The following is a 229,536-nucleotide window of genomic DNA, read 5'->3' on the forward strand; positions in this document are numbered from 1 at the left end:
AAGGCAGCCATCTGCACTTCGGTCGCCTTGTGGTCGAGGCTCTGGCCGGGATTGTCCATCGGGCGATCAAACGGCTTCCAGGCCTGTCCGACGATCTCCTCATAGGCGGCTACCGCACCTTCTGCGGCCATGCGCAGCGCATAGGCCTGCAAGCCCATGTCGGCGGCGAATTCCCGCTTGCGCTGGGCATTACCGGTGAACCCGACCGGCCCGTCGATATCCTCATCGCGCAAGTCGTTGGCGGCCTTGGCTGTGGCGTCGCGCGCCTCGGTGACGGCTCTGCTGTAGAACTGCCCGGCACCGTGGGCCGAGCCGACGAAGGCACCGACGATCCGCTGGAGATGGATCTGCATGGCGCGCTCGCCAAGGCCTTCGGACAGGAGTGCCGCGCTCTCGACGAGCAGATTTTCGTGGCCCGACCGAATGCCGTCGCCGTCGACGACAACCAGGCCGAAGCTTTCTGAGATCAGGGCTGCTTGGGCAGTATCCGGGCACGTGAGCCGGACCATTTCGAGGGTGGGGCCGCGGCGGGTCGCCTGCGGGCGGGCGGCAGGTCTTGCGGAGCGCGTGTTCTTCGTCATGTCGAAAATCCTCTTGAGTTTGCCAAAATTCCGAAAGCGTCCGGCCCTGCCGGCGTCCCCTCGGGTGCGGTCAAAAGGAACCGGCGGAACAGATCGGGTCAGGGTCCGGGGTCTGCCAGGCGAGAAAGGCAGGTCTGCGGGAAAAGCGGGGCCAAAGGCCCTGCACAGACCGCGGGCCGCCTTGCGAGGTCGGCGGGCTCCGGCCGCTTTGCGGCGCGGCACGCGGCCTTGAACCGATCTGCCGTCCGGTTCAGACCGCACGAACCCGAGGAGACGCCGACAGGCTGGCTGCCATGGTAACGAGGCAAGCCGGATTTCGACAGGAAGGAGAATGCAAGCTCGCATCGACGACCAAGCTGCGGCGTCTCCCACCTCACCCACCCGGCAGATATGCCGGCCGCGCGCCGAGGGTGGGGTGGTAGACGACGAAGAGATCTTCCTCGTCGTCGCGGGCGAGGCGCCATCCGAAGGCGAGCGCGGTGATCTTCCAGTGCATCAGCGCCTCCTACCGGTTCCAGCCGACGAAACTCGACGGACCGTCATATAGGCGGTGGCGCGTTTCATCAATGACGAAACCGAACCGACCGCGTCCTGCATATTCGTCGCTGGCGACCAGGAAGCGCCGTTCTTCCGAACGCCGATTGCCACCGAGCACTGCAACGACCTCGACGAAGCCTTTCTCATGGGCCGAGGTGATCGCGGAAATCACGATCCAGTCGCCGACGTGTTGTTTCTCGAAATTCCGGCGGTCCTTCTCCATCGACTCACAGGCGCCGAGGACCCGACCGTGAATTGCTTCCCACGCGTCCGGAAAGGATTCGCGAATCGTGCGGTCGGCGGATTTCTGCTCATAGGAAGTGAACAACTGCGGGAAGGTCAGCGCGACGATTGCCCACTCGACATCCTCCTCGTACCAGCCGCTATTTTGGCGAAGCATCGGATGCACGAGACGGTTCCGCTCAGTGGAGAGTTTGAACCCGCCATGACCCGCGGCAGAATGAGAGGCGATGCCCTCAGCATAGATCGTCGCGCCCTGCGACGCGCCCCATGGGGTATTGCAATGGACGCGCGCATCCCGGCGGTCGAGCCCACGCAGTTCACGCTTGTGTTCGGCCGTCTCGAACACGCGTTCCCGAAACGCCGCCTCGTCCGCCAGCGTCGACCCGTAGATATAAAAGTCTGAACGAGTCAGCTCGGCGAGAAGTCGTGACACGCGCCAGGCGCTGGCAAGCAGGCCTTCGCGATCCTTTCGTGGAAGCATGGCAAGCAAGGTGTCGCCGACACGAGCGACGGGGAATCCCTCGGCGCTCTGGCCGAACTCCACCCCTGAATATTCAGGGGTGGGTTGGTCGTGAGGTTGGTTGGCAAGGGCCCTCATGCTGCCCTCCCGTTGACAACGGCAGCCGCGATCTCGTCGGCGGTCACGTCTTCAAGAACGGCGTTCGGATAACCGTGCTGCTTGAGCCAAGCTTCGGCCGCTTCGCGGTTTTCGGCGAGGTGGACCAGCTCCGCATATTCGCCGGCTCGGTCAAAAATCCGAACCGAGCCGAGTGGCGGACGTTCGAGAACCTTGAAGATCAGGTCGGAATCGATGCCGAAGGTCCGGTGAACGCGGATGACGATCGTGCCATTGCTGCCGATGTCGCCTTCGTGGATGGTGAAATCAGGTTTTGCGACATAGCTGCCGGTGGTTCTCTCGCCGTGCTTGCGGAGCAGCCGTCCCTGGCTGTTGCGGGTCTTCCATGCGGAGAGCTTCTTCTTGTGCCGCTCCGGCGGCCGCGAAGTGCTGTCGGACCAGGCAACGATGGACCCGATCGGGGCGAGATCATAGATGAGAGATGCAGACATGCGCTTTCTCCTGTTGAATTGCGGATGATGGAAACGGAACCGCCGCCAGCTGGATGCCGGCGGCGGACGTCATTCGGATTGTGGAACCAGCGCCGCTATTCGGCGGCGACCTGGTAGGGATCAGCGTCGCTCCCGCTCTCTTCCGGGGCCGGGCCATCCTCAGACAGATCCTGCACACTCTCCTGCTCGTCAGGATCGACCGCACCGGTTTGGTCCGTCGGGGCCGACGGCTCCTCGGCCTCGTCGTGGCTGGCAACCGTGTTGCTCAGCAGCCAATCCATGAGCTTGGCCGCATCGGGTGCGAAGAGTGCGGAGGAATGGACGAACCGCTCCGCCTTGAAGTGCTCGGCGAGTGCGGTGCGCGTCTCCCTGACCTTCTGGCGCGGCGTCACCGACGTCTCCGCGCAGGAGGCTTCGAGCGCCGGTCGCGACAGGCAGGACAGGAACTCGTCGGTGCCCATGTTCGGAAGGAAGCGATCCGCGCCAATCGCATCCCCGGCGACGCGCGCGACAATACCGCTATTGGAGGCGTTCTCCCGGCACGACAGCACCTCAGTCAGCATGCCGCGGGCGGCGAGCTGCAGCGTCTCGCGGTCGAAGGCGAGCTTTCCCTGCTCATCGAACAGCATGACCGCGTGACGCGCAAAACGCTTCATGCCGAACACGCCACCCCCAGCGCCCGAATGAACGGAAACGTTGAGGCCGGCGAGTGCCAGCACCAGCAGCGCCGTCAGCGTGTCGTTCTCGACCGGTGCGCGGGCGAGCGCATCATGCAGTGCATCGGTGCGATAGTCGCCGATCATCTCGATGCCCATGCGGGTGACGTCGGGCCGCGGCCTGGAGGTAACGATAGGTTCGTCAGAACCGCTTGCATCGCCGGATCCGTCCTTGTCCTTCGCCTTCTTCGGCGGCTCGGGCATGCGGTAGTTCACCGACTGCACGCGACCCTCGCGATCGAGATACATGGCCGTGTGGTCGGCCTTGCCTGGCTTGCCGTGAACGCGCTGCGCTTTTGGCGGCAGTTTCACCTCGCCGTAGTTTGTTACTTCGGCGATGGTGCCGCGTTTGGGGAGATTCTGGGTCATCCACTCCTGCTGCGCCCCGAGAAAAGCTTCGACATCCGTGGTATAGCGGCCGTCCTGATCGCCCTCGGCAAACAGATCCTCGACCCATTGGATGCCATAAGCGGCTGCGAGATCGTCTCCGAAGCTCGCATCGTTCGCATACATGCGCTTTTTCGTCAGCGCCTGGGCGACCGACCACCACGTGACGTGCGGATCGACCTTAGACGGCTTGTGCTTCTTCCAGACTTCCTTCTGTTCTTCTTGCCGCGCCGCCGCGATGGTGCGCAGCTGCTGCTCGTTCGGCATGTCGCCCTTGGCAAACTGGTCGAGGATTGCCGGCAGGATGTTGGCGCAAAGCCGAAGCTGCTTGATGCGGCGCACCGGCAGCGACAACGCGATCCCGATGCCCTCCTCGGTCCAGCCGAGTGCGACCAGCCGTTCGATCGCCCGCCACTGATCAACGGGATTCAGGGTTTCGCGCGCGATGTTTTCGACGACGCTGCGCATGGCGCCGTTGTCGTTGGCAGGCTCGTCGACGAGAATGTCGATCTCGGCGAGTTCGGCGGCGATTGCAAGCCGGACGCGTCGATGGCCACGGTCGATGACGAATCCGTTGCCGCCATCGCTTCGGGGAACGACGACCGGCGGCTGTACGAGGCCAACAGCCTTGATGGTCGCCAGCATCATCGCATCGGCTTGGGCGGTTGCCGGTGTGTGTCGCGACCTGTCGGGATTTTCCTCCAGTGCTCGCGGGTCCACTTTCATGAGATACATGGAATGCTCCTTTCGGGATGTGGGAGGCAGCCTTCTGGCCGTCCTTTTCCGTCTTCTCTTCGAAGACACCCCCCAGGCCCGCGGATCGGACGGCCCGGCACAACTGCGGCCGAGCATCCCTGTCCGGCTGGGCAAGCAGGGCTGACAGCCCTGCGAAGGACGACGGGCCGGGATCGCGGGGTGGGCCGCGGTTGAGCATCAGCGCTGCCGGGTCGACCGGTCTGCGAGCGGGATTTGCTTTCTTTTCCTCCCCCGCTTTCCCCCGTCCTTGAAATCGGCGTATATTATGGCAATATACAGCAATGATTGATTGGGAACGGATTACCAGCTTCGACTGGGACGCGGGAAACGCCCGCAAGAGCGTCGAGAAGCATGACGTCAGCCAGGCCGAAGCGGAGCAGGTGTTTTTCAACGAGCCGCTGCTGATGGTTCCCGACGCAAGGCATAGTGTCGAAGAAAACCGCATCCACGCTCTCGGGCGCACCGACGACGGAAGGTTGCTGCACATCACCTTCACGCTTCGGCACAATGAGACGAAGATACGGGTGATCTCGGCCCGGGACATGAGCCGCAAGGAGCGGAGCTATTATGAGCAAGACGCTTAAGCCAGTACCGGAATTCAAGACGGAAGCGGAAGAACGCACTTTCTGGGAAAGCCGGGATTCCGACGATCATGTCGACTGGAGCAAGGCGGAGCGTGTTCGCCTGCCGAACCTGAAACCATCCTCGACATCGATCTCGCTGCGGCTACCGAACGCTCTGCTTGAGCGGATCAAGGTCGCGGCCGGCAAACGCGACGTACCCTATCAGTCGCTCATCAAGATCTGGCTTGCGGAAAAGATCGACACTTCGGGTCCGCAACGATGACGTTTACGGGATCCACACGAGCACTGCACCGTGGCAGGCGCCCCTTCGTCGTGACCTATCGCGGAAGGAGCATGACCGTCGATCTCGCCGGCTACTATCCTGAGGATAGCGACGAAGGAATTCATGTCGGTGACGATATGGCCGTCACCGACGCGGCTCTTCGGACACTGGAGGACGAACACGCCGGCGAAAACGGTTAGGCGGCAATCACCTTGGCGTCATCCGCGCCTTCGATATCCGCCCTAAGCGCGTCTTCGACTCCGGAGAGTTGACGATATTTCTCCTTGAGTTCGTCGGAAAATGCGAACTCCGCGCCTTCGCGCGACCGATAGGAGGCAAGCCTGCGATGGGCATCGGCCAAACGTTGGCGATAGCGTTCCCGTTCCTCCTCGAAGCCGTCCATCGCATGTTCGAGGCGTGAGATCGCGCCGAGCGGCGTCACCGTGACGGCAAGATCGATTTCATAGTCAGCGCCGGTGCGCATCAGCATGGTGGTGTAGCGATAGCCACCCTTGCCGAAGCGCTCGCCGGTATATTCGAGATCGAAACCACCGATGGAGGCAATGACAATGTCCCCTTCCTGCTGTAGCTGGACGAGGGTCAGTATCTCCTTCATCAGCGCACGGCCCACGTTCTTGCGCTCGTCGTAGGCTTCGGCCATGACGGTCATCGCGAAGGCATCGCCGGCGGTCGGAAGGAGGCGGCCGATATCCTCGCCGATTTCTTCGATGCGCCGCGCCGAAACCTCGATATCGCGCTCGGCGTCGCGGATTTGCCGGCGAACGGCATATTGATCGTCGTCATGGGCGGCGCGAAGGCGCTCGAGGCGGGCGATATCCGCCTCGAACCCTGCTTTCTGCATCAGCCGCTCGTCGCCCGAGGCAATCGCCTTGGCCATGGCGAACTGGTTGGCCTGTCCTTCGCCGAGATCTTCCAGCCTGCGGATCGAGGTGTCGCCGGACAATGCGGCGGCAATGAAGCGGGCCTTGCGCTCGTTGTTCTGCCACATGGTCGCGTCGAGGCTGCCCTTGGTCGCATAAGCATAGATGTCGACCTCGTCGTGCTGGTTGCCCTGGCGAACGATCCGGCCCTCGCGCTGTTCGATCTGCGACGGCAGCCACGGGACGTCGAGATGGTGGAGCGCCTTCAGCCGCAATTGAGCGTTGACGCCAGTGCCCATCGTGTCCGATGAACCAAGCAGGACGCGCACTCTGCCGGAGCGAATATCCGCAAAGAGCCTCTGCTTTGCCTCGCTGCGCTTGAAGTCCTGCATGAAGGCGATCTCCGCCGGCGGCACGCCCATGCGGACAAGCTCATCGCGAATCCAGCGATAGGCGCTAAAACCCCTGCTCTTCTCGACGCTGATCGTGCCAAGGTCGGAAAAGATCATCTGCGCGGCACCGCCGAGCTCGAGTTCTTTGCCGTCGGGGCGGACATAGGTGTGTCCCGACGTCTCCTTCCAGATCCGGTGGGCGTTGCGAATGAGGAGATTGATCTTGTTGTCCCCCTCGTTGTCGCTCTCGACGTCGACCAGACGTAAGTCGATTGCAGCGTGCCGGCCGTCGGTGATGACGGAGAGCAGGATGTCGTCGCCGGGCTGGGCCGGACCGTCGCGCATCTCGATCGCCTTGATGCGGGCATCGAGGATCTGCTGATAGGCCTTGAATGCCGGCGTCGGCTCGGCCGTTAGGATCTGGCGTCGGCCTGTGGAGATCGCCGGCACCTTGACGTGTTGGTGGAGGTCGGCCGGCATGACGACATCGGCGAAGCTGCGGAACATCGAAATCAGTTCGGGGACGTTCACGAAGGATGCAAACCGGCTGACCGGCTTGTATTTGCCCGACGGCTGCAATTCGAGCTCGGTCGTCGTGTCGCCAAAGGTCGACGCCCAGGCATCGAACTCATGCAGGCCGCGTTCGGCCAGCGCTTCGTGGCCGAGCAACCGCTGGATCGAGAACATCTCGCCGAGTGTGTTGGTGATCGGGGTGCCCGACGCCAGAACGAGCGCACGGCCGGGGTTTTTGGTCTCGATGAACCGGGACTTGACATAGAGATCCCACGCGCGCTGCGAGCCGTTCGGATCGATCCCCTTCAACGTGCTCATGTTCGTGGCAAAGGAGAGCTTGCGGAACTCCTGTGCCTCATCGACGACGATCTGGTCGACGCCGATTTCCGAGATGGTCAACAGGTCGTCCTTGCGGGTGGAAAGTGCCAGCAGCCGCTCTTCGAGACCCTCCTTCAGGCGTTCGAGGCGCTTACGCGAAACACGATCCTCGCTGTCGACCTTGCCGAGCAACTCCTCGTAGAGCCCCAACTCATCGTGGATCATCTGTTGTTCGAACGCGGAAGGGACCGCGATGAACTTGAAAGCCGAGTGGGTGATGATGATCGCATCCCACGTCGCCGTGGCGGCACGGCTCACGAACCGCGCGCGCTTGTCCTTGGTGAAGTTGGTTTCGTCGGCGACCAAGATATTGGCGGAGGGATAGAGCGCCAGGAACTCTCGCGCCGCCTGTGCCAGGCAATGGCCGGGAACCACCAGCATCGCCTTGGCGATCAGCCCGAGCCGGCGCTGTTCCATGATGGCGGCCGCCATCGTCATCGTCTTGCCGGCGCCGACGGCATGGGCGAGATAGGTGGCACCGGAGGCGATGACCCTCCAGATGCCACGCTTCTGGTGGCCGTAGAGCTGGAAGGCACCGCTCGCGCCGGGCAGCTTCAGATGGGATCCGTCGAAGGCACGCGGGGCGATATTGTTGAACTTGTCATTATAGACGCGCGCCAGCCGGTCGGTGCGATCCGGGTCGGTCCAGATCCAGCTCTGGAACGCCTGCTTGATCTTCTGCAGCTTGTCGCGGGCCGCCTCGGTATCGACGACATTGAGGACGCGGCGCTCACCACCCGTATCCTTGAACACATCGAATATCTGCGGGACACGGCTGTTCAGTGCGTCGGCGAGCAGTTCACCGGCATGACGGCGCTCGGTCCCCCATTCCGAGGTCCCGATGGCGCTATAGGCGAGCTGACGGGCTTCGACGGTCCAGGAGCCGAGCTCCGGCATATGATGGATGCGGATGCCGACGTCCATCGTCTCCTGGGCGAAGGCGACGACGTCGGCGGCCGGTATCCATGGCGCGCCGAGGCGTGCGGTGATGTCGGACGGGCGAAGATCAGCAGGCTGGACAGCCTGAAGGGCGCGGACATTGCGTTCGAATGCCGGATCGAGATCGGCGGCAGCTTGCGCGGTCACCAGCTTGGCGCGCACCGGTCCGGAGAGATAGTCGTCCGAAGTCTGCCAGGAGCCGCCGGCGGGATCGCGGAAGATCGCGTCACCGAGGTCATCGATCACTGCATCGGCGTCGCGGTGCAGCAGTTCGGCGACATGATCGAGGTCGACGTGGCCGGCTTCGTTCAGCACGACCGCGAGCGCGTCCGAGGCGCAAGTGATGACGGGCGGCGCCGGCGGCGAGATTACACGCTGGCTGAAGATCGGCCCAGGCTTTGCAGTGTCGGTTTCGAGATCGTAGTCCTCGATTGAGGCGACCAGCCAGCAATCGGGGTCGTCCAGAAAGGGCTGGAGGTTTGGACGGCGATGGGTTTCGCGCACCTCACCGCTCTCATCCTCGCTGATGGAGACGGTGGTGTGGTTGATTGGTCCGAAGTCGCGGACGAAACTCGACCACGCGATACGCAGCCGGACCTGCAGGTCCTTCCACGGCCGGTCGAGTTCCTGGGCCTTCAGCAGCTCTCGCACGGCATCGCGGATCGGGATCAGCTTCACGATGATCCGGGCGTGCTTCTCAGGCACGCCGTCGGTACTGCGGCCCTTGCGCACCTTGATCGAGACAGGGGCGCCGCCGACCATCTGCACGAGGCCCTGCCTGACGTCGACGAAGTAGCTGCCCTCACGGACCCTGGAATTGTCCGGCCGGTGATCGACGATTTCGGCAAGCTCATCCTCAAGATCAATGTCGATCTCGGTCGGCTCGCCGTCGTAGATGCCTTCAGGAAGGCGCTCGATCGCCGAGGAGAGTGCGGCCTCCAGATCCTCGCCCTCCTGAGCCTGGCAGGTATACATCTCGCCGAAAGGACCCGACGTCAGCGCATGCGTGCCAAGCACGAAATCCGAGTGGCGCGCGAACCAGCGATTGACGCGGATCGGTCCCTCGTCCGCGGTGGCCGCCCGAACCTCCTCGGTGTCGAGCCAAGTGAGATCGCTTGTCGGTTCAGCCGCCTTGCGTTTGCGGAAAAAGAGGAGGTCGACGACGACATCCGTGCCCGCATCGGCGCGGAAACTGCCTTCGGGCAAGCGGATCGCCGCGACGAGATCGGCCGTCCTGGCGATATGCTCGCGCGCCGTCGCGTCGGCCTTGTCCATCGTGCCAGCGCTGCTGACGAAGGCGGCCAGCGCGCCCGGCTTCAGCAGATCGATGGATCTTGCGATGCAGTAGTCATGCAGCCGCAGACCCATGGATCGATAATGGCGATCCGATCTGACCGTTCGGTCCGAAAACGGCGGATTGCCGATGGCAAGGTCATAGATGACCCCGAGATCGATGCGGGCGAAATCCCCATTGATAATACGCGCCTTCGGCTGCAGGAGCCGGACGATCCGGGCGGTCACCGGATCGAGTTCAACACCGGTGACATAGGATTTGTCGCGCAATCCCTCCGGCATCAGCGCCGGAAACAGGCCGGTTCCGATCCCCGGTTCCAGGACGCGACCGCCGCGCCAGCCGAGACGCAGGAGACCGGACCATATGGCGCTTGCGATAAATTCGGGCGTAAAATGCGCATACTGCGTGCAGCGCATCAACGAGCCGTAGTCCGTCTCCGACACAGCACTTTCCAGCGATCCGCCGAGCGCTTCCCAGCCGTCGCGGAACTCGATTTCGCCGGGCAGCCGGAACATGCCATTGGCGAGCTCCGAGGCCCCGAAGCCGGTGAAGCGGATCAGCTTCTCTTGCTGCTCCCGCGTCGCCGGCCTGCCGTGCCGCTCGATTTCGTTGGCGGTCAGGATCATGGCAACGTTAAAGCGGGCTCGCTCCTTCCAGGTTTTCGCAAGGCCGCGCTCGCCATCGAGGTAGAAATTGGCGCGCTCGCGCTGCTTGCGAGCCGGAACGGGGACCGCCCTGGCCGGCGCGGGCGCCGAGGGCGTCGGGTCCGGATCGTTGTCGTTACCGGGACCATCATCGAAGCCTCCGGGAAACGCCGTGATGCCGAGGCCCGACGAAAGCACTGTCGAGCCGAACATGTCGAGGGTGAAAGGGTCGTTCTGCGCCATCGGAAATATCTCCTGTGTTAAAGGCGCGCGCCATCGACCGGACGGACGATCCGGCAGGGTGCGATTGCCGCGGTGGTTTCGGGGATGGTGGCCGGTCGCGCCGGCCCGCAAATGCGAAATCCGGCGCTGTGGCCGGGCCTTCGATGCTCAGGTGGGAGCGTCCTTGCGCATCCGCTCGAGCATGTCGTCGGTCGAACTGTGCTGCAGGGCGTCGGCGGTGATCCGCGTGACGCTGCCGCCGTAGCCGTCGAACCCGATCTTCGTGCCTATGAAGGACCTGATCAGCACGAGCTCGCGGATCTTCAGTGAGCGCCGCACAATGTCCTGGAGGATCTCGGCGATGCCGACCGGCCCAGCGGTCAGGTGGATGTCGACATAAGAGGTGCGATCGACCTCGTCGGTCGCGTCGAACGCCGTAAGGACGTTGGCGACGGCCGCGTTGAGCCGGCTGTCAATCGCTTGCGAGGCGACCCAGGCGGAGCGCAGGTCGTCGGGGTCGATCGAGACACTATCGCTCGCTCCCTCGAAGCTATGGAGACCGACGCCGTCGCTTCCTTCGACGGCGTCCATCGCAAGCGACAGGACCAGTCGTTCCAGCGGCGTCAGATCGGATTCCGGGATCTCGGGGACGACGGCGGTGGCGGTGTGAAAGTCTTCCATTTCGTCCTCCCGTCATGCCGCGATCGCATCGGGGAGATGGCGCAGTTGCACCGGCAGCTTGGCCGCGATCTCCACGTCCGAGAGATCGCCGAGCAGTTTCAGGAACGTGCCCGCCTTGCCGCCATAGAGCTGGACGGTGCGTTGGCCGCGCATCGCCGGTGGCCACCTGTCGCCGGCATAACCGCGATAATCGTCATGTGCGGTGCTCCAGATGTGCTCAAGACGTTCTTCGCGCGTCATCGCCTTCATCGGCCGGGACTCGCGGGCGATGATAGCGTCACGCATCCGCTCCGGCGAACCCTTGTCGGCAAGGTCGCAGTAGGCATGAAAATGGCGCCTGCGGCTATCCAGCCTCAGCGTGAGGAAGACGCTGGTGACGCTGCCAGTCATAAACTCGCGCATGGCGAACATCTCGCCACGGATCCAAAGCGGCGGCAAGACGTCGAGCATGTAGTCGCATTGCTCCTCGGCGATTTCGAACCACTCGCCGGCGTAAAGCGCTGGCATCGGCCTCGAAACGGTTCGGGCGCTGCTTGTGACGGTCGAACATGCGGAACATTTCTGAGCGGGTGGCAACACCCTGGAAGACTTTGCGGATGGGGGTGGGGATCATTGCGGGCTCCTTTTGGCCTCGTCGGACCGGAGCGCGGCGCATCCTCGTGGATGTCCATCCTCTCTTCGGCCTTTCCTGACCCCTCCCCTGCGGCCGCCATCCGGTCCGGTCGGGTCAAGGGCCGGCTTCAGCCGGGCGAAGCTTCATCCTTGACGCGACCGGCGGGCATGCGGCAGTTCTTCCTCCCTCTTTCCCCCTGCCTGGCCTCTCATTGCCTTGAGGTCCTCATTCCAGTCCTCACCGAATGGCCGCAGCCGTTCGTAGCCGCAGGCGGCATCGCGTGTAATCGCCGCTATCCGGCCGGCGTAGATATCGCCCTGAACGTTGTTGTCGGTCGCTGCCACCAACAGCGTGCCGGGACGGGCTGCAAGCACACGGATCGCCGCCTCTGTAGCCGGAGCCCAGCCGCCGCCGGTGCTGACATACAGACTGTTGGAGAGCCGGCGCTCGATCGCGGCGAGGCTCATCGCGTCGATCGCAGCTTCGGTGACACATGTTCGCGGCGCATCCTGCTGACCGAACCGAAAGAGCACCTTCGCCCCGCCGTTGGCAAAACCGCGCCACTGCGGGCCGCGCTCCTCCCAGCCGCTGACGATGCCGTGATCGTCGGTGTGAGCAGCCCACATGCTGGCGTACGGCCCCTCGCGTAACCGTTCGTGCCTAACGGCCAGGCGGAGAACGTCATCCGCCAGAAATCGCTCATCGGTGAGGTATCGCCATGTCAGTGAACCAGGCCAGGGCCGGCGTCGCCGGCGCCAGCGCTCGTGGATCGCGATGTCCCGCGCCCTCGCCTGCTGCCGCTCCCATGCGGGTTGCTCAGGCTCATAACCGACCAGCTCGGCAACCCGATAGAGTCCCTCGGAAAAACTCACCCCGGCCAGATACCCGACCAGTGAAAACACGTCGCCCTTGGCCCCGGCGCTGCCCAGGGGATCGAACCATCCCTTGCCGCCGTGGATGACAATGATGATGCCGCCGTCGCGGCGATATTTGACGGCGCGACGTGTGCTCTCCTTCAGATCGACCGCAAACCCCGCCTTATCAAGCACGGCGGCACACGGTACCCTGTCTCTCAATTCTTCAACTTCGTTCCTGTTCATCCTTGCCTTCCCGCACCTCTTGAGTGCCGGCCTTCCCTGTTTCGGTTCCCGCAGACCTTGCGGACACCTCCGCAGAGGCCGCGAAGAGGGACGGAGGCAAGGGCGCGGCTGGCCGCCAGGAATTCGGGATCCGCCATTCGCTTCAGCACGGGCCAGATGCGGCGCAGCTTCCCTTGCCGCCGGCTGCTCGCAAGCGGCACGCGTCCCTCAGCAACCGCGGTAAGGCCGGCTCGACGAGCCGGCCCATTGGAAGGAGAACGTTCTTCACCCATACGATCGGCCGCAAAAGTCCGTTAGAAACGGACATTTTTCTCCATTTTCAAAGCTATCTTGCCGGATACTTTAACTACTGTTATTTTTGTCCGTCATGAGCGATCAAAAACGCGACAAATTAAAGTCAATGCTGGATGAGGTTCCGGCAGGTTTCATCGTGGATTCCGCTTGGATGCGGAAAATGGAAATCCGCCGGAGCTCCACATATGATTATCTCCGCCGCGGCTGGCTGGAACCCGTCATGCATGGTGTCTATCGACGTCCCTCAGGGCGCGATGGTTTGGCAAAAGAACGCATCGACTGGCGCATTGCGGTCATGTCTGCCCAGACGATCATGGATTACCAGTTCCATGTTGGCGGCCGCACGGCGCTGGGACTTCGCGGGCATGTGCATTACCTGGCGCTGGGGGCCGCCGAAAAAAATTTTCATCTATGGCCATGCGCCCCGATGGCTTGCGAACCTCCCCACCAATGGCCTCCCCGTCCTCCGCAGCACGCGGCTTTTCAAGACGGCGGATCTCGGCATCGAACCGCTGGCGGCGGAACCGGACGGCAACCACATCCTGTCTCTACAGAATTGGACGATACGCGCATCAACGCCGGAGCGGGCTATTATCGAGGCGCTGGACGAACTGCCCGAAAACGAGAGCTTTCACAACATCGATACGATCTTCGAGGGTCTGACCACCCTTCGTCCGCGCCGTATAACCGAACTTCTCACAGACTGCACGAAAGTCCAGGTGAAACGGCTCTTCTTCGTCTTTGCCGACCGCCATGATCACCCCTGGCTCAAACATATTGACCGGTCGAACATCGATCTTGGGAGCGGCGACCGCTCATTCATCAAGGGCGGCAAGCTGCATCCCACATACCGCATCACCATCCCAGAAGAGTACCTTCCAGGAAAGCCAGAGAGCGCCGGTGGCCCGTGACCAGTATCTTTCCCAGCTCGATCTCCTCGTCCAGGCTTGCCAATAATTGCCGACGAGCCGGCTTTCGCATTGAAGGGTGGAACCGCCATCAATCTCTTCTACAGAGACCTCCCCCGCCTCTCAGTCGATATCGACCTGACCTACCTTCCGCTCAAACCGAGGGACGAGAGCTTGGCCGAAATCGACGAGGTCCTCGACCGGGTCGCCGCCAAGGTTGAAAGGATCAAGGGAGTCCGAGCAAAGCGAATAGCTGGCGGTGGCGGCGGCGATACGCGCGTCGAAGTGAGGCGGGGCCAGACCGCAGTCAAGATCGAGACCTCTCCGGTCGCCCGCGGCACAGTGCACCCCGTCGAACGACGCAGGGTCAGCGAGCGGGTCGAAGACCAGTTTGGTTTTGTAGAAATGCAGGTTGTTGCCTTCGAAGACCTCTTCGGCGGCAAGATGCATGCAGCAGTCGATCGGCAACATCCGCGCGATCTCTTCGACATCAAGTTGCTTTATGAAAACGAGGGACTGACTGACCCGCTGTTTCGTACTTTCCTTGTCTACGTGGCGAGTTCCGGCCGGCCCCCGCACGAGTTGCTGCAGCCCAATAGAGTCAACGTCGTACATGTCTTCAATCAAGAATTCGATAGAATGACAGTCGAGAAGGTCTCACTGGACGAATTGCTGTGTCCGGGAGCGGTTCCTGAGCGACATCCAGGCGCGCCTTGATGATAAAGCCCGAACGTTTCTGCTGTCCCTTCACGATGGCGAACCCGACTTCGAGGTTATCGGCTTGCCGCACGCCCTCGCCTTGCCAGACGTCCGCTGGAAGATCCTTAACCTGCAAAAGCTAACGAATGACAATCCGGTCAAACACGCCGAACAGCGCGAGGAGATCGAGCGGCTATTCACACGATAATGCGCCGTTGGCCGATCTGCAGGATCGATAATCCGACGACTGGCTCGCCTCTCCCGCAGCTCGCCGCCGCGGCCTATCGGGAAGCCCTGTTAATGGCGGCCAGCTGATCGAGGTGGTGAGTGCGCCTGCGAGCGTTATACCAGTAAACAACGGCCAATCCGTCGTGAGCGATCGTGGCCTGAAACAAGGCGACTTTAAACCGGTTTTCCGAGAGCGGATAAATCAGCGCAAAGTCAGCGCCGATGGCGCTTTCAGTTGACCCGATTTGCAATCTGCAAAATCAAAACTAAATCTACCCTCTCCCCAAGCGTCGGATCCAACGCTGCGTAGACGCTGAGGTTGGCCCAGAGCCTTCGAAAAGCGCAGCCGTTTAAAACTCCTCGTCAAGCCCCACTGCTCGCGCAAAGCCCCGAAACTTCCGCCACACTTTGCTCAACCGCCCGGTGAAGAGCCTAGTTTTGCCGTGCAGAGAAAGCACCCTGAAGAAATACCGCTCATCCCGCAGGAGATCTCCTTGCCCTTCATAGGCTCCCAGCTCCCGGACAAGCAGCGCCTCGTGATCCAGTAGTCTTGAGTATAGACGGTAACAGTAATTCTGGAACCTCTCTTTGTGCGGCGGGAGACGGTCGCTGTTCATGAGCGTCGTCCGCTCCGTGCGCATAGCTAGTACGGGTGTGGGTTCCATCTTTCGGCTCCTTTGCCATAGGGCCTACGGTGAACCGGTGAACGCTCCTCTAACAGACGACCGTGGATTGACGCCGATCGGCCGATGGACTGGAACATGCCAACTGACGGTGCCGATACCATGCTCGCTTTCGGCCGCATGCGGGCAGGATGTTGCACTTCAACTCCTGACACTCCGCTCGACCATCTCACGGTTGCTCTCTCGGACGACCAGAAATCGCGGCAGTCGTCGATTTAGTATGCAGAGTAGCTGCCGACCGCAATGGAGCTCGAAGCCTCCAACTCGAAACAGCGCGAACCTGGCGGCCCGGGCGGGGGCAGGCCGTTGTTCACCATCTAAGATGGCCTGATTTCAATGGCTTGGCGCGGTTAGTCACGACTAACGACCGATGGGTCCACTCGGCGAGAGCCTGTGATCAGTTTCCGGCCAGCATCCGCCAATGCCTGTCTTCTGCGCCAAAACGGAGAAGTGGAAGACGAACGCTTTGAAAGTCTTAAGCACTGCCGGGTCTCTGCCTTGTCCACGCCCGACACCCGCAGCGGACAGCCAAGAGCTGGATATTCCATCCCTTGAATATCGCAGTTCGGCGCCTTTGATGCCAGATCCAGATTCGTTGATCGAAGGCACGGCCGTATCAAGCAATCCGGAAACCAATGAATTTTCAGAGATTTAGCGTAGTTAGTCGCAACTAACACCATTATCCCGCTTTATCGACCTTTTCACCATTGCTGCGAAGTAATGCCATAATAACCGGCCCGAGAGAAAACTCACCCCGCTCTGTCCGCCGCGTCAGATCTCGCAGATAGCCACCGGGAGAATTGATCAGATGTGCGCGCTCCAGAATGCAGGACACTGCGACAGCGGCGTTTTCCGGTCCCATGGCATCGCAAGCATCCTGATAGGCGGACGGGCTTACGCCCAGCATCGATCTTACCACGACGGCGGCCAACATCAGGTCGCGCCAGCTCCCCACCGCTCCGCCCGGCCCATAGTCGCTGATTTGCGGACAGGCTTTCACCACAATCCCAAGTGGGAACGCTTTTAGCGGCTCGTTCTTCGGCCGGCGGGTCATCTCCAATTTCCCGCCCTGCTCTTTTCCAGAGCTAGGTTCAAGTTCATTGGTGGATTCGGGATTTGAATTCTGTATGTGCTGCTCAGTATGAGCATCATTGGTGCTATTAGATCGTGAATCTGACTGCATATCCAAGCGATTAAGGATCTCCTCGCGAAGAAGCTCCATCTCATCGAGAATGTTTGTGATGTCTGCCATGGTCGGTGTCCGCGGGATGCGGCCTACAAGGTCCACATACATTGTTTCAACAGCCGCCCAGTTGCCGTCGGCGCCCTCCTCCATAGCAGCCGAAATCAGTTTGCGGACGTCGCGCCTGCAGATTGTCAAATTCTCCTTGGCCTTCCTAAAAGCTGAACGCGCCGCGACGACCTTCTGGGCGACAAGCGCAAGTTCTTCGGCGCGGGCAAGGATCGGCGACAGGTCGAAGCCAAAAGCATTGTCGATCTCGCCTGCGCCGTTCTTCCGAGCATAACGTTTGCCGTTGGCGCTGTCTCTGCGGACAATCAGCCCGCAGTCCACGAGAAATGCCAGGTGGCGCCGAAGCGTCGCCCCAGCCATGCCGTGGGCGCGAAGGATCAATTGTGCATTCGAAGGGAACACGACCAATTGTGCGCCCTGGCGAAGTTCGGTTTCCGGATAGAAACTCAGCAGCGCGTCGAGAACAGCGAGGCTGTTTGACTGCAATCCAAGCTCTTCCCGGGCTTCGGAAGCGTCCCGAAAGACCTTCCACTTGTCGACGGATTTGCCTGCCTTGATCTCGTTTGCGGCAACTTGCCGCTTCACGAGAGCAAGCGTCATAGGCCGCCGCCCAAAGGGCGTCGTCACACTTCCTGTCTGCATCGTCTTTCACCTTTCAGAAGGCAAAAGAAATCAGCTCACCAAATCGGTGCCAAAGACTCTTGACGAATATTCGTGGAAGTGCGATTCTCAGGTTGCTTAGATCTGAAAGAGGTTTCCACGACGGCGACGTTTTGGGGGCCTTTTTCTTTCTCCGCTTAATCTCCGTTATTTATTTGCTCTAGAGCGCCGCTCTTGGAGCGATGCTCCTCAAAAAGGGCCGGCAACCGTTCGAGGACGAAGGCCGCGAAATCAGGCATCTCGCGTCGATCGATCGAGAGGTCCAACTTGGTTTTGCTCTTCGTCACCTGGGCCAGACGCACGCCCGTGGGCGTCGTCAAAAGCTCTGGAAGACCCCGTTTTGCAGGTTCCGGTTTCAGGTGAGCCAGAAGCGACTTGAACCGGTCGGGGGAGGGAAGGGCTTTCGCCTCCGCAGATCGCAAGAAAGATGAAGCCTGTTCAAGAACGCTGTCGCGCGTAAGAAGATCGGCGAGGCCCACCCAACTTTTCAACCCGATCCCGGGCGCCGAGCCGATCGCGTCGACAACATCTGCGGGAATGCGCGTCACGACCGACAGCATGTTCGACAGGTCGCTTTTGTAGACGGACAACGCGGCCATTACCACATCCCGCGAAAACTGTTCATTCAGTCGAGAGGCGAAGCGTGCCTTTTCGATGAATGTGAGGTCCTGGCGTTCATTGTTTTCCTGGCCCTGAGCAATGACGAGTTGCTCGTCGGTAAGGTCCCTGACGACCGCCTTGACGGCACGGTTCAGTTCCGTGACCGCACGCAAACGACGATGGCCGAAGGCAACCTGATACCGGCCCGGTGTTTCCGGGTGAGGGCGAACGAGGATCGGGATCTGCTGGCCGTGTTCTCGGATCGCTTCGACGAGCGCAGAGATATCACCGGGCATCCGGTCCTGAGCGAAGGACGGATCAATGCTATCGGTATCGAGCTCGACGACCGCCTGGCCTTCGGCAAGACGTTTTTCGATTTCTTCTGCGCGCTCGAAGCGAGCCTTGCCTTCTGCGAAGGCACCGCCAACCTGGGCGGTCAGGCGCGACGACGCCGGCGCTGGTTCGGCTGGAGTGGTGCCGAGGAGTGGAAGAATGCTTCGGCTTTTGACCGGTCTTTCAACTGGCGCGGGAACAGCACCGGTTGTCCTCGGGGCGCGGAGTATATCCTTCCTGCTCATGGCTTTCTTCCCCATGCCTTCTTGATCAGGGACTCGATCTCATCGTTGACGTTGTTCATCGCCTCCAAAGCGCGGTCGTAGGTGGCGCGGGTGAATTGACCTCTTTCCACTTCGAAAAGGGTCTGGTTCGTCAGGCCTGCGTCCGAAACGGCTGTCGTCTTCAGCATTGGGAAATTCAGGACATTTTCCCCGAAAATAGCCCTCAGGTAGCCGACCATCTGGTTTTGTGGGCCGTCACTGGGCTCGAAACGCGTCACGAGATAGCGCATCCAGTTGTAATCAAAGCGGGCGCCGTGAGATGAGATCTCCCGAAGCAGGTCCGATGTCATCGACAGGAACTGGTTCATCGACATCACGTCGAGCATCTGGGGGTGCACCGTGATCAAAACAGAGGTTGCGGCGGTCAAAGCAGACAGGGTGAGGTAGCCAAGCTGTGGCGGGCAATCAATCACCACGACATCGTAATTGGGTGCGACCTGGTCAAGCACCTCGCTGATCCGATGGAAGAACATCGTATCGCCGACCTTCCGCTTCATCAGCGCCCGCGGCGTGTCGTGTTCGAACTCCATCAGTTCGAGGTTGCCGGGGATCAAGTGAAGGTCGGGGATATAGGTGGCGCGAACGATTTCGGCCATCGGACGTGCGTCGTCGTAGCGTATCGCACCGTATAGCGTCTCGTTTGCGCCGACATCGGTCTCTGGTTGGTTGCCAAACAGTGTGGACAGGCTCGCCTGGGGGTCGAGATCGATGGCGAGCACGCGATAGCCCCGAAGGGCGAGATACTGGGCGAGGTGGGCAGCCGTCGTCGTCTTGCCGGACCCGCCCTTGAAATTCATCACGGAGATGATCTGGAGCGCTTCGTTGTCACGGCGATGGGGAAGATAGCGGCGATTTCCGCGACCCACCTGGTCGAGATGCTTTCGGATCTTATGCATGTCCTCGACGGAATAGGACCGACGACCGGTCGGACTGGTGCTGACCTGCAGACCCTCGAGCTCGTTTGCGAGTTGACGGAGATATACCTCTTTCACACCGACCAGCTTTGCTGCTTCCGCCGGCTGAAACGTGCGAATGCCTTTTTCCGCCGTGGGGGGAAAGGTCGCGAGCTGATGCTCTTGCAGTTGCGCCGACAAGGAACGAGAATGGCGCTCAATCAAGCCCATCAGGTCTTCATCTTTTGGCGGTAATTTTGCAGCGATTTTGGGCATCCCCGAACCTGATTTCTTAAAATAGCGCTTCTGAGCGGAAATTCCCAATCACTCCGCTGCTGACAATAAGCATCGATTCTAACAGACTGGCAAGCTATTTAGGGTTAACAAACCTTAACGCGCCCGCCTGGTAAGAACACCGCTCGCCAGGTATGTCGTTTACAAACAGAGCGTTAGAGCCGTCGCGCAAATAAAGCGGCTCGAATCCGTCAACTGGATTCTTTGCACACCGTGCCAGAGCAACTGACGTCCAACCCAACGACGTTGATAATTTGGCACATTTGCGTGGCTGGTCTTTGCGACTCAGTCGACAGGGTGGACCGGGGACACGCGACATAACGCGTGTACAGCCTCATGGGGATGGCATCCGAAACAGCACGACTTCCTCCGCACGTTAGCAATGCCTTTCGGCATTTCGAGCTCGAACCAGTCCTCAAAGATCATGATGCCTCATTACCGAAGCGGGTGACGCCAGTCTTAAAACTTCGCCCGGAGACCGAATATCGACAGCTCGCCCGCGACATAATTGAGAGCCAGGATTGGAACGCCCTACCGCCGAAAACAGGACGCGCAAGAAATTGCGCGATTGGAAGGTTGATGTGCACCGTGCCCTCAATGACGGACGAGACCGAACCGATGCGCCTCATCCAGCAGGTGGCGGACAGAAGACGGCTGCCATTTGCGCCCACCGCGCGCTGGCCGCTCGCCCATCTGATCCAATTGGGCGGCGATGTCGCGCAACGACAGGGCGGGATCGGCAATGGCAATCGCCGCGACGAGCTTCATCAAATGATCCTCTGGCGCCCGGCGGGGCGAGCGAGCCAGCAGCTCGGGTTCGGCCAGTTTCTCGCGAACCATGCGATGCACGGCGCGGCGCAGTCTTTCCACCGTCCAGTCATGGCCTCGGCGATTGAGGACCCGCACGACATTGTCCCAGCTATGCTTTGGGCGAAGTTGCCGAACGGTCGGAAGCCAGGTCTGGGCAGAGGAGATCAGCTCGTCGAGATAGAGTTTTTCCCGAGCCTTCGATACCGCCTTGATCGCTTCCGGTCGCCTCTCCCGAAGGCCTGGATTGCCCGGCAGCTTGCCGCGGGCTTTTGCCGCCTTGATGCCAGCCTTGGTTCGCTCAGCGATCAGCGCTCGTTCGAGCTGCGCGACGGCACCGAGGACCTGGAGAGAAAACATGCCCTGTGGTGTGGACGTATCGATCGGATCGCGGATCGACCGGAAATGGACGCCGCGCTCTTCGAGATCTTCGATCACCTGCAAGAGATGGCTGACCGACCGAGCGAGGCGATCCAGCCGGACAACGACCAGCACGTCGCCGGCGACGAGTTCGCCGAGCAACCTCGTCAGAACCGGCCGCGCCCGAGATGCGCCGGATCCATGCTCTTGAAAAATCCGCTCGCAACCGGCGGCGCCCAACTCGTCCATCTGCGCGTCATGGACCTGATCGTCAGTCGAGACGCGTGCATAGCCGATAAGACGTTTGGGGGCCCGCGATGGATTGGTGGCTTGCCGTTTTGCCATAATTTTCTCACGCGATTTTCAGGTGCTTGTACAGATAAAGAATGCGTGAGAAAATGACCAGTTGCAAGCGTGTTTTAGAGCCTAAATGCAGCCCCGTCAGACTCGAAATGCGACGCCGAACGGGCATCGGGCCATAACCTGCGTGAAACTCGCTCTGGCGGCCATCTGCGGCGGAAATGCCGGAAAACTGCGGAGTTCGGCGGAGGGGAGGGGTAAGAGGTTGTCGCCTGAGAGAATAATTACAGAGAAATGCGCATTCGCTCGGGTGGGGAGGGTGGCCGTGAGCGGCCCTCATAACAGTCCATATTCCGCCGATCCTCGTCGAAATCTTCCTGAAAGGCCGGAAAACCAGGCGTTTCCGGCCATCCAAGGCGACCGACACGCTGATTTGCGGCGTTATAGCAATCACTTCCGATAAGCAGTACTTATCGATGGTTAGACATCTCTCTGCCGAATGCAGCATGTGACGAACTCTAAATACCATATAGCATTCGTTTAGCAAATCATTTACCATGATTTCAATGTCTTACGATCTTGCCAAATTGCCCATCTCAAGCCTGCTGCGTCCGATTTCGGACGCTGGCGCCGCACTGGCGCGGTTGGACGAGCGCATCGCCCGCTCGCCGGTAGGGCAGGGTTGGATCGAACGCTTGCATTTTTCCGACGCCTGCGCCTCGCTGTGGATCGACGGCGAGCTGGTGCATCTTGAGGACCTGGTCCTGCACGACGCCGGCGCCGACATTCGCGCCCCGACCCATGAGCTGACCATCGCCCGCGACGTCCTGAAAACCCGACGGCGGATTGCGGCGCAACCGCCCCGCTGGGCGCTCAGCGCTGACGGACTGAGGAGCCTACGCGGCCAGGGTCACATCGTGGCCGATGGCGGCACCAGCGAAACAGTCGAGGCCGATGGTGCTCCGATACCGGCTGACGAGACAGAGAACGGAGGAGGGGAGGGTGCCGATGTTTCCGATCCGCTCGCGGCAGAGCTGGCGGCGATCGACGCCGTGATCGCTCGTTCCGAGGCGGCGCTCGCGGAGGCGGGGGCGCCCAACCACTCCAGTGGCCGAGAAAAAGATCCGCTCGTCTATGATCTCGACTGGGATGAGGACGAACGGCTCGACGAATGGCGGGTGGTGCTGCGCGATCTCGACGGTCTGCCGCCCGTTTTGCAGGCGATCCTCGCCCTCGACGCCTGGAATGGTTTGGAGGTCCTGCAGCATGCACCCTGGCTCGGCCGGCTGCTGGCGGCATCCTGCCTGCGCCAAGCGGGGCTCACCACGGCGGCACATCTGGCCGCCTTCAATCTTGGGCTCAAATCCATACCCGTCGACCGCCGTCGGAACCGCGATCGCGAAACCCGCTTGCTGGCCATTCTCGCCGGCATTACTGCTGCTGCCGAACTCGGGCTCAAGGAGAACGACCGGCTGACCCTTGCGCGGCAGTCTATGGAGCGGAGGCTGGTCGGCCGGCGTCAATCGTCGAAACTACCGGAGCTGATCGACCTGGTGCTGTCACGGCCGCTGGTCTCGGCCGGCATGATCGTCAAGGCGATCGGCGTGACGCCGCAGGCGGCGATACGGATCGTCGGTGAACTCGGGCTGCGCGAGATGACGGGGAGGGGGAGGTTTCGGGCGTGGGGGGTGCTGTAAGGACCAAATTTGGTGAACGCTCCGGCCCTTCCATACCGTTGTAGTTGTGGAGTTTGTGGCGCTTCTCGTGTAACTCAAGAGTTGCAACCGTGTACCGAGACATCATGCATAAGCAAGCGCCGCCAAAGGCCACATTGAACAAATGGCTCATCAGCTATTCCTCGTCGAAAAAGGGCTACGGTCATATTCTGCTGGAACAGATCGTTCCCGGCGACGCAACGATACGCGAGGGCCTCCGACCGTATTTCGAGTCCGCGCATTCGGATGCTCGCGAGTACTTTCATGCCTATGCGGGTATGAGCCTCCATCCGGATGCCGGAGCTCCGGGATGCAACGCAAAATATCCAAACTGCCTTCCTCCGAAGGCCAGGCGGGGCGTGTTTGGAGAGGTGATGTCGGGGCTGATGACCGAGGCGCTGGACTTCGTCGGCAATCACGAATGGATCGTCCCGGTATTTCTCTTCCGCAACCAAGAAGACGCAAGGCAATATATCTATGTTCTTTCGCGCGATCCCGCGCGCAAAAGAGAGGTTCTCGGCCGCAAGGGCGACGATTTTATCGGCATCGTCGTCAATGACGACGGCGCAGTCACGCGTTTCATTGCCGGCGAGGCCAAATGGCGCAAGAAATGGATACCCTCCGTTCTTGATGACGTGATGCTTGGCACGAAGATTGAGGTACCGAAAAAGTCCGGCAACCTTGTCCACGATGGCAAGGGTGTATGGTTCGAAATCAACCGTGCCCTCGATGTGCCGATTGGGGTGAAGCAGCTGCAGGACATTCTCCAGGAGCTGGCGCCCGATGAATACGCCAACGTCATCCTCTCCCTGGACAAGATCCAGCAACTGCAGAATCCGGCGCCGTCCGAGCGCACCGATCTCATTCTTTTGATCGGCGGCAGCGCGGCCGGTCGGGGTGAGGGTGAACCGTTACTGGAATGGGAAACCAAACCCTCCCAGCATCAGAAGAACAGGGACCTTCAGGTCGTCGAAATCATCCTGTCGGATGGCGATGCACTGATCGACGCGCTCTATGACAGCCTGTGGCCCTAGGGGAAATCCATGCCGATCACAGATGCAGAACGCATAGCAATCGCGACCCGGACACGAAACGCCATTGGCCAGGATCAGCTACTGACACCGAGGCAGGCAAGGGCTTTCGTCAGGGCGATACAGACTACATGGGACGTCGAGACCATACAGTGGTCCGAAAACGATTCTGGGGAAACCCTAACAGAGGCCTACAGACTCATCCATGCCGGAGGCGTCCTGCAGTCGGTCGCGGGCGGAAACCCGGTGGATGCGAGCTCAGCCTTTCGTCGGGCAGGCGAACTCTTCGAATGGCTGGCCCGCTCGGAGGACAGCTTGGCTGAAGTCGTGCCCTTGGCACTGTTTGCGGCGGGATCCTACCAGCTGGGCGGATTGCCTGCCATGGCAGCGGGACTATTACGGCAAGTGAAGTCGAAGGACGACGGCATCCTGTTGTTCGCTGACTTCCTGAGTGCCGATTTCGACAGCGTGCTGCAGAGGGTTGCTGCGTTCTGGAACGCGCATCCTGAGGCGACCGTGCCGGACGCCTCAAATGCGTTTTTCAAGGCGGATGTTGACTCCGATCTTGCGTGGTTGACGACGCTCGAGCTGATCCGATCGGTTGGGCTCGCGGCCGACAGCCTGCGCCGGGGCCAGGTCGACAGGCTGGAGGCCGCTATGACCCACCTTCGCCAGGTCGAGCGCTTTCTGGTGCGTCTTGCCCCAGAGGACGTCGCGACGCTGGCCTTCTTTATCCGGTCCGCTTGTGAGCGTTATACCAAGGCGACGATCTATCAGCCTCTTCGGCGATTGGCCGCAACGCGTCCAGGGCATCTGGCGTATCTGGATGGTTTTGCCAGGCGGCAATATGCCAGAGGGCGGGGCGTGCTCTGGCAGTCGCAACATCAAGGCATAGAGCGGCTGCTCCAGAACTCTTCCTTCGCCCTGTGTACGCCGACCGGATCGGGGAAAACGCTCGTCGCGAACCTGGCGATCGTAAAAGAGCTTCTCCTGCTGAGCGACGGCCTTCTGGCACCGCTTGCCCTCTACATCGTTCCCTCCCGTGCGCTCGCCGGCGAGGTCGAGGCGAAACTCACCGGCGAACTCGGCCGCGAATTCATCGTCACCGGACTATATGGGGGAGCCGACTGGGGCATCACCGACGCCTGGCTGACCGCCGATACCCCGACTGTGCTCATTGCAACTGTCGAAAAGGCCGACGCGCTGATGCGCTATGTCGGACCGATGCTGCTTGCGCGGTTGAAGCTCCTGCTGGTGGATGAGGCCCACCAGGTGGTCGTCGAAGACACGGTTTATGAGCAGGAAAGCCTCGCAGAACATCAAAGCCGTGCGGCGCGGCTCGAGGCCTTCATTTCCAGGCTGTTGGCCCGCAAGCCCGACGTCGTCCGCATTGCGCTCACCGCGGTGGCAGGCGGGGCCGCCGGACCAGTCGCCCGCTGGATCGAGGGAAATCTGGCCGCGGAGGCGGTGGGATCCTATTATCGCAGCACCAGGCAAGCGATCGGCACGTTCGAGGTTCGCCCCGGCGCGCCGCCAGAGATCCTCTTCGACATGCTCAACGACCGCGTCCTCGCGGTGCGCGGCCGCGGTCAAAACGTCTACATGCGCCTTCGCATTGCGCCAATGCCGCAGGCGCCGGCCACGGTCAGAGGCAGCCTCAATCACAACACGCAGCTGGCGATCCTGTGGGCGGCCCTTCACCTGACAGAAGGTGACCGACGTATCCTCGTGTCAGTGTCCCAAAGTCCGGAAGACACCATTCGCTGGTTTGCCCAGGCTTTCTCGCTCAAGGGATGGGACGCGGTTCCGGCATTCGTGCCGCCGGCCGATGGCCCTGACGCGGAGCTCTTTCAGTCTGCCAGGATGGTTTGCGCCGATTATTGCGGCCAAGATTCCCACGAGCTTAAATTGCTCGACAGGGGGGTTGCGACGAACCACGGCCAGATGCCACAACGTCTTAGGCGCATGATGGTGGCGCTAATCGAGCGCTCGATCTGCCGCATCACCGTGGCGACCGCCACTTTGACCGAAGGCGTCAACCTGCCTTTTGATCTGATCTTCGTGCCCTCTGTGATGAGAAGTTCTTTCGATGTCGCGACTGGCCAGCGAACGGAACATCCGATGTCGACGGCGGAATTTCGCAATCTTGCCGGACGCGCCGGCCGCCCGGGTGCTGCCAAGGGTATGGAGGGCATGACGCTTGTCGCGCTTCCGGTTTCAGAATCGACCACCGCGAATGCTCAAAGACCGATCCAGCGTAATCAGATCCGCGCCCGCAGGGGCGAATACGACAATCTCCTCGGGGGGTTGATCGCGGACGCTGCAGGGGGCGGCCAGCATCACAGTCCGCTTGCAGTGCTGATGCGCTCCATATTGCAGAGAGCCTACCTGCTTGGCGCGGCGACGCCGGCTGATTTCCTGACCTGGCTGGAGGTTGTCATCCCGGAAACCCTCTCTCCACAAGCGGGCACGGCGTCGCCCTCGGCAGCTGCCCGGCTGGCAGACAGCATCGACGAGCTGGATGGCATCATCCTCTCTGCGATCGAAGAGCTGCAGGCCATCGAGCCGGCCCAGCTGACCCAAGCGCAGATTGAGACGGCCATTGCCAACATCTGGCAGAACACATTCGCGCGCGTGGCTTCCGCCTATGAAGCCTGGATGGAACAGGCCTTCATTCAAAGAGCCAAGGGTCTTGTCGGGACAGTCTATCCAGACGCCGATGAACGGAAAACCCTTTACAGTTTCGGCTATACCCCTTGTATCGGCCGGCGCTTCCGGCCTGCGGCAGAAAAGTTGATTGACATCCTGCACTATGCGGACCGCTATGGCGGAATGCAGGACGACGACCGGCTGTCGTTGTTTCGGCAGATGGGAGACATCATCGCGACGGACCGCGGCTTCGGCTTTGCGGTCAGAGACACCGTCATGGGGCGCGATCTCTATGCCAGATGGCATGAGGTGCTGGCTTGGTGGATGTCGGCTACCGATGCTTCGGAGCCTCCGGTCGACGATCCTCGCGCGTGGCAAACATTCGTTGCGGACAATCTGGAATTCCGGCTGGGCGTTGCAATCGGAGCCGCCGTTGCTCAGCGGTGGACCGAAGAAAATCCCGATCCCTTCGCGACACCGGCCCTCGACACGTGGAAAGACACGGCGGACCTGCCGTGGTTCGCGTTCTGGGCGAAGGAACTGCTCCGCTGGGGGACGCTCGACCCGTTCATCGCGTTTGCCTTGTCGCAGGGCATCGCCCGTTCGCGCGATGATGCCGTCCCTCTGAAGCAGGAGTTCCTGGATTGGATGGAACAGCGGGATGAGCCGGTGGCAGACGACGAGGATCTGATCGATCCGCGACATTTCCTTGAGTGGTCTCGCAGCAGAAGAACAACTACGGCTGAACTGGTTGTATCCCGATCAATACGGGCCGGCCTGTCCGGCACCACCGGTGCCAAGGGAATATATTCAGTCATCCCAATCCGGGTCGCCGATGGCCTGCGCTGGATCGATCCGGCCGGATTCGAACTGGCCGTATCGCCAGACAATTCGGCAATGCTTGGCCCAACCATGTATAGCCAGGACTTCGATCTCGTGATGAGCCAAGGCCCAGAGATAGTCAGAACATTCTGAGACCAGGCACAGCGACCGTCGTCGCCCCCCCGCGCTTTATCCGTCCGGCAGTGCATTCCTCCGTGACACTAGCGTGATTGGTGCGCTCCCCTACGCTGTACGATCGTTTGACTTAAAATCCGTCGATTGATTTTTTGCTTCCAACTCAACTGTCTCGCCGAGAGTTTCCGTTTGAGTTTTGTTTGCTTGAGAAAGCGATATTCCTTGTCATCAAACAGATATCCCATCCGGTAGGCGTGCTCGATGAGATCGTCGTTGGCATTGGCAGAAAGATCCGCCTGAATGCGCTTCAAACCTTCAAAGAGGTTTCCGGTGTCAATTCCAACGAACCGGTTGATGCAGACATTGCCGACATAGGTCGTGGCGCCATTGAGTCGATTGCGAATGTAGCAATGTTCGAGAATATCCTGACCGCAAGGGCATTGATCATATTCTTCACTGATCTCGACGCCGACCAAGTCCCATTCAAGTCGAGCTGTCTCGAATGACTTCGAGTTCGACAGGGGAACGATGTGGGCTTTTAGGCGCTCGAAATTATGGCCTTCCATCGAGATCAATCCCTGCGATATCGCTCCTGTTGAGCACGCCACCGGTCTCTCGTCGTCATATCCTCGCTTTCTTCCTCCTCGTCCGCTGCACTTTCGTGCCATAGCATGATCAAGGCAAAGCCGTTGTTCTGAAGGCAGACCTGTTCGCTGAGGGCTGGGGCGCGCTGTCCGCGGGGTACGTCAATCCAGAGATCGGGCAGACGGCCGTCAATTTCGCTCGGAACGCCGATCCGCATGTTCCTCTGGTAGAACAGCGAACCGTGTGGGACGGATCTGTTGCGGCTTGCTACGACAAAAGGGAAGCGCTTTCGATTGTGGTAGGCACGTCCAACCTTCCCATCTTTGACGACAATGAAGGCCAGGGATTCGGGGTGATATTCCGCATATGCCCGTGCCATCGCTTCTTTGCTGACACCAAATTGATCAGCCAGCTGGAAGACATGTTCCAGGCTCGGCGAGGGATGCTTCTTGAAGGCCTCACGCAGTCTCGGCGGCGGCATCAGGATCAGGGAAGAGAAGCGGTTCGCTTCGACCTCCATTTTCGCCCGACGGTCGCCCTCTTTTGCCGAGAGCACACGGAGGTCTTCCCTTGAGCAAAGAAATTGACCGTCTTTGTCTGGGATATGGTTGGCGATCAGGAAGTGGCCGAGCTCGTGCCCGATAGTAAACCGGCGACGCGGCTGGTTTACCCCCTTTTTTACCAGGATAATGCCGCGGCTCCGAATTGTGTCGGTGATCAAACCGCCCTCAAAGCCCTCTGTCCGTAACTCGGCGATTTCTTCGACTTCGAGCTGAAGCGCCAGTTCCTCGATCGGCACGGGAAGCGGAAGATTTGGCTCATGCTTCAGGATCAGGCTGACAAGCCCTTCAGGCGACCCTGTATCAGCCAAATCCATCCGCAAGATATCCATTTCTACTTCCCCTTAGGCTTCAGCCTGTCCATCAGCATCTGGATGGTTTCTCGATCTTGCGGAGCCAGGGATTTGAGATCCCTATACATTGCGACGAGGCCGGGTTCTTCGTCTTTTCCTTCCGGGTTCTCCCCGACCAGATCGGCGATGGCAACACGAAAATGCGTCGCGAGTTTTGTGAGAAGTTCAATCGATGGGTTCGTGCTGCGGCCGGTCTCAAGATCGTAGATGTGAGTCTTGGACGCTCCAATCGCATCCGCGACATCCTGCAGAGACTGGCGGTTTTTTCCCCTGAGTTCTTTGAGCTTGGCAGCCAAAGACATGTTTGAAGTGCTCCCTTGAATCGCTGAAGGCGCGTGCACTCTCGTGCCGCGCCGTTCGGTTAATCTGTACGAAAATATAGCACAACGCTTGACGATGGCAAGCGTTCGATTTATCTGTACGAAATTAGGCGAACGAATCTTACGGCGAGATCCCTTTTCGGGCGCAGGAGGAATGCATGTTTCATGATCACCGACTTATCATGCGGGACGGGATGCTCATCGGCGCTCTGGAGCGGATGTGTGCCACATTCGAAATCGCGCCGAGCCAAGCGGAGCTCGCGAAGGAGCGCTACGACGGCGTCGGCGGATGGTTGGCGGAATCGGAGGATCCTTTGCTCAAAGCAATGGGAATTTTTCTCCAGGGATCGACGGCGATCGGAACGACTGTGAAGCCGATCGGCAGCAATGAACATGACGTCGATCTCGTAGCCCATGCGCCAAACCTTGGAAATTGGGTCGAGCCTGTCGCGTTGAAGAAGGCAATCGGCGATCGGTTGAAAGCCAACGGCCATTACAAGCCGCTGCTGGTGGAGATGGCGCGCTGCTGGCGGCTCGTCTACGCCAACGAATTCCATATGGATATCACCCCGTCTATTCCGAACCGGGGCTGCAACATGGGTGGCGAGCTCGTTCCCGATCGGGCGCTCAAGATTTGGAAGCCATCAAACCCTAAAGGCTATAAGGCATTGTTCCTTGAACGCGTGAAGTTGGCGCCTCGTTTCCGGGTAGCAAAGAGCTTCCATGCGGAAGATCGCGCGCGTGCCGACATCGAACCCTATCCGGAGCAGGTTCATTTTAAAGGCCTGCTGCAGAGGGTCGTCCAGATTTTGAAGCGGCATCGGGACGTTTTCATCGCGGTCAACGAAATCGACATGTCTCTGTCGCCGATTTCGGTGCTCGTTACAACGTTGGCGTCTCAGAGCTACGAATACTGCGTGAAGACGTTTACCTACGACACGGAACTAGACCTGCTCTTCGACGTCATCCGCTACATGCCGGACTTCATCGAGGCGCGCAGCGTAAACGGTCGAATGCACTGGTTTGTCTGGAACGAGACGACCAAGGGCGAAAATTTCGCTGAAAAATGGAACGGTGATCCCAAGCGGGCAGAGATATTTTTCACCTGGCACTCTCGCGCTCTTGCCGACATCAGCAGGCTGAAAGATGTCGAGGGACTTGATGGCCTGAAGCGGCAGCTCGGCGACGCCTTTGGCTCCGGTCCGGCCAAAGCCGTAGTGGACTCGATCACCGAGGATATCTCGACCTCTCGCCAGAACGGCACCCTTGGCGTAGCACCCCGTATTGGCCTTGTGACCGGCATCACCACGGCCAGCGTAACGCCCGTACGCGCCAACACTTTCTTTGGGCGGTAGCCGCCATGCGTTTTTCCGATCCGAAGCCATTGACCGCTGCGCAGCAGTTTCTTCTTTTGACGAAGAACCCGCTGTCGACTGGTGACGGTGAACTCGGATCGGGGCGTCTAAGGTGGCATTACAAAGCATCGCCAACACCTCTTTCCCGCATTTATGACGCGCGGCTGGAGTTTGCGCCTAACCACTCGCCGAGAGTGTTCATAGACGGCCCTGATCTCCTGATGCTGTCGGAAGGAGAGGATCTTCCACACGTATACGACCAGAAGCCCACCCGCCTCTGTCTCTATTTACCACGAACCTATGAGTGGCAGCCATGGATGCGGCTCGATCAGACTATCATTCCGTGGACGTCACTTTGGCTCTTCTATTTCGAGGACTGGCTGATCGATGGCGAATGGCGGGGAGGGGGAGAGCATCCGGAGCATCGTAATGTAGAGCAGCGTATCAGCCGAAGCCGCTTGCAGCGGCGGCACGCACCTGGTCGAAGGGATTGAATGAATGGCAAAGTCCAAGATTCCCGACAAGGTCCAGCGTGCGCTTTGGGCGCGTGCGGCAGGCCGTTGTCAGTTTCGTGGCTGCAACTGCGAGCTCATAGGCGACCTCCTCTCAGGAAAGGAGGATAAGATGTTTGGCTTTGTTGCCCACATCGTCGCCGACTCGCCTGAGGGAACCCGCGGTCATCCGACCAGATCGGCACTTCTCGCCAAGGATCTCTCCAATCTTATGCTTCTGTGCGCCAAATGCCATCGCTTGATTGATAATGAAGCGCCTGACGAGCATCCAGAGGAACTTCTGCTACTCATGAAGGAGGAGCACGAACGGAGGGTGCGCTTGGCAACAGGTATCCAGCCGGATCGCGCTTCACATGTCATTCGTTTCGGTGCCAACATTGGCAAAAACGAAGCGCTCGTCGCTAGAGACGATATTTTTGCATCAATGCTGCCGGATCGCTCACCTGCATCCTTTGAAACGATCGATCTCGAAATGCTTGGTCTGTCGCTTGATGATGCCGATGAGCAGTATTGGCAAATTCAGCAGGGTAATTTGCAACGTCAGTTCGCCGACAAAATCAGGGGGCGAATCGAACGGCAGCAAATCACCCATGCCAGTGTTTTTGCGCTGGCACCCCAGCCGCTCTTGATCGAGCTCGGACGGCAGCTTTGCGACATTCTGCCCGCCGAGGTTCATCAGCGACATCGTGAGCCCGCCACATGGAAATGGCAGAATGATACGCCTTCGATCAAGTTTCAGACCGTGACGCCGAGCGAGATCCACCCGACGGTTGCGCTTATTCTGGGCCTCAGTGCTTCCGTTTCCCAGGACCGGATCGTTTCCGTTCTAGGGGATGAAGTTTCAGTTTGGTCGATAACTGCGAAGTCACCACACAACGACATCATGAGGAACGCTGGCGACCTTTCCCGCTTTCGCCAGGAGCTGAGACGGCTCTTTGGCCGAATAAAGTCGGTACACGGAGAAGGGGCAACGATAAACGTTTTTCCCGCCTTGCCGGTCTCGGCGGCGGTGGAAGTGGGGCGCGTGTGGATGCCAAAGGCTGATTTGCCTTTGAATGTGTTTGATCAGAATCGCAGGATCGGTGGTTTCGCATCTGCTCTGACGATCCAGTGACTTCGCTGCTAAGGCCCACCAAAACAAGCTTCACCAAGTAGGGGCGAGCTAGTTGAAGTGGTTGCTATCTGTGGTAGATTTTTGGCGCATTGAGGGGAGACTAACGATTTGCCCAAGAACATCGTCGTCTGCTGTGATGGAACCGGCAACGAAATCGGCGTGAACATGTCCAATGTTCTCAAGCTGTATAGGATGCTTGAGAAGGATGACGATCAAGTTGTGTATTACGACCCTGGCGTTGGAACGTTGGGTCAACGAAAGACCTGGGGGAGAATTAGCCAGAACGCAAAAGGCGTTCTGGGGCTTGGCACAGGCTATGGCCTGGACGACGATGTGCTTGGTGCCTATCGTTTTTTGGCTGAACATTACAGTGAAGGCGACCAGGTATTTCTTTTCGGCTTCAGCCGCGGCGCTTACAGTGTCCGTGTCCTTGCTGGCTTCATTCACCTCCTCGGTTTATTGCACCAGGACCAGCTGAACTACGTCGGCTATGCGTTCGCCGCTTACAAGCGCGCCGCCATGGACGGTGAAGATCTTTCGGTAGCTTGGCACTTCCGGAGAATTGTTGGCGGACGGACGATACCGATCAAGTTCCTTGGCGTCTGGGATACCGTTGCATCCGTCATCGTGCCGCGACCTGACCGCTTCTACATCCCGAGTTTGGAGACACTGCCTTACACGCTGCAGAACCCAAGCGTTGAAGTCTTCCGTCAAGCAATTGCCATCGATGAATTTCGCCGGATGTTTCGATTGCGTAGATGGAAAGAGGGCCAGGAATTCAAGCCAAATCGCTTTTCGACGTCGCAGCCTCGAAAGCAAGACAGCCGCCAGGTTTGGTTCGCGGGCTGCCATTCCGACATCGGCGGTGGCTATCCGGAGGACGAGAGCGGGCTATCAAAATTCCCGCTCCGCTGGATGATTCAACAAGCCAAGGCAAACGGGCTGAGCGTAAACACGTCGATGTTCAATCACCTCGTGGAAGGAAAGGCGAGGAGTGATAGTGAACATGAGTACGCTGAGCCCAGCGTAAGTGCGAAGTTGCACGTATCAGCAACCGGCGCCTGGCGTATTCTCGAGTGGGTGCCGAAGAAGATGAAATGGCGAGAATGGCCAAAACGCAAGGGCCTGCTTGGCTACTACCTGCCCCATTGCGAGCCGCGAGTCATTCCTGAAGGAGCGAAGATCCACGAGTCGGCGCTCCATCGGAAGGAAGCTGTGTCATCCTATCGCCCGCAGAATTTGCCTGCGGCCTATGACCTGGAAATGTGAGGATGCGGGACGGTTCGATGTTATTTCATCACGTGCCGTTGCTGGCGCGCTGACGAATGGGGGAAAGTTAATGGCACTGTCCAGCGATCAATGTACGCCTTACTTGTCGGTTTCGATCTACAAAGCCACCAACGGAGAGGCCGTCTCATCAAATGAGCTGCTTACCGCCATCCGCGATCTCGCAAAAGACAATGCTGACAAGAAAGGCACGGAAAAACCAAGATTTCCTGCGGTCCAAGACCCGTCCATCGAAAGTGGCGGAACGACGATTGCCTGGGCGCACTACGTCGAAAAGCGATCACCGAGTTGGTTCTCCGGTGAGGGCATTGCAGACACGCTCAATCAGCTGATCATTGTTGCCAAACGCGGTGATTTATACGCGTTGCAGTTCTCGGATAATGGTCTTCGAGGTACGGTAGCAAAGAAAATTCTGCGCGAGACCAATGGACCTTTCACGAGAATTAGGCGGCTTAGTTCGAGCGAGATCAACAAGGCATTTGTCGAGAGCCAGGTTCGCACGCTTTGGCTCAGCGGCACCCATCGCCGAACAACGATCAAGCCTGACTCGAAAATACTGTCGGGACTTGAGTTGGAGACTTCCCTCGATCCACTTGGGGACCAGACCTACTACTTCAGCTCGGTCCGCAGCACGATGTCCTTGTCGGAACAGCTCACAAGTGCAGTAGTCGGCGCAAGTCCAACCGGGAGCAGGATCTGGATTGGACCCACACGGTCTTGGGAGGAGTTCATCGTCAACGTCGGTCTAATCCTTGATCGAGCCACAAACTGCATAAACGATGCAGCGCGAGCGGACATGCCGCTTCCTATCCTCGCTTCGGCTATAACCACACTGGAAGGAATTGAGCAACCTTACGATTTAGCTTTCATTGTCCCCGAACAGGTGAATGATGGAGTCGGACACGTAGGCGAAGACGAACTTCGATGGCTTCAGCAGTTCGGCGATGCCGCAAGGTTTGAAATTACGGCGACGGCCGAAAGCGCCAACTTTGAAGCCGAAGTCTACTGGGCTGATGTAAGGCTCGGGCGGCTGGCCTACGAATTCGAGCGAACGCTGGGTTCCGATGTTCGTCTCAAAATTCGGAAGGTTGACGGCTTCGACAACGCGGACCGAGATGTCGAGATCCTTAAGATCTGTCGGCAGCCAGATAACATCACGGCTTATTTCGACACTGGTCACACTTTCTCCCGTGGTCATTTCTATGAAACCAGGTTTCGCGACGCCAAGTTCTCGGACTGGCAATGGGTCTCGATGGCCCATGATGGAACTGCGTTCTGGCAGGAAAAGCCGCTGGATGGGCAACGCTTTGCTGTTGAAAATACCGGCAATGCTGAGGACAGTTCTCTCTTTGGCATGGTTGCCAGACACTGGCCCAATCTGGATGCACGGGGCCTGCAAACTGGATGGCTAGTCTGCGACGACGGCGCGATGGAATCTGCAGATTTCATCCATTTAAACGACATAAGCGATCCGCCTGAGTTGACCCTAATCCACGTGAAGGGCAGCGGTTCCGACAATGCCAATCGTGGGATTTCCGTTTCTGACTATGAGGTCGTCGTCGGGCAGGCGGTTAAGAATCTGCGCCACGTTGATCGCGGATTGCTAAGAGAGAAGTTGGCAAAGAATGCCGATGGGGTGCTCCAGAATGCAGTTTGGCACGACGGGCAACGTCAGGAAAATAGGGGAGCGTTACTCGCGATTCTCGATGGCCTGGGCTCCAACCTGAAAACAAAAGTGGTCGTGTTTCAGCCCCGTGTCCGTCGCAGCGTCTTAAATGCCATTCGTGGCAAGATGGCTGACGGCAACTTGGTCGATTCAGATGTTCGGCGCATGCAGCAACTGGACGCCCTTCTTCTTGGAGCGCGAGCTGATTGCTTTTCACTGGGGGCAGCCTTTGCGGTGATTGCGGATGCCGACGATGCTTAGGGCCCGTGCAACTCCAACACGAATTTATGTCGTTGATGGTATACCAATGGCGATGGATAGTCTCTGCGCCGACAAGACTACTACCGACGGGACCAAGGGGTTATTTTGAAAGAGCTGGACATCGTCGCGCGAGACTTATTTGGCGAGCCTGTTACCGAACCAACGCGTCGCGATGGGAGGAAAAGGCTTCCCTATCGATCATCTCCAGATCCAGTCCCGCCGCCCCCCGAACCCGATCCCCGTAAGTTTAGGCTCTCAATTCCTCCTTTCGTTTCTATTGACGGCTCGATTGATAGGAATCCACTGCGCCAGTACGCGTGGAAGGGAAGGGTTCTTGAGGGTACGCTGGAACCGTTCTCTGTGAAGCGGCTGAGCGGCTTTCGCTTCCGGTCGATTGCGGGCGAAACGATTGTCATAGTCCCGAGGAAAACGCTGACAGTAATGGACAATGAACCGGTGCTTCTGGTGGCTGATGCGGAAACGCCTGAAGCCATACAGGACGTGCTCGAAACAGGCCGCGGAACCTGGTTGTCCCCGAAACCTGCTAGGCCCGCGACGATTCCGCTCGAAGAGGCGCGTGAGCTCTGCCAAAAGCCGCTCGAATCATGGCGCGGCAGATTCACTTTTCGGGAAGGTCACCGTGCAACAGCAACTACGGCCGCTGTTGCGGGCCTGAGAAGGCCCCAAGTAGGCGCTCTTCATGCGGCTCTCGCCCATATCACCAGCTCTTTAGAGCCGGCAACCATTGTCATGCCTACAGGGACCGGCAAGACGGAAACAATGCTTGCGATCTACGCTCATGAGCAGTTCGAGCGCCTCATGGTCGTTGTGCCTACGGACGCCCTGCGGGACCAGATTGCCAGCAAGTTCGAAACTATGGGGGTCCTGCAGGATCAGGAATGCCTTCCGGTCGATGCAGGATATCCTGTTGTTTTGCGTCTGGAACACATCCCGAAATCTACCGAAGACGTGGAAAAGTTGTTCGTGCGCTCGAATGTAATTGTGACGACAATGTCGATCGCAGGAAAGGCGAAGGCGGAAGTCCAGGAACGCATGGCGCAGATGTGCGGCGCGCTGTTTATCGATGAGGCGCATCACATAGGAGCAAAGACGTGGCGAGCATTTCGCGCGTGGTTCTCTGAAGCGGCGTCAGACAAGCTCATCTTCCAGTTTACGGCGACGCCGTTCCGCGAGGACGGCGGAAAAGTTGATGGCAAATTCATTTACTACTATCCACTGTCCAAGGCGCAGAATGAAGACTACTTCGGGAGGATTGCCTTCCGCGCCGTCAGCGATCTGGATGGCGATGAGGCCGATGATGAAATCATGCGCCTTGTCGGAGAGACACTGGACCGAGACATCGCGGCGGGACACAGCCACCTTGCCATGGTACGTTGCAAGAAGATTGCCCGCGCCAAGGATCTACACAGGAAGTATGCCGCCGCGCTGGCACGCTACAATCCGGTCATCGTCCATAGCGATCAGAGCGATACAGAACGTCGCCTGAATCTTGCTGCTCTTCGCCGTTTTGACAGCCGGATCATCGTATGTGTCGACATGCTCGGCGAGGGTTTCGATCTTCCGGAACTGAAGATCGCTGGCGTTCACGACGTTTTTGCCAGCGTCGCGGTTACTCTACAGTTCGTGGGGCGGTTTGCCCGTGGGCGGGACGATCTGGGTATCGCAACAGTGGTCGCCAATACCGATCAGGATCGCGTAGATCGCGCGCTCGCCAAGCTTTACGCTGAAGAGGCGGACTGGAATATTCTGGTATCAACTATCAATTCAGATCGCTTCGGCCGCGAAATGGGGCGTGCCGAGGTGCTTGCGGGCTTCACCGGCGAACTGAGAGAGATCCCGCTTCAGACCATCGAGCCAACGATGAGCACTATAGTGTTCCGGGTGAAGGAGTGTGAAAACTGGGACCCGCACAGGATCGAGGACGTTGTGCCGGTCGGATCGTTTATAGGCATGAAACTTAATCAGAAGGAGCGCATCGCCGTCAGCATTCTCCGGCATGAGAAGATTGCCAAGTGGACGACATCAGCGACAGCGACAGACGTTGTGTGGGAACTGGTCCTCGCGCACTGGGACGAGAATACGAGCCTCCTCTATCTTACCAGCACAGGAGGTGCAGCGACGGACTTTCTGGCGAAGGCTATCTGCGGCGATCAGACGACACGTATTAGGGATCAGGCTGTGTTCCGGTGCTTCCACGATTTCAATCAGCTGGTTATCCGCAATCTCGGTATGACGCACCGGCAGGGCGCCGGGACCCGCTATTCTATGCTGATGGGTATCGACGTTAGCGACGGCATCGACAGTTTGATGAAATCCGAGCGCATTCAGAATAACATCTTCGGATCGGGGTTCGAAGGCGGAGAACCCCGGACACTGGGGTGCTCCATAAAAGGAAAATTCTGGTCACAGTCACGCATCCATGACCTGACAGACTGGACCGAATGGTGTCACCGCATCGGGGCTTTGCTCGACAACGATAGCATTCCGGACTCTGCGGCCTTCGCGTCAGCAATGAGGCCGCAGTTAATAACGACACGGCCCGACGCCCATCCTCTAGTTATCTACTGGCCCATGAGCCTGCTTCTTTCGTTCGAAGAGCGAGTCGAAATTTCCTTCGGCGACGTTTCCCACCCGTTCGCCGAGTGTGAGGTTGCGCTCTCAAGCAACGATCGCAGCGGCCCATTGAAATTCGAGGTGCGGGCTCACGATACCAGCGCTTCGTTCGAGATTGGATTCACGGCGACCGATGCAACGTACACTCAGACATCCGGACCTGCCTGCCGCATCAAAACGCCGCGTCACGACTTGTCGATGGCGGAGTATTTTGCGGACGATGCTCCGCAGATTGATTTCGGCGATGGTTCGTTTCTCATATACTCGCATCTTTATGTTCCACCTAAGGAACTGGACCTGGCTTCCATCATGGACAGTGCGGTCGTGCCTTGGAATTGGACGGGCACCAATCCCAGGATCGAGTCACAGGGACCGGAGCGTCGGGCAGACTCGATCCAGTACCGGGTCATTGAGGAATTGAAGAAGGGAGACTACGACATCATCTTTGATGATGACGGAACTGGTGAATTCGCGGACGTGATCGCAATCAAGATTCGGGAAACAAAAGTCGAAGTGCTGATGTGTCATTGCAAGTACGCGCACACCGATACCGGCGCGGCGCGGCTGGACGATCTGTACGAAGTTGCCGGTCAGTCATTGAAGTCAGTTCAGTTCTGTCACAAACCAAAACGCTTCCTCCGGAATATGATGAATCGCGAGAAACGCCGTCTGGAAAGGGGAGAAACAACCCGCTTTGACCGCGGCACGCTCGGCACGTTGCGAAAGCTATACGCCAGCTGGGATCAGTACCGGTTCGAGTACAGGGTTTGGATTGTGCAGCCGGGAATATCAAAGAGAGCTGCAACCCCGCCGATCCTTCAATTGCTCGGGCTGGTGGAGAAGGCGCTGATTGATCATCGTCGTATCCCTTTGACAGTCATTGTCCGGGATTGATCCTTAATCAACTAATTGCTCTCCTTTCGCCTACATCAATGTCTCGCGCCTGCGAAGCCGTCTGCTTACTCTGCCTAGTTTCATGATTATCAGTGACTTAGTGTGCTAAGATTCGTTATCAATGGTTCGAATCCTTTCAAGGCGAACGCCCATCAGGAATCCCCCCTTGCAGCAGACCTCGCCGACCGGGTTCCAACCTCAGACGAAATGCGATCCGCGCCTCGCTAGACTTCGATGCCTTCACTAACGGAGGAGAGTTTGGCAGCTCTGGCCGAGGAGCACGCGGTCGCACCGTCCGGAAATCAGCGCGCCCGAGCTCGTGTCGATTCCCCAATAGGCGCCAAAATTGGCGTGTGATCGAGTGGCAACGAGCGTCGCCTCATCGGTAGCTTTACGCCCAGGCTGCAACTGTTCGCTCAGGCTCCTGCGACGTGAGCGTCCGGTGAACCCATTTTCGCGTGGTTGAGGGAGCGAAGCTATAGGACGCGTTTCATTTCATCTGCCATGACGCGCTCGATGATCTCGGGGTCGCATTGTTCGTCGACGAGGAACTGGTGGATACCACCATCCCACGTCCTTATGTCGGTTAGGAGATTTTGAAGTTCGTCGATACCATTCTCGGTCAGACCCTTCGTGCCATCTTCAGTGCCATCGCTGACGTAAACCAGTTCTCCCTCGGAGATGTTGTCCGAGTTGGCGGTCACCTCTTCGATCAGTTCGAGGTTCTCGCCGATCATGGCGGCGACTTGCTTGAGCGTGTAGATGAATCTCGAGCGTGCCATCACACAACCTCGCATCGGTCTTTCGCTGGCGGCCAGTTCCAGGGCAATAGGTCCTCAAGTCGGTCCTTGGGGTGATCCTGGATCCGGGTCAGGACGTCTTTCAGATAGACCTCCGGATTGTGGCCGTGCAATTTGACCGTTTCGATGATGGTCAGGATGTTGGCGATGCGCTCACCGCCCTTATCCGAGCCGGCGAAGAGCCAATTTTTCCTTCCAATTCCAAGTGGACGCATGGCTCGTTCAGCTATGTTGTTATCGATTTCGACACGGCCATCGTCGATGTAAACGCTCAACGCTGCCCATCGAGAAAGGGCATATCGCATTGCCTCGGCCAGCTTCTGCTTCTGCGGCAACATCGAAAGCGTGTCTTCGATCCAGACCTTCAGTTCTTCCAGAATGGGCCTGGCGTGTTGTTGGCGCAGTGTACGCCGCTGGTCGGCCGGCATGCCGCGGATACGATCCTCGATATCGTAGAGCGCGCCGATGCGCGACAGCGCTTCGTCAGCGATCGGCGATGGCTTCAGCTTGATCACGTCATGGAACTTGCGGCGCACATGCGCCATGCAGGCGGCCTCGACGATCTGGTTGCCGTAGAGCTTCTTGTAACCCCCATAGCCATCGGCATGCATCACGCCGCTGAAGTTTGCGAGATGGTCAGCCGGATGCACGCCCTTTCGGTCAGGGCTATAGTAGTAGGCGATTGCTCCGGGAGTGGGATCTTGATAGCCACTGCCGTCGAAGACGTAGACCCAGACCCTGCCGGTTTTTGTCTTGCCCCGTCCGGGGTCGAGAACATCGACGGGGGTATCGTCCGTATGTATTCGGTCAAGCGCGGCGATATGGGCCCTGATAGCAAAGACGAGCGGCGCAAGCAGACCCGATACGCGGCCGACCCAGTCAGCCATTACGGATCGGGAGATGTCTATCCCCAACCGATCGTACATCTCGGACAGGCGGTAGAGGGGGATGTGATCGTCGAATTTGGCGATCATGATATGGGCGAGCAGTCCCGGTCCGGGTTTGCCGCGCTCGATCGGCAGGGTCGGCATCTCACCCGCTACCGTCGTGTCGCACTCCCTGCAGATCATGCGCTTTTCGACATGGCGAACAATCTTGACCGACGCCGGCACGTGCTCCAACACCTGGACCACCCTGTCGGCGGCCTTCAGGAACGAAGTGCCACCACAGGTCGGGCAATTGCAGGGGCCCGCATAGACCATCTCTTCGGTGGGAAGACCATCGGGCAATGGTTTGCGCTTCGGCTTGTCCGGCGCGTCGTCCAATTCCGGCAGAGGAGTTTTCCCGGAGCGCATTTCAGCCTCGGCACGGGAGGCCTCAATCTCCTCCAGCATCAGTTCAAATTGCTCTATCTTCCGGTCGATCTTTTCCGAAGACGCGCCATGCTGCCGGTGTCGGAGCAATTTCAGTTGTGCCCGCAATAGCCCGATTATGGAGTCGCGCTTGATGACCTCGGCTTCCTGGCTCTCAAGTTTCGCCGCCTGTTCCGCGACGAGTGCGCGCAAAGCAGTTAGCTCGTCCTGACTGTCCAGCGGCGATGTTTCCATACCCGAAAATCTAGCCGATTTGCCCCTGGCACGCCACCAATATACCCCGGATGCCCCTGCAAAATATAGCTTTTATCCCGTTCGACCGGGAGCGGAAGTCCACGCCGGGCGTCGCCAATCGATCCCCTCAACGAGCATCGAAAGCTGCGCCTGCGTCAGGTGCGCCACGCCCTCTTTCGCCGTCGGCCAGGGAAAGTATCCGCGCTCCAAAATCTTGTAGAACAGGCAGAACCCTTGACCGTCCCACCAAAGAAGCTTGATCCGATCAGCGCGTTTTCCGCGGAAGCCGAAGATCGCGCCGGAGCCCGGTGCCTCCTTGATCGCCGCCTCGACCAGCGCCGATAGACCATCAATGCCACGCCGCATATCCGTCACCCCGCAGGCCAGATAGACACGCACATTCCCCGAAGGACCGATCATGCCGCCTCCAGACAGGCCACCAGCGACATAAGCAGCTTCAGTTCAACGTCAATCGGAACCTTCAAGCACCGACCGTTTCGGAGCAAGATCTCGACAACCGCTGGCCCCGATAGCGTAGTAGACGCCTGGCTTACGCCCACCTCCTCGGTGATCTCAACCGGAAGGAACATCGCCGGTCGGTCAACATAGCTGAATGACTGCCGCCACAAGCGGATCTGCCCAGGATGAATGTCATGCCGGCGAGCCACATCACCAATGCGAGCACCAGGTTCATCCGCCTCCACCAATATCCTCAGTTTCGCCTCGTCCGACCAGCGCCGTCTGCGCTCAGTACCGGACATGATCTCAATTCGAGCCATGAAACCTCTTTGATCTGGTATTAATGTCAGCACTAACGCCGGTTCTAATGCCAGAACATCGCCTGATTTGCCCGATCAGCAAAAACCGATCACCGGACGCTCACCCTGCGACGCAGTGCTCTCACCTGATTGTCCGTCACGTCGAGAATGCGCGCAGCTGATCAGCCCAGCCGTCGCCAACCTTCGCGTCGCGGCTGAAAGGTGCCCCACCGTGTCGCTCGTTGGCATCATTGCATTGGCGACCTGGCAAGGGGCGGTTGGCACGGATCAGTTGCTCGCAGCTTCTCATCATTGGCGTTCCCTGTTCGCTTGGCCGATTGGAACCTTGCTCGGACAGTTGATGGGTTTTGGCCAACGGAACCGCATCATGAATGACATGGTATCCGCCTCGCGGGTGTATCCACGCCACAGGCCAGGGAAGCACTTCGAGTCCTTGCTGACATCAGGACCTTTGCAGCCATCGCTCCGCTCACTATGTGCTACTGGTTTGCGGGATGGTGGATTGCCTGGAGCCTCGGATTTGCAAGCGCATATGCTTCGCTCTGGAAAACGCAGTTCTTCATCCTGTGGATCGTGTCGATAGCGCTCTTCGCTTTCGTCGGCATTGTACCGGCCCATAGCTTCAAGAAAACGGTCTCGGAATTGTCTGGAGGAGCCGAAGGTCGGGCGTCGCGCGAGGAACAGATCACGCAAGCGCAAAATGACCTTGAGCAGTGGCATCAATCATGGGCCGATCGCTCGCGTCATCAGCGACAGCGGGTAGACGAGCTTGAGGACTTCATCAAGAACCTCAGGGAACAGCAGATCGAATACAGGTTCCTGAACACGAACCTGCTGATCGCGCTGCTCGTCGTCAATCTTTTCATCCTGGCTGCACCGATTGCGGTCGAACTGTTTGCCGCCCCGGTCCTCAATCCGGCTTTTCAGGGGACGAAGGCATGACTAGCGCGATATCGATCACCTTCCCACCGGCGATGGCGACTGTTTCTTCGTTGAAGCCCGCAGCTTTCGTTTGCTGATCGATGGTGGGAGATCACAGACGGGGAAATTGCGCTGCCGGCCTTTCTGGCAAACCTGCCGGCCAGAGCCGGCAAGCCGACAATCGACCTTATGGTGCTAACGCACGTCGATGCCGACCACATTGCGGGCTTGTTGACGTTTCTCGCCAAGCCCGGAGGTGTCACGATCGGGGAGGTCTGGTTCAACGGTCTTGACCATCATAAGCGGTCGGCCTGTTGTGCCGCCGCCAGCTCCCATCCCCAAGACACCTTTCGGTACGTTGAATGTCATCCAAGCCCTCAATTTTCATCAGCTCGTGCAGGCACTGCAGATACCATGGAACCAGAAAAGCGCGGGCGGGGCCATCATGATAGAGCAATGCTCGCCGCTTCCGCGGTTTGACCTGTGCGATGGACTTTCGCTGACGCTGCTTGGCCCGCCCAAGCAAAAGCTTGCGAAGTTTTACCCACAGTGGGCTGCGGCCGTCCGCGACTTGAACGTACCGCCAACACTTGCGGCGAGACCAAAGACTATCCCAACCGTCTACACTGGCCATTCTTGCCAGTCAGGAGGATACCGAAGATTAAACTTTGCCGAACGGCGCGAGCATCGCGTCGCCCTAAAGGCCAGCGAGGGCAAGACAATCAAGCGCGTCCTCTTTGCCGCGGATGCCCATCCCGACGATACTATCGATGGCGCTCAAGCGCTACAGCAGCGATGAGCGCGTTTTCTCGACGCGATCAAAGTATCACACCATGGCAGCGTGAAAAATAATACCTCAGCCCTGATCGCCTGTCTGTCTTGCCCGATGGCTTGTTTCCACCGACTGTTCACGCCATAGTCATCCGGACCCTGAGGGATCGCACGTATCGTCTTGTCGGCGGAAAGGGGAAAGGGGAAAGGCACCCATTGTCATTTATCGCTCGCCGGTCAACAAGCACTGGGACGGTGACCAACTCAAGCGAGAATTTGGATATGAGACCTGTTATGGCAGTGGAAAAACGCCGTTGACGATCGATGTATAGTCAGTCGCCGACAGGCGGAGCGGTCCCTCGCGTTATCCAGGTTTGCGCCGGATTGAGATCCCTGATCACGAGAGTTCGGTTTGTCACGTCCCACTTTGCTTGACGAACGTTGTCAATCATGGCGCTCCTCAACATCGCAAAACCGTCCTCGGACTCTATGAATGACGCACTCGATGAAAACGGCACCCTAGCTGCAATCTGACTCTGAGTAGAAGAACCAGAGGGAGCGGCGAGGACCTTGAGAAAATCACGTCCCGAATTTAGGTTTACGGCGAAAATCCAGCCATCACAGGTATTCGGGATGTCCTCTATTTCCGGAAAGATCGGGTCGCGCCCTATCAGAAAATCCTCACCCCCGCAGGCGACAATCCAGAAGCCCTGGTTTTGTCGCTCGGCGTCAGGGTCATCGTCAAAGCTGTCAATGGCGTTCACCACATTTGGAGCATTCGCGAGCAGGAATACTGCCCGGTAGTTTCCTCGCCTCAAGGCAGTCGACACCATTGTCGTCACTGTCGAGGAAGTGGTCGGCGTGGCCGGCCCCGTACCATGCGCAGGTTCGGCAACCGCGACAAAGGCGGCTGTGGCTGAGGTGGTTGCGCCTGGCATGGCCGCAAATGCCAACGCATAGCCGTGCTCGATCGATGCGAAGGGTCCGCCACCTGCCGCCATTGGAGGGGGTACCCGATAGACATAAGGATCGACTTGTGCCGCAAACGCGCTTTTTGCTCGGCTGTCCGCGCCAGATTGGGACGCCGATGTCGTAATCGATCCCTTCGCCTCGACCAGGACATGCTCGCCGCTGACATATTCATAAACGAAGTCCGCCAATCCTCCTTTCGCGGGCCTCTTGATCAACTGCTCCGAAACGTCGCGCCAGACATAACCGCCCAGCGACTGCATGAAGAGATCCGTGACGCCGGCGCCGACGCGGCCCGAAAACGCGGTCCTTTCGGCGTCGGCCAGATCCTTCACGTCATCAATGAATGCAAAGACGGCGGCAATGTCGTCGACCAGATACCGGAGCAGGGGTCGGCAGCTTACCAACAGCGCCGTCGTCAATCCGACCGGCGCTCTCTTCATCGCCGTGCAGCGCGCAATGCTCTGGAAGAGGTCCGGAGCGTGAAAGCTGAAAGTCGACGGGATCGCCGGCGGTACAAAACTGCCTCTTTTTGTGTGGGTCGTTGAAACCCCGTGCCGACGTGGCTTGAGATCCTTATGCGTTTTTGCCCAGGGTGTGGCCATCCGTCAGCTCCCGTCAGGTGCGATTGGTGGTAATTACTGCGCTTGCGACTGCGAGAAGGACTGCCATGCCCCCAAACGCCTAATCGTTTCCTTGTCAACGATGCCCGCCGGCCAGCCGGAGAAGCCTGACGCCAGGTGGACATCCCTCCAGCTCGATCGGCTGGCACCTGAGGTTCATAAGACTGTCGGCTCCGTCATCGTCGGTGATCACCGTCAGGGAGCTGTGCGCGGCAAGCAATTCCTCGACCGAAGCAGCCAAGGATGTTGCCGAGCCAAGCTGATTTGCTACAATCCAGTCTCGCAATGCCGTGCGCCGAAGTTTTCCTCGAATCTCTTTATCGATCAGGTAGAAATCAAGTTCTTCATACTCGGGTTGACCGATCAGCGCCTGGAACCACGCGCTCCCGAGGATGGACGACATCGACGCCGAAACATCGAGGGCCACTGCTTCGGTCGTACCGAGCACGTTTGCCGCAGACGCATTGACGAACGGTTCACCGACGACTACTCGGACCATGTCGCGGAACTGCAAACAAACAGCTTTTGAGTCGGGATTGAAGTGCCCAAGCATCACGCACCGCGTTTTGTCGGCGCCCAACAATTCGATATAGTCGGCTTTCATCGGTCCGTAGTTGACAAGTATGACCTTTGCCTTCGGATGGGCTCGGGCATAGTCAGATAGGGCCGCACCAAAATTCGAGACCGATTCCTTCTTGTAATGCTTGACCTCGATCACGAGCGGGCACTCGGAAGGGGCCGGCCCTTTCGTCCACATGCTGAAATCAGGCTGAACTCCCGCCTTTCTAGATTTTCCGATGGGGTCACTCAACGGCGTCCAACGCTCCGTAAAAAGGCTGAGCAAAGGGATGGAGCTCGCTATTTCGGCAAGCCGTGTTTCCGAGAATGCAAAGCTCAGGACGCCTTCGGCATGATTGACCCTAATCTCATGTCCTTCAAAGGCATCGACGATGCGCGTGCCTACCCATACACCAAAGAACTCGTAGCGGCGCTTCCAGGCCGGCAGGGAGAGGATGCGCTCCAGCGTCCGGATGTCGAGCTTCGTGCTGAAACGACGTCTATCGAAGGTCGAGTATACCTCCGCGAGCCGTGCTCCGAATGCCTTCCTCTGGTCCGCAGGCTCTTTCAGGAGGTTTCCGAGGTATCGTACGTGTGACTCCAGCCAATAGTCGGTCTCTGATTGCGCGACCGTCCAGGGATGAAAGGCGTCGGATGCGTCAGACTGGTAGTGCCGCGCCCTGTGCTGTTCACGCATCTCTTCCTGGCTTAAGCCGCTTTGCTTTATGACGTGAAGGGCTGCCATGGTCACCCTTGCCGCATCATCCAGACCTAGGGGCTGCCGCTCTGGCGCAAGACTGTCGGGAAGCGGTAGATACTTGCCCGCCCGATAGGCTGCCAGCCACTCATCAACGTCCGGTATGCCAACCGCAGCCGACCGGCTGATATCGGGGCGCTCCGATCGAAGATAGTCGCTCCCGCCTATTTCCCATCGCAGTGAGTTGAACGCAAAGGCATGTTCTCGGTCGAGCGCCGGTACATCGATGTCGAAATCGACCTCTGCCCATGTCTCAAGGAACTCCTCGAAATGGCTAAGTTCAACCAGGTCGTCGCCAACGGCAAGCTTCCACTGGCCCTGTCCAAAGCGTGCGCCCGAGGTCTCGAAAAACGACAATATGTCCTTGAACATTGACGCAAACGGTTGGATTGAAGCCAGCAGCGCGGATACGAATTCAGCCAGCGGCACGTTTGCGAGAGCGGCATCAAGGTTCGAAGCGTCGGGGTTCAACCGTCGCTTCAAATCGTCGGCGAGATCCTGATCTCTGCCTGACGGCTCCAGCCCGCCAACTGCCGAGAGCGACCGCCAGGCACTCCGGCTGTCGCGATGGATTTTTTCGTCGCTCATGACATCCCCATTTCCGGCTCCTTCACAAAGCGCGGAAGGCGCGCATTTCACGACTTTGCCCTGGCGCAGGACATTAGCACACCGCAAAAGGTTTGTTCGGTGCAATCTATCGATGCTCATGTGGCTCATCGATGCAAGTTAGACGGCAGACATTCAGTCAAGACATCTGGACAGGGATTGGTGCGCTCGCTAGCTCTGCAGCTGGACCGTGGGGGATAGCTGCGGGTCGCGGTTTGAATAAAGCCCTGCCGGCTAATCCAAAAGGAGATACCTACCCCGTTTGTGCGAATGGACTGGGTTGCATAAAAATGTACAGTTCATCATCGGTTGCGGCTGATATCCTCTGCTGCACCAAAGGCTGATCGTTCAAACGATCTACAAAGGTAACAGCTTTTCGGCTCCACACGTCCAGCGAGGTCTCTGACATGGCTCATGCTGACGACCAGCAAAGGTTGACGAAAGCAGTGAACACTTTCTCGACGGTCAATCTCGCAATTCAGGACCAAGCCTGGCCGGCCAACGTCAAAACCGCGCTGCAACAAGTCGACGAGGTCCGCAAAAAACGCGCCCAATATTACGAAAATCTACGCGAGGCCAGTGCGCGCTGGGTCCACGGATCGAGACGGTTTCTCGCCATTTCCGGTTCTGTCGCTTTTCTATTGACGGCGACTGCAGCCGCTGTGCGCTTCTTTCCACCGGCCGCGCAATCTATTGAATATGACAAATGGCTGCTGCTCTGCGCGCTGGCAATTTATGCCCTTATGGGCGCGGTCAGCTTCTATGAGAACGCCACAGACCGCGCGAGTGCTTATTTCCGACACGTCACGATCATCCTACAAATGCGCGACCTGTGGGGGAAATTCCAGTTTGAGGTCTTCAAGGAAATTCCCGTGGCCATCGGCGACAATAAGGATGTCGCCGCCGCGAGTGCGGCGCAAGCCAGGATCATCGGCCTTTGCCAAGCGCTTTCGGCCGATCTAGACAAGATGACCGAGACAGAGGCAGGCGAATGGCGGGTGGATTTCATGGCCTCCCTATCCGAGCTTGCGACGGCGACCAAGCAGGGCAGCACGGCGACGCTCACAGGCCTTGATGAGCAGCTCAAGCGGGCAGAAAAGGCCGCACAGGACGTAACGGCGGCAGCCTCACGCGTGGAGCAGGCGCTTCGCCCGAGCCACATCAACCTGACTCTCACGGGCACCTTTGATGGTACGGTCGTGATCTCGATCGATGATACCGAGGTGGCGCAAACGAGCGGCAAGCAGATTGCGCTTGCAAATGTAAGGCCTGGTTCACGCAAGCTCGCGGCCCGAGCCACCAAGGGCACGGCGCCCCTCGAGGTCTCGCGCATGATCGATGTCGCCGCAGGTACGCAGGACGTGACCCTGGCGCTGGCCTGACAGAAGGCTATCTTGCGGCGGGGAAAAGAGGCACGACATGATACTCAGCTTCGGAGGGAGCCAATGGATGATAGAGACCTAATATCAAAGCCTATTTCCAGACGACTCCGGATCTTTTCCTTTGATCCGAGCGTGGCGGCGCGTTTCGAGCTGGCTCGGATTGGTGAGATCACTATTTCCATCCCGTGGGAGGACCTGGCACCGGGTCCTGTGGGCGAATATATCGAAGTCGTCGACGTTGATCCGGAGAGCGACGTTATCTATGCGCCCGTCGACTTGGATCAGGCTTGGCTTCTGGCCCAGGATGGCCATGCACCATCCGAGGGCAATCCGCAGTTTCACCAGCAGATGGTCTACGCGGTGGCGATGACGACGGTCGGTCATTTCCAGCAGGCGCTTGGCCGCACCGCACTTTGGTCGCTCTATCGGGAGCCGGGCAATCCGCGGAAATATTTCGTCCGGCGGCTGCGCATCTATCCGCATGCGCTGCGCGACCGCAACGCCTATTACAGCCCAGACAAGAAATCGCTTCTGTTCGGGTATTTCCCGGTCGACCGCAAGGACAAGGACAACACGCCGGGCACGCTCGTACATACCTGCCTGTCACATGACATCATCGCGCACGAGACGACACACGCTCTGCTCGATGGTGTGCATCCGCGGTTCAATGAGCCGGTCAATCAAGATGTCTTCGCCTTCCACGAGGCCTTCGCCGACATCGTTGCCCTCTTCCAGCACTTTACCTATCCAGCAGCGCTGAGGGACCAGATCGCCCGCACCCGAGGCGACCTTGAGGCTGAAAGCCTGCTGGGCCAGCTCGCGCAACAGTTCGGCCTTGCGGCCGGGCGCGGCGGATCGCTGCGCGACGCGCTTGGCAAGCCCGATCCGGTAACAAAAGTCTGGACGCCCACCAGGCCAGATGTTCGCGCACTCGAAAAGACAAGCGAGCCACATGCCCGTGGCGCAATCCTTGTCGCCGCCGTGTTCCGCGCCTTCCTGACGGTCTATAAGGCACGCAGCCGCGACCTCGTGCGGATAGCCAGTGACGGTACCGGTGTGCTGCGCGCTGGCGACATCCACCCCGATCTTGCAGCCCGTCTGGCAGAAGAAGCGGCGCGTTGCGCGGCCTACGTCTTGCAGATGTGTATCCGGGCGATCGACTATTGCCCGCCGGTCGGCATTACCTTCGGCGATTATCTTCGCGCCTTGGTCACGGCCGATACCGACCTCAACCCCGAAGATCCGTTGGGATATAGATTGGCCTTCGTCGAGAGCTTTCGCGCATGGGGCATCCATCCGCGCGGCATCCGCTCGATGTCGGTCGAAAGCCTGCTATGGCCCTCTGCCAAGGACCTAATCACGGAGCTCATCTTCGCCAGTCCACGCGAAGGGGAAAATTCCAAGGATCGCATCACGCGCCTAAACCAAGCCCTTGGTTTCATGAGCGCCAAATATGAAAGTGTCCGAAGCGACAGCCGCTGGAACGAGAAGAAGCCGGAACAGTCCGTGTCGCTAGCGGCGCGGGCAGCTCCTGCCAATTTCGAACCGCTGCCTTTCGACGACACGGATCGCTATCAGATATGGCGTGATGCCGAAGACATGTCGCTGTTGTTCTGGAAATGGTTCGACGACGACAATCAGGTTCTTGCCCATGCGCTTGGCATTATCAAAAATGACAATGCCAGCCTCATTCGCTTAGACAGTGACAAGGTGCCGCGCAAGCCGACGGTCTATCAAGATAATGCGGGATACAAAGTCGAAATTCATTCGGTGCGCACCGCCAACCGCCGTGGGCGCCAGGGGTGGACGACGTCCGAACTGGTGGTCGAGATCACCCAGCGGCGGCGCGGTTATCTCGACGAGACGAAGCAACGCCAGATGGATGCGAGCGCTACGGCGATCGCGGAAAAGGAACGCGGCGACTTCTATTACCGGTCCGGCTGCACGCTGCTGATCAATCCGAAAACCATGGAAATCCGCCGCGTCATTCGCACGGCCGGGACGATCGACGACGACGTCGAGCTCTCCCGCGTGCGCGATTTCCTGACCGGCGGCGGGTTTGAACCCGCCAATGCTTTTGCCATGCCGCGCAACGCGATACGGGCGCACGAACCATTTGCGATGCTTCATAGGTAGGAGGAAGACAATGGCGAGACGGCGAATTTCGGTATCCAAAAATTCTGCGTCCACCGATCGTCTTGTTCCGCCACCAGGCGGCGCGGTCGTGCGCATGTATCGCATCGGCCACGGCGACTGTTTTCTCATTGCGCTTGCCGGCGAAAAAGACGATGCGCCGGCCTATATCCTGATCGACTGCGGCTACAAGCCGGGCTCGACAAAGATGATCCGCAAGGGCGTCCCTAACTCCGACGGCAGTGTGAACCTTTTGCCGGCAGCCGATCAGCCGACGGTCAAGGAGATCATCAGCAACATTATCGAAACGACTGGTGGACGTGTCGATGTTGCGATCGTAACCCATGAGCACCAGGATCACGTCAACGCGATCACCGAGGCCAATTTTGGCGATAGTGAAGACGGGCTGCAGATCGGCGAGACATGGTTCGCCTGGACAGAAGATCCAGAAGACGACGTCGCCAACGATTTGCGCAGGAGGTTCAAGGACAATCTGCTGGGGCTGATCGGCGCCCGGCAGCGGCTGAACCAGCTGGCCTTGGGCGTGCCCGCGGGCGAGGGCGGCGCGCTCGTGGAACGAGTCAGACTGATCGATGACATGCTGGCCTTCGAGCTTGGCGGGGAAGAAGAAGAGCCGTTTGCCGACGCAGGAGTGGGCGGTGCAATTGGCGCCTTCGGAATGAGCATGGCATTCGGTGCTGCTGCCTTTGCCGCATCTAAGAACAAGACGTCGATGAAGCTATTCAGGGACAAGGCACGAAACGGTGTGCGTTATATCCGGCCGCATGAGGCGATCATCAACGTGCCAGGCGCCAGAAGTGCACGTGCCTTTTCGCTCGGACCACCACGCGATCCGACGCTTCTTGCGACGTTAGATCCACAAGGCGAGGAAGAATTTCATTTCGGCGCGCGGCTGCGGCTTGCCGCCGACACGTCCGCGCCAACTTCCGCCGACATTGCGCATCCGCGCAGAGCTGAAGGCGCCGGTTCGCCCTTCGCGGCCAAATATCGCGTGCCGTTGTCGCAGGCTGCAACCGATCCGAGGACAGGCAGTTTTTTCCAACGCGTCTACGGCACCGAAGCCGCAGTTGCAAATGTGCCATCGACGGCGCCCGGCGAGCCTTATCACGTTCTTGATAATGCAAAATTCCGCCGCATCGACGACGACTGGCTGGACACGGCAGAGCGTATCGCCCTTGACATGAACGACCAAACTAACAACGCTAGCCTTGTTCTCGCCTTCGAACTCGCGCCCGGTGGCAAGGTTCTGCTTTTTGCCGCCGACGCCCAACGTGGCAACTGGCTATCATGGGGCGATCAACCGTTTCGAGACGGCGAGAATGAGATCACCGCTCAAGACCTTCTAGCACGAACGGTCCTTTATAAATGCGGTCACCACGGAAGCCACAACGCCACACTGAACGGCGCTGTCGATGATCCGAAGCCCAATCTGTCCTGGATGGGCAAAGGCGAGCACACGCGCGAATTTACCGCCCTGATCACGGCAGTGCGAGCCTGGGCTGAAACGCAAAAGGGGTGGGACCATCCGCTGAAGGCGATCAAGGATGCCCTTTTGAAAAAGGCGGCCGGTCGAGTATTCCAGACCGATACCGATATGAGTCAGATGATCAAACCCGATGGTGCCAGCGATCAGGAATGGGCGTCCTTCATGACCAGGCATCACGGTCAACGGCTTTATTTCGATATCTGCATATCGCCCTAAAAGGTGCGTGGTCCCACGTGGAAGTGGCGCGGATTGTACAACGTCGGACATGGGATCTATCTTTTCTCAACGATTTCTGCGCTTGAAATTGTGGATTGGCGGAGCTTGGTCGCGCCAGTAATAATACAGCATATCCGGCAGCAGCTTCAGAAACCCCGGTTGGCGGGCTTCGATAATCTGCCGCGCCATCTCAAGATAGGGCTGGTCATCAGTTAAATGTCGCGCAAGGGCGCACAAATGATAAGCCCGCCGACGCTCTATATTCGGGCCCGCAGGTGATTGCATTTCTTCTTCGAGGCGTTCGAGCTCTCCGAGGATTCTGAGGGCCACGTCGCGACGGGCGTCACAGAGTTCTGTCCGATCAAGAGCAAGTATCCTAATCGTTGCTTTACCGCGCGGCGACGGCGTTCCGTCGCGTAACGGCTTGGGTTCAATCTTACCGTCTCGAAAGAAAGCAAGATGCTTCGACGGAGGAACCTTTCCACATGGATCCAATAGCAGGTGGGATTCACGGTTGACTCGGCTGCGCGCAGCGTATTTTGGAAGCGGCGGCGTAGTGCCCATCAATGGAAAGTCATTCCCCTTACCACCCGTAACTGTTACACCACCAGACTCATATCGGTTTGGGCGATTACACAAGATACATGAGGGCAGCAGGTTGTTCCACGAGCTGGCAAGCCAATAGTAGCCAGGCTTTATCAAGTCGCGCCCGATCCGGATTGCGTTCTTTGGACGGAAATGATCGATATCGATCGGTTGAACCACCATCATCCTCGATTCGCAATAAGCGCATTTTTTGTGAAATAGTCGTTTCAACTCCTCGGCGACAGTGGGGTCCTTGTAAGCAGTAAACGTCCACGACGATTTGGGAGGTGGACAGCCGTAAAAATCTAGAACCTTTGGAAGTTCGATTGCAGCCGCGGTTTTAAGGCTCGCAGGAATGGCGCTACGGCTGACTCTGATCATCAGGCGCCCTCCTGTCCCCGTTCGCTATTGGCACCGGCGCGATCTCCCGCCAGAGCCTTGCCAGCGAGACTTTGGTTTCTTTGCGGGCTTCCGACCGCTCGCCACCATCGGCTAAATCGCGTTCCTTCGCGAGATATTCGTCTATTGTTTCAAGCATGAGTCGTTCTCGCCGATCATTGCCGAGCACCGAGCGACTCTTCAACTCCTGGGAGACGCGCGCCAATCGTTCGCTGCCTGAGGGGGGCGCACCAGACCGTTTTGCGTTAATATATTCATTGAACCAGGCATCGAGCTCCGGATCTGTCGTGCTATAAAGTCCGAAGAGTTCAGACGTGAGCAATTGTTCAACGCGCATCCAGCCTGGGAACGGTGCCTCCAGAATAGCGAACGTTTCGCCTTTGGCGTTCGCACGAAGGACGATGACCTCGCCGTTTTCAAGGCCTCGCAGGCATAGCGGATCGTGTGTGGACGCAATGAACTGAACACGGGGAAAAGCATTGCGCAGCCCCGACACGACGCGCAATCTCCATCGCGGATGCAAATGTGCCCCAAGCTCGTCGATAAGAACAATGCCCTCGGCTACCTCCATTGCATCCCAGTAATGAGACAGGACACGCATGATGTCCGTGGTGACCCCGATAACCGATTGATAGCCATCACTCAGCTGGGAGAGTGGAATATCCCCATCGGTTGTCCTTACAACAATTTTGCCGTTGGTGCGGATCAATTGCTCGGGGCCGTCAAGCACGAAAAACAGCTCCTTCAACGCTCTGGCATAATCGTCGAACTTGGCTTGCGGAATTTTGTTTAACCAGGCTTCGGCGTCGCCGACGGGCTCGAATGGATCAAACAAATTCTCAAGCTTTGCATAAGTGGCGACAAAGCGAGGGGGTGCTGACTTGCGTGGTAAGAGCCGGGTTGCTCCATAACCGAGGATAAGGACTTTAGCCTGGTCTGCAGAGGCGTGGAAACCACGCGCGTCGATGCGCAGTGTCAACGGCTCAGCGAAATTCGATAAGACCACCTTGATGTGGGCCTCGCTTGTATTCCGTCGTAGAAAATTAGTTGCTTGAAGATCCAACTCTTCCAGGTACTTGGCACCGCACAGAGTCATTGCGATGGCCTGCAATATGCTGGATTTTCCTAAGCCATTATCGCCGAGGAGCATAGTCCAAGGTGCTCGCTGGGAATCGCCGGACTGGAAGTCAAGTCTAAGGTTCTTAATTTTTCGGAAATTCTTGATCTCGACTGACTGGACTACACGCGTCCTGGCAAAAAAAGACGGGCTGCCCGTGCCGCTTTCGACTGAATAGAGCGATTCCTCAAGTTCGTTCAACAAGTAATCTTTGACCAACCGCTTCATTTGTCCCGCCGCCGGAACGATGGTTGGCAACGAGGAGACGAGGGACATAACGGAAGGATCCCGCAGCATCTCGCTAGCAACGCCCAAGAGTTTCCCCACCACCTTCCGGAGAGGCAATTCGCGCGAGCCCACGCCTGCCGCTTTCTTAAGTTCGCGTGCGACTACCTGCCGCTTGGCTGCGAGAAATGGTTGGCTTGGGTCAGAAACGATCCGTTGCAGTTCATCGAACCATCGATCACCAATGTCGTTCAGGTTGCGTTGGCGCAAGGTTTCGAGCAGCTCGGCAAGTGCGGCGCGGCGTGCCATCACCAACTCGTGGCGGTTGAGCGCCAAGACCTCGATAGTTGTCGCACCCTGCTTGCTCAGCGGCGTGACAAGGCCTTTTTCGTCGAAGGCGAGATGAGCATCGGGATCATCCCGACAGGGGTCGAGCAGCAGCGCCTTTTCTTTTGCATCGATCTCAGAAGCAGGTGTTTCCTTCGGCGCACGCGGTCCATCGACAGGAAATCGGCGCCCCTTACATCGCCCACATGCTGTGCAAGCCGCGTAGAGATTGCTCCATTCGTAGGCCAGCCACCAATAGTGGTCTTGCGAGATGGAGCCGTCCAAGTTGGACGAGAAACCACGTGATCGGTATCTGTCGACTTCACCTGTCGCAACCGTGCCGATCGGCGATTCACAATAGGCGCATTTGCCGTTGAAAAGCGTATGAATGGCAGCGCGCACCTCCGGCGCGTAGATTATGTCTGTATTAAAGCGGAAACGCGTCTGCCGCCGCCTCGTTGGCGCGCGGCGGAAATGTTTTTCAGCCCGTTCGCGCTCCTCGATCAATTCGCGGCTGTCGTCCGCCAGTATTTTTGGTACAGGAACGCTTTTGCGATCGATCACTATCATTTTGTGCCCCCAAATAGGTTAAGCTATTACCGAGTCCACACGTTTCAGGTTGAGCGAGCTACGGCAGAGTGATTGGGTAATTCTGTAGGCCAGGCTTGACCTCTACCACTGCAGATTGATTGATGTCCTGGGTTCCTTTCTTCGCCCGGACCTCAATTTCACGTATTCCAGGTACGATGCCGCGGAGGGCGAACTTCTTCATCACCGGCTTATCGTGCCGTTTCGCCTGGTCGACCAGCACGACGAGGTTTCCGTCAAAGTCGCCGCTCACGGTCACATTGATATCTCCCGGGACCAGCGCGGCTTTCGCCTGTTCCGCGGCGGCCTTTGCTTCTTCGGCAGCCTTCGTAACCTTATCCATCGCAGTTTGGAGGTCGGCGTTGACTTTACCAATGCCCTCCTTGGCAGCCGTATCCAGTTCTTTGAGAGATTCAATGAATTCAGTGCGCCATTCGGTCTGTTCGGTCGAAACCAAGGTGTCGAGATCCTTGCAGAGGGCGCGTGCGAGTTCGATCGCCCTATCACGCGCCGCATTTGGGTCGTTTCCAGCAATTTTATCCAGCCCCGGATATTCCTTGAGCATCGTGAGCTGAAACTCGTTCCACAAGTTGCGGATCGCGATCGTGATTGTCAGATGACGAAAGTAGGAGGTACTGAGATCTGTTCCACGCTCGAACAGAGCGATCGCACCCATGAATGCGTATATGATGAAAGCCCCAATCAAGCTCCTCGTCTGCCATTCTTTTAGCCAAGTCTCTTGTGATCCGGCAACCGCCGCGATTCCGGCAAATGCCGTTAGAAGCAGGGCAAAGGCTCCAAGCGTGGCGAGGGTCCTGCGTGCGGCATTGATCCACCCCGAATTCCTGTTTCGAAGCGTGCGATAGAAATTCTCTCGATCACTTTTGAGCTTTTCTGCTGCCTCATAGAGCCACTTGAAAAACGCGGCGAAATCCTTCTCCGTGATCTGAGCCAATTGGGCATCAAGCGTACTGAATGTATCCCCATTTTCTTCCTGCGACATCCCCAGGACTCCTTTCGGACCAGTCACGAACGGCATCTTTACGTCGTCTAGTCGAACGTCACATCGATGAATCCATTGTTCCTGCGAATACGCTCGAAATCCGTGCGCGGTGGCTGCAAATTATTTAGCCAGTCGCGCTCATATGCATCGAAGTCGGCGGCATCTTTCGGCTGGTAATTGCCCAGGTCGTCAGCATAGCTCGTGGCGCCGGCGACCCGTCGTGCGATTTCCTTTAGCAACTGGCCGCGGGGAATGGTGCGGTATTTGCTGCGCTCGGTCGAAACCACCGCGCGGGCAGTCGGTGCATTTCCAGCTTTGGGCAGCGGAAGGATCGCGTCAAGGATCCTTGCTTCCTCGGTAATCGCGCCCGATCCCATGTCCCAGGGGGTGGCGTTTTCACTGCCATGATGACCGATTTTCAGGAACTCTACGGGTTGGGCTAGCAGTTCGTTTCGCTCCTTCCACATAACGTTCCAGGAGCCGTTCATCTTCCCTTCTTTGAAAGCGCCGTGCCATTCGGCATCGCCGACGAATAGCAGCCGCTTGCCCTTCCATTCGATCAGCAGCACAACACTGGAGTTGTTCTTCAGCTTGCCGTCGAGGTCCGCGAAGGCAAGTGCGTTGGATTGCATGCGGGCGCGCAGAGCGCGAAACGCCGCCGGTCCGATGTTTTTCGGTTCAGGTGTTGTTTCGGTCGGGGGTGTTGACGCAGTTTCATTCTCGACCGAGTTCCCAGCCTCCACCTCATCCTGCGCTGCGAACGCGGTGGCACCGATTATCCCTTTCAAATTGGTTTGGACGACTTCGCCGAGATAGAACCGATCGAAATCGAATTCCGGCGCCAGAACATGAATTTTCGCATTCGGATGCAGCTCGATCCCGTGGTCCTTATGGGTCTGGCCGGCGTGGACATAAGTTGGCTCTCTGTCTTCCCCGAGCAAGGCGTGGCGAAGTGTGTTCATGGCGCCTGCATTGCCGATCTCGAAAACGGACACGAGTTCGGCAAGCCGCGGACTGAGCGCCGGACCGAGCGATGTGAGGCTGGCCATCGCTGTCTCCGCCACCTTTCGCACCTTGCGTGTCTTGCCTGCCTGCGGATGCTTCGGGTTCATCGCGCAGTTCATCCAGACATTGCCGACGGCAAATTCGTTCCAGAGCGTCGGGTCGAATCCTGCGATGTGGTCCTTGTGTTCATGAGTGACGACAACCAGATCGAGGCGCTTTTTCACGCCGTCGGATGCCGTCGGAAGTTCGGTCGCCAACTGCTTGAGTGCCGCGGCGAGGAGCGTTTCAGAACTCCAGGTGCCACAGTCGATCAGCATGTGAAAGGCGTCGTTGTAACTGTCGCTGTCGCCGGGAATCCGCACGTAAATGCAGTCACCCAGGCCGACGTCGTAAACGCGTATCAGGAGCTCGTTTTCCATCGCAGACCCCTTAAGCTGTAATCGTAATGGTCATCATTTTTATTTCTATCTTTATTGCCGTGGTCATCGTCATCATCGTGGATGTGGAAATGCGGGGAGAGCTCGAAACGCAACTGGCCTCCTGCCTCGCGGACGATGAGCGGCGGCGTAAGCGCGCCGACCAAACCTTCCGGACCTGCGAGTTCTTCGCCCACCATACCTTCGTCGATACGTCGCTCTAGTGCCTCGAGATACGCGGCCCGCCGCTCTTTGCCGGCTTTCCACTCCGCAAGGGCAAGCGCTTCTTCACCGTTCGGTTTTCTTCCGGCGTCTATCTTGGCCTGGCCAGCTAAAGCCTTGGCCGAGGGTTCACTGCCGGGCTTGCGCGCCCACGAGAGCATGCTGCCGTTTTCGTCAAGAACCATGGTCGCGCCACACAGGAGGCTGGTGGTCTGGCCGTTATAAGGGCCGAAACGCTCGCCTTCGAGCGAGACATCCTCGCGCCAAAGGTATTGGAGGATCACCTGCTTGGGCATGAAAAGCCCACGGCCGACCATCTTCTTCGCCGTAAAGACCTCGTCGACGATGATATCGACTGAGGCAGGGATATAGAGATCATCGCGATTGTCATCGAGATAGCGATAGGCTTCAGCGCGGGAACTTGCGATCACTGTCGGATCATGTGTGATATCGCCCGGCACTCGATCATAAAGTCCGGCCGGCTCCAGCAGCTCGTCGACCTCTTCTCGAGTGAGGATTTCCCGGGTCAGGAAGGCCTCGGCGATCATCTTGCGATAGCCCCTGGGATCGGTCGGATCGGCAATCAAGAGATTGCGCAGCACTGCACTTGCATAGTCATTGAACGTAACCTCGACTGGCGGCAGGAGGTCGAGCGATTGAATCGCAATCATCTGCATGCGCGGCACGGAAAAGGCAAGTGCCTGTTTGGCCGATAGTTTCTTGCCGTCGGCTCTCTCACGATCAAGGTATTGCTTGGTTAGCTTGATCAGTATGTCGAACATGGTACCAGTCAGCACCGTGGAAAGGGCATGGACCTCCATCTCGTTCTTGTATTTGCTCAGCTTGTCCTGATTGGCGCCACTACGCAAATATTCCTGATTGCCTACCGCTCGACCAAACTCTGCCGCGACTGACGACAGCAGTTCACCCTCGGATTTGCGGTCGAGAAGGCCGCCGGTGCGTTCAGCCAGCTTCTGGCGGAAGGCGGTGTTGCGTAGCGACATCAGGATCGCCGTTAGGTCGCCAAGGAATTCGTGGAACGCGCCGGTCTGAGGCGACACGGCTTCGAGGTAGTGAGGCCGAATTCCGTCGAGCAAAGCGTGGGTAAACTCATGGTTGACAATATCGCTGGACAAGCACGTGCGAACGCGCTGGCCGTTCTTGTCATCGAAATAGTAGAATTGTAGCGAGTGGCTCTTACGATCGTAATAGGCGTTGGCGCCGTAGCCGGCGTTCGGGACGATCAGTAAGCGGTTGCCCTCGAATGCCCAGGAGATGCGCCGGCCAAGTCCGCTTGGTCCTTCGAAATAGTTCAGGGTATTTTGCACTATCGCCCAGGTGCTGACTTGCCGAAATTGGGGTGACTGCTTGATCGCTGCGTCAATCGGAAGCTCGTTTGGGTCGCGGAATAGTTTGGCGTCGCTATCCCATCGGGACGGCTCGTCTAGTTTGTTGGTAGTACTGTCAAAGTCGACGACGGCGAAGCGTGCGCTGGTGGGTCCGTCGCCAATGCCGGGCTCCCATGGCACATAAAAATTCTTGTCAATCTCGAGACCAGGATTCTCTTTTGCGACCAAAGGATCCTTGTAATAGACGTCAAAGCGGCGCTCGAGCCCTAACTTTCGCCGCGTTCCTTCATCGAGAAACCGGCGGGACGCGTAAAGGTCGCGCAGATCATCAGGGCTGAGTGTCAGCGCCCCGTCTACTATTGGTTCCACCGCCATGTATCCTCCCAGGACGTTTGGTGCACCTTCCGGCGCAGCAATATAAACCTGCAGCACAAGCTTGCGTCACGGATGTAGTCAAATTCCGCCCGCAGGCGGAGACACCTACCGGCCGTGCGAGCCCAGCGTAGCTACCACTAGGCTCACCGCAAAACTCCACCTGCAATCAACGATCTAGAGACCCTCTTTAGAAAAGTTGTGCTCTCCAGAATTCACCCAACCTTTGCCCACGGCGATCGTGCCCTTGCGGTTGATGACGACGTGGCGCCAGGTCGGATTCGCCGTCGCCGAACGCAGGTAGGTCAAGCACAAGAGCTCCAGTCGTTCGTCGCTGCTATCTCTCCAGAGAACCGCGTTCTTGTGTGCATCTTTCACGTGGCCTGATGAGCCCTTCAAGCCAGCCAGATAATCGCAGATCAAATCATCGACTTTGTCCGGCGTGTTGAATGACATGAAGTCCGCAACCTTCTTCGGCGTTTGGCCCTCGAGCGATCCGTTTTGTGTAGCGAGGTCGAAAAACCAGCAGTAGAGCCGCTTGCTCGGAGCGGTGTTGTCACGGCCCTTGGCCCAGGCTGTGGCCATTGTTAGAGCCGTGTCTGCCTTTACACCGATCTTTTTATCCTGCTCGGCGCGCATTTCCAGGGATCCCATCAGCGCCATTAGTTCCGCAAGAGCGTCCTTAAGAAGCTTTTTCTTGGATTGCCATCCGCGCACAATCGTCAGGCCATCTTTCACCGTTCCGGCACATGCCTCCCACATTTTCGCACCATGAGTGGGCATCAGCGTCTGCACGCGCGTCTTGCCAACGGCCTTTACCATCGGCTGCAAAGACTTCATGCCGATGTTCCACTGCAAGGCGCCGCAAGAGATACCCATACCGTCGAAATCACCCACGACCTTGGTATAGGGATCCGTGCTCGACGTTTCGTATCCGCAGGTTATTGCAACGCCGGCCGAGCGCCAGTCATCTGGAAGGGCAGCTGATGCCATTTGAATAGTCCTCCGTCGTGACTTCGTGAATACAATCCGCAGGCATAGTGGCAGTCATGCCACCATGTTTCGCATCAGCATGAAAACTGTGTTGTCGCTCTTGAAGCTTCCGCCGCTGGGACCAGTGAGGTGCCCCGTGCTGTTGATCGTGTATTTCTTTCGACCAACCGTATCCGACTCGACATTGGCGCCGATTGCGTAGAGGTATCCAGATTTGATATCGCAGATGACGTCTGTGTGAGACGTAAAGCCGGCACTTTGCCCGGCGCTCTTATAGTCTTGTTGCGTTCCGCGCCATTGACATACGAGATCGCCGACACGGACGGCCTGTTCGTTCAATTGATACCCCCAAAACGGGGCGTCCGGATCCTTCGCTTTTCTCGCGACAACGCTGTTGTGAATGTAAGTCGCATGCAATCTGCTGAATTGGAAGTTCTTATAACCTTTCGCGCGGCGTATGAATGCGCTCATACCGGCTGCCGACCACGGCCAGTCCGGATGGCTCGTATTGTAGACGTCGTTGCCGTTCTTGTCCTTGAGGACCTTGCCTTTCTCGTCCCTCTTGAAGGGTGGCATGCCCTGACCAAGCTCTTTCCAAATCTCTACGACAAGATCGTAGTATGGACTGGTGTCCTCCTTACCCCTTCCAAAGGCAAAGGCTTCCCAATAGTGAGCCGCAGACTGGATCAATCTTACGATCGCGTCACTTGCCGGGACTTTCAGGTTTTTGTCAGACACATATCCTTTTTCACCGTTAGCGGTTTCAACGGATTTCCATTTTCCTGTGGAGCCCGGAATAGACGTGAGTGCGGTCCCAAATGGCAGATTTCGCTTTATGGCGCCGGAATCGGGTGCATCCCGTAGATTGGCGCCGCCATCGGTATTGCTGACGATATAGTCGACCATCATTTCCCCCATTCGGTGCAGTTGTCAGTCGCATATGCAGGCTATCAAGTCGATTTCATGTAGTGGTTAGAGTCGAACGATATATTCCCGCGGGCCTCCATCCAGGATGCTGTCGAAGAGCACGAGCAGATGCAAACTGGTTGCATCGTCCTTAATGACAAGCACAGTTTCAGCCTTCTCCGAAGGCGCAATACCGGGCAGGGTCCCGAGCTTTGTGGGCGTGGCGCTCGTACCGTCCCAGAGCCACAGTGATGGCTCGCCCTTCGCCTCCCCGCTCGGGCCTGCAAGCAAGAGGACACCGCTTTTCGCAACCGCCATGTCACGGATTCCGAGACCTGGCTCAAGCTTGAGAGTGTGCAACTTCGCTGCCGGCTTGCCTTTGCCAAAAAGTCTATTAGCGTCGACGCGGAGAACAACTGCGTGATCCTTGCCGGCACCGACTAATGGTGCCCGGAACCCGAAAAGGAGATCGGAGCCCTGGGCGGCAATTCCCTCGATATTTGCACCGTTCTTGTCGAGCTTCACCTCGGCAAATGGTGCCAGTTCGGCCTGATCCTTGATGATCCCGCGGAGTTTCGGAGTGGAGTCGATTGTTGGAGCCACGTCGTCATCGTTAAACTCAAACGCTGGCAAGCCGGCGTTGGCATCGACCGCGAAGCGGAAAACGTGAAAGATCGAGGGCTTCAACTCTCCCGTCTTCCGCGACAAACCGTGGGAGCCGGTTATGTAGAAGGAGCCATTCAGGAAGACGACGCCCTCGGCGTCGATTTCGTCCATCTCGACGCCGTCAACTGTGTCCGGTAGAAGCTTGATCACTCGACCTGGTCTAAGGAGATGAGGGCCGATCGTAAAAAACTCGGCATACTTCTTTTCATCGTTAACGATAAGGCATTGATTTGTGTCGGGAACACAGGCAGCTCCGCTCAAGGCCAGCCGGACCTTGTCGGTTTTCTCGAATTTGGGATCAACGGACCATGATTGGTCAGTGGCGCTGATTTCAGCCGCATTTCCGGCAGAAGCGAAAAGTACCAACGCGGCGATCAGACCAATCTTCATGGAAATCTCCATAGGTGAGCATCATCTCAGCGTTCCTGCGAACGGCTTTCACGCGTAATTGCTTTTTGCGTCTTCCGTCATGTCTCCGATGCGGTTGCAATTGTCAGGCTGCTCGCGAAGGCGCGGTTATCTCGATAGCGCCAGTCGGCTTTGGAGAAGCGCCATGTCAATGAGATAGATCAGCAGGGAATCACCGTCTTCGACAGCAATGCGTTGGACTAGCGAGATGGTGTTTGATGGGTTTGCTATATTCCATGTGATCTGTCCCCCAAGCAAGCGAACCGAATTGTCCGCATAATTGGGATCAAAGCGGATCATCGTGATTGCAGCGTGATTTTTTCGGGGACTGACCGTGAGTTCTGCACTTTCGCGCTAAAATAATTCCCTACTTTCAATCAATTAGAGATTGCCTCGATAAGGCGAATGCGCCTCAATGTTGTTGCCGGATAGTTGCTGTCCAAAAGACGGCCGATGTGAACGTCCGGCTCCAAAGCCCGCATCCGCGTCATGACGCGCTGCAGGCCTGCCGGTCGGCCAGCGTGTTTGTAGAGCGCGATTAGTAGCGCAGGATCGCTCATGCAGCGGGCCCTTCCGCTGGGACGATGTGCTTAGTTATCAGCCAATCCCCGTTGCGGGATACGGAAAGCCCGAGGGAGCATCAATGCCCGTGGCCCAATAGCGCCGCAAGCCCGCATCGGAGACGGCATAGCCCCAGTTGATAAGGCGTTCCTGCTGGATGTTGTCCATCCGGCGCAGTCGCGTGGGAAAGGCGGCGATCAACGCAGTCTTTGCTTGGGGGCAGGGCAACGCATCAGCCAAGCCATAATCCTCAATATTGGTTCGCGTGCTCCAGAATGCACCGTGTCGTTCCTGCCGTGCAAGCGAGCCGACCACCTGGATCATACGTAGGTTGCGGACTTGTTGATCGACCACCTCCAGTACACGCAAGGACTGGCGCGCCCAATCGCCCGGCGGTGAAGAGTCGTCTGCTATGTGACCTCCGCCGTCGGATACGAGTACGGTTTTGCACCGACCCCACACCTGCTGAAGGCCGAGATTGTCGTACACTCCGCCATCAGACAGGGTGATCTCGCTGCGAAAAGCATCGTCGGCAATCTCGCCAGGTGCAGGGGGATCGAAATCACTCGGATCAACATCCAGAACGAACGGCGACAGTACTGGCGGAAAGGCTGAGGACGCGGCTACCGCATCGGCGATCCGCAGTGTCGGAGCGGCAATGCGGCCAATCCGCCAGTCGCGAATTTCTGCGCGCGAAAAGCGGAAGAGCGATCCCGTCTCAAGATTGGTGGCGTTGATGATGAATTGTGGCGCTTCGGGCAGATTTTGCAGCGTGTTCTCGCCAAATAGGTGTTTGGCATAGGATTGCGCAACATAGTGGCCGGCACTGCCCGGCAGAAGTAGTGCCCCGATCACTGATCGCGCATCGATCGTTACCCGCGCCAAATTTCGTAACGGTTCGACAACGTCGCGCTTAAACGCCGGCATGCCGCCTGCCTTCAACCCGTTCCAAGCTAGCGCAAGCACCGCTGCTGTGATCGAGCCGCCTGATACGCTTGAAACTCGTGTAATCTCAAACAGCTTGCCTGAATCCACTAATCGCCACAGCGCTCCGACGTGGAAGAGCATCGCGCGATAACCGCCGCCCGACAGGCAAAGCCCGACCCCATCCACCGGCGCGCCGGCCACCAAAACTGGATCTTTTTGAGGATATTCAACGGAATCAACCATGTTTCGCGCCTTCCGAGGACAATGGTGTGCGTAGTCTAGTCTACATAGGCAGTCCCTGTCGGCAGCGCCGAATCGTCCATTTTCGCCGTTCGCGAGCAATGAGAAGAAATACTATCACAAGCTACAGCCTTTCGATGAATTCTACTAGGTATTTCTCGTGATGATGCTATCCAGTGAAGTAAACTTATGTTCTGTATTCGAGCGTTGTTGACGAGCAGGTTGTTTTGGCAAAGGAGTCTTTAGCTTTGGAACCTGAGCAAATCCTAACGCGGCGCAGATGCGGTGGCGGAACTCACGGGCAACAATCCCCGGCGTCGGCGTGATGCACATTCGGCACGCTTGCTAACGCAACGTATGGTCCGCCAAATCAAGAGTTACCGGGTCAAACGCGGTCGTATACTCACTACTCAATCGCCAGAATTCCGTCTTCAGTTGCGTGGGTGAAACGGTGATGAAGAGGTAGCCAAGCGATGAGAGCGCTGCGTCGTAAGTCGTCGTACGGCTCTCATCTGCTGGAGAGCCTGTCGCCGGCTGCACATGCTGTGGATTTATCCCTCCGGTACCGGTAACGTAGTAGGGAACCTGCCTGCCACCACCCCTTCGTGTGTATCGCTGATAATTGTGGGCATGACCTGAAAGAAAAGCGTCAGGGATAATGCCGACCCGATCCGCAATCTCAATGATGCATCGGTGCATCTCGGTGCTGCCGCTATGTCCGCTCTGGCTATAGGGTGGGTGATGAGTGGCAACAATCAGGGCCTTTTGCTGTTGCTCACCCGTGATTTCGCGCAGCACGGCTTCAAGCCATTGCAACTGGGATTTATCGTCCGACCCATCGGCTTGCAATCCTTCAAGATAACCCGGGTTTTCCAGTCGGTTTGAATAGAGACCTATTATTCGCACGAATGGTGCGTCGAGATACCAATAGGCGCCAGGCAGGGTCATTGTCTGCCGAAAGATACCGCTTCCAGAAGCCTGCGGAGAAATCTGAGGCTCCTCCGTACAGAAATTGGCCAAGAAATCTTTGAGCGAGGGGCTGTCTGCGTCAGATTTCACTTCGCCGTCGTGGTTGCCGGGAATAGCAATGATCTTTCCCGGGTAGCGGCGATACGGCTTGTAGAAGCGTTCGCCGTAGTGCGTTCCTTTACCTGCGCCGTAGACAACGTCTCCCAGATGGAGCAGAAACGCGGGATTGAGGCCGCCAGCACCAGGCTTGAAGTCCGCCGCCATGTCTTCGGCCACCTGCTCAGCTTCTTCAGCATGATTCACGCCGCTGTCGCCCAGTGCATGGAATCGAATTTCTCCAAGTTCTTCGATCTCGCGCACGCCCTCATCGCCAATGATCTCGTTCAACGAAATTCGGCCCCCACGAAGAGGCGTGGGTACTGGTCCCAGCTGTGTTTTGCTCCAGTCCGTAATGCGCCGGCGTGTGTTCAAAAGCTCGCGTTCAGCTGCACCTGGTTCGAAGTAGGGATGGGCGTATCTATCGACGAAGTGTCCGGTCGCATCTCGGCGTTCGCCACTTGTGTCACCGCCGTCATTCAAGGTCATTTCCGCCTCCATTGCTCGAAAATGTTGAACGCTAGGTCATGAATTCACCCGTGATTGTCCCATCCACGCAATTAGTCGGCACTGTGGATCGGGAATGCACACCCATCAAAAAGGGGGCGCTAAGGTGGGGTCAAAGTACCGTTGGCGTCGATGTCTTCTCTTCGCTCACTTCGCACGTAGTGATCGAGGCGAGTGATCGTCTCGAAGTCTGTATGGTTCCGATATGCGCCGAACTTGAAATACTGGTTTTGGTCGGGAAGGAACGGCTTGAAGCCGATGACACCTTCGGTCTTTGAAATCTTCTTTCCATTCGCCCAGATCTCAATCAGACCCTTTTCATTCGGGATCAGACGCAGATGATAGACCATCGTGGTCCATTTTCCGAAAGGGTCGGGTAACGCGTTGTAGCGGGTAATCCTCAGACCCTTCGAACAGCCCGACAAACCAGCGAGCAAAAGCGGCGACGTCCCATGCACGACATCATCGACATCATGCCCCACCGAAAGGGGTTGGTTGTTCGTGTTCATCATCGAAAATAGCTGTGTCGGAGCCACCAGATTGTGCGCATCTCCAAAGCCGGGCTCCACCGGAGCCGAAGACTGGGAAGCGATGTAGACCCTGCACAAAACATCTTCCTTTGCCCGATAAGGATCGGAGTTATCCTGTTCAATCGTGACCGTGAACGCGCGACCATTGAAGCGTTGTGTGAGGATTGGAGCATCTTGAGGAGAATTCTTCTCCTTCCATTGTCCGATCACGAATCGGCCCGTCGTTGGCTTGATGCTCGCGTCGATGTACATATCAAAGCGATACCAGATATCGGTCCCCATTCGGGCGAGAACCTTTTCGCTTTCCCAGAGTTCGGAGCGTTCATAGCCGTCATGTTGGTACGGCCCATCCTCGTGCGCACACCCCTTCGGCAGCATGACGAAGGCCAGGACGTTGTTCTCCGGGAGTGCCTTGACGACCTGGCTGGCCGCGGTCCGACCTTCGCCAGCGATCTTACCGAATGAGAAGCTGTTTTCGTCCCGTTTGCATGTGAACCAGTTCTCGGACACCGATGCGGAGTCGAATTCTTCGGCAATTGTCGCTGACGCTGCCGCAACGGTGGACGTATGTCCAAGCAAACACAAATAGGCAGCGCCTAGAAGCAGACTACGCAATACTGTTTCCTCCTCAGTCCATGTTGACAGCGGCCGTGCGTAGATCGCTGGACGTAGTCGATAACGTTACAGAGCCACGCCGACGTGTCAGCCTCGAGAAACGAATGTCGCTCCAAGGCTGCGGTCCTTGTCTCCCGGACGGTGGCCCGGGCTTGTCATCTCTCGCGCTCCTCAGCAATGAGCGATTTATCAAATCTCCACCCCCGCCCATCTCAGTGCTTGCCGATACCGCGGCAAGTACTCCGGTCTTCATGCTGTCACCGCGGCGATCGCGACTGCCGCGTTGGCGGCTTGGCCGCTTGTATGGAATGGGCTCATAAACTTTATCGGAGTGCCGTTGATTTCCGTCAGTGTACCGGCCCAAGCTCGCTCATAGAGCTTGCGGAGGTCGGCTCGATCCGCATCTGTCATTCTGCTCGCGTCGCCATAGTTCATGATGCTGAATTTGTCATGCGTGCCGAAAATCTCGGAGGGCCAGGCTGTCTCGTTGAGAACCGCAAAAAAGTGCCGTAAGCCGAATACGTGGCCGATTTCATGGGCCATTGTCTCGACCTGTTCAGTACGATTTTGTGCGAACATTTCCGGGTAGATGGTCATCTGATGCTGCCCGGCATCCGGGAAAAACGCGCTGGCGAGCACGCAGCCGCTGTTCGAGCAATCGTCGGCATTACGCATCACGACCTCGAAGTCCCATGCATCGTCCCGATACGCAAACTTCACGGGTGCGGCATCTCCCCACAACAAGATAGCTTCGGCTATTAGCTGGGTAACTGCTTGTTTTGCGGCGGCTGGATCGCGAAACACCTGGAATGACCGCTCTTGAAAGCGCCAGCGCAGTGTGGTGCTCGGCCCCCATAAGGGTATAAATCCCTCTGACGCATCAACCACTATTTCCAGCGGTGAACGGCCGCGACGCATCGGGAAGCCACGACGCTCCGTATCGCAGCGGATACCGGGACGAATAATGTGGACGTTGCTATCCTCCTGCGCGTCCGGCATTAGAGCGAAAGGGTTGTCCTTATCCACCTTTGCGGCGGCTGTTTTGTGTTTTAACTGTACCATTGTTCTTCCTCCAGAATGCGCCACGTCAGCACTTAATGCACTCGAAGCCACAGATGTCGTTTCAAATGATGTGCCTCTGATCGGCGGCCTGAATAGTGCCGAAGATTCAAGCATTATCAGCAGCAAAAACCCACACCGCGTAGCGATTTTCCTCGTAAGAAGAACGTTGCCCAGCGAACTGAGATCTTGTTCCTAGAGGTCACAACAGCCGGACTCACGATCAGATTTTCATTCGCTGACACCGACATAGTCACCACTCCGATACAGCTGTGATTTTTCGGTTCAGCCCACGAAGGCTTCCAAAGCCGATTGCGGCGTCATCGGCACAATTACGTCGATGGATTCTGAAGTATTGGTATCCCGAATTTCGTAGAAGTGTCGTATCGATGAGATAGAGCAACGAGGGTCGCCATTGTCGGCCGCAAGGCGGTGGACGATTGCGAGATTATTTTTAATAAGGTCTCTATTGTCCATGTGAACCGTCCCCAAGCCGGCGGCAAACCGAATTGTCCGCGTGATTAGGATAAAAACAGACCATCGTGATTGCAGCGTGATTATTTCGAGGACTGATCGTGAATTCTGCGCCCCACTCGAAAATAATTCCATATTTTCAATCAATTAGAAATTGCCTCGATAAGGCGGATGCGTCTTAATGTTGTTACCGGATAATTGCTGTCCAAAAGACGACCGATGTGAAAGTCCGGCTCGACAGCTCGCAATCGCGTCAGCACTCGCTGTAGGTCGGCCGGCCGGCCGGCGTGTTTGTACAAGGCTATCAGGTACCGAAGCGGCGCGCGAAAACGTGGCCGCAGAAATAATGCCGTTTCCGCGTGGTCTATGGCGACTTGATAGTCGCCCAATGCCGCGGCAGACATGCAGCAAAAAAATTCGACGAATGATCGGTGGTCGCCGCTTCCAGCAAGATCCAGTGCAACAAGCGCCAATCTCCTGCTTTCCACGAAGTTGCCGGTGACGAGCTCGGTGTTTGACAGAATGGCATGCGTGATCGCATTTAATGGATCGAAGCCTACAGCCCTCCTTGCAAGCAATAGGGAGTTTCGAACCGAGCCCCCCGACAGGTACTCGATGTGCGCTCCCACGCTCAACGCGATCGCACTGCTAGGCGCCTGATGTATGGCCTCGCGCGCCAGCGTCTCGATATCGATGGGATCATCGAGAAAGCTTGAGGTCCGATGCTGGAAATTCGCCAGGTTACGGAGAAACGACCGCCAGGCCAGATATTGTGGTGCTGGCCGAAACTGATAGGCAAGTTGAAGCTGCCGGTCCGCCGCGGCAAGACTGTTCCTGTCGATCTGGAAGAGCAGGCTTCTGCCGCGATTGGCAAATATCGCCGCACAATCAGGAATGCAGAGATCCTCGGTTCTGGTTCGGAAGACGTTGAGAATGGCTTCAAGGATTTCAGCGCCGATGGCGCAGATCAGTTCTCCTTCGCGAGCGCTGAACGATGAATTGCCTGCAAATGTCTTCGTCCAGAATATCCTGCCATCGGGGTGCCGGATTGCCGCATACAAAAGAGACCCGGTGAATGCCGACACAGCAGCAATCGACACGACGATGCCGTGCGTCGGCGGCGGTTGGCCAGCAATCGGCATCAACCCGAATTCGTGGAAAATCTGAAAGTCCGAGAAATCGAGCAAGGAGGCTGTCGTGAGCGAGAAGATGGTTCTGATTGTGTTCTCACTGTTGTCATCGACGATCCCTTCCTGACGAAAGAAGATTGCCAGTCTGGTTAGGCGCCTTGAGTTGGAGCTATTGTCAATGCGTCTGGGAGAGGGCGCCCAAGACAGACGCTGATTGCGGATCCAATGCTCGAATTCGCGATCGCGGATGCTCAGATCACTGAAGAGTTCTAGATCGGATTCATCGCGGGGGAACGAGCTGGCCTGAGATGGCTCGATCGCGAATTGCCGGGGATCAAGAGACACCTTTTCTCGATCAGAGCGAAGGATATGCGCGTATTCGCCCAATGCGCGGCGAATGATTGTCAGTGTCTGGCGCAAGCTCTCAGAACCTTGCTTGGAATCCCGATCACTCCACAATTTGTCCTGCAGCCACTCTCTCGCTCTGCAATGATCAGGCGCGAGTGCCAGCATGGCGAGCACGCCGCGTGCTTTCAGACTTTTGGGTGTCAGGTCCTCACCGTTTTCACCGGTGAGGCGAAACCTGCCATATATCCTGAGTGAGATCATGCCTGCCTCCCTGGGACAGTGATTGAGATCTCTGCGGACGCTGCTACTTGGTAAAAAGGTCGTTGTTCATAATCGTGGTGCCCGCCTTGAACTCGTCGGTTGCGAGCGCTGCGGGGTTTGCCGGCGTATTTTCTGCCGTCGAGGATTTGAAGGGGTAGGGCGTAATGTCGGTGGTCGAGGCGGCATGATCCGGGAATTCGGTGAACACCCAGTTTCTGAACGCCGTCATGCCTTTCGAGACCTGAAGGGTGTAATCAAGCGATTGGGTATTTGGCACCGGGGAGTCTTGCCCGATATTGCGAAAGTATGCCTTGGCGGCAGCATCGTCGAAAGGATCGTAGGGCACGTCCGGAAGCAGAGCGTTTGCCTGTTCCTCATCGGGCGATTTGGGCAGCACGGCCCGTCCCCAGTCCAATGCACGTTGGTGACAGGTAATGCAGGCCGACTTCGGATTGTCGACCGGACCATTGGCTCGGCCGAACAGCCCGAGATTCTGGCGCGGCAGCGCATAGAAGCGGGCGGCCACGGCCGGATTGACCCAGCCTTCTTTTGCAATCGCTGCTTTCTCGAGATAGGTAGTGGCAGAGAGATCAGGATCACTGCCCCAAATCAGGCCGACTGGAACGAGGCGCTCATAGACCGTATCCCCGGGTTGGGTGGCATCATACATGAATGTTCCGAAAAACCAGCCGTTCGGCGAGCGCTTGTCTTTCACCGAAATGTCCATTTGCAGCATGCGCATCGTCATCGTGCTGCCGTCGTCAGCGGCCGCGACGGTCCATTCCTTCGATCCAGTCAGATAGGGCACCTGGGACGGCATGGCTGTCGTAAATAGCATTTTGATACCGAGCGCGCCGTCCGGAAAACTGAAGTCCTTTGTTTTGGGAAAGGTCGGATCTTTCCAGATTGTGCCAAGGCCATAGCACGCCACGTCATTGTAGATTCCGACCGCCCAGTTGCGCGCCCAGTCCTTTTGCAGTTTGTGCAATTCCAGTGGGCGTGACCAGCGCTCGCTGGTCATGCCATGCAACGGCTCGCGCAGGGCCTGAAACCAGGGCGCATGGCACCAGGACTCCACTTTATTGTCTTCAATCCTCCAATCGATATCAGGCTTTGCATTGCTCTTCGTCGCGTAAATGAGAATGGCCTGCATATAGGAGGCCGGCTCTCTAAGAGGATCGATGGTCAGCCAGGGCAGACCGCTTGAATCCGGTGTGGTCTGCGGAAAGTCATAGTGAATTTGAAACTTCCGTTCCTGCTCCGCGCCTTTGAGCGGGCGCGCACTGGAACAGTTGAAGAGAGCGGTGGCGACAGTTGCAAATTCCTTGTTTTCCGGCTCCGGACAGGCTGCCTGCGCTGCCGAGGTCCAGCCGAAAATCGAGAAGCCCAAGAGAAAAAAGGCAGTTCTGTTCATTGTGCGAATCCCTCTGTTCGCCAAACGGCTAGAAATCATCATGCCCCTTGTGATTGTATACTACTATAAAATGCAGTTAGTGTATAGTTACGCAAACACAACCAATCAAGCGCGCGATTTATTCGTGACGGTGTCGCTGGAGACGCTATTGCCGGTCACGAGTTGATTGTTTCCGTAAGAAACACCGAAGCACAATATCCGCCAATAGCCTGAAATTGCTGAAAAACGCTAAATTATTAGATCGCAGAACTGTGTCGTCACTTGCGACAGCATCTTTGTCTAGAAACATAACGCCGCGCTCCGTGATCGCCCGCCGCTCGGCCAAAGCCTTTACCCGCTCACTCTCGATTTCTTTGTCCATGAATATCTCCCCGCCGCCTAGCCTCGGTTCGGACAACTCGCGCAGGCCCGCCTCACTTTTGCGGTTGGCGTCCTTTATGCGAATACCGTTGTCACGCTCCAGCATTTCGACAACTTTGACTAGCGCATCGAAAGATGCTCAGCTAGTTGCTGCCGAACTGATAGCGTCCCGCCATCAGCACCTCCGGATCGATATCCGCAGGGACATATCGGCGCTTTAAGCTAAGGCTGCCAAGTGCGAGCTCTCCGATTACGGCCGGATGGCATAAGAGACGGTCGTCCTCAATAATCCTACGCAGCTCTGAATCGGCATGCCGAAAATGATCGATCCAGATGGACGTGTCGGCAAGTATCACTTGGCAGCTGCGCTCCGGCGGCGTGGGGCTGCCTCCACATCCGGCATAGTTCCGCCGAGGGCGATAAGGCGTTTTCCCGACTCCACATGTTGAGGACAAAGAAAAGGCCGCTCACAGAGGCGGCCTTTCGCGTTTTTGGATAAGGTGAGGGTCTGCGATTAGCCGGCGGCCTTGATGCTCGAGTTGCAGAGGCTCCAGTAGCCGCCGCCTTTCTGGATCCACTTCAAATCTCCGAGCGATCCAGCGTCCTTGGCAGCATGATAGGCGTCGACGCAAGTGTGAAGCCGGCCCTTAGCGGGCGCCTCGCTCGAATATTTCTTGTCGATCGCCTTCGGGAACTTGACGCTCTTCGGCGCCGCGGTCGTCGCCTTTTCAGGCTCTTTGTCGGTGGTCTTTGCGACGTCCGCCTCGTCTTCCTTATCGGCGGCAGCAGCGTCCGCGCCACAGAATTTGGCGCGGAAATCGTTCCACTTCTTATCTTTGGCGGAGCCGTCACCTTTGGCCGCCTGATATTTTGTGCTGCATTCCTTCATCGTCAGCGCGTGCGCCGGCGTCACACGATAAATGCAGCAAGCAACGATCCGGCAGCGGAGAGAAGCAATTTGTGCGACATGTGATTGGCCTCTGTCGATGATGTTGACGTTTCAAATCTTCTCTTCCGCCTACGCTATGGAGCCGATGACGGAAGGGCTCCATTGGGGCTCCTGCTCAATTAACCTGTGATGAACAGTCGTGCTGACAAATCGTCGCAGCCACTGCCCTCGCGGGCGGCCCAGCAAGGTCTGAACGTCGAAGATAAGCCTTTTGGATAGATATTCGCGGCGTTCTACCGCGGTTACAATCTTCGCGCGAAAGGACGAGGATCGGGCATGCGTGCCAGTTAAAGCGATCCGCAGGAGAAATCCGCACTGTTCAGGGCGCGGGGCTTGGTCATCGGCGCGATCGCATTTGGTGCAGCCGGCGGCATGATCGTCAGCGACTTGCTCGCTTCATGGAATGCTTCCTGCGGCGCCGGACAATCGTGCAAGAGCACGGGGAATGTCAGCATCGACACGGGTGAGCGCATCTTCCACGTGCCGGGGCAGCGATACTACGCACAGACGAAGATCAGCCCCAGTATGGAGAACGGTGGTTCTATTCGGAGGCCGAAGCTTCGGCGGCCGGTTGGCGGAAATGAAAGGCGCAATGAAATGGGGATTTTGTGCCGCGTGCTCTCGAGGCCGCTGGCTTGCTGGTTGCGGTGGTGTTCACGTTCTGGCCGAAGAAGATCGTATGATGGATCGAGAACGGATGCTGATGTTCAAAGGCCAATGAGTTCGCGCTCCCTCTTTTCATCAGTAAACGACGGTTAGTGCAGCGATACCCGCCTCATCGGCCGCACGCAAAAAGGCTTCCCGAAATTGCTCAGGCGCAATCTGCCCGCTGATCGCAACGACGCAGGCCTTCACCGCGCTGACGTATTCTTCGCCGTCATCGGAGGGCCAGTCCTTGATCAGCATATGCGCTGCATCGCCGAGCGTGCGCACGACCTTATGGGTTGGCTGACCGCCCAGGGCAAGCCCGACGGGCGTGAATGTCGATGATGTGTTCCAGTTCATTGCCCTCGACCCCTCAAGGCGCGGATGCTGTGATCCCAAGCGGACTATACACGTGCATTCTAAAATTCTGAATTAACGAATTTGGCTGCTTCGTCGTGCGACCAAAGTCTGCAGCACGAGAGGAGAGGGGCGCTCGACGACCTGAGGCGTAAGCCGCCGCTGGCGTGATGACGGATGAAGTTCATTGGGCTTTGGGCAGATCGCTCCACCTTATCCTCAGCAGAGGTTTGGCCGTTTTGGGAAGCTTCGAGCGATCAACCATGCGCGATGAGACTTCAAAGTCGGCGTTGATCTTTACGACGAGCAGCTTGCTGAAATTCCCCGACACCTTAACGGAAACCTGGTCCTTTGACTTGAACGGCGTGATGGTTTTGATCTCCACGTGATCATTACCAAGCCGACCGTCGGCACCCTGCGCGTAGGTCTTGTTCAGCTTAATGCCGTAGGTGATGGCGCCGAACAGCTCACCAATGACCCCATACACGTCAAGATGACGACCTGTCTCACGGTGATGGCTTCCGGCCAATGCCAAGAGGTCCTGAAAATACGGGATCAGATGTCGGATCGCATTGGGATATTTGGCACGCCACTCGTGATATCGGAGTTGTTCTTCCACGTCGGACCAGGAAACCCACTCGCCGTCGTCATAGAAGGCTCCATTCCAGATATCAGCATCCATTTCAAACCTCTTGGAAGCCGATTTTCGCGACGCTGCCCGCGCGATCTTATGATCTATCCATGCAGAAAGCTCGTCCCAGAGCGCTCGGTCTCGGCCGACTTGGCGGGCGATTGCACTGATCTGCTGGTAGGAGATAGGCGTGATCGCCCCTTGGCCACCGAGACCAGGATCCATCAGGCCTCGTTTCACTTTTCGCGCCGTTGAAAAACTTGGGTGATCGGCAAAGGCTACCAGGGCCGTGGCTTGACGGTTGCGGTGCTTGCCGATCGCCGCCGCCAACACGGCGTTGCGCATCCACTAATAGGCGTCTCCCTTAAAAGGGCAGGGCGCTTAGTCAGCACCCGGATCGAGCTCGAAGATATTTGGGATGTATTCCCAGTAGCGGATGCTCTTGCCTGCCAGAGCGCATCGCGACCGCACGCCATTGCCTGGGTTGGTTTGGTCTTTGTAGCTACCGCTGCATGGGCGTTCGCCCGAGCGAGAAACAGCCGTTTGGCTACATTGTCCTCCTGGTTCGGTGAACTTGCACTCGATGACGAGTGCTGCCGCAGATCCGACGGCAAATGCATCGACTTGCGTGGGCCGGGGTTCTCCCAGAAGCCGATCGGTATCGGTCCACTCGAGTGTTACAGTCCATGGGCCACCCGGTGCCACTCCCACACGCTCGGCTATGGCGTCGAAGACGCGATCGCGATCCGTGCTCATCTTGAGTGTGCCGAACACATCGATTGCGATGGCTTGCGACGAATGCGCCTTGTAGGCTTGAATTCGATTGGTTCGATCACGATGCCAAGGGAACGCCGCCCAGTCCTCGATCGCTCCGCAACTGGCCGGAAACAGATTTTCGCGAACTGCCTGGAGATCGGAGATCATCTCGGATGCGCCTCAATTCCATCAAGCCAAGAAGATGGTTTGCTCCAATCGAAGAGACTCGACCGTGCAGGCATTCGTGATGGGACCGCTTTAGGTGGCACTCGGCTTGTCCACCAGCTTCTCGACCAATCGTCTGAGTTCCGACGGGGTCGTTTGGCCTGCCACCACCTCATAATAGCCGATCCCGGCGCGTCGCAGCGCCTCTTTCTTTACGGCGTCGCGTGCGGTCGCTGCGGCTTGATGATGCGCTCCGCCCTGGTATTCGATGACGTGCCGCGGTTGGCAGTTACCGTCCACGAGGAGCAAGTCGACACGTTTGGAGTTGATGCAACTGTAGGCGTCTGCGTCGGCACTTCGCAGGATCTCGCCCATTGAAACCTGTGCCATCACCTGCCAGGAGGAATTGCAGCCGATCACGACGCTGTCGAGTTCCCGAAACACCCGGGCTTCGCTTTTGTTCAGCAATGGTTGAATGGCGAAATCCGAGCGCATGACGATACGCAATTGATCCGCGGCGTCGACTGGTCGTGATGGCACCGCAGCTGGCGTCTGAAGCCATGGCCTCCGTACGATGCGCTCATTCCAGCGCTGTTCCTCCGAGCGCGACTTGCTTCTCTCCAGCCACGTCTGTTTGCTCATCGTGGCGAGGAACTGCTCAACGGTCATGCCGATAATAATACCGACAAACAGCGCGGCGATTAGCAGTTCCGGCTTTTCGAAGTCTGCAATGGTTATGCCGCCCGAAGCGCCGACTGAGGCGGCCCCGATGATCAGCCAAGGTGCTGCGAACAGCACCGACCTTTGGCGATATTGCATGCCCCTCTCCGGATTTCCCTCCAAGATAGTATGGCGCTTTTACGGCGCGCGGAAAGTTATCCAAAAGAATGAGATCTCGAAGGCATGAAGCTTCCAGCGAGGAACCGATATTGGCTCTAGCGGTCCGTCTATATCCGCCTCGGCCCAGGACGTTCCTACGTCCCTGGCATGGCGAGAGCTTTCGAGGACAGGGGTCGGCTTGTTGCCATGGTGTTCACGTTCTGGGCTACGAAGATCGCATAATGGATCGATCGGAACTCTGCGCTCAGGCGGCTCACGACCAGCATGAGTGCTTCGATACAGCATTTAGTTTCGCGCGTTGGCAGGGGTGTGCAGTGAAGCCCCCGCCTTTTCGGCCGCTGCCCGCAGACGCTTGTCTCTGGTCCATAAGGCCGCTCGTTGATCGAGGAGAACTGAGGCCATCAAGTGGGCATCTGTGTAGCCAATGCCAATACTGAAAATGGCGTGGCGATCAATCATCATCATAACTTCGTCGTGCGTCGCGATGAACGCTTCGCGCTGGTCCGCCAGGAAAGCTATCACGCTACTGCGATCCCGAAGGCTGCCAAGTGCGAGCTCTCCGATTACGGCTGGATGGCATAAGACACGGTCGTCCTCAATAATCCTACGCAGCTCTGAATCGGCATGCCGGAAATGATCGATCCAGATGGAAGTGTCGGCAAGTATCACTTGGCAGCTGCGCTCCGGCGGCGTGGGGCTGCCTCCGCATCCGGCATAGTTCCGCCGAGCGCGATGAGGCGTTTTCCCGACTCCACACGAATAAGCGTCTCCAACGCTTGGCGGACCAGAGTGGCGGTTTCTTTCGTGCCGGTTAGAGACCTAGCCCTTTCCACGAGGGTGTCGTCGAGATTGATAGTCGATCGCATCGTTTGGCTTCCTGATTATGGCGTTATAGATAGCACCATTTGGTGATAAAATCTACGCCTGATGTCCACTCCAATACGTCGGTCGTCGGCGCAACCCACTGCAGGGATCAACGACAGCCAGCGTCAAGACCACGGAAAGTACCGGAATGTCCGGCTATGATTCAGGCCAGACCGCGACAAGCTGCGTTCGCGCTGAGATTAAAGGCCGCAAGCGTCACATTGTCACAGATACGCATGGATTTCTGGTCTTCGTGCTCATCCATGCTGCCGACATACAGGATCGCGACGGCCCTCCCTATGTCCTCAAGGCGATCCGCCGCCGCTTTCCCTGGCTGCGCCACATCTTTGCCGATGGCGGCTACGCCGGCAGCAAGTTGAGGCAAGCAATGCGTGGCCATGGTGACTGGACGATCGAAATCGTCAAGCGTTCGGATCAAGCCAAAGGCTTCGTCGTCCTGCCTAAGCGATGGGTGGTGGAAAGGACTTTCGCCGGGTTTGGACGCTGCCGCCGTCTCGCCAAGGACTGGGAGAAATCGATCGAAAGCGCAACCGCATGGGCGCGAATCGCTTCAATCCGAATGCTCACAAGGCGCATCGCAAGGTGTTGGATATACGAATGAACTTTTGAATCAGGCTCTTAGATCGTGTACTCCGGTTCAGACAAGGTTTGGTCCATCGTGATGCCGGGAAGGTTGAAGTGGCGCTTGCCCACCTGCCTCGCCGGAATGCCGGCGACCGATGTATAGGAGGTAACGGCATTGACGACCACGCTGCTAGCACCGACCTTGGCGCCGACGCCGATTTCGATGTTGCCAAGGATCTTGGCTCCCGCTCCAATCAGAGCGCCGCGCCGCACCTTGGGGTGCCGGTCGCCGGTCTCCTTACCCGTTCCTCCCAATGTGACATTCTGGAGTATGGATACGTCGTCTTCGACAACCGCCGTCTCGCCGATAACCAAGCCGCTCCCATGATCGAGCATGATGCTCCTGCCCATCTTTGCGGCGGGATGAATGTCGACACCGAAAACCTCAGAAATACGGCTCTGGATGTGGCGCGCCAAATGGAGGCGGTCGTGATGCCAAAGCCAGTGGGCGACGCGTTGACCCTGCAACGCGACAAAGCCCTTGAAATATAGGAATGGCGTCAGGATTTCCGTGTTCGACGGATCACGTTCCTTGATCGCCGTCAGGTCCGCGGCGGCATCGGCGACGATATTGCGATTGCCGATGAACGCCTGCGCAATCACCGCCAGCAGTTCGTCGTGATCGAGATCGTGATTGGCCAGTTTGATCGCGACCCGCTGGGCGAGCGCCTGGGCGAAACTCGCGTGATAAAGCACCGCCGAATTCATGGCGCGCGTCAGTGCTGCATCCTTGGCCGAAGCGTTGACGGCCTCCGCGCAAAGGGCCTCCCATATTGCGGCAACCTGAGGCGAGGGCAGGGGCTCCGTCGACAGATTGCTCAAGCTGACCAGTGGAACCGTCATGCTGCCTTCCTTCTGCATGCCGGATGTCGTGGGCACCCGGAACGCAGACGTTAAGGTAATACTGCCCCCGATAGATGGTTTATAATTACGCGGAACTTCGCAGTCGCTCTAAAATTCCTCTCTTTTTTCGCAAGGACCTGGAAAATATTTCCAAGCCCGCCGCATCACCCGTCACCGGTACTCCCGGCTTGAAGCCGGCATCCGCAAGGGGAAGCCAAGCGCCGCCAGACGCCAAGCCACGCCGTCATCATTTCAGGTCGAATAGGGCTTGCGTTCCGGATTTCATTTTCTATTATTTTGGTAGAGAATTATGCGGCCGATCGGAGCTGGCGGATACAGGGCCGGGCGATCCAACGCAGAAGGAGCCGATGAATGACTCTTCTCTCGTCACGTTCTTCGAATTCGGAGGACAGGAATGCCGACCATCTCGCAAGGATTGCGATTATCGGTCGGGGTTTTACCGGGATCATGACCGCGATCGCTCTTTTCAAGAGAGTTGATCGGCCCTTCCATCTGGTGATGTTCGACCCGCGCGCAAAGATCGATATCAGCGATGGCATCAGCCAGCCGGCGTCGACCGTGCTGACCAGCCGCGTTCGCGACCTTTCCGTCGATCCCGGACTGCCGGACGATTTTCGCCGGTGGCTGGAAACGGATGACACGTGGCGCGATCGCCTGATCTCGGATCCTGCCGGTCTCGAACACGCCTTCGTGCCCGGGGAAATCTTCAGCACCTATGTGTATAAACGCTTCTCCGAAGCCCTGACGCATCGGCCTGATGTCATCGTCCAGTTTGGCTCGGATGCCGTGACGGCGATCGACAGGCATCCGGGCGGAGGATATTCAGTTTCCCTTGGAGCTGAGCAGCGGACACACTTTGATGCCGTGTTTCTCGCGACTGGTTACGGCATGCGGGAAAATTCGGACGTGGCTCCTGCCGGTGGGGCGCAGAGCGCTGTCGTGATCGGCGGTGGCATCCACGCGGTCGACAGGGCGCTCGGATTGCTGGCAGACGCCAAGATCTCCCATGTCACATTGATTTCGGAATCGGGTTTCCTGCCTCAGTCGCATGCTCCCGCCGCAGTCGGATCGGTTGTCACCGATCAACCCGTGCCGGGCACGCTGCGCGGCGCGTTCCGCTTTCTGCGGGAGGCTGCGAGCAGAGCCGATCTGGAAGGTTCGGGATGGCAGGGCATCATGAACGGCTTTCGTTCACGCGCGCGCGACCTCTGGGCGGGACTGACGCCGGAAGAGCGCGCACGGTTCAAACGTCACGTGAAGGCCATTTACGACAGCCATCGTAACCGCTTGCCACCTGAACACTATCAGCGCCTGCATCATGCGATCGCCAGTGGCGCGATTACCGTGAGGAAGGGGAAAGTGGATCGTATCGCCACGAACGGCGTTTTGTTTTCGGCCTCGACCGGCCTCGAGGTCCTTCCCGCGGATCTGACGATAGACTGCCGCTTCCGGCCATCCGGGACCGATAGCCCGTTGGTTCGCTCGCTCATCGTTGCGGGTCTTGCGACGCGGGACGAACTCGAAATCGGGATCGTCGTAGACGAAAGCGGGCGTACTAAGTCGGGCGCCTTGCATGGGCTGTTCGCAATGGGTCCACTCGGCCTGGGCAGCCTCCCGGATATCGATCTGGTGCCTCAGATCGTGTCGCAAAGCCATGCGGCTGCGTCATTGCTTAACGGTTGGATTGGCGAGGTGGCTAAAACTCACGACGTCGTCAAAGTCTTCGACGACGTGTGAGAGTTACCTGCTTCTTTCCAAGCTGGGAATGGCTTGCCGTCAGGCCGTTCGCGATGCTTGGCCGACTGCCGGCGGCGCAAGCGGCGGCGGCTCCAGATTGGAGCGGAAATCCTCTCCGACATAATCGGTATCGATCAGATGACGGCGCCGCAGTTCCGGAAGCAATCTATTCATCGGGATTGCCTAGGCCGTGCAGCGACAAGACATCGAGAACGCCTGACTTGACGCGCTCCTCGATCGCATCTGCCAACTGCTCCGGCGTGCCGGCAATCGACCAGTGGCCGGTCTCCTGCGCCTGAATGCGGTTGATGCTGGTCACCTCCGGCAGCAATGTATCTGGCAGCGGCCTGTGCTTGCCGCCAGCCATGCCGACCTGATCTATTCCCGCCACGGCTCGCTCGAAACCGGGCAAGCCTTTTATGCCGATGTGAAGCGTCGTCTGACGAAATACGGCCGAAGCCCGGATGCGCTGAAGATCCTGCCCGGCGCCAATTTCGTGATCGGCGACACGCAGGCGGATGCCCAGGAGAAGCTGAGAGCAATCCGTCTTCAGCAGGTCAGCCCGAGGAATGCGATCGTCTTTCTGGAGCAGGTCTGGAACCGGGATCTTTTGAACTATGATCCGGACGGACCTTTGCCGGATATCGAGCCGGATATTTCCGAGACGCGGCTGGCACAAGGGCGCGCCAACAATCAGGACGTCGCCGGCAGGCTGGAAACGGCGCGTGTGTGGCGCGAGCTGGCCGAGAGAGACAAGCTCAGTATTCGCCAGTTGATCATTCGCGTCACCGGCCGGCAGCATTTCGTGGGTACGCCGGACGAGATCGCTACGGAGATCAACCACTATGTGCAGGCGGACGCTGCCGACGGATTTGTCTTCGCACCGCACCTGACCCCCGGCGGCTTCGACGAATTCGTCGAACGGGTCGTGCCGATCCTCCAGGAAAGAGGGGTCTACCGGACCGACTACGTCGAGGCCACGCTGCGTTCCAACCTCGGGCTGCCGGATCGGCTTGCGCAATATTCGACGCCGAATCTTGCCGCCGCCGTTTAGGGCGTTTGCCCTTGTCGCCTGTTCCAGCGGGCGCCAATGAGCAAGCAAGGACGCATGCGCCGATGAGGTGATGACTGGGACGATTTCGATCGCCGCTCACACCGACGGCCTTCGTTTCACATTTTGACGACGGCGAAGGACGCAACCCGTCATGTCGGTAAAGAGGCCGCTTTTCCAAAGCTCCCTGACAAAATTCTTGCGGAACGGATTTTTTCATCCGCGGGCGCAAACGAACCAGAATGCCTTTAGTCTATAAATTTAATAGACAATATATGTTCACGCGCTGATTGTTCATCGACGCATGAACAGCCGCCGGGCCAGACCTGAAGCATCCAACTCCGGGACCAGATATGACCGTAAAGACTTTCAAGACATTGCCTAGACGAAATCCCATTGCCTTTGCACTGACATTTTCCCTTCTAGCATTTGCAGGCCCACAAGCGCATGCGGCCGAGAGCGCAAAGCCGGTGGACGGCGGTACTTTGACCGTCGGGCTAGCCACGGACACGGCGATCATAGATCCCTCGATTACCGGCAGCTCCATTACTGCCGTCATCACCCGAAACCTCGTCGATTCCCTCGTTGGGCAAGCCGAGGACAACAGGTTTACGCCATGGCTGGCCGAACGCTGGGAGATCAATAGCGACAACAGCGTCTATACGTTTCATCTCAAACAGGGTGTGACCTTCAGCGACGGCACGCCGCTCGATGCCGCCGCGGTCAAGTACAACTTCGACCAGATCCTGGATCCGAAGACGACGTCGAGCTACGCAAAATCGCTGCTCGGCCCGATCGACAAGATCGAGGCGGTCGATACCGGCACGCTCGTCATCCACTATAAAAAGTCCTTCGCGCCGCTGCTTCAGGGGCTGAGCCTGCCCTATCTTGGGATCCAGTCGCCGACCTATCTGCAGAAGGCGACGAGCACGACCAATACGCTTGTCGGCTCCGGTCCTTATATTCTCGAAAGCTTCGTCAAGGGCAGCGGCAGCAAGCTTACGCGCCGCGCCGATTACAATTGGGGGCCGGGTTATGCCAAGCATGCCGGCCCGGCCCATTTCAATGGGATCGACTTCAAATATCTGCCGGAATCATCGGTTCGCCTCGGCGCCCTGGCAAGCGGCCAGGTTCAGGCGATCGACGAAGTTCCGCCCGCCAATTACCGCTCCGTGCAGGGCGATGAGAAGCTTCAGGTCGTGACCAGGGAGAATCCCGGCGTCAACAATTCCTATTTCCTGAACACGTCCAAGGAGCCCTTCCAGGACACCAAGGTCCGTCAGGCGTTCCAGAGCGCCGTGAACGGCGCGGCGGCGGTGAAGGCGGCCTATCTCGGCACGCTCAAGCCGGCCGACAACATTCTCGGGCCGTCGACGCTCTATTACGATAGCGGCGTGGCGAGCAAATGGGGCTTCGATCTCGCCAAGGCGAACAAGCTGCTCGACGCGGCCGGTTGGACGAAGAAGGATGCCGACGGATTTCGCACGAAGGACGGCCGTCGCCTCACCGTGCATTATGTCTATGACAGCGCCTCTGTCGGCGCATCGAATGTGACCCTTGCGCAGGCGGTGCAATATCAGGTCCGTCAGGCCGGGTTCGAATTCCAGCTCGATCCGGTCGACGCCGGTGGTTACACCGCCCGGGCCAACAGCAATGATTATGATCTGGTTTCCTTCTTCTATGTCCGGGCAGAACCGGACATACTGCGCACCGTGTTCCATTCCGCCTATGTGCCGCCGAACGGATCCGACTACGTTCGCGTCACCAGCCTCGATGAGAAACTGAGCAAGGCCATCGGCGCGAGCGATGCGGAACGGAAGCAGCTCTATGGCGAGATCCAGTCTGAGATCGTCGGGCAGGCCTATGCGGTGCCGCTCTTTGTGGCAGCATACCAGCTCGGGGCGTCGAAGAAGCTTCACGGCATCAGCTGGGCAACAAACGCAAAGCCGCTTTTCTATGATGCCTGGCTCGAGCCGTAATGTGATCCGCGCCGTGCTGAAGCGGCTCGGTGTCGTCATCGCGGTGCTCTGGGGCGCCGCAACGATTGCCTTTGCCGCCGTACAGCTCATTCCCGGCGATCCCGTATCGGTGCTGTCAGGCGGCGAGAACGTCGTCGATGCGACTGAGCGCGCCGTGCTGACGCAACAATATGGATTGGATCAGCCGCTCTACGTGCAATACGCACGTTATGTGCTCAGCGCCCTGACCGGCGACTTCGGTGAAAGCTACCAATATCGCCAGCCGGTTACGGAACTCGTCTACGAGGCGGCCGGGCCGACATTGCAGCTCGCCGGCAGTGCGATTTTCATCGCGTTGATCCTGTCGTTGAGCATTGCGCTCGCGACCGCCGGCCGACGCAGGGGGATCGCTATTGCCGTCTCGGGGATCGAACTGGTCCTCCTCAGTACGCCTGTCTACTGGATCGGAATCGTGCTGCTGTCGGTCTTCAGTTTTCGGCTGCAATGGTTTCCGGTGACGGGCAATGCCGGCTTTTCCGCGCTCGTTTTGCCCGCCATTGCGCTCAGCCTGCCGCTGGCGGCGCTGCTGACCCAGGTGCTGCGGGATGGTCTGGAGGAAGCCCTGCTCCAACCCTTTTCGCTGACGGTTCGCACGCGTGGCGTCGGTGAGACGGCTCTCCGGCTGCGGCACGGCCTGCGCCATGCAGCGCTTGCCGCCTCGACTTTGACGGGGACCCTGTTTGCGAGCACCCTCGGCGGTTCGATCCTCACCGAAACCGTCTTCGGCCGCTCCGGTATCGGGCAGATTACCCTTCAGGCCATCAAGACCCGCGACATGCCGCTCGTCCTCGGGCTGGTGATGCTGTCCGCCTTCGTCTTCGTCATGATCAACCTTCTGGTCGATGCCCTCTATCTGCTGATCGATCCGCGCCTGCGAAGGCGTGCAGCATGAGCAGTACGGAATTGTTCGATACGGTGCTGCGCGGCCGTACGGCTGCCGGTTCTCGCCGCAGGCATCCCTGGCTTGCGCCGGGGCTGCTGCTGCCGCTTGCCGCGGTCGTCGTCCTCGCCTTCGCCGTCTGGGTGCCGCAATGGTTCACGGCATTCGATCCGGACGCGATCGATACCAATGCCATCTTGCAAGCGCCAAGCGGCATTCACTGGTTTGGAACCGATGAACTGGGACGCGATCTCTTTTCTCGCATCGTCTACGGAACATCGCAGTCGCTGACGATCGGGATCGGCGCCACGCTGATCGCCTGTTTCGGGGGCGTTATTCTGGGGACGGCTGCAGCCCTGTCGCCGAAGCCGATAAGCCGGCTTCTGGTCCGCGTCATCGATATTCTTCTGGCCTTTCCGGAAATACTGCTGGCGCTGCTGGTGATCGCCGTGCTCGGGCGCGGCCCCCTCAACACCCTGTTGGCCGTCGGCCTCTCCTCCGTCGCCGGTTACGCCCGCCTGATCCGCTCGCAAGTCTTGCAGGTCAAGCTTTCCGGCTATGTCGAGCATGCCGTGGCGCTTGGTGAACATCCCTGGACGATCATTATCGAGCATATCGTGCCGAACGCCGTTCGGCCGCTGGTCATCCTCGCGACAATCGGCGTCGGCGCGTCGGTGCTGACCGCCTCGGCCCTGAGTTTTCTCGGCCTCGGCGTCGTGCCGCCCGCCGCCGAATGGGGAGCGCTCCTGGCGAACGGCCGCAATTTCATCGACATTGCTCCCTGGACAAGTCTGCTGCCGGCCACCGTGGTCGCGGTTTCGGTGATTTCGATCACTCTTGTCGCTAGGCGATTGCAGACGCTTCTAGCCCGGGGTGACGCCTGATGAACATACGACCCGGTCCGCGGCCGCCTGTCCTCGCCTCGTCCAGCCCAGTGCTCCTCGAGATCGACGGGCTGCATGTCGCTTTCGACACGCCACAGGGCGTTATCGAGGCCGTTTCGGATCTTTCCCTTCAGATCGCGCCGGGCGAGATTTTCGCCCTTGTCGGCGAGTCCGGATCAGGCAAGTCGGTGACGGCGCGCACGCTGGTCGGCCTTGCCGGTCCACATGCGCATGTCCAGGCTCGCAAGATGGTGCTGGCGGGACATGACGGCCGGCCGCTGGATCTGCTGCGGCAGTCGCAGAGAACTTGGCGGGAGATCCGTGGGCGGGAGATCGGTTTCGTGCTGCAAGATGCCCTGGTTTCCCTCGACCCGCTGCGCCTGGTCGGGCGCGAGATCGCCGAGCCGTTGCTCGCGCATCGGCTCGCGGCGCGATCGCAGGTGGCCGCGCGCGTTCGCGAATTGCTGATCCGCGTCGGTATCGCCGATCCGGAGATCCGCGCCGCCCAGTATCCGCATGAGCTTTCCGGAGGGCTGAGGCAACGGGCCCTCATTGCATCAGCCCTTGCGGCGGAGCCGTGTTTGCTGATCGCCGACGAGCCGACCACGGCGCTGGACGCGACCGTACAGCAACAGGTGCTATCGGTCTTCAAGGGTCTTGCCAACGCCGGCTTCGGCGTTCTTCTCATCACCCATGATCTCGCCGTTGCGGCGCAATTGGCCGATCGTGTCGCGGTCATGCAAAATGGCCGTCTCGTTGAATCAGGCCCGGCGCAAGACGTCCTCTCCGCCCCACAGCACGCCTATACTCGCCGTCTTCTCGCCGCAGTCCCGACCGGCGCCACGCGCGGCCGGCGCTTGAGCGCACCAGACGCTGCGCCAGCCTGTAACCGCGCGCCGGTGGATGGAGAGCCGCTCATGGAGATCCGAAACGTCTCCGTCAGCTTCCGGCGTCCCGATGGTATCCTGCTGGAAGCGGTGAGGGACGTATCGCTGCAGATCGGCCGTGGAGAAACGCTGGGCATTGTCGGCGAATCCGGCTCCGGCAAGACGACGCTCGGCAAGATTGCGCTAGCGCTGCGCAGGCCGGATAGCGGTGACGTGCTCTTCGACGGGCGCCCCTGGAGTGCGCTGACAGAAGCCGCCCGCCGACCGGTGCGAGCCGGCCTCCAGACGATCAGCCAGGATCCGTTGAGTTCATTCGATCCGCGTTTTACGGTCGAGCGCCTCATAGAGCAGCCGTTACGGCTGCGCGGCGACTTTGATAAAGCTGCCCGCCGGCGGAAGGTGGTAGAGCTCAGCGAGATGGTAGGCCTCGGCCCGGAGTTGCTCGTCCGCCGTCCGTCAGCACTTTCCGGCGGGCAGCGTCAACGCGTCTCGATTGCGCAGGCGCTCGCCGCAGAACCGAAGCTTTTGATCTGCGACGAGCCGGTTTCTGCGCTGGATGTGACGACGCAGGCACAGGTCTTGGATCTGCTGGCGAATCTTCAGCAGCGGCTGGCGCTTTCGATGGTGTTCATCTCGCATGATCTGGGTGTCGTCCAGCATATGAGTCACCGGATCGCCGTCATGAAGGACGGGGAGATCGTTGAAAGCGCATCGGTGGAGCAGGTGTTCGACCATCCTCGGCATTCCTACACGCGATCGCTCATCGCGTCGGTCCCGAATTTGGCGGCCGATCAGACGCATTTCTGGTCGAGTTCCGGAGCCGCTCCCCAGCTCAAACCGAAGGCTACTGCATAATTCTTCAGTTCGCCGATAGTGTCGGCCCGACATTCTGGCGGACGACGATATTCCTGCCAAAGGGATTGAGAGCGACGAGGCCGAACATGGCCGCGAGCAGGATCATGGTTATGATCGAAGACATATTCAGCTTCAAGGGCGGCCCCCGCGCCAGATGTGTTAATGCCAGCGTCCTTTGGTGAGCGCTGGTGGTCGACGTCTATGTTGCCTGCGCGTCCAAAAGGTCCGCGTGATGTTCCTGCGCCACATCGGGATGCGAACGCAGGCGCGACTTCAGTACGTTGCGCCCCACCTCGCGGAACAAGGGATTGAGAGGATCCTGTGTCACGCCCCGCACCTCTGCAAGAAGCGCCGGCGGCAAATCGAGAACAGGAATGGTGGCGGCCAGATTGGCGCCGAGGAAGAACGGGATGGATAGCCTGTCGCCGGCCGGCGGGGTGACGACGCGGTGGATATTGGCCTTGAGGTAACCGTTGGAGGCGAGTTCCAGCAACTCTCCGACGTTGACGACGAAGGTGCCTGGGATCGGCGGCGCGTCGATCCAGCCGCCTTCGCCGTCATCCACCTGCAGGCCGCCAATCACGTCCTGCAACAGGATGGTGACGAAGCCGCCATCCTTATGGGCGCCGACGCCCTGGTCGCTCTGCGTCTGGTCGCGACCGGGATAACGCACGATCTTCAGAAGCTGGTTCGGACCATTGGCGTAGATCGGCGCAAAGATATCCGGGCTCTGGCCGAGCGCCTCGGAAAATGCCTGGATAACCTTCAGGCCGACGGCGGTCACCTCTTCGATCCATTCGAGCACGGCCGCACGCATTTGCGGAAGCGCTGAGGGAAATTGGTTTGGGCCGAACAGCCGCTTCCATGGAGGATCGCCCGGGCCAATCTCCAGCCTCTGGCGCTCAGGACCAAAATCGACCTGCTCGCGCCAATCCTGCTTGCCGCGCGTATATTCGAACCCGGCCCTGTTATAGCCGCGGAAATGCGGCGACTTTCGCATCTCGATTTCGAGCTTCTGCTCTTCCGGCAGCGAGAAGAAGCGGCGTGCGAGTTCGGTCAGATCGTCGATCCGTCGCTGCGGAATACCATGTCCGGTGAGATAGAAAAATCCGAGCGTCCGGCTGACGTCACGAAGCTCCGCCAGCGCTTGTTCTCGTTCCGGATGAGCGGATGCAAAACGCCCGAGGTCGAGTATCGGAAGCGTCCTCGCTGCAGCGGTCACGGCATTATCCTTCCTGCTGGAAATGGCGTCGAGCCTGTGACGGAAACGGCACATTCGACTGTTACAATGTCCCAAGCTGCAGGACGATATTCAAAGAGAGCTGATGCGATAAATCGGCGATCCGGGAAAACGCATTTTATTTTTCCAGCAAATTTGTAGATTATTCGCCTGTCGCCGGTCGCGCCGCAATCTTTCCGCACCGAGGGATGGCGGCGCGTCGACGGCGTGAGGCTGGCCCGCCGCCGGCGACCGCTGCTGGCCGGAGCCCACAGCTTTCGCCGTCCGGCTGCCTGGAGAAGGATAGTTTTCCGCAATGTGCCCCGATCATAAATTGCCATTTCTTTAATCCAGTAATTTTGTAGACAATACTATTTCAACGAAAGGAAGATCGATGCTCGTCCTCAAAATCGTTGAAATAGCAGGTCGTTTTAATCGCCTGTCCAAGACATCGCCGCCGCCGGACCAAGAAAGATCAGCCAGGGAATATGAGCTCTCCTTTTGGAGAGCTGCGACCGGCTTCTGGTATTGAGGCAGCGATCCATGGCCCTCGTCTATGACCATCAGCGCTACCTTTGTCGCCACCGGGGGATCGCCTGGCTTTCATCGGTATGTTCCGGCCTTCATGTCCTGGCGACCATAGGTTCATTTGCCTTCGTCCTCGCCCTGGTGATCGGATTGATATGATTGAGACCTGCACGGGACGGCGAGATAGGGGTCGATACCGCGTGAAGGCGGCTCTTCCTCCATGCGGTGGGCGACATGGCCGATAGCGATATCGAAGACGCGCCGCTCGCTGATGCTCCTCGCGAAGCGACGCCGCGGGACCGCCGTCGCGAGATGGTCGACAAGATCGTTCTGACGCTGGGCGAATTTATCAACGATCTCGACACACGGGATGAGCGCTGGCGGGCTTCGGTAGGCCAGTTGGTCGCCATCCTGCAAACCATGTCGGATAGCATCGCATCGGCCGATGACAAGACCTTCACCGCTATCATGAGGGAGGCTGCGTTGCTGATGCGAACCCTGAAGGAACGGCAAGCCTATTTTAGCAAGTTCACCGTCCACTGACATGAGAGCGATCTCCGAAAACGATCTGCTGACGGAAGGCGCCGTTGTCGGGCGAAGGTTGGAACGGTATCGTGGAAGTGCGATGGCTCTGACCGATGAGCTGGTCTCACTCAGCCTCAGGCTGGAGGCAGATCCCGGACCGGATCCCAGCCGTATCCCGCTGAGTGACGGGCAGCTGGAAAATCTCGCCGAACGTCTGTATGGCGAATCCCTCGGCAGGCCGCTATGGGTGTTTGCTTACGGTTCGCTGATTTGGAAGCCGGATTTCGATGCGGTGGAGTGGCGGCGCGCCGGCGCTCGAGGTTGGCACCGATCCTTCTGTCTGCATATGACGCGCTGACGCGCGACAGAGGCCCAGCCCGGCCTGATGATGGCGCTCGATCAAGGCGGTCAATGCAATGGTGTAGCCTTCAGGCTCGCGGAACGGGATCGCGTCGGTCAAATCCGCCGCATGATTCGCAGGGAGGTCGGCAGCCTGGACGATTCATCCTCCGTCCGCTGGATTACCGTCGCAACGCGGGAAGGGCCGTTGCGCGCCCTGGTCTTTTGGGCCGGGCCGAAAGGAGAGCGTGTCCTGCGCAGGCTGCCGTTGGCGACCGTCGCGGAGACCTTGGCAAGAGCCTGCGGCCACATGGGATCCTGCGCTGAATATCTCTACCTCACGGTCAAGCACCTCGAAGAGAAGGGTATTCGCGATCGCAATCTCTGGCGGCTCCAGGCATTGGTCGCCGACGAGATCAAGCGGATCCACGGCCTTGCTGCATAATTCAAAGTGCTACAGCGTCCTTTGCGCATCTGAAAAGATGCGCGCTGTAGTCCCGAGCAACGTCAACGCAGGCGGGCACATTATTCATGCGACAGCGACTTATCCTTACGGCGGGTATCAATAGTACCGGATATCTTGCCGATTCCTGGCGCCACGTCAGCGGCTCGCCGCTGGCTTTCGCGAAGTTCGACCACTATTTGCAGACGACGAGAATTGCCCATGCCGGCAGGCTCGATGCGGTGTTCTTTTCAGATCATCCGGCACTCGGCGCCGATCCCGCACAGCGGCCGCTGCACAGCTTCGAACCGCTGACCTTGTCGACGGCGCTTGCCGTCGCGGTGCCCGATATCGGCTTCGAGATCACGATCTCCTCCACATACAGCGCGCCCTACGATCTGGCGCGCCGGCTGGCGACGCTCGATCATATTTCCGGCGGCCGCGTCATCTGCAATATCGTCTCGTCCTTCAATCCCGCCGTTGCGGCGAATTATGGTTCAGCACCCTTGCCGCCGCGCGAGGCACGCTACAGGCAGGCGCATGAATTCATGGCGGTGGTCGGCGCGTTGCTCGATAGCTGGGAGTTGCGTCGGCCGGCCGATCCACAAGCTGGGCTTTGGGACCCGGATTTTGCCCGTCCAATCGGGCACAAGGGTGAATTCTACAATGTCGCTGGGCCGCTTAACGTGCCTCGCGACCGGAAGCGGCGCGCCCTCATCGGGCAGGCGGGAGCCTCCGGGCCGGGGCTCGATTTTGCCGCGACATATGGCGAGATCATTTATTGTTCGCTGCTGTCGCTGTCGGCGGCGCGCAGCTTTCGCGACGAACTTCACAAGCGGGCAGTCGCGAAGGGCCGTGATGTCGGCTCGTTGCGGGTTGTTCCCGGTCTCGTTCCGATCATCGGACGCAGCCGAAAGGAGGCGTGGGAGCGGCACGAGGCGGTGTCAGGGGCGGGCAGCGAGGAGGGGCTGTTGCGGCGCTTCGCCGGGGATGCCGGGATCGACTACGGCGCGCTTGATCCCGATGCGCCAGTTTTGGCCGATCTTTTCAGGACGACGGTCGATCAACAGCGCCCGGCGGGCTTCACGCAGGCTCTGGCCGAACTTGCACGCCATGAGCGCGTCACACCGCGGCAATTCGTGCGGCGGCTGGAGGGAGGCCACCGGCTGGTGGCCGGCACCGCTGACGATGTCGCGGCCGATATCATCGCTTGGTGGCGCTCCGGCATTGTCGATGGTTTCAACATCCAGGCGCCGGTCCTGCCGGACGATCTCTCTGACTTCGTCGAACAGGTCGTGCCACGCCTGCAGGATGCCGGCATCTTCCCGCGGCAATATCAGGATGGAAGCCTGCGGGAGCGCTTCGGGCTGACGCATGAGGCGGCAGATCATTATCTCAAGGAAGGCAGCAGCGCATGAGCGGCAAATTGGACATCGTCGATATTCACACGCACCTCTGGCCGGCGGAATGGGGTATTGATGGTATCAGGCGCATATCGTCCGGACTTCCTGACGATATCCTGCGGAAGATCGTCGATCCCGCCGCGCTGCTCGGCGAATTCGAGGCAGCGGGCATATCGCTTGCGGTGTTGAGCACGACGGTTGAAAGCCTGTTCGGCGTTGCCGGACCGGTCGATACCGGCGTGATCTCGGGTGTCAACGACTGGCTGGCCGGGCTCGTCAAAGCCAATCCCGGGCGCTTTGCGGCATTGGCGACCGTCGATCCTTTTTCAGGCGAGATCGCCGCCCGCGAGGCAGAGCGAGCGCTCGGCGAACTTGGCCTGTCGGGCCTCGTCATCGATTCTTCCCGGGATGGAAAATTCCTCGGCGACGCCAGCGTGCGGCCGACGCTTGCGGTCGCAACCCGGTTCAAACGGCCGGTCTTCGTGCATCCGGTCAACGCCCCGCAGGCAGATATTCTGATTGCGGGCGCCGGCAAGCTCGGCAATTCTCTTGGCCGGGGGCTGATGAACGGCGTCGCCTTCCTGTCGGTGCTGGAGAGCGGCCTGCTCGATGAATTTCCCGATCTCGATTTCGTCTTTGCGACCCTTGGCCTCGGCGCCATTGTGCAGGCGTCACGCGGCGGCCGTTACTCCAGGCAGAACCGCGCCGAGGGCCGAAGGCCGAACATTTATTTCGATACGATGGGCGACGATCCTTCGATCATCGCCATTCTGGCGGAATTCTTCGGTCCTGAGAGAGTGCTGGCCGGAACCGACTGGCCGATCCTGCCGTCGCTCTCGCAACAATCCCTGAGCCGGAGTTTCGAGATGGCCGGCCTCGACGCGGCAGCGCAGGCGCTTATCGCCGGCGGCAATGCGCGACGGCTGCTCGGTCGCCTCGAGCAGTAGAGCCACGGCTCGCAGATGCTCGACTGTTGTTGCAGCGATCCGGCGACAGACGCGAAACGCTGACAAGCTTTGCTTTCAAAGCGCGATAGAAAATCTGCCTTTGAGTTCCAGGGTTGTGAAGGGATCATCCGGACAGCGGGGCATGGGGTTCCGTTCGCGGTCTGCCGCGTTTGCGCCTTCGGAGCAGCCTATGTCGATCAATCGCCGCCAGTTCAATCAGTTGCTACTCGCCAGCGGAGCGGGCCTCGCAATGGCCGGCCTGCCTCGTTTTGCCGAAGCGGCGGCTGAAACACCGGTCAGGGGCGGTACGCTCAACTGGGCCTACTATCCCGATCCGAGCGCGCTGATCGCGATCAACACGTCGTCGGGCACCGGTCAGGCGATCGGACCGAAGATCAATGAGGGCCTGTTCGATTTCGACTACGACCTCAATCCGATTCCGTTGCTGGCGACGGAATGGTCGGTCGGCGACGACCAGTTGCGCTACACCTTTAAACTGCGTGAGGGCGTAAAGTGGCATGACGGTGCAGACTTTACCGCTGCCGACGTGGCTTTCTCCATCCTTCGATTAAAGGAAGCCCATCCGCGCGGCCGCATCACCTATCAGAACGTGACAGCCGTCGAGACGCCTGATCCCCATACGGCTATTATCGTCCTTTCCAAACCCGCGCCGTATCTGATCACGGCGCTGAGCAGTTCGGAATCGCCGATCGTGCCGAAGCATGTCTATGAAACCTTCAAGCCGGAGGAACAGCCCAAGCTCGCGCAGACGATCGGAACCGGACCCTTCATCCTCAAGGAGTGGGTGCCGGGCAGTCATCTGATCTTCGACCGCAACCCGAACTATTGGGACGCGGGAAAGCCCTATCTCGACCGGGTCGTCCTTCGCGTCATCCTTGATCCATCCGCCCGTGCCGCCGCGCTCGAGACCGGTGAAATCGACATTGGCGCCAACCCGGTGCCTCTGTCGGACATCGAGCGCCTGAAGGCCAATCCAAACCTGGTCGTCGATACGACGACCTACGCCTATTCCGGTCCGCAGCAGCAGCTGTTCTTCAACTATGAGAACGAGATTCTCACCAAGCGCGAGGTTCGGCTGGCGATCGCGCATGCCATCGATCTGCAGAAGCTGCTGGATATCGCGCTCTATGGTTATGGCGTCGTATCGCCGAGCCCAGTCAGCACGGCGCTGCCGAAATGGTATGATCCGAGCATCAAGGCCCGGACGCTGGATCCGAAACTGGCGGAAAAACTGCTGGATGAGGCCGGCTATCCCAGGGGCGCAAATGGCAGCCGTTTCAAGCTTCGTCTCGCCTATAACTCGTTCCTCACGCCGTCTTATGCCGACTTCATCAAGCAATCGCTCGCCGTCGTCGGTATCGAGGCGGAGATCCTCAAGTTCGATCTCGCGACCTATCTCAAGACCGTTTACACCGATCGCGCATGGGATCTGGTCATCGAATCCCTTTCGAACACCTTCGATCCAAGCCTCGGCGTGCAGCGCGCCTACTGGTCGAAGAACTTCAAGATCGGTCTCGTTTTCTCCAACGCCAGCCACTACGTCAATTCCGAGGTAGATCGGCTTCTCGAAGCGGCGGCAGTCGAGCCCGACGAAGCGACGCGACGCGACCTCTGGTATCGGTTCCAACGCATCATTCACGAAGATGTCGTCTCCGTCGATCTGGTCGCGGCAGGCTCGCAGATCATTGCAAGCAAGAAGGTCAGGAACTTTGCGCCGGGCGCGCAGGGCATCAACAACAGCTTCGGCCAGATATGGCTCAGCCCGGAGAGCTGATGCTGGCGGTCGCACGACGACGCAGGTGGTGAGACGTCTCACGCCTCACCACCCATGTCGAGGCGGCTGGGCGGTATCGTCCACGGCGAAATCATTGACAATCCTGTCGCGGCAGATGTGGCAGAATCGAGTTCGCGCTGGTCTGTGCATTGCATCGTCGTCGCAAGTCCCGGCCGTACCGATACCCCTGCAGAGATCAACATCAAAGAGTGACGGAGGCCCAGCATGACCCAGAAAACAATCTCACGAGACACATTCCGCAACTGGCTCGCCGATGGTGAAGAACTGGCGGTATTCGACATCCGAGACCCGGCGGCTGTTGGCTATGCATCGCCTCTCTTCGCCACCAATTTGCCGACTGAGTTCGTGGACAGCCAAATCGGCCGCTTCGTCCCACGTCCCGTCATCCGCACCGTGTTTGCCGATGGCGGCGATGGCGCCGCTGCCCGGCTTGCCGAAAAACTGGAGAAAGCAGGGCGCGCGAATGTCTTTGCGCTCGAAGGCGGCATTCCCGCCTGGACGGCGGGAGCGGAGGTTTCCCTCCCGACATTCGACATACCGGGCGTCGATTTTTCGCTTGCCGTGCGCGACGAAAAGAACACGCCGGTCATCTCGGTTGAAGAGTTGAAGCGCTTGCACGACGCCGGTGAAGACGTCGTCGTCATCGATACGCGCACTGTTTCCGAATTCAGCCGCGATCATGTCCCCGGCGCGGTCAGCGTGCCGGGCGCGGAACTGCTATTGCGCTTCAAGGACGTCGTGCCGTCCGAAAAGACCAGGGTCGTCGTCTCCTGCGCCGGGCTGCCGCGCGCAATCCTCGGCGCCCAGACGCTGATCGATGCGAAAGTCGCCAATCAGGTCTCCTATCTGCATGACGGCACGAAGGCCTGGACCGGCGCCGGGCTGGAACTCGAAACCGGCAGCACCCGTATCTACGGCGAGGCAAGTGCTGCCGCGCTGGATTTCGCGCGCGAGCATCTCCAGGCACTGAGCGCCGATGACCGTTTTCCCGAGATCGATATTGCCACCGCCCGCGACTGGGCGAACGATCCAGGCAGGACCACCTATCTTCTTGATGTGCGCACGCCGGAGGAGTTCGAAAAAAGCCATCTCGACGGGACGCTTTCGTCGGAGGGCGGCCAGTTGCTCGGCGTTGCCTATCGTACCATCGCCGTTCGCGGTGCGCGCGTCGTCCTCATCGACGATCCGCTCGGGGTGCGGGCACGCACCGTTGCGCATTGGCTTCAACGCCGCGGTTTTGAAATCGCGATACTGCTGGTTGATTTCTCGGCCGAGCAGCTGAGCGCGGTCGCTTGATGGAAAAAACCGGGGGACCTTGCAGCGAGGTCCCCGCTTCGGCGCTAGAGAATGTGAACGACTGGAACGGCCAGACTCTTCAGCCTTCGTCAGATCCCCGTCGCCGCCAGGCGTGCAAGCGCGTTCTTTGCGGCGAATGTTCGGATCATGTGGTTCTGAGGTGCGTGCGAGCGGGCGGTCATCGCATCGCGATGCTGGCGTTCGAGCTGGAAGTCGCGGTTCAGGCCGGGATTGCCGGCGAGGTCAAGAGCCAGGCTCGTCACCGCCACGCTGTTGTCGATGACGACATGGCGGACGTTCATGCCATCCATGCCGACTGTCTTGCCGGCATCGACATCTTCGCCGAGCGATCGGAGCAGCCTGGCGCTGGTCGCGAGCCGGACTTCGATCTCGCCCAGCCCGTCCTGGATGCGCGGCACTGTCGCAATCGGCGCACCGAGGCTTGCCGGCGCATGGCGGGCGGCAAACGACAATACGCGGTCGCGCGCGGACAAGGCAACGCCGTGGTAGACGGCGCCGATCAACGAAAAGAAGAAGGCCGTCGCATGTTCTTCGCGCCGTATCGGTTCCGATGCGGGTTGGGCCTCGATCACATCTGAAAATGGGATGACGACATCGTCAAGAATAATGTCGTCGCTGGCCGTCGCATGCATGCCGGCCGCATTCCAGGTCTTCTCTATCCGCAGGCCGGGACTGTCGGTGGGCACGAGGAAGGACGCCAGACGCGGCTCCGGCTCGTCGGTGAGCGCCAGCAGCGACACCCATTTCAAGATCGGAATACCCGTGACGTAGGTCTTGCGACCGGTGATCCGCCAGCGGTCGCCGTCGCGCCTGGCGATCGTTTCGGGAAGGGCACCATGGGCGGGTGAGCCGATGCGAGGTTCGGCCTGGGCGGCGTTGATGAGGGCAGGGCCGAGGCGGTTGGCCGACAAGATCCGCTGCGCCAGATGCTCCGGCCACTTTCCGAAGCGGCGCAGGCCGTAATGGCTGTTGTAGTGCATGGCGAGCACCAGCGCGGTCGATGGTTCCCCGCGGGCGATCTCGCTGATGACGGCCTGCGCTTCGACCAGGCCGCCGTCAAAGCCGCCATGTTCGCGGGCCGTCACGAGGCCGAGCAGGCCAGCCTCGTGAAGAAGGGTGAAGTTTTCGAAGGGAAACTCCCCCGTCGCATCGAAATGGGCCGCGCGCTCGGCGAAGTCGATGGCCAGCCGCCGAGCCTTGCCGACGAGATCGATTGCTTCCTGCAACATGGTCTTACATGCCTTTCTTCTCAGGCTACGGCGCGCTTGGCGAAAGCCTCGAGATGACGGTGATCGACCCACTCGGCTATATCGAAGTCGGCAGCGAGGAAGCCGAAATCGCGCAGGAAATCCTTGTAGTGGCCGACGGCCTCGACCAGTTCGGGCTGTAGACCGAGGCCGAGGTGGCGGTGGACCTCCGGACCATTGGCGGCAAGCACCTGTTCTTCGGTCGCGCCGGCTTCGCGGGCGACAAAACGACGTGTCTCTTCCGGATGCGCTTCGGCCCAGGCGCTCGCCTTGAAGATCGATTCCAGCAGCCGGTGAACCAGATCGGGACGTTCTTCGGCAAGCAGTTCGTCCACGGTCAGCACGCGGGGTGAGCCGGAATTGATGCGGATCTTCGGGTCGGGATGAAAACCGAATTCGGCAACCTGAACGGCGCCGACCAGATTGGCGACGTTGATGCCCGCCGTTCCCTTGACATAGATCGCATCCACCTCGCCGCGAATGAGTGAAGCGATCTCCTCGCCATAAGCCTGCTGGCGCTTTAACCCGAAGAGAGAAGAGCCTTCCTGGCTCGCAAGGACGGAATCGGTAAGCGCGATGTCGATGACCTCGACATCTGCAAGTTCCAGCCCTTCAAGCGAAAGAGCCGAGACGAGGCCCTTCAGCGCGGTCGCCCGCATGAAGTCGACAATGCCCTCCGGGCGTCGGGCGATGCCGAAGCGGCGGCCTTTGAGATCCCTCGTGCTCTTGATGCCGGTCTGCGGCAGGGTGATGATCGCCTGGAACTCATCCGTCCAGGTAATGCCGACCAGCCGGGTTTTGCGGCCTTCCGATCGAGCGCGGATCGGCGGCACGTTGCCACCGTGGCGGAATGACCAGTCGAGCGTGTGGTTGAAATGGCTTTGGCGGATGCTGCGATCGGGCGAGTCGATGATCGATTTCAGCGTCACCCCTTCCGCGCGGAAGTTCTCCTCGAGATAGCCGAGCTGTGCGGCGAGGCCGACCGGCGTCGGCACTGGGCAGCGGGTATACCAGATTTCCGAAATGGCATTGCTCGTCATGATCGTCCCTTTCAGTGGCGCAGCCCCGCCTGTTTCATCAGCGGCAGCACCTCGCTGCCGAAGAATTCGAGATCGTCGCGGAAGTCGAAGAAGCTCAGCTGCAGACCGTCGACGCCGGCGGCCTTCAGCTTGACAAACTGGTCGACCACACTCTCCGGCGATCCGATCACCCTGATATTGCCGCCGACGGAACGATAGGCGTCCTGCGGATCGCGGCCCTTCCATGCTTGCGCGTCGGAGTTCAATGACTGGAAACCTTGTGGCGAACGCTGATCGGCATGCGCGACGATGCGGTCGGCGAAGTCCCATGCTTCCTTCTCGGTCGGACGGCAGATGACCATCGGATTGAGCAGCGTTCGCACGGTGCGGCCGACGTCGGTCGCTGCGTCCTTGACCCGTTTTGTGTGGGCCGGCAGCGACTGCAGCGCGCTGTCGATGTCGGCGCCCGTCGGGCTGGTGATGAAGACGATGTCGGAGTAGCGCCCGGCAAAGGCAATGCCGGCATCCGAACCGGTGGCGTTGACGAGGATCGGCCGGCCGAAATTCGGTTTCGGCGTCACGAAGCCGCCCCCGAGCTTCCAGCTGCTTTCGCCTTCGAAGGAGAAGTTTTCCGTATCGCTCCAGAGCCGCTGCACAACTTCGAGGAATTCGGCCGCAAGTTCGTAGCGCCTGTCATGTTCGATGCGCGGCCAGCCGAACATCTCGTGCTCGACCGCGCGGTGGCCGGTGACGACATTGATGCCCCAGCGGCCGCCGGTGATGTGATCGAGCGTCGCGCCGAACTTTGCCAGATGCAGCGGATGCCACGGGCCGTAGAGCACGTGCATGGTCGAGATCAGCATGATCTTCTTGGTTAGGCCGGCAAGAGCTGCTGTGGAGACGAAGCTGTCGAGCGCCTGGCCATCGAAGACGCCGCCGTAACCACCCTTCGGCAGCCATTGCGACAGGGCAAAGACGAGATCGAAGCCGAGTTCCTCGGCTCTGAGCGTGAGCGCCTTGTTGTAGTCGAACCGCCAGTCGGTCGAGCGTTCGAGCGTCGATTGTGTCCAGCCGCCCGCCTGGATCGGCAGGAAGAGGCCGAGAAGAACCGGCTGCTTGAGAGCCTGCGACAGCGGGCTTTCAGGAAAATCGGTCGGGGTTGAGAATTTCGGCAGACCGACGATGGAGCCGGGAAGATGTTGAACGGACATGCTTGTCCTCCGCGTGATCGTTGGCTCGTCGCTCAGGATGCCGCCACATAGGCGTAAGCGAGGCTGCCGGAAACCCCTTCGCCGCCGACCGTGTGATCGGCGATGCGCTTGTTATAGATGGTCAGCTCCGGCTGGCTGACGATATCGATCGCGGGCAGGTCTTCGACGAGGATCTGCTGGATCTCGCGCCACTGCTCCACCCGCTTGTTTGGATCGACCTCGACTGCCGCGGCTTCCAGAAGCGCGTCGACCTTGGGATTGCTGTAGGCCGAGCCGTTGGAGAAGGGGACGCCGGGCTTGAAATTCTTGCTCCAGTAAAGGCGCTGCACACCGACGGTCGGATCGAACAGGTTGCTCATTCCCTCGAAAGCGAAGTCGAAGTCGCGGTCGGTATAGATGCGCTTGGTATAGGTGGCGAAATCCTGACTGCGCACCGTCGCGTCGATACCGACCTTGGCGAGCGCCTGGCGGATATATTCCGAGCCGCGTGGGTAGCTTTCTCCGCTCGGCACATAGTCGAGATTGATGCGAGCGCGAATGCCGTCGCTGCCGCGCGGGTAGCCGGCCTCGTCAAGCAGCTTCTCGGCTGCCGCCAGATCGATAGGATAGGTTTTCAGATCCGGATCGTACCATTTCGTCAGGTTGGGACTTATCGGGCCGGGAATGGCGCTGCCATAGCCGTAGTTGATGGTATTGAGGATGACCTTCCTGTCGATGACGTGCGCGAAGGCCTGCCGCACGCGGATATCCTTGAAGAACGGACGCTCGAGATTGAATTCGACGCGGCTGATGCCGTTGGCATACTGATAACCGCGCGGTTCAAAAGCGATGTCGGGGAGGGACTTGAAGCGTTCCAGGTCGCTGAGCGGCACGGGCGTAGAGGGCGCAAGATCGATTTCACCGGTCTCGATGGCGATCGAGCGTGCAGCGGCGTCGGGAATGAAGCGGACGATGAGCTGATCGAGATAGGGGCGCGGCTGATCCCAATACTCCGGATTGCGCTCGTAGACGATGTGGCTGCCGCGGATCCATTCTTTGAATTTGAAGGCTCCGGTGCCGATCGGCGCAAGATTTGCCGGGTTTTCGGCCACTTTGGTGCCTTCGTAGATGTGACGCGGCACGATCGGCGTTTCGGAAGCCGCGAGCGCCGTGATCAGGTAGGGCGCCGGCTTGGAAAGCCTCAACACAGCCGTGAGCGGATCGGGCGTCTGGACGTCCACCAGGTTGAGGAACGTGTTGCGGGCGCGCGGATGAATTTCCTTCAGCGTCTTGATGGAGAAGGCGACATCGGCCGATGTGAATGGCTGGCCGTCATGCCACTTCACTCCGTCGCGCAGCTTGAAGGTATACGCCAGTCCGTCCTGGCTGACCGACCATTCCTTCGCCAGAAGCGGCTTTGGATTGAGATCGAAGTCATAGGTCAGCAGTCCTTCGATGACTTTCGGCGAAACATAGACCGAGTTGAAGGCCGTGTTGGCGATCGTCGTCAGCACCGGCGGTTCTGCCGAAAGCAGAAGCGTTGCCGTACCGCCGCGCGCCGCTGCCGCCAGGGCTGGGATGCGGGCCGTCGCCGTCACGCCGAGGGCGACGGAGGCGAGGAGAAAGCTGCGGCGCGTGGATGCCGGAAATACTGCCATAGGTTCAACCCTCATCTGAGGCCGCGAGGATGCCGGCGGCCCTTGCTGTTTCGACTTTCCATGGACAGGCCCTCTCGTAGGGTTTTTTACCTACCAGGAAGCAATCCGTAATAATCCGTTCCGAAGAAGGACACTTAAGCAACAAATAATTCCAAATGATGCCAATATTTTTGGCTATCTTGGAATTATTTACCAATATGGATTTGACAAAACCTACAGATTTAGTCAACTACTATTGCATCGCGAAGCCGAAATCTTCTCAAGCGGCGGGGAAAAGGCAATGTCAGCTTCCAGGCGGGTCGGCCGCACCATCAGAAAGACGGTCCTCCAGGCAATTCCGACGATGCTGGGCATTGTCGTCTTGAATTTTTTCCTGCTGAAGCTCGCGCCTGGTGATGCCGCGGATGTCATGGCGGCTGAATCGGGCTCGGCGACGGTCGAGACCATGGCCGCCCTGCGGGAACGTTTCGGGCTCGATAATCCTATTCTGGTGCAACTGGCTAACTACCTAAACAATCTCGCGCATTTCAGTCTCGGCTTTTCGCCGCGCTATGGAATGCCGGTCGCCGACCTCATCGGTCAGCGTTTGCCGGGCACACTGATGCTGATGCTGGCCGCGCTGGCGATCGCCATCACTGTCGGCCTGCTCCTTGGCTCGCTGATGGCGACATTTTCCGGCCGGGTTACCGATCGGGTGATCTCGATCGTCTCGTTGCTTTTCTATTCCATTCCCGGCTTCTGGATCGGGCTGATGCTGATCCTGCTCTTCTCGGTCAAGCTAGGCTGGCTGCCGAGCGGCGGCGACAGCACCATCGGTTCGCGGCTGACCGGGCTGCCGGCGCTCCTCGACCGCGTCCGCTACATGGTGTTGCCGGCCACATCGCTTGCCCTCTTCTATCTCGCCATCTATGCGCGCCTGACGCGCGCTGCCATGCTGGAAGTGAAATCGCAGGATTTCGTTCGTACGGCCCGCGCCAAGGGTGTGTCGCCATTTTTCCTGATCACACGCCATATTCTGCGCAATGCGCTGATCCCGATCACCACGATGGCCGGCATGCACTTCGGCGGCATGCTTGGCGGCGCCGTCGTCGTCGAAACGGTCTATAGCTGGCCGGGTCTCGGCCGGCTTGCTTTCGAGGCCGTCATGGCGCGCGATTTCAGCGTTCTTCTCGGTATTCTGCTGCTCTCTTCCTTCATGGTGATCGTCGCCAATGCGGCGGTCGATCTTCTGCAGGCCTGGATCGATCCCCGAATTGGAGCAAGTCGATGAACAGTCATAAACTTGGAACCTATGCGGCAGAGACGATCGATCTCGCACCGCCGGCAAGGGCAGAGGCAGCGCGGCCCGCAACTAATCCGGCAGCCCATCCGCGCTGGACCCACATTCATGCGCCGGATGTGCGCGCTTCCGCCGTTCGCGGCACCGCCTGGCGTGGCTTACGCCGGGAGTTCAAGGTTTTCCTGTCCAATCCCAATGCACTGTTCGGCGTCGCTTTCCTGCTGATCGTCGCCCTTTCCGCACTTCTCGCTTCGGTGATCTATCCCGGCGATCCGATGGAAATGGTGGCGAGACCGTTTCTCTGGCCCGGCCAGAATATGGCCTACCCACTCGGGACGGATTCCATGGGTCGCGATGTGCTTGCCGGAATCCTGCATGGGGCGCGCATTTCGCTGACGGTCGGCATCGCCGCGACATTGCTCGGGCTTTCGGCGGGCATACTGATCGGTGCGACCGCTGGTTATTTCGGCGGGATTATCGACGACATCCTTGTCAAGTTTGTCGAGATCTTTCAGACAATTCCGAGCTTCGTCCTTCTGGTGGTGCTGGTCGCCATCGCTCAACCGACCACCGGCACAGTGACGGTGGCCATCGCGATCGTCAGCTGGCCGACCGTGGCGCGGCTGACCCGGGCGGAATTCCGCGCAATCCGGGAGAAGGACTACGTGCTTGCCGCTCGCAGCCTCGGTTTTGGCCATGCGCGCATCATCTTTCGGGAAATCCTGCCCAACGCGCTGCCGCCGCTGATCGTCACCTCGTCGGTCATGGTGGCGAGCGCAATCCTGATGGAGTCGGCGCTCTCCTTCATGGGACTTGGCGATCCCAACCGCGTTTCCTGGGGCTCGATGATCGGCGCCGGCCGGGACGTGATCCGCACCGCATGGTACCTCACGGCCCTGCCAGGCCTGGCGATCGTCTTCACCGTGCTTGCCCTCAACCTTATCGGCGACGGCCTCAATGACGCGCTCAACCCACGTTTTTCGGAGGAGCGCTGATGGCGGCCTTGCTAGATGTCCGCGATCTCTCGGTTCGCTTTCCCTCCGCCGAACCGGTCAAGGGCGTGAGCTTTACCGCCAATCCCGGCGAGATGCTGGCGATCGTCGGCGAATCCGGATCGGGAAAGTCGCTCACGGCATTGGCGCTGATGGGGCTTTTGCCGAGGCAGGCTCGGGCCGGCGGACAGATTTCTTTCGACGGCCGCGATCTGCTGTCGCTCCGCGAGAGGGACCTGCGGCGCATTCGCGGCCGCGACATCGCGATGATCTTTCAGGAACCGATGACTTCGCTCAATCCGGTGCTGACGATCGGCGATCAGATCGTCGAGGTGCTGCGCATCCACGAGGACCTCAGCCGCCGGCATGCCCGCGCCAAGGCGATCGAACTGCTGGAGCTCGTCAGCATCCCCGACCCCCCCCGGCGCATCGACGACTATCCTCACCAGCTCTCCGGCGGCATGCGCCAGCGGGTGATGATTGCGATTGCGGTTGCCTGCAATCCGAAGCTGCTGATTGCCGATGAAGCAACGACCGCACTCGACGTGACGATCCAGGCGCAGGTGCTGCAGCTGCTCGACAACCTCCGCGTCAAGCTGAACATGGCCGTCATCCTCATCACCCACGACCTCGGCATCGTGGCGCAATGGGCCGATCGCGTCGTCGTCATGTATGCCGGACGCAAAATCGAGGAAGGCTTTCCAGGTCCCGTCTTTGACATGCCATACCATCCTTATACGCGCGGGCTGCTCGCCGCCTCGCCACGGCTGAAGGCCGACTATCACTATAGCGACGGCCCGCTTTCCGAAATCCCGGGTTCGATCGTCTCGGCGTCGGGCGAAAAAGGCTGCTCCTTTCGCCCGCGTTGTCCGGTCGCCCGGCCGGCCTGCGCTCTTGCCGTGCCTGAACTGCTGTGGGTTTCCGCCGAGCGGCAGGTCGCCTGCCCCTATGTTCCCATCCCTTCGGAGGTAGCCCATGTCGCTTCTGTCGGTCGATAATCTCTCGACCCATTATCCCGGGGCTGCCGGTACGGTCAGAGCCGTCGACGGCGTATCGCTGGAGATTGCCGAGGGTGAAACGGTGGCGTTGGTCGGGGAATCCGGCTGCGGCAAGTCGACGCTCGGCAAGTCTCTGATGCGCCTGGTCACGCCCTCGTCCGGCCGCGTCCATTTTCAGGGGCGTGACGTCAGGGCGATGTCGTCGAAGGAATTGCAATCAATCCGCCGCAGCGTTCAGATGATCTTCCAGGATCCCTTCGCTTCGCTCAATCCGCGCCAGACGATCCGCACGATCCTGACGGCGCCGCTCGCCGTCCATGGCGTCAGCGGCCGGAAGCGGCGTGAAGAGATCGCCGCCCAGATGGTGGAGCATGTCGGCTTGCCGGCCGACGCGCTGGATCGTTTTCCGCATGAATTCTCCGGCGGCCAGCGCCAGCGCATCGGCATCGCCCGCGCGCTGATCCTGCAGCCGCAGCTGGTGATTTGTGACGAGCCGGTTTCCGCGCTCGATCTCTCCATCCAGGCGCAGATCCTCAATCTCCTTGTCGAGATGAAGACTGAACTGTCGCTTTCCTACCTGTTCATTTCGCATGACCTGTCGGTCGTCCGCTATTTCGCCGACCGCGTGCTCGTCATGTATCTCGGCCGAATCGTCGAAAGTGCGGAGACGAGCGAACTCTGGCGCGGCGCGAAGCACCCCTACACGCAGGCGCTGCTTGCCGCCGTTCCCGACCCAAGCCGCCGCAAGCAGGCGGCTCCCATCACCGGCGATTTGCCGAGCCCGCACAATCCGCCGGCCGGCTGTCGTTTCCACACCCGCTGTCCGCTGGCCACCGACATTTGCCGGACCGAGGATCCAACCTTCCGCCAACTCGCAGGCGGCCACGCCGTTGCCTGTCACCACGCTCAATGAATGGAGAATGAAATGGTCGATTATCGCTATCTCGGACGCAGCGCGCTGAAAGTGTCGCCGCTCAGCTTGGGAACGATGATGTTCGGTGGGCCGACACCGGATGACATCGCCTTCCGAATCATCGACAAGGCGCGCGAGCAGGGGATCAACTTCATCGATACCGCCGACGTTTATCACGACGGCAAGTCCGAAGAGGTGGTCGGGCGCGGTATCAAGGCGCATCGCGATCACTGGGTGCTGGCGACCAAATTCGTCAATTCCCACACCAAAGGACCGAACCTCGGCGGCCATTCACGCAAATGGGTGATCGAGACGGTCGAGAATTCGCTGCGCCGCCTCAACACCGACTATATCGACATCCTCTATTTCCACCGCGCCGTCTTCGATGCGCCGCTGGAAGAACCGCTGCGCGCCATCGCCGACCTCATCCGCGCGGGCAAGCTGCGCTATTTCGGCGTTTCCAACTTCCGCGGCTGGCGCATTGCAGAGATCTCGCATCTTGCCGATCAGCTCGGCATCGATCGTCCGGTGGCAAGCCAGCCGCTCTACAATATCGTCAACCGCACCGCCGAGGCCGAGCAGCTTCCTGCCGCGCAATATTACGGTCTTGGCGCCGTTTCCTATTCGCCGCTCGCCCGCGGCGTGCTGACCGGCAAATACGAGCCCGGCAAGGAGCCGGCCGCCGATACTCGTGCCGGCCGCGGCGACAAGCGCATTCTCGAGACCGAATGGCGTCCGGAATCGATCGCCATCGCCAAGGAGATCGCAGCGCACGCGACCCGCAAGGGCATCAGCCCGACTGAATTTGCTCTGGCCTGGGTGCTGAACAACAAACTGATCTCGGCTGCTATCACCGGTCCGCGCACCGAAGAACACTGGGACAGCTACATCAGGGCGCTCGACGTCAAGCTCGATTCCGAGGACGAGGCGCTGGTCGATCGGCTGGTCGCGACCGGCCACCCCTCGACGCCCGGTTTCAACGATCCGAGCCATCCGGTCGAAGGCCGCGTGCCGCGCAGCCTGGCGTCCGGCGCCGACAATGTCGTGCCGCTGACGCGCGCCGTTGCCTGACAGCCCAGGCTGGACCCGCCGATCGCGGATCCAGCCTGTCTTTCCAGTTGGTGCCGAGAAGGTTTCCGCCGCATGCCGAACACCGCCCTGTCCCCCGTTTCCGGGTCCGCTACAACCGATCTTGCCGCGCTGCTCGCCAAGGTGCCGGAGCTTGCGGCCGAAATTGCCAGGGAAGCGGCGAAGCGCGATCTCGAGCGAGAGCTTCCCTTCGAGGCCTTTCGTCAGTTCAAGGAGGCCGGGCTCGGGACGCTGCGCATTCCGGTTGCGCTCGGCGGGCCGGGGGGATCCGTCGTCGACTATATCGAGACGATCATGGCGCTCGGCGCGGCCGACTCGAATGTCGCCCATGCGCTCCGCAGCCATTTCAATTTCACCGAAAGCCTGCTTCTCAATCCGAATACTTCAATCGACCGCACCCAGCTCGGGCGTGTGCTTACTGGCAAGCTCTTTGGCGGGGCGCACACCGAGCAGGGCACCAAACGGCCGGGCGAGGTGACGTCACGGTTGACGAAATCCGGCGAAAGCTTTCGGCTGAACGGCCGCAAGTGGTACGCGACGGGAACCGCCTTTTCCGACTTTGCCTCGTTCAGCGCATGGAACGAGGAGGATCAGCTCGTCAGCCTCCTCCTGCCGGTCGACCGCAAGGGCATCACCATCCTCGACGACTGGGATGGGATGGGCCAGCGGCTGACGGCAAGCGGCGGTGTGCTGCTAGACGACGTCGAAGTGTTGCCGCACGAAATCTCCACACGCGGCCTGAATACGCTGATTGGGCGCCACACCTCGACGCTGCGCCAGCTTCATCTCGCCGCTTCCATGGCCGGCGCCGTCCGCGGCGCCGTCGCCGAGGGCACCGACTACGTGCGCCGGCAGGCGCGCTCAGCCGCCCATAGTGCAGCCGAAACCGCCAATGCCGATCCCTTCGTTCAAAAGATATTGGGCGAGATCGCCGCCGGCTCGTTTGCCGTCGACACACTGATCCGCGAGAGCGCTCGCGCGCTCGACCGCTCAGTCGAGGCGTTCGGCGCCGGAGATCCGGACGGACTGGAAGCGGCGCTGATCGAAAGTGCGTTGACGACGGCACGCACTCAGATCGTCGCCTCGCAGATCGCCCTTGCCGCGGCCACCAATGTCTTCGAACTCGGCGGCGGTTCGGCCACCTCCCGCCATCTCAATCTCGACCGGCACTGGCGCAATATCCGTACGGTCCTGAACCACAATCCACTGCTGCACAAGGCGCGCGTGGTCGGCGACTATTACATCAATGGCACGACGACGCATCTGGAGGAAGGCAGGGTCTTCTAGCCCCGTCGCCTGCTGGGAAAGGCTATTTCATGACTTCGGAATTCATCGGGCATGTCTCCAACCGCGAAGGTTCGGATATCGTGCCGCCGCAGGGCCCTGTCATAGACAAGGACTATATCCTGAGACATGCCCGGGCGGCTGAAGAGGCCGGTATAGACCGATTGTTGATCGGTGCTTTCTCGACCTGGCCCGACAACAACCAGATCGCCGCTCATGTCTTTTCCCACACCAGCCGCATCGGCGCGCTTCTGGCCCACCGCACCGGCTTCATGGCACCGACCCTGGCTGCCCGTCAGCTCGCGACGCTCGACCAGTTTTCCGACGGCCGGCTCTGGGTCCATATCATCACCGGAGGCTCCGACGCGGACCAGCAGCGCGACGGCGATTTCCTCGATCACGATCGACGCTACGAGCGCACAGATGAGTATCTGACCGTGCTCAAGAACGTCTGGGAGAGCGAGGAGCCTTTCGACCACGAGGGCGAATTCTACACATTCAAAGGTGCATTTTCGCAGGTCAAGCCGGTCCGCGGCCACCGCATCCCGATCTCTTTCGGCGGCTCGTCTGACGCAGCCTTCAAGGTGGCGGGCAAGCATGCCGATATCTATGCACTCTGGGGCGAGCCGCTGGACGGCGTGCGCGAGACGATCGGCAAGATACGGGAAGCGGCAGCGCCTTTCGGCCGGGCCGGCGACGTTCGCTTCACGCTCGCCTTCCGCATCGTCGTTGCCGAAACCGAGGACAGAGCATGGGAAAAGGCCGACGCCATTCTCGAGCGGGTGAAATCGATCGCGCGGCCGAGCGGCAATGGCGAAAAGCTGCCGTCCAACGTGGGTTCGGTGCGGCTTCGCGAGGCCGCGGCGCGCGGCAGGGTTCTCGACAAGCGGCTCTGGACGGAGGTTGCAGCGGCAAGCGGGGCCGGCGGCAACTCGACGGCCCTCGTCGGCACGCCGGATCAGGTCGCCGAGGCAATTCTCGACTATTACGACGCCGGCGTCTCCAATTTCCTGATGCGCGGGTTCTATCCGACCGAGGATACCGTCGTCTACGGGCGCGATGTCGCGCCGCTGGTCAAAGCGGGCATTGCGGCGCGCCAGGCGCGCACTGTCGCGGCAGAGTAATGGGCCGGGAAGGGACGGTCATCCGCTGCTTCCATATTCCGATCTAGTCCCCTGCAGCTGGCAGGAAGGAGTGTTCATGCGCATCGATCATAGTCTCCACCATTCCATCGTGATCGTCGGCGGCGGTTTTGCGGGGGCTTTGACGGCGCTCAACCTCCTCGATCGAACGGCAGTGCCGCTCGCCATCACCATCATTGAACGGCGCGAAGAGCTCGGTCGCGGCGTCGCTTACAGCACGACCGACCTCGTACATCTGGTCAACGGACCGGCGGACAATTTCTCGCTCTACGCCGACGATCCCGGGCATCTGTCGCGATGGCTGTCGGAAAAGGCCGAGGCCAACGGCTGGTTGCCGCCGGAGAATATCGGCTCGAGCAGTCCGCCGCGTTATCTCTATGGAACCTACGTGCGCGACGAGCTGAAGCGTGCCGTCGGCGAGGCCCGGTTCGGGTCCAGCCTGCACCATATTCGTGCCTCGGCGTCAACGTTGTCGTCCACCCCGCATCGAATTCGGGTTTCGACGAGCGACGGCACGGTGGTCGAAGCGGACGAGGCGGTGCTGGCGCTCGGGGTTTTTGCCCCGGATGAGGCCCCGCATGGGAGCGCGATTGCCGGCCATCCGCGTTTTGCCGTCAATCCCTGGGATGCGGCGGCACTCGACAGGCTGCAGGACTGCGCGCAAATCCTGCTCATCGGCGCAAGCCTTTCGATGGTCGATGCCATCGCCAGCATGGAGGCAAGAGGCTTCCTTGGCCGCTACAAAGCGATATCGCGGCGCGGCCAGTTCGTCGAAGGCAGACGGGATGTCGCGGCGGCACGAGACTTCCTCGCCGACAACCCGCTGCCCTCGACCGCCCGGTCTCTGCTTTCGCTTGTCAAGACCGAACGGCGTGCGATCGCGGCGAGCGGCGGCGATTGGCAAGGCCTGCCGCTTGCCATCCGCCCGCACATCCTGTCTCTCTGGCAAAAGGCGAGTGACCGGGAAAGGCTGCGTTTCACCCGCCACCTCCGGGCATTCTGGGATGTGACGGCGCACCGCTCCGCTCCCGAGAGCAACCGGATCGTCGAGACGGTTCTTTCGCAAGGCCGCCTGTCTCACGGCGTGGCGCGGCTCATCGATCTGACCGTCGACAGGAAAGGCATCGCCGCCCGGGTGAAAACGCGGGCCGGCACCGAAAGACAGGTGTTCGATGGCGTGATCGATTGCCGCGGCCACCAGCTGCACGACTGGCGGCGCATCTCCGATCCGTTCATACGCCAGCTTCTCGCCGGCGGCGAGGTGCGTCCGCATTCCACCGGCTTCGGCATCGACGCCACGCCGGAGGGCGATCTCATCGATGACGAGGGACGTGTCCATCGCAACCTCAGCGCCATCGGCCATCCGCTGCGCGGCGTTGCCTGGGAGTCGAGTTCGATCACGGAGCAGCGAACGCAGGCGATCGCACTTGCCGATCGTATCCTGTTGAAATTCACGCCTGCCCGGGCCGCATCCTGACGGCGTCATCCGGCACACGATAAAAGGGGCGCATCTGCCGATGCGCCCCTTTTATCTTGCAGGCGGCCGCTATTGCCCGCTCAGCCTTGCCCGTCCTTGATATAGAGCTCGGCGAAATTGGCCTGAACGCCCTCGGCGCCGATCGTATGGTTCTTCACCCGCTTGTTGAAGACCGTGACGTTCTCGAGTGCGATGAGGTTCACGACTGGAACCTCATCAGCAATGATCTTCTGGAAGGCATTGAATTCCTGCTTGCGCTTGTCGTCGTCGATTTCAACCGACGCCGCTTCCAGAAGACGATCAACCTCGGGATTGGCATAGTGGCTGGCATTGGAGAAGGGCAGGCCGAGTTTGAAATTCTTCGACCAATAGACGCGCTGCACGCCGAGCGTCGGATCGAACTGGTTGCCGAGATATTCGGCCGTTACGTCGAAGACGCGCTCCTTGTAGACTTTCTGGATGTAGGTCGAGAAGTCATAGGAATCGATCGTTCCGGCAATGCCGATGCGCGCCAGGTTCTGCTTCAGATATTCGATGACGCGTTTGAAACCGTCATTGTATGAATTATGGGTCAGCCGCAGCTTGAAGCGGATGCCGTCGGCACCGCGCTTGTAGCCGGCCTCGTCGAGCAGTTGTTCGGCAGCCTTGAGGTCGAAGGCATAGGGTTTGATCGATGGATCGTAATAGCGCGGCAGGAAGACGCTGATCGGTGTCGGAGAGATATGGCCGTAGCCATACCAGACGGTGTTCAGGATGACGTCGAGATCGATGGCGTGGGCAATCGCGCGTCTGACTTTGACGTCCTTCAGATACTCGTTGTCGAGATTGAAGATCAGCTGGGTCAGGTCACCCTTGGTTTCGTAGCCACGAGAATCGACGCTGATATTCGGCAATGCCTTTATCCGCTCGAGATCGCTGAGCGGTATCGGATTATCGCCGCCGATGTCGAACTCGCCGGTCTCGAATCCGGCCGCGCGCGCCGCGCCGTCCGGCACGAAACGGATGGCGATCTGATCGAGATAGGGCTTGCCGGTGTCCCAGTAGTTGGGATTGCGCTCCAGGATGATATGCGAACCACGGACCCATTCCTTGAAGACGAAGGGACCGGTTCCGATCGGGGCGCTGCCGTTCGGATTGACCGGAACGTCGGCGATCGCGACATTGTCGTAGACATGCTTCGGCACGATCGGCGATTCCGCCGCATAGAGCGCCCGCAGCAGATAGGGTGCCGGCTTAGAAAGGCGGATGACGGCCGTCAGAGGATCCGGCGTCTCGACCTTCGTGACATTCGCAAAAGTTCCCCGACCTCGCGGATGAACCTGTTTCAGGAGCTCGATGGAATGGGCGACGTCGTCTGCAGTAAAAGGCTTGCCATCGTGCCATTTGACATTCGGGCGAAGTTTGAAGGTGTAGCTCAGCCCGTCATCGGCGATCGACCACTCCGTCGCCAGTTGCGGCTTCGGCGTCAGGTCGAAATCATAGGTCAGAAGCCCCTCGGTGATCTTGGGGCTGACCTTCTGGGTGCCGCCTGCCGTATGCGCCAGCGCAAGGATTGTCGGCGGCTCCGGCTCGACGATGAAATTGAGTGTTCCCCCGCTCTGCGGCGTCTCCTGGTTCGCTTTGGCGCCGAGGGATGGCAACAGTGTGCCGGCTGTCGACAACAGCAGCAATTGATTGAACCGGCGTCGATTGATGCTCATCGGACCATTCCTTGTCATCGTCAGGCGTTCTTGAGGATGTAGGCGGAGGAAAGGCTGCCGGAGAGGCCGTCTGCGACGACCGTATGGTCCTGCACCTTCTTGTTGAAGATCGTCAGCTGCCGGAAGGAGACCAGCGTAATGTCCGGCAGGTCGCGGGCGATGATCACCTGCATGCGATTGAAGAGCTCGACGCGTTTGGCGCGGTCGTTCTCGACCGCCGCCTGTTCGAAGATCGCATCGATTTCCGGGTTGTTGTAGCCGGAGCCGTTGGAGAAGGGCACGCCCTTCTTGAAGTTCTTCGACCAGTAGAGGCGCTGGACGCCGATCGTCGGATCGAAGGTGTTGCCCATGCCGTTGGTGACAAAGGCGAAATCGCGATCCGTATAGACGCGTTTCAGCCATGTCGGCACGTCCTGACCGCGCAGGTTGACCTTGACGCCGATTTTCGACAGCGCGTCACGCAGATAGTCGCCGATCCGCGTGTAGGTATCGCCGTAAGGCATGACGTCGTGCGGCGCCTCGAAACGAATGCCGTCGGCTCCTCGCGGGAAGCCAGCCTCGTCGAGAAGTTGTTCCGCTTTAGCGGGATCGTAGGCATAGACCGGCACGTCGGGATTATAGAAGGCCTTGAGGAAGGGGCTGATCGGGCTTGGGGCCGGCACGGCGTAACCATAGAAGGCGATGTCGGCAATCTTCTGCCGGTCGATTGCGTGGGCGACCGCCTGGCGGACCTTGTCATGTTTGAAGTAGTCGTTGGCGAGGTTGAATTCGATGCGGTATACGGTCGGCGAATAGTCGTTGCCGCGGTCGTCGACGGCAAGCGTCGCCGACGCCTTCAGGCGATCGATTTCGCTGAGTGAGACCGGGGTGTCGGGCGCGATATCGACCTCACCTGTCTCCAGCGCCGCGAGCCTGGCGCTGGCATCGGGAATGAACTTGATGACGATGCGATCAAGATAGGGCTTGCTCTTGTCCCAGTAGTTAGGATTGCGATCGAGGATGATGTGGCTGCCGACGGCCCATTCCCGGAAGATGAACGGTCCGGTTCCGATCGGCGCGCGGCCGTTCGTATGGCCAGCAAGGTCTTTCGAACCGTCGTAGACATGTTTGGGAACGATCGGCGATTCGCTGGCCTGCAAGGCGCCGATCAGGTATGGCGCGGGTTTCGCAAGCCGGATGATCGCCGTATGGGGGTCGGGGGTCGCGACCTCCTTCACGCTGGAGAAGGTGGCCCGACCGCGCGGATGGACCTCCTTGAGCGCCAGGATCGAAAAGGCCACGTCCTCGGACGTAAATTCCCTCCCGTCATGCCACTTCACGCCCTCTCGCAACTTGAAACTATATTCCAACCCGTCGTCGCTGATATGCCATTCGGTGGCGAGCTGCGGGATCGGCTTGAAATCGAGACCATAGGCGAGCAGGCCCTCGGTGACCTTGCCGCTGACGCGGGTCGTCGGCCCTGCCGTATGGGCAAGCGTCACGAGCGTCGGCGGCTCCGGCTGGACGAGAAGGTTGAGTGTCCCGCCCGCGACGGGTTCCGCGGCTTGCGCAAAACCCCGGAACGGCACGATGGCACTGAGTGCGCTCAAAGCGAGAATCTGATTAAGCTGACGCCTGCGTATGTCCATCGATACCCCCTGATCCGGAACGAGCCCTTTCGGGCAATGCTGTGTCGGGGCGCATCATCGGGCGGGAAAAGCGGAATCGCGAAGAATGTTTTTCTGCCGGCGACCGAAAGAAAAGCTTGCGCTCACAGAGGATTCGCCGCCGCGCACGGAGCCTATAGTCTAGTAATTATATAGACAATTTGCAGGTTTTAGTTTTTGCGTCTCAGTCGAGCGGCCAGGGAAGAAGAAAATGTCCCCGTACGCGAGCCTCACGCAAAGCATGTGCTCGTCTAGGTCGGGCTGTTTGTGGTGCAATCGCCTCATGAACACGTCCGTCCAACCCCGCAAGACAGTCATCCAGCCGACGCTCGCGCGGCTGCCGCCGCTGACTTCGCTGCGCGCTTTCGTTGCGACGGCGCGGCATCTGAATTTCATCCGCGCAGCCGAAGAGCTGCATGTCACCTCAGCCGCCGTCGGCCAGCAGATCCGGTTGCTGGAGGATTATCTCGGCCAGGCGCTGTTTCACCGCGCGCGCGGCCAGCTGCAGCTGACGCCGGCGGGCCTGGCATTGGTGCCTGGCCTCACCGCGGCCTTCGACACCGTGCTGTCGGCGATGACGCAATTCGTGACGAGCGACCACGAACAGCCGATCCGTGTGTCCGTCGCTCCTTCCTTCGCCAGCAAATGGCTGATCCCACGGCTCGATGCGTTGCGTCGCGCAGCGCCGGGCCTGCAAATCCTCGTCGATGCTTCGACACAGCTGACCGATCTCGATGCCGGCGATGCGGACTGCGTCATCCGCTACGGCAGCGGCGCCTATTCTGGGCTCGCCGTCGATTATCTCCTGTCCGAAGCGGTGCTGCCAGTCTGCAGTCCCGAATTCGCCGACCGCCACGGGCTCTGGAAAGGTGCGGAAGCGATCGAGGGCGTGCCGTTGCTGCACGAGGAGGGCGCCGAACACGACCACTCCTGCCCCGATTGGCACAGCTGGCTGCGCGCGGAGGGACTTTCCTATCAACCGTCGCAGGGCGGCTTTCACCTCAATCAATCCTCGCTCGTGCTCGATGCGGCAATGGCAGGGCAGGGGCTCGGCCTTGGCAAGATCAGGCTTGCGGAGGCCGAAATCAGGTCCGGCCGGTTGGTCAGTCCCTTCGGCGGGGCGCAGCCAGTGAGCTTTTCCTATTTCTTCGCGACAACGCAGCACAAGGCGCGGTTGATGCGCGTCGACCTGTTTCGTAACTGGCTGCTTGCCGAAGCGCGCGCCTCGCAGACGATCGATGCAATCGCGATGCGCAGCATCCGTCCGGCCCTCGGCTTGATCGCGGCCGAATAGGAACCTGCGTCAAGCCGGGGCCGATCGGTCTTCACTTCAGTTTGAAGCCAAGCCTGCGCGTGACCTCTCCGAGGACATGACGGCCCTTGAGAGATTCGACGGTGCCGATGCGGCTCAGCACCTGATCGGTCCAGTCGATCGATGGCATCGCCTGCTCGCTCTGGAAGCTGCGCAGCACCCAGTTATAGTCGGCAAGATCATCCTGCCGCAGTTCCGGGCGATAGGTCTCGCGATGCAGGACAGTGCTCTGGGCCAAGCGCGGCTTTACCCCTGCCGGCACCGCCGGATCGGGAAAGCCGACCGTCAGGCCGAACACGGGGAAGACGCCGTCCGGCAGGCCAAGCTCACGGGCGACGGTTTCCGGATCGTTGCGGATTGCACCGATGTAGCATGTCCCGAGCCCGAGCGATTCAAGGGCAACGACGGCATTTTGCGCGGCAAGGGCCGCGTCAATGACGCCGAGAAGAAAGCTCTCGATATAGTCGAGGCCTTCTGCAGTTGAGCCGCGCTCCGTCGCAATCGCGCGTGGCCGGGCAAGATCCGCCAGCCAGATGAGCAGGAGCGGCGCCTGTGCGACCTGCCGCTGATTGCCGGCAACGGCATTCAATCGGCTGCGGCGGCCCTCATCCTCGACGGCGACCACGCTCCAGGCCTGCAGGTTGGATGAACTCGGCGCCGACTGGGCGGCGGCAATTGCAAGCTCGACCGCTTCGTGTGGCACCGGGGTGGGCAGATATTGACGCACGCTCCGATGGCTGAGGATCGTATCGACAGTCTCGTTCCAGCGTCCCTCGAGGCGCTGGTCATTGCGATAACGCTCGCCAGCAAGCTGCTTCAGGCGATCGCTCTCATTTGGCTTGGTCGCTGCGGAAGGGGCCATCACGTTCTCCTTGTTGATCTCGTCATTGCGCCGCTGCGGCATAAGGGTTGGCCGGGCGGGCGAGACCAAGGTGTTTCCGCAAGGTCCTGCCGGTGTATTGCCGCCGGAAAAGGCCGCGTTGACGCAGGATCGGCACGACCTCGTCGACGAAGACTTCCAGGCCATGGGGCAGCACATCCGGCATGAGATTGAAGCCGTCGGCGGCCCCGGCACTGAACCACCGCTCGATATCGTCGGCGACATCCCTAGGCGTGCCGACGATGGTGCGATGGCCGGTGCCGCCGTTGAGCGCCCGGATCAGACCCCGCGCGGTCAGGCGCTCGCGCCGCGCAAGCGCCAGTGTGGCGCGGAAGAAGGTATGGCCACCATCCGGTGGAAGCGGAATATCATCCGGCAGCGGCGCATCGAGATCGAGGCCTTTTGGATCGAGCTGCAGCACCCCTGCAAGCCGCGACAGGCTGTATTCCAGCGGGATCAGTTCGCGGAGCTCCTCTTGACGGCGACGCGCCTCGGCCTCGGTGCTGGCGATGATCGTCGCAAGCCCCGCCAGGACCAGGAGACTGTCCGGCGAACGTCCGAAGCTGCCGGCGCGCCGTCTGAGGTCGGCTGCGTACTCAAGCGCTTCCTCGAAGGACTGCGAGGCGGAAAAAACCGCCTCCGCATGTTCGGCAGCAAGTTCTCTTCCGTCATCGGAGCCGCCGGCCTGGACGAGAACCGGATGGCCCTGCGGGGGGCGCGGGATGTTGTGCGGCCCATACACGGAAAAGTGCTTTCCGCGATGGGCGATCGCATGCACTTTTGCCGGATCGACAAAACGCCCCGTCGCTGCGTCGCCGACAAAAGCATCCTCTTCCCAGCTGTCCCAGAGGGCCTTGACGATTTCGGTGAATTCGCCGGCGCGCTCATAACGGCTGCTATGGGCGACCGGTTTTTCCAGTCCGAAATTGCGGCTCTGAGACAGGTCCGCGCTGGTGACGATGTTCCACCCCGCCCGGCCCCCGCTTGCGTGATCGAGCGTCGCGAACCGGCGCGCGAGATTGTAAGGTTCGTTGTATGTCGTCGACGCCGTGGCGATCAGACCGATCCGCTCCGTATGGGCCGCGACCAGAGCCAGCACGATGGTCGGCTCCAGCGACGTCAATGGCCGGAAGTCCACCCGATCCGAGATCGCCGCCTGGTCGGCGAGGAAGACGGCGTCGAAGGTGCCTCTCTCGGCGATCCTGGCGACGTTGATGTAGTGGTTGACGTCGAACGAAGCGCGGGGATCGCTGCCCTCCATGCGCCAGGCCGCGGGAGAAAAACCGGAATGCAGGATGTTGATGTTGAGATGAAGCTCGCGCGGGCTCATTGAAAGATCCCGGGCTCGGGATAGTCGCCTGTCAGGAACCATGACCCGACATTGCGGGTCTTATACTCTGCCGGATTGTGCAGCGTGTGAATGCGGACGTTGCGCCAGAAACGATCGAGACCGTAGGGGCGAACCGCTGACCGCGCTCCCATGACCTCGAAAATCTCGCTGGTCACTTCGAGCGCGACGCGACCGGCAAGGACGTTCGCCGAGGCGACGGCGATCGCGGCGGTTCCGCGGTCCGCATCCGTCAGGTCCTGTCCTTTTTCATAGACCGCGTCGACCGCCGTCAGGGCGCGGTCGGCGAGCGCGGTCGCCGCCTGGACCTTGATCCAGAGCTCGCCATACTGGCGCTTGATCCAGGGATCGTCCTGATGACGCTCGACACCGGAAAAAATCCAGGGGCGAGACTTGGTGACGCTATAGTCCCGCGCGGCGATAAGCGCTCCCTGGGCGCTGCCGATGAAAACATTCAACAGCACGCTCTGTTGCTGCAGCGGCGCAAGCAGGGCGATCGGATCCCGCGGCCGCTCGGGCACGATCTCATCGGCGTGGATTTTCACATCCTTGTAGACGACCCGGCCGCTGCCCGTCTGCCTCTGCCCGATGCCATCCCAGTCGTCGGCGACGGTGATACCTTCGCGGGTCGGCGGAATATGCGCGATGCTGCGCGCGTTGGTCTCTTCGTCCTCCCAGGCGACCAGCAGATAATCGGCCACATGTGAGCCAGAGGTGAACGGCCTGAACCCATTGAGGACAACCCCATCCCGTTCACGCCGCCCGAAGAGACTTTTCGAAAAGCTGTTGCTGGTATTGCCCCAGAACCAGCTTCCGGCCGCCGAGCGACGAAGAAGATCGCGGGCGTGAGCGTCCGGTCCGGAGTTGATCGCATTTTGCAGCGGACTGAAATGGTATCCGAACAGATGCCCGAGCGATCCGTCGACCTTGGCGAACTCGCGAACGATCCGCATCGCTGTCGAGTAACGTTCGCCGATGCCGCCGAATTCCTCGGGGATCAGCAGGTTGACCAGCCCGCTTTCCTTCAGCAGCCGGATCTGCTCTTCCGGCCGGCCGCCGGCTTGATCTCGCTCGATCGCATCCCGGGCGAAAATATCGCGCAGCTCTGTTGCCTTGGCGATATTGGGGTTCGTTCTATCCGGCTCGAAAAGTTCAGGCGAATGCACGGGCTGCTCGAAACCGGCGGGTTTTACGGTCATGGCTGGTCACTCCTCATTTGTGCAGGCGCGGAAACCCGTGTCGTTCGGAAAGCAGTTGGAGAATGCGATCAGTCGTGTTGACGAAACGCTTGCCGCGCCAGTCACCCGCGTCCGGCGGAGCCGCGTTGGCAAGAATGAAGACCGGCAGGGACTGATTGTCTTCACCGACATCCTCGATGACTTTGCGTCGCGGACGAGGGAAGGGGACCCGCTCGACGTCGATGCCGGCTGCAAGCTGCGGAAAGCTGGCGAGCAGCCCCTCGATCGCGTTGCAATGAGGGCAGACAAAGGTGATGCCGGGATGTTTCGGGTCTGAAAAGCCGGGCTCGATGAGGTAGAGCTTGTCACGCGCCATTGATCTTATCCTATTCTGCAGCGGCCGCAGTGCCGGCGGCGAAGCGGTTGACCGGACGTTTGAGGCCGAGATTTTCGCGCAGCGTCGTTCCCTCGTACTCGGTGCGGAAGAGACCGCGGCGGCGCAGCTCCGGCACGACAAGCTCGATGAAATCGACAAGGCCGCCCGGCATGATCGGCGCCATGATGTTGAACCCGTCCGCGCCGTAATTTTCGAAGCGCTCTTCCATGACATCGGCGATCTGAGATGGCGTGCCGACGACCTGCCAGTGTCCGCGCGCGCCGGCGATCCGCAAATAGAGCTGGCGGATGGTGAGGTTTTCCCGGCGGGCGAGTTCGAGCACCAGTTCCTGCCGGCTCTTTCCGGCATTGGTCACCGGCAGATCGGACGGGATCGGCCCGTCGAGCGGATAGGAGCTAAGGTCGACACCGCTCAGCTGTGACAACAGGTTGAGGCCAACCTGCGGCTGGATCAGCTCCTGCAGCGCCTCGAACTTCTCCTGAGCCTCCGTCTCGCTGCGGCCGACGACCGGAAAGATGCCCGGCAAGATCTTGAGATCGTCCGGGGAGCGGCCGTATGCGCCGAGCTTTCCCTTGACGTCGGCATAGAAGGCCTTGGCTTCTTCGAGCGTGATGTGCGCGGCGAAAATCGCCTCCGCGGTGCGGGCGGCAAGCTCCTTGCCCGGCCCCGAGGCGCCGGCCTGAACCAGAACCGGGCGGCCTTGCGGCGAACGCGGTATGTTCAGCGGTCCGCGCACTTTGAAGTGGCGGCCTTTGTGGTCGAGTCTGTGCAGCTTTTCCGGGTCGAAATAGCGGCCGCCAGCCTGATCACGGATAAAGGCGTCGTCATCCCAGCTGTCCCAGAGACCGAGCACCACATCGGCAAATTCCTCGGCCCGCTCGTAGCGATCGGCATGCAGGATCTGCGTTTCATGCCCGAAATTATAGGCGGCCTCCGGGTCTGACGAGGTCACCAGGTTCCAGCCGGCGCGGCCGCCGCTCAATCGGTCGAGCGATCCGAATTGGCGGGCAAGATTATAAGGGTCGGAGAAACTGGTCGATGCCGTGGCAATCAAGCCGATGTTGCGCGTGACGCTTGATACGGCGGACAGGAGCGTGATCGGCTCGAAAGGATAGACGCCGCTATGCGCCTTCCGGCTTGCGGCTTCGACGTCCTTCAGCCGCGCCGCCACGCCGTCGGCGAAAAAGATCGCGTCGAATTTTGCCGCTTCGGCAAGCTTGGTGAGTTCAATATAGTTCTCGAGGTCGGTGCCGACCGAAGCCTGCGGATGGCGCCATGCGGCGACATGATGACCGGTAAACAGGAGGAATGCGCCAAGCTTAATCTTATCTTTACGTCTGCCCATGAGATGTCCCTTCAGCGGTACATTGCCGGCACCGGGAATTCGCCGGAAAGCAGCCAGGTGCCGATCGTCCGCCTTTTGTATTCAGCCGGATTATGGAGGGTGTGGGTGCGGACATTGCGCCAAAACCGGTCGAAGCCATTGGCATTGGTTGCCGACCGGGCGCCCATGACCTCGAAGATTTCGCTCGAAACGGCCAGGCCGGCCTCGCTCGCATAGACATTGGCTGTTGCGATATCGATTGCCGCGGCGCCCCGATCACCTGCTGTCAGGCCAGGTCCCTGGTTGAAGGCGTCATCGAGGCTACGGGCAGCCTTGTCTGCAAGTTCGGTCGCGGCCAGCGTCTTGATGTAGAGCTCGCCGTATTGCCGTTTGATCCATGGGTCGTCGGTGTGTTTCTCCACGCCGGAATAGATCCAGGGACGCGACTGGGTCGAGGTATATTCCCTGCCTTCGTCCAGAGCGCCTTGGGCGCTGCCGACAAAGACGTTGAGAAGGACGCTCTGCTGCAGCAGCGACGTCAGCGACGTGTAGGGTGTCAAAGGGATATTGGGCGAGCTGATCAGCTCTTCGTCGAGGATTTCGAGATCTTTGAATCTGACGGTGCCGCTGCCCGTCTGCCGCTGGCCGATACCGTCCCAGTCGTTTTCGACGACGATGCCGGTCCGATCGGCGGGAATAGCGGCGGTCAGCCGCTCTCCCTCCGGATTTTCCCATGAAATCTGGATGTAGTCGGCGATGTGGGAACCGGAGGAGAACGGGCGCGAGCCGTTCACGACCCAGCCATTGTCGATGCGCCGGCCCGACGAAGTCTTCGACATTGCATTGCCGGAATTGCTCCACATCAGATGTCCAGCGGCTGACGCGCGCAGCCAGCGGTCTTTCTGTGCGCTCGAGCCACGGAAAAGCACGAGGTTGAGGGGAAGATGGTGATAGCCGTAGAGATGGGCCAGCGAACCGTCGGTGCGGGCGAATTCTCGCACGACACGCAGGATCGATAGCCAGGAGGCCCCCCGTCCGCCATAGCCGACCGGGATCTGGGCCGATGGCAAGCCGCTTTCTTTGAGAAGCCGGATCTGCTCGATCGGCCTGCCGCCCAGCTTGTCGCGCTCGACCGCATCTTGATCGAAAATCGCCGCCAGCTCGACAGCCTTGGCAACGAAGGGATCCGTTACATCGCGTTCGAAAGACATATCAGCCCCATGTTTGTCGGCTTTGCGGGCCGCGCTTCGGGTTCAAAGGTTTGGCGAATGTCGGTTCAAGTCCAGCAATATCTATTTGAGTTCACGGCAAGAGATTCTTTCTCGCCAACTTCAAGCGACCGGTTTACGGTTGCGGGTCGGCCTCGAGTTGGCGATACGCCCGCTTGCACAAAGGGCGATACCGTCGTTTGCCATGTTGGCAACGAATGACGCCATGCGGTTGCAAGTTCGATACGTTCAGCTGAACTGGATCGGACAGCAGTGGGTCTGCCTCAGCCATTTGCAGGACTGCAAAAGCCATGGAAACGGTCAGCGGCTTGCTCGTGGATGCCTCTACAGTTCCTCATTCATCTCGGTTCCAGCCTTTGCTTTCAGCTGTCTTTGCGACGAGGGATGCATAGTCCTTGCCGATCTCGTCGAGCTTTTTGACCAGTTCACTATCCGCTCCACCGAGCAGGCTTTGATAGTCCTCGCCTCTTTGTGCCTTCTCCCAATCATTCCCGATGAAGCGTGCGGTGGCCTTGCCGGAAGAAGACACCTCTGATCCAGGATTGCCAAAGGATGCGGCAGTGCGTTTCAGACCGTCTTCGAAAGTCGCGTCATCAAGGCCGCTGTAAGGCTTTCCTTCGGAATTCGTCACATTGAGGAAGATTTGTTCGTCTCCGAATGCGGTGTAACCGCCGCCCAAGCCCTTTTTCGTTGCGTCCGCTGCCTCGAAGAACTTCTGCGCGACGGTGGCGTTGAGGCTGTCTTTGGGGAACCGCACGACCACAAAGCCGGTCTTACCTTTCGTGTCGTCAAGGCGGGAGGCAAGGACGCTATATTGGCGGAAGACGTAGCCCAGCGAACCGGCAAGTCGATCAGCCGTGGGGTCATCAAGATCCCCCTCGGTCTGAAGCGATGCATTGGTTTTGAGCAGATACCCGCCTGGCGTTACCTCTGTCTCCAAGGTCGCAGGGTCGATGCCGTTGGCTGTGACGATTTTCGGCACGATCTCTTTGAGCACTTCGGCTGCAAATGCCGCTCGATCATCATAGCTGGCCTGGGAAAGCCGCGGCAAATGGAAACCTGCGGAAGGCGTTGCCTCGTAGGACAGAAGCACCTTTTGGTCTGCCAGCGCTGTATTCTGGAATGCAAACGGGATGACGGCAGTCAGAACCGCTGCTCTCAATGTGGTTCGTAATGCGAGGGCCCTTTGGGCGAAAAATCTGTTTTGCATGAATTATAGTCCTGGTTTAACCAACTTCCTTGTTGTCGATACCGTCGACCTGATTGGGCTCGTGGGGTGTTTGTATTGACCGCATTCTTGACTGGGTTGCCGCTGGTAGAGTCACCATGCGGAGGGCTCACGGACGACGGCCTTGGGCATGCTCTTTCAATGGCGATGCCTGTAGTGGCGCGAACAGATTTCGGTGGAGAGCTCAGCGCATTTCGATTGGAGTTCCTTATGGGTGCCGTCTTCGAAATGATCGTCGAGGAGCAGGGCGCGATACTCCTGAGCAAGCAACCTCGTTTCGAGATCGTCGTGCAGCGCAGAGAGCCGGAAGAACTGGCGTAGTCTGCCCATGGTGTCTCTCCGATTAGGTGGCGTGATGAACGGTGTGTGATGCCGACATCAGTTTGTGGATTGCCCGCAGAGCCTCAAACGGCGAGGCAAAGTGCTGACCATCGAGATCATGCACGTGGAACTTAACGGCGATGAATTTCAGCACGTCCTTGTCCGGAACGACGATGCCGACCGGAACGCCGGCGTATTCGATCACTTGTTTGGCCATTGCGATCATCCGATAAGATCTGCCCTTTGGCGAAGGTGCCATTAGTCTATCAATTTAATAGACTATATAAAGGCGTCGGGGGAATGACTATTCCGTTTGGTACCAAAAGACGCTGAGAATTGAAGAAAATAATTCTAACGCGAGAGCGTGTAGCAGTTTGGCCGCCTCATGACGCCGGCAGCAATTAAGGCGCTGCCGCCGACGAACCCTTGAGCGCGGTGGATGTGAGACGAGACCTCCGGCGGTGGCTGAGGGAATCCGCTGATGGTCCCGATGACGTCTTCCTGCTTCCGAACGATCTAAAACATGGTCCGACGGCGCTCGGCTCAGGATACCGGGAACCGTGACGCGGGTTATCGACAGACCGGACTGTCGCCAATTTCTGACCTCGACCGGTACCGGCGACACGCTGGAACTGGATGTGCCCCGAAATTCGCCATCCACACGGTGATTAAACATGACATCACGACTCCAAACGCTCATGGTCTCCACCCGGCCGAAGGTCGTCATCCTTGCTCCAACGTCGACGTTGACCAGCGAAAGGCGAGAGTGTCGCATCTGTAATGGGCTAACTGTCGCATTACCAAATGGAGTGCGGCGATACGTTATAACATATCGCGTAAGCAGATTTATGGAACATCTGGGCGGTCATTCGGGAAGTGTTGTTTTTCCCTCTCGATTTTCCTGATCGGTCAAACTTTTGGTTAGGATCGTTCAGAAAACATTGCCTGTCTTTGGAGGCGCAGGCGGTGTTTGGCCATGCCATCAACCAAGCACCTGTTTTACTGAGGCATTCTGTCACTCAACTCACCCAGCTTCACCGCCAAAACTGCATTCGTTGGAACTCAACCACCGCCCAATGTGGTCATTGATTTGCGGCACATTCAGAGCGCCAAGACAGCACCCTTTTGCGTGACAGTTACAATCAAACGGATGTCGGTGGCCGAGAACCCAGCCATCACTGCAAATTCCCCCGCCTCTATCCGCCAGCGCCGCTCGGTCGTGTCGAAAAAGGCAAATGTTCGGGCGTCGAGAACGAAACTCATCTTTCGTTTCTCACCGGGTTCCAGGGCGATTTTCGAGAAGGCTTTCAGCTCTTTAACCGGTCTGGGTACAGATGTTTCAACATCGCCGACATAGATTTGCACCACTGTCGAACCTAGCCGCTCGCTGATGTTGGTCAATCCCAGCGTCACTGTCACCGCGCCGGCAGCGTCCGGTAGCCCTACCGTCAGGTCCGACATCGCAAAGCTTGAATAACCGAGACCATGACCGAAGGGGAACAGCGGCTTAGTGCCATGGCGATCGTAGTGCCGATAACCGACGAACACACCTTCGTCATAACGCACATGGCCATCCTTGCCTGGATAGACCGCGTCATCCTCGGTATGTGTGGGATTGTCACCCCAGCGCACGGGGAAGGTCTGTGCCAGTCGGCCCGAGGGCTCGGCCTTGCCCAGGAGCACATCGGCGATCGCGTTGCCAGCCTCCTGTCCGGGATACCAACATTGCAGTACTGCACGAGCACCCGAAAGCCAGGGCATTTCCACCGGTCCACCGGTTTGTAGTACGACAATCGTGTTCGGATTGGCCGCAATTACCGCCTCAACAAGCTGGTTCTGCAGACCAGGAAGTGCGATGCCGCGAAGATCGGAGCCCTCGGTATCCCAGTCGCCCGTTCTGCCCACGAAGATTACCGCATGATCAGCCTTTGCGGCGACGGCTGCTGCCTCGGCAATCTCCGCTTCGGCCGAAAACCTGCCTATTCCTACCCGAATTGCGGCGATATAGAGGTTGATGTGATCGTGCCGGGCGTACTCGGCGACGACCTCGTATGTACGGCCGGCTTCGAGCGTGATGTCACCCACGACCTCTTCGCAGCCTTCTTCAAAGAATGTGGTACCGCGTGTCCAGGAAGCCCAGGCGTCCACCACAAGCTTGCCGTCCACATAGACCCGGCCAAGGCCAGCCGAGGTCAGCCCGACGCGATAGACGCCCGCTTCTGACGCCCTGAAAGTGGTGCGCATCCGGGCCGAAAAGCGATGCGGATCGACCGTGCCCTCGGCCACGGGGGGCAACCAAACACCAAGGCTCGACGGTTCCTCGACAACCTTCACCGGCTCGCCAGCAAGTTCCCTTCCTTGGAAAAATTCGAAGGTTGTCGGGTTTTCGATCAGCGGCTGAAACCGATAATTGCTGCAACCCTTAGCGTGGAACAGGTTTTCCTCACCCAGCGCGTCCACCAGCCCCTGCCACGGACTGACGACATAGTGAGGGTTCAACTGTGCCGAGCCACCTCCCATAACCTGCGCGATCTTAGCATTGGGGCCGATGATGGCGACCGTACCTTGCTGAGCCAATGGCAGGATGCCGTCATTCTGCAGCAGAACTGCGCTTTCCGCTCCCGCACGCCTGATGAGCGCCCTATGTTCCGGGCGATTAATGGCGTACTCCTTAAACTCGCGATGATCGTTGATTGCACCGGTGCGTTCCATCAGGGTCAGGATATTGCGCACACAGGCGCGGATCGTCTCGACACTCACCTCGCCGCCTTTGACCGCGGCCAGAAGCTTGGGGCCGCGGTCGCGGGTCGGGCCAGGCATCTCCAGATCCAGCCCCGCATTCACGGTGGGTGCGGTCGAACGCGAACCGAACCAGTCCGACATCACCACGCCGTCAAAATCCCAGTCACCACGCAGAACCTCGTTCAATAGCCAGTGGCTTTCCGCCGTGTAAATACCGTTTAGCTTGTTATACGAAGACATCACGGCCCAGACCTTTGCCCGCTTCACCGCCGCCTCAAAGGGTATCAGGTAGACTTCGCGCAGAGTGCGTTCATCGATATCTGAAGAGATGGTTGTACGTTCGACCTCGGACTCATTGCCGACGAAATGTTTTATCGTGGCACCGACTTTCCTGGACTGCAGACCTTCGATATAGCCGACGGCAAGTTCCGCCGTCAGTATCGGATCCTCAGAGAAGCACTCAAAGTTGCGGCCGTTTGTGACGCTGCGCTGGATGTTAACGGTGGGGGCTAACGAGACGTGGGCACCTTTTGAAAGAACCTCGTCACCTAGGGCACTGCCGATTTCCTTGGCTAGGTCCGGATTCCAACTCGCTCCGATGGCGATGCCCACCGGGAAAGCCGCTGCAGTCACACCTCCGACAAAAGACCCCGCCCCGCGGGCGCCGTTGGGGCCGTCGGTCAAGCGCAATCTCCCTATCCCTAGGCGGTCGATGGGCGGTAAAGACCAGAACGTATCGCCGGAAAGTAGCGAGACCTGCTCGGCCAAGGTCATATTATCGAGCAATGCTTTCGTATCAATCATCTTTTCTGCTTCCTCAATCTCAACACTTATCTTTCCCAGATCGGCATCTCGAGATGCATATTGGGAAGCTGGTGATCTCGGCGCCATGGAGCCGTCCATCCATGAAAAGGACGGCCCGTTTGTTCACCAAGGCGTCGCGTCCCGTCGTCGCGAGGACGACGACATCTTCGCAGCCTTCACATAGCCGAGATGCGGTCACCGCTTTCCACTGAAAACAAGGACATCGCGGTTTGATCGATGTCAGCAGTGAAAGATGTGCCGGCTGCGGCAGCGCCGGTTCTGTTACGGAGTTATTCCTCCGCAAGTTCATGAGACAGTTCGAACCTTAGCAAGCTTTATCAGACAATCTGTTGACAGACAATCCTCGGTCGCGCAGCTTTCGTGTCGTCATTGATGATTCGATGCTTCCATCGGAGGCGGATCCCGATTGATGAAGTTTCTTCACCGCCTATGGACAAGGATCGACCACAATGGACAGGCTGTTGTCCCGTTTCCGGCTACAGACCAAAGTAATCATTTTCGTACTGCCTTTCATAATCAGCATTTGCGCGGTGGGGTTTTTGGGACACTACGCCGCGGGTCTCCTACAAAGCCGCCTGGAAACCTCGAGCCAGGTGATGCAGGTGCTCTCGGGTTTCCGTGACGTCTCCGCCTCGATGAGAGAGTTTCTCGACGAGGCGTCGGAAGAAAGGCGCGATCGCGTGAAGGCTGACCTGCTCGCCCAGCAATCGCATCTGCAGGCTTTAGTGACGAATGCCGGAGCTACGGGGGAAAGCGAAGGCCTCCTGTCGGCAAACGCGATCATGCGGGACGTGGTGGACAATTTTGGCTCTCTCTGGAGCATCCATGAAAGCGAAGAGCAACTGATAACCTCGATCGCCAATCATTCTGAATCGCTGGTTTGGTCGCAGGATGAAATGCTCAGGCTAGCTGACGAGTTGAGAAAGTCCGGCGAGCAGTCCGAGGGCGCCGCCAAATCGATGTTGCGCGATGCCGACAGGGTGACAGGCTATGCAACCTTCTTTCTTGATTTTGCCGCGGGCTACCAATCCGCCGGAACGACCGAGCTGAAACTCGAATATTTGCGCGGCAAAGTGGGCGAGTTGCGTCGAAGCGCCCGAAATCTGCGGGCTTCCTTGCCGTCGGACGCTACCAAACTGTCGAGCTCGGTCGACGGCGCGGTGAAAAGCGTAACAGAAATTCTGTCGCAGGGCGCCGCATCGGACAACGCCGTAGGCCTCGACACCGCAATGTCCGCGTTCAAGGAAATCTCCGTCGGGATCAACGCGGTGGCGAACCAGCAAACAAAGAAAGCAATCGTCGAGTTCGCAGGTCTCGACCAACGTTTGGCCAAGATCAGCAGCGCCCTGGACGGCAGCCGAAGACTTTCGGACTCCAGCTATCTCATCAGGATACACCTTGCGCGCTTCATAGCCGACCCTACCGAACAAAACCGCGCGCAGCTCGTCCAGAACTTCGACAGGACGAAGAAGGAGATATTGGACATCTGGAGTGCCGCTTCCGATCTCGACCTTTTCAAGGCAGTCCAGAATACGGTCCCTCCGGCGGTAGAGGGTATGACGCAGGACAGTGCGAAGCTCGTCGAGATCTCGGAAGTCAGGCGTGCGCAATATAGGCAAACGACAGACCAGTTGAACACCATATGGGGCCACCTCACGACGTTTGCCGAGGCCCAGCGTGCCAGGGCCATCGAAGAGACGGCCCGTGCGAACGGCATTGCCCTCATAACGATATTTGCAGGCGTCCTCGTCGCGCTTCTCGCTGGCTTTGGGATGATTGCGACTTTCAAGAAACCTGTCGTCCGGTTGACCGACGACATGCGGCGTTTGTCCGAAGGGGACCTTGACATCGAGATCGGCGGTTCTGAGCGCGCTGATGAGCTCGGAGAAATGGCCCGGGCACTCTGTGTCTTCAGGGAGAATGCTGTAAGGAAAATCGAGATCGAGAACGACGCGGATCGTCAACGATCAGCTTCCGAAGCTGAACGTCGGCACAGCGAGGCGGAGAAAGCCCAGATCGACAAACAGATCGGCGACGCCGTCGACAGTCTTGCCGCTGGGCTGGAGAGGTTATCCAACGGTGATGTTTCGAGCACGATCGATCAACCGTTCTCTGGGCGGCTGGAACAGTTGCGAAAAGACTTCAACAATTCGTTGCTGCGCTTGCAGGCGACGATGTCGGAACTTCGCGGCAACATCGTGCTCATTCGGCAAAATGCAGACAATCTCAGCAGTGGCGCCGATGATCTCTCCCGCCGCAGCGAGCGTCAAGCCGCATCGTTGGAGGAGACCGCGGCTGCGGTTCATCAACTCACCGCGACGGTGCGTTCGTCGACAGAGCAGGCGCAAGCCGCAGCCCGGCTTGTAAAGGAAACCAAGCAGGCCGCGGATGCGTCTGCTTCAGTAGTCACGAACGCGGTCGACGCTATGGGCCGTATAGAAGCGGCTTCTGGCCGCATTTCGCAAATCATCGGCGTTATTGACGAGATAGCGTTCCAGACCAATCTCCTGGCACTCAATGCTGGTGTCGAGGCCGCGAGAGCTGGGGAAGCGGGACAGGGCTTCGCTGTCGTCGCCCAGGAAGTCAGGGAGCTTGCCCAGCGGTCGGCCCTAGCCGCCCAGGAAATCAAGGAACTCATCGCAAGATCGACCGAGGAAGTCGCCTCGGGATCGCGATTGGTGAACGAGGCGGGCAAGGTGCTGATTGCCATATCGTCGAATGTTGCCGGAATTTCCGAAAGGGTTGAGCTTATCGCTGCGGCGAGCAGGGACCAGGCTGCTTCGCTTATCGAAGTGAACCAGGCCGTTGGCGAGATCGATGACAGCACCCAGCGAAACGCTGCCATCGCCGAGCAAGCCCACGCCGCCACTCAGGAACTTACAAAAGAGACCCAGCGGCTGATGCAACAGATCGAACAGTTCAACATCGGCAGGCCAAGGGGTCACGTGCTTTCGGTTGTTTCCTGACGTCATCACGACACCAATATTGTGTTGACAGATTTTCATACAATCTGTCAAATAGTGCAGCCAATCTGGGAGGATAAGCGGCGTGCTCAATGACCAAGCGCATCAGACTAAGTTGCCCTATTTCTATCCGTTCAAGTTCGGAACCGGCGAAATAACGGTACTTTCGGACGGACCGTTGGAGTTGGGCGACCCGCGGGAGAATTTCCTCGGGGTCGACGCGGCCACGGTGACGGAAATGCTCAACAGGAACTTCCTGTCCAGTTCGTCGGTAACCCTCGAGCAGAACATCCCGCTGGTCAAAATTAACGGAAAGACCATCCTGTTCGACACCGGGATGGGGACGTCGAAGATTTTCGGGCCGACGACCGGCCGCTTGCTGAAAAGCATGCAGGAGGCAGGCATCGACCCCTTGGAAGTCGATACCGTGGTGTTGTCCCACGCACACATCGACCACACCGGCGGACTTTGCGATCAGGACGGCAAGCTTAATTTTCCGAACGCGGAGATCTTCATAAGCGAAAGCGACTTCGATGACTGGACCGACGGAGGCAAGCTTGATGACGGTTTCAAGGCCCAGGTGGAAAATGCCCGGAGGAACCTTCTTCCACACCGTGATCGGATAACGCATTTCGTGGACGGTCAGGAGTTTCTGCCGGGCGTGCAGGCGGTGCACGCTCCAGGCCACACCTTGGGCCACTTCTGCTTCCTCATGCAGTCTGACAACGATCGGCTCTGCTTCCTCGGCGATCTCACCCATCATCATATCCTGCTGATGGAACGCCCGTGGATGGAGTTCAAGTACGACACCGATCCCAAGCTCTCGGCGCGGTCGCGCACCCGGGTGCTGGATATGCTCGCGACAGACCGCATACCCGTGATGTCCTATCACTTTGCGTGGCCCGGGCTCGGCAACGTCGCTCGGGAGCGGGATGGCTTCCGCTACGTACCCACCGCCATGCAGATGCTTTCGCGATAGGAATACACGACAATGCAGATGAAATCAGTCATTCTCCGAGAGTCAGGGCTTCCCAAGCCGTATGCAAGTTCGCGACCTCTCAGTGTCGAGACCGTCGATCTGACGCCTCCCGGCAATCTTGAGGTCCTGGTCAAAATCAAGGCCGCTGGTGTGTGCCACTCCGACCTGTCGGCGATAAATGGCGACCGGCCCCGCCCGCTGCCTGTCGCGTTGGGGCATGAAGCATCCGGCATTGTCGAAGAAATCGGACCCGGCGTCGATACAGTGAAGGTTGGCGATCACGTCGTGATGTCGTTCCTGCCGATCTGCGGACACTGCGATTACTGCGCGGGAGGACGCGCTAGCCTCTGTGAGCCTGGCTATCGCGCAAACGCCGCCGGGACATTGTTGAACGGTAGCAAGCATATCCGTCTTCGCGGCTACGATATCAACCATCACAGCGGCGTATCGGCGTTTTCGGAATACGCGGTCGTGTCGGCGCACTCGGTCGTCAAGATCACCAAAGACGTGGACGTCACGATGGCGGCCCTGTTCGGATGCGCCGTCATGACAGGCGTCGGTGCGGTCGTAAACACGTGTGGCGTGAAGCCGGGACAGTCGGTCGCCGTCATCGGCCTTGGGGGCGTGGGCTTGTCGGCGGTCCTCGGAGCGGTGACCAGCGGGGCAAGCGAGATCGTCGCCATCGATTTGATGCCGGAAAAGCTTGAGCTGGCTAGGTCGCTGGGCGCGACGCTTACCTTCCTGGCAACCACGCCGGATGTCATCGGCGAGGTCAAGGAAGCGACACGCGGGGGAGTGGACTACGCCATCGAGATGGCAGGGTCGAGCAAAGCGTTCGAAACCGCTTATGGCATTACGCGGCGCGGCGGCACGACGGCGACAGCGGGTCTGGCGAACGTGAACACCAAATTCGAGATCTCGCCGCTTCCTCTTGTCGGGGAAGAACGCATCATCAAAGGCAGCTACATGGGGTCTTGCGTGCCTTCGCGCGATATTCCCCGTTATATCGACCTGTTCCTCAAAGGTAGGTTGCCCGTGGAGAGACTGCTGTCCAGCACTGGCCCGCTTGAGGAAATCAACGAGGCCTTCGACCGGTTAGACCGTGGCGAGGTGATCCGGCATCTGCTGGTTCCCTGAGCCTGCGGAAGGAGCGAGAATTTGAGCGACTGGAAAGTCCTGGCGATACATTACGGCACTGCGGTTCGCCCCGTTGGCGAACTCGGCCTGGAAGCAGGAGATCCCCACGACGCCCCAGGCAGGATCGAGTATTTCGTCTGGTTGATCCGCCACGGTGAACGCCTGATCCTGGTTGATACCGGGTTTAGCCCGCAGGAGGCTGAAAGGCGCGGGAGGACCATGTTGATCCATCCGGTCGAAGCGCTTCGCCAGCTCGGGATTTCCGCATCGTCCATTACCGACGTCGTCATCACGCATCTCCACTATGATCACGCGGGAAACCTTGCGGACTTCCCCGAAGCCCTGTTCCACTTGCAGGATCGGGAGATGGCCTACGGTACAGGACGATGCATGTGCCATGATCGTCTTCGGCGTCCCTTTGCAGTGGACGCCGTCGTTGATGCGGTCCGCCTGACGTTTTCCGGCAGGATGCGCTTCCACGACGGGAACGGCGAGATTGTGGAGGGGCTCACCATCCATCTCGTCGGCGGTCATTCCAAAGGCCTTCAGGTCGTGAGGCTGGACGATGGCGATGAAGTCGTCGTCATCGCATCGGACGCACTCCATTTTCAACGCTATCTGGAGCATGACGACGTCTTTCCGCTTTTCGCCGATTACGCCGACGTACTGGAGGGATACCGAACTCTCCGTGAGCTATCAGGACCGTCCGGAGTACTTGTTCCAGGCCACGATCCCGCAGTCCTGACGGGTTTTCGATCGCTGTCACCCGATCTCGCTTTTGCAAAGGTTCTGCGGTAATGGGGACGCGTGGAATGTCCGGTAAGAGACAAAGCTAGGGCGTTCTTCGCTTTTGTCAGACAATCGGGTTGTCTCATCAGGATAACCCACCATATAGTACCATGACTTGCGCGGCCGCTTTCGGCCTTGGTAAAACGGACTTTTGGATCCGATGGGTGATATGGATTTACAGATTGCACGACAGAGTGCCACATTGCGCACTCAGGTAGAAGATAAACTGCGGCAGGCGATATCAAGCGGCCGTTTCAAGCCGGGTCAGCGCCTCGTTGAGCGAGAGCTCTGCGAGTCGATCGGTGTAGGACGGACATCAATCCGCGAGGCGCTTCGACAACTCGAGGCCGAGGGCCTCATTACCAGCTATCCGCACCGCGGTCCCGTCGTCAGCACTATCACTTACGAAGAAGCCGCTCAGCTCTACAGCGTCAGGGCTTTGCTAGAGAGCTATGCCGGAAAGGAATTCGCTGAAAACGGAACCGCCCAGGATATCCATACACTCAATGAGGCGGTTGCTGAGTTTGCGGAAGCGGCGGCAAGCGGCGGTGGGAGCAGGCTCATCAAGGCGAAAACCGCGTTTTACGATTGCCTGATGCAAGGGAGTGGAAACGTCTTCGTCAAGCAAATGCTGACATCGCTCCACAATCGGGTGACTCTCCTGCGCATGACGTCGATGACGCAGCCGGGGCGCTTGAACCACAGTGTGGAAGAGATAAAGGAGATCGCTGCGGCCATTACTGACCGAAACGGAGCGAAAGCCGCCGCAGCCTGCAAGTACCACATCGATATGGCGGCTAAGGTCGCACTGGACTACCTTCGTAAAACCTCCGAAAACGACGGCGATTGAAGAAGCGGCAACAGCCGGTATTGACAGATTGTCTGATAATCTGCTTATTCGAAGTCATGGCGCTGCCGACGCGTGCGGCCTGGCGCTCGTTCGAACAGGGAGGTTGCTTTGGGCACTTTTAATGAATTGCGGTCCCGCATAGCGGAGGCTCTTGGGGATCGGGAATTGCCCCGGCTCACTCCGGACCTGACAATGGACATCGCCTTCTACGTCGGCGATCAGGTGATCGCCCTCAATTTCGCTGAAGGCGGCGCGGCGATCTCGGGGGAAAGCGATAATCCCCAGGTGACAGTGAGGGCCACTGCGGACGCCTGGGAGCAGGTTCTAATGACGCCGCCGCCCGCCACCTTTCACTCCTTCACAGCGTTGCAGCTTGCAAATCCTCTCTTCGAGATCGCCGGCTCACCGCTCGCCCTTGCGAAAGCACGCCCGGCTCTGGAGCGGGTGTTCGAGCTCGTCGTTGCGTCCCCCGAGATGAAAGCGGAGCATGCTCAACGCGACCTGCGTCAAATCCGGGGGCAGTATGCCGTCGTCGATATCGATGACGTCCCCCATGAAATATATTACGAAGAAGCAGGCGAGGGGGTGCCGGTCCTGTTTCTTCACACCGCCGGAGCGGATAGCCGCCAATTCATTCCTCAACTGGCGGACACCGAGCTTGCGAAAACCTACAGGCTGATCGCTGTTGACCTACCATTCCACGGTCGGTCCATGCCGCCGCTGACATGGGATGGAGCACCCTACAAGCTCACGGCATCGCTGTACCTGAAATGGTGCACGGCCATACTCGAACAGGTCGTTCGCGAAAAGGCGATTGTTGCGGGTGGGTCCATGGGCGCGGCAATGTCGCTGGTTCTCGCCGCGGAACGGCCGGAGCATGTCCTCGGGATCGTGGCGATCGAGCCACCTTTCCGCTCCAAGGGACGCCGGAACCCATACCAGCATAACGTAAACGTACACGGCTCACTTCATAACTCGGCGTATGTCAGAGGGATCATGAGCCCACTTAGCCCCTCAGGCGAGCGCAGGAGGTCAAGCTGGATCTATTCGCAGGGAGCACCCGGAGTTTACCCAGGGGATCTTTCCTTCTACAGCGACGAGTTCGACGGAGCAGTGACAGCTCCCCGTATTGACCCATCACGCACCCCGGTGGCGCTGCTCTCGGGCGACTATGACTACTCAGCCACTCCGGACGACGGTGCCAAGCTCGCCGAACTCATTCCGGGATGCCTCCACCTCGTCATGGACGGTCTGGGTCACTTCCCCATGTGCGAACACCCGAACTTCTTCCGGAGCTATCTTGTAAAAGGGCTCGAGTTTGTCCGGCAAGCCGCGCGCTAAGCGGTCGGACTGGCCGCCCGGTGCAGCACGCCGGGCGAGCGAATGCGAAAGTGGGCGGGCGCATACCGAGGCTTTGCAATTAGCGTGCCGGCGATGGCACAGCCGGCATCGTCACGCGCTCCCGAGAAATTCCGGTATGAAATTGGAAAAATTCACGCGATATCTGGGTGAAGAATCAGGCGCGGCGATGCGTCTATAAGGTGCCGTTGCGACGTCTGATCGCAGGATTATGATCACGCAGCCTTGCGCGTGATCTCTATCTTTTCCCACCGCGGGTCTCTGTGTTTCCGACACGTAATGCCACAGTAAAATTGTCTCCCGTGGTCAAGAAGGAGGCACCCGTCAGCACCTACGTGCTTTAGCGCACCAAGTGGTTTCCGATCGACGATCCTCCGTCGACGGTGAGAATGCTTCCGGTCGCAAACCGCGAGCGGTCCGAAGCGAGAAAAAGCATCGCCTCGGCGATCTCTTCCGGGTTGCCCATCCGGTGCAGGGCTGCACGGGCGTTGAAGTCTTCCCGCAGGGCTTGCGGGTCTGCCGCGTCGGCGAAAATCTTGGTGAAATAGGGCGAGTCGATCGTTCCGGGGGCGACAGCGTTTACGCGGATCCCGTCTTTTGCGTGGTCCAGTGCCATGGCTCTCGTGAGTGCCGAGATCGCGCCTTTAGACGCCACGTAGGCCGTACGGTTCGCGATGGCTGACACGGCCGTGTATGAGGTCGTGTTAATAATCGATCCGCTGCCCTGTTCCGCCATAATGGGAACCACGTATTTCGAGCATAGGAAGATCCCCTTCACGTTTACCGCCATGATCCGGTCCCAGTCGGATTCGGCGATGGTCGTGACGTTTCCCGTCATCCCGAACCCCGCGTTGTTGACGAGAACGTCGATGCGCCCCCATTTTTCCTTAACTGACCTAACCATCGCCTCGACCTCGGCGGACAAAGACACATCGGCCTTTAACGCGATCGCATCTGTCCCGATGTCTCGGGCAACGTCTCGCGCGGCATCGATGTTGACGTCGACGACGCCAACCCTAGCGCCCTGGCGCGCAAATAGTTCAGCAGTGGCGCGGCCGATCCCGCTGCCAGCCCCGGTCACCACACAGACTTTCGATTCCAGATCCATAATCGTCTCCTCTTTCACTGCCCCGAGAAAACATTTTCGCAGACAATCTGTCAATGATGAATAAAACATGTTGACAGATTGTCTGATAATCTGCTTATCTTTGATCACGAATGACTTGGGGAGGTAACCATGGCTGGTGCTGAAATAGCAGCGCAAGCGGCGTTCAAGACCGCTTTACGCCGGTTCACATCGACAATTTGCCTGATCACGACGGAGTGGGAAGGTGCCCGTTACGGCATGGCTGCAACCGCCGTCCAATCAGTGACGGCTGACCCGCCGACCCTCCTGGTTTGCGTCAACCAATCTGCTTCGATCAGCGGCCCGCTCAAGCTCGCCGGTAAATTCGCGGTCAACATGCTGCATCTTAGCCATGCGCCTTTGGTTCCGCTGTTCAGTGGAAAACTGAAGGGAGAGGAGAGGTTCGCACATGGTGAGTGGGTCACGGCTGGCGGAGTTCCCATCCTTGGCGACGCCCAGGCCGCATTCGTTTGCAGCCTCAACTCCGCCGTTACCGTCGGCACCCATGACGTCGTTCTCGGCGAAGTGGTCGAGGCCCGGTTTATCGAGAATATTGCCCCACTCCTCTACGAGGACGGGAAATTGGTTAGATCGGCAGCGCTGATCGATGCTGCCGCCTGAAACGTTTGGCCGAGCTTTTCGGCCTATGACATCCACCAAATGCCTTTCGGCCGATAATGAGGAGTTTGATCCGTGACTATTGCCACCGATGTGAAATCGCAAGTGAATGGGCGTCCCGTCAGTGAACGGTTCGAAAAGGGTCTGCAGACCCGTCGGGAGGTTCTCGGCGGCGCATATGTCGACGCTTCGGTAAACAAGGCGACCGAGTTCAACTGGCCGATGCAGGAGCTTGTCACCGAGTATTGCTGGAACGAGATCTGGAACAGGCCCGGCCTCGACCGCCGTTCGCGCAGCCTTCTCAATCTTGGCATGATTTCCGCCCTTAACCGTCCCCACGAGCTGAAGCTGCACGTTCGCGGCGCGATCAATAACGGCCTGAGCAAGGATGAGCTTCGCGAAGTCTTCCTTCAGGTCGCGATCTATTGCGGCGTGCCGGCGGCGATCGACAGTTTCCGCGTCGCGCAGGAAGTCTTCGAGGACATGGGCATCTAATCGGTATCCCGGCTTTCGGGCCGGGAACAGACAAACTCTGTGGAGGAGACTTCAATATGACGACCAGCGATGATTTCCGCGCCGCCGGAAACCCTATGTTTAACGGCAACAAGCTAAAACTTGGCGTATTTGGAACAAATTGTTCCAGCGCCTGCGCCATCACCACCGCGGAATCAACGTTCGAGCCTACCTTCGAACACAATGTCGAAATTGCCAAAAAGCTCGAAGCGGCCGGGTGGGAATGCATGGTGCCGATCGCCCGGTGGCGCGGTTTCGGCGGGCCGACGAACTTCAACGGCGTGAACATGGACACGTTCACCTGGGCCGCGGCACTGGCTGCCGTGACCACGAAGCTGCAGTTTTTCTCGACGACGCATATCCCGACCCTGAACCCGATCGTCGCGACGAAGATGGCGACGACGATCGACAATATTTCGAAGGGCCGATACGGCCTGAACCTGGTGACGGGTTGGTTTACCCCGGAAATGGAGATGTTCGGCGTTCCGATGATGGAACACGACACCCGCTACGAATATGCCACGGAATGGATGGAAATCGTTGACACCTTGTGGAAGAAGAACGGCGTCACCTATGACGGCCAGTTCCTCAAGGTGAAAGACGCGTTCAGCGAGCCGAAGCCCTACAACAAGGAGACGGGTCGTCCGGTTCTCATCTGCGCCGGTTCCTCGGGCAAGGGCCTGCACTTCACCGCCAAGTTCTGCGACTTCAATTTCGGCTTCATGCAGGACATGGAATCGGGCGCGGCCTGGGTGAAGAAGGTCAAGGAGCTGGCTCGCGAGGAATACAAGCGCGAACTGGGAACCTTCACCGCGTGCCCGGTCGTCGTTCGCGAGACCGAAAAGGAAGCGCAGGACTACTACGACTACTACGTGAACCAGAAGGGCGATTGGGAAGCCTGCGAAAACATCTGCGAGGTTCTCCAGGTTCAGTCACAGAACCACTCGGAGGAGATGTACCAGAAGTTCAAGGAGCGCTTTATCGCTGGCTGGGGCGGCTACCCGATCGTCGGAACGCCGGAACAGGTCGCCGACAAGCTCGTCGCATTGAGCAATACGGGCGTCGACGGCGCACTTCTCACAATGGTCGACTACAACGAAGAACTGCCGTTCTTCAACGACCGCGTCATGCCCCTGCTGAAACAGGCTGGCCTCAGGAACTGACCGTTCCGCGGACGGTGCAAGCCGCCCGCCAACAATCCGAAATCGAAACACGTTTCACCAATTCCGTGGCTCGACGCGAACGGCGTCGACTGCTGTAGCGGATGTACGAAGGGGAGGAGACCCTCACATGCTGAAGAAGGTTTACACCGCATTGAGCGTGATCATCGGGCTAGGCCTGATGACCACCGCCGCATTCGCGGACGGCTTAGACTCGCTACCACCGGACCAAAAGCAGCTTTACCAGCTCGTGGACCCGGCAATTCCCCTCGGCGGTACGCCGCTCAAGGATTTTGTGGCCAAGCGGCCGCCGCCGTGGAAAATCGGCTACGCGTCCACTTATGCCGGCAACACGTGGCGTGCCCAGATCCTCACTGAAATGAACGAGGTTCTGCTTCCGAAATACAAGGAGGCTGGACTGGTATCTGACCTTGTCGTCACGCAGTCCGACCTGAAGGACGCGACGCAAATCCAGCAGATGCGCCAGATGGTCGACGACGGCGTCGATGCCATCATCATCTGCTGCTCGAACGTGACGGCCATCAACCAGACCATCGAATACGCGCATTCCAAGGGCGTTCCGGTATTCTCCTTCTCGGGTTACGTGACATCGCCCTACGCGATCAATGCGACCGAAAACAACACCCAGGGCGGCTACACGGCCGCAAAATGGCTGGCGGAGGAAATCGGCGGTAAGGGCAACGTCCTGACGGTTTCAGGCATCCCGGGCTTCGCATCGTCCGACAGCTTCAATGTCGGTGCCAAGAAGGCGTTCGACGAGTACAAGGACATCACCGTCGTGGGCGATGTCGCTGGCAAGTGGACCGATCAGGTCGCCCAGGTCGAAGTCCAGAAATTCCTCGCGACGAACCCTACAGAAATCGCAGGTATCTTGGTCCAGTCGGCGTCGGAAAACGGTGTCGTCAACGCGGTCCAGCAGTCCGGGCGCGACATGATGCCAATCGTCCTCGGCGGCGAGGCGTCAGCGGCGTGCTACTGGCGTAAGAATCCCGACTTCATCAGCCAGAGCTTCCATTTCTGGCCGCCGCGGGCCGATGCTCGCCTGGTGTGGGACGTGATGATGAGGACACTCCAAGGCCAGGGGCCGAAGATCCAGTCGATCCTGCGACCGGCTCTTCCCTACACGATCGACGATGTGAAGGAAGCAATTCCGGAAGATTGCGATCCGAACTCCACGGCGTGGATCGAGCCCAAGGGCGATGCATGGTGGCCCGCGGACGTAGCAGCACAGTACTTCGAGCGCCCGGAAGATCCGCTGGCCTGGCGGCCGAAGAAGTAATCGACGACCTCCCAAGTTGTCCCGCGACCTCCGCGCCGGCTTCATCCGTCGGCGCGGAGGACCTACGATAAGGAACCAGAAGTTGGAATTCCACAAGATACAGCGTTTGCCCCCTTACGTCTTCGACCAGGTGAACCGTCTCAAGTCCAGCGCGCGCGCGGCCGGAGCCGACATCATCGATCTTGGAATGGGCAATCCGGATCTTCCCACGCCAAGCTGGGTTGTGGACAAGCTGTGCGAAGCGGTGCAGCACCCGCGCACGCACCGCTATTCGGCTTCCAAGGGCATTGTCGGGCTTCGCCGCGCCAAGGCTGCGTATTACGCCCGCCGGTTCAATGTGAAGCTTGATCCGGATACCCAGGTTGTTGCGACGCTTGGGTCCAAAGAGGGGTTTGCGAACATGGCGCAGGCCATAACCGCCCCCGGGGATGTCATTCTCTGTCCGAACCCTTCCTATCCGATTCATACGTTCGGATTTCTCATGGCAGGGGGCGTGATAAGGTCGGTACCGGTCGAGCCGGATGAGACCTTCTTCCAAGCTCTCGAAATAGCGGTACGGCATTCGGTACCGAAGCCTCTGGCGCTCATCATAAGCTACCCGTCGAACCCCACCGCTCGCGTCGCGACGCTCGACTTCTATAAGGACGTCATCGCCTTTGCGAAGAAGCACGATCTCATCGTTCTGTCGGATATCGCCTACGCCGAAATCTATTTCGACGGTCCGCCGCCACCGTCTGTTCTCGAAGTCCCCGGCGCGATCGACGTGGCCGTCGAGTTCTCCTCGATGTCGAAGACATTCTCTATGCCCGGTTGGCGCGTTGGGTTTGCGGTGGGCAACGAACGGCTCATCCGGGCGTTGACGCGCGTGAAATCGTACCTGGACTACGGAGCATTTACGCCAATCCAAGTCGCCGCCGCTCATGCCCTAAACTCGGACGGGGAGGACGCCGCGCGGGCCCGAGACATCTACAAGACGCGCAGAGATACACTGGTCAAGACCTTTGCCGATGCCGGTTTCGACGTTCCGGCTCCTGCGGCGACGATGTTCGCATGGGCGAAGATACCCCCGGATTTCCGACACCTTGGCTCGCTGGAGTTTGCGAAACTCGTGCTCGAGAAGGCACAGGTCGCGATTTCGCCTGGTATCGGTTTCGGCGAGATGGGTGACGAATACGTACGGCTGGCTTTCGTGGAGAATGAAGACAGAATCCGGCAGGCTGCACGGAACCTGAAGCGGTGGCTTTCTGCGAGCGCGCGACCGCCACAACTCGATAAAGCGATGAAAGGATTTTGAAGATGCCGATCCTCGGATCTTGCCAATGTAAAGCGGTCCAGTACGAAGTGTCGGAACTGGACGGCCCGATGTGGAACTGCTTCTGCCAGACGTGCAGAAAGTCCCATGCGGCCGATCATAACACTGCCGCCAAGGTGAAGAGTGAGAACTTCAAGCTGACTTCCGGCCAGGAAGTCCTTCACAGCTTTGAGTCGACCCCGGGAAAACTGAGGTGGTTCTGCTCACGGTGTGGTTCGCACGTTTACGCCGAACGGCCTGCCAACCCGGAAATGAAGGTGCTGCGGGCAGGCACTTTTGACACTGATCCTGGTTCGGTTCCTATGTCCAACGTCTGGCTGTCCCACGCCAGGCCGTGGCTTGCTCACGACCCTGCGAAGGAAAACTTCGAAGAGTTCCCGTGATCCTTCCACGGTTGCGCGCGCCAGGGGCAGATCGACCATGAGTTCGATCTGCCCGCCCCCAGCGTGGAAGGACTGGACGATCGAATGGCACGTGCCGCGTTCGATGCGCGGAGGTTGGGATGTTCCGTATGGCCCAATCCAAACGGTCGCCTTCATCGGAGAGGGGTGCGATGGTCATTCCGATTACCGGACACCCTCAATAGCGCTTTGGTCCTGTCTTGATCGCGCAGGCCGCCAGATCGCTTCCGATGCGGCGGAACTCCGATCGAGAACCTCTGACCGACGTCAGGTGCGTGACAACATGCTTTTGCAACTGGGAGGGCGTGGAAACGACCAATCGGTTTCATCGAAATCAACTCGACATCTCAGTGTCGGCATGACGGCACTATTGACAGATTAGCAGACAATCTGTCATTCTATAGTTCACCGAGCGAGTTCTCGGAGCATTCAAAGACGGCAGTCGCAATCCAGCAAGAGGCCCGGGCATCGGATGACCTGGCGCAATTTGCTGCTGCCTAAAGGGAGGATCGGCATGACGAATGACGTCGCCGTAAGCATGACGGCCGTTGCCAAATCGTTTGGCGAAACGAAGGCTTTGAAGAAATGCGATTTTGTCGCCAGGGCAGGAGAGGTGCACGCGATCGTTGGTGAGAATGGCAGCGGCAAGAGCACCATGGCGAAGATCATGTCCGGCGTTATCGCCGCCGATGCAGGATCTGTCCTGATCCTTGGCAAGTCCATCGCCTCGCCAGTCGATGCCAAAGACGTTGGTCTCGCTACGATCTTCCAGGAGGTCCTTGTCGCCGATGAGGCGAGTGTCCTCGACAACCTTTTCGTGGGAAGCGAGGACCTGTTCTCGCTTCGGAAATCCTCCAAGGAACGTGAAAGCCTTGCGCAAAGCCTTCTGGACCGCCTGGTGGGAAAGCCGGTCGATCTCCGGCAGAACGTCGGTGACCTTCCGCTCAGCATCAAGCAATGGATCGTTATCGCCCGCGCCGTCCTGAGGAAACCCAAGGTCTTGATCCTGGACGAGTCCTCGGCTGCACTCGATCTCGACGCGACCGTCCGGCTCCACGACGAGATCGATCGGCTCCGGTCCGAAGGGTGCGCGGTCATCATCGTCACGCACCGCATCGCTGAGCTCGTCCGTATCGCCGACCGGGCGACAATACTGAGAGACGGTTTCACCGTCGGTGTCCTTGAGAAATCCGAGATCACCGAGGCGAACCTCCTCCGCATGATGACCCCTCAAGACCGCCAGATTTCCGCCGCCGCTTCAACGTCTGCAGCGGGCCTGTCGGGTGATCGCAAGGAGGTTCTTTCCGTGCGTGGCGCGCGCCCCCAAGAGGCATCACAACCCTTCGACTTCGTCCTCCCACAGGGATCTATCGTGGGAGTTGCGGGTCTGGACGGCCAGGGCCAGGACGCCTTTGTTCGACTGGTCGCAAGGATTATCTCGCCGTTCGGAGGAGAGATCCGGATCCTGGATCGGGAAAGCACCGGTCTCGTCAAAGTTAGCACGCTCGACGACGCCGCGAATAAGGGCATTGTGTACGTATCCGGAGACCGGAAGCGGGAAGGAATTTTCCCGCAGCAGAGCATTTTCGAGAACCTCGCCATCGGTATCTATCAAAAGAACTTGGGGCTGTTCGGTGTCATCAAGCGGAAAAAGCTGAAGCTGACGTTTGCCCGGGAGGTCGAGCGGCTCCGCGTCAAGATCGGCCACCCGGACAACCGGATTACGTCCCTTTCCGGTGGTAACCAGCAGAAGGTCCTGATCGGTCGTGCCTTCGCCAATGATCCCAGAGTGATCGTTCTTAACGACCCTGCTCGAGGCGTGGACCTCAACACCAAACGCGACCTGTATCGCGAGCTTCGGCTGTTTGCCGAAGGTGGCGGCTCGGTAATCTACCTTTCAAGCGAGATCGAAGAGTTTCTCGGTTTCGCCGATCGCGTTGATGTCTTTCACAAAGGGAGCATCCATCGTTCCCTCGACGGCCCCGACATCAACGAAGAAACCATTCTCGCTGCAATGTTCGGCCGCTCGGTTGCCGACACCATGGAATTCTCCAAAGAGAGAAAGGCACACTGATGTCGCAACGTTTTGGATTTCCTGCGCTCGACAGGTCGCTGACCGTACCGCTCGTTCTTTTCGGAGTGTTGCTCGTCGCCGCAGCCGTGCTCTCGCCGCGGCTGTTCACCGCAACCGGAATGGGCGGAGCAATCATCGTCGCAGCACCTTTGATCCTCACGACGCTGGCCCTGACACCGATCGTGATGGCAGGCCGCGGTTCGGTCGACCTTTCCGTTGGCCCGCTGATGGGTTTCGTGAACGTCACCCTGATCGGCTGGCTCTCGGCAAGGGGTTACACGTCTCCACTCGCGGTGATTTGCTGGGTGGTGGCAGTCGGCGCACTGTACCAGTTGCTGCAGGCGCTCATCATCATCTACGTCCGGGTCGCCCCCATCATCGTCACGCTCTCCAGCTTCCTCGTCCTTTCAGGCTTGAACCTCATGGTCATGTCAAGGCCGGGCGGCGTTGCGCCGGACTGGATGATGACGTGGGGAGCAGGAACGACGATCTTATCTCCGGTGCTGATCATCGTCTTGGCGGCGTTGGCTCTTTGGGCCGTTATGCGCCGGACCACCTTTTACTCCCACCTCCGCATGACAGGCGCTGACGAACGGATGGCCTACACGAGCGGAGTGAAAGTCGACACCGTACGCATCTGCGCCCATCTCCTCGGCGGCGTCTTCGTCGGCCTTGCCGCGCTCAGCTATACGGCATTGATCTCTTCTGGCGATCCTACCCAGGGAAGCAGCTACACGCTCCAGGCAATTACCGCCCTGGTGCTCGGTGGCGCAAACCTGGCTGGCGGGAGAGGGGGAGTTTTGGGGTCCACGCTTGGTGCGCTGAACATGTTCCTCATCTCGTACCTGCTTTCCGCCTTCAGCTTCGGAAGCGTGACGGGGTTCGTGACGCAAATGGCTTTTGGCCTGATCCTCGTGGCATCGCTCCTCGTCAACGTATTCATGACGGCCCGGCGCACGGCTTTCTAGGGAGGACTGGTTATGACTTCACTCGCAACGGAACAGACGATGAGCCAAATCACAGGACGATCGGTAAAGCTGCAGCGCAGCATCGTAATTGGCTTTGGTCTGCTTGCTGCACTTCTCGTGCTGGGTACGATCCTCGTTCCGGGGTTTATCTCGCCCCGTAACGCGCGTTCGATATTGCTGCTTGCCGCTTTCCTGGGGCTTGCATCGTTGGGACAGACGCTATGTGCCATGGTCGGCGCGCTTGATCTCTCCATTCCATATGTCATCGGGGGAGCGAATATTCTCTTCCCAAGCCTGTTGGTCACCGGGATGCCTGCCTGGCTGGCCGTGATAGTGGTCGTTCTCCTGGGAGCAGCAATCGGGCTTGCGAACGGCTTTTTGAGCTTCAAGCTGCAGGGCCAGGCTCTCATCATGTCCCTAGGGGTCGGCTTCGCATTTGTCGGCGCGGTACAACTCTACACCTCCATCGGTTCCGACTACGGCGGAACGGTTTTCGCCCCCGTACCGGACTGGCTCCGGAATATCGCCGCGTTCAACGGGAAGACCTTCGGGCTGCCCCTGCCGCCCGTGGTGCTGGTGTGGCTCCTCGTCACGCTCGTCACCATCTGGGCTCTGTATAACACATGGTTCGGCCGCTCCATCTACGCCGTCGGCGGCAGCAGGACTGCAGCGGCACGGCTTGGCATTTCCGAAACCAAGGTCTGGACCAGCATTCACGGTATCAGTGGGGCGATGTCGGCACTGACGGGCGTATTGCTGCTCGGGTTTTCCGGCGGCGGCTTCGTTGGCGTCGGAGACCCATATCTCTTCACCACCGTTGCGGCCGTTGTGATCGGTGGCACCTCGTTGCTCGGTGGCGCAGGCGGATACGGGGCAACCGTTCTCGGGGTACTCGTATTGACCATATTGACGTCCCTGCTGGTCGGGCTCGGCCTCAGCTTTGCCGCGCAGCAGGCGATCGTGGGTCTGCTGATCGTGCCGATGGTGGCCGTCTACGCGCGTACCCCGCATATCCGCAACCAGATCTGATCGGAGGGCCGGCAAAATGAAGATTGTCGCGATAACCGGCAATGTCTCGCGCCCCTCGAAGACGCGGGCGCTCGGGGAATACGCACTCTCGAGCGTCCCGCCCGGCCACGCCCGGTATCTGTTTGACCTAGTCGATGTTCTCCCGGTGTTAGGAACCACGCTGTGGCGTTCGCAGGCTCCTGCTGAACTTACGAACGTTCTTGACGCAATCCAGTCTTCAGACGTTCTCGTTGTGGGGACACCGGTCTTCAAGTCCTCGATGACCGGTCTTCTCAAGCATCTTTTCGACCTCTTCGAAATGACAGCCCTGCAGGGGAAACCCGTTTTGATATTCGCAACGGGTAAGGCCGAAGCCCATGGCGAGCATGTCGAGGCGCACCTGCGCTCATTGATGGGCTTCTTCAAAGCCGAGGTTCGCGGTGACTTCATCTATGCGATGGACGAAGACTTCCCGGATTCGGCACCGTCTGCGGAACTTCGGGAGCGGGTCGACCGCCAACTCGCACGCACTCTGGGCCATGGTTAGTTCAAGGAGAAGAACATGAAGTTTGCTGCCATCGAGAGCGCGGTTAAAGCAATCGCCGCCGGAGAGATGATCATCGTCGTGGACGATGAAGACCGGGAAAACGAAGGCGACATCCTCGTTGCCGCGGAGAAGGTGACGAATGATCATGTTGCTTTCATGATGCGTTATGCGCGCGGCCTGATCTGCGTGCCGATGAACGGGGACCGGTTGGACGAACTGGATATCCCGCTGATGGTGGAGCGCAACTCGGATTCCATGCAGACGGCGTTCACGGTCTCGGTGGACCTGATAGAAGGCGTATCAACCGGTATTTCCGCAGAAGACCGCGCCAAGACCATTAGGGCGCTTGCCGACGCATCGACGATGCCGGAGGACCTCTCCCGGCCAGGCCACATATTCCCCCTGCGGGCAAACCCGTCCGGTGTTGTCGGACGCCCCGGCCATACGGAAGCCGCGGTGGATTTCGCTCGGCTCGCCGGGCTCAAGCCAGCGGGTGTTATCTGCGAAATCGCCAACGACGACGGCACTATGGCGCGTCTTCCCGAGCTCAGCGAATTCGCCGCGCGCCACAACCTTCTCATGGTGACCATCGAAGCCCTGATCGATTATTGCCGCGAGATCGATGAACGCGGCCCTCGTGTAGAGGACGCAGCCGCGGCGGAGGCGCTGTCCAATGTTTCGTATCTGGCAAGCAGACGTTCTACATGCCCCCAACGGGAGAGCGGAACTACTGCGTTTGCAGTCTCCGATACAGCACAAGAAAAGCGCGTTTCGCAGGTGCCAACGGGGGAACGGACCTTGGGTTCGCAGTGCGATGATTGGGCATGACAAACCGTGACCTGCTTTATCGCCCCCGCCGCTTTCCTGCTGAAATTATTGCGCACGCGGTGTGCGCTTTCTTTCCGTTTTGCTTTTGCGCCTGCGGGTGATCGAGCACATGCTGGCCGGTCCTGGGATCATTGTCTCGCACCAGACGATCCGCCTGTGGGCAGACTAATTTGGTCGTACCTTCGCCAACAACAAGCTTCGATCCTACCACGCTGTAAAACGAGAGTTCATGCCGGATGTAGCGCTTCGGCTCCACCCTGTTCCACACCCCACCCATGGCCTCACCACGAGCCATCGTCGCGAACTGGGAGTAGCAGCGATGAACCTAGGGCCCCAAATTGCTCGCGCATCACTGACAAAATAGACCGGCGTCATGGGCTCGCCTCTTTGCCCTTAAGTCTAAGGTTCCCGTCGAAGTGACGGCGAGGACCGGCTGCAACCCCTCAATTGCCCTGTTCGCCCGTCGATGGCGAAAGGCCGACCTCATGCTTGGATACCGTTTCGGGAAGGAAGTGATGATGTGGAGAGTTGAGAGTGTCCCCTATAAGATTGACCATTTCTCGCTCAAAGGCACTTGCAGCGAGGAACTCGCGGAAGCGCTTTCCAGGCTTTCCCCGCAATCTCCAGCGCATGTAGAGGGCGATAAGACGACCGCCTACGATATACATGCGATTGCCAATGGCCCGATTGCAGTTATTGCCGCGCATTACGAGGGCGACCTAACGGTCCAGCACCAGGGACCCGCGGAGGCAAACATTATCATGCTTCCACTATATGGGCGATCGGTCGTTACCGTGGACGGCAGACAAATCCTGTCAGAGGGAAGGCGTGGCGTTTTCGTGAACAGTATGTCGGCGAGTACAACCCAATTCATTGGGCCCAGGAAACATTTGGGTCTTAGGATCTCCCATGATGAGCTGACGCGCCGTTTAGCACGTCGGCTCAATACGCCAATAAGAGGCAGCCTCGATTTTTCGGCAGAAATAGACTTATCGGTCGGGTTCGGCTCCCTTTTGGTGCAACTGGTAGCAGTGCTTTATGCTGGATTACGAGAAGGAACCCTCCTTGAATCGCCGATAGCACTTAATCACCTCACCGAAACGACGATGGAGCTTTTGATCGAAGCTGCGCAGCATCGCTACTCACCTGAGTTATGCCGCGTTGCTGAACCACCCTTACCCAAGGCCGTTAAGCGGGCGGTCGACTATATGCGTGCCAATATTGCTCGGCCGCTATCTCTTGATGAAATCGCAACGGCTTGTGGCGTAAGCCGACGCACTCTTCAGAGCGGTTTTCGCAACTTCCGAAATACGACCCCTCTGGCATTTCTGCAGCACCTACGGTTGGAATCAGTGCATCAGGAACTGATGACAGGCGAGCCTGGCCTCTCGGTCAAGCAGGTCGCTCTGAAATGGGGCTTCATTCATAGAGGCAGATTTTCTGCGGACTATCGCAAGCGCTATGGAGTATATCCCTCTGAAACATTGCGTATATCAGAGGCGGATTGCGCTGACTGACCTACGATCAGCCAGCGCGCTCGACCGTCTTCGTGGCTTGATAGCAACAGAACTCTCCAGTAAGCCGACTGGCTCGGCCCAAGATCTTCCTTGCAGATGATCCCCTGAACGCAACGATGTTCCGATTTGCGCAGCGCAGTTTCAAACCAGTACAGGGTTTAATCATATGGTAAGTCTGCCGCGCTCATCTCACACGTGGCGGTCGATTTCACAATGTTGTTGACCGCGTCGCTAATGGAAACCGGTGTAATTTATAGCCCATGAGGAACGCATGTCGAGACTGCCGCTATCCCTACTTTTAATGGTTTTGGCAATTATCCCGTTGACGGCGTTCGTACTCATCGGAGTATCAACATCACTGGGATATTACCACGAATACTCTACGTTCCGAAGCGCACAAACAACGCAGCAACTTGGGCGGGAAGGCGGGTTCCTCGCCCAAGCTATAGCGGCGGAAGCGTTTGCAGGCGCCGACGTCCGTCGGGCAAAGCGAGCCGCATCGGACAGCGCATTTACAGCAGTCTTTTCCGCTTATGACTCTTGGAAAAAGGCATTTGACGATCCGGCCATAGAGCGGGCAGTACAGATCATTCGTGAAAGGCGGGAGAATATCGACAGCTTCCGCCGGCGCGTCGATGACGGAACGGCTGGCGAGGCGGAGGGAGCCGTTGCCTTGCGCCCAGCAGCCGTTGCGGGCTTGGAGCTCGTCCGTCGCACTGGGGCGACTGTCAATAATTTGGATTTGGCACGCCAAATTACCGGTTTTCACGCGCTGATGCAGATCACGGAAGCTAGTTTGCTGGAGATCAGGCCCGGCCGAGCCTACATCAAAAATTCAGTGATGTCCGTCGATCTATTCTCGTCCCTCTTACAGTCAAAAAATCTAAAGCAGCTTTATGTGCCTACGATGCACGAATTTCTCCCTGCCGATCTCGTCAAATCTTATGACGACTTCGAGGCCGGCGCCGCAGGCAAGTTCATCGCGGGCGTTCGCGATCAGATGTATGCGAACCAGCCGGGCGTTTCCTTCCCCCCCGAGACGTCGGATCGATGGAATGAAATCACCCAACAGCGGGCTGCTTTGTTGACCGAACTCATAATGCGCACCGGCGACAAGTTGGACGAGATGGCATTTCAGCGGTACGCCGATCTTCGCAATGCCTTTATAGGCTACTCCGGCGCCACGCTTCTGATCATGTCTACGGTACTCATTCTGTGCATTTCGGTCGTTCGGAGAATTTCAAGTTCCATTCGGACTCTGACAAGCCGAATGAAGGCACTCGCAGAAGGCGATACGTCGGCGCCGGTGCCCTTGACGATCCGACGCGACGAGATCGGGGACATGGCGCGTTGCCTTGAGTTTTTCCGCGGCGCGGCCATACAAAAAAATCATTTAGAGACATCTGCGGAAGCTGAGCGCATTCGTTCTGAGAAAGAGAAGCTGGATATTCAGATAAGGGCTGAAAAAGAAGCAGAAGAGCGCCTCGTCCGAGCGACGACGGCATTGGCAACCGGGTTGAAGCGGATGGCGGATGGAGACTTGATTTATGAGATTGAGGAGCCGTTAGCGCCACAGTTTGAAACGTTGCGCGGGGATTTCAACGCTTCCATTCGTCAGCTCCGGCACGCGCTTGTTACCGTCGGCCATTCAGTCGAAACGGTCACGAATGGCAGCTCGGGCGTCTCGGCCGCATCTGAAAATCTTTCAAGACGCACTGAGCAGCAGGCGGCTTCGCTCGAGGAAACTGCAGCGGCATTGGAGGAAATAACCGTCAACGTTGCGTCGACCACAAAGAGGACGGCCGAGGCGCGCGGAGCCGTCCAACAAATGCGAAATCATGCGGAAATGTCCGGTCGGGTTGTACGCAATGCTATCGGAGCCATGCATCGCATTGAGAACTCCTCCAAACAGATTTCGCAGATCATCAGCGTCATCGACGCGATCGCCTTCCAAACAAACCTCCTGGCGCTGAACGCCGGCGTCGAAGCAGCGCGTGCTGGCGACGCGGGAAGAGGCTTTGCGGTTGTTGCCCAGGAGGTCAGGGAGCTTGCGCAGCGCTCAGCGACAGCGGCGAAAGAAATCAAGGTTCTCATCGCCAATTCAGCTCTGGCGGTCGACGAGGGGGTAAGGCTCGTGAGCGAAACCGGATCGGGCCTGAGAACGATTGAAGAGCTTGTGCAGGATGTAAATCTTCATATGGACGCAATCGCAACGGCCTCCCAAGAACAATCGTCGGGCCTGCGCGAGATCAACGGCGCGGTTAATCATATGGACCATGCCACTCAAGAAAATGCGAGCATGGTCGCGGAGATGAATTCTGCAGGATCACACCTCGCCCAAGAGAGCCAAAGCCTCGCCGCGCTGTTGAGACATTTCCACTTCGAAGAAAAGAGCGCGGATTTTCAGCCACAGACGGTGACGGGCGAACTTGGAAAGATGTCCCCGACCGGTCAGACAAGGGTTGACCGCGGAAACTATCCGATGCGCCGCGGTAACCTGGCACTCGCGCCTTCGAACGATGATTGGCAAGCGTTCTAAAGCGTATGGGCGGCGTCGCCGACGACAGTCAAATACGCATCTTTGATGAATGTGAATGAGAGCGATATCCCGGTGGGGTAGCGGCCGGCATGGTACTCCGCCAAATGACTTGTGCGGTCCTAACAAAACCTTGGCTTGACGCATGATTGTTCAGCCACGTTACAAGAGGACTTGGCACATGAAACAGATACGTCAATCGGAACCAACATCCCGCCTCGGACAGCCTGTGGAAACGCAGATGGCGACTGATGCTCAAAACATCGAGGGGCGTCACGCCTTACGCAATGCGGTCAATGCCAGTCCTCCGCTTGCCACGGGCACGGCACCGCCATTTCCGGAGGCCTCCATTGTCCGGCCATCGCACGGTCACGACGAGGATGTCGCGAGGCTGGGGCAACCCTTTAAGAAGTCTTTTCGGGCGCCCCCCCGGCAACCTGAGACAAACGTCGACATGCCATTCAACGCCGAAGAGATGTCCAGTGCCGTCGTACTCGACGCGATCCCGTTACCCGTCTTCTTCAAGAACAGGGATGGGGTACACCTTGGTTGCAACAGGGCGTTTGAAAGCTTCTCCGGTCGCTCAAGAGCAGAGATTATCGGAAAAACCGTTTTCGATTTGGTACCCGCACCCATAGCCGAGACGTATGCCGCGTTGGACGAGGCGCTTTTTGCAAATGGCGGCGTTCAGCAATATGAAGCAAAGGCCACCGCCGAAGATGGTGGCGTAGTTGATCTTTTACTCAGCAAAACAGCGATCACTGATATCGCCGGTAACAGGATCGGCTTGGTTGGCGCGATGTTAGACATCACAGAACGAAAACGTGCGGAGCATGATCTCAAAGAGGCTCTTGAATTCGCAGAGGGAATTATCGCCGCCATTCCTGACGTTCTGTTCGAGGTAGATGCCGACGGTCGCTACCTGCAGGTCTGGGCAAGGGATCAGGAGCTCCTGGCGCAGCCAAAAGAAGTGCTGCTCGGCAAGCTTGTCCGCGATTCGCTCCCCCCAGATCAGGCCGACATCGCTATGCTGGCTCTTGAAGAAGCCGATGAAACCGGCGCCTCCTACGGGCGATGTGTCCGTATCGCTCTTCCAAATGGCGAATCCCGCTGGTTTGAACTGTCGGTGGCAAAGCGACCAAGCAGCAATCACTCAACCGTCACTTTTCTTGTGTTATCTCGCGATATTACAGAGCGAAAGCACGCCGAGGGAACAATCATTGAAGCTCGGACTCGCCTCCTAAGTGTCCTGCAGACCATTCCGGACATGGTATGGCTGAAAGACGTAACAGGCAAATATCTGTTGTGCAATCATGCCTTCGAAGGATTGGTCGGCAAGGCAGAAACGGAAATCGTCGGGAAAACGGATTATGATCTGTTTACTGCCGAACTCGCCCAGTTTTTTCGGGACAAGGATAAGGAGGCTATGCAAGCCGGCCGTATTCTCATCAATGAGGAACGGATCACCGCTCACGAGGATGATCAATCGGTGCTTTTGGAAACTCGTAAGGTTCCGGTATTTTCGGGGGGAAAGCTGACCGGGATTCTCGGCGTGGCCCGCGATATCACCGAACTTGACACGTCCCGTAAGAAAATTCGTCAGATGGCATTCTATGATTCTCTGACCGGCCTGCCTAACCGGACACTTTTCAATGAACAGTTACGCGAGATGATCAGGGACGCGGCTTCGGCGGGCCAGCGAGCCGGGGTGATGCTGATCGACATGGACCATTTCAAAGCGATCAATGACACTATGGGACATCCCGTCGGTGACGATTTGCTGCGGCAGGTGGCGACCCGCTTGAAAGAAGGCGTCCGTGCCAGCGACACAGTGGCGAGACTCGGTGGCGATGAATTTGCAGTCTTGCTGCCGAATGTTCAGGACAATGACGATTTGGCTCAAATTGCCAGCAGAATGCTCGCCGCATTCGGCGAACGCTTCATGCTTTCCGACAGGGAGATCTTTGTATCCTGCAGCATTGGGATATCGGTATTTCCAGATGACGGCGACGCACCCGACGATTTGGTGAAATATGCAGATTCTGCGATGTATTTAGCGAAGCGCTCGGGGCGTAGCAACTTCCGATTCTACTCAAGGGATCTCACGATTGGGGCTGAAAAGCGCCTGGCGCTAGAATCAGACCTACGCCTAGCTATGAAACATGGGCAACTTGAACTCCATTATCAGCCAAAGGTCCTATTGGACAACGGAAAGGTGATTGGTTCAGAAGCACTGCTTCGATGGCATCATCCGAAGATGGGAATGATCCCTCCGGGAGAATTTATAGGTGTCGCCGAGGAAACCGGACTGATCATCGATCTCGGACGATGGGTGCTGCATGAGGCGTGTCTGATGGCTGCCGCCATGAATGCAGATGGACTGCCCCCACACAAGATCGCGATAAATTTGTCTCCTAAGCAGTTTCAATGCCCACATTTGTCGCAAACGGTGGCGGACGTATTGCAGGAAACCGGTTGTCGTGCGGAGTGGATCGAGGTCGAAATAACTGAGAGTCTCCTGCTCCACAACTGCGAGGGCGTTTCGACGACACTCTCTCAATTGCATGCGAGCGGAATTTCCATAGCGATCGATGATTTCGGCACCGGCTACTCATCTCTGAGCTATTTGGCTAACTTTCCCATTGATACCCTCAAGATTGACCGGTCATTCATCACTCGATCGGATAAGCGAAGTCGAGAACTGGTGAAGGCAATTCTTTCGATCGCGCGCTGCCTAGGGCAAAATGTGGTCGCTGAGGGCGTGGAGACGGTCGATCAAGAAAAATTCTTGGTTGAAAGCGGCTGCGCTGTGGCACAAGGGTTCTACTATAGTAAGCCCGTCCCGAAGTCCGAACTTCTCGTCGCAAACGCGCGCCCCAAGGCATCGAAACGTTAACGGACCTTGCGATTCGCTGTGCGATGATTGAGCATGGCAGACCGTAACCACTTTATCGCCGCCACCGCTTTCCTGCTGAATTATTGCCCACGCGGTGTGGCTTTATCTCCGTTTCCCTTTTGAGCCTGGAGATTGTCGAGGACATGCCAGCCGCTCTTGGAATCATTGTCTCGCACCAGACGATCCGCCTGCGGGCAGGTAAATTTGGTCGTACCTTCGCCAACGACATTCGCCGCCGCAGTTCCGGCTCGGCCACAAGTGGCATCTGGATGAGGCCGTTGTTTCGATCCGTGACAAGGAGCACTGGCTCTGGCGAACCCTAAGTCAGGACGGATTTGTTCTGGATGTGCTCATACAAAGCCACCGCTATACCAGGCGGCCATGCGGGCCGTACATCAGTCTGCTGCTGATGCTTGTTTCCATTCCAATCGTGATTGTTGCCGTGGCGCTGCTGATTGTGCGCGTGAAGCATGCGCTCGAGGCCGAAGCATAAACGTCACCGAATGTGATGTTCCGATGTGAGGGACGAGGGCGGACCGTCATTTTCACGCCATTGGTGGCGCAAAAAATCGAACGTTATCCAATTATTATAGAGGCTTAGCTAGCTAAAATCAGGTAATCAACAGAGCGGAACTGGCGGTTCGAATCCGTTCAAGACGAAAGGTGTCTGCCGGGGCTTCGGGAAACGGGACTGACGCGCTCAACGGCGGCTTTTGCGCCCCTTTTCGGCCATAGAGGCCGTCATCGCCCGTGCCCCACGCAAGCATCGTTAGCGGAGGAACGTCGTCAGTGCGCCAACAGCACTGATCTACAGAGAATGATCCGCCGGTGACCGATCGAACGCTACGCTGGCCCGGACCCGACCATCCGCGCGGCCCGTGCCAGGGCCTGCGTGTCGACGTATTCTCGGATGCTGGTCAGTCTCCCGTCCCGGACGGTGATGGCGAAGATCCAGTCATCCTCGAACATCTTGTTCGTGGCTTTGACCTTCCCGCTGGCGAAGCCGACGACGAGAACCCGGTCTCCTTGCGCGACAAACTCCCGGGGTTCCGTGGAGGTTTCCATCGACCTGGATGCCGTCTCCAGCAAATCTGCCAGTCCCGCGTGGCCCAGGTAGGTGCCGGCCAGCGGCCAGTCCTTGCCCGGAATGATCCACTCGATATCTTCCGCGACCAGCACCAGCAGTGTCTCCTTGTCGCCGCGGCCGATCGCGGCGAAGAAGTCCTTCACGATTTGGATGTTTTCTTCAATATTCATGGGTATGTCTCCATTTCGCTGGGATCGGATCGCGCTCGATCCGATCGGCACATCGTGACCCTGGCGTGGGGACGTCGTTTTAAAACTCGACCAGGTCCTTGAAGATCAGATGACCCCAGCTCTTTCCGCGCGCCTGGACCAGCAGCCCGCCTTCCGACAGCCCGCCAAGTTTGATCGGCGCGAAGCCGAGATTTTCCGCAAGCGCGCCAATCTCCTCGGCGGCAGCGTCGTCGTCGCTCGCCAGGAACACGACTCTCCTGCCGCCCTGCACCGCTGGATCTTGGGCAAGGGTGGCGGCGGCGAGATGGTTGAAGCCCTTGACCAGCCTTGCGCCAGAGAAAGCCTGCCCGACGGCTTTGGAAGAAGGCTGTCCTCCCGGTTGCTCAGGGGGCACGCCGTAGGCATTGATCACATCGATGATAGTCTTCCCCTGCCAGGTGGAGAGCCTCTTCGCGACATCTGGATGCGACTCCAAACGGACAGCCAAGAAGATGATGTCCGCCTTGACGGCTTCCGCCAGTGTTTTGGCCATAACCTTGGGCCCGATCGCGGCCGCATCAGCAGCAAAGCTTTCCGGGTCGCGCGTGGTTGCAACCGTTACATCGATGCCGTTGCGGGAAAACGCTTTGGCCAGGGCATTGCCGATATTGCCGAAGCCGATGATTGCGTAGCTCATAATACTTCTCCGATCCTGTGTTAAAGCTGGGTCAGACCTGCGCCCAGCCACCATCGACGGCGAGATCAATACCGGTGATGTAGGAGCTTTCATCGGAGGCGAGGAACGTGAGCGCAGCCGCGATTTCCTCTGGCTTGCCCCTGCGACCCATTGGGATCTGTGACGCAAACTGTGCGACCGCGTCCTCGGCTTGCTCGGCGGTAAGCCCGGTCGTTGTCGCCAAGTCGGGGGTCTCGATCGCGCCGGGGCTCATCGTATTGACGCGGATTTTGCGGTCCTTCAGTTCCTGGGTACAAGACCGCGAGAAGCTGCGAACAGCCGCCTTGCTTGCTGCGTAGGCGCTGAACGCCGGCAGCCCCATCACATTCGAGACCGAAGAGTTCAGGATAATCGAACCGCCGTCCTTGAAGAGAGGAAGGGCCTTCTGCACCGTAAAGAATAGACCCTTCACGTTAACATCGAAGGTCTGGTCAAAATGGGCCTAAGTCGCTGCTGCGAGCGGCGCGACCGTACCTGCGCCCGCGTTTGCGAAGAGAATGTCGATGTGACCATGTTTCTCCTTCACAGTGGCGTAGAGCCGGTCTAGATCATCCAGGCGCGAGACGTCGCCGACGACTGTTGTCACGTTTTTCCCGATAAGGGCCGCGGCCCCTTGCAAGGCTTTCTCGCGTCGCCCAATGATCACCACCTGCGCACCTTCTTCCACGAAACGCTTGGCTGTGGCCAAGCCAATCCCGCTGCTTCCGCCGGTGATGACTGCGATTTTACCTTCGAGTGCTTTCATAATCTTTTGTCCTATGTTGTGTGTGAGTTAGCCACGGAACCGCGCTGGGGGTCAGAGTTGCGCCAGGCCGCCGTCGACGGCGACCTCGCTGGCGGTCATGAAGCTGCTGTCGTCCGACGCGAGGAAGGCGGCCGCGGCCGCGATCTCTGCCGGATCGGCCATGCGCCGGAGCGGGGTCATCGCCCCGTAGGCCTTCTGACCCTCCTCTCCGAGCGCTTCCTTCGCGAGTTCGGTCGCCGTCGCGCCGGGCGACAGCACGTTGACCCGGATTCCGGTACCCTTCAGATCCTCCGCCCAGGTCCGTGCGAGATTGCGCACGGCTGCCTTGCTGGCGCTGTAGGCAGTGAATGCCGGGGCGCCAGTGGTCCCAGCGCTCGATCCTGTCAGGATGATCGAACCGCCTGGGCCCATCAATGGTAGCGCCTTCTGGACCGTGAAGATCGTACCCTTCACGTTGGTGCCGAAAGTGTCGTCGATGTGCTTGGCGGTGATCTGGCCGAGAGGAAGCGGACTTCCGGCCCCGGCATTGGCGAAGACGATGTCAAGGCTTCCGCGCTCGGCTTTCACCGCCGCGTAGAGCCGATCCAGATCGGCCTCATCCGAGACCGAGCCCTTCACCGCGCGGGCGTTAGGTCCAAGCTCGGCCACAGCCGCATCGAGTGCTTGCTGCCGACGGCCGTAAATGAAGATGAAGGCACCCTCCTCGATGAAGCGCCTTGCAGCCGCGAGGCCGATCCCAGTGGCGCCGCCCGTGATCACGGCGGTCTTTCCATTCAATCTGGTCATGTCATGCATTCCTTGTGTCGCGTCTCGGGTCATCGCTTTGCGGAGACATCCTCCGACAGCCGTGATATGGGGTCACCGGCGCCCGGCGGTGAGTGCGCAATCGCGCGCATCCATGGTGCGAAAACGATCCACTTACGTGATCGAACGCAGCGACGATCATGCGCAATCCGGCCGAGTAGGGTAGATTGGTCTTCGGAAGCCGCGCGATGCGGCGCGGGAATGGACCATGATCGACTGGGATGACGTTCGCTACTTTCTTGCCGCCGCGCGTGGCGGCTCAGTGCGGGCTGCCGCCAAGAGCCTTGGGGTCAACCACGCAACCGTGCTGCGACGCATTGCTCAACTCGAGGAGCACCTCGGGGCGCAGATGTTCGAAAAGCTGCCTTCGGGCTACCGCCTGACGGCCGCGGGCGAGGAGGTTCTCGAGTTCGCGAACCAGATGGAAGCCTCGTCGCACCAACTGGAGACGCGCGTCTTCGGGCGCGATCAGAGCGTACGCGGGCTTCTGCGGGTGACGTTGCCCCGTTCCTTGCGACACACCTGCTCATGCCGGATATCGCAGATTTTGCGCGTCTGCATCCCGACATCGAGATGGAGATCGTATCAACCGGCGAGGTCGTGAATCTGACCAACCGGGAAGCGGATGTGGCGATCCGGATGGTCTCCAATCGCAAGACCCTGCCGCTCAATCTTCATGGTCTGAAGGGTCCGGATCTGCTTGCGGGTGTTTATATGTCCCGCGATAGACTGGCCGCGTGGCGTGCGGGTGCGCCGGATCCAATCCGGCCCATCGTCATCGGCGGTCAGGCTCTTCCGGACTGGGTCGACGAAGGGGAGTTTCGCGCTACAGGGGTCCCCTTCAGGACGCCGGACGCCGACGCGCAGATCGCTGCGGCAAGGCAAGGGATCGGCATGACCAAACTGCCCTGTTTCGTCGGAGATGCCGATCACCTGCTCGCGAGAGTTCCCGGCATTGATGTGAAATCACGTGCGGCGATCTGGCTTCTCACGCAGGGGGAGACACGCAAGACGAAACGCGTGCGGCTGTTCACAGAGTTCATATCCCACCGACTCGCCGCGTACGCTCCGCTCCTTGCCGGGCGGTCCATATCGCGCTGCTGACGCACGACCGATCGCCGCCCGGCCACGCCATCAGCGCTCAGCGCTCGATCGTGCCCGTTCGTCGTATTTTCTTCTGCAGCAAAAGCACACCATAGAGAAGTGCCTCCGCCGTGGATGAAGGCTCATCAGGACAGGCGCGACACCGGGCGGGGATGGAAACCACGGCGCAGTCGCTCTGAAGGGGTCGACGATTGAACTTTGCGAACTCTGTATCATCCTTAATCAGCTGGAGCCAGCATGTCGGTCTCAATAGTGCGGCGGCCGAGCCGCGTAACTACGGCGGCAACCGACATCTCTCCGTCCCAGTCTAACCGACTTGGACCGGCTCGCCTATCCTAGCTGCCTGGTCCGTTGTGTGTTGGAATAGGGTTCGCTGGATATGGGGCCGGACCAAACCAGTCGGCTCGAGCATAGATAGGGCAGTACCCAATATAATAAGTATTCGGGATGTCGGCGTCAGCGTCGCTCGAGCGTCCTTGGGAACATCAAGACCGTCCGCGCGCGCTGTTCGCCTGGACGAGCTTTTGCATCCATAGGCCCACCCGCAGAGCGAATTTCCACCGCCCCAGTTTGGAAAACACCACAGGAGATAAAAGTGTCTGCATCAGTGCTCTTCATGTCTATGTCGCTGGATGGGTATATCGCGGGGCCCAATGATGAAGTGGGCAATCCCGGCGGCGATGACTTTATGCGGTTGCACAAGTGGTACGGGGATTTTTCCCGACCGACCGGACCGGTCGGACAATTGTGGGACGAATGGAACGCGCCAGGTGCGATTCTGGCGGGTCGGCGAACCATGGAGCAGGTCGATCACTGGGGCGGTGACAATCACGGTGTCGCGATCTTCGTACCCAGTCACAGGCCGCCCGGACCATCCGTCGCGAATTATCCGTTGGTCAAATACGTGAACGACGGGATCGCGAGCGCAATGGCGCAAGCGAAGACCGCCGCCGGGGACCGGGACGTGTTGGTGCTTGGCGCGTATACGGCGCAACGGGCTCTGGAAGCTGGCGTGCTCGACGAACTGCAAATACACCAGGTTCCAGTCTTGTTCGGATGTGGCCGACGAATGTTCGAAGTCTTACCATCGCGCGTCGAGTTGGAGATCGTTCGGGTGATTGATACACCCGAGGCCACGCACATCCGCTACCGCGTCCGCCGCTGAGCCCGCCGACCCAGCCGCCACTCGTTTGTGGTCGCCAGCATCAAGGCGCTCCCCGGCGCTGGGCTCTGATGGTACAGCGACCTCACCGCAGATGCGGATCACTGCCTTGCTTGTTGCGCGCGGCCATGATGCCACCAAGCTCGGGCGCAAGTAGGTCGTGTCTATCTGCGAAGGCGACAAACACGCTTCGCGCCGTCTCCGGGTCGATGGCGCAGTCGATGGCGGCCTTGCAAGCTCTCAAAGCGACTGCATGGGCGGCGTCATGGATTGGTGTCGGCCATTCCAGCAGAAATCTATAGGCATGCATCACTGAGTGGATTGGTGTAGGAATACCCAGGCCGGTCAAAATCGTCACTGGCGTTTCGAACATATCGGGTTTCATGGTGCACTCCTTTCAAAAGCCCGATCGTTGAAAGGGAAGGGGCGCCGGTAGACAGCGCCCCCGCATGTTTTGGTCGTCAGGCGGCTTTCTGAGCCTCGATCTGCGGTGCATTCGCCTTATTTGCGAGTGTTGCATTCGTCTGTATGTCGATCTTGCGCGGCTTCATAGCCTCGGGGATTTCCCGGACCAGATCGATGGATAGGAGACCGTTTGTCAGATCGGCGCCCGAAACCCGAACGTGATCTGCCAGTTCGAAGCGGTGCTCGAACGGACGGCCGGCTATGCCGCGATGCAGATAGCCATCGCTCTGCGTCTCGCCCTTATTGCCGATGACGGTCAACAGGTTCGACTGGAATGTCAGGTTGAGATCGTCCTGCGAGAAACCTGCGACCGCAACTGAGATTCGGTATGTGTCGTCACCCGTCTTGATGATATCGTAGGGCGGCCAGTCGCTGACCGAGCGGGCACGCTGAGCGTTCTCGAGGAGATTGAAGACCCGGTCGAAGCCAACGCTCGAACGGAAAAGCGGTGCATAGTCGTAAGATGTTGCCATAGCCATATCCTCCTTGAAGCAACATGGGTGGCGCCGAACGCGCGGCGCCCCAGCGAATACTGGCCCTTTCGGCGTCCAGCGAAAAATATCTGGTTTTCCAGAAATTAGGTTTCAAGACTTTGCTTGAGAAAATTTTGAGACTGCCGCGGTGCATCTCGGAGCCTCGGCAAGTGGTGACGTGGGACCTTTCGGGCGCCAATTCTGATCACGGATGAAGGGTAACAGTGCTTGTCCCGCGCGGCGGGGCTTGTCGATCCCGGTCCCGGCTTCGCCGGCGCGATGCTGACCCTCCTGCGGCAACCTTCTAACCGGTCTTGCGGCAGGCAAACGGTTTTTGCGGTTCCCGCTCCAGCTGAGTGCCGGTGGTCAAACTGACAACCGGTCAATGTGCGGGCTGTTCATCGAAGGTTCATTGAGCAGAAGCCCCAATGTAGCCCTTCCGTAATCGGCATTACAGCTCAGACGGAAGAGAAGACTGAAACGTCAACATCATCGACCGAGGCTAATCACATGTCGCACAAATTGCTTCTCTCCGCTGCCGGATCGTTGCTTGCTGCTTTTATCGTGTCGACGCCGGCGCACGCGCTGACGATGAAGGAATGCAGCACAAAATATCAGGCGGCTAAAACCGATGGTTCCGCCAAAGACATGAAGTGGAACGATTTCCGCGCCAAGTTCTGTGGCGCGGATGCTGCTGCCGCTGATAAGGAAGACGAGGCGGACGTCACAAAGACAACCGACAAAGAGCCTGAAAAGGCAACGACCGCAGCGCCCAAGAGCGTCAAGTTTCCGAAGGCGATCGACAAGAAATATTCGAGCGAGACGCCCGGAAAAGCTCGTCTCCATACCTGCGTCGATGCCTATCATTCGGCCAAGGACGCCGGCACGCTTGGAGATCTGAAGTGGATCCAGAAGGGCGGCGGCTATTGGAGCCTTTGCAATACGAGCATCAAGGCCGCTGGCTGAGCTCACATTACGCGAGAAGCCAGGCGGTTTACCTGCCGCCTGGCGACGAAAATCAAAACAGGCGCTACTCCACCGTAAACGTTCCGGCCCCCTTGGAGTATTTCTTCCCACCAAGGGAAGTGATCGTTGCGCATTTTTCCTTGTCGAACTTCTCGCACATCTTGTTGCCTTTGATGCTCCATGTGCCGTTGTAGGTGGCCTTGTCTCCGTCGACAGTCGCTTCAATCGTTCCGTCTGGCTTATAAGTTGTGACGCCTGATTGCGTTTTTGACTTCCAGTGGATTGGGTGGCCTACCAACTCGCTTTTCAGCTGCTCCGCCGTCATGGTTGCGGCATATGCAGCAGATGCGAAGGCTAGCATAATGAGGCCAGAAACCGTGATCGCTTTCATCGTTCACTCCCTTCTCCTCGACGAGAGAAGATTGTAACCGCGTCAGGGCACGGCGGATATCTATCCAAAATGCTTATCTCTACATTCAAACATGCTGGAATTCGCCCGTTCCGCGTGGGCAGGGCGGGCTCACCAGCTAATCGCACCAGTCATTCCGTTGCCTCGGGCCCCAGGTCCGCGCGAAGCCTTCCCTCAGCAGTTTCTTCCCTATCTCTTCGCCATTCGTTCGATAGATGTTGACGAGAGGCCGATGCGTTTGTGTCTTGTCCACCGCGCCGCTGAACATCACCCGCAAACCCTTCTCGGCCAGTAGCTCTTTCAGCCGGCCCTTGGCGATCAGCGCCAGCTTCCGTTCCGTGATGCATTTCGCATGGGATCCGATCTCAGCGTGTCGATGCCCGACACGAACGGAACACCCTCTCCCAGCAACCGCATGTTCTGCCCATCGCATTTCACGGTATCACCGTCAACGACAGTCAACGATGCGCAGACAATCAGACCAGCAATCATTGAGCCATATCCCCACTCTCGGCTGCCTCAAGCTTCCGTTTGAGCGCCTGTTCTTGTTCATTTGACTTATGCGGAAAATGCTCAAAGCACCACCAGCGGGTCGCGACAGCCGGGGAAGGGGTGTCACCCCGACTGGCCCCACCCCTGGCATCCCTCGCGCTCGCAATAATGGACATACATCAGCGCCGCATTCGTCAGCGCCGGCCTGTCGATGTCGCTCACGTGACCTCCTGAAGCTGCCATCCCGTTTTCGGGACCGGCCGGCCTTTCTTTGCTGCCCGGAAATCAGCTTCCATCTCGGCTTTTGCCTTCGCTGCCGTAGGACCAGTTGCCCAGACAGTGATGCGCATGCGGCCCGCCCTGAAAACGAAACGGCGCTCGGTGGCGTTCTTACCGGCGGTATATCCTGCGCGAAAGCAAGCGCGTGCAGCCGACGGGCTAATGCCGTCTCGGAAAGATCCTGGTTGCGACCGCCACCAGTCGTTAAACGCGACTTCGAAGGCAACGGTTTTTGGTTGCGGACGGTCAAGCATGTCAGTCTCGATCGTAGCTCGGCCGCCAGCCACGCGTGATGCCGCGGCTCATAGCGCCCTCTGCCAGTGCTAGCTGCCGGCGGAGGTGGCGGATATCCTCCAGCAAGGTTCCGACCGCCGCGCGCGCGTCGCCCCCATGGTAGGCGATCACTTCCTCGCCCTGATCAACCACGGCTTCTCCGATCGGCGGCTCGCGCATATCCGTGCTCCATTCTTCGGTTCAGATTGGCGGCCGCCTCGCCGATGTTCTTATTATGTTCGCACGTGGAGGGGAGTCAAGAGCGCGTGAGAGATTCGGCTACGGTCGGCAACGAGCGACTTCAGCGCTTCTGTCGCTGCTGCCACGGGATGAGATTGCCTTGCTTGTCCCGTAACCCCAGCTCGCATTCATCCGAAATCCTTTGCCGATGCTCCTCGTGCTGTGCCTGCAACAGGTAGAAGCGTTCTAACAACACTTGAGCCTCTTCGGTTGGGTAAGCCTATCCGGCGTTACCGCTCAATCAAAGCTGTCTGGTGAGCGAGATGCTTCTCGCCCTCCAATACGTGCCTTGCTACCATCTCCGCCGGCGTCTCATAGGTGCCCATGTGACACTGTACCCCGCCACCATTCTTTTGGCGACGACGGACTAATTCAAGCAATTCGTGACGGTTTCGTGGATCTCCGTAATCCAAACACCTGCTCGGGTGCAGCCGACAGCGCCGGTGACTGTGAGGAAGAAAGGCCCCACGATTGCGGGGATTAAGCGGAGGGGGTGTTTTCTAGTAGCCGCGCCAGCGCGACCAGGAGAATATCGCTAAAATCCCTTAGATTTGCAATAGATACTACTTTTTAACCTCCCGATCTCCACGTTTTGATCAAAGATTCGGAACAGACTCGAATTGTACGTGACCGTGCAGAAGAAGAAATTCCAGATCTATTTGCCCGATTTTATTATAGCCGACATATTAATGTGATACTTCTCATTTGGCCGCTCAACGTTAGTTGCTAGACCCCAAGCAGTTAGATCTCCTGTGCGTTGGGCGGTCATCTAACCTATGAAGAGATCTGTGCAGCAGATCAGCCTCCGCCTAAGAAATACTGACGTTTCGCGTGGCGACGGGGCGCAATAATCAATCTTGGTCAATTGCTTTTTAAGGCATTGCTGATGTCATTCCGGCATGACGAAGCCGCCTCGCAAGCCCTCCAAGCCGCTGCTCGGTGACGTTGACGCATCAATCCGCAGCCGGGCGCGCCGCCGCCGCGATCCCACCCAGCCGCAACTCCCCCTTGATCCTATGCCTGCTCGCATCGATCCGTGCCTCGCGCTGCTGAAGCCACGGCCACCGAAAGGCCCGCAGTGGGCCTTCGAGGTGAAGTGGGACGGGTACCGCCTGGCCGTCCACATTGCGCCATCTGGCGTCCGGATCCTGACGCGGGGAGGGCATGACTGGACCGATCGCTTCCCGGCCATTGCGGCCGAGGCCAAAAGACTCTCAGTTTCAACAGCTATTCTGGATGGCGAAGCCGTCGTTCTCGACCACCATGGCCGGTCGGATTTCGGCATGCTTCAGCAGTCGCTCGGCGGGCGCGGCGGCAAGCGGACGTCCAGAGAGGCAATCTTCATGGCGTTCGATCTTCTCTACTTCGACGGCCATGACCTAACCGAGACGGATCTCGCATCCCGGCGTCATCTCCTCGAGGGGCTGGTGCCGCTCGCCGGGGAGGATGCCATCCGGCTTTCAGAAGAGATCGATGCGGACGGCGAAACGCTTCTGCGCATCGCCTGCGAACACGACCTGGAAGGCATCATCGCGAAAGACCGCAACAGCACCTATCGCAGCGGCCGCCTCGGCGACTGGGTGAAGATCAAATGCGTCCAGAGCGATGGCTTTTTGATCGTTGGGTATGAGAAGTCGAAAGCGTCATTCGGGGGCATCGGGCGGCTGCTGCTCGCCGCGCGCAAGGGAAACGAGCTCGTTTATGTCGGAGGAGTGGGAACCGGCTTCAACGAACGTTCCGCGGGCGAGCTTCGGAAGCAGATGGACGAGCTGATCATTGGCAAGGCCGCGGTCGACACAGGACGGAAGCGTAACGCGGTCTTCGTCGATCCGACGATTGTTGCCGAGATCGAGTATCGTGCCTGGACACATGATGCGAAGCTGCGGCATGCGTCATATAAGGGGTTGCGGGATGTGGCCGATGAGGCGACGGTTTACGAGCTGGAATAGCTCGGGATGCTATCGGCGCTTCACCTCGCTGCGGGTGTGGGTGGCGTGGACTTTTCGCAGGAGCGTCCTATATCCACTTTATCGTCAGCAACCGAAAACGTAGGCGCTGATGGCCGAGGGTTACGATGTGCTCCCGCCTGCGAATAGCGGTGTGCACCCAATGCGCAAGTCCCCTCTCGAAACGACCTTGTCAACCTCCCGTGCTCTTCTAATCCGATCATACGAGTTGCTGAAATCAACCGATCGTCTTGTAGTTGGAGGACGCTCATCCTCGGAATTGCCGGCAAAAGGCGATCCAGATCCCGCGTCAAGGCAAAGCGACGTCAGCTCCGCCGAAAAGGGATAGCGGGTCGTCGCCCGATGACGGGAGGTTCGCCAGCATAACGCCGATCAGGCATTGCCCTCGACATCTCCGTCTTCGTCCAGGTGATGCACTGGCAGATAGCTGTTCTTCTCCATCCACTCCCGGACGATAAACCTGATCGTGTCGTTGCGCGTCATGCCGAACTCGCTGGCAAGGTCGCGGAGAACTTCTTCCACATCGTCATCCATCGACACGCCGGCGGCATTCCGCAACCGCAGCGCCGCGCGCCGCAACATGATCTGCAAATCTGCGCGCGAGATATCCGCGATACGATCGGCGGCGTCTTCGAGCAGTGCGGCGGTGTCGGCCGTAGTCATGGCGTCTCTCCCCGGCGTGGTTCTGTATCGCGGGCCGGCGCAGCGGAATTCATGATCCACGACGACCTGCTTATCAACAGGCAATCAGCCCAAGCGCGGGTATGGAGGAGCGCAGCCGCCGAGGAGGGGAGCCAAAAGGGTCATGTAAATGAAGCGAGCCATCATTTTGCACTACAACGACTGTTGCGACTATTGTAAAGGCGTCGCTAACACTTGGCTTATCAAGGAAATTCGTGATGCGCACCGGCAAACTTGTTTTTGCAATCTTGTTTGTTGGATCGCCTATTTCAGCGCGCGCATCCGATCCCAGCGTTTGTAAGGTAGTCGCTCCGCCGATGGCAAGCTTCCTGCCGGATCTGCGGGCATTCGTAGATGGGATGAAGCGGGCGGACACTGCCTTCGGTGTCGCAATCCCCATTTTGAGGGAGAGGAAGCGGAGAGTTTGCGGCAGCTCAGCGACAAGGAAAAGGTGGCGTACGCAGCGATGAAAGAATACGCCGCTCAGATGGAGGTCACGACCCGTCTACTGCAAACGTGCGCTCAATAGCCGTCTGAAAATTCGGTGGATGCGCTGCTGTGCGTCGTCAATCTGCCCAAGGATCTGATTTGGCCTCTGGTTTTGCTCGCGCGTTTCGGAGGAACACCTTAACTCGACGCCAAAAACTGCCAGCAGCGAGTAGTGGGTATGGACTGGCAGTCTGGTAACCGTTATTCCGGATGTACCAGCATATTACCAAACCATCCCGTGGATCTTCCAAGGCCTCTTATATTGAAAAAAGTACAACGCGGTTTTGCCGTCGAGTACAAAACCGGCAGGCGAAAACTCGATTCCAGCTCGAACTCGATTTGGGGCAACATGGATTTAAAGTCCGTCGCCCGCGACCTGGAGGGAGAGGCAACGCCGTATTTGTCAGGTAGCTCTCCTAGTGGCAAATCCGACAGCGAAATGTCTTTATCGGAACCAGACCGGGCCGAGCCGTTGTTGACTCCGCCTCTCGGCGCGTCAACAACTGCATCAAATACACAGGAGATGAGCATGGCCGACGAGACTGCTACGATTACCAAAGCCGATGGACCGACCGTTGTCGAAACGCCCATTGCACCGAAGAAACAACGTAAACCCCGCACCAAGAAAGTCGCGGCACTCGAGACCGGGTCAGCTGACGCTACGGCAGAGCCAGCAGAAGCTCTGGTCGGCGCCGGTGGTGTGAAGAGGAGAGGGCGCAAGGTCAACGCGATCGAAGCCGCGGCCAGTGCCAAACGTGCACCGGTGCGCCGTGCTCCGAAGGCTGCGCAGACAGCACCGGCCGCTCCGCTGACGGCGGTCGATGAGATGGCAGACCTTTTGCAGTTGGAAGAGGAAAATCAGCGACTGCGCAAGCTCCTGGCTGAAAAACTTCGCGCTGAAAATGCCGATCTGCGCAAACGGCTCAAGCTCGATTGATAAGCAGCCGGTCATCGCCGGCCGCATTTCCATGATTATCGAGACAAACAATTTGGCAACGGTGAATGCCGTTGCCGAGGCTCGAAATCACTGCCTGCTTGCGGGATAAAACGCGAGGTCGGATAGATGGCGTCTCCCTGGAAATTTCTTGCCCGACTGATCTCACCGGGACGCGAACAAAAGCGAGAAAACGGCTCGACGGAGAAGGTGCCGGCGGAGGCGGTGGCTATTTCCGATCCTACTGAAACGCCTGCCGAGGAGAGAGTGAATGGTGCTGCTCGAACGGCAAGCGAGGAGCTGCCTGGTCACGGAAAAGGCACTGCCATTTCCCTCAAGCCTGTGCATTCCGATAAAGCCAAAAACGGTGGCCGCGATAAGATCGAACGCGGTGCCGCAAAGATTGGGCAGGACGCTGATCCGGCTTTATCCTGCGGTACTGGTATCGACGTCACCGCTGCACATGACACTACCGAGATCAGGCGAGCTCTCGAAGTCGCACCGCGCAAGCAAAGACGTCGCAGCAAGGAAGCGGTAACTGCGGTTGCGAACGTTTCGCCGATATCCCAGGTCGTACATACTGCAGAGGAGATAAACCTCGATGAAGAGATCAGGGTGCTCAGGGGGCAGTTGGCGGGAAAGCTAACGCTGCAAAACGCGCAGTTAAGAAAAATGCTGGAGCGATTTGAACGGTGAAAATCCGCGCCGCTTCCCCCTTAAGGCCGGATGAATTAAGCCTGTTGCAGGTGAACAATTCTCGATTTGAATAGGGTGTCGGCGGTTCGATTTCCTCGAGGCGATGGGAGACCCGAAAGCGGCCTCCCATCGCAAGACGTTTAACCAGACGCGCGTCGTCATGAGCCAACGGCGAAGTCGGTCGAGACCGAGACGGTGCGCCATTCAGAGAGAATGGCGGCGTCCTGTGCATGCTTCTTTTCGATCGCTGCGACGGTGTCGCTACCGAGCGGCAGGCGCACCGGCGGATTGGGGGCGTCAGTGAAGGCGATCAGGACCTCTGCAAGCTTTTGAGGATTGCCAGGTTGGTTATGGCTGAGATCGGCCGCTATGGTTCTCACCTTACCGACAGTCGCTTCGTAGTCGCCGATGATGTTGCCGCTGACCGACAGCGACGTGGCGTCGAGGAAATCGGTGCGGAAATAGCCCGGCTCTACGACGGTGACGTGGATGCCTAGCGGCGCCAGTTCGTCATGCAGGGCTTCGCTCAGCCCCTCGACGGCAAATTTCGTCGAGGAGTAGACGCCGAAGCCGGCCGCACCGCGATAGCCGCCGATCGATGAGATATTCAGGATGCGGCCGGAGCGCGCCTGCCGCATGAAGGGCAGGACGGCGCGGGTCACGTTGAGGAGACCAAAGACGTTGGTGCGGTAGACAGCCTCTATTTCGGATGCCGTCGCCTCCTCGACAGCGCCCATCAGTCCGAAACCGGCGTTGTTAAGCAGGATATCGATCTGGCCGAAGCGATCGATCGCGGCTTTCACCGCCGCGGTCGACTGTTTGTCGTCGGTCACATCGAGGGCGACCGGAAGCAGGTTGGGGTGTTCACCGAACCGCTCGGTGATCGCCTTTGGATTACGGGCGGTGGCGACGACGGCGTCGCCCTGAGCAAGAGCGCGTGTGGTGACGAGGGCGCCAAAGCCACGCGAGGCGCCGGTGATGAACCAGATTTTCATGAGGGTGTTTCCTTGATGTCGAGGTTGATGGGGACAGTGTTGTGCCGAGCCTCAGGCGCGCGGCGACGTCATGTTGCAGAATGTCAGCTCCATCTCGCGGGCCAGCAGTTCCGGAAAGCGCGCCATGACGGCTTTGGTGTAGGGCTGCTGGAAATGCGCATCGAGATCGGCGCGCGATCGCCAGTTCTCATAGAGAATCCAGACCGCGGGATCGCCGCTGTCGCGGTGCAGGTGATAATCGATCGATCCTGTCTCGGCGCGGGTCGGGGACACGAGGGCCTGGAGCGCTTCGCCAAGCACCGCGGCACTGTCTGGTTTGGCCGTCAGCCTGGCAATCAAGGTCAGTGTATCGGTCATGTCAGTCTCCCTTGAAGGCGTTTGCGGGGTAGACGGTTTCCCAGCCTGAGGTCGGGTCCGTCGCGAGCGTCCAGATCGTCTCGGCCGCCTCTCTTGCTTCTTTCGATCCGGGGTCGACGATCGTGGCGATTGTCGCCATCGCGATGTGGATGCCGCGTTCGGCCAGAGAACCGGACAGGCCCTCGACGACATTTCTGAGCGCCGCCTTGCCAAGTCCGAGGCTCGCATAGCTGGCATGCGGTGAGACGGCGAGACCGCCACCTGTAACCAGGATCGTGCCGCCACGCGCACCGAACAACTCGACGGATGCCCGGATCGTGTGAAGGCCGGCAGCGACATTGATGGCGAGGTCGTCCGTGATCTCATCGTCGCGCATGCTGAACAGATCTTGTTTACGCACAACGGCCGCATTGAAATGGACCGCCGTCAGCCCACCGGTGATACGGTTGGCCTCGGCAATCGCCTTGCGCAAGGCCACCGGGTCGGTCGCATCCGCCTGCAGGGTGGAGACGTGGAGACCTTGTTCGGATAGGGTCGCGGACAGACCGGCCAGACGGGCGGCATTGCGCGCGGTCAGCACGACGTGCCAGCCTTCCCGGCCGAATTTCTCCGCGACGGCCTCGCCTATACCGGGGCCAGCGCCGATAATCATGATGGAGTTCGCCATGGGATATGCTCCTGATATGGTGGCCACCGAGATGTCCGGGTGGCCAACCGGATGGGAAAAGCTCACGGCAGGACTTCTGCCAGTTCGATCAGATTGCCGAAGGGATCGCAAAAGAAGGCGAGGCGGCGGCTGATTGCCAGAAGCTCGAACGGCTCGGTGACGATGGTGACACCGCGTGCCCGCAGTTCCTCGACGGTGGCGTCGACGCTTGCGACACTCAGGCAGAAATGGTGGTAGCCAGCATATTTGAGGCTGTCGCCGAGATCGGTATACGGGCGGACGTCTTTCGGCGCCGGATCGCCGCCACCGAGGATTTCTACGTAGAAATGGTCGTCCGTTGCGGGTGCGAGGTAGGCGAGTTGCTCGTCGGCATAGTCCCATTCGGCGACGACGCGGAAATCGAGCTTCTCGACATACCAGCGCTTGGCGGTTTCGAGGTCAGGTGTGCGAACGGCAACGTGATGGCCGCGCATGTCAGCGAAGGGCGATGCCGTGTTGTGGGCGGGAGGAATGAAGTCGGCCATTGTCTTGTCTCCTGTCTGGTCCGGCACCAGCGCCGGTTTGCGAGGAGAAATCTGGACCTTTTCGAGATTTAGGATTAGAGAGATAATATTCCTCTCAATAATGAGTGAAATTTGATAATGCGCAGCACGGATCTCTCGGAACTGGCGGCTTTCGATGCGGTTGCCCGTCACCGCAACTTTCGCCGCGCAGGCGAAGAGCGCGGGGTGACCGCTTCAGCGATCAGCCATGCGGTGGGCAATCTCGAGGCACGCGTTGGCATTCGTCTGCTCAACCGGACGACCCGCAGCGTGGCCCTGACCGATGCCGGCGCGATGTTGCTTGCGCAACTGTCGCCGGCCTTCGGGGATATCAGCTCGGCGCTCGACGCGCTCAACCAATTTCGTGATACGCCGTTTGGCAAGGTGCGCATCAACGCACCCAATTCGGTCGCGCCGTTCGTTTTCCGGTCGGTCATTGGCCCGCTGATCGCGAAAAATCCTGGTCTCAAGCTGGAAATCGTCGCCACCGATCGCCTCGTCGACATTGTGGAGGAGGGGTTCGACGCCGGCATTCGTCTCGGCGAAAGTCTGCGCGATGGCATGACGGCTGTGAAGATCAAGCCGCGGCTGCGGTTTGCCGTCGTGGGTTCCTCTAGCTATTTCGAGCGTCATCCGCTCCCCAAAACCCCGGACGATCTGCGTCAGCATGTCTGCATCCGCAATATCTATCCAAGCGGCAAACCCTATGCCTGGGAGTTCAGCCGCGCCGGCAAGATCATCGAATTCGAGCCGACCGGGGCTCTGTCGCTCGATGACCACGAACTGATGGTGGAGGCAGCGCTTTCAGACGTGGGGTTGGCTTATGTCTGGGAGGAAAGGGCGCGTACCTGTCTCCAGAATGGCAGTCTGGTCGAATGCCTGGCATCCTGGAGTGCGCCCGAGGACTGGCTTTATCTCTACTACCCGACGCGAAAATACCTGTCGGCCGGCTTGCGCGCCGTCATCGAGGCACTTCGTGTTTGAAATAATCGAGCAATGCGCCGACGGTCTGGCTTTTATCAGGAACTTGCAAAGGGCATATCGTCCGGCCGTCAGATCACCGCAAGCCGCCGATAGCCGAAACGCCCACGCTCATTGGCGAGGTCGCGCAGCTTCGCTCGCAGTTCTACCTCCGGCGGTCGACTTGACCGATAACGGATCGTCTTGCGGTCGGCGGATATGATCTGGCAGGCCCGCCGTTCCGAAAGACCCATGACGGTCTTCAGATGCGTGACGGCGTCACGCTTGGCGACAGGCCCTACCATTTTTTTGAAAGAAGCTCGCGGAGTGCTGCTGCGTCCAACATCTGCTCGGCGAGCAGCTTCTTCAGCTTGGCATTCTCATCTTCAAGCGCCTTCAGCCGCTTGGCCTCAGAGATCTCCATGCCGCCGTATTTGGCTTTCCAATTGTAAAACGTGGCTTCCCAAATTTCGTGCTTGCGGCAAAGCTCGGCCGCCTTCGCACCAGCTGCGTTTAACCGAGTTCAACCGGGCGACGGTTCTGTCGCAGCGGTTCAACGGCAGCCGATCGTTCAATGAAAGCCGATGAACTGTTTTAGCTCAGGAGTCTTCGGTGCCGTGAAAACCTCCTCAGGTGGTCCGATCTCGTGAACCCGGCCCTGGTGCATGAAAACCACGCGCGAGCAAACGTCGCGCGCGAACTTCATCTCATGAGTCACCATCATCAGCGTCATGCCTTCGGCAGCAAGCTCGCGCACCACGGCCAGCACTTCGGCGACCAGTTCCGGGTCGAGCGCCGAGGTGATTTCGTCGCAGAGCAGCGCGATCGGCTGCATGGCCAGCGCCCTGGCGATGGCGACGCGCTGTTGCTGTCCCCCGGAAAGCTCGTCCGGATAAGCGTCGAACTTGTGGCCAAGACCCACACGCTCCAGCATCCTGCGCGCCATCACCTCGGCGTTCGCCTTCGAGGTCTTCTTGACCACCATTTGCGAGAGCATCACATTCCCGCCTGCCGTCAGATGCGGAAACAGGTTGAACTGCTGGAAGATCATGCCGACCTTTAGCCGCAAGGCTTTCAGATGCAGTTCGTCGGGCAGCAGCTGGGCTCCCGCTACCGCGATCGATCCGCTGTTGATCGTCTCCAGCCCGTTGATGCAGCGCAGCAGCGTCGATTTTCCCGATCCACTCTTGCCGATAATGGCGATGACCTCGCCGGGCTGCACGTCGATATTGATGCCCTTCAGCACTTCATTGGTGCCGAAGCTCTTGCGGACTTCAGTGATTTCGATGAGCGACATTGAGCTTCCTTTCGAGGATCTGGCTGCTTTTCGACAGGGGCCAACACAGCGCGAAATAAATGAGAGCGACGAGGCCGTAGACGGTAAAGGGCAGGAAGGTGGCATTGGTCACCATGGTGCCTGCCTTGGACAACTCGACAAAGCCGATGATCGAGGTCAGGGACGTGCCCTTTACCACCTGGACGGAGAAACCGACCGTCGGCGGAACGGCGATCTTGAGCGCCTGCGGCAGGATCACGTAACGCATCTGCTGCAGGTACCCCATGCCGAGACTGGATGAGGCCTCCCATTGCCCCTTGGCGATGGCCTCCACGCAGCCGCGCCAGATTTCGGCGAGGAAGGCCGCAGTCCACAGGATCAGGGCGGCCCCGGCGGCGAGCCAGGCCGGCACGTCGATGCCCAGAAGGCCAAGCCCGAAGAAGGCAAGAAACAGCTGCATCAGCAACGGCGTGCCCTGAAACAGCTCGACGTAATACTTGGACAAGATCCGGAGCGCTTTGCTCTTGCCGATCCGCATGAACAGCAGCAACACGCCGACAACGCCGCCGCCGACGAAGGAGACGATCGACAGAAGGATGGTCCAGCGGGTGGCCAGCAAAAGAGCGCGGAGAATATCCCAAGTGCTGAATTCGGTCATCGTTGCGCCCTCCTGGGAAAGATCATCGTCCCGGCCAGTAGCAGCAGTTGCCGCAGCAGGACGGCCAGCAGCAGATAGATGAGGGTGGAGAGGAAATATGCTTCGAAGGCGCGGAAGGTGCGCGACTGGATGAAGTTCGCCGCAAAGGTCAGGTCCTCGGCGGCGATCTGCGACACCACGGCCGAGCCGAGCATGACGATGATCACCTGGGACGACAGCGCCGGCCATATCCGCTGCAGCGAGGGAACCAGGACCACATGGCGAAAGGTTTCGAATGGGGACATTGCGAGGCTGGCGCCGGCCTCGAACTGACCCTTTGGGGTCGCCTGGATGCCGGCGCGGATGATCTCGCAGCTATAGGCGCCGAGATTGATGATCATGGCGAGATTGGCCGCCGACAATTCGCCCATCTGCACGCCGAGTGACGGCAGGCCGAAGAAGATGAAGAACAGCTGGATCAGGAAGGGGGTGTTGCGGATCATCTCGACATAAACGCCGACCAACGGCTTTATCCAGGGAGGACCGAGCGCGCGTGCCCAGGCGCAGGCGACGCCCAACGCGGTACCGCAGATGCCGCCGACCGCAATCAGTTCCAGCGTAATGAAGATGCCTTTCAAAAAAACCTGATAATATTCGGCAAGCCAGGAAAAATCGAAAACATAGGTCATGGATGCGGCACCTCGCTGGAGGATATCGGGAGAGGGTGCCGGGCCGGCGCGCGGGCCGACCCGGGTCAGGACATCAAAGGTCTGCGGGCAGGCCGGCGCCGAGCCATTTCTGTGAAATCGCCTGAAGCGAGCCGTCCGTCTTGGCGGCCGCCACAATCGCGTTGACCTTTTCCAGCAAGGCAGCCTCGTTTTTGTTGAGGCCGATGTAGCAGGGCGAGTTCTTGATCAGGAACTTCATTTCAGGCCGCTTCGGCGGATTGCGGGCGAGAATGGCAGCCGCGACCACGTTGCCGGTGGCAACCATTTCGACCTGGCCGGACAGGAAGGCGGAGATCGTTCCGTTGTTATCCTCGTAACGCTTGATGGTCGCGTCGGCCGGAGCGATCTTGGTCAGTTCCAGATCCTCGACCGCGCCACGTGTGACGCCGATGGTCTTGCCGGAAAGGTCTTCCGCCTTTGCGACCGCGACGTCAGACGGTGCGAAGACGCCGTTGAAGAACGGGGCATAGGCCGACGTGAAGTCGATGACGGCTTCTCGTTCGGCATTCTTGCCGAGGCTTGAGATGACCAGATCGACCTTGTTGGTCTGCAGATAGGGGATGCGGTTGGCGCTGGTGACCGGTACCAGTTCCGTCTTCACGCCGAGCTTTTCGGCAATCAGGTTGGCCATGTCGACGTCGTAGCCCTGGGGCGCCATGTCCGTGCCTACGCTGCCGAATGGCGGGAAGTCCTGCGGCACGGCAACGCGCAGCGTGCCGCGGGCGGTGATGTCGGCCAGGGCGTCTGCATGGGCGGTTTGCGGCGCCGTTGCCAGTGTCAGCGTGGCGAGGATCGCCGAGGCGGCGAGGATCAGATGTCGGCGGTTGAACATTCAATCAGTCTCCTTGGTTGGTGGGAAAGGGTGTCCCGGCACTCTGCAGTGAACAACTCCGGGATGTCGGCAGTGAGAGGGAGTGGCGAAGATCGGCCAGGGGATCCGGGCGCACGGTCAGGTCGAGCCCGGCTTCCACCTCGTCGAGATGTTCGATCGAGAGCGCGGCCGCCTTGGCGACGTCGCCAGCGATCAGTGCAGCGGCAATGGCGCAATGGCCCTCATGCGACTGGCGGGCGTGAAAGTCCGACTGATATTGCAGCGAGATCAGCATGGTGCGCGCCGTCAGGTCGCGCAGGATATCGACCAAAACAGTATTGCCCGAAAGTTCGGCGATGCGGATGTGAAAATCGCCCATGAGATAGGTCAGGCGCTGGCGATCACCCGAGGCGATGGCGGCCCGTTCCTGATCGAGATGGGCTTCTAGAATGGCCGGGCCGTCGGGCGGCAAGGCGGACAAGGAACGCATCATGCCGGACTCCAGCGCCCTGCGCGCGCCATAGACCATCATGGCCTCCTCGGCTGATGGCTCGATGACGTACCAGCCGCGCCGCGGGCTGACCTGAACAATGCAGCGTGCTTCCAGCCGCATCAGCGCTTCGCGCACTCGGGTGCGGGACACAGAGAAGACAGTCGCGAGCTGGCTTTCGCCGAGCCGGGTCCCAGGCTTGATTCTCCCGGAGAGAATGCCCGAAACGATGGCTTCTTCAATTTCCGTTTTCTTGTCTGTGGCGATAGGGCTGTCTTGCATACAAGAAATGAACGCAAGCCTTGTGCCAAGACAAATTAGTGAGGTTTAACAGAGGCCTAGGCGGCATTCCTCGCGATCGTTGCTTATCTGTGTGCAACGAGGCTGAGATTTAAACACCAGCGTCCAGGATCAGAGCTGGTAGAACCTTTCCGCATTTCGATAAAAGAGGATGTGCCGCTCGTCGAGAGTGAACGAGCCGGTGATTGCCTTGAAGGCGTTCCAGATCGCGTCGTAGCTGGAGAAGAGCTTGTCGACTGGGAAGTTGGACGCGAACATGCAACGGTCCGTGCCGAACGCATTGATGGCCTCCTCAACATAGGGACGGATGCTCTCCGTCGTCCAGGTCCAGTCGCCCATGCCCAGTCCCGAAATCTTGCAGGCGACGTTTGGCGCTTGCGCCAAGACGTTCATGCCGGATCGCCACCCTTCGAAAAAGTCCGGTCCGTCGACCTGCATCCCCGTATGATTGAGAATGATCTGCACCTCCGGGAACTCGCGTGCAAGCTCGGGGAATTCCTCCACTCTGCCAGTAATAGAGCTACAGGTTGAAACTGAGCCCCCGTTGGTCAAGCTCCCGAAAGCCGCGCCGCCATTCCGGCGTGCGGCAAACTTCGGCTGGTCAATCCGTTTGCCGGGAAATTCCGGGACAATCGATATATCGGGCACTACGTCGCCTATTCGAAATCCGGCAGCCAGAGGCGACTGGCCCGCATTTTTGCCGACTGGCTGACCAGCCAGCGTTGCTAAGCGACAATACCCTTTCGTTCGGCGTCGTCTGGACTATCTGGCCGCCATGCTCGCGACCAGATCGCTGAACCTTTCGCCCTGAATGCCGACATGCCCCCGCAACAGGCGGCGGGCTTCCTCTCCGTCTCCGGCAAAGATCGCATCGACGATGGCGCAATGTTCAGAGAAGGAGGTCGAGAGGCGGTTGCGCACGCGCAACTGCAGGCGGCGGTAGGGGCGCAGTCGCCGGTGCAACTGAGTGCATTGCTTCTCGAGAAATTCGCTTTGGCTGTGGCGGAGAAGTTGAAATGTCCGTCGTTGCGCAATGTTAATATGTCACTTTGATCCGCATCCGGCAGGCCGACCAGCCCCGATCTGAGCGGCTGGTCCGGGTTGCAAGATCAGATCGGGGCGGGTGAGGGGCAGCCTTCGGCTTTAGGTTTGAGACGATGCGATCGACGCCTCACTCGGCAGCGTCAAGCTTTGCCAGCTCGGCTTTGCGGCGTTCGATCACCGCCGGATCGTTCTCAGTGCGACCTGCGCGAAATTCGAGATGCGCTATGTCTTGAGGTGATGTCCTGGCTGTCATTTCAACAGCGATGTGCGAAAGTGTTCCATGTTTTCCTCGACGCTCTCGCGGCTGAGGTCACCGGTCTTTCTGTCTCGGATCATTTCAAACATGTGTTCGTGCAGATCGACTGCGCGCCATTTGCCACTGACCTCCAGCGATTTTTGCACCCAAGGCGCAACCATCGTCAGCACGAAGTCGGCGATCACGACGATCAACGGGTTTCCGGCAGCTTTGTATATTGCTCGGTGGAAATCGAGGTCGGCCTTGAGAAGATCTTCGATCGCGGAGTTCGAATCCTCCGACAGCCTTTTTAGTCGGTCGATGCACTCTCTCATAGCGGCGAGGTCTTCGTCCGTGCGCCGCAGGGACGCGAGTTCTGAACAGTTGCGGTCGAAAACGTATCGCAGCTCCATCAGCATCTCAGGCGTCGAGCTCTGAAGATAGAGCTGAAACATCGCGAGTGGCATCGCCGGAAGGCCTTCGTCCTTACGGATGTAGTTTCCAAAGCCATGGCGCGTCTCGACAAGACCCGACACCGCGAGCGTTTTGATCGCCTCTCTGATTGGAGTGCGACTGATGCCGAGAAGCTGGGCCAGCTCCTTTTCATTGGGAAGCTTGTCACCAGGCCCGAAGTTGCCTTTGGCAATTTCGCCCGTAATGTAGTCGAGCGCTATGTCCAGCCGGCTTGGGATTTTCTTTGGGTCAACAGACAGCATTCCTGGTCACGCTCCAATCAGAAATCGAGAAGGTACGAGGTCATACCGCGTTTTGCCGCTTGCGACAAATGCCGAACGTCGAGCTGTCCACTTCTCCAGGTTATTCGCTGATTTGTCCCAGCCGCTTGGAGGCTTTCGGATCGAATGGGAACATAAGGCCAGCGGCTAGGAAGCCGCCGTCGACGTTCAGGGTGTGCCCTGTAATATAGGCAGCATCGTCGCTCGCCAGGAACACCGCGGCGTCAGCGATTTCCGATGGTTCGCCATAACGGCGTTGCGGAACGAGCCGATGATAGGCGTCACGCGTTTCGACCGTGTGCATTACTTTCGAGACCTCGGTCAATATCGGACCCGGTGCGATGTTATTCACGTTGATTCCCGCTTCGGCGAGTTCCACGGCCATCACCTTCGTGAGAAGTTCAACGCCGGCCTTCGAGGCACCATAGGCCGAACGCCCGACACCGCCCTTCTGACCGGACAGCGAAGCGATATTGATGATTCTCCCATAACCCTTGGCGGCCATAATCCGAGCAAAGGCTTGCGCCACGAGGAATGTTCCGGTCAGATTGATCCGGACGACGCGTTCGAATTCCTCCCTTGAACTTTCGAGAAACAGAGTGGTCGCGCCCACGCCCGCATTGTTAACGAGTATGTCGACCGTCCCGAACCGGCCAATCGTTTCCTTAACGATCGTCTCAACGTCTTCGTTGACGGAGATATCGGCGCGGACGGCCAAAGCCCGCTCCCCAAGCCGCTCGGCGGCTTCGTTCGCCACTTCCAGATCGCGGTCGACGATAACGACATTCGCGCCTTCGCGAACATAGGCTTCAGCGATGGCCAGTCCGATGCCCCGGCCAGCGCCCGTCACTACGGCAGTGCGCCCAGAAAGTCTCATCTCGTCGTCCTCCAATTTTCTCGATATGAGGTATAAGGTATAAGGTATGATCTTGACAGAGTTATGAGCTGCTTCTATGAGTATTGTCAAGAGTGAGGCCCGGCTGATGATGGAGGAAGATATCATCCGCCGGGATATTGGGAGGATCCAATGACATCAGCTGGCAAGCTCAAGGCCGTGTTTTACGGCGACGACTTCACGGGTTCTTCCGAAAACCTGGCGCAGTTCCATCGGAGTGGAGTAAAGGGAAAACTCTATCTCTCACGCCCTTCAGCACAGACGGCGGCGACAGACTCTCGGTCTTATGACGTGCTCGGCTTCGCCGGCACCGCACGGGCGTTGTCCGGCGTCGAACTCGACGAGGAGCTTGACAGCGCGTTTTCGATCATGCGCACCCTCGACAGTCCGCTTATCCAATACAAAATCTGCTCGACATTCGACTCTTCCCCGACGGTTGGAAGCTATGGCGCTGTCTTGGCGCGCGCCGCTGCTCACTTCGGCAAGAGGGACGTTCCAGTCCTCGCCGCGACCCCGGACTTCGGGCGCTATACCTGTTTCGGAAACCATTTCGCGCGCTTCGCCGATGGGATAGAGCGGCTGGACCGTCATCCAAGCATGTCGCGCCACCCTAGAACGCCGATGCTCGAGGCAGATCTGCGCATGCACCTGGCTGGGCAGACAGATAAGGAATTCGTCAACGTCACGCTTCCCGCAATCCGGAACCGCTCGGCAATGGACGAGCGCGTGTTCAAGGCCTTCCAAGAGGGGGCGAGGGGTCATTTTCGATGGGCTCGAAAACGCGGACCTTGCGGCTATCGCCGATCTGCTCTGGGCACGATATCCCGCACGTCCGATGTTCGCGCTTGCAGCTCAAGGTCTAGCGCAACAACTCGGCGCTCTTTGGGCCCGCTTGGGCCTGCTATCGTCGGTGGAGCCTGTCAAGACGGAGATTGCCGGAGTCGAAAATCTACTCGTATTGTCAGGCAGCTGCGCCCTGCAAACCGGGCGCCAAATCGCTGTGGCCGAAGCTTCCGGGTGGAACCTTGTCCACTTGGATGTCTCCAGAATCCAGTCCGATGAGGATGCCAAGGCTGTTGCGCGGGATGCTGCTCTCAAGGCGATCGAGGGCCTTGATCGTGGCCGCCCTACAATCATCTACACGGCTCGCGGGGAGACCGGCCGTGTGGCCGGCGGCGATGTTCCCGCGGAACGTTTGGGAGCCATCTACTGCGACGTTGCGCGTGCCGTGCGCAGCGCGGTTTCCTTGCCGCGCATCGTGTTTTCCGGCGGTGACAGTTCGAGCTATGCGGTGCGGACAATTGGCGCCGAAGCGCTGGAGATCGTCGTTTTTGACGCGGTTCAAAATTGCCACGTCTGCCGTCTGGACGCACCAGGCGACGCCGACGTCGATGACCTCGAAGTCATGCTGAAGGGCGGGCAGATTGGTGCCGATGACTTCTTCCTCCGGGCCAAGGTGGGCACGTCGGGTTATCTGGCGGCGTAAGGAGCGGAAGATGCAAAAGAAAATCATCCTCGAAGCCAGGGTCAACGAGTACGCGCCGCGCACATCCAACCCTAATATCCCATACACCGCCGACGAGATCGTTGAGGCCGCCGTTGCAGCCCGCAAGGCGGGAGCGGCGATCCTGCACTATCATGCCAGGACACCGGACGGCGGTGCGACAAACACCGTTGAGGCAAACGCCGAAATCATCCGCGAAGTCAAGCGGGCGACCGATTTGCTGATCCTACCCACTCTCGGCTTTATCTCGAATGATGCCGACGCCAAGAAGCGCATCGACACGGTCGCAACCCTGGCATTGGACCCGGCGACGAAGCCAGACATTGCTCCGATCGATACCGGTTCGGCCAATCTCGAGCTTTGGGATGCCGAGCAGCGCAGGTTCGAAAATCCCGAGCGGTTGTATCTCAACACGACCGAAAGTCTCGCGCACTACGCGCGAACCTTGGCCGAAAGGGGCGTAAAGCCGAAGCTGGTTTCCTGGTCTGTTGGGTTTACGCGCCGCGCGATTGCTCTGATGGACGCGGGCCTCGTGAAGGGTCCTGCCTACTTTCTCCTCCACCTGACGGGAGGGCGATACATCACCGGGCATCCGCCGACCGAGGCCGGTCTCATGGCGCATCTTGCATTTCTGCCTGATGACAGGCCGATCGAATGGACGGTCAATTGCCTTGGGGGCAATCTGTTGAACATTGCTCCTGCGATCTGCCGTCTGGGCGGCCACATGGCTATTGGAATCGGCGACTACCCCTATCGTGAGTTCGGCACCCCCACGAACGCGGAAGTCATATCGCGCGCTGTTGAGATCGCCCAAAAAGCCGGGCGTGAGCCCGCGACACCCCAAGAGACACGTGCCATCCTCGGATTGGCCGACGCGTAGAACCATACGGCATGCGACCCGCACAGGCGCGGCATAGTTTTGAATTTTACAAGGTATGACGTCATATCATGGTCAACGCAACTGAGAAGACAAAAGTTCAGACAACCGCGCAGTCGTCGTCAGCACGCCTGCTTCTCCGGGCCGAGGGCGTGGAAAAGTCGTTCAACGGCGTCCCAGCGCTCGTTGATGGCCGATTGACTCTAAAGGCCGGGACCGTCCACGCTTTGTGCGGCGGTAATGGCGCCGGCAAGTCGACTTTCCTCAACATCACGATGGGACTGCTCCGCCGCGATGGCGGGACTGTTGAGATCGATGGCGAGCAGGTCGACTTTAAAAGCGCCGCTGACGCTTTGCGTCACGGCATCGCGATCATCACTCAAGAGCTTTCCCCGGTTCCCGAGATGACCGTCGCCGAGAACCTTTACCTTGGCCGCGAGCCGAAGCGGTTTGGTGTGCTCGTCGATTTCAGCCAGATGCGCAGGGACGCCCAGGCGTTCCTCGATGAGCTCGGTTTCGAAGTCGATGCGACCAGAAAGATGGGCGAACTAAGCCTCGCCCAGATTCAGCTCGTCGAAATTGCGAAGGCTCTGAGCTATCGGGCGCATATCGTCATCATGGACGAGCCGACATCGGCTATCGGCGAACACGAAGTCCATGTCTTGTTCAACGCGCTCCGCAAGATCACTGCCCGCGGTTCCGCAATCGTCTATGTCTCTCACAAACTCACTGAGATCTTTGAGATCGCGGATGAATATACCGTGTTCCGCGACGGCCGCTTCATCGAGACCGGAAGCATCAAGGATATCGACCGCCGTCATCTTGTGACGCAGATCGTGGGCCGTGAAGTCAAGCTGGTCGAGAAGGGAAAACCTCTCGAAGATGCCCCGATCCTGCTTTCTGTCTCGAACTTGGCGCGTGGCTCTCATTTCCGGGACATTTCGTTGGACGTGGCGTCGGGCGAAGTGGTCGGCATCTATGGATTGCTTGGATCCGGGCGAACCGAATTTTTGGAAACAATATTCGGGCTTCATTCGCCGACGGGAGGCGAGATTGTCTTCGATGGCGGCAAGGTCAAGCCAGGCAGTCCGAAGGACGCAATCCAGCGTGGCATGGCGATGGTGACCGAGGATCGCAAGGACAGTGGTCTCGTGCTGTCGGCATCGATTGCCCACAACATCACGCTTTCTTCGCTCGCCTTGATGGCCATCAGCGGTTTCATCCGCGGAGACAAAGAGCGCAGCGCAGTCCAAGACATGATCGTCTCACAGAGGATCAAGTCGGCGTCGCCGGATGTTGCCGTCGAAACTCTGTCAGGCGGCAACCAGCAAAAAGTCGTGCTGGCACGATGCCTTCTGACGAATCCGAAGCTGCTCATCTGCGACGAACCGACGCGCGGCATCGACGAAGGTTCCAAGCAGGAGATCTACGCGTTCCTGCGGGACTTCGCGGCAAAGGGTAACGGCGTCTTGGTGGTTTCGTCGGAGGCACCGGAGATCATGCAGCTCAGCGACAGGATCGCGATCTTCAAGCAGGGGCAGCTCGTCAATTTAATCGACGGTGCCGAGGCATCACAACAGACGCTCATGGATTTGGCGAGCTGATCGACAGCCCCAATCCACCAATGGGAGGATTTGCAAAATGAGTACAATCGCTTTGGAAAAAGCGGGAAGCTTCCGTGCCGGCGAGTTGATAAGGCAATTCAGCATTGTCTTGGTGTTCTTGCTGATCGTCGCGTTCTTTTCGGTTGCAAGCCCCTATTTCATGAGCTGGCCGAACTGGCTCAATCTTGTCCGACAGTCATCGATCAACGGTATTCTGGCGATCGGTGTCACCTTCGTGATCTTGACCAAGGGCATTGACCTGTCCGTTGGCTCGGTCATGGCTATTTCCGGCATGATCGCCGCCAGCCTGGTCACCGAGACCAACGAACACTTCGTGCTCATCGGAATCTTGGCCGGACTGGCAGTTGGCGCAGGCCTCGGCCTCGTGAACGGCGTCCTCGTTGCCGCAATCAAGGTTCCGCCGTTCGTGGTGACGCTTGGAATGCTGAGCGTAGCGCGCGGTCTCACGTTGATCTTCTCCCAGGGAAGTCCGATCCCCAATCTTTCCGACGCCTACAAGTGGATCGGCTCCGGCCAGGTCATGTACATCCCCGTTCCGATCATCATTCTGTTTCTCGTCTTCATCATTGGTTGGGTCGTTCTGCATTACACGACCTTCGGACGCTACGTCTACGCCGTCGGCGGCAATGAGAAGGCGGCGCGCACCAGCGGTATTTCTACCAAAGTAATCGTCGGCGCCACCTACGTTATCTCTGGGTTCCTGGCTGGCATGGCAGGGCTTGTGTTGACCGCGCGGACAACCGCGGCGCTGCCACAAGCGGGCATCGGCTACGAACTCGATGCGATCGCCGCCGTCGTCATCGGCGGTACCAGTCTCGCAGGCGGCCGCGGTTCATTGCTGGGTACTCTCATCGGAGCGCTGATAATTGGCACCATCAACAATGGCATGGACCTGATGGGGGTGTCCTCCTACTACCAGCAGGTGCTCAAGGGCACCATCATTGTGGTCGCGGTCATCGCCGACCAGTTCCGCAAATAGGAAATTTCAGAATTGCCGCCGACGTGGTCGGCGACAATGCCCGGTCATGCAAGGCGTGTTCGGGCACTTTCAAACCAGAGGAGAACAAGAAATGCAGATGTTTAGGAGGAGCCTGCTGACGGCAGGCGCGGGATTGGCACTCGCTGCGGTGACACTGACAGGCCCCAAACTGGCGTTCGCGCAAGACAAGATCCGGATCGCGGCGTTGTCGTTCGGCGAGTCCGGCGAATACATGAAGGCCTGGTCGACGGAAATCCAGAACCATCCCGCCGTCAAGTCGGGCGAGGTCGAGATCACCGTTTTCGACGGCAAATATGATCCGCTGACACAGTCGAACCAGATCGACACCGCGATCACCCAACAGTTCAACGCGATCATCATGTCACCGTTCGACCTTGAGGCCTCGGCGCCGCCGATCGAAAAGGCAGCGGAGGCGAAAATCCCGCTGATCGTATCGGCGCTCAAGACGAAGTCGACGAAATACACCGCGTCCATCATCGTTAACGACACCGAAGGCGGCCGGATCATCGCTGAGGAACTCGCCAAGCGCCTTCCGAACGGCGGCAACGTCGTGCTCATGGAAGGTCCGATCGGCCAGTCGGCCCAGATCGAGCGCCGCGCAGGCATCGACGCTGGTCTTGCCAAATTTCCGAATCTCAAGCTCATCGAAGACAAGACAGGCAACTGGAGCCGCGCCGAGGGTCAGGCGCTCATGGAGAACTGGTTGCTCGCGCATCCAGGTCAGATCAACGGCGTTCTTGCGGAAAACGACGAGATGGCGCTTGGCGCGATCGAAGCGATGAAGAGCGCGGGCATCGATCTCAAGGCCGTTCCTGTTCTTGCGATCGACGGCATCCCGGACGCAAAGCGCGCCGTGAAGAAGGGCGAGATGGCGGTCAGCCTCTACAAGTACGCCCGCGCCGAAGGCCAGGGCGCGGTCGACCTCGCACTGCGGGCGATCAAGGGCGAGAGCTACAAGCCCCAGTCCGACATCTGGGGCTCGCTGATGGAATGGAAGGGCGGCACCGAGAAGGACTACGTCGTGCCGTGGCTCGTGCTCGATTCCGGCAATGTCGAGAAGTACATGTAATCGAACGATGGCGGACGGCCCATGCGGCCGTCCGCTCTGCACCAAGGAAATAGGATCGATCACCATGTTGAAAAGAAAAGTTGGAAGGACCGATGTGACGCTGACCTCCCTAGGGCTGGGTACCTCGCCGCTCGGTGGGTGCAATGTCGATGTGAGCTTCCAGACTTTCGAAGCGGTCGTCCTCAAGGCATACGACTTGGGTGTCCGCTATTTCGACACCGCGCCCCTTTACGGCCTTGGAAAGTCCGAGCATTCCCTCGGCCATGTCCTTCGCAACAACGATCTCATCGGCAAGGTCGCGGTCAGCACCAAGGCGGGGCGGATACTCAAGCCGGAAAGCCGCGCAATGCGCGCTGAGAGCCTTTACGGCATCGACTGGGTGAAGGCGCTGCCGTTCGTCGACGACTACGACTACTCTTACGACGGCATAATGCGCGCCTTCGAGGACAGCCAACAGCGACTGGGCATGGACCACATCGACATCCTTTATCTCCATGATGTCAGCGGCGAATGGCATCGCGAGGCTTACGACACTCACCTGTCGGCGCTGAGATTGAGTGGTTACAAGGCGTGTGACGAGCTGCGCAGCACAGGCTCCGTGAAGGCCATCGGCCTCGGCGTCAATGAAACGGCGTCGGTCCAGCAAGTCGCGGAGGAATTCGATCTCGACTGCTCCATGGTCGCCGGGCGCTACACCCTGCTCAACCATGGCGCTCTCGACCATTTCTATCCAGAAATGCAGCGTCGCGGCATCGGCATCATTGCGGCTGGCATCTACAACTCCGGCATCCTCGCCGAGGGCAGCAAGTCGATGACACCGACCCGCACCTACGATTGCCAGCCCGCGCCTGAAGCGATCGTCCGCAAGGTCGAGGCGATCGAAGCCGTCTGCGAACGCCACGGCGTCTCGCTTCCGACCGCAGCGACACAATTTGTCTACGCACATCCGGCGGTGACTGCGGTGGTGCAGGGAGCGCTGACGCCCGAACACGTCGCCGCGAACGTTGCCGCGATCTCGACGCCGATTCCGGATGCGTTCTGGGCTGAGCTGAAGTCGTCCGGCCTCATCCCCGACGCAGCCCCAGTTCCGACGGCGTGATAGCGATGGATCTGGCTGAGCGGAGGCCTTCGGACATTCTGGTCACCTATCGGATCGAGACCGCCGGGAGCGCCGAGGCCTTGGCGGTCAAGATCGCGAGCGACCAGTCGACGGGTACATTTGTTGACCTCCCTGGAGAGACGCCGCAACTGAAGGCGCGAGCGGCAGCGCGGGTTGTTGCGTTCAACAAACTGGATTCTCTCAATGCTCCCTCGCTCCCGGCAACGGGGAAAGTCTTTAACCGGGCGGAAGCAACGATCGCCTATCCTTTGGAGGCCGTCGGAACTGACCTTTCGGCATTAACCACTATTGCATTGGGTGGGGTCTGGTCGATCAAGGAGTTTACCGGGCTGAGGGTCGTCAGCCTGCAGCTGCCTCCAGAATTTAAAGGCGTCTACGCGGGTCCTCAATTCGGGATAGAAGGCTCCCGGCGTCTGACCGGCGTCTACAATAGGCCAATCATCGGCACGATCATCAAGCCCGCGCTGGGCTTGACGCCCGATGAGACGGCGCACGTGGTTGCCGAACTTGTCGCGTCCGGTGTCGACTTCATCAAGGACGACGAGAAGCTGACGTCGCCACCTTACTCCTCGCTCGAGGCGCGGGTGAAAGCCATCATGCCGATCATCCGTGACCAGGAGCAGCGGACCGGCAAGAAGGTGATGTATGCGTTCGGCATTTCCGACGTCGATCCGGACGAGATGGTTCGCAAGCACGACCTGGTGGTGCGCGAGGGCGGCAACGCCGCCGTTATCAACATCAACTCGATCGGCATGGGCGCTTTTCTGTTTCTGCGTCGACGGTCGTCTCTGGTCTTGCATGCCCATCGAAACGGCTGGGATCTTCTAACTCGGCATCCGGGCCTGGGATTCGATTTCTCGGTCTACCAACAGCTTTGGCGGCTGCTCGGTGTCGATCAATTCCAGATCAACGGCATCGCTGCCAAATACTGGGAACCGGACCGCTCTTTCGTCCAGTCGTTTCATGATCTCCAAAAACCGATCTTCAGTGACGCCGACCGCCCGCTGCCGGTCGTTTGTTCGGGTCAGTGGGGTGGACAGGCACCCGAGACCTATCGCAGGACGGGCCAGACGGTAGACCACCTTTATCTTTGTGGCGGTGGCGTCGTCAGCCATCCCGGCGGACCGTCGGCGGGTGTCAGGGCAGTCCGTGCGGCGTGGGACGCCGCAGTCGCCGGAATCGATCTCCATGAATATGCCAAATCTTATCCAGAGCTGGCGCAGGCGCTCGCCAAGTTCGGCTCGAAAACCGTATCAGAAGGAAGATGACAGATGGAATATCGTCAGCTTGGCCGGTCAGGTCTGAAAATTTCGCAACTGGTTCTTGGTTGCATGAGTTTCGGCTTCGCCGATCGCGGCAACCATGCTTGGACCTTGTCCGAAGACGACAGCAGGCCCTTTATCAAAGAGGCACTTGAACAGGGCATAAACTGCTTCGACACGGCCAATGCCTACTCAGACGGCACAAGCGAGGAGGTCGTCGGCAAGCTGCTCAGGGAGATCGTGCAACGTGATGAGGTCGTCATTGCCACCAAGGTCTACGGCAAGATGCGCAATGGTGCGAATGCGGTCGGACTTTCCCGCAAGGCAATCATCGCGGAGGCTGAGGCCAGCCTCAAGCGGCTGGGGACCGACTACATCGACCTCTACCAAATTCATTTCTGGGATAACTCGACGCCGATCGACGAGACGCTGGAAGCGCTGACCGATCTCGTTCGAAGCGGTAAGGTTCGCTACATCGGCGCGAGCAATTGTTACGCATGGCAATTCGCGCGCGCGCTCTACAAGTCGGACGCTGCCGGATGGTCGCGTTTTGTTTCGATGCAAGCTCAGATGAACCTCCTTTATCGCGAGGAAGAGCGGGAAATGTTGCCGCTCTGCAAAGCTGAAGGTGTGGGGATCATGGCGTTCAGTCCGCTGGCTCGCGGGCGCCTCAGCCGGCCTTGGGAGGAAAGCAGTTTGAGGTCCGAGACCGACAATGTCACAGCTCGGTTCTACGGTCACGCGGACGAGGCGAATCGCCGTGTCGTAGACGTCGTCGCAAAGATTGCAGACGACAAGAACGTCTCACGATCCCTCGTTGCGATGGCGTGGCTAAACAAAAAGGCTGGCGTGACGGCTCCTATAATCGGGGCTACGAAGCTTCAGCATCTGAAGGATGCCGTCGCTTCGTTGGCCGTCAAGCTAAGCGACAACGAGGTCCGCGAACTCGAGGAGCCATACGTGCCCCACAGCGTAGTCGGCTTGAACTGAGTTTGGCTTGGCAGGGACGACGTGACTGTCAGGAGGCACGCCGAACCGAGCCTCCTGAACCCTCAATTGGCCTTATCGATCTCTGCTCCGTTCCAGAACCAGCGCGAGGAAAAAAGATGACCGCCATCCGTCGTTTTGACGTCAGCGACAGTGCGATTGAAGCAGCAGCCTGGCTAATGCGAAATGGCGAAGTCGTCGCTTTTCCGACAGAGACGGTGTACGGGCTCGGCGCGGACGCCAGCAACCCGGCTGGGATCGAGCGCATCTATAAAGCCAAGGGACGCCCGCGGCATAACCCCCTAATTGTCCACGTTTCGGACGTGGAAATGGCGCGCAGGATGGCACATTTCAATCCGAAGGCAGAGTTGGCTGCTGCCAGCTTTTGGCCGGGACCTCTGACATTGCTCCTGCCAAAGCGGGAAGACTCGGGGCTCGCAACAGCAGTTACCGCGGGCATGAAAAATGTCGCAATCCGATTTCCGTCGTCAAGCATCGCCCAGCGGCTGATCCGAGCCGTCGGATTTCCGGTGGCAGCGCCTTCGGCCAATCGCTCCGGGAAGGTCACGTCGACGCGCTTTGCGGAGGTTGCCCGCCAGTTGGAAGGACGAATTTCGGGGATCGTGGAAGAAGACACATGCGATCATGGCCTTGAATCGACCATTCTGTCTTTGGTCGGCTCTCCGACCATTCTACGCCACGGGTCGGTTACGCGGGAGGCGCTGGAAGCTTTGCTCGGTCCGATTGACGAGGACAGCGCTCCCCAGAAAGTCTCGGCTCCAGGCCAGCTAAAGAGCCATTATGCTCCCGAAGCTGCAGTTCGGATGAATGTCGATCGTCCTTCCGGCAACATGGTTTGGGTCGGTTTCGGTCCAGAAAGCGAGGGCTGTCAGTTCACGCTGTCTTCTTCTGGTGACCTTCATGAGGCTGCCCGCAACCTCTACGCCGTCATGAGTGAGGCCGACGCTTGGGCTGGGCCAAGTGATGTAATCGCATTCGCTCCAATCCCGCTCACTGGCCTTGGATGGGCGATCAATGATCGTCTGCGAAGGGCAGCGGCACCGCGCCCGGCTTAGACTAACGAGTTTTCAAGCAGTTTGAAATTCTGGTTGCCGCTGCGTAAAAAAGACTTGCTCGGATAGGTATGACCTTATACCTTAGGCCTTGCTGATCGAGGAGTCAGGCTGGAGGTCTATCAAGCATTTCAGGTGTGGTTGGGCGAGGAACGCCAGCGCGACCTGACGCGCAGCTGGAACACGTTACCCGAATAATGACGGCATGGCCGAGCTCAGATCCTCGCAATGCCTCCCAACGACATCGAAGGATGACCACATGACCGAACTCGAAACTAGACCGCTAGGAAAAAGCAAAGTGCGGGTGTCCTCGCTGGGGCTAGGCACTGTGCCGCTCTCTGGCTTCAACGCGGATGTCTCCTATGACGAATTCGAAGCGACGATCCTCGCCGGCTACGCGGCCGGAATCCGCTACTTCGATTGCGCGCCGATGTACGGCTTTGGCAAGTCGGAGCATTATCTTGGCCATGCCCTCAGGGCGAACAAGCTACGCGAAAACGTGGTGGTGAGCACTAAGGTCGGTCGCGTATTGAAGCCCGCCAGCAGGACGAAGAAGCTTGAGACCGTCTACGGCATCGAGTGGATCGACCCGCTTCCGTTTCTCGACACTTACGACTACACCTACGACGGCGTGATGCGCGCATTCGAAGACAGCCAACATCGCCTCGGCCTAGACTATATCGACGTTCTTCTCGTGCATGACGTTGGTCGGGCATGGCACGGCGACCAGAGCGAGTTCTATTGGAATCAGCTGCGGGCCTCAGGTTACAAAGCCCTGGACGAACTTCGCTCCACCGGAGCCGTCTCGGCCATTGGTCTGGGTGTCAACGAGACCGAGTCTGTCGTTGGTGTCGCCCGTGAATTTTCGATCGACTGCTCGTTGATCGCGGGCCGCTACACCCTCCTGAACCACGCCCCGCTTGAGGCCGCGTTCGACGAGTTGCTCCAGCGGAACGTCTCCGTGATCGCCGGCGGGATCTTCAATTCCGGGATCCTGGCAACCGGCGTAAGTGGTCCCGCGGCCACTTACGATTACGGCAAGGTTCCTGCGGCCGTCGTCGAAAAGGTTAAGGCCATCGAGAGCGTTTGCTTAAGATATGCGGTGAGCTTGCCCGCAGCGGCGATGCAATTCGTCTACGCGCATCCGGCAGTGGCCACGCTGGTCATGGGTGCAAAGAGCGCATTCGAAGTCGATCAGAACGTCAAGGCGATCAACGAGACAATACCCACTGCATTTTGGGACGCTTTGACTGAAGCGAACCTTCTTCCGTCAAATGCTCCGCTGCCGACGGCTGCGCGATAATGGCCAGCGGAGGCACCGTTTTCGGCGGCTTCCGCTGTGAAGCGCTCGTGGGCTCGGGGTCATCGCCGGAGGCTCGCGCATGCCTCAAGGCGCTCGTCAGGACATATGGCGAGCTCCTCGCGATCTACTCCTTCATGCATATGGCATTGAAGGAGAAGAGCATGCGCCTCTTGATTGGCGAACTCGCCGATCGCGCCACAGAGATAAAGCGATCCGTCCGCTCCTCGCCTGCGGGCTCACCCGGTCTCGCGGGGCAGGGCCACGCACTCTCCCATCTTGGACGGGCAGATCGCCTGCTTGTCGAGGCGGAGGAGCACCTGCAGCGCGGTGTCCTGGTTTCAGATGCACCCCTGCTGGGGCTGCTTTCAAATGCGGCGATCGAGCTGAAACGATCAGCCGCCATCTTAGGCACGACGACCTTCGACACGACAGCATGCTGTGGAGGGTCCCTACTTGGACATGGGGAGGAAGACCATGGGAGCGCATTCGATCTGGGTGCTTGAATACTCGCGAAGCCCGGTGCACCCGGTCAGCGGGGTTTTTTACGGCGCCCACAATCAGGGCACGATGAATCTGCCGTTCGCATACATTCTCATCAAGACAGGAGATGCAGTCGTTCTGGTCGATGCCGGTCACGACGCCGCCGATTTCGGAGGCCAGATCGCCAATTCAATCGGTGTCACAGGTTGGACGCCTCCGGACCTTGTTCTGGGCGAATGCGGGATCAGGCCCCAGGACGTCACGCATGTCATCCTCACGCACGCGCACTTCGATCACATCGGCGGCCTGAAGTTCTTCCCAAATGCGAAAATTTTCATTCAGAAAAAAGAACTGGAATCCTGGATGTGGATTCTGACAAAGGGCCGTCGCTTTCGTTCGTTGCAGGCCGGACTGAATCCGGCCGATATCCTCTACCTGACACAGGCGAATATCGAAGGCCGGCTGAAACTGGTGGAGGGAGAGCGGGAGAACCTGGTGCCAGGCGTTCATGTCTATCCGGCATTCGACACCCACACCGCAGGATCGCAATATGTGGTGGTGGAGACCGCCGGTGGAGACGGCAAATTTGTCCTGTCCGGCGACGTCATCTACACCTACAGCAACCTCACGGGTGGGGACGCCAACGATCCCTGCTTCGTGCCGCCGGGCCTGGCCAATGGCAGCCAGACACGCTTGATCGAGTCCGCCGAGGAGATGCTCAAAATCGTCGGTATGGACGAACGACGAATCGTTCCCATGCACGAGGAGCAGCTCTCAAAAATCTATCCGTCGCGCCAGACAGACCGCCAGCTCATGCTCGTCGAGATTTGTTTGGCCGACGGAGACGTATCAAGAGTTTGATGAACTCCGAGTATCGCGAACGCCAAAGCATCGTTCACAATCGTCCTCCCAAGGCGATACGCAGAGAAAAGGCCGGATGTCAGTGACCCGGCCTTTTCCAAGCACCTTGCCCTGCGCGGTGATCTGCCCAGTGAAGAAACCCTATATTCGCGCCCGCTTTGATGACGGCCCGGTAGCCCGCGATATTTGCCATGGAGGACAAGGCCTCCATCTTCTTTGCGCGGCTGACGCGCGGGACCATCTCCATGGCGATGACATTTGCGCTTGAACCACCGTTTCGTTAGAAAATGAGCGCTTTCGGCCATGCATGGAGCGGTGGAATCGCGCCATCATACGTCTTAACGTGTCCCATTATGCCAGCAGCGCGTTAGCGTTGTCGAATAGAACAACACAAACTAACGAAAAATGATGTTTGTATGTGATTTTATACGGTGCGGACCTTGATGTTAGAAGGTCGGTTGCAGTGCGCGCCGGAGGATTAGAATATGAAGAGAGATGATCGGAGGCAGTCCACTATGGACCTGTTGGTCGCGCAGAGGGTCGTGGATCTGGACGAGCTATCCGATCGGTTCGCATATCCAAGATGACCAACCACCAGGATCTGGATGATCTTGAGCAGGCAGGGATGCTTCGCAAGGTCCGTGGCGGGGCAACGATCGAGGCAGGAGGCCATTTCGAAAGCGATTTTCGGTTTCGCCAGCAGCAGGAGGGCGAGGCCATGCGCCGGATGGCCGAGGCCGCCCTTGAACTCGTCGAGCCGGGCATGACGGTGATGGTCAACGACGGATCTATGGCGTCGGCGCTCGAGGAATTGCTGCCACAGAAGAGGCCGCTGACTGGAACAGGCCAAGAGATCGATCGTGCTGTCCAAAGCTTCCCGTTTAGATCTCTCATGCATCGGGTCTTCTTAAATCGCAGGCGGAAATCCTACCTACGCGATGCGCGGAAGGCGGCACCTATCCCGAATCTCAAGCTGGGCTCACCAATGGGGGAGCCCTTCCACAATCTTCTCCTATGGACGTCTCTTATGGACGTCCAACGCGATATCTCAGATGCACGGAGCCGAGGCCAGCGGCTTCGGCGCTGATAAACGTGAGCCTCGCCCTGCCGGCAAGCCCATCCTCGCCGCCCTCGAATATGGCCGGTGTATTCGACTTGCCTCCGATCGCAGGGAAGATGACCAGGCTGACCTCGTCAACAAGACCCGTATTCAAGAAATTGCCATTGGTTTGCGCCCCGCCTTCCAGCATCAAGCGCTTCACAGCGAACTCGGTTCCGAGAACGTCGAGCGCGTTTTTCAGATCGACGCCATCTTTCTCGGATACGATATAGGAAACGCCAGCCTGGGTGAGGCCCGCCAGGTAAGCAACATCCACGTCAGATCCTGTCAGGACGACAAGGTGAGCTCCCTCAATGTCGTTCTTGTCCCAGCGTAGCCGACCGTCCTTATCCACGATGACAGCGAACTCGCCGGCGTCCGGGTTGGCGATATGGATCGGTCGCGCGGCTGTGCCGGTTGCTTGATAGGGGCGGTCGACGGCGTCCGCGAACTCTTCTCCCGTCGCTCTTCCCGAAAGCCAGGCGTCGGCGCCGATCTTCTCATGCAGGCCGTCATAGATCTTCACGAGCTCATCGACCGAATGGCCGGTTGCCTCGGCCCAATCATTGACGATCAATCGGCCATCAAGCGGCGACATCATGTGACAGATTACATAGGGTCTGGGCATTGGATTACTCTCCTCTACAAACAGTCCACCGTCAGTGGCCTGTCTTCAACCAGGCTGCGAATTTATCCATCCAGTCGGGGTGCCAGCGTGAAAGCGCCGGCCGGTTCAGGATCATGTCATCGGCCGCCCAGCGGATCCGTCTGGCGTCTATCGCAGACGTAACCGCGTTATCAGGACAGATGATGTAAAAGTCCTCGTCGAGCAGACGGGCCAGGAAGTATTCCACCAGCTGCTCGGCGGTCCATGCCTCATCGGGCTTGGCAGCGCCCTGTGGCTTGAGTGCGATGTTCATGGGTGTCCACGTGTAGCCAGGGACGAGGAGATGAGCCGATACACGACCTCCCGTCTCCTTCAAAAGCTCGTGTGACAGCTGTTCGGTCAGCACCTTGACAGCTGCCTTTGCCACCGAATAGGCGGCATTGCCTGGAGGAGTTGTAATTCCTTCCTTGGAGCCGAGGTTGACGACCGCCGATGGTCGGGCTGTGTTGATCATGTAGGGCACGAAGACGTGCTGTGCGGCTAGAACACCTCCGAAGTTTACATCGATCTGGCGTCGCCACTTTGCAGGATCATCCCAGGGGCCGGCTCCTTGCGTAATGCCCGCGTTGTTTACAAGGATGGCCACGTCGCCAAACCGAGAGGCTGTTTCGTCCTGCAACCTCGCCAGTGCGGATATGTCCGAGACGTCGCCGCTCACAACCAGAGTGTCGGTATCGAGTGACGAGGTAACATCCTCAAGTGCGTCGGTGTCGAGATCCAACAATGCGAGCTTCATGCCGCGGGCCGCGAGAGCCCTCGCGATTGCCAAGCCGATGCCCTTCGCTGCTCCCGTGATGACCGCAACGCGGCCAGGAGCAACGATGCTGTTCATTCTCTCGCTCATCTTTGTCTTTCCCGTCATTGGAGTCACCGCTGGAAGGTGAGCCGGACACGCCGTCGCGGTGGATTTTCTCGGCCGACAGCACCAGCGCAAGAAGTGCATCAGCGATACACGGGCGCGCTTGGTGGTAGTCGGACCATATCTGCTGGCTGCGAACGACAGCTCAGTCCCCAAACAACATAGGGCGCACCGCCTGCCACTTGAAGTGAGCTGGATCGCACGCACCGATGAGCCGTGTTCACTCTCGGGTGCCTTCGTGACGTAGGGAATGCCTCGTCGGGCTTGGCAGCGCCCTGCGGCTTGAGAGGTAAGGCACTCCTGGTCTCTGCCAGATCGGTGGATGATTTTCACTCACCGCCCCGATCGATTTTGCTCATGTAACCAATCGGCTCCACGGGCATTTGGTCACCAGCGCCTCGAGGCGATCGTGGTGCTGACAAAACCAAAGGAGTGAAATCATGACAGGGAATAAACCACTCGCAATGGTCACGGGCGGCTCATCTGGAATAGGCTTCGAGCTTGCCAAACAATTCGCCAAGAACGGATTCGACGTCGCCATTTCAGGCTCAAGCGACAAGGTAAACGAGGCCGCCGATGCGCTACGAAGCCTTGATGCCGAAGCATATCCGTTCAAAGCGGATGCCTCGACATACGATGGCGTCGAGGGGTTCTGGACCTTCACGCAGGGGCTGGGGCGCCCCTTGGAAGCCGCGGCTCTGAACGTCGGTATTGGAATTGGCGGCGCCTTCGTCGATAACGATCTCGAGGATGAGCTTCGCCTGCTTGCGATCAATGTGACCGGGACCGTCCATATGGCCAAACGCGTCGTCCAACATATGGTCAAGAACGGCCGTGGCAGGATCCTCATCACCTCCTCGGTTTCGGCGACCCTGCCCACGCCATACGAAACCGTTTACGGCCCGTCGAAGGCATTTGGTTATATGTTCGCGGAATCTCTGCGCGAGGAGTTGCGCTCGACCGGGGTCACGGTGACGGCACTCCTTCCGGGCGCCACCAATAGCGACTTCCACGCGAACGCTGGAATGGGCGGTACGAAGCTCGGTGGCCAACAGAAAAACGACAAGACGCTCGTCGCGAAGCAGGGGTTCGAGGCTCTCATGAACGACATCGACCATGTCGTCGGCGGAGACCAGGAAACCAAGCGGCAGGTGTTGGAAAACCGGACAACCCCCGAGCCTGTCAAAGCCGCCCGGCAAGCCGAACTGACCCAACCGCAGTGAAGGAGCACGTCATGTCACATGTGAAAGACAAGGTCGCCATCGTCACAGGAGCTTCCTCGGGCATTGGAGCAGCGACCGCCAGAGGATTGGCGGAAAAAGGTGCGCGCGTCGTCCTTGCCGGCCGCAATCAGAAACGCCTCAGTCAGATTGTCGAAGAAATAGCCGACTCGGGAGGTGTTGCCAGCTACCAGGTTGCCGATGCGACGGACTTTGAAAGCACCAAGACGCTCGTCGCGTTCGCCACAACGACGTACAGCCCGGTGGATATATTGGTCAACAATGCCGGCCTCATGCTCTTTTCCTATTGGAAGGATGCCGCCGTCGGCGATTGGAACAAGATGATCGATACCAATCTGCGTGGCTATCTGCATGCGATCGCCGCCGTGCTGCCGTCGATGTTGGAGCGCCGGTCCGGCCGCATCCTGAATATGAGCTCTATCGCCGGCGTTCATGTCGGCGAGGCGGCTGGTGTTTACGGAGCCACGAAGTTCTTCATACGCGGTATCACCGAAAGCCTCAGAAAGGAGGTGGGCGTGGGAAGCGGGATCCAGGTATCTCTGATCAGCCCTGGCGTGATCGATACCGGTTGGGCCGACAAGGTTCATGACGACACGGGCAGAAAGATCGCCGGAGAACTCAACAAGCAGGGTATTCCGCCGTCGTCGGTGGCGGAGGCTGTGGTCTATGCACTTGATCAGCCCCCGGAGATCACGATCAACGACATTGTCGTCCATCCAACCCGGCAGGACTGGTAGCCGGCGCTTTCAAAAGCTCAGAACTTGAACCTCCGGGACTGTCAGACCGCCCGCGCGGAGGTGGTATCCGTTCCAACCGGTGCCGTCTTTCGTGGCTGTGGACACGAAGATCTTCATTGCATGACCATCTAATCCCGGAGGTTCTCGTTTTTCAGCGACCGGGCCATCGCCGCCGTCCTTCCCAGGATCCAACATGGATCAGCTAAGGTCAAATTTTTGACTGCTTCCTCGCCCATCACATACCAAAGACAGGGACAGTTGAATAAGAATTGAAGATGCCAGCCGCCTGAAGCAAGGTCGGCGTCGGCAAGGACGATCTTTTTCAGTACAAGTGCGAGTATCCATCACTCATGGTATCGACGCGGGCCGATCTGGCCGACCTTGAAACTTTCGTCGCGATCGCGCGGGCGGGCGGGTTCCGAAAGGCCGCCGCGCTTCGCGGCGTTTCGGGCTCCGCTCTCAGCCATTCGATCAGGGGTTTGGAGGCCCGTCTGGGCGTCCGTCTGTTTCATCGGACAAGCCGGAGCATTAGTCTTACCGCCGCCGGCGAAGTGCTGCTTGCCGAACTGGAGCCCCGTTTCCTCGGCATCCAGGCTGCGATGGACCTCCTGGACGGCTTCAGGAGCGGGCCCACGGGCAGGGTAAGAGTGACCACGCTGCGTGACGCCGCCGAGCTGTTGATCGCTCCTCGACTGCACAGTTTTCGCAGCAACTACCCAGATGTCGAGGTCGAAGTCAGCGTCGAGGATCGCTTTATCGATATGGTCGCCGAAGGTTTTGACGCCGGTATCCGTTATGGGGGAACAGTTCCCGAGGGGATGATCGCGTCGCGTCTGACGTCCGAACTTGAATGGATCGTGGTCGGTTCTCCAACCTATCTCAACAAACGAGGGCGGCCCGCGCGGCCGGACGATCTCTTGACACACGAGTGTATCCGGATCCGAACCGGTACGGATCACCTCTGCAAATGGGAACTTGGCGACGGCGATCGCATGGTTGCTCTCGACGTTCCGGGACTGCTCACGCTCGGAGATTCGGAACTGTCCATCCGCACGGCGGAGGAGGGAGGCGGTCTCTTTTATTGCCTCCGGGCCCGGGTCGAGGACAAGCTCGCCGCCGGTTCGCTCGAAGTCGTGCTGCCGGACTGGTCCTCTACTGGGCCGGGTTTTCACGCATACTATGTTTCGCATCGTCAGGTGCCGTCCGCTCTCCGGACGTTTCTCGACCACCTCAAGGCGCCGGTTGCGGACGGACGGCCCGACGGCACAGTCTCAGCGCCGGAAGTTTGAGTGCCGGCAGAAAGCTCGCTCGCAGCCAGTTCAAATTTACGGGCAGCAGGATCGCCTGGCGTTCTTTAACATGCCGGGAGCGTAAAAATACGTTAGCGCCACCGGTCGGTCTGAGCCTTGCCTCGCAATTTTTCTCAAACAGTCTGTGATTGTCTGTGCGCGGCGAGCTGCCATTGATTGCCTATATCAGCTGCCGTAACTCCCTCACCACCGAAGCACGCGCTTTTGATCTCTCGATATTTGAATGTGCAGACGAGCAGGCAAATCTATAGCGATAGGATCAACTGATACTGGTAGCTCTCAGACAATCTGGATTGATATTAAGCGCGAATGGCTGCATATGTAGAGAATGATTTAAGCACGGTGTGAGCCGTTTACAGGTGTTGGCGGGGCGATGCAGACGGACCTACAGATATCCAAACAGAACGCGACGTTGCGCTTTAAAGTTGAGGAAACCTTACGTCAGGCGATCGTCAGCGGGCGGTTCAAGCCCGGCCAGCGACTGGTTGAGCGCGAACTTTGCGAAATGCTGGGCGTCGGCAGAACCTCGGTTCGTGAGGCCATGCGACAGCTTGAAGCTGAAGGCATCATCACAAGCTATCCCCATAAGGGGCCGGTGGTCAGCACGATCACCTACGAGGAAGCCCAGCAACTTTATACTGTGCGCGCACTTCTTGAGGGATTCGCGGGTCAGCAGTTCGCCGAGCATGGCACCGCCGCCGACATAACGACCCTTCAAGCCGCGGTGGTAGAATTTGAAGCCGCTGCCGAAAGTGGCGTCGGCACACGGCTGATACACGCGAAAAACGCATTCTACGACTGCTTGATGGACGGAAGCAAAAACGTGTTCGTAAGGCAGATGCTGACAGCTTTGCATAACCGGATCAATCTCCTTCGGATGACATCCATGACCCAGCCGGGGCGCCTTTCGCATAGCATTACCGAAATCAAAGATATCGCGAACGCAATCAAGAATCGCAACGGTCCGTTGGCGGCGGCAGCCTGCAAATTCCACATCGACCAGGCAGCGAAGGTGGTGCTTGAATACCTGCGGAAGAACGCCGCGCCAGAATCTTAAGATTTCGATTGACAGATTGTCTGATAATCCGTTTAATCTCCCCTGACGAAAGGTGAGCTTTGTTGCTCGCGTGCATTCGGAGGAAAAATTGTCAGCGACAGTCGACGCAACTCGCGTGGCCTTTATCGGGCTGGGCGCCATGGGCCAGCCGATGGCTCAACATCTCATCTCAGCAGGCTTCGAGATCGTCGGCTTCGACCTTTCGAAAGACGCCAGGGTAAAGCTCGCCGATGCGGGCGGGCGAGCCGCCGAAACGATTTCTGAGGCCATGGTCGGGGCCAGTTTCGTGATCACCATGCTTCCGAACGGCAAGATCGTGCGCGACGCGCTTCTGGGCGGCAACGCCTGTGGCGGCCTCAAGCAAAATGCCGTCGTCATAGACATGAGTTCCTCTGCTCCAAATGATACAAGGGATCTCGGTCTCGAACTTGCTTCTCGTGGTCTTCGGCTGGTTGACGCCCCGGTCTCCGGAGGCGTCAAGCGAGCCGTTTCTGGCACCTTGACAATCATGGCCGGTGGGGAGGATGCTGATATCAAGGAGGCCGAGCCCCTGCTGAATGCAGTGGGGCAACAAGTGTTCCGGACGGGGCCAGTTGGCTCGGGTCACGCGATGAAAGCGATTAACAACTTCGTATCTGGTGCAGGTGTGCTCGCGGCGATCGAGGGTGTCCTTCTGGGACGTGCCTTCGGCCTGGAGCCGGAGACGATCGTCGATATTCTCAACTCGTCGTCTGGGAAGAACAATGCCACCGAAGTGAAGATGAAGCAGTTCATTCTTTCTGAGACGTTCGGGTCGGGATTTGCCATTGGCCTGATGGCCAAGGATATTCGCATCGCCGCCGATCTCGCCAAGACGCTTGGTCTTCGCCTCGACGCTCTCGCCAGCACGGCAGACGCCTGGGATGCTGCACAGAAGGCGCTGGGTCCTTCCGAGGACCACACCCGCATCCTCCGATACGTCGAAGATCACAATTAGCCGCGGAAATCCGCTCATTGCAGTGAAATTGACAGATTGTATGAACATCAGTTCATTTTGCTGAAAACCGGAAAGCTAGGAGTGTCGTTGAATGACCGCAACGAAAGAAGCGACAGTGAAAACATACGGCAAGAAGCGGCCTGTCCCTTCGGAACAGTTCGCTCAAGGGCTGGCGACGCGTCGTGAAGTCATGGGCGATGCCTATGTCGACGCAGCACTCGGTAAGGCGACCGACTTCACCTGGCCTATGCAGCAGCTCGTCACAGAGTATTGCTGGAACGAGATCTGGAACCGACCAGGCCTCGACAGGCGCGCGCGGTCCATTCTGAACCTTGGCATGATCTCTGTTCTCAATCGTCCGCATGAGCTCAAGGGCCACGTGCGCGGCGCGATCAACAACGGCCTCACCAAGGAGGAAATCCAGGAGATTTTCCTGCAGGTCGCGATTTACGCCGGCGTACCGGCGGGCATCGACAGCTTCCGAAACGCCCAGGAGGTCTTCAACGAAATGGGCATCTGAAGCCGCCGCTGGGCGTGGCGGAAAATTTTGAAAGGCGTGGATCGGCCGCGCCGTTTTAACTAGGGAGGAGCCGAACTTGGCCATCGATCTCGAGAAGTTCAAAAAACTGGCGCTGGAGGACTTCGAGTTCAAGCGCGAAACCCGTTATCTCAACGGCATTATCAAATGCGATTTTCCGACCCGCAGCGTCGCACTTCACTTCGAAGACGGCAAGATGGCGAAGGTCGAAGAAGCCGCCTACGACGACGAGAAGTGCACGATCGTCATCCGGGGCACGGGCGAACAGTGGGACGCGCTTCTCCAGAAGAAGCCGCAGCCATTTTACCAATGCCTGCAGTCGTCGAATATCAAACACGGTCTGTACCTTAGCAACAATCACGAAACCTTCGCGTATCTCCCTGCGCTCAATCGCATGACGAACCTGATGCGCGAAGCCCGTCCGGAAGGAGTAGCAGCATGACCAGGCATGATCCGATCACCGGCCGTTACGTCTACCTGACGATCGAAGGCATCGAATATCGCGTCTACTACGAGGAAGCCGGAGAGGGCATTCCCTTGCTTGTCGGTCACACGGCGGGCTCGGACGGCCGCCAGTACCGCCACACGCTCTGCGACGAAGAGGTGACCAAGAACTTCCGCGTCATCGCGTTCGACCTGCCTTATCACGGGAAGTCTCTTCCCCCGCACGGCGTTCGCTGGTGGGAGAAGGAATACAACATGACCAAGAAGTTCATGATGGACTTCCAGCTGGAACTCTCGAAAGCCCTTGGTCTGGACCGTCCCGTTTACATGGGTAGCTCGATGGGCGGACATCTGGCAATCGATCTGGCGTCCAATTATCCTGACAACTTCCGTGCGACCATCTCCGTCGAAGGGGCACTGCGCTCGGCTGCCGAATATGTCGATGTCGGCATGGCAGGCATCAGGAAGGAATTCGACAACCCGAACGTGAATCGTACCTCCATCGGCGCGGCAATGATGCTCAACATCTCGCCGTATTCACCAGAAGCCAATGTCCGCGAAATCCAGTGGGAATATAGCTGCGGGGGTCCGGGCGTCTTCGCAGGTGACCTCTATTATTACTACTACGACCACAACGTCTCGCCCGAAGAGGCGAGCAAGATCGATACGTCGAGGTGCATGCTGTACTTCCTGACGGGCGAATACGATCCCAACACCTCCCCGGCGGATACCAAGATCGCCGCGGATCTCGTCAAGGGCAGCAAGTTCTGGACGATGGAGAAGCTTGGACATTTCCCGGTCACCGAAGACTACACCGAATTCAGAAAATACCTGCTGCCGATCCTTGAGGAAATCCAGCAGGCTTCCGCAACCAGGGCGAAAGTCGCCTGAAACAATCTCTTGGGAGGACCATCCAATGAGACGCTGTTTAACCGGAACCATGGGGGCGCTGATCGCGGTCGGCGCCCTGACGACCACGACGTGGGCTGACGGCGTCGACCAGCTCCCCGCCAACGAGAGGACAATCTATGAGGTTGTCGACCCGCAGATCCCGCTCGGCGCGAGTGCCTATAAGGACTTCAAACCAAAGAAGGGACCACCGTGGAAGATCGGCTACGCCAGTAGCTATGCCGGCAATACGTGGCGCGCAGCCGCCCTCGATGCCGTCATGAATGACCTGTTGCCGCGCTCCAAGGAAGCGGGGCTCGTATCCGAAGTCGTGGTCACGCAGTCCGACCTTAAGGACGCTGTCCAGATCCAGCAGATGCGCCAGATGGTTGATGATGGTGTTGATGCCATCATCATTTGCTGCTCGAACGTCACCGCTCTCAACCAGACGATCGACTACGCCTATAAGGCAGGCGTCCCTGTCTTCTCGTTTTCGGGATACGTGACGTCGCCTTACGCGATCAACGGCGCTGCCAATCACGCGCAGGGCGGCGGCGAAATGGCGACATGGCTCGCAGACAAGATAGGCAAGAAAGGCAACGTGCTTCTCGTGTCGGGCATCCCTGGCTTCGCCTCATCAGACAGCTTCGACAAGGCGGCCAAAGATGCGCTGGCAAAGTATCCCGACATCACCATTGTCGGCGAAGTGGCTGGCAAGTGGACCGACCAGGTCGCGCAGGTCGAAGTGCAGAAATTCCTGGCGACGAACCCCACCCAGATTGACGGTATTCTGACACAGGGCGCGCAGGAGAACGGCGTGTTGAACGCCATGCTCCAGTCGGGCCGTGACATGGTGCCGATTACGCTGGGTGGCGAGGCTTCGGCGGCATGTTACTGGCGCCAGAATCCCGAATGGATCGATGCCGGCTTCCATATCTGGCCGCCGCGGCGCGAGATGCAGCAGATGTGGGAGATCATGCTTCGCACGCTCGAAGGACAGGGGCCAAAGGTACAGTCCTTCCTGCGCCCTGTCCTGCCGTTCACAATCGACGAGGTTCGCGCGGCGATCCCCGAGGGTTGCGATGTGAACTCGACGGATTTCGTCGAACCGAAGGCGGACGGATGGTTCCCAAGTGCGATTGCCGACCAGTACTTCGAGCGTCCTGCCGATCCCTGGAAACCGGCAGCCCAGTAAGCCGGATCCGCCCGGTGGCTTAACTGCCGGGCGGACCGTTGGATGATCGTAAAGCCGCTTTGGCGGATGTTGCGGGTGGGAGGTTTGCGATGGGCAGCGAGATAACAGTCAGAATGATAGAGGTCGCCAAGGCGTTCGGGGAGACGAGGGCACTCAAGAAGTGCGACTTCGAGGCCCGCGCCGGAGAGGTGCACGCCATCGTCGGCGAGAACGGCAGCGGCAAGAGCACGATGGCCAAGATCATGTCGGGCGTTTTGCACCCGGACGCAGGCAAGGTCACGATCCTGGGTGAAAAGGTTGCCTCGCCCGTCGACGCCAAGCGGGTCGGCCTGACCACCATCTTCCAGGAAGTCCTGGTTGCCGACGAGGCCAGCGTGTTCGAGAACCTTTATGTCGGTCGTGACGGTGTCTTTCGGTCGCAGTCGACCGGCGATCGGCGGATCGAAGCGGCTGAAATCCTGGCGCGGCTCGTCGGAAAATCCGTAGACCTCGATCAACTGGCAGGCAGCCTGCCGCTCAGCATCAAACAGTGGATCGTCATCGCACGGGCGATCCTTCGCAGGCCGCAGGTGCTGATCCTCGACGAATCTTCGGCCGCGCTCGACCTCGACTCGACCCTCCGGCTCCACGCGGAAATCGACCGCCTTCGTGCCGAGGGCGCGACGATCCTCATCGTCACTCACCGGATCGCTGAACTCGTGCGTATCGCCGACCGTGCGACGATCCTGCGTGATGGGATAACTGTCGGTACGCTCGGAAAGGACGAGATTACCGAGGAAAACCTGCTGTCCATGATGACGCCGGCAGATCGGCGCGCCAGCGATGCGACAGAATACGCCTCCCGAAAGAAGGCGCTATCGGCCCCTCTCATACTAACCGCGACGGGTCTCGCCGCGCACAGGTCGGCGCGCCTATTCGATTTCGACCTTCCCAAGGGGAGCATCGTCGGCGTAGCCGGGCTTGATGGGCAGGGGCAGGACGCTTTTATCCGCGCCTTGGCCGGCATCATCCAGCCGTTCGGTGGCGAGGTGAAGGTCCGCTCGGTGGATGCGGACAAGATGATCGCCCTGCGATCGCTCGGCGATGCTGCCAACCTCGGTGTTTCCTACGTCTCCGGGGATCGCAAGCGCGAGGGTATCTTCCCGCAACAAAGCATCTTCGAAAATCTCGCCATAGGCGTCTACAGGAAGAAGCTCGGCCCCCTGGGCGTGATCCGCAAGCCCACGCTGAAACCGATGTTCAAGCGCGAAGTGGATCGTCTGCGCATCAAGATCGGCAGCCCGTCGAACAGGATCACCTCGCTGTCGGGCGGCAACCAGCAGAAGGTGCTTATCGGGCGCGCCTTCGCAAACGATCCCCAAGTCATCCTCCTGAATGACCCCGCCCGCGGCGTCGATCTCGGCACCAAGCGCGACCTCTACCGGGAGCTCCGTCTGTTCGCTGAAAAAGGCGGCAGTGTCATCTACCTGTCGAGTGAGATCGAGGAGTTCATCGGGTTTGCCGATCGCGTCGACGTGTTCTTCGGGGGAACGTTGTTTCGATCCCTGAACGGCGAGGAAATCGCCGAGGCACCAATCCTCGCCGCTATGTTCGGAAAAGCCCGGGACGCTTCCGTTCATTTCGATCTGGAAAGGACCGCATGATGTCCGCAACCGCTTTCCGTCAAGTCACGCAGGACCGCTCGTTGTTCGTTCCGGCCGGACTTTTCCTCGTCCTCCTTTGCGCTGTCGCCTTCCGGGGCCAGGGTCTGTTCACGAACAATGGTCTGGCCGGAGCCATTCTGGTTGCAACGCCGCTGATCCTGACCACGCTCGCGATAACACCGATTGTCATGGCGGGCCGCGGAGCGGTGGACCTTTCCGTGGGCCCGCTCATGGGCTTCGTCAACGTCACGCTCATTACGTGGCTGGTCGGCAACGGCATCACGCACCCCGTGGCCATCATTGCCTGGGCGGTGGGATTGGGAGCGGCGTTCCAGCTGGTGCAAGCACTTGTGATCATCTATGTGCGCGTCGCGCCCATCATCGTCACGCTCTCCGGTTTCCTCGTTCTGTCGGGCGTCAACCTGATGGTCATGTCGCGTCCCGGCGGTGTCGCTCCAGACTGGATGCTAAGCTGGGGCGCGGGAACGAGCGTATTTTCGCCTGTCCTGTTGCTTCTGCTCGGCGCTTTCGCAATCTGGGGCGTCCTGAGGGGCACGATGTTTTACCGCAACCTGCGGATGACAGGCGCTGACGAGCGGATGGCCTATACCAGCGGTGTGCAGGTCGACGTCGTGCGCATCATCGCCCATATGGTCGGCGGCGTTTTTGCCGGGCTGGCCGCATTGAGCTACACCGCGCTGATCTCATCCGGCGACCCGACCCAGGGCAGCACCTACACGCTGCAAGCGGTGACGGCGCTGGTCCTTGGCGGCGCCAGTCTCTCCGGGGGCCGCGGCGGTGCGCTCGGCTCGACGCTCGGCGCCATCAACATGTTCCTCATCTCGTATCTTCTATCCACTTTCAACTTCGGTACGGTTTCCGGCTTCGTCACGCAAATGGCCTTTGGCCTGATCCTCGTTGGGTCACTTCTCGTGAACGTCTTCGTCATCAGCCGCCGCACTGTCGCGTAAGGGAGTAAGGAAATGATCTCCACTGCCTTGAACTCAGAAATCGGCGCGGCCCGTGGTGCCAGCCCTTTGCGCAAGCACAAGAGTATTTCGATCGGCTTTTGTCTCCTTGCGTGTCTGCTCATTCTTGGAACCCTGCTCGTGCCGGGCTTCGTGTCGCCGCAGAACGCGCGATCGATCCTCCTGCTTGCCGCCTTCCTGGGGCTGGCGTCTGTCGGGCAGACGCTCTGCGCGCTCGTTGGAGCGCTGGATCTTTCCATCCCATACATCATCGGTGGCGCCAATATCCTGCTTCCAAGCCTCATGGTGGCGGGTCTTCCCGCCCCCGTCGCCATGATCGTCGTGCTTCTCCTTGGCATTTTGGTCGGGGCTTGCAACGGCGCCCTCAGCTTCCGGCTGCAGGGTCAGGCGCTGATCATGTCGCTCGGTCTTGGTTTTGCCGCCGTCGGGGCGGTCCAGATCTACACCTCGCTCGGATCGCAGTTCGGCGGTACCGTCTTTGCGCCCGTCCCCGGATGGCTTCGCAACCTTTCGGCATTCAACGGCAAGTTCTTCGGTCTGCCGTTTCCACCGGTTATCATTATATGGGCTGTCATTGCCGCAGCTCTGGTCTGGATCATGCACAACACCTGGTTTGGCCGCAGCCTCTACGCTGTAGGCGGGAGCCGCACGGCCGCCGCCCGCCTCGGAATCTCGGAAGTCAAGATCTGGACAGTGATCCACAGCGTCAGCGGGGCGATGTCGGCACTGACCGGAATGCTGCTTCTTGGTTTTTCCGGCGGCGGTTTCGTCGGTGTCGGCGATCCCTACCTGTTCACCACCGTGGCGGCGGTCGTTATCGGCGGAACATCTCTTCTGGGCGGTGCCGGCGGGTATGGGGCGACAGTTCTCGGCGTCCTCGTGCTTACTGTCCTGACCTCGCTTCTCGTCGGCCTGGGGCTCAGTTTCCCGGCACAACAGGCCGTCGTAGGGTTGCTGATTGTCCCCATGGTCGCGATCTACGCCCGCTCACCACACATCCGCAATCAGATTTGAACGTTGCATCGAAAGGAATACCAATGGCTATCTCCACCGCTCTACTTGATCGCCTGAAAGACCCCTCGCTGGTACGCGAGGAAATGCTGGTAGGAGGCGACTGGCGAAAAGAGGGCGCGAGCGGCAAGACGATCCAGGTCCACAATCCCTCGACCGGGGACGTGATCGCGAGCCTCCCGGGCGCAGGACTCCAGGACGTCCGCGAAGCCATCGACGTCGCCAAACTCGCCCAGAAAAAGTGGGCCGCACGATCGGGCAAGGAACGTGCCGGCGTCATGCGGAAGTTCTTCGACCTCGTCACGGCCAACACCGAGGACCTCGCGATCATCCTGACATCCGAGATGGGCAAGCCTCTGGCCGAGGCACGCGGCGAGGTGGCCTACGGCGCTTCCTACATCGAATGGTTCGGGGAAGAAGCCAAGCGCGTTTACGGCGACACCATTCCGGGGCATCAAGCCGACAAGCGCCTGTTTGTCATCAAACAGCCCGTCGGCGTGGTGGCGGCCATCGCGCCCTGGAACTTTCCTTCCGCCATGGTCTGCCGCAAGATCGCCCCGGCGCTGGCATCCGGCTGCGCCATCATCTTCAAGCCGGCCGCCGAAACCCCATTGTCGGCCCTTGCTCTTGCAATCCTCGCTGAGCGCGCCGGAATACCCGGCGGCCTGTTCAGCGTCCTGCCGACAGACAACGCCCGGATGTTCGGTGAAGAAGTCTGCTCGAACCCCATCGTCAAGAAGCTGACCTTCACAGGGTCTACCGAGGTCGGCCGCATCCTGATGGCGCAGGGCGCACAAAAGATCATGAAGCTCAGCCTCGAACTCGGCGGCAACGCTCCCTTCATCGTCTTCGACGATGCCGACCTCGACGAGGCCGTGGAAGGAGCGATGCTGTCCAAGTTCCGCAATGCCGGCCAGACCTGCGTTTGCGCCAACCGTCTCTACGTCCAGAGCGGGGTCTACGACCGCTTCATAGAACAACTGGCGGCGCGGGTTTCCGCCCTCAAGGTTCTTGACGGTTTCGAGGATGGAGCCACCATCGGTCCCCTGATCAACGAGGATGCAGTGGCGAAGCTCTATAGCCACATCGAAGACGCGGTCGGTAAGGGTGCGAAGGTCGTTGTCGGCGGCGCAAGGGACGAGCGTGGTGGCACCTTCGTCCAGCCGACGCTTCTCTCGGAAGCCACAAAGGAAATGAAGGTCGCACGAGAGGAGACCTTTGCGCCGCTCGCCCCGGTCTTCAGGTTCGAAACGACGGACGAGGTCATTGAACTGGCCAACGACACCGAGTTCGGTCTCGCTGCCTACTTCTACGCCAACGACCTTCGAAACGTGTGGAAGGTTACGGAAGCCCTGGAGTACGGGATGGTCGGCGTCAACACAGGCCTGATCTCGACGGAGGTCGCACCGTTCGGCGGCGTCAAGCAGTCGGGGTTCGGCCGCGAGGGCTCAAAATACGGCATGGATGACTTCCTTTCGATGAAATACGTCTGCATGGGCGGCATACAATCGTAGTCCAACGGCGGGTGGCGGGTCTTAACGCTCGCCACCCGCAATGTTTGAGCTGGTCACGGAGGCCCGATGACGCCTTCTGCAGAAGGCGGGGAAACTCTTGGTCAAGACCGCGCCGGCAGCCTTCAAAACGAGGCGGTCGACCGCGAGCAGGACCCGCAGGCGAACGTCGAGGGCAGAACGGCAATGCGCTTTGAGGCAACGTCCGATGACCCGGCCGACAGTTTCGTCGGTGTTTCTCGACGGGACGGAGACCGCGCGCCACCGGCCGCTCGCTGGCAAGATCATCACCGGTATGTCTGCTTTCTGCTGGCGGCACGTCGACGCAAGGCTCGCGCGTCGGGACCCTGAAGGTGCGCGGCGCGGTGACGATATGAGTCAGACTGCGCAGGATAGGCGACACAACATAATCCGGAATGTAGCCGACGTAGCCATCGAAATCGGCCTTCACCTGTCCGCACGAGTGCTCTTTTGGGTCAAGGGCTGCACCCGGTGGAACCTAACTTCCCACTTGCAGATTCTGCAATGGCGTGCGGGTTCGTCAACTGCCGCAAGGCCTCGATGCGGCGGTCACGGATCGCTGAGACATTGCGCCGTCGCCGACAAATATTTTGACGTGGAAGAGCTCACATCGTTACCGCGACCTAGTCGCGTTGCAATGATGAAATGAGGCGGCGCCTCATACCTGCATTGAAGAGTGTCCGGGCGAGACCGTGACGACCACCGCCCCGCCCGGACGTTGCCCTGGGAGGCTGACTTCTGGACTGTGTTTGCCGCGAGAGCTTAGTGCTTCATCCGCAGGATCGGCTTGATGACCTTCCCGCTCTCGGAATCGGCCATTGCCTCGTTGATCTGGTCGAGATCGTAGAACTGGACGAGTTTGTCGAAGGGGAACCGTCCCTGCTGCCAGTATTCGATTAGCTCGGGTATGAATTTGGAGGGAATGCTCTGGCCTTCGACCACGCCGACGAGCGTACGGCCGAACAGAAAGTTGCCGATGTCGACGACGCCTTCCGTTCCGAGCGCGGACGATCCGACCAGTCCACAGGTTCCTGGCGTGCCGAGGCAATCGACCGCCTGGCGAAACACCTTCGGCGAGCTCGTGCATTCGAGACTGAAGTCTGCGCCTTCGGGAATGATTTCCCTGATCGCCTTGACGCTATCCCCATTGCGGGCGTTTATGATGTGGGTCGCACCGAGTTCAATCGCCAGTTCGAGACGTTCGTCGTTGAGATCGATCACGATGATGGTCGAGCATCCGGCGATCTTCGCCGCCATGACAGCCGCCATGCCGACAGCACCCGCGCCGAACACTGCAATGGAAGATCCTGGTTTGGGCTTGAGGCAGTTGAGAACCGCACCGGCGCCCGTTTGCAGCCCGCAGCCCAGCGGTCCCATGAGTTCGAGTGGAACATCTTTGGAAACCTTGACCGCATTGCGCTCGCTGGCGATGGCGTAGGTGGCGAAAGAAGACTGCTCGAAGAAGCACCCGCTGATCTGGGTACCGTGTGAATCATGGAGCGGGCAGCTTCCATCCGGCCGGCTGCCACGGAAATTTCTGCCGAAAAAGTCCTCACAATAATAATGCGTGCCCCCCCGGCACTTCTCGCATTTCCCGCAATATGCGTAGCTTAGAGCCACGTGGTCTCCGGGCGAAAGCCCTTTTACATCGGCCCCGACCACTTCCACGACGCCGGAGCCTTCATGGCCGAGAACCACGGGCTGCGGTACGTCATATCCTTGATCGCGAACAACCATGTCGGTGTGGCAGACACCGCTCGCCACGATCCGGACGAGGATTTCGTCGCGACGAGGTTGATCGATACCGATGCATTCCAGAACAAGAGGCTTTGCCTTTTCGCGCGAAATTGCCGCGTATGCTTCTTTCATAAAATGACTCCTTCAGTGCGCGCTCGGCCGACGGGACGTTTGTAGGCGCTAGCAGACAATCAGTCAATTATGTTCCGTAAAACCAACACCCGCTGAGGCCATGCCGGCGCTACACGGGTAGGCAAAGAGACAAAGTGTTATAATATCAATCGATTGTCTTGTGTCTGCGGCTGAGCTACATCAGGCTAGAATGGTCGCCTGTCATAACATCCGTATTCGCTTGACAGATTGACTGAGTCTTACGCACTTCATTGAAGGCTCTAGCTGAAAAGGTAACGCCCTTTCTTTCCTGTCCAAGCGGCCTCATTTTTTGGGCGGATGGTAAGCGGCACCGGCTCGAAACCTCACTTCCATGAACTTCGTCGGAGAGGCAATCCCGTCTGTTGCTAATTGACGCGCCCGTTGCATGAGGAAATGACGCGGCGTTGTCTTATAGTCGTATTGAACCAAAGTTCGATAAAAATCACTATATAATCAAACAGATAAGGCAGAATGTGCGTCAAAAAGTTTGTCTTCTACATAGCTGATTGACAGATTGTCTGCTTATTTATAATGATGCGATCTGCCGTTTAGGGGAGAATCCGGCGACGGCTTGAGGACAAGGGTTTTAAGGACGCAGACAAATTCGGCCGCGTTGGGTGGCAAGAGGAGGAGAATTTCGATGAAAAGACGTACATTCCTACAGACGGGCAGCGCCTTAATTGCAGCTGGCGCATTCGGAATACCGGACATCCTGCGGGCAGGGGATACGATCGCCCTGCTGCCCGACACCTGGCCGTCCGAAGGGGAAAACCCCGTCGTCGAAGCTGGTAAGTTTGCCAAGACAGGCCCCTGGAAGATCGGTCACAGCCACTATGGCCTGGCCGGTTCAACGCACACCTATCAAACCGCATTCGAGGCCGAATACGAGATCAGCAGAAACAAGGCCCGTGTCGCCGACTATCAATTCCGGAGCGCCGACCTCAACGCCTCCAAACAGGTCGCCGACATCGAAGATCTGATCGCACAAAAAGTCGATGCAATCATCATTGCGCCGCTTACGACAGGCTCGGCCGTGGAAGGCATCAGGAAGGCGAAGGCTGCCGGCATTCCGACGGTCGTCTATCTCGGTCGCGTCGACACCGACGAATTCACGGTGCAGGTCCAGGGCGACGACTTCTACTTCGGCCGGGTGATGGCGCAGTTCCTGGTCGACAAGCTCGGCAACAAGGGAAAAGTGTGGGTGCTGCGCGGCGTCGCCGGACATCCGATCGATGCTGATCGTTACGCCGGGGCGATGGAAGTCTTCAGCAAGTCCGGTCTCCAAATTACCTCAACCCAGCACGGCAGCTGGTCCTACGAGGACTCAAAGAAGATCGCCGAAAGCCTCTATCTCTCTGACCCCGACGTCGCTGGGGTCTGGACTGACGGCGCAAATATGTCGCTCGGCGTCTTGGACGCGCTGCAGGAAGCCGGGGCTTCCACCATTCCACCGATCACGGGAGAAGCCCTGAACGGTTGGATGCGTCGTTGGAATGACGAAAAGCTCTCTTCGATTGGGCCCATTTGCCCTCCGGCTCTTTCGACGGCAGCCCTGCGTGCGTCCTTCGCGCTTCTCGAAGGCAAGCCGATCCAGCGCAACTGGACCAACCGGCCCAAGCCGATCGTCGACGGCAATCTTGCGCAGTTTTACCGCCCCGATCTCACGGACGCTTACTGGGCCCCAACAGAAATGCCGAACGAAAAGCTCCTCGAGTACTTCAGGGCCTGACGCATGGAGGGCGCGGACAAAGCGCGCCCTCTTCACCCTCGCAGATGGAAGTGTTCATGAGTATGCTTGTCGAGATGGTCGGCATCAACAAGTCCTTTGGTGCGACCAAAGTCCTGTCGAATGTTCAATTTTCGCTTGAACGCGGCTCCGTCCACGCATTGATGGGCGAGAACGGGGCGGGGAAATCCACGCTGATGCGAATTCTGGCCGGAGTCTATCAACAGACCGCTGGACGCGTCCGTCTGCGAGGAGAAGAGGTGACCTTCCGGTCCCCTAAGGAAGCGCGTCTCGCCGGCGTGTCGACGGTGTTTCAGGAGTTCACCCTGATCCCCAATCTCACGGTTGCCGAAAACATGTTTCTGGGACACGAACCGCGGCGTGCCGACGGGTCGATAGACAAGGTCGAGGTCGTCGAGCGATCCCGCAAGCTACTTGCCGACGTTTTCCCTCAACTGGACGCGACGGCGATTGTGGAAACGCTGACGGTTGCCCAGCAGCAGGCCGTGGAAATCGCCAAAGGTCTGACATCCAATGCCGATGTCTTCATTTTTGATGAGCCTACCGCGGCACTAAACTCGACGGACGTCGCTCATCTCTTCAAGGTCATCCGCGATCTGAAGGCGCAAGGCAAGGCTGTCGTCTACATCTCGCATCGGATGAACGAGGTGTTCGAACTGTGCGACACCATCACCGTCATGAAGGACGGGGCTTGGGTAAAGACAGCCAGGGCAGAAGACTTCAACCTCCAAACGCTTGTGGCAACCATGGTTGGACGTGAGCTTCAGAATTTCTTTCCGCCGAGGGCGCAGGCCATTGGATCGCCGATGCTCGACGTGGCAGGGCTTCGTCTCAATGACCACGGCCCGCCAGTCGGTTTTTCCGTGCGCACGGGCGAGATCATCGGACTGGCCGGGCTGGAGGGCCAGGGGCAGCGCGAAATCATGCGTGCAGTCGTCGGGGTCGAAACCGCCGCAGCCGTGACCGTCCGGCGTCGCCGCGACGATAGCATGATCGGTGTGAACGTATCCTCCGGCTTTTCGAGTGCTATCTCAGCCGGCATCGGTTTCATTCCTGAAGACCGCAAGCAGGAAGGCCTGTTTCTTCGCCTTCCGATCTACGACAACATCGCACTTGGCAAGCAGTTGAACCGGAACATGGCGAGCGTTGCATGGCGTTCCATCTCCAGGGTTCACGATGTCATAAAGTCGCTCCGCGTTGCGGCCGCCGACCCAGCCTCGCCCGTCGGCAAACTTTCGGGCGGAAACCAGCAAAAGGTCCTTCTTGGACGTTGGCTGCTGTCGGGGGTCGATATCCTTGTCATCGAGGAGCCGACACGTGGCGTCGACGTCGGCGCGAAAGCGGAAATTTATACGCTGCTTCGCGATTTTGCCGATCGTGGCGGTGCAGTGATCGTCTCGTCACGCGAGCACGCCGAACTGATCGGGCTCTGTGACAACATTCTGGTCGTTCACGACAAGAAGATCGTCGGGCAGATGCCCGCGCTTGATGCCACAGAGGAAACCATTCTGGGAACCGCACTCGGCTCGAACTCCGCGCACGATCCGCGCGCTGCTGTTCATTGAGGAGGATACATGAATACCGTCCCAAAGTTCCTGAAGACACCTTACAGGGCGGGTGCGATCCGGCTGTCGATCGGGACGCTACTCGTCCTTGTGGTCGCCTCGATCATCCTGCTTCCAGAATTTCTGGCGCCGGAGAATCTGTCGAACCTGCTGGCCCAATCGACTGTTCTTGTCATTTCTGCGCTTGGCCAGACCTTTGTGATCCTGACGGGCGGCCTGGACGTATCCGTTGGTTCAATCATCAGCGTGACGACCACGATCATGACACTCGACATGCCCGAGGTTATCCGTGTCATGCTTTGCATTGCGGTTGCGATCGCATTCGGACTGGCCAATGGCTACGGCGTAGCCAGGCTCAACGTCCACCCGATCATCATGACCCTGGCAACCATGGGTATTGGCCAGGGATTGGCGCTTATCATTCTTCCTATCCCCGGCGGGAAGGTGCCTGAATGGCTTTCGGCCTCAGTCGCAGGTTCGGTCGGGCCCGTGCCGAACTCGCTGCTCTGGCTGATCGCTGCCACCTTCGTTGCCGCCTGGTTGCTTTATCGCAGGCCGTTTGGCCTCTACCTGTTCGCTTCGGGGGGTAGCGATTTCAATGCCCGCATGAATGGCGTCCCGGTCGAACGCACAGTCATCAAGGCCTACATCCTGTCGGCGCTATTTGCTTGCGCTGCCGGGATGTTCCTCGCAGGCCGCCTCGCCTCGGGCGATCCCAAGGGCGGCGCCACATTCGGAATTGAATCCGTTACCGCAGCAGCGCTCGGGGGTGTTCACCTGGCTGGCGGTATCGGCAGCATCCTCGGCACTGTGGCCGGCGCGGCTATCCTCGGCATCGTCAACAACGTGATGAACCTCGCCAACGTCTCGGCATTCCTCCAGTCGGTCGTCAAGGGCCTTCTGCTGCTGGCGCTCGTCGTCTCGCAGCGTCGCAAAACGATCGGACTTTGAAAGAGATGGACCTCTCGATGACCACAACAGATGCGAAAATTGAGACGCCATCCCGCATGCTCACCGCAAGGCGCATTCTTTCCTGGGTGCTCGGTTTGCCCCCGGCATATTACGTGCTAGCAATCCTGATTGCGGTGGCCCCCGCTGTAAGCGCGACGCTGATCAATCCGAACTATTGGTTTGTGATCCTGAAACAGTCAGCGCCGCTCGGGATCGCGGTGCTGGCGCAATCTCTTGTCATGCGGGTGCGTTCGATTGATCTCTCAGTCAGTGGCGTGTTTGCTTTTTCGATCTATCTCGCCAGCTCCGGGCTCCTCAACAGTTACCCGCCCTTCGTTACGGTCCTGATGCCAATCGGCATCGGCCTTAGCGTCGGTCTGATCAACGGCGCCCTCGTGGCCTATGTCCGCGCCTCCGCGGTCATCGCGACACTGAGCGTATCGGCGATCCTCATAGGGATGGTTCAATTCATGAGTTCGGGCCGTGCACCGGGTTCGACACCAAGCTGGCTTCGCGTCCTGACGAGCGGGAACATCTACGGCCTGTCTTACTCCGTGATCGTCTGGATCGGGATTTCCGTCCTTGTCGCACTGGCGTTCCGCTTCTTGATCCTCGGGCGATACTTCCGCGCTGTCGGCGACAATCCGAGGGCGGCGGAGATAACAGGCATACCTCTGGCCCGCACGATTTTTGTCTCCCATACGCTTGCGGGCACGCTGACGGGCATCGCCGCCCTGGTTCAGGTGTCGGCGCTGGCCGTTGGCACGATCAAGCCCGGCTTCGACACGTTCATGAACGCGCTCGCCGCGACGATTCTCGGTGGGGTGACGTTCGGCGTCGACCGCGGCGGCGTCGCGGGGCCTTTCGTGGCGGTCGTCGCCTTCAGTTTCCTCTTCGCGATGTTGACCGTGTTCGGCATCCAGGAGCCCGGCAAGCTTATCGTCCAAGGCGGGATCATCGCTCTTGCTGCCATCATTTACGGAGCACGCGCCGGTCGCGTCTAGGCCGTACAGGATCTGCCAAATAGGTCATCCCCAGCGTCAACGCGGGAGAATGCAGGAGAAAAGCATGATGAAGATAACAGCGGCCGTCGCCGTGAAACCGAAAGCTCCACTTGAGTTTCGTGAACTTGAGCTGGCGGATCCAGAAGGCAATGAAATTCTCGTGCGGACGGTCGCCACGGGCATCTGCCATACCGACCTGTTGCTCCGTGATGGGATCTTTGGGCCTCCCGCCCCGGTCATACCGGGACATGAAGGTGTTGGCATCGTCGAGGCCATCGGGGCGGACGTCCAAGGGTTAAGGGTCGGCGACCACGTTGCGCTCAGCCAGAGTTCATGTGGCTTCTGCGGCGACTGCCGGCGCTCGCACCCGATGAATTGCCAGAACTACACCCAGTACAATCTGACGGGGCTTCGTCCGAACGGCAAGAAGGCCTTGCTCTGTGATGAAGTCGGCATCGGCAGCAACTTTGTCGGCCAGTCATCCTTCGCAACTTACATCCTGGCGACTGAAAACAACGCCGCGCAACTTCCCAAGGATTTCGACCTGACGAATGCGGCCCCGCTCGGTTGCGGCATGGCAACGGGAGCAGGAACCGTCATCAACGCCATGAAGCCGGAGATCGGACAAACCATTGCTGTGTTCGGTGCGGGAGCAGTCGGCATGGCTGCGGTGATGGCCGCCAAGGTTCGGCGGTGCAGCAAGATCATCATCATCGACCTGAATGAGCAGCGTCTGGCCATGGCCAAGACGTTGGGCGCGACCCACGCCATCAACGGCAGGGACCCAGACGTCGTGGAGCAGATCCACGCCTTGACGGGTGGCGGTGCCGATTTTGCAATCGACGCCGTGGGGATCATTCCGGTCATCTTGAATACGATCAAATGCACGCGGGCAGGGGGCCAAATCGTCCTCCTCGGGCTCGACGCGCTCGGAAAGGACATTCCAATTCCGCTGGACCTCATGGTCTTCAACCGGAAAATTCAGGGTGCCATCCTCGGAGACCAGATCCCGCAGCTCTTCATTCCCCAACTGGTCGAGCTGAACCAGGCCGGCTTATTCCCGTTTCAGAAGCTGATCACAAAGTATCCGTTCGAGAAAATCAACGAGGCCATCGCCGATGCCGAAGCTGGCCGCGTGATCAAGCCCGTCATCGTCTTCAACTAGGAGCTTCCCACATGCCATCGAGCAAGTCCGACGAACAGCATCTCATCGTGGAGTTTAAAACATCGACGCGTAACCGGGACCGTGTCAACGCACTGCTCCAGGAGTTTGTGGGCCCTGCCCGCGAGGAAGAGGGCTGCCTTTACTATAATCTCTATCAGCGCTCCGACGAGCCCAATACGTTCTTCATTCTCGATGGTTGGGCAAACGAGGAGGCAGCCGCGCGTCACGGAGAATCTGCGAACGTCAAGCGTGTCCTCGAACCACTGCTTCCGTTGCTGGTAAGCCCGCCTTCCATCATTGTCAGCAGTCGCATCAGCGACTGAGTTTTTGATCATGCAACACCGAAAGACGCGCCCGATCCGAGGCGGGTTTTTCCAAACGCTCGCGGGAGGGCGAAATGGAGCATCGAGTTGTCATCGTGGGAGGCGGTTTCGCCGGTCTCCAATTGGCCAAGGATCTCAAATGTCCAAACCTTTCGATCACGATCATCGACAGACGTAATCATCACCTGTTCCAGCCACTGCTCTATCAGGTCGCGACGACGGTCTTGGCGACCTCCGAGATTGCCTGGCCCATTCGCGCAGTATTCCGTGGAAGGAAAGATGTCACGACGCTTCTTGGCGAAGTCGTGGGCGTCGATGTCGAAAAGCGGCACGTTTCGCTCAAGGGCGGTCATGCTATTCCCTACGATACCCTTGTTCTCGCAACAGGGGCCCGTCACGCGTATTTCGGTCGGGATGAATGGGAGCCTTTCGCGCCCGGACTGAAGGCGTTGGAAGACGCCACCACCATCCGCCGTCGTCTTCTCCTGGCGTTCGAAAAGGCGGAGCTGGAAACCGATCCCCATGCGCGGGCCGCAATGCTGACCTTCTCGATAATCGGCGCGGGGCCGACAGGCGTCGAGATGGCCGGGATCATCGCCGAACTGGCTCAAAGGACGCTCGTCGAGGAATTCAGAAACATCGATACGACTTCGGCGCGCATTCTTCTTGTAGAAGCAGGGCCGCGTATTCTGCCTGTTTTCCATGAGGCGCTATCGCAATACGCCGAGCGATCCCTTTCGTCGATGGGCGTCGAGGTTCGCACGGGAAGGCCCGTAACCGACTGCAACGAGGAAGGCATATCGATTGGGGACGAGTTCGTCCCGAGCCGCACCGTCATATGGGCGGCGGGTGTGCAGGCATCCAAGGCCGCCGTATGGGTCGGGGCGGAGATGGATCGAGCAGGGCGGGCTATCGTGCAGCCCGACCTCACGGTCTTCGAGCACCCGGAGATCTTCGTTGTCGGCGATACCGCGAGCGTTAAGACCGGCGCGGGAATGCCGGTTCCTGGTATCGCGCCTGCCGCAAAGCAGCAGGGAAAATACGTCGCCCAGGTGATCAACGCCCGCCTCAAGCAGCGCCCAGCGCCGCCTGCCTTCAAGTACAGGCATCTTGGTAATCTTGCGACCATAGGGCCAAGCTCCGCAGTGATCGATTTCGGAAGGCTTCGGCTCAAGGGCTCCATCGCCTGGTGGATCTGGGGCTTTGCCCACATCTACTTTTTGATCGGAACACGGAGCCGCATGGCGGTCGCGCTGAGCTGGCTTTGGGCATTTACCTCCGGACACCACTCTGCCCGTCTTATTACCCAGAAGGAGACGCTGAAGGACGAGGTCTAGCAGGGATTCATCAGTGACGTGGCGGAAGCACGCCACGCATTCGTGGGTATTGCGCGGAAAGACCTTGTCACCGGCAGCTATTGAAGGAACGACACATGAGCGAGTTTTTGAAAGACAGCATTATCGTTCCACCGACCTCGACCGTGGAACGCGAGAATGGCGAGTGCCTATCTGAAGACCAGTCTGCAATAGACGTTGACGCGCTCGACGAGGCTGCGCGTGCAAGCGTTGAGGGCCAAACGAATGCCATACGCGTCAGAGAGCCGCGTGTGAAAGCGTAGGATTTTTCGGAAAGATGCCGTTTCCCAGAGACATTCATGGGCTGTTCCATCGAAGGTCCAACTGTGGCACGGCCAGACTAAACCGACGCGCGCGCCAAAGACCTCGTGAAGCCGGACGTCGAAAAAGCCGACGGATCCGTCGATCATCTTTCCATGTCCTCGTGGCTGCTTGGAGTCGGAGAGGCGGGACACAACGTGATTTGGAGATAAGTGTGTGGTGGTTTCCCTGTTGAGATACGAACGAGTTGCTGGATCTCACGATTTCACACATGGACCGTTTTCCGCGTGAAACCAGGATCTAAGACTCACAACGCTTGCCGGACGCCGCCGACGGAAGGGTTTATCGAAGGAGGACAGACCGATGACGGCTCTCATGCAGGCAAAGTATGCGTGTTGGTGGGCGCGTCAAACCCGGTCGGTTTCTGTCTTGCGCAGTCTTTCCTGGAAACTGGCTATCGTGTCGCCGTAGGTGACCTCGACCCTTCAGACTTCAGTTCATTAACCGCAGTCTCGGGGGCGAATTTGTTTCCGGTTAAGGTCAATTTGAACAGGGACGTGTATGTCAATTCAATGGTCGATCAGGTCTACCTACGCTGGAGCCGGGTCGATATTCTGGTGAACATAGCCTTCCGTCGCCGTGAATGCGCCGATCCGCTTTCCGCTGCGGATCTTGGGCTTGATGCCGTCTCCAATCTGATAAGGGTGACAAGTGCTTTCGGCTCCCGCCTCCAGGGAGAGGAGCTCGCTGTTGTGAATATCGCGTGGTTTGACGAGCAGTCGCTGCTAGAGGCCGACCGCGAAGCTGTGCTCCAAGCGGCCTTGCGAACCACGACGAGTGCGATGGCGAAGAAGTATTTCGACTCGGGGCTTCGGATAAACGCTGTTCATACCAGAAATGCGCGTTCGACATCTTACGTTCAAAGTGAGACGCTTAGGACACTTGTTCAAGCTGTCCAATTCCTCGCAAATCCAGAACTGTCTGGAAAGCTCACGGGGAACGTCCTGCACATCGACCTGAAACCTGACGATAGTCTTTTCCGAGGATAATTCGTAAAGAAATTAACTTGTCGTTAAGGTTGATAGTTTGAGCGTCAATTCGACGTGGAAATCCTAACAAGATGTAAAGCACTTTGCAGCTCCGCCTTCGAACATTCTTCCTCTTCGTTTAGGTCGAATAACTAAAACTCCAGAAATGGGTGGCAGTGCCCGCTTTAGTCATTTGGAGGTCCTATGTTCGTCGATCGCTTGCTATCCGCTTTTAGCATCCGAGCTAAAGTCTTATTAGTACTGGTGCCGCTGGTCATGATACTGGCGGCCGTCGGTGTCGTGAGCCTGCAGGCGACCGGATTGCTGCAATCTCGCCTTCGGCTATCGAGCGAAGTTCTTGAGACTTTGAGCGGATTTCGGGACGTCTCTGAGAGCATGAACCGGTTTTTGGCGCAGAGTTCGACGGAGAACCGCGATGTGGCCCTGGCAAGTCTAAGCGGGCAGGGCGCCACGATGCTGTCGCTTCAGGAAGCCGCCGCTGACGTTGGTAGTGACACTCGTGCTCTTGAAAGCAGTGAGTCCGCGATGTCCGCTATTTCTGACAGCATGGACCGCATGTGGTCCCTGCACAACGATGAGCTGTCCATTCGTCGTGACGTTGCCGCCAGCTTGACCGAGATCAAGCAGGTCGCGGCCGACCTAAAGCTGGCCGCCGTTAAAGTCCGTGCGCAGGTCCGCAACGAGGAGAACTCTGGCAAAACGATGCTCAGAGAGGCTACCCGCTCAATCGACACGGCGGCAATCATGCAGCGGTTGTCGGAAAATTTGGTGAACCTGCAGGCCAGCGCGATGCAAACCCCCGAGGCACAGCAACAAGCGCTCATGATTAAAAAGGCGATGAAAACTGTCAAGCGCGTCGTTGCAGCGGGCGATGATGGACAAGCAGTCGCAAACTTGGAACAGGCAATCTCCAGGGTCGTCGCTAATTCCGGGCTGGATAGCGCTTTCCTTCACAGCCTTGAGATCGACCTTAGTGCGTTTGCCCCGCGACTGCGAGATGACGCCATACAGCATATGATCGAGGGAACCCATGCAGTTCGAGCCTTGGATAAGCCATTGGCAGAATCGGAGACGCTCGTTGCGGCAGTGGCATCAGTAGGCCAGGATGCCAATTCGATTGAGATTGAGATAAACAACCTGTTGCAGGCGGCCAGCACGGAAAACCAGCAGCGACTCGTTGAGCAACTTACGAAACTAACGCGTGACACCGTAGCGGTTGGAGGCGTAGCCGGTTCATTGCCAGACTTCCCCAAAATGGAGGAGACCCTCTACTCACAGGGGGATGCCATCGAACAGAATACCGAGAAGTTGGTCAAGATCGCGGAAGGGCGGCAGGCGCAGTACGCAGAGGCCGAGAAAACCGTCCAGTCGATATGGAAAAATCTCGTGTCGTTCGCGTCGACGCAGGAACATGACGCTCACCGGGAAAGCGATTTCGCCCGACTGTTGTCCGCAGCTGCTACCGTCTCGGGTGTCTTGGTCGCCCTCTTGGCTGGAGCCGGCCTGATGGCGACGTTGCGTGCGCCAATCGCACGGATCGCAAGGCGCATGCAGGGGCTAGCAACCGGTGATCTTCAATCAGACATCGTTGGCTGCCAGCGGAAAGACGAGATTGGCGATATGGCTCGCGCGCTTGAAGTTTTTCGCGGAAATGCGGTCTCCAAGCTCGAAGTTGAAGCACATGCGCAAAACGACCGGAAAACGGCTGATCAGGAACGGACGGATCGTGAGTTTGAACGTGCTCAGCTTGAGAAAGAAGTGTCCAGCGCTGTGCAAACACTCGGGGAGGCACTCTCTAGATTGGCGCGGGGAGACATTTCGCAAACCATCGACCGCCACTTCCACCCCAATCTCGAACAACTGCGGCGTGACTTCAACCACTCACTGTCCGTCCTCAGGGATACGGTGTCCCATATCGACGAGAACACCCAACAAATCAAATGGGGAACCAACGAACTTTTCAAAGCCTCTGATGATCTGTCACGCCGGACTGAACGACAAGCTGCTTCTCTCGAAGAAACCGCCGCAGCCGTTGAGCAAGTGACTGCGACGGTGAGGAACTCCTCGGAGAATGCCTGTGAGACACAAGCGTTTGTTTCCGCAGTCAAGGAACATGCAGAGGGCGCGGCCATCATTGTAACTGATGCTATAAGCGCCATGGGGCGAATTCAGGATGCATCTTACAAGATCGGTCAGATCACAGGATTGATCGACACGATTGCATTCCAGACGAACTTACTTGCGCTGAATGCCGGGGTTGAAGCAGCTCGTGCCGGCGACGCTGGAAAAGGCTTCGCGGTCGTTGCACAAGAAGTACGCGAGCTTGCCCAAAGGTCGTCAGCCGCAGCGCTCGAGATCCGGCAGTTGGTTTCAGAATCTTCGTCAGAGGTGGCTGTCGGTTCGGATTACGTCGGCAAGACCGGGGAGGCTCTGCACAGTATAGCGGCATCCATCGTGCAGATTTCTGATCGCATCGACCAGATTGTGAGTTCCAGCCGCGAACAAGCGACTTCGCTGGCCGAGATCAATAACAACGTCAATGTTCTTGATCAGGGGACGCAACAGAATGCAGCCATGGCTGAGCAGACAAACGCTGCAACGAAGACGCTTTCTGATCAGACTGTTGAACTCAGCGAACGGCTTGCTGGGTTCAAGCTATCAGATGACAGGCCGCCTCATCGGGTAGGTCTCGCCGCATAAGGCAGGCGTAGTCAGGTTCGAAGCATTCCGATGGCGGGCCATGCGGCCATTCGATCGAATGAAAGTCACATACCCCAGCGCACGATTCCGCTTCGATGCGCCGGTCTCTCTCCTGGTAGCTCTTTGTCGCGCAGGATTCAGCACGGCCCGGGCCAACCTTAAGACAACGAAACTATCATCCAGTGCTCAGACTTTGAAAGGTGTCTATCCGTGTGCGTACGTAAGTTGATAATTGGATTTTTTCTCGCTGCAACCCTGGCCATGCCGCTGACGGCGAAGGCTGGCGGGCTCAGTGAACTGCCGCGGGAAGAGCGAAAGACCTACGAGTTATTGGACCCGCGGTTGCCCACGGGAGAGTCTGTGTTTCGGAATTTCAGAGCAAAGCGAGCGCCACCGTGGAAAATTGGTTACGCCTCAAGCTACGCTGATAACACATGGCGTGCGAACGTCCTTGATGAATTTACAAACAAGCTTCTGCCGACTTTCAAGAAGGCTGGGCTGGTATCCGAGCTCGTCGTTACGCAGTCCAATCTCGATGATAGCGCCCAGATCAGCCAAATGCGGCAGATGGTAGATGGTGGTGTCGACGCCATAATCATATGCTGCTCCAACCTTACAGCGCTCAACCCGACAATAGAGTACGCCCATTCGAAAGGCGTTCCTGTTATCTCATACTCCGGTTATGTGACGTCGCCGTTCGCAATCAATGCGACAGAGAATAACATGCAAGGCGGTTTTGAGGCGTCAAAGTGGTTGGCGGAAGAGATCGAAGGCAGCGGCAATGTGCTGCTTGTGTCCGGAATCACTGGCTTCGCCTCCTCAGACAGCTTTCAGGCCGGCGCCACAAAAGCCTTGGAGTACTATCCCGAGATCAACATCGTCGGACAGGTTGACGGGAAATGGACAGACAGCGTCGCACAATCCGAAGTTCAGAAGTTCCTTGCCACCAACCCTGGCCGAATTGATGGTATTATTGTTCAGTCGGGAGCCGAGTCTGGTGTGATCGACGCCGTCCGCCAGTCCGGGCGCGAGATAGTGCCGGTCGTGCTTGGCGGAGAGGCTTCGGCATCATGCTACTGGCGTAGGAATCCTGAATTTGTGAGCAGGAGCTTTCACTTCTGGCCGCCGCGCTCCGAGGCTCGTTTCGTATGGGACGTGATGATGCGTACTCTGGAGGGCCAAGGTCCGAAGATACAGTCCATTCTGCGACCGGCAATTCCTTACACGATCGATGATGTAAAAGCGGATTTGCCAGCCGATTGCGATCCCAATAGTGAAGACTGGCTCGAGCCGAAGGATGCAGCTTGGTGGACTGCTGACGCTGCCGCTAAATATTTCGACAATCCAGCAGATCCGCTTTCTTGGAGGCCAACAAACTGATCTTGTACGCTGTATAGGCGGCGAAAAGCTACCCCGCCCGGCCTGGGGCGGGGTTGACGACATGAGGGGATGCCGCTGGTCGCGTCAGCAGGAATTCTAAAAACGATCCGGTTCCGATGGAACGTAAGCGCGAATTTCTGCGCACCTTCTGAAGCGCAGTGCTCTCAGGAATGAAGTGTCCACCAAAATAGGTGGACACCAAATCATGGATGAAGATGCTCCTAAACTGCAGGTGCGGCTTGTTGGTCGCGACGGCCGCCGTCGATATGACCCTGCCTCGCGAGATCAGCTTGTCGCAGCGTGTTTAGAGCCCGGCGTTTCGGTCTCTCGACTGGCGCGGGAACACGGCGTGAATGCTAATCTCGTACGCAAGTGGATGAAGAAGACCGGGCTCTGCACGGCGACACGGACTGGATGAAACTATTACTAGCCGAAAAATTGTTTCCCGAGACCGGCGGCGTCGTCATCGGCGAGCGCTATCGCGTCGACCGCGACAGCACTGCATCCCAGCCGTTTCGCGCCGGCAGTGCCGAGACCTGGGGAGCAGGTGGCAAGTCGCCGCTGCTTTGCTTCGACGGCTCGTTCGGCTCGTCTCATGGCATCGTTTTCGCCGGATCGGGCGGCTTCAAGACGACGTCAGTCACGATTCCGACGGCGCTGACATGGGGCGCTGCGCTCGTCGTCCTCGATCCGTCGAAGGAGGTCGCGCCAATCGTGTCGAAACACCGTGGCAACGCCAACCGCGACGTCTTCGTCCTCGATCCGAAGCAGTCGGAGATCGGTTTCAACGCGCTCGACTGGATCGGCCGCTTCGGCGGAACGAAGGAGGAGGATATTGCCTCCGTCGCATCGTGGATTATAAGCGACAGCGGTGGCGCCCGTGGGGTTCGCGACGACTTCTTCCGCGCCTCGGCCTTGCAATTGCTCACCGCGCTGATTGCCGACGTTTGCCTCTCCGGCCACACGACGGAAAGCGACCAGACGCTCCGGCAAGTACGCAAGAACTTGTCCGAGCCCGAACCCAAACTGCGAAAGCGGTTGCAGGAAATCTACGACGATTCAAGTTCAGATTTCGTGAAGGAAAATGTCGCGGCCTTCGTCAACATGATACCGGAAACCTTCTCGGGCGTCTATGCTAACGCGGTCAAGGAAACCCACTGGCTATCCTACCCGAACTACGCCGCCTTGGTGTCGGGAACGAGTTTTACGACGGGTGATCTTGCAGACGGAAAAACGGACGTGTTCATCAATCTCGATCTCAAGACGTTGGAGACGCATTCGGGCTTGGCGCGGGTCATCATCGGTTCGTTTCTAAACGCGATCTACAACCGCAACGGCGAGATGCGGGGGAGGGCGCTCTTCCTCCTCGATGAGGTGGCGCGCCTCGGCTACATGCGCATCCTGGAGACCGCACGCGACGCCGGCCGCAAATATGGTATCATGCTGACCATGATCTACCAGTCGATCGGCCAGATGCGCGAGACCTACGGCGGTCGCGACGCTGCCAGCAAATGGTTCGAGAGCGCAAGCTGGATATCCTTTGCAGCGATCAACGATTCCGAGACCGCGGACTACATCTCGCGCCGTTGCGGCATGGCGACCGTCGAGATCGACCAGATCAGCCGCAGTGTTCAGTCGAAAGGATCGTCGCGCACGCGATCGAAGCAACTCGCCGCCAGACCCCTTATCCAGCCGCATGAGGTGCTGCGCATGCGGGCCGACGAGCAGATCGTCTTCACCGCTGGCAACCCGCCGCTCAGATGCGGACGCGCGATCTGGTTCCGCCGCGACGATATGAAGGCCTGTGTTGGGACCGAGAAAATTCTACCGGTCAATTGCACTAGAGAGTAAATTGGCGGCAGCCTCAGCTTTATGGTGCGCGAGCAGTCAAAATCTCGAAGCGAATGTGTCTGCGCTCGCTTATCCTTGCCGCGCTTCCGGTTCTACAGCACCGTTGCGAAAACTGGGGCCGGGCGAGGGCAGACCGATATTTAAGCTCGATGGGCCGCACGAACTTTGCGCAGACTTTACGGCTTGCTTGACGCGAGGATCCCCCTGAGCTGAAGAAGGCCGGCTGCAACAGCGCCGAGCATTGGCGCAAATATATAAAGCCACAGTTGAGAGAGTGCCGCCCCTCCTGCGAAAAGTGCTGGGCCGATCGATCGTGCTGGGTTCACAGAAGAACCAGAAACCGTGATACCGCCAAGGTGGATCGCAACTAAGGTAAGTCCAATCGCCAATCGTGCGACAGCGCGCAAACCTTGTCCCAGTCCTGCTGTTGCGCCATGATAAGCGCGCGAGGGATACGTTCACGAAGAAGTCGAGCTGCCCCCGGTCAAGACAGGCACATGATCCTTGAGCCTCGCCGTAGTTCCAATCCGGTTCAGCTGTCTCGTGGCCCTCGACGATGAACCGATTATCCGGTTTCCAAGGCAGATGCCCCGTGATCGGATCGCCACACATCGTGACATTCGTGCCCCATGCCGGTTCCGCGGATGCGGATGCGGCGGTTTCTACCCAGATGACGGCCGGTGTAAAGAAGGCACTGCGCTTGCACGCAATGTCTCGCGCAAGCTGACCGTCAAGGCAAACACCAGTGCGCGGCTGACGGAGGCACTTGCGGCGAGGACCGCAACTCACTTTCCACCCCGCAGGCTCAATACGATCCGACACAGGACGATCCTGAGCGCGATTGAATTACATGCTCATTCGCTTGTCCCGATCTCAGCTGTCCACATGTCTCGCAAATGTCGGGCACCCGACACCTATTGTCGGATTGTCGAGATTAGAACGTTTGTTCGCCGGTCTCTCCGCCAAATACCGATCAATCCGCCCATCGATAAACGAAACTCATCTTCTTGGAGCGTCTGAGCAGTTGGCATGGTGTTTGCTGATCCTGGTTACAAGCGGCAGAAAGCAGTCTGCATAATGCCGGTTCATGAAACGAACGGAACGGAGGCCACATGACGGTTCGTCATCGAACCGACGTTCTACCAAGCGGCCATGCATAGTCCGCCGGCGGAAGGGGTCAATCCCGACGTCACAGCTTGCAACCAACTCAATGAGAAGGAAAACGCTATGACCAAGATTTCCGAAAGATCCTTTGAAACGATCGAAAACCCGGCGTCATCGCCGCTCAAGGTGCCAGATCAGTTGGGCGCATCCGTTGAAAAGGGGAACAAGCAGGTGACAGAGGCTTTTTTGAAATTTGCGTCCGGCGCTGAAGCGACACAGAAAATGCTGCCTCCGATCCTCGAAACGACAAGTCTGTTCGGCAACGAATTGTCGTGGAAGACGATCGCTGCACTGCAGGCCGACGCCGAGGCCGGCTTCTCGCATCTGCAAGCTTTGCTTAGCGCAAATTCGCCGTCGCAGGTCCTCGAACTGCAGTCGACCTTCCTGCGCAAGCGGGTTGAGACAAGTTTGCAGCACGCCAAGGAATTCCGGGTACTCGCAAGCAGGACGGTGGAGGAAATCTCAAAGCCGGTCAAGGATGCTTTTGACAAGGTGCTGACGGACCTCAAGGCGACGTAAAACTGAGGAGACACCTAAATCGCCTGGACGGATCGTGATCGAAGCTTCTTTTGAGGAGTTTAAGACTATTTTTGACGAGTTGGTCATTGGGAGAGGATAGCTCCGCGGCAAAGACACCAATCGCTATGGCAACGATAGCAGCAGCCGCCCTTTTTAGGGCGGCCCACTTTATCAGTCGTCCATTTCAAAGGTGCGGTATTCGCCGCTATCGTTGTCGTAAACCTCGACCTCGACCTCGACCGAGCCTCCAGAACGCTGGATGCTTTGGACATCAACGTCACGGTACTCGCCCGCTTCGTAGTCGTAAACCTCGACGGTCTGTCCCGATCTGACTAGATTGCCTTTGCCAATCTCGACCGCACCGCCAGAATCGCTATCTACACCATCCCATGCGAAGGTGTTCGCCGGAAGCGATAGCGTCAGGACGGCGGCCACCAACAACGACTTCAATGGCAATGGTAATCTCCGGTCTTGTGATTGGTGTGGCAGCCGTTTGAATCCGTTCCGCCACTGTGAGCGGAAGCTGCCGAGACAGACAGCGAGAACGTGGACCATGCGACCAAGATTGCAATTGCGATTGCGATTTTCATTTCTAACCCCGACGGCAACAGGTAGGTGCGAGTTAGCTCGCCGCGCCTCGCGGAGTTGCCCAGAGAGTTGGATGCCCCACCCAAGAACATCTAATTCGATTTACACTAATGAGTCGAGCACATTAGTACGAGGAACTACAATTTTGAGTATGGTAATTCGGTGACGTTCGATCCAACCTCGTGAACAGCCTGCGACGGAGTTACCTTTCGCAACAAGATCGTGCACACGCCGCGCGCAGCGGATGTCTGGTCAGGACTGGCATGGTCCCTGCGTTATCGCTTGCACCACGGCCGAGGCTCCGGCGGGAAGCTCATGCTGACAGACAAAGGCCTTGCGGTCAGAATGCCATGAAGGGGTGCGCGGGCACGAGCGCGTTGTCGAAAGCAGCAAACCCCGCAGAGAATTCGTTCGATCGAGCCGGTGCGCAGTGCAACGAGCAAGGCCGATCAAGAGTCGTTTAATCGCACCTCCGTCAAGCTTGTTTTGATCGATGCTTTCATTCGGTGAATATGACTTGTCTTTGAATTGCGACGATGTCGTTTGCCGGATACAGAGTCGTTTACGCGGTCGAGACGACCCGCCGCAGGATGGTTCTTCGTGGAACGGATCTTCCAATGTATCGGACGCACTCAGCTGCCAAAATGACAGCAAGTGCAACTCTTCTAAGCGGAATGATCCTGTCCGCGTCCCGACAAGGACGATCGTCGCGTCCAAAGCGCGGACGCAAAGCATTGAATAGTCAGATCACAGGGGCACTGCCCTGGTATCTTGTGTGCATGTCAGGCCTCAGCAGAGTTAGAGCTCTCGAAGAGCTCGTCCGTTCGGAGCATTGCATGCATGATCACGGCCAGCTTTCGCGCGACCGCAACGGCTGCTCGCTTGAACCCGATCTTCTCCTTGAGCTTCAGGCCCCACGCACGTAACGCGCTGTCGGCTCTGGTGCGCGTGAGGATCACGGTCGCCGCTTCATACAGCAGTCCGCGTAGATGATTGTCGCCCCGGCGGGATATATGACCGTCGTAATCGACTTCTCCCGATTGATAGCGCCTGGTGGTCAGGCCGATCCAGGCGCCAACCGAACGCGACTTTTTAAAGTTTTCCGGATCCTCGATCGCTGCCACGAAGGAGGAAGCCGTCACCGCGCCGACACCCGGAATTGACGCAAGCAGCCGGCATTGCTCACTCGCGCGGGCCGAGGCGACAAGCTGTTTGCTCAACTCGGCAGCGCGGGCACGCATGCCTCTCCAGGCATCGAGCAAGGGCCTGATAATCTGTTCGAGCCCGGCATTGGTCGCTAGCAGGTTGCGCACATGGTCCTCGAACACGCGTCCTGCGCCTTTGGGTACGACAAGGCCGAACGTCTTCATCAGCCCTCGGATCTGGTTGGCCAACTGCGTTGTCATCTTGACCAACTGATTGCGCGCTGCGACCAGCGTGCGAACCAGCATGCTGTCAAAGCTCTTCACGCGCACCTCGCGGTAGAAACCGACTTCGGCAAGATGAGCGAGCCCGTCGGCGTCATTAGCGTCGGTCTTGTTCGGCGCCATATCCAAGGCCGCCTTGGCATGACGAGCATCAATGCAAATCGCCGGCAACCCCTCGGTCGTCAGCGCATGATAGAACCAGACAGACAAGGGGCCAGTTTCGAACACGACGCGCTCCGCATTCACTGCGCGCTTGCGGATGACCTCGGCTATCAACGCCGGATCAGACGGGCATTTCCCGCGCCAAACCCGCTTACCTCCTTCGCGCACCGAGATGAAGGTATTTTTCAATGACACGTCAAGGCCGATAAACTGCGTCATGGTTGTCTCCCCTTTGATGCTGGGCCCGTCTAACCAGTCGAGAGCCCGTTCTTCATCCTATCGGGGGGCAACCACCTTTCCAACGCATCGCAACCACGCCGGCGTTCCCGACCCCGCGATTACACCATGTATCGGAGAAATCAGCATAGCGGCCGCACGAAGGGCGGGATTTCGGGAATTCTCGCCGTGCGAGAGCGGGAAACAGCGCAGCCGCAGGAGCCTCAACATAGTGGCCCGAAGGGGAGGCGGGACCGCCTGCGCCCC

189 protein-coding genes and 28 pseudogenes (1 of these 217 running past the window's edge) are annotated in these 229,536 nt (G+C 58.9%); 114 read left to right on the forward strand and 103 right to left on the reverse strand.

From position 1 onward, the window contains the following. The 5 genes from RCCGE510_RS28920 to RCCGE510_RS28935 all read right to left on the reverse strand — a co-directional run. Positions 1 to 581, reverse strand: the 5' portion of a protein-coding gene (locus RCCGE510_RS28920) for a hypothetical protein (RefSeq protein WP_007636205.1). 7 nt of this gene lie to the left of the window's left edge; 581 of the gene's 588 nt are visible here — the first part of the coding sequence; its start codon is at positions 579 to 581; its stop codon lies off the left edge, out of view. A 373-nt stretch (positions 582 to 954) separates the two neighbouring features. Next, entirely contained in the window at positions 955 to 1,077 is a 123-nt protein-coding gene (locus tag RCCGE510_RS36005) for a hypothetical protein (RefSeq protein ID WP_276310697.1), read from the reverse strand. A gap of 9 nt (positions 1,078 to 1,086) precedes the next feature. Continuing rightward, entirely contained in the window at positions 1,087 to 1,959 is an 873-nt protein-coding gene (locus tag RCCGE510_RS28925; protein WP_037080165.1) for a hypothetical protein, read from the reverse strand. Beyond that, entirely contained in the window at positions 1,956 to 2,429 is a 474-nt protein-coding gene (locus RCCGE510_RS28930) for a hypothetical protein (RefSeq protein WP_007636207.1), read from the reverse strand. The genes RCCGE510_RS28925 and RCCGE510_RS28930 overlap by 4 nt, the downstream gene beginning before the upstream one ends. 95 nt (positions 2,430 to 2,524) lie before the next feature. Continuing rightward, complete coding sequence (locus RCCGE510_RS28935; RefSeq protein ID WP_007636208.1) at positions 2,525 to 4,267, reverse strand: ParB N-terminal domain-containing protein; 1,743 nt, start codon at positions 4,265 to 4,267, stop codon at positions 2,525 to 2,527. Between the two features lie 302 nt (positions 4,268 to 4,569). On the opposite strand from RCCGE510_RS28935, the gene RCCGE510_RS28940 reads away from it, so the two are divergent. The 3 genes from RCCGE510_RS28940 to RCCGE510_RS34565 all read left to right on the forward strand — a co-directional run bounded on the left by RCCGE510_RS28940 (position 4,570) and on the right by RCCGE510_RS34565 (position 5,334). Further along, positions 4,570 to 4,872, forward strand: coding sequence for a BrnT family toxin (locus RCCGE510_RS28940; RefSeq protein ID WP_007636209.1), 303 nt, complete (start codon positions 4,570 to 4,572; stop codon positions 4,870 to 4,872). Then, on the forward strand, positions 4,856 to 5,134 hold the full coding sequence (locus RCCGE510_RS28945; RefSeq protein ID WP_007636217.1) for a BrnA antitoxin family protein: 279 nt from the start codon (positions 4,856 to 4,858) through the stop codon (positions 5,132 to 5,134). Before RCCGE510_RS28940 ends, RCCGE510_RS28945 begins: the two co-directional genes overlap by 17 nt. A gap of 71 nt (positions 5,135 to 5,205) precedes the next feature. Further along, a complete protein-coding gene (locus RCCGE510_RS34565) occupies positions 5,206 to 5,334 on the forward strand; it encodes a hypothetical protein (RefSeq protein WP_007636231.1) in 129 nt (42 codons plus the stop codon). Here the strand turns inward: RCCGE510_RS34565 and RCCGE510_RS28955 are convergent. From RCCGE510_RS28955 to RCCGE510_RS28970, 4 genes and pseudogenes are all read right to left on the reverse strand, one after another. Then, positions 5,331 to 10,418 (reverse strand): helicase-related protein, encoded by a 5,088-nt coding sequence (locus RCCGE510_RS28955; RefSeq protein ID WP_007636233.1) that lies wholly within the window; start codon positions 10,416 to 10,418, stop codon positions 5,331 to 5,333. The genes RCCGE510_RS34565 and RCCGE510_RS28955 overlap by 4 nt on opposite strands. 147 nt (positions 10,419 to 10,565) lie before the next feature. Beyond that, positions 10,566 to 11,078 (reverse strand): hypothetical protein, encoded by a 513-nt coding sequence (locus RCCGE510_RS28960; RefSeq protein WP_007636235.1) that lies wholly within the window; start codon positions 11,076 to 11,078, stop codon positions 10,566 to 10,568. A 12-nt stretch (positions 11,079 to 11,090) separates the two neighbouring features. After that, positions 11,091 to 11,691: pseudogene (locus RCCGE510_RS28965) on the reverse strand (DUF1419 domain-containing protein). 143 nt (positions 11,692 to 11,834) lie between these two features. Next, positions 11,835 to 12,791, reverse strand: a complete 957-nt coding sequence (locus RCCGE510_RS28970) for a DUF3991 and toprim domain-containing protein (RefSeq protein WP_037080168.1) — start codon at positions 12,789 to 12,791, stop codon at positions 11,835 to 11,837. A gap of 367 nt (positions 12,792 to 13,158) precedes the next feature. Between RCCGE510_RS28970 and RCCGE510_RS28975 the strand changes: the two are divergent. Together RCCGE510_RS28975 and RCCGE510_RS33955 are read left to right on the forward strand one after the other, a co-directional pair. After that, a pseudogene (locus tag RCCGE510_RS28975) lies at positions 13,159 to 13,996 on the forward strand (type IV toxin-antitoxin system AbiEi family antitoxin domain-containing protein). Next, positions 13,986 to 14,900, forward strand: a pseudogene (locus RCCGE510_RS33955) (nucleotidyl transferase AbiEii/AbiGii toxin family protein). The pseudogenes RCCGE510_RS28975 and RCCGE510_RS33955 overlap by 11 nt, the downstream one beginning before the upstream one ends. Positions 14,901 to 15,270: 370 nt before the next feature. Here RCCGE510_RS33955 and RCCGE510_RS28990 read toward each other — a convergent pair. The 5 genes from RCCGE510_RS28990 to RCCGE510_RS29010 form a co-directional block, all read right to left on the reverse strand. Continuing rightward, a complete protein-coding gene (locus RCCGE510_RS28990) occupies positions 15,271 to 15,585 on the reverse strand; it encodes a hypothetical protein (protein WP_007636243.1) in 315 nt (104 codons plus the stop codon). Positions 15,586 to 16,282: 697 nt separating this feature from the next. Then, the gene (gene repC, locus RCCGE510_RS28995) at positions 16,283 to 17,497 is read right to left on the reverse strand and encodes a plasmid replication protein RepC (RefSeq protein ID WP_007636244.1); all 1,215 of its coding nucleotides are present in this window, start codon (positions 17,495 to 17,497) and stop codon (positions 16,283 to 16,285) included. 155 nt (positions 17,498 to 17,652) lie between these two features. Then, on the reverse strand, positions 17,653 to 18,693 hold the full coding sequence (gene repB / locus RCCGE510_RS29000; RefSeq protein ID WP_007636251.1) for a plasmid partitioning protein RepB: 1,041 nt from the start codon (positions 18,691 to 18,693) through the stop codon (positions 17,653 to 17,655). Then, a complete protein-coding gene (gene repA, locus RCCGE510_RS29005; protein ID WP_037080176.1) occupies positions 18,690 to 19,901 on the reverse strand; it encodes a plasmid partitioning protein RepA in 1,212 nt (403 codons plus the stop codon). Before repA ends, repB begins: the two co-directional genes overlap by 4 nt. A 612-nt stretch (positions 19,902 to 20,513) precedes the next feature. After that, positions 20,514 to 21,431 carry a recombinase family protein gene (locus RCCGE510_RS29010; protein WP_007636253.1) on the reverse strand — a complete coding sequence of 306 codons (918 nt, stop codon included), beginning with the start codon at positions 21,429 to 21,431 and terminating at the stop codon, positions 20,514 to 20,516. 512 nt (positions 21,432 to 21,943) lie between these two features. On the opposite strand from RCCGE510_RS29010, the gene RCCGE510_RS29015 reads away from it, so the two are divergent. From RCCGE510_RS29015 to RCCGE510_RS29025, 3 genes are all read left to right on the forward strand, one after another. Continuing rightward, complete coding sequence (locus RCCGE510_RS29015) at positions 21,944 to 23,083, forward strand: RHE_PE00001 family protein (RefSeq protein WP_007636254.1); 1,140 nt, start codon at positions 21,944 to 21,946, stop codon at positions 23,081 to 23,083. A gap of 53 nt (positions 23,084 to 23,136) precedes the next feature. Continuing rightward, positions 23,137 to 24,135 carry an aminotransferase gene (locus RCCGE510_RS29020; RefSeq protein WP_240539705.1) on the forward strand — a complete coding sequence of 333 codons (999 nt, stop codon included), beginning with the start codon at positions 23,137 to 23,139 and terminating at the stop codon, positions 24,133 to 24,135. A gap of 312 nt (positions 24,136 to 24,447) precedes the next feature. Beyond that, a complete protein-coding gene (locus RCCGE510_RS29025; protein WP_240539706.1) occupies positions 24,448 to 27,756 on the forward strand; it encodes a DEAD/DEAH box helicase in 3,309 nt (1,102 codons plus the stop codon). Positions 27,757 to 27,824: 68 nt separating this feature from the next. Here RCCGE510_RS29025 and RCCGE510_RS33960 read toward each other — a convergent pair whose 3' ends face one another. Genes RCCGE510_RS33960 through RCCGE510_RS29040 form a run of 3 tightly spaced genes read right to left on the reverse strand, consistent with a single transcriptional unit; the run spans position 27,825 to position 29,538 of the window. Beyond that, positions 27,825 to 28,304, reverse strand: coding sequence for a hypothetical protein (locus tag RCCGE510_RS33960; RefSeq protein ID WP_081525811.1), 480 nt, complete (start codon positions 28,302 to 28,304; stop codon positions 27,825 to 27,827). Positions 28,305 to 28,309: 5 nt separating this feature from the next. Further along, positions 28,310 to 29,215, reverse strand: coding sequence for an ImmA/IrrE family metallo-endopeptidase (locus tag RCCGE510_RS29035; RefSeq protein WP_007636259.1), 906 nt, complete (start codon positions 29,213 to 29,215; stop codon positions 28,310 to 28,312). Positions 29,216 to 29,217: 2 nt separating this feature from the next. Then, positions 29,218 to 29,538, reverse strand: coding sequence for a helix-turn-helix transcriptional regulator (locus RCCGE510_RS29040; RefSeq protein ID WP_007636261.1), 321 nt, complete (start codon positions 29,536 to 29,538; stop codon positions 29,218 to 29,220). A gap of 176 nt (positions 29,539 to 29,714) precedes the next feature. On the opposite strand from RCCGE510_RS29040, the gene RCCGE510_RS29045 reads away from it, so the two are divergent. The 6 genes from RCCGE510_RS29045 (at position 29,715) to RCCGE510_RS29065 (ending at position 39,279) form a co-directional block, all read left to right on the forward strand. After that, positions 29,715 to 30,911: a nucleotidyltransferase gene (locus RCCGE510_RS29045; protein WP_007636263.1), complete on the forward strand. Its 1,197-nt coding sequence runs from the start codon at positions 29,715 to 29,717 to the stop codon at positions 30,909 to 30,911. Positions 30,912 to 30,916: 5 nt separating this feature from the next. Beyond that, the gene (locus RCCGE510_RS33965; RefSeq protein ID WP_007636266.1) at positions 30,917 to 31,405 is read left to right on the forward strand and encodes a hypothetical protein; all 489 of its coding nucleotides are present in this window, start codon (positions 30,917 to 30,919) and stop codon (positions 31,403 to 31,405) included. A gap of 4 nt (positions 31,406 to 31,409) precedes the next feature. Next, positions 31,410 to 32,537, forward strand: coding sequence for an HNH endonuclease (locus tag RCCGE510_RS29050; RefSeq protein WP_007636268.1), 1,128 nt, complete (start codon positions 31,410 to 31,412; stop codon positions 32,535 to 32,537). A 108-nt stretch (positions 32,538 to 32,645) separates the two neighbouring features. Beyond that, positions 32,646 to 33,806: a DUF2235 domain-containing protein gene (locus RCCGE510_RS29055; RefSeq protein ID WP_007636270.1), complete on the forward strand. Its 1,161-nt coding sequence runs from the start codon at positions 32,646 to 32,648 to the stop codon at positions 33,804 to 33,806. A gap of 70 nt (positions 33,807 to 33,876) precedes the next feature. Further along, positions 33,877 to 35,751 (forward strand): hypothetical protein, encoded by a 1,875-nt coding sequence (locus RCCGE510_RS29060; protein ID WP_007636271.1) that lies wholly within the window; start codon positions 33,877 to 33,879, stop codon positions 35,749 to 35,751. 441 nt (positions 35,752 to 36,192) lie between these two features. Then, positions 36,193 to 39,279: a DEAD/DEAH box helicase family protein gene (locus tag RCCGE510_RS29065; protein WP_007636273.1), complete on the forward strand. Its 3,087-nt coding sequence runs from the start codon at positions 36,193 to 36,195 to the stop codon at positions 39,277 to 39,279. A 476-nt stretch (positions 39,280 to 39,755) separates the two neighbouring features. Here the strand turns inward: RCCGE510_RS29065 and RCCGE510_RS35745 are convergent, their stop codons facing one another. The 4 genes from RCCGE510_RS35745 to RCCGE510_RS29085 form a co-directional block, all read right to left on the reverse strand. Next, positions 39,756 to 40,061, reverse strand: coding sequence for a hypothetical protein (locus tag RCCGE510_RS35745; protein WP_007636275.1), 306 nt, complete (start codon positions 40,059 to 40,061; stop codon positions 39,756 to 39,758). Further along, the gene (locus RCCGE510_RS29075) at positions 40,061 to 41,626 is read right to left on the reverse strand and encodes an IS66 family transposase (RefSeq protein WP_007636276.1); all 1,566 of its coding nucleotides are present in this window, start codon (positions 41,624 to 41,626) and stop codon (positions 40,061 to 40,063) included. The genes RCCGE510_RS35745 and RCCGE510_RS29075 overlap by 1 nt, the downstream gene beginning before the upstream one ends. Positions 41,627 to 41,698: 72 nt before the next feature. Beyond that, complete coding sequence (gene tnpB, locus RCCGE510_RS29080) at positions 41,699 to 42,046, reverse strand: IS66 family insertion sequence element accessory protein TnpB (RefSeq protein ID WP_007636277.1); 348 nt, start codon at positions 42,044 to 42,046, stop codon at positions 41,699 to 41,701. Then, on the reverse strand, positions 42,043 to 42,405 hold the full coding sequence (locus RCCGE510_RS29085; protein ID WP_007636278.1) for a transposase: 363 nt from the start codon (positions 42,403 to 42,405) through the stop codon (positions 42,043 to 42,045). The genes tnpB and RCCGE510_RS29085 overlap by 4 nt, the downstream gene beginning before the upstream one ends. A 474-nt stretch (positions 42,406 to 42,879) precedes the next feature. Between RCCGE510_RS29085 and RCCGE510_RS29090 the strand changes: the two genes are divergently transcribed. Next, positions 42,880 to 43,347, forward strand: a complete 468-nt coding sequence (locus RCCGE510_RS29090) for a hypothetical protein (RefSeq protein WP_007636279.1) — start codon at positions 42,880 to 42,882, stop codon at positions 43,345 to 43,347. A gap of 337 nt (positions 43,348 to 43,684) precedes the next feature. Continuing rightward, on the forward strand, positions 43,685 to 44,125 hold the full coding sequence (locus RCCGE510_RS29095; protein ID WP_157179956.1) for a hypothetical protein: 441 nt from the start codon (positions 43,685 to 43,687) through the stop codon (positions 44,123 to 44,125). Between the two features lie 304 nt (positions 44,126 to 44,429). Here the strand turns inward: RCCGE510_RS29095 and RCCGE510_RS29100 are convergent, their stop codons facing one another. Together RCCGE510_RS29100 and RCCGE510_RS29105 are read right to left on the reverse strand one after the other, a co-directional pair. Next, positions 44,430 to 45,671, reverse strand: a complete 1,242-nt coding sequence (locus RCCGE510_RS29100) for a hypothetical protein (RefSeq protein ID WP_007636282.1) — start codon at positions 45,669 to 45,671, stop codon at positions 44,430 to 44,432. A gap of 94 nt (positions 45,672 to 45,765) precedes the next feature. Continuing rightward, positions 45,766 to 47,592 carry a hypothetical protein gene (locus RCCGE510_RS29105; protein WP_007636283.1) on the reverse strand — a complete coding sequence of 609 codons (1,827 nt, stop codon included), beginning with the start codon at positions 47,590 to 47,592 and terminating at the stop codon, positions 45,766 to 45,768. Positions 47,593 to 48,017: 425 nt separating this feature from the next. Between RCCGE510_RS29105 and RCCGE510_RS29110 the strand changes: the two genes are divergently transcribed. From RCCGE510_RS29110 to RCCGE510_RS29120, 3 genes are all read left to right on the forward strand, one after another. Continuing rightward, the gene (locus RCCGE510_RS29110) at positions 48,018 to 48,992 is read left to right on the forward strand and encodes a hypothetical protein (protein ID WP_007636284.1); all 975 of its coding nucleotides are present in this window, start codon (positions 48,018 to 48,020) and stop codon (positions 48,990 to 48,992) included. A 132-nt stretch (positions 48,993 to 49,124) separates the two neighbouring features. After that, complete coding sequence (locus tag RCCGE510_RS32935; protein WP_157179957.1) at positions 49,125 to 51,128, forward strand: hypothetical protein; 2,004 nt, start codon at positions 49,125 to 49,127, stop codon at positions 51,126 to 51,128. A gap of 94 nt (positions 51,129 to 51,222) precedes the next feature. Beyond that, positions 51,223 to 52,848 (forward strand): hypothetical protein, encoded by a 1,626-nt coding sequence (locus RCCGE510_RS29120; RefSeq protein ID WP_157179958.1) that lies wholly within the window; start codon positions 51,223 to 51,225, stop codon positions 52,846 to 52,848. Between the two features lie 66 nt (positions 52,849 to 52,914). Here RCCGE510_RS29120 and RCCGE510_RS34925 read toward each other — a convergent pair whose 3' ends face one another. The 19 genes and pseudogenes from RCCGE510_RS34925 to RCCGE510_RS29215 all read right to left on the reverse strand — a co-directional run bounded on the left by RCCGE510_RS34925 (position 52,915) and on the right by RCCGE510_RS29215 (position 73,889). Next, positions 52,915 to 53,814 (reverse strand): hypothetical protein, encoded by a 900-nt coding sequence (locus RCCGE510_RS34925; protein WP_157179959.1) that lies wholly within the window; start codon positions 53,812 to 53,814, stop codon positions 52,915 to 52,917. Next, complete coding sequence (locus tag RCCGE510_RS29125; protein ID WP_007636287.1) at positions 53,795 to 56,071, reverse strand: AAA family ATPase; 2,277 nt, start codon at positions 56,069 to 56,071, stop codon at positions 53,795 to 53,797. Before RCCGE510_RS29125 ends, RCCGE510_RS34925 begins: the two co-directional genes overlap by 20 nt. 58 nt (positions 56,072 to 56,129) lie before the next feature. Continuing rightward, positions 56,130 to 57,092: a hypothetical protein gene (locus RCCGE510_RS29130; RefSeq protein ID WP_007636288.1), complete on the reverse strand. Its 963-nt coding sequence runs from the start codon at positions 57,090 to 57,092 to the stop codon at positions 56,130 to 56,132. A gap of 47 nt (positions 57,093 to 57,139) precedes the next feature. Beyond that, the gene (locus tag RCCGE510_RS29135) at positions 57,140 to 58,516 is read right to left on the reverse strand and encodes an MBL fold metallo-hydrolase (protein ID WP_007636290.1); all 1,377 of its coding nucleotides are present in this window, start codon (positions 58,514 to 58,516) and stop codon (positions 57,140 to 57,142) included. After that, positions 58,498 to 60,459 (reverse strand): hypothetical protein, encoded by a 1,962-nt coding sequence (locus RCCGE510_RS29140; protein WP_007636292.1) that lies wholly within the window; start codon positions 60,457 to 60,459, stop codon positions 58,498 to 58,500. The genes RCCGE510_RS29135 and RCCGE510_RS29140 overlap by 19 nt, the downstream gene beginning before the upstream one ends. A 174-nt stretch (positions 60,460 to 60,633) precedes the next feature. Beyond that, positions 60,634 to 61,449 (reverse strand): hypothetical protein, encoded by an 816-nt coding sequence (locus RCCGE510_RS29145; protein WP_007636295.1) that lies wholly within the window; start codon positions 61,447 to 61,449, stop codon positions 60,634 to 60,636. A gap of 54 nt (positions 61,450 to 61,503) precedes the next feature. Then, the gene (locus RCCGE510_RS32940) at positions 61,504 to 62,358 is read right to left on the reverse strand and encodes a DUF2272 domain-containing protein (protein WP_192815366.1); all 855 of its coding nucleotides are present in this window, start codon (positions 62,356 to 62,358) and stop codon (positions 61,504 to 61,506) included. Between the two features lie 63 nt (positions 62,359 to 62,421). Next, positions 62,422 to 63,411: a DUF3616 domain-containing protein gene (locus tag RCCGE510_RS29155; RefSeq protein WP_007636298.1), complete on the reverse strand. Its 990-nt coding sequence runs from the start codon at positions 63,409 to 63,411 to the stop codon at positions 62,422 to 62,424. A gap of 615 nt (positions 63,412 to 64,026) precedes the next feature. Then, positions 64,027 to 65,160, reverse strand: a complete 1,134-nt coding sequence (locus RCCGE510_RS29170) for a patatin-like phospholipase family protein (protein WP_007636303.1) — start codon at positions 65,158 to 65,160, stop codon at positions 64,027 to 64,029. A gap of 342 nt (positions 65,161 to 65,502) precedes the next feature. Then, positions 65,503 to 66,711 carry a metallophosphoesterase gene (locus RCCGE510_RS29175; protein ID WP_052029512.1) on the reverse strand — a complete coding sequence of 403 codons (1,209 nt, stop codon included), beginning with the start codon at positions 66,709 to 66,711 and terminating at the stop codon, positions 65,503 to 65,505. Positions 66,712 to 66,830: 119 nt separating this feature from the next. Continuing rightward, positions 66,831 to 67,874, reverse strand: coding sequence for a heparin lyase I family protein (locus RCCGE510_RS29180; RefSeq protein ID WP_157179960.1), 1,044 nt, complete (start codon positions 67,872 to 67,874; stop codon positions 66,831 to 66,833). Positions 67,875 to 68,123: 249 nt separating this feature from the next. Further along, a complete protein-coding gene (locus RCCGE510_RS29185; RefSeq protein ID WP_007636309.1) occupies positions 68,124 to 68,936 on the reverse strand; it encodes a matrixin family metalloprotease in 813 nt (270 codons plus the stop codon). Between the two features lie 282 nt (positions 68,937 to 69,218). Further along, positions 69,219 to 69,410 (reverse strand): hypothetical protein, encoded by a 192-nt coding sequence (locus RCCGE510_RS34930; protein WP_157179961.1) that lies wholly within the window; start codon positions 69,408 to 69,410, stop codon positions 69,219 to 69,221. A 140-nt stretch (positions 69,411 to 69,550) separates the two neighbouring features. Beyond that, entirely contained in the window at positions 69,551 to 71,146 is a 1,596-nt protein-coding gene (locus tag RCCGE510_RS29195) for a hypothetical protein (protein ID WP_007636311.1), read from the reverse strand. A 43-nt stretch (positions 71,147 to 71,189) separates the two neighbouring features. Continuing rightward, positions 71,190 to 72,560: a hypothetical protein gene (locus tag RCCGE510_RS29200; protein WP_007636314.1), complete on the reverse strand. Its 1,371-nt coding sequence runs from the start codon at positions 72,558 to 72,560 to the stop codon at positions 71,190 to 71,192. 145 nt (positions 72,561 to 72,705) lie between these two features. Continuing rightward, on the reverse strand, positions 72,706 to 73,026 hold the full coding sequence (locus RCCGE510_RS29205) for a hypothetical protein (RefSeq protein WP_007636316.1): 321 nt from the start codon (positions 73,024 to 73,026) through the stop codon (positions 72,706 to 72,708). A gap of 118 nt (positions 73,027 to 73,144) precedes the next feature. Further along, positions 73,145 to 73,276: pseudogene (locus RCCGE510_RS29210) on the reverse strand (type II toxin-antitoxin system VapC family toxin); the annotation flags it as partial. Further along, positions 73,273 to 73,362: pseudogene (locus RCCGE510_RS33970) on the reverse strand (type II toxin-antitoxin system VapB family antitoxin); the annotation flags it as partial. The pseudogenes RCCGE510_RS33970 and RCCGE510_RS29210, both read right to left, overlap by 4 nt. 72 nt (positions 73,363 to 73,434) lie before the next feature. After that, positions 73,435 to 73,889, reverse strand: a pseudogene (locus RCCGE510_RS29215) (hypothetical protein). A 295-nt stretch (positions 73,890 to 74,184) separates the two neighbouring features. Here RCCGE510_RS29215 and RCCGE510_RS35750 point away from each other — a divergent pair. Beyond that, positions 74,185 to 74,453: pseudogene (locus tag RCCGE510_RS35750) on the forward strand (succinoglycan biosynthesis protein exoi). A gap of 157 nt (positions 74,454 to 74,610) precedes the next feature. Here RCCGE510_RS35750 and RCCGE510_RS29220 read toward each other — a convergent pair. The 6 genes from RCCGE510_RS29220 to RCCGE510_RS29245 all read right to left on the reverse strand — a co-directional run bounded on the left by RCCGE510_RS29220 (position 74,611) and on the right by RCCGE510_RS29245 (position 78,129). Next, complete coding sequence (locus RCCGE510_RS29220) at positions 74,611 to 74,874, reverse strand: DUF982 domain-containing protein (protein WP_007636318.1); 264 nt, start codon at positions 74,872 to 74,874, stop codon at positions 74,611 to 74,613. Positions 74,875 to 75,055: 181 nt separating this feature from the next. Beyond that, positions 75,056 to 75,553, reverse strand: a complete 498-nt coding sequence (locus RCCGE510_RS29225; RefSeq protein ID WP_037080331.1) for a hypothetical protein — start codon at positions 75,551 to 75,553, stop codon at positions 75,056 to 75,058. 330 nt (positions 75,554 to 75,883) lie between these two features. Further along, the gene (locus RCCGE510_RS36085) at positions 75,884 to 76,426 is read right to left on the reverse strand and encodes a hypothetical protein (RefSeq protein WP_007636320.1); all 543 of its coding nucleotides are present in this window, start codon (positions 76,424 to 76,426) and stop codon (positions 75,884 to 75,886) included. Between the two features lie 90 nt (positions 76,427 to 76,516). Further along, positions 76,517 to 77,242, reverse strand: coding sequence for a DUF2726 domain-containing protein (locus RCCGE510_RS29235; RefSeq protein WP_007636321.1), 726 nt, complete (start codon positions 77,240 to 77,242; stop codon positions 76,517 to 76,519). A gap of 306 nt (positions 77,243 to 77,548) precedes the next feature. After that, positions 77,549 to 77,932 (reverse strand): type II toxin-antitoxin system VapC family toxin, encoded by a 384-nt coding sequence (locus tag RCCGE510_RS34570; RefSeq protein ID WP_007636323.1) that lies wholly within the window; start codon positions 77,930 to 77,932, stop codon positions 77,549 to 77,551. Continuing rightward, positions 77,929 to 78,129, reverse strand: a complete 201-nt coding sequence (locus RCCGE510_RS29245; protein ID WP_007636325.1) for a type II toxin-antitoxin system VapB family antitoxin — start codon at positions 78,127 to 78,129, stop codon at positions 77,929 to 77,931. The genes RCCGE510_RS34570 and RCCGE510_RS29245 overlap by 4 nt, the downstream gene beginning before the upstream one ends. Positions 78,130 to 78,217: 88 nt before the next feature. On the opposite strand from RCCGE510_RS29245, the pseudogene RCCGE510_RS29250 reads away from it, so the two are divergent. Beyond that, a pseudogene (locus tag RCCGE510_RS29250) lies at positions 78,218 to 78,749 on the forward strand (IS5 family transposase); the annotation flags it as partial. Between the two features lie 17 nt (positions 78,750 to 78,766). Here RCCGE510_RS29250 and cysE read toward each other — a convergent pair. After that, positions 78,767 to 79,615, reverse strand: a complete 849-nt coding sequence (cysE, locus tag RCCGE510_RS29255) for a serine O-acetyltransferase (RefSeq protein WP_081525800.1) — start codon at positions 79,613 to 79,615, stop codon at positions 78,767 to 78,769. A 468-nt stretch (positions 79,616 to 80,083) separates the two neighbouring features. Between cysE and RCCGE510_RS29260 the strand changes: the two genes are divergently transcribed. After that, positions 80,084 to 81,373: an FAD/NAD(P)-binding protein gene (locus tag RCCGE510_RS29260; RefSeq protein WP_240539708.1), complete on the forward strand. Its 1,290-nt coding sequence runs from the start codon at positions 80,084 to 80,086 to the stop codon at positions 81,371 to 81,373. Between the two features lie 39 nt (positions 81,374 to 81,412). On the opposite strand, the pseudogene RCCGE510_RS33985 reads toward RCCGE510_RS29260, so the two are convergent. Beyond that, positions 81,413 to 81,722, reverse strand: a pseudogene (locus RCCGE510_RS33985) (LLM class flavin-dependent oxidoreductase); the annotation flags it as partial. A gap of 3 nt (positions 81,723 to 81,725) precedes the next feature. Here RCCGE510_RS33985 and RCCGE510_RS29265 point away from each other — a divergent pair. From RCCGE510_RS29265 to RCCGE510_RS29285, 5 genes and pseudogenes are all read left to right on the forward strand, one after another. Next, a pseudogene (locus tag RCCGE510_RS29265) lies at positions 81,726 to 82,427 on the forward strand (LLM class flavin-dependent oxidoreductase); the annotation flags it as partial. Between the two features lie 350 nt (positions 82,428 to 82,777). After that, positions 82,778 to 84,403, forward strand: coding sequence for an ABC transporter substrate-binding protein (locus tag RCCGE510_RS29270; RefSeq protein ID WP_037080191.1), 1,626 nt, complete (start codon positions 82,778 to 82,780; stop codon positions 84,401 to 84,403). Continuing rightward, on the forward strand, positions 84,381 to 85,334 hold the full coding sequence (locus tag RCCGE510_RS29275; RefSeq protein WP_007636340.1) for an ABC transporter permease: 954 nt from the start codon (positions 84,381 to 84,383) through the stop codon (positions 85,332 to 85,334). Before RCCGE510_RS29270 ends, RCCGE510_RS29275 begins: the two co-directional genes overlap by 23 nt. After that, complete coding sequence (locus RCCGE510_RS29280) at positions 85,331 to 86,206, forward strand: ABC transporter permease (RefSeq protein ID WP_007636342.1); 876 nt, start codon at positions 85,331 to 85,333, stop codon at positions 86,204 to 86,206. The genes RCCGE510_RS29275 and RCCGE510_RS29280 overlap by 4 nt, the downstream gene beginning before the upstream one ends. Further along, on the forward strand, positions 86,206 to 87,948 hold the full coding sequence (locus RCCGE510_RS29285; protein ID WP_007636348.1) for an ABC transporter ATP-binding protein: 1,743 nt from the start codon (positions 86,206 to 86,208) through the stop codon (positions 87,946 to 87,948). Before RCCGE510_RS29280 ends, RCCGE510_RS29285 begins: the two co-directional genes overlap by 1 nt. Before the next feature lie 199 nt (positions 87,949 to 88,147). Here the strand turns inward: RCCGE510_RS29285 and RCCGE510_RS29290 are convergent, their stop codons facing one another. Beyond that, entirely contained in the window at positions 88,148 to 89,170 is a 1,023-nt protein-coding gene (locus tag RCCGE510_RS29290) for a 2-oxoglutarate and iron-dependent oxygenase domain-containing protein (protein WP_037080339.1), read from the reverse strand. Positions 89,171 to 89,929: 759 nt separating this feature from the next. Here RCCGE510_RS29290 and RCCGE510_RS29295 point away from each other — a divergent pair. From RCCGE510_RS29295 to RCCGE510_RS29320, 6 genes and pseudogenes are all read left to right on the forward strand, one after another. Then, positions 89,930 to 90,238, forward strand: coding sequence for a hypothetical protein (locus RCCGE510_RS29295; RefSeq protein ID WP_037080195.1), 309 nt, complete (start codon positions 89,930 to 89,932; stop codon positions 90,236 to 90,238). An 82-nt stretch (positions 90,239 to 90,320) separates the two neighbouring features. Continuing rightward, a pseudogene (locus RCCGE510_RS29300) lies at positions 90,321 to 91,004 on the forward strand (gamma-glutamylcyclotransferase). An 86-nt stretch (positions 91,005 to 91,090) separates the two neighbouring features. Continuing rightward, a complete protein-coding gene (locus RCCGE510_RS29305) occupies positions 91,091 to 92,419 on the forward strand; it encodes an NtaA/DmoA family FMN-dependent monooxygenase (RefSeq protein WP_007636355.1) in 1,329 nt (442 codons plus the stop codon). Next, positions 92,416 to 93,351 (forward strand): amidohydrolase family protein, encoded by a 936-nt coding sequence (locus RCCGE510_RS29310; protein ID WP_007636358.1) that lies wholly within the window; start codon positions 92,416 to 92,418, stop codon positions 93,349 to 93,351. The genes RCCGE510_RS29305 and RCCGE510_RS29310 overlap by 4 nt, the downstream gene beginning before the upstream one ends. Before the next feature lie 190 nt (positions 93,352 to 93,541). Continuing rightward, positions 93,542 to 95,146: an ABC transporter substrate-binding protein gene (locus RCCGE510_RS29315; RefSeq protein ID WP_007636370.1), complete on the forward strand. Its 1,605-nt coding sequence runs from the start codon at positions 93,542 to 93,544 to the stop codon at positions 95,144 to 95,146. 225 nt (positions 95,147 to 95,371) lie between these two features. Beyond that, entirely contained in the window at positions 95,372 to 96,463 is a 1,092-nt protein-coding gene (locus RCCGE510_RS29320) for a rhodanese-like domain-containing protein (RefSeq protein ID WP_007636372.1), read from the forward strand. A gap of 89 nt (positions 96,464 to 96,552) precedes the next feature. Here RCCGE510_RS29320 and RCCGE510_RS29325 read toward each other — a convergent pair whose 3' ends face one another. The 4 genes from RCCGE510_RS29325 to RCCGE510_RS29340 are packed head-to-tail and all read right to left on the reverse strand — an operon-like array spanning position 96,553 to position 101,598. After that, positions 96,553 to 97,713 carry an acyl-CoA dehydrogenase family protein gene (locus RCCGE510_RS29325; protein WP_007636374.1) on the reverse strand — a complete coding sequence of 387 codons (1,161 nt, stop codon included), beginning with the start codon at positions 97,711 to 97,713 and terminating at the stop codon, positions 96,553 to 96,555. A 20-nt stretch (positions 97,714 to 97,733) separates the two neighbouring features. Beyond that, positions 97,734 to 98,771, reverse strand: coding sequence for an ABC transporter substrate-binding protein (locus RCCGE510_RS29330; protein WP_007636376.1), 1,038 nt, complete (start codon positions 98,769 to 98,771; stop codon positions 97,734 to 97,736). Positions 98,772 to 98,782: 11 nt separating this feature from the next. Further along, positions 98,783 to 99,961 carry an LLM class flavin-dependent oxidoreductase gene (locus tag RCCGE510_RS29335; RefSeq protein ID WP_007636378.1) on the reverse strand — a complete coding sequence of 393 codons (1,179 nt, stop codon included), beginning with the start codon at positions 99,959 to 99,961 and terminating at the stop codon, positions 98,783 to 98,785. 32 nt (positions 99,962 to 99,993) lie between these two features. Next, positions 99,994 to 101,598, reverse strand: coding sequence for an ABC transporter substrate-binding protein (locus RCCGE510_RS29340; protein WP_007636384.1), 1,605 nt, complete (start codon positions 101,596 to 101,598; stop codon positions 99,994 to 99,996). A 280-nt stretch (positions 101,599 to 101,878) separates the two neighbouring features. On the opposite strand from RCCGE510_RS29340, the gene RCCGE510_RS29345 reads away from it, so the two are divergent. From RCCGE510_RS29345 to RCCGE510_RS29380, 8 genes are all read left to right on the forward strand, one after another. Continuing rightward, a complete protein-coding gene (locus tag RCCGE510_RS29345; protein WP_007636386.1) occupies positions 101,879 to 102,868 on the forward strand; it encodes an ABC transporter permease in 990 nt (329 codons plus the stop codon). Then, positions 102,865 to 103,872: an ABC transporter permease gene (locus tag RCCGE510_RS29350; RefSeq protein WP_007636388.1), complete on the forward strand. Its 1,008-nt coding sequence runs from the start codon at positions 102,865 to 102,867 to the stop codon at positions 103,870 to 103,872. Before RCCGE510_RS29345 ends, RCCGE510_RS29350 begins: the two co-directional genes overlap by 4 nt. After that, complete coding sequence (locus tag RCCGE510_RS29355) at positions 103,872 to 104,867, forward strand: ABC transporter ATP-binding protein (RefSeq protein ID WP_007636389.1); 996 nt, start codon at positions 103,872 to 103,874, stop codon at positions 104,865 to 104,867. Before RCCGE510_RS29350 ends, RCCGE510_RS29355 begins: the two co-directional genes overlap by 1 nt. After that, complete coding sequence (locus tag RCCGE510_RS29360) at positions 104,845 to 105,780, forward strand: oligopeptide/dipeptide ABC transporter ATP-binding protein (RefSeq protein ID WP_007636390.1); 936 nt, start codon at positions 104,845 to 104,847, stop codon at positions 105,778 to 105,780. The genes RCCGE510_RS29355 and RCCGE510_RS29360 overlap by 23 nt, the downstream gene beginning before the upstream one ends. Positions 105,781 to 105,792: 12 nt before the next feature. Next, a complete protein-coding gene (locus RCCGE510_RS29365; RefSeq protein WP_007636392.1) occupies positions 105,793 to 106,851 on the forward strand; it encodes an aldo/keto reductase in 1,059 nt (352 codons plus the stop codon). Between the two features lie 72 nt (positions 106,852 to 106,923). Then, entirely contained in the window at positions 106,924 to 108,156 is a 1,233-nt protein-coding gene (locus tag RCCGE510_RS29370; RefSeq protein ID WP_007636394.1) for an acyl-CoA dehydrogenase family protein, read from the forward strand. Positions 108,157 to 108,185: 29 nt separating this feature from the next. Then, positions 108,186 to 109,277, forward strand: coding sequence for an LLM class flavin-dependent oxidoreductase (locus tag RCCGE510_RS29375; protein ID WP_007636399.1), 1,092 nt, complete (start codon positions 108,186 to 108,188; stop codon positions 109,275 to 109,277). 76 nt (positions 109,278 to 109,353) lie between these two features. After that, complete coding sequence (locus RCCGE510_RS29380) at positions 109,354 to 110,772, forward strand: FAD/NAD(P)-binding protein (RefSeq protein ID WP_007636401.1); 1,419 nt, start codon at positions 109,354 to 109,356, stop codon at positions 110,770 to 110,772. An 80-nt stretch (positions 110,773 to 110,852) separates the two neighbouring features. Here the strand turns inward: RCCGE510_RS29380 and RCCGE510_RS29385 are convergent, their stop codons facing one another. Both RCCGE510_RS29385 and RCCGE510_RS29390 read right to left on the reverse strand, forming a co-directional pair. Continuing rightward, entirely contained in the window at positions 110,853 to 112,472 is a 1,620-nt protein-coding gene (locus RCCGE510_RS29385; RefSeq protein ID WP_007636404.1) for an ABC transporter substrate-binding protein, read from the reverse strand. Between the two features lie 20 nt (positions 112,473 to 112,492). Further along, positions 112,493 to 114,100, reverse strand: coding sequence for an ABC transporter substrate-binding protein (locus RCCGE510_RS29390; RefSeq protein ID WP_007636406.1), 1,608 nt, complete (start codon positions 114,098 to 114,100; stop codon positions 112,493 to 112,495). 301 nt (positions 114,101 to 114,401) lie between these two features. Between RCCGE510_RS29390 and RCCGE510_RS29395 the strand changes: the two genes are divergently transcribed. Further along, positions 114,402 to 115,412 carry a LysR substrate-binding domain-containing protein gene (locus RCCGE510_RS29395; protein WP_007636408.1) on the forward strand — a complete coding sequence of 337 codons (1,011 nt, stop codon included), beginning with the start codon at positions 114,402 to 114,404 and terminating at the stop codon, positions 115,410 to 115,412. Between the two features lie 31 nt (positions 115,413 to 115,443). Here RCCGE510_RS29395 and RCCGE510_RS29400 read toward each other — a convergent pair whose 3' ends face one another. The 10 genes from RCCGE510_RS29400 to RCCGE510_RS29445 all read right to left on the reverse strand — a co-directional run bounded on the left by RCCGE510_RS29400 (position 115,444) and on the right by RCCGE510_RS29445 (position 126,881). Further along, positions 115,444 to 116,292: an NADPH-dependent oxidoreductase gene (locus RCCGE510_RS29400; RefSeq protein WP_037080343.1), complete on the reverse strand. Its 849-nt coding sequence runs from the start codon at positions 116,290 to 116,292 to the stop codon at positions 115,444 to 115,446. 22 nt (positions 116,293 to 116,314) lie between these two features. Then, positions 116,315 to 117,640 carry an LLM class flavin-dependent oxidoreductase gene (locus RCCGE510_RS29405; protein WP_007636412.1) on the reverse strand — a complete coding sequence of 442 codons (1,326 nt, stop codon included), beginning with the start codon at positions 117,638 to 117,640 and terminating at the stop codon, positions 116,315 to 116,317. Further along, a complete protein-coding gene (locus tag RCCGE510_RS29410) occupies positions 117,637 to 118,857 on the reverse strand; it encodes an acyl-CoA dehydrogenase family protein (protein ID WP_007636414.1) in 1,221 nt (406 codons plus the stop codon). The genes RCCGE510_RS29405 and RCCGE510_RS29410 overlap by 4 nt, the downstream gene beginning before the upstream one ends. 13 nt (positions 118,858 to 118,870) lie before the next feature. After that, positions 118,871 to 119,212, reverse strand: coding sequence for a DUF3088 domain-containing protein (locus RCCGE510_RS29415; RefSeq protein WP_007636416.1), 342 nt, complete (start codon positions 119,210 to 119,212; stop codon positions 118,871 to 118,873). A gap of 10 nt (positions 119,213 to 119,222) precedes the next feature. Continuing rightward, positions 119,223 to 120,578 carry an LLM class flavin-dependent oxidoreductase gene (locus RCCGE510_RS29420; protein WP_007636418.1) on the reverse strand — a complete coding sequence of 452 codons (1,356 nt, stop codon included), beginning with the start codon at positions 120,576 to 120,578 and terminating at the stop codon, positions 119,223 to 119,225. Positions 120,579 to 120,589: 11 nt separating this feature from the next. Next, on the reverse strand, positions 120,590 to 121,768 hold the full coding sequence (locus RCCGE510_RS29425) for an acyl-CoA dehydrogenase family protein (protein WP_007636420.1): 1,179 nt from the start codon (positions 121,766 to 121,768) through the stop codon (positions 120,590 to 120,592). 352 nt (positions 121,769 to 122,120) lie between these two features. Continuing rightward, entirely contained in the window at positions 122,121 to 122,996 is an 876-nt protein-coding gene (locus RCCGE510_RS29430; RefSeq protein ID WP_240539709.1) for a hypothetical protein, read from the reverse strand. Between the two features lie 156 nt (positions 122,997 to 123,152). Then, entirely contained in the window at positions 123,153 to 123,344 is a 192-nt protein-coding gene (locus RCCGE510_RS34935; protein WP_157179962.1) for a hypothetical protein, read from the reverse strand. Positions 123,345 to 123,357: 13 nt separating this feature from the next. Continuing rightward, complete coding sequence (locus RCCGE510_RS29440) at positions 123,358 to 123,552, reverse strand: hypothetical protein (RefSeq protein ID WP_037080346.1); 195 nt, start codon at positions 123,550 to 123,552, stop codon at positions 123,358 to 123,360. Between the two features lie 884 nt (positions 123,553 to 124,436). Beyond that, on the reverse strand, positions 124,437 to 126,881 hold the full coding sequence (locus tag RCCGE510_RS29445; RefSeq protein ID WP_037080202.1) for a glycoside hydrolase family 3 C-terminal domain-containing protein: 2,445 nt from the start codon (positions 126,879 to 126,881) through the stop codon (positions 124,437 to 124,439). A 470-nt stretch (positions 126,882 to 127,351) separates the two neighbouring features. Between RCCGE510_RS29445 and RCCGE510_RS29450 the strand changes: the two genes are divergently transcribed. The 6 genes from RCCGE510_RS29450 to RCCGE510_RS29475 all read left to right on the forward strand — a co-directional run bounded on the left by RCCGE510_RS29450 (position 127,352) and on the right by RCCGE510_RS29475 (position 134,961). Beyond that, a complete protein-coding gene (locus tag RCCGE510_RS29450) occupies positions 127,352 to 129,868 on the forward strand; it encodes a methyl-accepting chemotaxis protein (protein ID WP_007636431.1) in 2,517 nt (838 codons plus the stop codon). A gap of 82 nt (positions 129,869 to 129,950) precedes the next feature. Then, positions 129,951 to 130,844, forward strand: coding sequence for an MBL fold metallo-hydrolase (locus RCCGE510_RS29455; RefSeq protein WP_007636433.1), 894 nt, complete (start codon positions 129,951 to 129,953; stop codon positions 130,842 to 130,844). A 12-nt stretch (positions 130,845 to 130,856) separates the two neighbouring features. Then, positions 130,857 to 131,981, forward strand: a complete 1,125-nt coding sequence (locus RCCGE510_RS29460) for a zinc-dependent alcohol dehydrogenase family protein (RefSeq protein WP_007636435.1) — start codon at positions 130,857 to 130,859, stop codon at positions 131,979 to 131,981. Between the two features lie 141 nt (positions 131,982 to 132,122). Beyond that, entirely contained in the window at positions 132,123 to 132,779 is a 657-nt protein-coding gene (locus RCCGE510_RS29465) for an N-acyl homoserine lactonase family protein (RefSeq protein WP_240539718.1), read from the forward strand. A gap of 151 nt (positions 132,780 to 132,930) precedes the next feature. Beyond that, positions 132,931 to 133,620 carry a GntR family transcriptional regulator gene (locus tag RCCGE510_RS29470; RefSeq protein ID WP_007636440.1) on the forward strand — a complete coding sequence of 230 codons (690 nt, stop codon included), beginning with the start codon at positions 132,931 to 132,933 and terminating at the stop codon, positions 133,618 to 133,620. A gap of 108 nt (positions 133,621 to 133,728) precedes the next feature. Next, entirely contained in the window at positions 133,729 to 134,961 is a 1,233-nt protein-coding gene (locus tag RCCGE510_RS29475; RefSeq protein WP_007636442.1) for an alpha/beta hydrolase, read from the forward strand. 358 nt (positions 134,962 to 135,319) lie between these two features. Here RCCGE510_RS29475 and RCCGE510_RS29480 read toward each other — a convergent pair whose 3' ends face one another. Beyond that, positions 135,320 to 136,087, reverse strand: coding sequence for an SDR family oxidoreductase (locus RCCGE510_RS29480; protein ID WP_007636443.1), 768 nt, complete (start codon positions 136,085 to 136,087; stop codon positions 135,320 to 135,322). A 129-nt stretch (positions 136,088 to 136,216) separates the two neighbouring features. Between RCCGE510_RS29480 and RCCGE510_RS29485 the strand changes: the two genes are divergently transcribed. The 16 genes and pseudogenes from RCCGE510_RS29485 to RCCGE510_RS33990 form a co-directional block, all read left to right on the forward strand. After that, complete coding sequence (locus tag RCCGE510_RS29485) at positions 136,217 to 136,726, forward strand: flavin reductase family protein (RefSeq protein WP_007636444.1); 510 nt, start codon at positions 136,217 to 136,219, stop codon at positions 136,724 to 136,726. Positions 136,727 to 136,798: 72 nt separating this feature from the next. Continuing rightward, complete coding sequence (locus RCCGE510_RS29490; RefSeq protein WP_007636445.1) at positions 136,799 to 137,218, forward strand: carboxymuconolactone decarboxylase family protein; 420 nt, start codon at positions 136,799 to 136,801, stop codon at positions 137,216 to 137,218. A 56-nt stretch (positions 137,219 to 137,274) separates the two neighbouring features. Next, positions 137,275 to 138,399 carry an LLM class flavin-dependent oxidoreductase gene (locus RCCGE510_RS29495; protein WP_007636446.1) on the forward strand — a complete coding sequence of 375 codons (1,125 nt, stop codon included), beginning with the start codon at positions 137,275 to 137,277 and terminating at the stop codon, positions 138,397 to 138,399. A 127-nt stretch (positions 138,400 to 138,526) separates the two neighbouring features. Beyond that, positions 138,527 to 139,696 (forward strand): ABC transporter substrate-binding protein, encoded by a 1,170-nt coding sequence (locus tag RCCGE510_RS29500; protein ID WP_007636448.1) that lies wholly within the window; start codon positions 138,527 to 138,529, stop codon positions 139,694 to 139,696. A gap of 67 nt (positions 139,697 to 139,763) precedes the next feature. Further along, the gene (locus RCCGE510_RS29505) at positions 139,764 to 140,990 is read left to right on the forward strand and encodes an LL-diaminopimelate aminotransferase (protein ID WP_192815371.1); all 1,227 of its coding nucleotides are present in this window, start codon (positions 139,764 to 139,766) and stop codon (positions 140,988 to 140,990) included. A 2-nt stretch (positions 140,991 to 140,992) separates the two neighbouring features. Continuing rightward, on the forward strand, positions 140,993 to 141,391 hold the full coding sequence (locus tag RCCGE510_RS29510; protein WP_007636453.1) for a GFA family protein: 399 nt from the start codon (positions 140,993 to 140,995) through the stop codon (positions 141,389 to 141,391). 532 nt (positions 141,392 to 141,923) lie between these two features. Beyond that, positions 141,924 to 143,483 (forward strand): sugar ABC transporter ATP-binding protein, encoded by a 1,560-nt coding sequence (locus RCCGE510_RS29515; protein ID WP_007636455.1) that lies wholly within the window; start codon positions 141,924 to 141,926, stop codon positions 143,481 to 143,483. Then, positions 143,483 to 144,451, forward strand: a complete 969-nt coding sequence (locus RCCGE510_RS29520; protein WP_007636457.1) for an ABC transporter permease — start codon at positions 143,483 to 143,485, stop codon at positions 144,449 to 144,451. Before RCCGE510_RS29515 ends, RCCGE510_RS29520 begins: the two co-directional genes overlap by 1 nt. Positions 144,452 to 144,490: 39 nt before the next feature. After that, positions 144,491 to 145,480 carry an ABC transporter permease gene (locus RCCGE510_RS29525; RefSeq protein ID WP_240539720.1) on the forward strand — a complete coding sequence of 330 codons (990 nt, stop codon included), beginning with the start codon at positions 144,491 to 144,493 and terminating at the stop codon, positions 145,478 to 145,480. 16 nt (positions 145,481 to 145,496) lie between these two features. Further along, entirely contained in the window at positions 145,497 to 146,006 is a 510-nt protein-coding gene (locus RCCGE510_RS29530; RefSeq protein WP_007636462.1) for an NAD(P)H-dependent oxidoreductase, read from the forward strand. 15 nt (positions 146,007 to 146,021) lie between these two features. Beyond that, a complete protein-coding gene (ribB, locus tag RCCGE510_RS29535; RefSeq protein WP_007636464.1) occupies positions 146,022 to 146,834 on the forward strand; it encodes a 3,4-dihydroxy-2-butanone-4-phosphate synthase in 813 nt (270 codons plus the stop codon). Next, positions 146,831 to 147,000, forward strand: a pseudogene (locus tag RCCGE510_RS35755) (IS6 family transposase); the annotation flags it as partial. The gene ribB and the pseudogene RCCGE510_RS35755, both read left to right, overlap by 4 nt. Before the next feature lie 349 nt (positions 147,001 to 147,349). Beyond that, positions 147,350 to 148,351, forward strand: coding sequence for a helix-turn-helix domain-containing protein (locus tag RCCGE510_RS29540; RefSeq protein WP_240539710.1), 1,002 nt, complete (start codon positions 147,350 to 147,352; stop codon positions 148,349 to 148,351). 271 nt (positions 148,352 to 148,622) lie between these two features. Further along, on the forward strand, positions 148,623 to 150,890 hold the full coding sequence (locus RCCGE510_RS29545; protein ID WP_007636476.1) for a methyl-accepting chemotaxis protein: 2,268 nt from the start codon (positions 148,623 to 148,625) through the stop codon (positions 150,888 to 150,890). Positions 150,891 to 151,128: 238 nt separating this feature from the next. After that, complete coding sequence (locus RCCGE510_RS29550; protein ID WP_157179963.1) at positions 151,129 to 153,783, forward strand: EAL domain-containing protein; 2,655 nt, start codon at positions 151,129 to 151,131, stop codon at positions 153,781 to 153,783. Positions 153,784 to 153,836: 53 nt separating this feature from the next. Then, a pseudogene (locus RCCGE510_RS33990) lies at positions 153,837 to 154,144 on the forward strand (DDE-type integrase/transposase/recombinase); the annotation flags it as partial. Positions 154,145 to 154,626: 482 nt separating this feature from the next. Here RCCGE510_RS33990 and RCCGE510_RS29555 read toward each other — a convergent pair. The 4 genes and pseudogenes from RCCGE510_RS29555 to RCCGE510_RS29570 form a co-directional block, all read right to left on the reverse strand. Continuing rightward, the gene (locus RCCGE510_RS29555; RefSeq protein WP_007636488.1) at positions 154,627 to 155,040 is read right to left on the reverse strand and encodes a nuclear transport factor 2 family protein; all 414 of its coding nucleotides are present in this window, start codon (positions 155,038 to 155,040) and stop codon (positions 154,627 to 154,629) included. A 79-nt stretch (positions 155,041 to 155,119) separates the two neighbouring features. After that, positions 155,120 to 155,716 carry an NADPH-dependent F420 reductase gene (locus tag RCCGE510_RS29560; RefSeq protein WP_007636489.1) on the reverse strand — a complete coding sequence of 199 codons (597 nt, stop codon included), beginning with the start codon at positions 155,714 to 155,716 and terminating at the stop codon, positions 155,120 to 155,122. A 31-nt stretch (positions 155,717 to 155,747) separates the two neighbouring features. Beyond that, positions 155,748 to 156,500, reverse strand: a pseudogene (locus RCCGE510_RS29565) (glucose 1-dehydrogenase). A gap of 51 nt (positions 156,501 to 156,551) precedes the next feature. Continuing rightward, entirely contained in the window at positions 156,552 to 157,286 is a 735-nt protein-coding gene (locus RCCGE510_RS29570) for an SDR family oxidoreductase (RefSeq protein ID WP_007636490.1), read from the reverse strand. A 226-nt stretch (positions 157,287 to 157,512) separates the two neighbouring features. Here RCCGE510_RS29570 and RCCGE510_RS29575 point away from each other — a divergent pair. After that, positions 157,513 to 158,408, forward strand: a pseudogene (locus RCCGE510_RS29575) (LysR family transcriptional regulator). Positions 158,409 to 158,445: 37 nt separating this feature from the next. Here RCCGE510_RS29575 and RCCGE510_RS34940 read toward each other — a convergent pair. Then, positions 158,446 to 158,520: pseudogene (locus RCCGE510_RS34940) on the reverse strand (NADH-quinone oxidoreductase subunit B); the annotation flags it as partial. Positions 158,521 to 159,024: 504 nt separating this feature from the next. Between RCCGE510_RS34940 and RCCGE510_RS29580 the strand changes: the two are divergent. Continuing rightward, positions 159,025 to 159,573: a dihydrofolate reductase family protein gene (locus RCCGE510_RS29580; RefSeq protein ID WP_192815372.1), complete on the forward strand. Its 549-nt coding sequence runs from the start codon at positions 159,025 to 159,027 to the stop codon at positions 159,571 to 159,573. Positions 159,574 to 159,655: 82 nt separating this feature from the next. On the opposite strand, the gene RCCGE510_RS29585 is transcribed toward RCCGE510_RS29580, so the two are convergent. Together RCCGE510_RS29585 and RCCGE510_RS29590 are read right to left on the reverse strand one after the other, a co-directional pair. Beyond that, a complete protein-coding gene (locus RCCGE510_RS29585) occupies positions 159,656 to 159,955 on the reverse strand; it encodes a DUF982 domain-containing protein (RefSeq protein WP_007636493.1) in 300 nt (99 codons plus the stop codon). Between the two features lie 76 nt (positions 159,956 to 160,031). Next, positions 160,032 to 160,508 carry an Hsp20 family protein gene (locus RCCGE510_RS29590; RefSeq protein ID WP_007636495.1) on the reverse strand — a complete coding sequence of 159 codons (477 nt, stop codon included), beginning with the start codon at positions 160,506 to 160,508 and terminating at the stop codon, positions 160,032 to 160,034. Positions 160,509 to 161,018: 510 nt separating this feature from the next. Here RCCGE510_RS29590 and RCCGE510_RS29595 point away from each other — a divergent pair. Further along, positions 161,019 to 161,474 (forward strand): hypothetical protein, encoded by a 456-nt coding sequence (locus RCCGE510_RS29595; RefSeq protein ID WP_007636497.1) that lies wholly within the window; start codon positions 161,019 to 161,021, stop codon positions 161,472 to 161,474. A gap of 64 nt (positions 161,475 to 161,538) precedes the next feature. Here RCCGE510_RS29595 and RCCGE510_RS29600 read toward each other — a convergent pair whose 3' ends face one another. The 5 genes and pseudogenes from RCCGE510_RS29600 to RCCGE510_RS29615 all read right to left on the reverse strand — a co-directional run bounded on the left by RCCGE510_RS29600 (position 161,539) and on the right by RCCGE510_RS29615 (position 163,107). After that, entirely contained in the window at positions 161,539 to 161,865 is a 327-nt protein-coding gene (locus RCCGE510_RS29600) for a hypothetical protein (RefSeq protein ID WP_007636501.1), read from the reverse strand. A gap of 136 nt (positions 161,866 to 162,001) precedes the next feature. Next, positions 162,002 to 162,375 (reverse strand): annotated as a pseudogene (locus RCCGE510_RS35760) (thermonuclease family protein). Continuing rightward, positions 162,372 to 162,555: pseudogene (locus RCCGE510_RS33995) on the reverse strand (hypothetical protein). Before RCCGE510_RS33995 ends, RCCGE510_RS35760 begins: the two co-directional pseudogenes overlap by 4 nt. A 38-nt stretch (positions 162,556 to 162,593) precedes the next feature. Beyond that, on the reverse strand, positions 162,594 to 162,908 hold the full coding sequence (locus tag RCCGE510_RS29610) for a hypothetical protein (protein ID WP_037080213.1): 315 nt from the start codon (positions 162,906 to 162,908) through the stop codon (positions 162,594 to 162,596). Between the two features lies 1 nt (position 162,909). After that, positions 162,910 to 163,107 (reverse strand): hypothetical protein, encoded by a 198-nt coding sequence (locus tag RCCGE510_RS29615; protein ID WP_007636504.1) that lies wholly within the window; start codon positions 163,105 to 163,107, stop codon positions 162,910 to 162,912. 959 nt (positions 163,108 to 164,066) lie between these two features. On the opposite strand from RCCGE510_RS29615, the gene ligD reads away from it, so the two are divergent. Further along, on the forward strand, positions 164,067 to 165,116 hold the full coding sequence (gene ligD / locus RCCGE510_RS29625; RefSeq protein WP_007636505.1) for a non-homologous end-joining DNA ligase: 1,050 nt from the start codon (positions 164,067 to 164,069) through the stop codon (positions 165,114 to 165,116). A 390-nt stretch (positions 165,117 to 165,506) separates the two neighbouring features. On the opposite strand, the gene RCCGE510_RS29630 is transcribed toward ligD, so the two are convergent. After that, entirely contained in the window at positions 165,507 to 165,797 is a 291-nt protein-coding gene (locus tag RCCGE510_RS29630; RefSeq protein ID WP_007636506.1) for a hypothetical protein, read from the reverse strand. 769 nt (positions 165,798 to 166,566) lie between these two features. On the opposite strand from RCCGE510_RS29630, the gene RCCGE510_RS34000 reads away from it, so the two are divergent. After that, the gene (locus tag RCCGE510_RS34000; protein ID WP_007636507.1) at positions 166,567 to 167,241 is read left to right on the forward strand and encodes a hypothetical protein; all 675 of its coding nucleotides are present in this window, start codon (positions 166,567 to 166,569) and stop codon (positions 167,239 to 167,241) included. 126 nt (positions 167,242 to 167,367) lie between these two features. Beyond that, positions 167,368 to 167,934 (forward strand): hypothetical protein, encoded by a 567-nt coding sequence (locus tag RCCGE510_RS29640; RefSeq protein ID WP_007636509.1) that lies wholly within the window; start codon positions 167,368 to 167,370, stop codon positions 167,932 to 167,934. 158 nt (positions 167,935 to 168,092) lie between these two features. Here the strand turns inward: RCCGE510_RS29640 and RCCGE510_RS29645 are convergent, their stop codons facing one another. The 4 genes from RCCGE510_RS29645 to RCCGE510_RS29660 all read right to left on the reverse strand — a co-directional run bounded on the left by RCCGE510_RS29645 (position 168,093) and on the right by RCCGE510_RS29660 (position 170,477). Beyond that, the gene (locus RCCGE510_RS29645) at positions 168,093 to 168,929 is read right to left on the reverse strand and encodes an oxidoreductase (RefSeq protein ID WP_007636511.1); all 837 of its coding nucleotides are present in this window, start codon (positions 168,927 to 168,929) and stop codon (positions 168,093 to 168,095) included. A gap of 51 nt (positions 168,930 to 168,980) precedes the next feature. Further along, entirely contained in the window at positions 168,981 to 169,286 is a 306-nt protein-coding gene (locus tag RCCGE510_RS29650; protein ID WP_007636514.1) for a putative quinol monooxygenase, read from the reverse strand. A gap of 1 nt (position 169,287) precedes the next feature. Further along, complete coding sequence (locus tag RCCGE510_RS29655; protein ID WP_007636516.1) at positions 169,288 to 169,953, reverse strand: SDR family oxidoreductase; 666 nt, start codon at positions 169,951 to 169,953, stop codon at positions 169,288 to 169,290. A 62-nt stretch (positions 169,954 to 170,015) separates the two neighbouring features. Continuing rightward, positions 170,016 to 170,477, reverse strand: coding sequence for a VOC family protein (locus RCCGE510_RS29660; RefSeq protein ID WP_007636518.1), 462 nt, complete (start codon positions 170,475 to 170,477; stop codon positions 170,016 to 170,018). 117 nt (positions 170,478 to 170,594) lie between these two features. Here RCCGE510_RS29660 and RCCGE510_RS29665 point away from each other — a divergent pair, with 117 nt between their 5' ends. After that, a complete protein-coding gene (locus RCCGE510_RS29665; protein ID WP_007636519.1) occupies positions 170,595 to 171,479 on the forward strand; it encodes a LysR family transcriptional regulator in 885 nt (294 codons plus the stop codon). A gap of 71 nt (positions 171,480 to 171,550) precedes the next feature. On the opposite strand, the pseudogene RCCGE510_RS34005 reads toward RCCGE510_RS29665, so the two are convergent. The 7 genes and pseudogenes from RCCGE510_RS34005 to RCCGE510_RS29705 form a co-directional block, all read right to left on the reverse strand. Then, positions 171,551 to 171,963: pseudogene (locus RCCGE510_RS34005) on the reverse strand (transposase); the annotation flags it as partial. Between the two features lie 63 nt (positions 171,964 to 172,026). Then, positions 172,027 to 172,752 carry an amino acid ABC transporter ATP-binding protein gene (locus RCCGE510_RS29680; protein ID WP_007636526.1) on the reverse strand — a complete coding sequence of 242 codons (726 nt, stop codon included), beginning with the start codon at positions 172,750 to 172,752 and terminating at the stop codon, positions 172,027 to 172,029. Beyond that, on the reverse strand, positions 172,730 to 173,389 hold the full coding sequence (locus tag RCCGE510_RS29685; RefSeq protein ID WP_007636528.1) for an amino acid ABC transporter permease: 660 nt from the start codon (positions 173,387 to 173,389) through the stop codon (positions 172,730 to 172,732). The genes RCCGE510_RS29680 and RCCGE510_RS29685 overlap by 23 nt, the downstream gene beginning before the upstream one ends. Further along, positions 173,386 to 174,057: an amino acid ABC transporter permease gene (locus tag RCCGE510_RS29690; RefSeq protein WP_007636530.1), complete on the reverse strand. Its 672-nt coding sequence runs from the start codon at positions 174,055 to 174,057 to the stop codon at positions 173,386 to 173,388. Before RCCGE510_RS29690 ends, RCCGE510_RS29685 begins: the two co-directional genes overlap by 4 nt. A 73-nt stretch (positions 174,058 to 174,130) precedes the next feature. Beyond that, the gene (locus tag RCCGE510_RS29695) at positions 174,131 to 174,928 is read right to left on the reverse strand and encodes a transporter substrate-binding domain-containing protein (RefSeq protein WP_007636532.1); all 798 of its coding nucleotides are present in this window, start codon (positions 174,926 to 174,928) and stop codon (positions 174,131 to 174,133) included. Positions 174,929 to 174,932: 4 nt separating this feature from the next. Further along, the gene (locus RCCGE510_RS29700; protein WP_007636533.1) at positions 174,933 to 175,679 is read right to left on the reverse strand and encodes a GntR family transcriptional regulator; all 747 of its coding nucleotides are present in this window, start codon (positions 175,677 to 175,679) and stop codon (positions 174,933 to 174,935) included. Positions 175,680 to 175,808: 129 nt separating this feature from the next. Next, positions 175,809 to 176,292: pseudogene (locus RCCGE510_RS29705) on the reverse strand (amidohydrolase family protein); the annotation flags it as partial. Between RCCGE510_RS29705 and RCCGE510_RS35765 the strand changes: the two are divergent. Beyond that, positions 176,292 to 176,426 (forward strand): annotated as a pseudogene (locus tag RCCGE510_RS35765) (LysR family transcriptional regulator); the annotation flags it as partial. The pseudogenes RCCGE510_RS29705 and RCCGE510_RS35765 overlap by 1 nt on opposite strands. A 33-nt stretch (positions 176,427 to 176,459) precedes the next feature. Here the strand turns inward: RCCGE510_RS35765 and RCCGE510_RS29710 are convergent. The 3 genes and pseudogenes from RCCGE510_RS29710 to RCCGE510_RS29720 all read right to left on the reverse strand — a co-directional run. Next, positions 176,460 to 176,696: pseudogene (locus tag RCCGE510_RS29710) on the reverse strand (FCD domain-containing protein); the annotation flags it as partial. 294 nt (positions 176,697 to 176,990) lie between these two features. Next, positions 176,991 to 177,692: a GntR family transcriptional regulator gene (locus tag RCCGE510_RS29715; protein WP_007636540.1), complete on the reverse strand. Its 702-nt coding sequence runs from the start codon at positions 177,690 to 177,692 to the stop codon at positions 176,991 to 176,993. 100 nt (positions 177,693 to 177,792) lie between these two features. Beyond that, on the reverse strand, positions 177,793 to 178,587 hold the full coding sequence (locus RCCGE510_RS29720) for a 3-oxoacyl-ACP reductase family protein (protein WP_007636542.1): 795 nt from the start codon (positions 178,585 to 178,587) through the stop codon (positions 177,793 to 177,795). A 150-nt stretch (positions 178,588 to 178,737) separates the two neighbouring features. Between RCCGE510_RS29720 and RCCGE510_RS35770 the strand changes: the two are divergent. The 13 genes and pseudogenes from RCCGE510_RS35770 to RCCGE510_RS29780 all read left to right on the forward strand — a co-directional run. Next, positions 178,738 to 179,295, forward strand: a pseudogene (locus tag RCCGE510_RS35770) (four-carbon acid sugar kinase family protein); the annotation flags it as partial. A 145-nt stretch (positions 179,296 to 179,440) separates the two neighbouring features. After that, positions 179,441 to 180,091: a nucleotide-binding domain containing protein gene (locus tag RCCGE510_RS35775; protein WP_240539711.1), complete on the forward strand. Its 651-nt coding sequence runs from the start codon at positions 179,441 to 179,443 to the stop codon at positions 180,089 to 180,091. 10 nt (positions 180,092 to 180,101) lie between these two features. Then, positions 180,102 to 180,989, forward strand: coding sequence for a 3-keto-5-aminohexanoate cleavage protein (locus tag RCCGE510_RS29730; protein WP_007636544.1), 888 nt, complete (start codon positions 180,102 to 180,104; stop codon positions 180,987 to 180,989). A gap of 68 nt (positions 180,990 to 181,057) precedes the next feature. Next, positions 181,058 to 182,590: a sugar ABC transporter ATP-binding protein gene (locus RCCGE510_RS29735; RefSeq protein ID WP_007636545.1), complete on the forward strand. Its 1,533-nt coding sequence runs from the start codon at positions 181,058 to 181,060 to the stop codon at positions 182,588 to 182,590. 37 nt (positions 182,591 to 182,627) lie between these two features. Further along, entirely contained in the window at positions 182,628 to 183,590 is a 963-nt protein-coding gene (locus tag RCCGE510_RS29740; protein WP_007636546.1) for a sugar ABC transporter permease, read from the forward strand. A 91-nt stretch (positions 183,591 to 183,681) separates the two neighbouring features. After that, positions 183,682 to 184,680, forward strand: a complete 999-nt coding sequence (locus tag RCCGE510_RS29745; protein WP_007636547.1) for a substrate-binding domain-containing protein — start codon at positions 183,682 to 183,684, stop codon at positions 184,678 to 184,680. Positions 184,681 to 184,744: 64 nt separating this feature from the next. Continuing rightward, positions 184,745 to 185,779: an aldo/keto reductase gene (locus RCCGE510_RS29750; protein WP_157179964.1), complete on the forward strand. Its 1,035-nt coding sequence runs from the start codon at positions 184,745 to 184,747 to the stop codon at positions 185,777 to 185,779. 5 nt (positions 185,780 to 185,784) lie between these two features. After that, positions 185,785 to 187,068, forward strand: a complete 1,284-nt coding sequence (gene oiaX, locus RCCGE510_RS29755) for a 3-oxo-isoapionate-4-phosphate decarboxylase OiaX (protein ID WP_007636550.1) — start codon at positions 185,785 to 185,787, stop codon at positions 187,066 to 187,068. A 3-nt stretch (positions 187,069 to 187,071) separates the two neighbouring features. After that, entirely contained in the window at positions 187,072 to 188,052 is a 981-nt protein-coding gene (locus tag RCCGE510_RS29760; RefSeq protein WP_007636552.1) for an aldo/keto reductase, read from the forward strand. 116 nt (positions 188,053 to 188,168) lie between these two features. Then, a complete protein-coding gene (locus RCCGE510_RS29765) occupies positions 188,169 to 189,125 on the forward strand; it encodes an L-threonylcarbamoyladenylate synthase (RefSeq protein ID WP_007636554.1) in 957 nt (318 codons plus the stop codon). 256 nt (positions 189,126 to 189,381) lie between these two features. Beyond that, positions 189,382 to 190,425, forward strand: a complete 1,044-nt coding sequence (locus RCCGE510_RS29770) for an aldo/keto reductase (RefSeq protein ID WP_007636556.1) — start codon at positions 189,382 to 189,384, stop codon at positions 190,423 to 190,425. 161 nt (positions 190,426 to 190,586) lie between these two features. Further along, complete coding sequence (locus RCCGE510_RS29775; RefSeq protein WP_240539712.1) at positions 190,587 to 190,928, forward strand: hypothetical protein; 342 nt, start codon at positions 190,587 to 190,589, stop codon at positions 190,926 to 190,928. Next, complete coding sequence (locus RCCGE510_RS29780) at positions 190,900 to 191,766, forward strand: N-acyl homoserine lactonase family protein (RefSeq protein ID WP_007636560.1); 867 nt, start codon at positions 190,900 to 190,902, stop codon at positions 191,764 to 191,766. Before RCCGE510_RS29775 ends, RCCGE510_RS29780 begins: the two co-directional genes overlap by 29 nt. Positions 191,767 to 191,871: 105 nt before the next feature. Here the strand turns inward: RCCGE510_RS29780 and RCCGE510_RS35780 are convergent. Beyond that, positions 191,872 to 192,028: pseudogene (locus RCCGE510_RS35780) on the reverse strand (NAD(P)(+) transhydrogenase (Re/Si-specific) subunit alpha); the annotation flags it as partial. Positions 192,029 to 192,251: 223 nt separating this feature from the next. Between RCCGE510_RS35780 and RCCGE510_RS34010 the strand changes: the two are divergent. Beyond that, positions 192,252 to 192,604: pseudogene (locus tag RCCGE510_RS34010) on the forward strand (DeoR family transcriptional regulator); the annotation flags it as partial. A 187-nt stretch (positions 192,605 to 192,791) separates the two neighbouring features. Here RCCGE510_RS34010 and RCCGE510_RS29790 read toward each other — a convergent pair. Together RCCGE510_RS29790 and RCCGE510_RS29795 are read right to left on the reverse strand one after the other, a co-directional pair. Continuing rightward, positions 192,792 to 193,493 (reverse strand): RibD family protein, encoded by a 702-nt coding sequence (locus RCCGE510_RS29790; RefSeq protein ID WP_007636564.1) that lies wholly within the window; start codon positions 193,491 to 193,493, stop codon positions 192,792 to 192,794. A 31-nt stretch (positions 193,494 to 193,524) separates the two neighbouring features. Then, positions 193,525 to 194,376: an SDR family NAD(P)-dependent oxidoreductase gene (locus tag RCCGE510_RS29795; protein WP_037080227.1), complete on the reverse strand. Its 852-nt coding sequence runs from the start codon at positions 194,374 to 194,376 to the stop codon at positions 193,525 to 193,527. A 455-nt stretch (positions 194,377 to 194,831) separates the two neighbouring features. Between RCCGE510_RS29795 and RCCGE510_RS29800 the strand changes: the two genes are divergently transcribed. From RCCGE510_RS29800 to RCCGE510_RS34015, 14 genes are all read left to right on the forward strand, one after another. Then, the gene (locus RCCGE510_RS29800) at positions 194,832 to 195,614 is read left to right on the forward strand and encodes an SDR family NAD(P)-dependent oxidoreductase (RefSeq protein ID WP_192815367.1); all 783 of its coding nucleotides are present in this window, start codon (positions 194,832 to 194,834) and stop codon (positions 195,612 to 195,614) included. Between the two features lie 11 nt (positions 195,615 to 195,625). Next, positions 195,626 to 196,369 carry an SDR family oxidoreductase gene (locus RCCGE510_RS29805; RefSeq protein WP_007636571.1) on the forward strand — a complete coding sequence of 248 codons (744 nt, stop codon included), beginning with the start codon at positions 195,626 to 195,628 and terminating at the stop codon, positions 196,367 to 196,369. Between the two features lie 350 nt (positions 196,370 to 196,719). Continuing rightward, positions 196,720 to 197,658 carry a LysR family transcriptional regulator gene (locus tag RCCGE510_RS29810; RefSeq protein ID WP_007636573.1) on the forward strand — a complete coding sequence of 313 codons (939 nt, stop codon included), beginning with the start codon at positions 196,720 to 196,722 and terminating at the stop codon, positions 197,656 to 197,658. Between the two features lie 394 nt (positions 197,659 to 198,052). Continuing rightward, positions 198,053 to 198,736, forward strand: coding sequence for a GntR family transcriptional regulator (locus RCCGE510_RS29815; protein ID WP_007636577.1), 684 nt, complete (start codon positions 198,053 to 198,055; stop codon positions 198,734 to 198,736). Positions 198,737 to 198,875: 139 nt separating this feature from the next. Then, positions 198,876 to 199,712, forward strand: coding sequence for an NAD(P)-dependent oxidoreductase (locus tag RCCGE510_RS29820; protein WP_240539721.1), 837 nt, complete (start codon positions 198,876 to 198,878; stop codon positions 199,710 to 199,712). Positions 199,713 to 199,803: 91 nt separating this feature from the next. Then, positions 199,804 to 200,232: a carboxymuconolactone decarboxylase family protein gene (locus RCCGE510_RS29825; protein WP_192815368.1), complete on the forward strand. Its 429-nt coding sequence runs from the start codon at positions 199,804 to 199,806 to the stop codon at positions 200,230 to 200,232. Positions 200,233 to 200,308: 76 nt separating this feature from the next. Further along, positions 200,309 to 200,692, forward strand: a complete 384-nt coding sequence (locus RCCGE510_RS29830) for a hypothetical protein (RefSeq protein ID WP_007636580.1) — start codon at positions 200,309 to 200,311, stop codon at positions 200,690 to 200,692. Then, on the forward strand, positions 200,689 to 201,585 hold the full coding sequence (locus tag RCCGE510_RS29835; protein ID WP_007636581.1) for an alpha/beta hydrolase: 897 nt from the start codon (positions 200,689 to 200,691) through the stop codon (positions 201,583 to 201,585). The genes RCCGE510_RS29830 and RCCGE510_RS29835 overlap by 4 nt, the downstream gene beginning before the upstream one ends. 49 nt (positions 201,586 to 201,634) lie before the next feature. Then, positions 201,635 to 202,777: an ABC transporter substrate-binding protein gene (locus RCCGE510_RS29840; RefSeq protein ID WP_007636582.1), complete on the forward strand. Its 1,143-nt coding sequence runs from the start codon at positions 201,635 to 201,637 to the stop codon at positions 202,775 to 202,777. Between the two features lie 89 nt (positions 202,778 to 202,866). Further along, on the forward strand, positions 202,867 to 204,420 hold the full coding sequence (locus tag RCCGE510_RS29845) for a sugar ABC transporter ATP-binding protein (RefSeq protein ID WP_007636583.1): 1,554 nt from the start codon (positions 202,867 to 202,869) through the stop codon (positions 204,418 to 204,420). After that, entirely contained in the window at positions 204,417 to 205,391 is a 975-nt protein-coding gene (locus tag RCCGE510_RS29850) for an ABC transporter permease (protein WP_037080236.1), read from the forward strand. The genes RCCGE510_RS29845 and RCCGE510_RS29850 overlap by 4 nt, the downstream gene beginning before the upstream one ends. Positions 205,392 to 205,403: 12 nt before the next feature. After that, positions 205,404 to 206,423, forward strand: coding sequence for a sugar ABC transporter permease (locus RCCGE510_RS29855; RefSeq protein ID WP_007636586.1), 1,020 nt, complete (start codon positions 205,404 to 205,406; stop codon positions 206,421 to 206,423). Between the two features lie 23 nt (positions 206,424 to 206,446). Beyond that, positions 206,447 to 207,934 (forward strand): NAD-dependent succinate-semialdehyde dehydrogenase, encoded by a 1,488-nt coding sequence (locus tag RCCGE510_RS29860; protein WP_007636588.1) that lies wholly within the window; start codon positions 206,447 to 206,449, stop codon positions 207,932 to 207,934. Between the two features lie 66 nt (positions 207,935 to 208,000). Further along, on the forward strand, positions 208,001 to 208,282 hold the full coding sequence (locus RCCGE510_RS34015; protein WP_081525801.1) for a hypothetical protein: 282 nt from the start codon (positions 208,001 to 208,003) through the stop codon (positions 208,280 to 208,282). Positions 208,283 to 208,714: 432 nt separating this feature from the next. Here RCCGE510_RS34015 and RCCGE510_RS29870 read toward each other — a convergent pair whose 3' ends face one another. Next, the gene (locus RCCGE510_RS29870; RefSeq protein ID WP_007636590.1) at positions 208,715 to 209,821 is read right to left on the reverse strand and encodes an NAD(P)-dependent alcohol dehydrogenase; all 1,107 of its coding nucleotides are present in this window, start codon (positions 209,819 to 209,821) and stop codon (positions 208,715 to 208,717) included. Between the two features lie 661 nt (positions 209,822 to 210,482). On the opposite strand from RCCGE510_RS29870, the gene RCCGE510_RS29875 reads away from it, so the two are divergent. The 13 genes and pseudogenes from RCCGE510_RS29875 to traG all read left to right on the forward strand — a co-directional run. Continuing rightward, entirely contained in the window at positions 210,483 to 211,571 is a 1,089-nt protein-coding gene (locus tag RCCGE510_RS29875) for an ABC transporter substrate-binding protein (RefSeq protein ID WP_007636591.1), read from the forward strand. 56 nt (positions 211,572 to 211,627) lie between these two features. Beyond that, complete coding sequence (locus RCCGE510_RS29880) at positions 211,628 to 213,154, forward strand: sugar ABC transporter ATP-binding protein (RefSeq protein WP_192815369.1); 1,527 nt, start codon at positions 211,628 to 211,630, stop codon at positions 213,152 to 213,154. A gap of 9 nt (positions 213,155 to 213,163) precedes the next feature. After that, positions 213,164 to 214,105 carry an ABC transporter permease gene (locus tag RCCGE510_RS29885; RefSeq protein WP_007636593.1) on the forward strand — a complete coding sequence of 314 codons (942 nt, stop codon included), beginning with the start codon at positions 213,164 to 213,166 and terminating at the stop codon, positions 214,103 to 214,105. 5 nt (positions 214,106 to 214,110) lie between these two features. Next, the gene (locus tag RCCGE510_RS29890) at positions 214,111 to 215,109 is read left to right on the forward strand and encodes an ABC transporter permease (RefSeq protein WP_007636594.1); all 999 of its coding nucleotides are present in this window, start codon (positions 214,111 to 214,113) and stop codon (positions 215,107 to 215,109) included. A gap of 64 nt (positions 215,110 to 215,173) precedes the next feature. Further along, entirely contained in the window at positions 215,174 to 216,274 is a 1,101-nt protein-coding gene (locus tag RCCGE510_RS29895; RefSeq protein WP_037080242.1) for an NAD(P)-dependent alcohol dehydrogenase, read from the forward strand. Between the two features lie 11 nt (positions 216,275 to 216,285). Next, entirely contained in the window at positions 216,286 to 216,597 is a 312-nt protein-coding gene (locus tag RCCGE510_RS29900) for a putative quinol monooxygenase (protein ID WP_007636597.1), read from the forward strand. Positions 216,598 to 216,671: 74 nt separating this feature from the next. Further along, entirely contained in the window at positions 216,672 to 217,934 is a 1,263-nt protein-coding gene (locus RCCGE510_RS29905; protein WP_007636599.1) for an NAD(P)/FAD-dependent oxidoreductase, read from the forward strand. Between the two features lie 95 nt (positions 217,935 to 218,029). Beyond that, entirely contained in the window at positions 218,030 to 218,215 is a 186-nt protein-coding gene (locus RCCGE510_RS29910; protein WP_007636602.1) for a hypothetical protein, read from the forward strand. 390 nt (positions 218,216 to 218,605) lie between these two features. Next, positions 218,606 to 219,262 (forward strand): SDR family oxidoreductase, encoded by a 657-nt coding sequence (locus RCCGE510_RS29915; protein WP_007636604.1) that lies wholly within the window; start codon positions 218,606 to 218,608, stop codon positions 219,260 to 219,262. Between the two features lie 183 nt (positions 219,263 to 219,445). Then, positions 219,446 to 221,962 carry a HAMP domain-containing methyl-accepting chemotaxis protein gene (locus tag RCCGE510_RS29920; RefSeq protein ID WP_007636606.1) on the forward strand — a complete coding sequence of 839 codons (2,517 nt, stop codon included), beginning with the start codon at positions 219,446 to 219,448 and terminating at the stop codon, positions 221,960 to 221,962. Between the two features lie 261 nt (positions 221,963 to 222,223). Further along, positions 222,224 to 223,342: an ABC transporter substrate-binding protein gene (locus RCCGE510_RS29925; RefSeq protein WP_052029519.1), complete on the forward strand. Its 1,119-nt coding sequence runs from the start codon at positions 222,224 to 222,226 to the stop codon at positions 223,340 to 223,342. 205 nt (positions 223,343 to 223,547) lie between these two features. Next, a pseudogene (locus RCCGE510_RS34020) lies at positions 223,548 to 223,727 on the forward strand (transposase); the annotation flags it as partial. A gap of 2 nt (positions 223,728 to 223,729) precedes the next feature. After that, a pseudogene (gene traG / locus RCCGE510_RS29930) lies at positions 223,730 to 225,193 on the forward strand (Ti-type conjugative transfer system protein TraG); the annotation flags it as partial. Between the two features lie 176 nt (positions 225,194 to 225,369). On the opposite strand, the pseudogene RCCGE510_RS34025 reads toward traG, so the two are convergent. After that, positions 225,370 to 225,594 (reverse strand): annotated as a pseudogene (locus RCCGE510_RS34025) (aquaporin); the annotation flags it as partial. 826 nt (positions 225,595 to 226,420) lie between these two features. Here RCCGE510_RS34025 and RCCGE510_RS29935 point away from each other — a divergent pair. Then, positions 226,421 to 226,876, forward strand: coding sequence for a phasin (locus tag RCCGE510_RS29935; RefSeq protein WP_007636614.1), 456 nt, complete (start codon positions 226,421 to 226,423; stop codon positions 226,874 to 226,876). A gap of 171 nt (positions 226,877 to 227,047) precedes the next feature. Here RCCGE510_RS29935 and RCCGE510_RS29940 read toward each other — a convergent pair whose 3' ends face one another. From RCCGE510_RS29940 to RCCGE510_RS29945, 3 genes are all read right to left on the reverse strand, one after another. Beyond that, positions 227,048 to 227,332 carry a DUF5334 family protein gene (locus tag RCCGE510_RS29940; protein WP_192815374.1) on the reverse strand — a complete coding sequence of 95 codons (285 nt, stop codon included), beginning with the start codon at positions 227,330 to 227,332 and terminating at the stop codon, positions 227,048 to 227,050. Further along, positions 227,323 to 227,466 carry a YHYH domain-containing protein gene (locus tag RCCGE510_RS34950; RefSeq protein ID WP_157179965.1) on the reverse strand — a complete coding sequence of 48 codons (144 nt, stop codon included), beginning with the start codon at positions 227,464 to 227,466 and terminating at the stop codon, positions 227,323 to 227,325. Before RCCGE510_RS34950 ends, RCCGE510_RS29940 begins: the two co-directional genes overlap by 10 nt. A 780-nt stretch (positions 227,467 to 228,246) precedes the next feature. After that, positions 228,247 to 229,272: an IS110 family transposase gene (locus RCCGE510_RS29945; protein ID WP_007636618.1), complete on the reverse strand. Its 1,026-nt coding sequence runs from the start codon at positions 229,270 to 229,272 to the stop codon at positions 228,247 to 228,249. Between the last annotated feature and the right edge of the window lie 264 nt (positions 229,273 to 229,536).

Origin of the sequence: Rhizobium sp. CCGE 510 (assembly GCF_000292525.1) — a bacterium.
Classification (GTDB): Bacteria; Pseudomonadota; Alphaproteobacteria; order Rhizobiales; family Rhizobiaceae; genus Rhizobium.

What these genes read in the sequence shown, in the direction of transcription:
- RCCGE510_RS36005 (WP_276310697.1), bottom strand. Translation starts at nt 1,077, where the DNA reads ATGCACTGGAAGATCACCGCGCTCGCCTTCGGATGGCGCCTCGCCCGC.
- RCCGE510_RS28925 (WP_037080165.1), bottom strand. Translation starts at nt 1,959, where the DNA reads ATGAGGGCCCTTGCCAACCAACCTCACGACCAACCCACCCCTGAATAT.
- RCCGE510_RS28930 (WP_007636207.1), bottom strand. Translation starts at nt 2,429, where the DNA reads ATGTCTGCATCTCTCATCTATGATCTCGCCCCGATCGGGTCCATCGTT.
- RCCGE510_RS28935 (WP_007636208.1), bottom strand. Translation starts at nt 4,267, where the DNA reads ATGTATCTCATGAAAGTGGACCCGCGAGCACTGGAGGAAAATCCCGAC.
- RCCGE510_RS28940 (WP_007636209.1), top strand. Translation starts at nt 4,570, where the DNA reads ATGATTGATTGGGAACGGATTACCAGCTTCGACTGGGACGCGGGAAAC.
- RCCGE510_RS28945 (WP_007636217.1), top strand. Translation starts at nt 4,856, where the DNA reads ATGAGCAAGACGCTTAAGCCAGTACCGGAATTCAAGACGGAAGCGGAA.
- RCCGE510_RS34565 (WP_007636231.1), top strand. Translation starts at nt 5,206, where the DNA reads ATGACCGTCGATCTCGCCGGCTACTATCCTGAGGATAGCGACGAAGGA.
- RCCGE510_RS28955 (WP_007636233.1), bottom strand. Translation starts at nt 10,418, where the DNA reads ATGGCGCAGAACGACCCTTTCACCCTCGACATGTTCGGCTCGACAGTG.
- RCCGE510_RS28960 (WP_007636235.1), bottom strand. Translation starts at nt 11,078, where the DNA reads ATGGAAGACTTTCACACCGCCACCGCCGTCGTCCCCGAGATCCCGGAA.
- RCCGE510_RS28970 (WP_037080168.1), bottom strand. Translation starts at nt 12,791, where the DNA reads ATGAACAGGAACGAAGTTGAAGAATTGAGAGACAGGGTACCGTGTGCC.
- RCCGE510_RS28990 (WP_007636243.1), bottom strand. Translation starts at nt 15,585, where the DNA reads ATGGAACCCACACCCGTACTAGCTATGCGCACGGAGCGGACGACGCTC.
- repC (WP_007636244.1), bottom strand. Translation starts at nt 17,497, where the DNA reads ATGCAGACAGGAAGTGTGACGACGCCCTTTGGGCGGCGGCCTATGACG.
- repB (WP_007636251.1), bottom strand. Translation starts at nt 18,693, where the DNA reads ATGAGCAGGAAGGATATACTCCGCGCCCCGAGGACAACCGGTGCTGTT.
- repA (WP_037080176.1), bottom strand. Translation starts at nt 19,901, where the DNA reads ATGCCCAAAATCGCTGCAAAATTACCGCCAAAAGATGAAGACCTGATG.
- RCCGE510_RS29010 (WP_007636253.1), bottom strand. Translation starts at nt 21,431, where the DNA reads ATGGCAAAACGGCAAGCCACCAATCCATCGCGGGCCCCCAAACGTCTT.
- RCCGE510_RS29015 (WP_007636254.1), top strand. Translation starts at nt 21,944, where the DNA reads ATGATTTCAATGTCTTACGATCTTGCCAAATTGCCCATCTCAAGCCTG.
- RCCGE510_RS33960 (WP_081525811.1), bottom strand. Translation starts at nt 28,304, where the DNA reads ATGGAAGGCCATAATTTCGAGCGCCTAAAAGCCCACATCGTTCCCCTG.
- RCCGE510_RS29035 (WP_007636259.1), bottom strand. Translation starts at nt 29,215, where the DNA reads ATGGATATCTTGCGGATGGATTTGGCTGATACAGGGTCGCCTGAAGGG.
- RCCGE510_RS29040 (WP_007636261.1), bottom strand. Translation starts at nt 29,538, where the DNA reads ATGTCTTTGGCTGCCAAGCTCAAAGAACTCAGGGGAAAAAACCGCCAG.
- RCCGE510_RS29045 (WP_007636263.1), top strand. Translation starts at nt 29,715, where the DNA reads ATGTTTCATGATCACCGACTTATCATGCGGGACGGGATGCTCATCGGC.
- RCCGE510_RS33965 (WP_007636266.1), top strand. Translation starts at nt 30,917, where the DNA reads ATGCGTTTTTCCGATCCGAAGCCATTGACCGCTGCGCAGCAGTTTCTT.
- RCCGE510_RS29050 (WP_007636268.1), top strand. Translation starts at nt 31,410, where the DNA reads ATGGCAAAGTCCAAGATTCCCGACAAGGTCCAGCGTGCGCTTTGGGCG.
- RCCGE510_RS29060 (WP_007636271.1), top strand. Translation starts at nt 33,877, where the DNA reads ATGGCACTGTCCAGCGATCAATGTACGCCTTACTTGTCGGTTTCGATC.
- RCCGE510_RS29065 (WP_007636273.1), top strand. Translation starts at nt 36,193, where the DNA reads ATGGACAATGAACCGGTGCTTCTGGTGGCTGATGCGGAAACGCCTGAA.
- RCCGE510_RS35745 (WP_007636275.1), bottom strand. Translation starts at nt 40,061, where the DNA reads ATGGCACGCTCGAGATTCATCTACACGCTCAAGCAAGTCGCCGCCATG.
- RCCGE510_RS29075 (WP_007636276.1), bottom strand. Translation starts at nt 41,626, where the DNA reads ATGGAAACATCGCCGCTGGACAGTCAGGACGAGCTAACTGCTTTGCGC.
- tnpB (WP_007636277.1), bottom strand. Translation starts at nt 42,046, where the DNA reads ATGATCGGTCCTTCGGGGAATGTGCGTGTCTATCTGGCCTGCGGGGTG.
- RCCGE510_RS29085 (WP_007636278.1), bottom strand. Translation starts at nt 42,405, where the DNA reads ATGGCTCGAATTGAGATCATGTCCGGTACTGAGCGCAGACGGCGCTGG.
- RCCGE510_RS29090 (WP_007636279.1), top strand. Translation starts at nt 42,880, where the DNA reads ATGTGCTACTGGTTTGCGGGATGGTGGATTGCCTGGAGCCTCGGATTT.
- RCCGE510_RS29100 (WP_007636282.1), bottom strand. Translation starts at nt 45,671, where the DNA reads ATGGCCACACCCTGGGCAAAAACGCATAAGGATCTCAAGCCACGTCGG.
- RCCGE510_RS29105 (WP_007636283.1), bottom strand. Translation starts at nt 47,592, where the DNA reads ATGAGCGACGAAAAAATCCATCGCGACAGCCGGAGTGCCTGGCGGTCG.
- RCCGE510_RS29110 (WP_007636284.1), top strand. Translation starts at nt 48,018, where the DNA reads ATGGCTCATGCTGACGACCAGCAAAGGTTGACGAAAGCAGTGAACACT.
- RCCGE510_RS29120 (WP_157179958.1), top strand. Translation starts at nt 51,223, where the DNA reads ATGTATCGCATCGGCCACGGCGACTGTTTTCTCATTGCGCTTGCCGGC.
- RCCGE510_RS34925 (WP_157179959.1), bottom strand. Translation starts at nt 53,814, where the DNA reads ATGATCAGAGTCAGCCGTAGCGCCATTCCTGCGAGCCTTAAAACCGCG.
- RCCGE510_RS29125 (WP_007636287.1), bottom strand. Translation starts at nt 56,071, where the DNA reads ATGATAGTGATCGATCGCAAAAGCGTTCCTGTACCAAAAATACTGGCG.
- RCCGE510_RS29130 (WP_007636288.1), bottom strand. Translation starts at nt 57,092, where the DNA reads ATGTCGCAGGAAGAAAATGGGGATACATTCAGTACGCTTGATGCCCAA.
- RCCGE510_RS29135 (WP_007636290.1), bottom strand. Translation starts at nt 58,516, where the DNA reads ATGGAAAACGAGCTCCTGATACGCGTTTACGACGTCGGCCTGGGTGAC.
- RCCGE510_RS29140 (WP_007636292.1), bottom strand. Translation starts at nt 60,459, where the DNA reads ATGGCGGTGGAACCAATAGTAGACGGGGCGCTGACACTCAGCCCTGAT.
- RCCGE510_RS29145 (WP_007636295.1), bottom strand. Translation starts at nt 61,449, where the DNA reads ATGGCATCAGCTGCCCTTCCAGATGACTGGCGCTCGGCCGGCGTTGCA.
- RCCGE510_RS32940 (WP_192815366.1), bottom strand. Translation starts at nt 62,358, where the DNA reads ATGATGGTCGACTATATCGTCAGCAATACCGATGGCGGCGCCAATCTA.
- RCCGE510_RS29155 (WP_007636298.1), bottom strand. Translation starts at nt 63,411, where the DNA reads ATGAAGATTGGTCTGATCGCCGCGTTGGTACTTTTCGCTTCTGCCGGA.
- RCCGE510_RS29170 (WP_007636303.1), bottom strand. Translation starts at nt 65,160, where the DNA reads ATGGTTGATTCCGTTGAATATCCTCAAAAAGATCCAGTTTTGGTGGCC.
- RCCGE510_RS29175 (WP_052029512.1), bottom strand. Translation starts at nt 66,711, where the DNA reads ATGACCTTGAATGACGGCGGTGACACAAGTGGCGAACGCCGAGATGCG.
- RCCGE510_RS29185 (WP_007636309.1), bottom strand. Translation starts at nt 68,936, where the DNA reads ATGGTACAGTTAAAACACAAAACAGCCGCCGCAAAGGTGGATAAGGAC.
- RCCGE510_RS34930 (WP_157179961.1), bottom strand. Translation starts at nt 69,410, where the DNA reads ATGGACAATAGAGACCTTATTAAAAATAATCTCGCAATCGTCCACCGC.
- RCCGE510_RS29195 (WP_007636311.1), bottom strand. Translation starts at nt 71,146, where the DNA reads ATGATCTCACTCAGGATATATGGCAGGTTTCGCCTCACCGGTGAAAAC.
- RCCGE510_RS29200 (WP_007636314.1), bottom strand. Translation starts at nt 72,560, where the DNA reads ATGAACAGAACTGCCTTTTTTCTCTTGGGCTTCTCGATTTTCGGCTGG.
- RCCGE510_RS29205 (WP_007636316.1), bottom strand. Translation starts at nt 73,026, where the DNA reads ATGCTGGAGCGTGACAACGGTATTCGCATAAAGGACGCCAACCGCAAA.
- RCCGE510_RS29220 (WP_007636318.1), bottom strand. Translation starts at nt 74,874, where the DNA reads ATGAACTGGAACACATCATCGACATTCACGCCCGTCGGGCTTGCCCTG.
- RCCGE510_RS29225 (WP_037080331.1), bottom strand. Translation starts at nt 75,553, where the DNA reads ATGGATGCTGATATCTGGAATGGAGCCTTCTATGACGACGGCGAGTGG.
- RCCGE510_RS36085 (WP_007636320.1), bottom strand. Translation starts at nt 76,426, where the DNA reads ATGATCTCCGATCTCCAGGCAGTTCGCGAAAATCTGTTTCCGGCCAGT.
- RCCGE510_RS29235 (WP_007636321.1), bottom strand. Translation starts at nt 77,242, where the DNA reads ATGCAATATCGCCAAAGGTCGGTGCTGTTCGCAGCACCTTGGCTGATC.
- RCCGE510_RS29245 (WP_007636325.1), bottom strand. Translation starts at nt 78,129, where the DNA reads ATGCGATCGACTATCAATCTCGACGACACCCTCGTGGAAAGGGCTAGG.
- cysE (WP_081525800.1), bottom strand. Translation starts at nt 79,615, where the DNA reads ATGACGGTTCCACTGGTCAGCTTGAGCAATCTGTCGACGGAGCCCCTG.
- RCCGE510_RS29260 (WP_240539708.1), top strand. Translation starts at nt 80,084, where the DNA reads ATGACCGCGATCGCTCTTTTCAAGAGAGTTGATCGGCCCTTCCATCTG.
- RCCGE510_RS29270 (WP_037080191.1), top strand. Translation starts at nt 82,778, where the DNA reads ATGACCGTAAAGACTTTCAAGACATTGCCTAGACGAAATCCCATTGCC.
- RCCGE510_RS29275 (WP_007636340.1), top strand. Translation starts at nt 84,381, where the DNA reads ATGATGCCTGGCTCGAGCCGTAATGTGATCCGCGCCGTGCTGAAGCGG.
- RCCGE510_RS29280 (WP_007636342.1), top strand. Translation starts at nt 85,331, where the DNA reads ATGAGCAGTACGGAATTGTTCGATACGGTGCTGCGCGGCCGTACGGCT.
- RCCGE510_RS29285 (WP_007636348.1), top strand. Translation starts at nt 86,206, where the DNA reads ATGAACATACGACCCGGTCCGCGGCCGCCTGTCCTCGCCTCGTCCAGC.
- RCCGE510_RS29295 (WP_037080195.1), top strand. Translation starts at nt 89,930, where the DNA reads ATGGCCGATAGCGATATCGAAGACGCGCCGCTCGCTGATGCTCCTCGC.
- RCCGE510_RS29305 (WP_007636355.1), top strand. Translation starts at nt 91,091, where the DNA reads ATGCGACAGCGACTTATCCTTACGGCGGGTATCAATAGTACCGGATAT.
- RCCGE510_RS29310 (WP_007636358.1), top strand. Translation starts at nt 92,416, where the DNA reads ATGAGCGGCAAATTGGACATCGTCGATATTCACACGCACCTCTGGCCG.
- RCCGE510_RS29315 (WP_007636370.1), top strand. Translation starts at nt 93,542, where the DNA reads ATGTCGATCAATCGCCGCCAGTTCAATCAGTTGCTACTCGCCAGCGGA.
- RCCGE510_RS29320 (WP_007636372.1), top strand. Translation starts at nt 95,372, where the DNA reads ATGACCCAGAAAACAATCTCACGAGACACATTCCGCAACTGGCTCGCC.
- RCCGE510_RS29325 (WP_007636374.1), bottom strand. Translation starts at nt 97,713, where the DNA reads ATGTTGCAGGAAGCAATCGATCTCGTCGGCAAGGCTCGGCGGCTGGCC.
- RCCGE510_RS29330 (WP_007636376.1), bottom strand. Translation starts at nt 98,771, where the DNA reads ATGACGAGCAATGCCATTTCGGAAATCTGGTATACCCGCTGCCCAGTG.
- RCCGE510_RS29335 (WP_007636378.1), bottom strand. Translation starts at nt 99,961, where the DNA reads ATGTCCGTTCAACATCTTCCCGGCTCCATCGTCGGTCTGCCGAAATTC.
- RCCGE510_RS29340 (WP_007636384.1), bottom strand. Translation starts at nt 101,598, where the DNA reads ATGGCAGTATTTCCGGCATCCACGCGCCGCAGCTTTCTCCTCGCCTCC.
- RCCGE510_RS29345 (WP_007636386.1), top strand. Translation starts at nt 101,879, where the DNA reads ATGTCAGCTTCCAGGCGGGTCGGCCGCACCATCAGAAAGACGGTCCTC.
- RCCGE510_RS29350 (WP_007636388.1), top strand. Translation starts at nt 102,865, where the DNA reads ATGAACAGTCATAAACTTGGAACCTATGCGGCAGAGACGATCGATCTC.
- RCCGE510_RS29355 (WP_007636389.1), top strand. Translation starts at nt 103,872, where the DNA reads ATGGCGGCCTTGCTAGATGTCCGCGATCTCTCGGTTCGCTTTCCCTCC.
- RCCGE510_RS29360 (WP_007636390.1), top strand. Translation starts at nt 104,845, where the DNA reads ATGTCGCTTCTGTCGGTCGATAATCTCTCGACCCATTATCCCGGGGCT.
- RCCGE510_RS29365 (WP_007636392.1), top strand. Translation starts at nt 105,793, where the DNA reads ATGGTCGATTATCGCTATCTCGGACGCAGCGCGCTGAAAGTGTCGCCG.
- RCCGE510_RS29370 (WP_007636394.1), top strand. Translation starts at nt 106,924, where the DNA reads ATGCCGAACACCGCCCTGTCCCCCGTTTCCGGGTCCGCTACAACCGAT.
- RCCGE510_RS29375 (WP_007636399.1), top strand. Translation starts at nt 108,186, where the DNA reads ATGACTTCGGAATTCATCGGGCATGTCTCCAACCGCGAAGGTTCGGAT.
- RCCGE510_RS29380 (WP_007636401.1), top strand. Translation starts at nt 109,354, where the DNA reads ATGCGCATCGATCATAGTCTCCACCATTCCATCGTGATCGTCGGCGGC.
- RCCGE510_RS29385 (WP_007636404.1), bottom strand. Translation starts at nt 112,472, where the DNA reads ATGAGCATCAATCGACGCCGGTTCAATCAATTGCTGCTGTTGTCGACA.
- RCCGE510_RS29390 (WP_007636406.1), bottom strand. Translation starts at nt 114,100, where the DNA reads ATGGACATACGCAGGCGTCAGCTTAATCAGATTCTCGCTTTGAGCGCA.
- RCCGE510_RS29395 (WP_007636408.1), top strand. Translation starts at nt 114,402, where the DNA reads ATGAACACGTCCGTCCAACCCCGCAAGACAGTCATCCAGCCGACGCTC.
- RCCGE510_RS29400 (WP_037080343.1), bottom strand. Translation starts at nt 116,292, where the DNA reads ATGGCCCCTTCCGCAGCGACCAAGCCAAATGAGAGCGATCGCCTGAAG.
- RCCGE510_RS29405 (WP_007636412.1), bottom strand. Translation starts at nt 117,640, where the DNA reads ATGAGCCCGCGCGAGCTTCATCTCAACATCAACATCCTGCATTCCGGT.
- RCCGE510_RS29410 (WP_007636414.1), bottom strand. Translation starts at nt 118,857, where the DNA reads ATGACCGTAAAACCCGCCGGTTTCGAGCAGCCCGTGCATTCGCCTGAA.
- RCCGE510_RS29415 (WP_007636416.1), bottom strand. Translation starts at nt 119,212, where the DNA reads ATGGCGCGTGACAAGCTCTACCTCATCGAGCCCGGCTTTTCAGACCCG.
- RCCGE510_RS29420 (WP_007636418.1), bottom strand. Translation starts at nt 120,578, where the DNA reads ATGGGCAGACGTAAAGATAAGATTAAGCTTGGCGCATTCCTCCTGTTT.
- RCCGE510_RS29425 (WP_007636420.1), bottom strand. Translation starts at nt 121,768, where the DNA reads ATGTCTTTCGAACGCGATGTAACGGATCCCTTCGTTGCCAAGGCTGTC.
- RCCGE510_RS29430 (WP_240539709.1), bottom strand. Translation starts at nt 122,996, where the DNA reads ATGCAAAACAGATTTTTCGCCCAAAGGGCCCTCGCATTACGAACCACA.
- RCCGE510_RS34935 (WP_157179962.1), bottom strand. Translation starts at nt 123,344, where the DNA reads ATGGGCAGACTACGCCAGTTCTTCCGGCTCTCTGCGCTGCACGACGAT.
- RCCGE510_RS29440 (WP_037080346.1), bottom strand. Translation starts at nt 123,552, where the DNA reads ATGGCCAAACAAGTGATCGAATACGCCGGCGTTCCGGTCGGCATCGTC.
- RCCGE510_RS29445 (WP_037080202.1), bottom strand. Translation starts at nt 126,881, where the DNA reads ATGATTGATACGAAAGCATTGCTCGATAATATGACCTTGGCCGAGCAG.
- RCCGE510_RS29450 (WP_007636431.1), top strand. Translation starts at nt 127,352, where the DNA reads ATGGACAGGCTGTTGTCCCGTTTCCGGCTACAGACCAAAGTAATCATT.
- RCCGE510_RS29460 (WP_007636435.1), top strand. Translation starts at nt 130,857, where the DNA reads ATGCAGATGAAATCAGTCATTCTCCGAGAGTCAGGGCTTCCCAAGCCG.
- RCCGE510_RS29470 (WP_007636440.1), top strand. Translation starts at nt 132,931, where the DNA reads ATGGGTGATATGGATTTACAGATTGCACGACAGAGTGCCACATTGCGC.
- RCCGE510_RS29480 (WP_007636443.1), bottom strand. Translation starts at nt 136,087, where the DNA reads ATGGATCTGGAATCGAAAGTCTGTGTGGTGACCGGGGCTGGCAGCGGG.
- RCCGE510_RS29485 (WP_007636444.1), top strand. Translation starts at nt 136,217, where the DNA reads ATGGCTGGTGCTGAAATAGCAGCGCAAGCGGCGTTCAAGACCGCTTTA.
- RCCGE510_RS29495 (WP_007636446.1), top strand. Translation starts at nt 137,275, where the DNA reads ATGACGACCAGCGATGATTTCCGCGCCGCCGGAAACCCTATGTTTAAC.
- RCCGE510_RS29500 (WP_007636448.1), top strand. Translation starts at nt 138,527, where the DNA reads ATGCTGAAGAAGGTTTACACCGCATTGAGCGTGATCATCGGGCTAGGC.
- RCCGE510_RS29510 (WP_007636453.1), top strand. Translation starts at nt 140,993, where the DNA reads ATGCCGATCCTCGGATCTTGCCAATGTAAAGCGGTCCAGTACGAAGTG.
- RCCGE510_RS29515 (WP_007636455.1), top strand. Translation starts at nt 141,924, where the DNA reads ATGACGAATGACGTCGCCGTAAGCATGACGGCCGTTGCCAAATCGTTT.
- RCCGE510_RS29520 (WP_007636457.1), top strand. Translation starts at nt 143,483, where the DNA reads ATGTCGCAACGTTTTGGATTTCCTGCGCTCGACAGGTCGCTGACCGTA.
- RCCGE510_RS29525 (WP_240539720.1), top strand. Translation starts at nt 144,491, where the DNA reads ATGAGCCAAATCACAGGACGATCGGTAAAGCTGCAGCGCAGCATCGTA.
- RCCGE510_RS29530 (WP_007636462.1), top strand. Translation starts at nt 145,497, where the DNA reads ATGAAGATTGTCGCGATAACCGGCAATGTCTCGCGCCCCTCGAAGACG.
- ribB (WP_007636464.1), top strand. Translation starts at nt 146,022, where the DNA reads ATGAAGTTTGCTGCCATCGAGAGCGCGGTTAAAGCAATCGCCGCCGGA.
- RCCGE510_RS29540 (WP_240539710.1), top strand. Translation starts at nt 147,350, where the DNA reads ATGATGTGGAGAGTTGAGAGTGTCCCCTATAAGATTGACCATTTCTCG.
- RCCGE510_RS29545 (WP_007636476.1), top strand. Translation starts at nt 148,623, where the DNA reads ATGTCGAGACTGCCGCTATCCCTACTTTTAATGGTTTTGGCAATTATC.
- RCCGE510_RS29550 (WP_157179963.1), top strand. Translation starts at nt 151,129, where the DNA reads ATGGCGACTGATGCTCAAAACATCGAGGGGCGTCACGCCTTACGCAAT.
- RCCGE510_RS29555 (WP_007636488.1), bottom strand. Translation starts at nt 155,040, where the DNA reads ATGAATATTGAAGAAAACATCCAAATCGTGAAGGACTTCTTCGCCGCG.
- RCCGE510_RS29560 (WP_007636489.1), bottom strand. Translation starts at nt 155,716, where the DNA reads ATGAGCTACGCAATCATCGGCTTCGGCAATATCGGCAATGCCCTGGCC.
- RCCGE510_RS29570 (WP_007636490.1), bottom strand. Translation starts at nt 157,286, where the DNA reads ATGACCAGATTGAATGGAAAGACCGCCGTGATCACGGGCGGCGCCACT.
- RCCGE510_RS29580 (WP_192815372.1), top strand. Translation starts at nt 159,025, where the DNA reads ATGTCTATGTCGCTGGATGGGTATATCGCGGGGCCCAATGATGAAGTG.
- RCCGE510_RS29585 (WP_007636493.1), bottom strand. Translation starts at nt 159,955, where the DNA reads ATGAAACCCGATATGTTCGAAACGCCAGTGACGATTTTGACCGGCCTG.
- RCCGE510_RS29590 (WP_007636495.1), bottom strand. Translation starts at nt 160,508, where the DNA reads ATGGCAACATCTTACGACTATGCACCGCTTTTCCGTTCGAGCGTTGGC.
- RCCGE510_RS29595 (WP_007636497.1), top strand. Translation starts at nt 161,019, where the DNA reads ATGTCGCACAAATTGCTTCTCTCCGCTGCCGGATCGTTGCTTGCTGCT.
- RCCGE510_RS29600 (WP_007636501.1), bottom strand. Translation starts at nt 161,865, where the DNA reads ATGAAAGCGATCACGGTTTCTGGCCTCATTATGCTAGCCTTCGCATCT.
- RCCGE510_RS29610 (WP_037080213.1), bottom strand. Translation starts at nt 162,908, where the DNA reads ATGCTTGACCGTCCGCAACCAAAAACCGTTGCCTTCGAAGTCGCGTTT.
- RCCGE510_RS29615 (WP_007636504.1), bottom strand. Translation starts at nt 163,107, where the DNA reads ATGCGCGAGCCGCCGATCGGAGAAGCCGTGGTTGATCAGGGCGAGGAA.
- ligD (WP_007636505.1), top strand. Translation starts at nt 164,067, where the DNA reads ATGACGAAGCCGCCTCGCAAGCCCTCCAAGCCGCTGCTCGGTGACGTT.
- RCCGE510_RS29630 (WP_007636506.1), bottom strand. Translation starts at nt 165,797, where the DNA reads ATGACTACGGCCGACACCGCCGCACTGCTCGAAGACGCCGCCGATCGT.
- RCCGE510_RS29640 (WP_007636509.1), top strand. Translation starts at nt 167,368, where the DNA reads ATGGCGTCTCCCTGGAAATTTCTTGCCCGACTGATCTCACCGGGACGC.
- RCCGE510_RS29645 (WP_007636511.1), bottom strand. Translation starts at nt 168,929, where the DNA reads ATGAAAATCTGGTTCATCACCGGCGCCTCGCGTGGCTTTGGCGCCCTC.
- RCCGE510_RS29650 (WP_007636514.1), bottom strand. Translation starts at nt 169,286, where the DNA reads ATGACCGATACACTGACCTTGATTGCCAGGCTGACGGCCAAACCAGAC.
- RCCGE510_RS29655 (WP_007636516.1), bottom strand. Translation starts at nt 169,953, where the DNA reads ATGGCGAACTCCATCATGATTATCGGCGCTGGCCCCGGTATAGGCGAG.
- RCCGE510_RS29660 (WP_007636518.1), bottom strand. Translation starts at nt 170,477, where the DNA reads ATGGCCGACTTCATTCCTCCCGCCCACAACACGGCATCGCCCTTCGCT.
- RCCGE510_RS29665 (WP_007636519.1), top strand. Translation starts at nt 170,595, where the DNA reads ATGCGCAGCACGGATCTCTCGGAACTGGCGGCTTTCGATGCGGTTGCC.
- RCCGE510_RS29680 (WP_007636526.1), bottom strand. Translation starts at nt 172,752, where the DNA reads ATGTCGCTCATCGAAATCACTGAAGTCCGCAAGAGCTTCGGCACCAAT.
- RCCGE510_RS29685 (WP_007636528.1), bottom strand. Translation starts at nt 173,389, where the DNA reads ATGACCGAATTCAGCACTTGGGATATTCTCCGCGCTCTTTTGCTGGCC.
- RCCGE510_RS29690 (WP_007636530.1), bottom strand. Translation starts at nt 174,057, where the DNA reads ATGACCTATGTTTTCGATTTTTCCTGGCTTGCCGAATATTATCAGGTT.
- RCCGE510_RS29695 (WP_007636532.1), bottom strand. Translation starts at nt 174,928, where the DNA reads ATGTTCAACCGCCGACATCTGATCCTCGCCGCCTCGGCGATCCTCGCC.
- RCCGE510_RS29700 (WP_007636533.1), bottom strand. Translation starts at nt 175,679, where the DNA reads ATGCAAGACAGCCCTATCGCCACAGACAAGAAAACGGAAATTGAAGAA.
- RCCGE510_RS29715 (WP_007636540.1), bottom strand. Translation starts at nt 177,692, where the DNA reads ATGCTGTCTGTTGACCCAAAGAAAATCCCAAGCCGGCTGGACATAGCG.
- RCCGE510_RS29720 (WP_007636542.1), bottom strand. Translation starts at nt 178,587, where the DNA reads ATGAGACTTTCTGGGCGCACTGCCGTAGTGACGGGCGCTGGCCGGGGC.
- RCCGE510_RS35775 (WP_240539711.1), top strand. Translation starts at nt 179,441, where the DNA reads ATGTTCGCGCTTGCAGCTCAAGGTCTAGCGCAACAACTCGGCGCTCTT.
- RCCGE510_RS29730 (WP_007636544.1), top strand. Translation starts at nt 180,102, where the DNA reads ATGCAAAAGAAAATCATCCTCGAAGCCAGGGTCAACGAGTACGCGCCG.
- RCCGE510_RS29735 (WP_007636545.1), top strand. Translation starts at nt 181,058, where the DNA reads ATGGTCAACGCAACTGAGAAGACAAAAGTTCAGACAACCGCGCAGTCG.
- RCCGE510_RS29740 (WP_007636546.1), top strand. Translation starts at nt 182,628, where the DNA reads ATGAGTACAATCGCTTTGGAAAAAGCGGGAAGCTTCCGTGCCGGCGAG.
- RCCGE510_RS29745 (WP_007636547.1), top strand. Translation starts at nt 183,682, where the DNA reads ATGCAGATGTTTAGGAGGAGCCTGCTGACGGCAGGCGCGGGATTGGCA.
- RCCGE510_RS29750 (WP_157179964.1), top strand. Translation starts at nt 184,745, where the DNA reads ATGTTGAAAAGAAAAGTTGGAAGGACCGATGTGACGCTGACCTCCCTA.
- oiaX (WP_007636550.1), top strand. Translation starts at nt 185,785, where the DNA reads ATGGATCTGGCTGAGCGGAGGCCTTCGGACATTCTGGTCACCTATCGG.
- RCCGE510_RS29760 (WP_007636552.1), top strand. Translation starts at nt 187,072, where the DNA reads ATGGAATATCGTCAGCTTGGCCGGTCAGGTCTGAAAATTTCGCAACTG.
- RCCGE510_RS29765 (WP_007636554.1), top strand. Translation starts at nt 188,169, where the DNA reads ATGACCGCCATCCGTCGTTTTGACGTCAGCGACAGTGCGATTGAAGCA.
- RCCGE510_RS29770 (WP_007636556.1), top strand. Translation starts at nt 189,382, where the DNA reads ATGACCGAACTCGAAACTAGACCGCTAGGAAAAAGCAAAGTGCGGGTG.
- RCCGE510_RS29775 (WP_240539712.1), top strand. Translation starts at nt 190,587, where the DNA reads ATGCGCCTCTTGATTGGCGAACTCGCCGATCGCGCCACAGAGATAAAG.
- RCCGE510_RS29780 (WP_007636560.1), top strand. Translation starts at nt 190,900, where the DNA reads ATGGGAGCGCATTCGATCTGGGTGCTTGAATACTCGCGAAGCCCGGTG.
- RCCGE510_RS29790 (WP_007636564.1), bottom strand. Translation starts at nt 193,493, where the DNA reads ATGCCCAGACCCTATGTAATCTGTCACATGATGTCGCCGCTTGATGGC.
- RCCGE510_RS29795 (WP_037080227.1), bottom strand. Translation starts at nt 194,376, where the DNA reads ATGAGCGAGAGAATGAACAGCATCGTTGCTCCTGGCCGCGTTGCGGTC.
- RCCGE510_RS29800 (WP_192815367.1), top strand. Translation starts at nt 194,832, where the DNA reads ATGACAGGGAATAAACCACTCGCAATGGTCACGGGCGGCTCATCTGGA.
- RCCGE510_RS29805 (WP_007636571.1), top strand. Translation starts at nt 195,626, where the DNA reads ATGTCACATGTGAAAGACAAGGTCGCCATCGTCACAGGAGCTTCCTCG.
- RCCGE510_RS29810 (WP_007636573.1), top strand. Translation starts at nt 196,720, where the DNA reads ATGGTATCGACGCGGGCCGATCTGGCCGACCTTGAAACTTTCGTCGCG.
- RCCGE510_RS29815 (WP_007636577.1), top strand. Translation starts at nt 198,053, where the DNA reads ATGCAGACGGACCTACAGATATCCAAACAGAACGCGACGTTGCGCTTT.
- RCCGE510_RS29820 (WP_240539721.1), top strand. Translation starts at nt 198,876, where the DNA reads ATGGGCCAGCCGATGGCTCAACATCTCATCTCAGCAGGCTTCGAGATC.
- RCCGE510_RS29825 (WP_192815368.1), top strand. Translation starts at nt 199,804, where the DNA reads ATGACCGCAACGAAAGAAGCGACAGTGAAAACATACGGCAAGAAGCGG.
- RCCGE510_RS29835 (WP_007636581.1), top strand. Translation starts at nt 200,689, where the DNA reads ATGACCAGGCATGATCCGATCACCGGCCGTTACGTCTACCTGACGATC.
- RCCGE510_RS29840 (WP_007636582.1), top strand. Translation starts at nt 201,635, where the DNA reads ATGGGGGCGCTGATCGCGGTCGGCGCCCTGACGACCACGACGTGGGCT.
- RCCGE510_RS29845 (WP_007636583.1), top strand. Translation starts at nt 202,867, where the DNA reads ATGGGCAGCGAGATAACAGTCAGAATGATAGAGGTCGCCAAGGCGTTC.
- RCCGE510_RS29850 (WP_037080236.1), top strand. Translation starts at nt 204,417, where the DNA reads ATGATGTCCGCAACCGCTTTCCGTCAAGTCACGCAGGACCGCTCGTTG.
- RCCGE510_RS29855 (WP_007636586.1), top strand. Translation starts at nt 205,404, where the DNA reads ATGATCTCCACTGCCTTGAACTCAGAAATCGGCGCGGCCCGTGGTGCC.
- RCCGE510_RS29860 (WP_007636588.1), top strand. Translation starts at nt 206,447, where the DNA reads ATGGCTATCTCCACCGCTCTACTTGATCGCCTGAAAGACCCCTCGCTG.
- RCCGE510_RS34015 (WP_081525801.1), top strand. Translation starts at nt 208,001, where the DNA reads ATGACGCCTTCTGCAGAAGGCGGGGAAACTCTTGGTCAAGACCGCGCC.
- RCCGE510_RS29870 (WP_007636590.1), bottom strand. Translation starts at nt 209,821, where the DNA reads ATGAAAGAAGCATACGCGGCAATTTCGCGCGAAAAGGCAAAGCCTCTT.
- RCCGE510_RS29875 (WP_007636591.1), top strand. Translation starts at nt 210,483, where the DNA reads ATGAAAAGACGTACATTCCTACAGACGGGCAGCGCCTTAATTGCAGCT.
- RCCGE510_RS29880 (WP_192815369.1), top strand. Translation starts at nt 211,628, where the DNA reads ATGAGTATGCTTGTCGAGATGGTCGGCATCAACAAGTCCTTTGGTGCG.
- RCCGE510_RS29885 (WP_007636593.1), top strand. Translation starts at nt 213,164, where the DNA reads ATGAATACCGTCCCAAAGTTCCTGAAGACACCTTACAGGGCGGGTGCG.
- RCCGE510_RS29890 (WP_007636594.1), top strand. Translation starts at nt 214,111, where the DNA reads ATGGACCTCTCGATGACCACAACAGATGCGAAAATTGAGACGCCATCC.
- RCCGE510_RS29895 (WP_037080242.1), top strand. Translation starts at nt 215,174, where the DNA reads ATGATGAAGATAACAGCGGCCGTCGCCGTGAAACCGAAAGCTCCACTT.
- RCCGE510_RS29900 (WP_007636597.1), top strand. Translation starts at nt 216,286, where the DNA reads ATGCCATCGAGCAAGTCCGACGAACAGCATCTCATCGTGGAGTTTAAA.
- RCCGE510_RS29905 (WP_007636599.1), top strand. Translation starts at nt 216,672, where the DNA reads ATGGAGCATCGAGTTGTCATCGTGGGAGGCGGTTTCGCCGGTCTCCAA.
- RCCGE510_RS29910 (WP_007636602.1), top strand. Translation starts at nt 218,030, where the DNA reads ATGAGCGAGTTTTTGAAAGACAGCATTATCGTTCCACCGACCTCGACC.
- RCCGE510_RS29920 (WP_007636606.1), top strand. Translation starts at nt 219,446, where the DNA reads ATGTTCGTCGATCGCTTGCTATCCGCTTTTAGCATCCGAGCTAAAGTC.
- RCCGE510_RS29925 (WP_052029519.1), top strand. Translation starts at nt 222,224, where the DNA reads ATGCCGCTGACGGCGAAGGCTGGCGGGCTCAGTGAACTGCCGCGGGAA.
- RCCGE510_RS29935 (WP_007636614.1), top strand. Translation starts at nt 226,421, where the DNA reads ATGACCAAGATTTCCGAAAGATCCTTTGAAACGATCGAAAACCCGGCG.
- RCCGE510_RS34950 (WP_157179965.1), bottom strand. Translation starts at nt 227,466, where the DNA reads ATGAAAATCGCAATCGCAATTGCAATCTTGGTCGCATGGTCCACGTTC.
- RCCGE510_RS29945 (WP_007636618.1), bottom strand. Translation starts at nt 229,272, where the DNA reads ATGACGCAGTTTATCGGCCTTGACGTGTCATTGAAAAATACCTTCATC.